General features: G+C 64.6%; 233 protein-coding genes, 7 pseudogenes and 2 riboswitches (1 of these 242 cut by a window edge). Of the genes and pseudogenes, 127 read left to right on the top strand and 113 right to left on the bottom strand.

Annotated features, from left to right (window positions below; genetic code table 11):
* Positions 1-355, top strand: the final stretch of a protein-coding gene (locus F3H96_RS13690) for a DUF4239 domain-containing protein (protein WP_149802260.1). It extends 401 nt beyond the left edge of the window; 355 of the gene's 756 nt are visible here — the last part of the coding sequence; its start codon lies beyond the left edge, outside the window; its stop codon occupies positions 353-355.
* Positions 356-357: 2 nt separating this feature from the next.
* Here the strand turns inward: F3H96_RS13690 and F3H96_RS31090 are convergent, their stop codons facing one another.
* The 8 genes from F3H96_RS31090 to F3H96_RS30520 all read right to left on the bottom strand — a co-directional run bounded on the left by F3H96_RS31090 (position 358) and on the right by F3H96_RS30520 (position 8112).
* Positions 358-762, bottom strand: coding sequence for a nucleotide disphospho-sugar-binding domain-containing protein (locus F3H96_RS31090; RefSeq protein WP_244620001.1), 405 nt, complete (start codon positions 760-762; stop codon positions 358-360).
* Positions 729-1604, bottom strand: a complete 876-nt coding sequence (locus tag F3H96_RS13685) for a glycosyltransferase (protein WP_244620000.1) — start codon at positions 1602-1604, stop codon at positions 729-731. Before F3H96_RS13685 ends, F3H96_RS31090 begins: the two co-directional genes overlap by 34 nt.
* A 351-nt stretch (positions 1605-1955) precedes the next feature.
* Positions 1956-3482, bottom strand: a complete 1527-nt coding sequence (locus F3H96_RS13680) for a DUF2778 domain-containing protein (protein ID WP_244619999.1) — start codon at positions 3480-3482, stop codon at positions 1956-1958.
* 578 nt (positions 3483-4060) lie between these two features.
* Positions 4061-4540 carry a DUF2231 domain-containing protein gene (locus F3H96_RS13675; RefSeq protein ID WP_244619998.1) on the bottom strand — a complete coding sequence of 160 codons (480 nt, stop codon included), beginning with the start codon at positions 4538-4540 and terminating at the stop codon, positions 4061-4063.
* Positions 4541-4732: 192 nt separating this feature from the next.
* Positions 4733-5998 carry an FAD-dependent oxidoreductase gene (locus tag F3H96_RS13670; RefSeq protein WP_149802258.1) on the bottom strand — a complete coding sequence of 422 codons (1266 nt, stop codon included), beginning with the start codon at positions 5996-5998 and terminating at the stop codon, positions 4733-4735.
* The gene (locus tag F3H96_RS13665; protein WP_149802257.1) at positions 5995-6717 is read right to left on the bottom strand and encodes a methyltransferase domain-containing protein; all 723 of its coding nucleotides are present in this window, start codon (positions 6715-6717) and stop codon (positions 5995-5997) included. The genes F3H96_RS13670 and F3H96_RS13665 overlap by 4 nt, the downstream gene beginning before the upstream one ends.
* Positions 6714-7781, bottom strand: a complete 1068-nt coding sequence (locus F3H96_RS13660; protein ID WP_149802256.1) for a type III polyketide synthase — start codon at positions 7779-7781, stop codon at positions 6714-6716. The genes F3H96_RS13665 and F3H96_RS13660 overlap by 4 nt, the downstream gene beginning before the upstream one ends.
* A gap of 172 nt (positions 7782-7953) precedes the next feature.
* Positions 7954-8112: a hypothetical protein gene (locus tag F3H96_RS30520; RefSeq protein ID WP_188131386.1), complete on the bottom strand. Its 159-nt coding sequence runs from the start codon at positions 8110-8112 to the stop codon at positions 7954-7956.
* 233 nt (positions 8113-8345) lie between these two features.
* On the opposite strand from F3H96_RS30520, the gene F3H96_RS13655 reads away from it, so the two are divergent.
* The 15 genes from F3H96_RS13655 to F3H96_RS13590 all read left to right on the top strand — a co-directional run bounded on the left by F3H96_RS13655 (position 8346) and on the right by F3H96_RS13590 (position 19124).
* Positions 8346-8735 carry a hypothetical protein gene (locus F3H96_RS13655; protein ID WP_149802255.1) on the top strand — a complete coding sequence of 130 codons (390 nt, stop codon included), beginning with the start codon at positions 8346-8348 and terminating at the stop codon, positions 8733-8735.
* Positions 8736-8872: 137 nt separating this feature from the next.
* Positions 8873-10309, top strand: a complete 1437-nt coding sequence (locus F3H96_RS13650; protein ID WP_149802254.1) for a multicopper oxidase family protein — start codon at positions 8873-8875, stop codon at positions 10307-10309.
* Between the two features lie 36 nt (positions 10310-10345).
* Positions 10346-10786, top strand: a complete 441-nt coding sequence (locus tag F3H96_RS13645; protein WP_149802253.1) for a DUF411 domain-containing protein — start codon at positions 10346-10348, stop codon at positions 10784-10786.
* 4 nt (positions 10787-10790) lie between these two features.
* Positions 10791-11318, top strand: a complete 528-nt coding sequence (locus F3H96_RS13640; RefSeq protein ID WP_244619997.1) for a TlpA disulfide reductase family protein — start codon at positions 10791-10793, stop codon at positions 11316-11318.
* A gap of 14 nt (positions 11319-11332) precedes the next feature.
* Positions 11333-11644, top strand: coding sequence for a hypothetical protein (locus F3H96_RS13635; protein ID WP_149802251.1), 312 nt, complete (start codon positions 11333-11335; stop codon positions 11642-11644).
* Positions 11645-11688: 44 nt separating this feature from the next.
* On the top strand, positions 11689-12396 hold the full coding sequence (locus F3H96_RS13630) for an SCO family protein (RefSeq protein ID WP_244619996.1): 708 nt from the start codon (positions 11689-11691) through the stop codon (positions 12394-12396).
* 52 nt (positions 12397-12448) lie between these two features.
* Positions 12449-13243, top strand: coding sequence for a DsbA family protein (locus F3H96_RS13625; RefSeq protein ID WP_149802249.1), 795 nt, complete (start codon positions 12449-12451; stop codon positions 13241-13243).
* Positions 13240-13797 carry a hypothetical protein gene (locus F3H96_RS13620; RefSeq protein WP_149802248.1) on the top strand — a complete coding sequence of 186 codons (558 nt, stop codon included), beginning with the start codon at positions 13240-13242 and terminating at the stop codon, positions 13795-13797. The genes F3H96_RS13625 and F3H96_RS13620 overlap by 4 nt, the downstream gene beginning before the upstream one ends.
* A 443-nt stretch (positions 13798-14240) precedes the next feature.
* On the top strand, positions 14241-15761 hold the full coding sequence (locus F3H96_RS13615) for a multicopper oxidase family protein (RefSeq protein WP_149802375.1): 1521 nt from the start codon (positions 14241-14243) through the stop codon (positions 15759-15761).
* The gene (locus tag F3H96_RS13610) at positions 15758-16321 is read left to right on the top strand and encodes a cytochrome c (RefSeq protein WP_149802247.1); all 564 of its coding nucleotides are present in this window, start codon (positions 15758-15760) and stop codon (positions 16319-16321) included. Before F3H96_RS13615 ends, F3H96_RS13610 begins: the two co-directional genes overlap by 4 nt.
* Positions 16322-16443: 122 nt before the next feature.
* A complete protein-coding gene (locus F3H96_RS13605) occupies positions 16444-16866 on the top strand; it encodes a hypothetical protein (RefSeq protein ID WP_149802246.1) in 423 nt (140 codons plus the stop codon).
* Positions 16867-17147: 281 nt separating this feature from the next.
* A complete protein-coding gene (locus F3H96_RS13600; protein ID WP_244619995.1) occupies positions 17148-17420 on the top strand; it encodes a hypothetical protein in 273 nt (90 codons plus the stop codon).
* A 59-nt stretch (positions 17421-17479) separates the two neighbouring features.
* A complete protein-coding gene (locus tag F3H96_RS30515) occupies positions 17480-17626 on the top strand; it encodes a hypothetical protein (protein WP_188131385.1) in 147 nt (48 codons plus the stop codon).
* A gap of 447 nt (positions 17627-18073) precedes the next feature.
* Entirely contained in the window at positions 18074-18316 is a 243-nt protein-coding gene (locus F3H96_RS13595; protein WP_149802245.1) for a hypothetical protein, read from the top strand.
* A gap of 103 nt (positions 18317-18419) precedes the next feature.
* Positions 18420-19124 (top strand): SOS response-associated peptidase, encoded by a 705-nt coding sequence (locus tag F3H96_RS13590; RefSeq protein WP_149802244.1) that lies wholly within the window; start codon positions 18420-18422, stop codon positions 19122-19124.
* Positions 19125-19163: 39 nt separating this feature from the next.
* Here F3H96_RS13590 and F3H96_RS13585 read toward each other — a convergent pair whose 3' ends face one another.
* Both F3H96_RS13585 and F3H96_RS13580 read right to left on the bottom strand, forming a co-directional pair.
* Positions 19164-19412, bottom strand: a complete 249-nt coding sequence (locus tag F3H96_RS13585; RefSeq protein ID WP_149802243.1) for a hypothetical protein — start codon at positions 19410-19412, stop codon at positions 19164-19166.
* Between the two features lie 15 nt (positions 19413-19427).
* Positions 19428-19688 (bottom strand): hypothetical protein, encoded by a 261-nt coding sequence (locus F3H96_RS13580; RefSeq protein WP_149802242.1) that lies wholly within the window; start codon positions 19686-19688, stop codon positions 19428-19430.
* Positions 19689-19825: 137 nt separating this feature from the next.
* On the opposite strand from F3H96_RS13580, the gene F3H96_RS13575 reads away from it, so the two are divergent.
* Entirely contained in the window at positions 19826-20005 is a 180-nt protein-coding gene (locus F3H96_RS13575) for a hypothetical protein (protein WP_149802241.1), read from the top strand.
* 134 nt (positions 20006-20139) lie between these two features.
* On the opposite strand, the gene F3H96_RS13570 is transcribed toward F3H96_RS13575, so the two are convergent.
* A complete protein-coding gene (locus F3H96_RS13570; protein WP_149802240.1) occupies positions 20140-20586 on the bottom strand; it encodes a helix-turn-helix domain-containing protein in 447 nt (148 codons plus the stop codon).
* 99 nt (positions 20587-20685) lie between these two features.
* Between F3H96_RS13570 and F3H96_RS13565 the strand changes: the two genes are divergently transcribed.
* Entirely contained in the window at positions 20686-21273 is a 588-nt protein-coding gene (locus F3H96_RS13565; RefSeq protein WP_149802239.1) for a dihydrofolate reductase family protein, read from the top strand.
* Between the two features lie 64 nt (positions 21274-21337).
* Here the strand turns inward: F3H96_RS13565 and F3H96_RS13560 are convergent, their stop codons facing one another.
* Both F3H96_RS13560 and F3H96_RS13555 read right to left on the bottom strand, forming a co-directional pair.
* On the bottom strand, positions 21338-21568 hold the full coding sequence (locus F3H96_RS13560) for a hypothetical protein (RefSeq protein WP_149802238.1): 231 nt from the start codon (positions 21566-21568) through the stop codon (positions 21338-21340).
* 338 nt (positions 21569-21906) lie between these two features.
* Positions 21907-23154, bottom strand: a complete 1248-nt coding sequence (locus tag F3H96_RS13555; RefSeq protein WP_149802237.1) for a cytochrome-c peroxidase — start codon at positions 23152-23154, stop codon at positions 21907-21909.
* Between the two features lie 207 nt (positions 23155-23361).
* On the opposite strand from F3H96_RS13555, the gene F3H96_RS13550 reads away from it, so the two are divergent.
* The 4 genes from F3H96_RS13550 (at position 23362) to F3H96_RS13530 (ending at position 27182) form a co-directional block, all read left to right on the top strand.
* The gene (locus F3H96_RS13550; protein WP_149802236.1) at positions 23362-24894 is read left to right on the top strand and encodes an acid phosphatase; all 1533 of its coding nucleotides are present in this window, start codon (positions 23362-23364) and stop codon (positions 24892-24894) included.
* A gap of 318 nt (positions 24895-25212) precedes the next feature.
* The gene (locus F3H96_RS13540; protein WP_149802235.1) at positions 25213-25635 is read left to right on the top strand and encodes an OsmC family protein; all 423 of its coding nucleotides are present in this window, start codon (positions 25213-25215) and stop codon (positions 25633-25635) included.
* A gap of 5 nt (positions 25636-25640) precedes the next feature.
* A complete protein-coding gene (locus F3H96_RS13535) occupies positions 25641-26165 on the top strand; it encodes a hypothetical protein (protein WP_149802234.1) in 525 nt (174 codons plus the stop codon).
* Between the two features lie 273 nt (positions 26166-26438).
* Positions 26439-27182: a 2OG-Fe(II) oxygenase gene (locus F3H96_RS13530; protein WP_149802233.1), complete on the top strand. Its 744-nt coding sequence runs from the start codon at positions 26439-26441 to the stop codon at positions 27180-27182.
* Between the two features lie 27 nt (positions 27183-27209).
* On the opposite strand, the gene F3H96_RS13525 is transcribed toward F3H96_RS13530, so the two are convergent.
* Positions 27210-27536, bottom strand: coding sequence for a GYD domain-containing protein (locus F3H96_RS13525; RefSeq protein ID WP_149802232.1), 327 nt, complete (start codon positions 27534-27536; stop codon positions 27210-27212).
* A 249-nt stretch (positions 27537-27785) separates the two neighbouring features.
* Between F3H96_RS13525 and F3H96_RS13520 the strand changes: the two genes are divergently transcribed.
* Complete coding sequence (locus tag F3H96_RS13520) at positions 27786-29408, top strand: ABC-F family ATP-binding cassette domain-containing protein (protein ID WP_149802231.1); 1623 nt, start codon at positions 27786-27788, stop codon at positions 29406-29408.
* Positions 29409-29647: 239 nt separating this feature from the next.
* Here the strand turns inward: F3H96_RS13520 and htpG are convergent, their stop codons facing one another.
* The 5 genes from htpG to groES form a co-directional block, all read right to left on the bottom strand.
* Entirely contained in the window at positions 29648-31540 is a 1893-nt protein-coding gene (gene htpG / locus F3H96_RS13515; protein ID WP_149802230.1) for a molecular chaperone HtpG, read from the bottom strand.
* A gap of 320 nt (positions 31541-31860) precedes the next feature.
* Positions 31861-32232 carry a hypothetical protein gene (locus F3H96_RS13510; RefSeq protein WP_149802229.1) on the bottom strand — a complete coding sequence of 124 codons (372 nt, stop codon included), beginning with the start codon at positions 32230-32232 and terminating at the stop codon, positions 31861-31863.
* Between the two features lie 114 nt (positions 32233-32346).
* Positions 32347-32568, bottom strand: coding sequence for a hypothetical protein (locus F3H96_RS13505; protein WP_149802228.1), 222 nt, complete (start codon positions 32566-32568; stop codon positions 32347-32349).
* Positions 32569-32631: 63 nt separating this feature from the next.
* The gene (gene groL, locus F3H96_RS13500; protein WP_149802227.1) at positions 32632-34260 is read right to left on the bottom strand and encodes a chaperonin GroEL; all 1629 of its coding nucleotides are present in this window, start codon (positions 34258-34260) and stop codon (positions 32632-32634) included.
* Between the two features lie 52 nt (positions 34261-34312).
* The gene (gene groES, locus F3H96_RS13495; protein WP_149802226.1) at positions 34313-34627 is read right to left on the bottom strand and encodes a co-chaperone GroES; all 315 of its coding nucleotides are present in this window, start codon (positions 34625-34627) and stop codon (positions 34313-34315) included.
* 610 nt (positions 34628-35237) lie between these two features.
* Here groES and F3H96_RS13490 point away from each other — a divergent pair.
* Positions 35238-36671: a hypothetical protein gene (locus F3H96_RS13490; protein ID WP_149802225.1), complete on the top strand. Its 1434-nt coding sequence runs from the start codon at positions 35238-35240 to the stop codon at positions 36669-36671.
* A 94-nt stretch (positions 36672-36765) separates the two neighbouring features.
* Here the strand turns inward: F3H96_RS13490 and F3H96_RS13485 are convergent, their stop codons facing one another.
* From F3H96_RS13485 to F3H96_RS13475, 3 genes are all read right to left on the bottom strand, one after another.
* Positions 36766-37659, bottom strand: coding sequence for a hypothetical protein (locus F3H96_RS13485; protein WP_149802224.1), 894 nt, complete (start codon positions 37657-37659; stop codon positions 36766-36768).
* 74 nt (positions 37660-37733) lie between these two features.
* Positions 37734-39410 (bottom strand): acyl-CoA synthetase, encoded by a 1677-nt coding sequence (locus F3H96_RS13480; RefSeq protein ID WP_149802223.1) that lies wholly within the window; start codon positions 39408-39410, stop codon positions 37734-37736.
* Positions 39411-39566: 156 nt separating this feature from the next.
* Positions 39567-40133: an ATP-binding protein gene (locus tag F3H96_RS13475; protein ID WP_149802222.1), complete on the bottom strand. Its 567-nt coding sequence runs from the start codon at positions 40131-40133 to the stop codon at positions 39567-39569.
* A gap of 1123 nt (positions 40134-41256) precedes the next feature.
* Between F3H96_RS13475 and F3H96_RS13470 the strand changes: the two genes are divergently transcribed.
* The gene (locus tag F3H96_RS13470; protein WP_149802221.1) at positions 41257-42180 is read left to right on the top strand and encodes a LysR substrate-binding domain-containing protein; all 924 of its coding nucleotides are present in this window, start codon (positions 41257-41259) and stop codon (positions 42178-42180) included.
* A 229-nt stretch (positions 42181-42409) separates the two neighbouring features.
* On the opposite strand, the gene F3H96_RS13465 is transcribed toward F3H96_RS13470, so the two are convergent.
* Positions 42410-43075: a hypothetical protein gene (locus tag F3H96_RS13465; RefSeq protein WP_244619994.1), complete on the bottom strand. Its 666-nt coding sequence runs from the start codon at positions 43073-43075 to the stop codon at positions 42410-42412.
* A 442-nt stretch (positions 43076-43517) separates the two neighbouring features.
* Between F3H96_RS13465 and F3H96_RS13460 the strand changes: the two genes are divergently transcribed.
* Both F3H96_RS13460 and F3H96_RS13455 read left to right on the top strand, forming a co-directional pair.
* Positions 43518-44621, top strand: coding sequence for a KamA family radical SAM protein (locus tag F3H96_RS13460; protein ID WP_149802220.1), 1104 nt, complete (start codon positions 43518-43520; stop codon positions 44619-44621).
* 84 nt (positions 44622-44705) lie between these two features.
* A complete protein-coding gene (locus tag F3H96_RS13455; RefSeq protein ID WP_149802219.1) occupies positions 44706-45521 on the top strand; it encodes a BA14K family protein in 816 nt (271 codons plus the stop codon).
* A gap of 235 nt (positions 45522-45756) precedes the next feature.
* Here the strand turns inward: F3H96_RS13455 and F3H96_RS13450 are convergent, their stop codons facing one another.
* A complete protein-coding gene (locus F3H96_RS13450; protein ID WP_149802373.1) occupies positions 45757-46890 on the bottom strand; it encodes an alpha-hydroxy acid oxidase in 1134 nt (377 codons plus the stop codon).
* Positions 46891-47081: 191 nt separating this feature from the next.
* Between F3H96_RS13450 and F3H96_RS13445 the strand changes: the two genes are divergently transcribed.
* Both F3H96_RS13445 and F3H96_RS13440 read left to right on the top strand, forming a co-directional pair.
* Complete coding sequence (locus F3H96_RS13445; protein WP_149802218.1) at positions 47082-47672, top strand: TetR/AcrR family transcriptional regulator; 591 nt, start codon at positions 47082-47084, stop codon at positions 47670-47672.
* Between the two features lie 214 nt (positions 47673-47886).
* Positions 47887-48312 (top strand): globin family protein, encoded by a 426-nt coding sequence (locus tag F3H96_RS13440; protein WP_149802217.1) that lies wholly within the window; start codon positions 47887-47889, stop codon positions 48310-48312.
* 169 nt (positions 48313-48481) lie between these two features.
* On the opposite strand, the gene F3H96_RS13435 is transcribed toward F3H96_RS13440, so the two are convergent.
* Positions 48482-49873: an FAD-binding oxidoreductase gene (locus F3H96_RS13435; protein WP_149802216.1), complete on the bottom strand. Its 1392-nt coding sequence runs from the start codon at positions 49871-49873 to the stop codon at positions 48482-48484.
* A 375-nt stretch (positions 49874-50248) separates the two neighbouring features.
* Here F3H96_RS13435 and minC point away from each other — a divergent pair, with 375 nt between their 5' ends.
* From minC to minE, 3 genes are all read left to right on the top strand, one after another.
* A complete protein-coding gene (minC, locus tag F3H96_RS13430; RefSeq protein WP_149802215.1) occupies positions 50249-51181 on the top strand; it encodes a septum site-determining protein MinC in 933 nt (310 codons plus the stop codon).
* Positions 51182-51345: 164 nt separating this feature from the next.
* The gene (minD, locus tag F3H96_RS13425) at positions 51346-52161 is read left to right on the top strand and encodes a septum site-determining protein MinD (protein ID WP_149802214.1); all 816 of its coding nucleotides are present in this window, start codon (positions 51346-51348) and stop codon (positions 52159-52161) included.
* Positions 52158-52430, top strand: a complete 273-nt coding sequence (minE, locus tag F3H96_RS13420) for a cell division topological specificity factor MinE (RefSeq protein WP_149802213.1) — start codon at positions 52158-52160, stop codon at positions 52428-52430. The genes minD and minE overlap by 4 nt, the downstream gene beginning before the upstream one ends.
* A 502-nt stretch (positions 52431-52932) precedes the next feature.
* Here the strand turns inward: minE and F3H96_RS13410 are convergent.
* A complete protein-coding gene (locus tag F3H96_RS13410) occupies positions 52933-53415 on the bottom strand; it encodes a helix-turn-helix domain-containing protein (protein ID WP_149802212.1) in 483 nt (160 codons plus the stop codon).
* A 90-nt stretch (positions 53416-53505) separates the two neighbouring features.
* On the opposite strand from F3H96_RS13410, the gene F3H96_RS13405 reads away from it, so the two are divergent.
* From F3H96_RS13405 to F3H96_RS13395, 3 genes are read left to right on the top strand one after another with little or no spacing between them, the layout of a single operon-like run.
* Positions 53506-54207 carry an SDR family oxidoreductase gene (locus tag F3H96_RS13405; protein WP_149802211.1) on the top strand — a complete coding sequence of 234 codons (702 nt, stop codon included), beginning with the start codon at positions 53506-53508 and terminating at the stop codon, positions 54205-54207.
* An 18-nt stretch (positions 54208-54225) separates the two neighbouring features.
* Complete coding sequence (locus F3H96_RS13400) at positions 54226-54642, top strand: SgcJ/EcaC family oxidoreductase (RefSeq protein ID WP_244619993.1); 417 nt, start codon at positions 54226-54228, stop codon at positions 54640-54642.
* Between the two features lie 32 nt (positions 54643-54674).
* Complete coding sequence (locus F3H96_RS13395) at positions 54675-54935, top strand: hypothetical protein (protein ID WP_149802210.1); 261 nt, start codon at positions 54675-54677, stop codon at positions 54933-54935.
* Between the two features lie 262 nt (positions 54936-55197).
* Here the strand turns inward: F3H96_RS13395 and F3H96_RS13390 are convergent, their stop codons facing one another.
* Genes F3H96_RS13390 through F3H96_RS13375 form a run of 4 tightly spaced genes read right to left on the bottom strand, consistent with a single transcriptional unit; the run spans position 55198 to position 60275 of the window.
* A complete protein-coding gene (locus F3H96_RS13390) occupies positions 55198-56970 on the bottom strand; it encodes an ABC transporter ATP-binding protein (protein ID WP_149802371.1) in 1773 nt (590 codons plus the stop codon).
* Between the two features lie 2 nt (positions 56971-56972).
* Complete coding sequence (locus F3H96_RS13385; protein WP_149802209.1) at positions 56973-57995, bottom strand: glycosyltransferase; 1023 nt, start codon at positions 57993-57995, stop codon at positions 56973-56975.
* A 31-nt stretch (positions 57996-58026) separates the two neighbouring features.
* Positions 58027-59136 carry a glycosyltransferase family 2 protein gene (locus F3H96_RS13380; protein WP_149802208.1) on the bottom strand — a complete coding sequence of 370 codons (1110 nt, stop codon included), beginning with the start codon at positions 59134-59136 and terminating at the stop codon, positions 58027-58029.
* Positions 59136-60275, bottom strand: a complete 1140-nt coding sequence (locus F3H96_RS13375; RefSeq protein WP_149802207.1) for an acyltransferase — start codon at positions 60273-60275, stop codon at positions 59136-59138. The genes F3H96_RS13380 and F3H96_RS13375 overlap by 1 nt, the downstream gene beginning before the upstream one ends.
* A gap of 645 nt (positions 60276-60920) precedes the next feature.
* On the opposite strand from F3H96_RS13375, the gene F3H96_RS13370 reads away from it, so the two are divergent.
* From F3H96_RS13370 to F3H96_RS30505, 3 genes are all read left to right on the top strand, one after another.
* Positions 60921-61805, top strand: a complete 885-nt coding sequence (locus tag F3H96_RS13370; protein ID WP_210248154.1) for a DMT family transporter — start codon at positions 60921-60923, stop codon at positions 61803-61805.
* Positions 61806-62097: 292 nt separating this feature from the next.
* The gene (locus F3H96_RS30510; protein ID WP_188131384.1) at positions 62098-62670 is read left to right on the top strand and encodes a hypothetical protein; all 573 of its coding nucleotides are present in this window, start codon (positions 62098-62100) and stop codon (positions 62668-62670) included.
* Positions 62671-63068: 398 nt separating this feature from the next.
* Positions 63069-63572, top strand: coding sequence for a hypothetical protein (locus F3H96_RS30505; protein WP_188131383.1), 504 nt, complete (start codon positions 63069-63071; stop codon positions 63570-63572).
* Between the two features lie 160 nt (positions 63573-63732).
* On the opposite strand, the gene F3H96_RS13350 is transcribed toward F3H96_RS30505, so the two are convergent.
* The gene (locus tag F3H96_RS13350) at positions 63733-64377 is read right to left on the bottom strand and encodes a response regulator transcription factor (RefSeq protein ID WP_149802204.1); all 645 of its coding nucleotides are present in this window, start codon (positions 64375-64377) and stop codon (positions 63733-63735) included.
* Positions 64374-65771 carry a sensor histidine kinase gene (locus F3H96_RS13345; protein ID WP_149802203.1) on the bottom strand — a complete coding sequence of 466 codons (1398 nt, stop codon included), beginning with the start codon at positions 65769-65771 and terminating at the stop codon, positions 64374-64376. Before F3H96_RS13345 ends, F3H96_RS13350 begins: the two co-directional genes overlap by 4 nt.
* Before the next feature lie 242 nt (positions 65772-66013).
* Between F3H96_RS13345 and F3H96_RS13340 the strand changes: the two genes are divergently transcribed.
* On the top strand, positions 66014-66511 hold the full coding sequence (locus F3H96_RS13340; RefSeq protein ID WP_149802202.1) for a hypothetical protein: 498 nt from the start codon (positions 66014-66016) through the stop codon (positions 66509-66511).
* A gap of 699 nt (positions 66512-67210) precedes the next feature.
* On the opposite strand, the gene F3H96_RS30500 is transcribed toward F3H96_RS13340, so the two are convergent.
* The 3 genes from F3H96_RS30500 to F3H96_RS13320 all read right to left on the bottom strand — a co-directional run bounded on the left by F3H96_RS30500 (position 67211) and on the right by F3H96_RS13320 (position 68150).
* Positions 67211-67369 (bottom strand): hypothetical protein, encoded by a 159-nt coding sequence (locus F3H96_RS30500; RefSeq protein WP_188131382.1) that lies wholly within the window; start codon positions 67367-67369, stop codon positions 67211-67213.
* Between the two features lie 159 nt (positions 67370-67528).
* Positions 67529-67909 (bottom strand): YkvA family protein, encoded by a 381-nt coding sequence (locus F3H96_RS13325; RefSeq protein WP_149802199.1) that lies wholly within the window; start codon positions 67907-67909, stop codon positions 67529-67531.
* A 58-nt stretch (positions 67910-67967) separates the two neighbouring features.
* The gene (locus tag F3H96_RS13320) at positions 67968-68150 is read right to left on the bottom strand and encodes a hypothetical protein (RefSeq protein ID WP_036258067.1); all 183 of its coding nucleotides are present in this window, start codon (positions 68148-68150) and stop codon (positions 67968-67970) included.
* 343 nt (positions 68151-68493) lie between these two features.
* Here F3H96_RS13320 and F3H96_RS13315 point away from each other — a divergent pair, with 343 nt between their 5' ends.
* Entirely contained in the window at positions 68494-68643 is a 150-nt protein-coding gene (locus F3H96_RS13315; protein WP_095770090.1) for a hypothetical protein, read from the top strand.
* Between the two features lie 16 nt (positions 68644-68659).
* On the opposite strand, the gene F3H96_RS13310 is transcribed toward F3H96_RS13315, so the two are convergent.
* Positions 68660-68995: a hypothetical protein gene (locus F3H96_RS13310; protein WP_149802198.1), complete on the bottom strand. Its 336-nt coding sequence runs from the start codon at positions 68993-68995 to the stop codon at positions 68660-68662.
* Between the two features lie 225 nt (positions 68996-69220).
* Here F3H96_RS13310 and F3H96_RS13305 point away from each other — a divergent pair, with 225 nt between their 5' ends.
* The 3 genes from F3H96_RS13305 (at position 69221) to F3H96_RS13295 (ending at position 70737) form a co-directional block, all read left to right on the top strand.
* The gene (locus tag F3H96_RS13305; protein ID WP_149802197.1) at positions 69221-69460 is read left to right on the top strand and encodes a CopG family ribbon-helix-helix protein; all 240 of its coding nucleotides are present in this window, start codon (positions 69221-69223) and stop codon (positions 69458-69460) included.
* Positions 69457-69750, top strand: coding sequence for a type II toxin-antitoxin system RelE/ParE family toxin (locus F3H96_RS13300; protein WP_149802196.1), 294 nt, complete (start codon positions 69457-69459; stop codon positions 69748-69750). Before F3H96_RS13305 ends, F3H96_RS13300 begins: the two co-directional genes overlap by 4 nt.
* A 162-nt stretch (positions 69751-69912) precedes the next feature.
* Complete coding sequence (locus F3H96_RS13295; protein WP_149802195.1) at positions 69913-70737, top strand: Ku protein; 825 nt, start codon at positions 69913-69915, stop codon at positions 70735-70737.
* Between the two features lie 87 nt (positions 70738-70824).
* On the opposite strand, the gene F3H96_RS13290 is transcribed toward F3H96_RS13295, so the two are convergent.
* The 3 genes from F3H96_RS13290 to F3H96_RS13280 all read right to left on the bottom strand — a co-directional run bounded on the left by F3H96_RS13290 (position 70825) and on the right by F3H96_RS13280 (position 72454).
* A complete protein-coding gene (locus tag F3H96_RS13290; protein WP_244619992.1) occupies positions 70825-71385 on the bottom strand; it encodes a hypothetical protein in 561 nt (186 codons plus the stop codon).
* Positions 71386-71457: 72 nt separating this feature from the next.
* Entirely contained in the window at positions 71458-72198 is a 741-nt protein-coding gene (locus F3H96_RS13285) for a CbtA family protein (RefSeq protein ID WP_149802193.1), read from the bottom strand.
* A gap of 46 nt (positions 72199-72244) precedes the next feature.
* Positions 72245-72454, bottom strand: coding sequence for a CbtB-domain containing protein (locus F3H96_RS13280; RefSeq protein ID WP_149802192.1), 210 nt, complete (start codon positions 72452-72454; stop codon positions 72245-72247).
* A riboswitch (adenosylcobalamin (AdoCbl) riboswitch) is annotated at positions 72455-72598 on the bottom strand.
* 84 nt (positions 72599-72682) lie between these two features.
* On the opposite strand from F3H96_RS13280, the gene F3H96_RS13275 reads away from it, so the two are divergent.
* Positions 72683-73276 carry a histidine phosphatase family protein gene (locus F3H96_RS13275; protein WP_149802191.1) on the top strand — a complete coding sequence of 198 codons (594 nt, stop codon included), beginning with the start codon at positions 72683-72685 and terminating at the stop codon, positions 73274-73276.
* Between the two features lie 107 nt (positions 73277-73383).
* A complete protein-coding gene (locus tag F3H96_RS13270) occupies positions 73384-73656 on the top strand; it encodes a PilZ domain-containing protein (protein WP_149802190.1) in 273 nt (90 codons plus the stop codon).
* Positions 73657-73659: 3 nt separating this feature from the next.
* On the opposite strand, the gene F3H96_RS13265 is transcribed toward F3H96_RS13270, so the two are convergent.
* Together F3H96_RS13265 and F3H96_RS13260 are read right to left on the bottom strand one after the other, a co-directional pair.
* Complete coding sequence (locus tag F3H96_RS13265; protein WP_188131381.1) at positions 73660-74133, bottom strand: methyltransferase; 474 nt, start codon at positions 74131-74133, stop codon at positions 73660-73662.
* 285 nt (positions 74134-74418) lie between these two features.
* On the bottom strand, positions 74419-74946 hold the full coding sequence (locus F3H96_RS13260; protein ID WP_188131380.1) for a DUF6428 family protein: 528 nt from the start codon (positions 74944-74946) through the stop codon (positions 74419-74421).
* 42 nt (positions 74947-74988) lie between these two features.
* Between F3H96_RS13260 and F3H96_RS13255 the strand changes: the two genes are divergently transcribed.
* From F3H96_RS13255 to F3H96_RS13235, 5 genes are all read left to right on the top strand, one after another.
* The gene (locus F3H96_RS13255) at positions 74989-75339 is read left to right on the top strand and encodes a helix-turn-helix transcriptional regulator (protein ID WP_149802188.1); all 351 of its coding nucleotides are present in this window, start codon (positions 74989-74991) and stop codon (positions 75337-75339) included.
* Positions 75340-75373: 34 nt separating this feature from the next.
* Entirely contained in the window at positions 75374-76066 is a 693-nt protein-coding gene (locus F3H96_RS13250) for an MIP/aquaporin family protein (protein ID WP_149802187.1), read from the top strand.
* Positions 76063-76470 (top strand): arsenate reductase (glutaredoxin), encoded by a 408-nt coding sequence (gene arsC / locus F3H96_RS13245; RefSeq protein WP_149802186.1) that lies wholly within the window; start codon positions 76063-76065, stop codon positions 76468-76470. Before F3H96_RS13250 ends, arsC begins: the two co-directional genes overlap by 4 nt.
* Before the next feature lie 198 nt (positions 76471-76668).
* A complete protein-coding gene (locus F3H96_RS13240; protein ID WP_244619991.1) occupies positions 76669-77880 on the top strand; it encodes an MFS transporter in 1212 nt (403 codons plus the stop codon).
* A gap of 206 nt (positions 77881-78086) precedes the next feature.
* A complete protein-coding gene (locus F3H96_RS13235) occupies positions 78087-78308 on the top strand; it encodes a hypothetical protein (RefSeq protein WP_149802185.1) in 222 nt (73 codons plus the stop codon).
* 406 nt (positions 78309-78714) lie between these two features.
* Here F3H96_RS13235 and F3H96_RS13230 read toward each other — a convergent pair whose 3' ends face one another.
* From F3H96_RS13230 to F3H96_RS13220, 3 genes are all read right to left on the bottom strand, one after another.
* Positions 78715-80301: a hypothetical protein gene (locus F3H96_RS13230; RefSeq protein ID WP_149802184.1), complete on the bottom strand. Its 1587-nt coding sequence runs from the start codon at positions 80299-80301 to the stop codon at positions 78715-78717.
* Positions 80302-80331: 30 nt separating this feature from the next.
* Positions 80332-82593 (bottom strand): polysaccharide biosynthesis C-terminal domain-containing protein, encoded by a 2262-nt coding sequence (locus F3H96_RS13225; RefSeq protein WP_149802183.1) that lies wholly within the window; start codon positions 82591-82593, stop codon positions 80332-80334.
* A 434-nt stretch (positions 82594-83027) separates the two neighbouring features.
* Positions 83028-83462 (bottom strand): helix-turn-helix domain-containing protein, encoded by a 435-nt coding sequence (locus F3H96_RS13220; RefSeq protein ID WP_149802182.1) that lies wholly within the window; start codon positions 83460-83462, stop codon positions 83028-83030.
* 70 nt (positions 83463-83532) lie between these two features.
* On the opposite strand from F3H96_RS13220, the gene F3H96_RS13215 reads away from it, so the two are divergent.
* The gene (locus F3H96_RS13215; RefSeq protein ID WP_149802181.1) at positions 83533-85731 is read left to right on the top strand and encodes a heavy metal translocating P-type ATPase; all 2199 of its coding nucleotides are present in this window, start codon (positions 83533-83535) and stop codon (positions 85729-85731) included.
* Positions 85732-85806: 75 nt separating this feature from the next.
* Complete coding sequence (locus F3H96_RS13210) at positions 85807-86397, top strand: NAD(P)H-dependent oxidoreductase (RefSeq protein ID WP_149802180.1); 591 nt, start codon at positions 85807-85809, stop codon at positions 86395-86397.
* A gap of 31 nt (positions 86398-86428) precedes the next feature.
* Here F3H96_RS13210 and F3H96_RS13205 read toward each other — a convergent pair whose 3' ends face one another.
* The 12 genes from F3H96_RS13205 to F3H96_RS13150 form a co-directional block, all read right to left on the bottom strand.
* Positions 86429-86842, bottom strand: a complete 414-nt coding sequence (locus F3H96_RS13205; protein ID WP_149802179.1) for an MAPEG family protein — start codon at positions 86840-86842, stop codon at positions 86429-86431.
* A 74-nt stretch (positions 86843-86916) separates the two neighbouring features.
* Entirely contained in the window at positions 86917-87402 is a 486-nt protein-coding gene (locus F3H96_RS13200; protein ID WP_149802178.1) for an SRPBCC family protein, read from the bottom strand.
* Positions 87399-87716, bottom strand: a complete 318-nt coding sequence (locus F3H96_RS13195) for a metalloregulator ArsR/SmtB family transcription factor (protein ID WP_149802177.1) — start codon at positions 87714-87716, stop codon at positions 87399-87401. The genes F3H96_RS13200 and F3H96_RS13195 overlap by 4 nt, the downstream gene beginning before the upstream one ends.
* 101 nt (positions 87717-87817) lie before the next feature.
* Positions 87818-88141 carry a DUF2934 domain-containing protein gene (locus F3H96_RS13190; protein WP_149802176.1) on the bottom strand — a complete coding sequence of 108 codons (324 nt, stop codon included), beginning with the start codon at positions 88139-88141 and terminating at the stop codon, positions 87818-87820.
* A 340-nt stretch (positions 88142-88481) separates the two neighbouring features.
* The gene (locus F3H96_RS13185) at positions 88482-88757 is read right to left on the bottom strand and encodes a GIY-YIG nuclease family protein (RefSeq protein ID WP_149802175.1); all 276 of its coding nucleotides are present in this window, start codon (positions 88755-88757) and stop codon (positions 88482-88484) included.
* Positions 88758-89107: 350 nt separating this feature from the next.
* On the bottom strand, positions 89108-90217 hold the full coding sequence (locus tag F3H96_RS13180; RefSeq protein ID WP_149802174.1) for a mandelate racemase/muconate lactonizing enzyme family protein: 1110 nt from the start codon (positions 90215-90217) through the stop codon (positions 89108-89110).
* Positions 90218-90272: 55 nt separating this feature from the next.
* A complete protein-coding gene (locus F3H96_RS13175) occupies positions 90273-92711 on the bottom strand; it encodes an FAD-dependent oxidoreductase (RefSeq protein WP_149802173.1) in 2439 nt (812 codons plus the stop codon).
* A 147-nt stretch (positions 92712-92858) separates the two neighbouring features.
* Entirely contained in the window at positions 92859-93845 is a 987-nt protein-coding gene (locus tag F3H96_RS13170) for a L,D-transpeptidase (protein ID WP_149802172.1), read from the bottom strand.
* Between the two features lie 451 nt (positions 93846-94296).
* Positions 94297-94581, bottom strand: coding sequence for a DUF982 domain-containing protein (locus tag F3H96_RS13165; RefSeq protein WP_149802171.1), 285 nt, complete (start codon positions 94579-94581; stop codon positions 94297-94299).
* A 26-nt stretch (positions 94582-94607) separates the two neighbouring features.
* Positions 94608-94913 carry a DUF982 domain-containing protein gene (locus tag F3H96_RS13160; protein ID WP_149802170.1) on the bottom strand — a complete coding sequence of 102 codons (306 nt, stop codon included), beginning with the start codon at positions 94911-94913 and terminating at the stop codon, positions 94608-94610.
* A gap of 291 nt (positions 94914-95204) precedes the next feature.
* Positions 95205-95426, bottom strand: coding sequence for a hypothetical protein (locus F3H96_RS13155; protein ID WP_149802169.1), 222 nt, complete (start codon positions 95424-95426; stop codon positions 95205-95207).
* A gap of 125 nt (positions 95427-95551) precedes the next feature.
* Positions 95552-96163, bottom strand: coding sequence for a TetR/AcrR family transcriptional regulator (locus F3H96_RS13150; RefSeq protein ID WP_149802168.1), 612 nt, complete (start codon positions 96161-96163; stop codon positions 95552-95554).
* Positions 96164-96261: 98 nt separating this feature from the next.
* Between F3H96_RS13150 and F3H96_RS13145 the strand changes: the two genes are divergently transcribed.
* Both F3H96_RS13145 and F3H96_RS13140 read left to right on the top strand, forming a co-directional pair.
* Positions 96262-97077, top strand: a complete 816-nt coding sequence (locus tag F3H96_RS13145) for an oxidoreductase (RefSeq protein ID WP_149802167.1) — start codon at positions 96262-96264, stop codon at positions 97075-97077.
* A 78-nt stretch (positions 97078-97155) separates the two neighbouring features.
* Entirely contained in the window at positions 97156-98157 is a 1002-nt protein-coding gene (locus F3H96_RS13140) for an NADP-dependent oxidoreductase (RefSeq protein WP_149802166.1), read from the top strand.
* A gap of 560 nt (positions 98158-98717) precedes the next feature.
* Here F3H96_RS13140 and F3H96_RS30495 read toward each other — a convergent pair.
* Positions 98718-99017, bottom strand: a pseudogene (locus F3H96_RS30495) (IS1 family transposase); the annotation flags it as partial.
* 308 nt (positions 99018-99325) lie between these two features.
* On the opposite strand from F3H96_RS30495, the gene F3H96_RS13130 reads away from it, so the two are divergent.
* The gene (locus F3H96_RS13130) at positions 99326-99664 is read left to right on the top strand and encodes a hypothetical protein (RefSeq protein ID WP_149802165.1); all 339 of its coding nucleotides are present in this window, start codon (positions 99326-99328) and stop codon (positions 99662-99664) included.
* A gap of 152 nt (positions 99665-99816) precedes the next feature.
* A complete protein-coding gene (locus F3H96_RS13125) occupies positions 99817-100689 on the top strand; it encodes a polysaccharide deacetylase family protein (protein ID WP_149802164.1) in 873 nt (290 codons plus the stop codon).
* A gap of 111 nt (positions 100690-100800) precedes the next feature.
* Here F3H96_RS13125 and F3H96_RS13120 read toward each other — a convergent pair whose 3' ends face one another.
* Positions 100801-101694, bottom strand: a complete 894-nt coding sequence (locus tag F3H96_RS13120) for a LysR family transcriptional regulator (protein ID WP_149802163.1) — start codon at positions 101692-101694, stop codon at positions 100801-100803.
* A gap of 169 nt (positions 101695-101863) precedes the next feature.
* On the opposite strand from F3H96_RS13120, the gene F3H96_RS13115 reads away from it, so the two are divergent.
* The 5 genes from F3H96_RS13115 (at position 101864) to F3H96_RS13095 (ending at position 105714) form a co-directional block, all read left to right on the top strand.
* Complete coding sequence (locus F3H96_RS13115; protein ID WP_149802162.1) at positions 101864-103066, top strand: MFS transporter; 1203 nt, start codon at positions 101864-101866, stop codon at positions 103064-103066.
* Positions 103063-103527 (top strand): cyclophilin-like fold protein, encoded by a 465-nt coding sequence (locus tag F3H96_RS13110; protein WP_149802161.1) that lies wholly within the window; start codon positions 103063-103065, stop codon positions 103525-103527. The genes F3H96_RS13115 and F3H96_RS13110 overlap by 4 nt, the downstream gene beginning before the upstream one ends.
* 12 nt (positions 103528-103539) lie before the next feature.
* Entirely contained in the window at positions 103540-103935 is a 396-nt protein-coding gene (locus F3H96_RS13105; RefSeq protein WP_149802160.1) for a cupin domain-containing protein, read from the top strand.
* A gap of 45 nt (positions 103936-103980) precedes the next feature.
* Positions 103981-104997, top strand: a complete 1017-nt coding sequence (locus F3H96_RS13100; RefSeq protein WP_149802159.1) for a zinc-dependent alcohol dehydrogenase family protein — start codon at positions 103981-103983, stop codon at positions 104995-104997.
* 168 nt (positions 104998-105165) lie between these two features.
* Positions 105166-105714 carry a cupin gene (locus F3H96_RS13095; protein WP_149802158.1) on the top strand — a complete coding sequence of 183 codons (549 nt, stop codon included), beginning with the start codon at positions 105166-105168 and terminating at the stop codon, positions 105712-105714.
* 26 nt (positions 105715-105740) lie between these two features.
* Here F3H96_RS13095 and F3H96_RS13090 read toward each other — a convergent pair whose 3' ends face one another.
* Positions 105741-106100 carry a hypothetical protein gene (locus F3H96_RS13090; protein ID WP_149802157.1) on the bottom strand — a complete coding sequence of 120 codons (360 nt, stop codon included), beginning with the start codon at positions 106098-106100 and terminating at the stop codon, positions 105741-105743.
* A 202-nt stretch (positions 106101-106302) separates the two neighbouring features.
* Here F3H96_RS13090 and F3H96_RS13085 point away from each other — a divergent pair, with 202 nt between their 5' ends.
* Positions 106303-106617, top strand: coding sequence for an EthD family reductase (locus tag F3H96_RS13085; RefSeq protein WP_149802156.1), 315 nt, complete (start codon positions 106303-106305; stop codon positions 106615-106617).
* A 66-nt stretch (positions 106618-106683) separates the two neighbouring features.
* Here the strand turns inward: F3H96_RS13085 and F3H96_RS13080 are convergent.
* Positions 106684-107186 (bottom strand): annotated as a pseudogene (locus F3H96_RS13080) (DNA-3-methyladenine glycosylase).
* A gap of 267 nt (positions 107187-107453) precedes the next feature.
* On the opposite strand from F3H96_RS13080, the gene F3H96_RS13075 reads away from it, so the two are divergent.
* On the top strand, positions 107454-109055 hold the full coding sequence (locus F3H96_RS13075) for an alpha/beta hydrolase (RefSeq protein WP_149802155.1): 1602 nt from the start codon (positions 107454-107456) through the stop codon (positions 109053-109055).
* Between the two features lie 423 nt (positions 109056-109478).
* Here the strand turns inward: F3H96_RS13075 and F3H96_RS13070 are convergent, their stop codons facing one another.
* From F3H96_RS13070 to F3H96_RS13060, 3 genes are all read right to left on the bottom strand, one after another.
* Positions 109479-110042, bottom strand: a complete 564-nt coding sequence (locus tag F3H96_RS13070; RefSeq protein WP_149802154.1) for a DNA-3-methyladenine glycosylase — start codon at positions 110040-110042, stop codon at positions 109479-109481.
* A gap of 48 nt (positions 110043-110090) precedes the next feature.
* A complete protein-coding gene (locus F3H96_RS13065) occupies positions 110091-111239 on the bottom strand; it encodes an amidohydrolase (protein ID WP_149802153.1) in 1149 nt (382 codons plus the stop codon).
* Between the two features lie 604 nt (positions 111240-111843).
* A complete protein-coding gene (locus F3H96_RS13060; RefSeq protein WP_149802152.1) occupies positions 111844-112788 on the bottom strand; it encodes a GNAT family N-acetyltransferase in 945 nt (314 codons plus the stop codon).
* A 1037-nt stretch (positions 112789-113825) separates the two neighbouring features.
* On the opposite strand from F3H96_RS13060, the gene F3H96_RS13055 reads away from it, so the two are divergent.
* The 7 genes from F3H96_RS13055 (at position 113826) to F3H96_RS13025 (ending at position 124062) form a co-directional block, all read left to right on the top strand.
* Entirely contained in the window at positions 113826-115748 is a 1923-nt protein-coding gene (locus tag F3H96_RS13055) for a GGDEF domain-containing phosphodiesterase (RefSeq protein ID WP_244619990.1), read from the top strand.
* Positions 115749-115860: 112 nt separating this feature from the next.
* Entirely contained in the window at positions 115861-117873 is a 2013-nt protein-coding gene (locus tag F3H96_RS13050; protein WP_149802150.1) for an ABC transporter ATP-binding protein/permease, read from the top strand.
* Positions 117874-118089: 216 nt separating this feature from the next.
* Positions 118090-118497, top strand: coding sequence for a DOPA 4,5-dioxygenase family protein (locus F3H96_RS13045; protein ID WP_149802149.1), 408 nt, complete (start codon positions 118090-118092; stop codon positions 118495-118497).
* A 466-nt stretch (positions 118498-118963) separates the two neighbouring features.
* Positions 118964-119629: a hypothetical protein gene (locus F3H96_RS13040; RefSeq protein WP_149802148.1), complete on the top strand. Its 666-nt coding sequence runs from the start codon at positions 118964-118966 to the stop codon at positions 119627-119629.
* A 94-nt stretch (positions 119630-119723) separates the two neighbouring features.
* Positions 119724-122294 carry an OmpA family protein gene (locus F3H96_RS13035; protein ID WP_244619989.1) on the top strand — a complete coding sequence of 857 codons (2571 nt, stop codon included), beginning with the start codon at positions 119724-119726 and terminating at the stop codon, positions 122292-122294.
* 199 nt (positions 122295-122493) lie between these two features.
* Positions 122494-122988 carry a Rab family GTPase gene (locus tag F3H96_RS13030; protein ID WP_149802146.1) on the top strand — a complete coding sequence of 165 codons (495 nt, stop codon included), beginning with the start codon at positions 122494-122496 and terminating at the stop codon, positions 122986-122988.
* 3 nt (positions 122989-122991) lie between these two features.
* On the top strand, positions 122992-124062 hold the full coding sequence (locus tag F3H96_RS13025) for an adenylate/guanylate cyclase domain-containing protein (protein WP_149802145.1): 1071 nt from the start codon (positions 122992-122994) through the stop codon (positions 124060-124062).
* Between the two features lie 134 nt (positions 124063-124196).
* Here F3H96_RS13025 and F3H96_RS13020 read toward each other — a convergent pair whose 3' ends face one another.
* Complete coding sequence (locus tag F3H96_RS13020) at positions 124197-125579, bottom strand: FAD-binding oxidoreductase (RefSeq protein ID WP_149802144.1); 1383 nt, start codon at positions 125577-125579, stop codon at positions 124197-124199.
* Between the two features lie 219 nt (positions 125580-125798).
* Here F3H96_RS13020 and F3H96_RS13015 point away from each other — a divergent pair, with 219 nt between their 5' ends.
* Positions 125799-126806, top strand: a complete 1008-nt coding sequence (locus tag F3H96_RS13015; RefSeq protein ID WP_149802143.1) for an AraC family transcriptional regulator — start codon at positions 125799-125801, stop codon at positions 126804-126806.
* 207 nt (positions 126807-127013) lie between these two features.
* Here F3H96_RS13015 and F3H96_RS13010 read toward each other — a convergent pair whose 3' ends face one another.
* Complete coding sequence (locus F3H96_RS13010; RefSeq protein ID WP_149802142.1) at positions 127014-128045, bottom strand: helix-turn-helix domain-containing protein; 1032 nt, start codon at positions 128043-128045, stop codon at positions 127014-127016.
* An 86-nt stretch (positions 128046-128131) separates the two neighbouring features.
* On the opposite strand from F3H96_RS13010, the gene F3H96_RS13005 reads away from it, so the two are divergent.
* Complete coding sequence (locus F3H96_RS13005) at positions 128132-129538, top strand: FAD-binding oxidoreductase (RefSeq protein ID WP_149802141.1); 1407 nt, start codon at positions 128132-128134, stop codon at positions 129536-129538.
* A 662-nt stretch (positions 129539-130200) separates the two neighbouring features.
* Here F3H96_RS13005 and F3H96_RS12995 read toward each other — a convergent pair.
* Positions 130201-130389, bottom strand: a complete 189-nt coding sequence (locus F3H96_RS12995) for a hypothetical protein (RefSeq protein WP_149802140.1) — start codon at positions 130387-130389, stop codon at positions 130201-130203.
* 185 nt (positions 130390-130574) lie between these two features.
* Here F3H96_RS12995 and F3H96_RS30490 point away from each other — a divergent pair, with 185 nt between their 5' ends.
* Complete coding sequence (locus F3H96_RS30490) at positions 130575-130790, top strand: hypothetical protein (protein WP_188131378.1); 216 nt, start codon at positions 130575-130577, stop codon at positions 130788-130790.
* Between the two features lie 966 nt (positions 130791-131756).
* On the top strand, positions 131757-131897 hold the full coding sequence (locus tag F3H96_RS30485) for a hypothetical protein (protein ID WP_188131377.1): 141 nt from the start codon (positions 131757-131759) through the stop codon (positions 131895-131897).
* 28 nt (positions 131898-131925) lie between these two features.
* Here F3H96_RS30485 and F3H96_RS31085 read toward each other — a convergent pair.
* Positions 131926-132030 (bottom strand): annotated as a pseudogene (locus tag F3H96_RS31085) (MoaD/ThiS family protein); the annotation flags it as partial.
* A 263-nt stretch (positions 132031-132293) separates the two neighbouring features.
* On the opposite strand from F3H96_RS31085, the gene F3H96_RS12975 reads away from it, so the two are divergent.
* Positions 132294-132803: a group 1 truncated hemoglobin gene (locus F3H96_RS12975; RefSeq protein ID WP_244619987.1), complete on the top strand. Its 510-nt coding sequence runs from the start codon at positions 132294-132296 to the stop codon at positions 132801-132803.
* A gap of 116 nt (positions 132804-132919) precedes the next feature.
* Here F3H96_RS12975 and F3H96_RS31080 read toward each other — a convergent pair.
* A pseudogene (locus tag F3H96_RS31080) lies at positions 132920-133018 on the bottom strand (MoaD/ThiS family protein); the annotation flags it as partial.
* Between the two features lie 10 nt (positions 133019-133028).
* Between F3H96_RS31080 and F3H96_RS12965 the strand changes: the two are divergent.
* Positions 133029-133193: a DOPA 4,5-dioxygenase family protein gene (locus F3H96_RS12965; RefSeq protein ID WP_244619986.1), complete on the top strand. Its 165-nt coding sequence runs from the start codon at positions 133029-133031 to the stop codon at positions 133191-133193.
* Positions 133194-133207: 14 nt separating this feature from the next.
* Entirely contained in the window at positions 133208-134098 is an 891-nt protein-coding gene (locus F3H96_RS12960) for a DUF4145 domain-containing protein (RefSeq protein WP_149802136.1), read from the top strand.
* 137 nt (positions 134099-134235) lie between these two features.
* On the opposite strand, the gene F3H96_RS12955 is transcribed toward F3H96_RS12960, so the two are convergent.
* The 5 genes from F3H96_RS12955 to F3H96_RS12935 all read right to left on the bottom strand — a co-directional run bounded on the left by F3H96_RS12955 (position 134236) and on the right by F3H96_RS12935 (position 141808).
* On the bottom strand, positions 134236-137532 hold the full coding sequence (locus tag F3H96_RS12955; RefSeq protein ID WP_149802135.1) for a metallophosphoesterase: 3297 nt from the start codon (positions 137530-137532) through the stop codon (positions 134236-134238).
* Between the two features lie 255 nt (positions 137533-137787).
* Positions 137788-138033 (bottom strand): MoaD/ThiS family protein, encoded by a 246-nt coding sequence (locus F3H96_RS12950; protein WP_149802134.1) that lies wholly within the window; start codon positions 138031-138033, stop codon positions 137788-137790.
* Between the two features lie 171 nt (positions 138034-138204).
* Positions 138205-140469, bottom strand: coding sequence for a xanthine dehydrogenase family protein molybdopterin-binding subunit (locus F3H96_RS12945; protein ID WP_149802133.1), 2265 nt, complete (start codon positions 140467-140469; stop codon positions 138205-138207).
* A 2-nt stretch (positions 140470-140471) separates the two neighbouring features.
* Positions 140472-140948, bottom strand: a complete 477-nt coding sequence (locus tag F3H96_RS12940; RefSeq protein ID WP_149802132.1) for a (2Fe-2S)-binding protein — start codon at positions 140946-140948, stop codon at positions 140472-140474.
* Positions 140948-141808 carry a xanthine dehydrogenase family protein subunit M gene (locus tag F3H96_RS12935; protein ID WP_149802131.1) on the bottom strand — a complete coding sequence of 287 codons (861 nt, stop codon included), beginning with the start codon at positions 141806-141808 and terminating at the stop codon, positions 140948-140950. Before F3H96_RS12935 ends, F3H96_RS12940 begins: the two co-directional genes overlap by 1 nt.
* Positions 141809-141987: 179 nt before the next feature.
* Between F3H96_RS12935 and F3H96_RS12930 the strand changes: the two genes are divergently transcribed.
* Positions 141988-142809 (top strand): tetratricopeptide repeat protein, encoded by an 822-nt coding sequence (locus tag F3H96_RS12930; RefSeq protein WP_149802130.1) that lies wholly within the window; start codon positions 141988-141990, stop codon positions 142807-142809.
* On the opposite strand, the gene F3H96_RS12925 is transcribed toward F3H96_RS12930, so the two are convergent.
* Positions 142795-143511 (bottom strand): hypothetical protein, encoded by a 717-nt coding sequence (locus tag F3H96_RS12925; RefSeq protein ID WP_149802129.1) that lies wholly within the window; start codon positions 143509-143511, stop codon positions 142795-142797. The two genes, F3H96_RS12930 and F3H96_RS12925, sit on opposite strands and share 15 nt — an antisense overlap.
* 415 nt (positions 143512-143926) lie before the next feature.
* Positions 143927-144214, bottom strand: a complete 288-nt coding sequence (locus tag F3H96_RS12920; RefSeq protein WP_149802128.1) for a GIY-YIG nuclease family protein — start codon at positions 144212-144214, stop codon at positions 143927-143929.
* A gap of 399 nt (positions 144215-144613) precedes the next feature.
* Here F3H96_RS12920 and F3H96_RS12915 point away from each other — a divergent pair, with 399 nt between their 5' ends.
* A complete protein-coding gene (locus F3H96_RS12915; protein ID WP_149802127.1) occupies positions 144614-145594 on the top strand; it encodes a GlxA family transcriptional regulator in 981 nt (326 codons plus the stop codon).
* A 39-nt stretch (positions 145595-145633) separates the two neighbouring features.
* On the opposite strand, the gene F3H96_RS12910 is transcribed toward F3H96_RS12915, so the two are convergent.
* A complete protein-coding gene (locus tag F3H96_RS12910; RefSeq protein ID WP_149802126.1) occupies positions 145634-146353 on the bottom strand; it encodes a class I SAM-dependent methyltransferase in 720 nt (239 codons plus the stop codon).
* A gap of 122 nt (positions 146354-146475) precedes the next feature.
* On the opposite strand from F3H96_RS12910, the gene F3H96_RS12905 reads away from it, so the two are divergent.
* The 4 genes from F3H96_RS12905 (at position 146476) to F3H96_RS12890 (ending at position 150768) form a co-directional block, all read left to right on the top strand.
* Entirely contained in the window at positions 146476-148017 is a 1542-nt protein-coding gene (locus F3H96_RS12905) for a winged helix-turn-helix domain-containing protein (RefSeq protein WP_149802125.1), read from the top strand.
* A gap of 132 nt (positions 148018-148149) precedes the next feature.
* Positions 148150-149466 (top strand): aspartate aminotransferase family protein, encoded by a 1317-nt coding sequence (locus F3H96_RS12900; protein ID WP_149802124.1) that lies wholly within the window; start codon positions 148150-148152, stop codon positions 149464-149466.
* 16 nt (positions 149467-149482) lie between these two features.
* Positions 149483-149746, top strand: a complete 264-nt coding sequence (locus F3H96_RS12895) for a hypothetical protein (protein WP_149802123.1) — start codon at positions 149483-149485, stop codon at positions 149744-149746.
* Positions 149747-149811: 65 nt separating this feature from the next.
* Positions 149812-150768 carry an EamA family transporter gene (locus tag F3H96_RS12890; RefSeq protein WP_149802122.1) on the top strand — a complete coding sequence of 319 codons (957 nt, stop codon included), beginning with the start codon at positions 149812-149814 and terminating at the stop codon, positions 150766-150768.
* 487 nt (positions 150769-151255) lie between these two features.
* Here the strand turns inward: F3H96_RS12890 and F3H96_RS12880 are convergent, their stop codons facing one another.
* Genes F3H96_RS12880 through F3H96_RS12870 form a run of 3 tightly spaced genes read right to left on the bottom strand, consistent with a single transcriptional unit; the run spans position 151256 to position 155755 of the window.
* Positions 151256-152572, bottom strand: coding sequence for an HlyD family type I secretion periplasmic adaptor subunit (locus tag F3H96_RS12880; RefSeq protein ID WP_149802121.1), 1317 nt, complete (start codon positions 152570-152572; stop codon positions 151256-151258).
* Positions 152573-152576: 4 nt separating this feature from the next.
* Positions 152577-154331 carry a type I secretion system permease/ATPase gene (locus F3H96_RS12875; protein ID WP_149802120.1) on the bottom strand — a complete coding sequence of 585 codons (1755 nt, stop codon included), beginning with the start codon at positions 154329-154331 and terminating at the stop codon, positions 152577-152579.
* A gap of 11 nt (positions 154332-154342) precedes the next feature.
* On the bottom strand, positions 154343-155755 hold the full coding sequence (locus F3H96_RS12870) for a family 16 glycosylhydrolase (protein ID WP_149802119.1): 1413 nt from the start codon (positions 155753-155755) through the stop codon (positions 154343-154345).
* Positions 155756-156149: 394 nt separating this feature from the next.
* Here F3H96_RS12870 and F3H96_RS12865 point away from each other — a divergent pair, with 394 nt between their 5' ends.
* Both F3H96_RS12865 and F3H96_RS12860 read left to right on the top strand, forming a co-directional pair.
* Positions 156150-156593 (top strand): SRPBCC family protein, encoded by a 444-nt coding sequence (locus F3H96_RS12865; RefSeq protein ID WP_149802118.1) that lies wholly within the window; start codon positions 156150-156152, stop codon positions 156591-156593.
* 205 nt (positions 156594-156798) lie between these two features.
* A complete protein-coding gene (locus tag F3H96_RS12860; protein ID WP_149802117.1) occupies positions 156799-157026 on the top strand; it encodes a hypothetical protein in 228 nt (75 codons plus the stop codon).
* A 23-nt stretch (positions 157027-157049) separates the two neighbouring features.
* Here F3H96_RS12860 and F3H96_RS12855 read toward each other — a convergent pair whose 3' ends face one another.
* The 3 genes from F3H96_RS12855 to F3H96_RS12845 all read right to left on the bottom strand — a co-directional run bounded on the left by F3H96_RS12855 (position 157050) and on the right by F3H96_RS12845 (position 160334).
* Complete coding sequence (locus tag F3H96_RS12855) at positions 157050-157751, bottom strand: SDR family oxidoreductase (protein WP_149802116.1); 702 nt, start codon at positions 157749-157751, stop codon at positions 157050-157052.
* Between the two features lie 307 nt (positions 157752-158058).
* A complete protein-coding gene (locus tag F3H96_RS12850; protein ID WP_149802115.1) occupies positions 158059-159285 on the bottom strand; it encodes a patatin-like phospholipase family protein in 1227 nt (408 codons plus the stop codon).
* A 149-nt stretch (positions 159286-159434) separates the two neighbouring features.
* A complete protein-coding gene (locus F3H96_RS12845; protein WP_149802114.1) occupies positions 159435-160334 on the bottom strand; it encodes an SMP-30/gluconolactonase/LRE family protein in 900 nt (299 codons plus the stop codon).
* A 95-nt stretch (positions 160335-160429) separates the two neighbouring features.
* Between F3H96_RS12845 and F3H96_RS12840 the strand changes: the two genes are divergently transcribed.
* From F3H96_RS12840 to F3H96_RS12805, 8 genes and pseudogenes are all read left to right on the top strand, one after another.
* Entirely contained in the window at positions 160430-161149 is a 720-nt protein-coding gene (locus tag F3H96_RS12840; RefSeq protein WP_149802113.1) for a FadR/GntR family transcriptional regulator, read from the top strand.
* Positions 161150-161164: 15 nt separating this feature from the next.
* Positions 161165-162367, top strand: coding sequence for a mandelate racemase/muconate lactonizing enzyme family protein (locus tag F3H96_RS12835; protein ID WP_149802112.1), 1203 nt, complete (start codon positions 161165-161167; stop codon positions 162365-162367).
* A 22-nt stretch (positions 162368-162389) separates the two neighbouring features.
* Positions 162390-163367, top strand: coding sequence for a sugar ABC transporter substrate-binding protein (locus F3H96_RS12830; protein WP_149802111.1), 978 nt, complete (start codon positions 162390-162392; stop codon positions 163365-163367).
* Between the two features lie 76 nt (positions 163368-163443).
* A complete protein-coding gene (locus tag F3H96_RS12825) occupies positions 163444-164421 on the top strand; it encodes an ABC transporter permease (protein ID WP_149802110.1) in 978 nt (325 codons plus the stop codon).
* Between the two features lie 3 nt (positions 164422-164424).
* Positions 164425-165156: an ATP-binding cassette domain-containing protein gene (locus tag F3H96_RS12820; protein WP_149802109.1), complete on the top strand. Its 732-nt coding sequence runs from the start codon at positions 164425-164427 to the stop codon at positions 165154-165156.
* Positions 165157-165167: 11 nt separating this feature from the next.
* A complete protein-coding gene (locus F3H96_RS12815) occupies positions 165168-165923 on the top strand; it encodes an SDR family oxidoreductase (protein WP_149802108.1) in 756 nt (251 codons plus the stop codon).
* Complete coding sequence (locus F3H96_RS12810; protein WP_244619985.1) at positions 165910-166800, top strand: aldose 1-epimerase; 891 nt, start codon at positions 165910-165912, stop codon at positions 166798-166800. Before F3H96_RS12815 ends, F3H96_RS12810 begins: the two co-directional genes overlap by 14 nt.
* Positions 166801-166917: 117 nt before the next feature.
* Positions 166918-167290 (top strand): annotated as a pseudogene (locus tag F3H96_RS12805) (endonuclease domain-containing protein).
* 126 nt (positions 167291-167416) lie between these two features.
* Here the strand turns inward: F3H96_RS12805 and dinB are convergent.
* Both dinB and F3H96_RS12795 read right to left on the bottom strand, forming a co-directional pair.
* A complete protein-coding gene (gene dinB / locus F3H96_RS12800; RefSeq protein ID WP_149802107.1) occupies positions 167417-168679 on the bottom strand; it encodes a DNA polymerase IV in 1263 nt (420 codons plus the stop codon).
* Between the two features lie 360 nt (positions 168680-169039).
* A complete protein-coding gene (locus F3H96_RS12795; RefSeq protein WP_244619984.1) occupies positions 169040-169420 on the bottom strand; it encodes a cupin domain-containing protein in 381 nt (126 codons plus the stop codon).
* A gap of 315 nt (positions 169421-169735) precedes the next feature.
* Here F3H96_RS12795 and F3H96_RS12790 point away from each other — a divergent pair, with 315 nt between their 5' ends.
* The gene (locus F3H96_RS12790; RefSeq protein WP_149802106.1) at positions 169736-170077 is read left to right on the top strand and encodes a hypothetical protein; all 342 of its coding nucleotides are present in this window, start codon (positions 169736-169738) and stop codon (positions 170075-170077) included.
* 29 nt (positions 170078-170106) lie between these two features.
* Entirely contained in the window at positions 170107-170343 is a 237-nt protein-coding gene (locus F3H96_RS12785) for a hypothetical protein (protein ID WP_149802105.1), read from the top strand.
* Positions 170344-170368: 25 nt separating this feature from the next.
* Here the strand turns inward: F3H96_RS12785 and F3H96_RS12780 are convergent, their stop codons facing one another.
* The gene (locus F3H96_RS12780; protein WP_149802104.1) at positions 170369-171586 is read right to left on the bottom strand and encodes a TadE/TadG family type IV pilus assembly protein; all 1218 of its coding nucleotides are present in this window, start codon (positions 171584-171586) and stop codon (positions 170369-170371) included.
* Positions 171587-171862: 276 nt separating this feature from the next.
* On the opposite strand from F3H96_RS12780, the gene F3H96_RS12775 reads away from it, so the two are divergent.
* The 5 genes and pseudogenes from F3H96_RS12775 to F3H96_RS12755 all read left to right on the top strand — a co-directional run bounded on the left by F3H96_RS12775 (position 171863) and on the right by F3H96_RS12755 (position 175759).
* Positions 171863-173113, top strand: coding sequence for a pilus assembly protein TadG-related protein (locus F3H96_RS12775; RefSeq protein WP_149802103.1), 1251 nt, complete (start codon positions 171863-171865; stop codon positions 173111-173113).
* A gap of 4 nt (positions 173114-173117) precedes the next feature.
* Positions 173118-173558: a TadE/TadG family type IV pilus assembly protein gene (locus tag F3H96_RS12770; protein ID WP_149802102.1), complete on the top strand. Its 441-nt coding sequence runs from the start codon at positions 173118-173120 to the stop codon at positions 173556-173558.
* Between the two features lie 61 nt (positions 173559-173619).
* Positions 173620-174015, top strand: a complete 396-nt coding sequence (locus tag F3H96_RS12765; RefSeq protein WP_149802101.1) for a TadE/TadG family type IV pilus assembly protein — start codon at positions 173620-173622, stop codon at positions 174013-174015.
* Between the two features lie 156 nt (positions 174016-174171).
* Positions 174172-174700: pseudogene (locus tag F3H96_RS12760) on the top strand (IS1 family transposase); the annotation flags it as partial.
* Between the two features lie 159 nt (positions 174701-174859).
* Positions 174860-175759 carry a DUF3800 domain-containing protein gene (locus tag F3H96_RS12755; protein ID WP_149802099.1) on the top strand — a complete coding sequence of 300 codons (900 nt, stop codon included), beginning with the start codon at positions 174860-174862 and terminating at the stop codon, positions 175757-175759.
* A 112-nt stretch (positions 175760-175871) separates the two neighbouring features.
* Here F3H96_RS12755 and F3H96_RS12750 read toward each other — a convergent pair whose 3' ends face one another.
* Complete coding sequence (locus F3H96_RS12750; protein WP_149802098.1) at positions 175872-176069, bottom strand: hypothetical protein; 198 nt, start codon at positions 176067-176069, stop codon at positions 175872-175874.
* A 249-nt stretch (positions 176070-176318) separates the two neighbouring features.
* Here F3H96_RS12750 and F3H96_RS12745 point away from each other — a divergent pair, with 249 nt between their 5' ends.
* Positions 176319-176621, top strand: a complete 303-nt coding sequence (locus F3H96_RS12745) for a hypothetical protein (protein WP_188131375.1) — start codon at positions 176319-176321, stop codon at positions 176619-176621.
* Between the two features lie 61 nt (positions 176622-176682).
* Here F3H96_RS12745 and F3H96_RS12740 read toward each other — a convergent pair whose 3' ends face one another.
* The gene (locus F3H96_RS12740) at positions 176683-176964 is read right to left on the bottom strand and encodes a hypothetical protein (RefSeq protein ID WP_188131374.1); all 282 of its coding nucleotides are present in this window, start codon (positions 176962-176964) and stop codon (positions 176683-176685) included.
* A gap of 357 nt (positions 176965-177321) precedes the next feature.
* On the opposite strand from F3H96_RS12740, the gene F3H96_RS30480 reads away from it, so the two are divergent.
* Entirely contained in the window at positions 177322-178092 is a 771-nt protein-coding gene (locus F3H96_RS30480; protein ID WP_188131373.1) for a hypothetical protein, read from the top strand.
* A 351-nt stretch (positions 178093-178443) separates the two neighbouring features.
* Here the strand turns inward: F3H96_RS30480 and F3H96_RS12725 are convergent, their stop codons facing one another.
* Together F3H96_RS12725 and F3H96_RS12720 are read right to left on the bottom strand one after the other, a co-directional pair.
* Positions 178444-178986 (bottom strand): J domain-containing protein, encoded by a 543-nt coding sequence (locus tag F3H96_RS12725; protein WP_149802095.1) that lies wholly within the window; start codon positions 178984-178986, stop codon positions 178444-178446.
* A 101-nt stretch (positions 178987-179087) separates the two neighbouring features.
* Entirely contained in the window at positions 179088-179519 is a 432-nt protein-coding gene (locus F3H96_RS12720; protein ID WP_149802094.1) for an SgcJ/EcaC family oxidoreductase, read from the bottom strand.
* A 163-nt stretch (positions 179520-179682) separates the two neighbouring features.
* Between F3H96_RS12720 and F3H96_RS12715 the strand changes: the two genes are divergently transcribed.
* Positions 179683-180090 carry a hypothetical protein gene (locus F3H96_RS12715; RefSeq protein WP_149802093.1) on the top strand — a complete coding sequence of 136 codons (408 nt, stop codon included), beginning with the start codon at positions 179683-179685 and terminating at the stop codon, positions 180088-180090.
* A 189-nt stretch (positions 180091-180279) separates the two neighbouring features.
* Here F3H96_RS12715 and F3H96_RS12710 read toward each other — a convergent pair whose 3' ends face one another.
* Together F3H96_RS12710 and F3H96_RS12705 are read right to left on the bottom strand one after the other, a co-directional pair.
* The gene (locus F3H96_RS12710) at positions 180280-180627 is read right to left on the bottom strand and encodes an exopolysaccharide production repressor protein (RefSeq protein WP_244619982.1); all 348 of its coding nucleotides are present in this window, start codon (positions 180625-180627) and stop codon (positions 180280-180282) included.
* A gap of 336 nt (positions 180628-180963) precedes the next feature.
* Positions 180964-181854 (bottom strand): DUF1236 domain-containing protein, encoded by an 891-nt coding sequence (locus F3H96_RS12705; RefSeq protein WP_149802092.1) that lies wholly within the window; start codon positions 181852-181854, stop codon positions 180964-180966.
* A 251-nt stretch (positions 181855-182105) separates the two neighbouring features.
* On the opposite strand from F3H96_RS12705, the gene F3H96_RS12700 reads away from it, so the two are divergent.
* Both F3H96_RS12700 and F3H96_RS12695 read left to right on the top strand, forming a co-directional pair.
* Entirely contained in the window at positions 182106-182405 is a 300-nt protein-coding gene (locus F3H96_RS12700) for a DUF1236 domain-containing protein (protein WP_149802091.1), read from the top strand.
* Positions 182406-182610: 205 nt separating this feature from the next.
* Complete coding sequence (locus F3H96_RS12695) at positions 182611-182832, top strand: hypothetical protein (protein ID WP_149802090.1); 222 nt, start codon at positions 182611-182613, stop codon at positions 182830-182832.
* 168 nt (positions 182833-183000) lie between these two features.
* On the opposite strand, the gene F3H96_RS12690 is transcribed toward F3H96_RS12695, so the two are convergent.
* On the bottom strand, positions 183001-183309 hold the full coding sequence (locus F3H96_RS12690; protein WP_244619981.1) for a DUF982 domain-containing protein: 309 nt from the start codon (positions 183307-183309) through the stop codon (positions 183001-183003).
* 276 nt (positions 183310-183585) lie between these two features.
* On the opposite strand from F3H96_RS12690, the gene F3H96_RS12685 reads away from it, so the two are divergent.
* The 3 genes from F3H96_RS12685 (at position 183586) to F3H96_RS12675 (ending at position 184573) form a co-directional block, all read left to right on the top strand.
* Positions 183586-183885, top strand: a complete 300-nt coding sequence (locus tag F3H96_RS12685; RefSeq protein WP_149802089.1) for a DUF1236 domain-containing protein — start codon at positions 183586-183588, stop codon at positions 183883-183885.
* Between the two features lie 144 nt (positions 183886-184029).
* Complete coding sequence (locus F3H96_RS12680; RefSeq protein ID WP_149802088.1) at positions 184030-184239, top strand: hypothetical protein; 210 nt, start codon at positions 184030-184032, stop codon at positions 184237-184239.
* Positions 184240-184333: 94 nt separating this feature from the next.
* Complete coding sequence (locus F3H96_RS12675; protein WP_149802087.1) at positions 184334-184573, top strand: DUF2934 domain-containing protein; 240 nt, start codon at positions 184334-184336, stop codon at positions 184571-184573.
* A 240-nt stretch (positions 184574-184813) separates the two neighbouring features.
* On the opposite strand, the gene F3H96_RS12670 is transcribed toward F3H96_RS12675, so the two are convergent.
* The 3 genes from F3H96_RS12670 to F3H96_RS12655 form a co-directional block, all read right to left on the bottom strand.
* Positions 184814-185023: a hypothetical protein gene (locus tag F3H96_RS12670; protein ID WP_149802086.1), complete on the bottom strand. Its 210-nt coding sequence runs from the start codon at positions 185021-185023 to the stop codon at positions 184814-184816.
* A gap of 310 nt (positions 185024-185333) precedes the next feature.
* On the bottom strand, positions 185334-185681 hold the full coding sequence (locus tag F3H96_RS12660) for a hypothetical protein (protein ID WP_149802084.1): 348 nt from the start codon (positions 185679-185681) through the stop codon (positions 185334-185336).
* Between the two features lie 105 nt (positions 185682-185786).
* A complete protein-coding gene (locus tag F3H96_RS12655; protein ID WP_149802083.1) occupies positions 185787-186872 on the bottom strand; it encodes a GSU2403 family nucleotidyltransferase fold protein in 1086 nt (361 codons plus the stop codon).
* Positions 186873-187074: 202 nt separating this feature from the next.
* Positions 187075-187187: riboswitch (TPP riboswitch) on the top strand.
* Between F3H96_RS12655 and F3H96_RS12650 the strand changes: the two genes are divergently transcribed.
* From F3H96_RS12650 to F3H96_RS12635, 4 genes are all read left to right on the top strand, one after another.
* Positions 187178-187786 carry a YkoF family thiamine/hydroxymethylpyrimidine-binding protein gene (locus tag F3H96_RS12650; RefSeq protein WP_149802082.1) on the top strand — a complete coding sequence of 203 codons (609 nt, stop codon included), beginning with the start codon at positions 187178-187180 and terminating at the stop codon, positions 187784-187786. (Overlaps the previous riboswitch by 10 nt.)
* Positions 187787-187918: 132 nt before the next feature.
* Entirely contained in the window at positions 187919-188761 is an 843-nt protein-coding gene (locus tag F3H96_RS12645) for an ABC transporter permease (protein WP_244620010.1), read from the top strand.
* Entirely contained in the window at positions 188758-189537 is a 780-nt protein-coding gene (locus tag F3H96_RS12640; protein ID WP_149802081.1) for an ABC transporter ATP-binding protein, read from the top strand. The genes F3H96_RS12645 and F3H96_RS12640 overlap by 4 nt, the downstream gene beginning before the upstream one ends.
* Positions 189534-190544 carry an ABC transporter substrate-binding protein gene (locus F3H96_RS12635; protein ID WP_149802080.1) on the top strand — a complete coding sequence of 337 codons (1011 nt, stop codon included), beginning with the start codon at positions 189534-189536 and terminating at the stop codon, positions 190542-190544. Before F3H96_RS12640 ends, F3H96_RS12635 begins: the two co-directional genes overlap by 4 nt.
* 84 nt (positions 190545-190628) lie before the next feature.
* Here the strand turns inward: F3H96_RS12635 and F3H96_RS12630 are convergent, their stop codons facing one another.
* The 3 genes from F3H96_RS12630 to F3H96_RS12620 all read right to left on the bottom strand — a co-directional run bounded on the left by F3H96_RS12630 (position 190629) and on the right by F3H96_RS12620 (position 193264).
* The gene (locus F3H96_RS12630) at positions 190629-191576 is read right to left on the bottom strand and encodes a tetratricopeptide repeat protein (RefSeq protein ID WP_149802079.1); all 948 of its coding nucleotides are present in this window, start codon (positions 191574-191576) and stop codon (positions 190629-190631) included.
* 18 nt (positions 191577-191594) lie between these two features.
* Positions 191595-192467 (bottom strand): DUF2167 domain-containing protein, encoded by an 873-nt coding sequence (locus F3H96_RS12625; protein ID WP_149802078.1) that lies wholly within the window; start codon positions 192465-192467, stop codon positions 191595-191597.
* Between the two features lie 164 nt (positions 192468-192631).
* On the bottom strand, positions 192632-193264 hold the full coding sequence (locus F3H96_RS12620; protein WP_149802077.1) for a S24 family peptidase: 633 nt from the start codon (positions 193262-193264) through the stop codon (positions 192632-192634).
* Between the two features lie 80 nt (positions 193265-193344).
* On the opposite strand from F3H96_RS12620, the gene F3H96_RS12615 reads away from it, so the two are divergent.
* From F3H96_RS12615 to F3H96_RS12590, 5 genes are all read left to right on the top strand, one after another.
* Positions 193345-193701 (top strand): hypothetical protein, encoded by a 357-nt coding sequence (locus F3H96_RS12615; RefSeq protein ID WP_244619980.1) that lies wholly within the window; start codon positions 193345-193347, stop codon positions 193699-193701.
* 429 nt (positions 193702-194130) lie between these two features.
* Positions 194131-194925 (top strand): GcrA cell cycle regulator, encoded by a 795-nt coding sequence (locus F3H96_RS12605; protein ID WP_149802075.1) that lies wholly within the window; start codon positions 194131-194133, stop codon positions 194923-194925.
* Between the two features lie 52 nt (positions 194926-194977).
* Positions 194978-195676 (top strand): hypothetical protein, encoded by a 699-nt coding sequence (locus tag F3H96_RS12600; RefSeq protein WP_149802074.1) that lies wholly within the window; start codon positions 194978-194980, stop codon positions 195674-195676.
* The gene (locus tag F3H96_RS12595; RefSeq protein ID WP_188131372.1) at positions 195633-195902 is read left to right on the top strand and encodes a hypothetical protein; all 270 of its coding nucleotides are present in this window, start codon (positions 195633-195635) and stop codon (positions 195900-195902) included. The genes F3H96_RS12600 and F3H96_RS12595 overlap by 44 nt, the downstream gene beginning before the upstream one ends.
* Before the next feature lie 247 nt (positions 195903-196149).
* Positions 196150-196746 (top strand): DUF6456 domain-containing protein, encoded by a 597-nt coding sequence (locus F3H96_RS12590; protein ID WP_149802072.1) that lies wholly within the window; start codon positions 196150-196152, stop codon positions 196744-196746.
* A gap of 284 nt (positions 196747-197030) precedes the next feature.
* Here F3H96_RS12590 and F3H96_RS12585 read toward each other — a convergent pair whose 3' ends face one another.
* From F3H96_RS12585 to F3H96_RS12570, 4 genes are all read right to left on the bottom strand, one after another.
* Complete coding sequence (locus F3H96_RS12585) at positions 197031-198299, bottom strand: DUF763 domain-containing protein (RefSeq protein ID WP_149802071.1); 1269 nt, start codon at positions 198297-198299, stop codon at positions 197031-197033.
* A 277-nt stretch (positions 198300-198576) separates the two neighbouring features.
* Entirely contained in the window at positions 198577-198888 is a 312-nt protein-coding gene (locus F3H96_RS12580; protein ID WP_149802070.1) for a hypothetical protein, read from the bottom strand.
* 153 nt (positions 198889-199041) lie between these two features.
* Entirely contained in the window at positions 199042-199374 is a 333-nt protein-coding gene (locus tag F3H96_RS12575; protein WP_149802069.1) for a hypothetical protein, read from the bottom strand.
* Between the two features lie 173 nt (positions 199375-199547).
* Complete coding sequence (locus tag F3H96_RS12570; protein ID WP_149802068.1) at positions 199548-199844, bottom strand: hypothetical protein; 297 nt, start codon at positions 199842-199844, stop codon at positions 199548-199550.
* A 197-nt stretch (positions 199845-200041) separates the two neighbouring features.
* Here F3H96_RS12570 and F3H96_RS12565 point away from each other — a divergent pair, with 197 nt between their 5' ends.
* Complete coding sequence (locus tag F3H96_RS12565; protein ID WP_149802067.1) at positions 200042-200395, top strand: cupin domain-containing protein; 354 nt, start codon at positions 200042-200044, stop codon at positions 200393-200395.
* A gap of 202 nt (positions 200396-200597) precedes the next feature.
* On the opposite strand, the gene F3H96_RS12560 is transcribed toward F3H96_RS12565, so the two are convergent.
* Complete coding sequence (locus F3H96_RS12560; protein ID WP_149802066.1) at positions 200598-202616, bottom strand: acyltransferase family protein; 2019 nt, start codon at positions 202614-202616, stop codon at positions 200598-200600.
* Between the two features lie 384 nt (positions 202617-203000).
* Between F3H96_RS12560 and F3H96_RS31615 the strand changes: the two are divergent.
* A pseudogene (locus F3H96_RS31615) lies at positions 203001-203121 on the top strand (GIY-YIG nuclease family protein); the annotation flags it as partial.
* A gap of 177 nt (positions 203122-203298) precedes the next feature.
* Here the strand turns inward: F3H96_RS31615 and F3H96_RS12545 are convergent.
* The 3 genes from F3H96_RS12545 to F3H96_RS30475 form a co-directional block, all read right to left on the bottom strand.
* Complete coding sequence (locus F3H96_RS12545; protein WP_149802064.1) at positions 203299-203520, bottom strand: alkylphosphonate utilization protein; 222 nt, start codon at positions 203518-203520, stop codon at positions 203299-203301.
* A 65-nt stretch (positions 203521-203585) separates the two neighbouring features.
* On the bottom strand, positions 203586-204071 hold the full coding sequence (locus tag F3H96_RS12540) for a RidA family protein (RefSeq protein WP_149802063.1): 486 nt from the start codon (positions 204069-204071) through the stop codon (positions 203586-203588).
* 283 nt (positions 204072-204354) lie between these two features.
* Positions 204355-204507: a hypothetical protein gene (locus F3H96_RS30475; RefSeq protein WP_188131371.1), complete on the bottom strand. Its 153-nt coding sequence runs from the start codon at positions 204505-204507 to the stop codon at positions 204355-204357.
* A 13-nt stretch (positions 204508-204520) separates the two neighbouring features.
* Between F3H96_RS30475 and F3H96_RS12535 the strand changes: the two genes are divergently transcribed.
* The 3 genes from F3H96_RS12535 (at position 204521) to F3H96_RS31510 (ending at position 205987) form a co-directional block, all read left to right on the top strand.
* Entirely contained in the window at positions 204521-205081 is a 561-nt protein-coding gene (locus F3H96_RS12535; protein ID WP_188131370.1) for a hypothetical protein, read from the top strand.
* A 110-nt stretch (positions 205082-205191) separates the two neighbouring features.
* Positions 205192-205284 (top strand): putative RiPP precursor, encoded by a 93-nt coding sequence (locus F3H96_RS12530; protein ID WP_149802062.1) that lies wholly within the window; start codon positions 205192-205194, stop codon positions 205282-205284.
* A 580-nt stretch (positions 205285-205864) separates the two neighbouring features.
* Positions 205865-205987 carry a hypothetical protein gene (locus tag F3H96_RS31510; protein ID WP_280177774.1) on the top strand — a complete coding sequence of 41 codons (123 nt, stop codon included), beginning with the start codon at positions 205865-205867 and terminating at the stop codon, positions 205985-205987.
* A gap of 524 nt (positions 205988-206511) precedes the next feature.
* On the opposite strand, the gene F3H96_RS12525 is transcribed toward F3H96_RS31510, so the two are convergent.
* Positions 206512-207408, bottom strand: coding sequence for a LysR family transcriptional regulator (locus tag F3H96_RS12525; RefSeq protein ID WP_149802360.1), 897 nt, complete (start codon positions 207406-207408; stop codon positions 206512-206514).
* Positions 207409-207541: 133 nt separating this feature from the next.
* Here F3H96_RS12525 and F3H96_RS12520 point away from each other — a divergent pair, with 133 nt between their 5' ends.
* From F3H96_RS12520 to F3H96_RS31075, 3 genes are all read left to right on the top strand, one after another.
* Positions 207542-208972, top strand: a complete 1431-nt coding sequence (locus F3H96_RS12520) for an MFS transporter (RefSeq protein ID WP_149802061.1) — start codon at positions 207542-207544, stop codon at positions 208970-208972.
* A gap of 282 nt (positions 208973-209254) precedes the next feature.
* Positions 209255-209554 (top strand): hypothetical protein, encoded by a 300-nt coding sequence (locus F3H96_RS12515; RefSeq protein WP_149802060.1) that lies wholly within the window; start codon positions 209255-209257, stop codon positions 209552-209554.
* 471 nt (positions 209555-210025) lie between these two features.
* Positions 210026-211591 carry an alpha/beta hydrolase gene (locus tag F3H96_RS31075; protein ID WP_244619979.1) on the top strand — a complete coding sequence of 522 codons (1566 nt, stop codon included), beginning with the start codon at positions 210026-210028 and terminating at the stop codon, positions 211589-211591.
* Positions 211592-211790: 199 nt separating this feature from the next.
* On the opposite strand, the gene F3H96_RS12505 is transcribed toward F3H96_RS31075, so the two are convergent.
* The 5 genes from F3H96_RS12505 to F3H96_RS12485 all read right to left on the bottom strand — a co-directional run bounded on the left by F3H96_RS12505 (position 211791) and on the right by F3H96_RS12485 (position 215932).
* On the bottom strand, positions 211791-212246 hold the full coding sequence (locus F3H96_RS12505; protein WP_149802059.1) for a MaoC family dehydratase: 456 nt from the start codon (positions 212244-212246) through the stop codon (positions 211791-211793).
* Positions 212243-213556, bottom strand: coding sequence for an NAD(P)/FAD-dependent oxidoreductase (locus tag F3H96_RS12500; protein ID WP_188131369.1), 1314 nt, complete (start codon positions 213554-213556; stop codon positions 212243-212245). Before F3H96_RS12500 ends, F3H96_RS12505 begins: the two co-directional genes overlap by 4 nt.
* A 5-nt stretch (positions 213557-213561) precedes the next feature.
* Entirely contained in the window at positions 213562-214788 is a 1227-nt protein-coding gene (locus tag F3H96_RS12495) for an NAD(P)/FAD-dependent oxidoreductase (protein WP_149802057.1), read from the bottom strand.
* A gap of 66 nt (positions 214789-214854) precedes the next feature.
* Positions 214855-215433, bottom strand: coding sequence for an OsmC family protein (locus tag F3H96_RS12490; protein ID WP_149802056.1), 579 nt, complete (start codon positions 215431-215433; stop codon positions 214855-214857).
* 253 nt (positions 215434-215686) lie between these two features.
* The gene (locus F3H96_RS12485; RefSeq protein ID WP_188131368.1) at positions 215687-215932 is read right to left on the bottom strand and encodes a DUF1127 domain-containing protein; all 246 of its coding nucleotides are present in this window, start codon (positions 215930-215932) and stop codon (positions 215687-215689) included.
* A gap of 286 nt (positions 215933-216218) precedes the next feature.
* On the opposite strand from F3H96_RS12485, the gene F3H96_RS12480 reads away from it, so the two are divergent.
* The gene (locus F3H96_RS12480; protein ID WP_149802054.1) at positions 216219-217610 is read left to right on the top strand and encodes a nodulation protein NfeD; all 1392 of its coding nucleotides are present in this window, start codon (positions 216219-216221) and stop codon (positions 217608-217610) included.
* Positions 217607-218365 (top strand): slipin family protein, encoded by a 759-nt coding sequence (locus F3H96_RS12475; protein WP_149802053.1) that lies wholly within the window; start codon positions 217607-217609, stop codon positions 218363-218365. Before F3H96_RS12480 ends, F3H96_RS12475 begins: the two co-directional genes overlap by 4 nt.
* Before the next feature lie 217 nt (positions 218366-218582).
* Here F3H96_RS12475 and F3H96_RS12470 read toward each other — a convergent pair.
* A partial coding sequence (locus F3H96_RS12470; RefSeq protein WP_149802052.1) for an autotransporter outer membrane beta-barrel domain-containing protein occupies positions 218583-220864 on the bottom strand: 2282 nt, incomplete at its 5' end.

Here is a 220864-nt window from a genome sequence, read left to right as displayed (position 1 = left end):
CGGCGACATCCTGGCGGGAATGTCGCCTACGAATGCCAGGCAAATCGCCACGCAGCAGGCCGCGACACAGCAACTGCAGAAGCTGGTCGAACAACGCTGGATATTGGCCGAGCAGTCCGAGGGCGCGATACCAGCGCCGCTGATCGCGCTGCTGGTCGCCTGGCTGACGCTGATCTTCGCCAGCTTTGGCTTTCGAGCGCCGCGCAATGGCACCGTCGTCTTTTCCTGCCTCATTTCCGCGACGCTGGTCGCGGTGGCGATCTATCTGATCGTCGACATGGACAGCCCGTTCTCGGGCCCGATCCAGGTATCGCCAGCGCCCCTGCAAAGGGCGCTGGCGGAACTGACGCAGTGAGCTCACTGGCTGGGCTGGCCAAGCACTTCGACCAACAGCTTCGCCGCCACCGCGGCGCCGTCGGCACGGATCCTGCCAGCCACTGCCGCTGCACGAGCGCGGGTTGCGGGAGCCAGCGCCACATCCAGCGCCGCCGACAACGACCCCACCGTCGGCACCGGTCCGTCATGCGCGGCGCCTATCCCCAGCTCGGCCGCCCGCCGGGCCCAATAAGGCTGGTCGCCGATCTGGGGCACGATCACCTGCGGCGTTCCCGCCCGCGCGGCGGCGACGGTGGTGCCGGCGCCGCCGTGATGCATGGCGGCGGCGACGCGGCCAAACAGCGCCTGCTGGTTGACCTCGCCGACTTGAAAACAGTCGTCGCCATCGTCGATCAGGCCGAGCTCGGCCCAGCCTTGCGCGACCACCGTGCGAAGGCCCTTGGCCCGGACCGCCTCGATGGCCGCGCGTCCGGCATCCTGGCGACCGCGACCGAGCCGAAGCCGACATAGACCGGCGGTGGACCGCCATCGAGGAACGCTTCCAGCCCGTCGGGGAGGGGCCGCTCGTCCGGCAGGATGAAGGCACCGGCCTGCACGGCGTCGATCAGGTCCGACGGCAGCCACGGCCCCAACGTCGGGTCGCAGGCGAGCAGGACGGTATCGCCGTAGACATAGTCGCGGACATTTTCCACCGGGGGCAGCCCGAGCGACGCGCGGTGGCCGTTGACGGCCTCGCCGAACAGCGCGTTCTTGGTTCGGATGTCCATCTCCCACAGCAGCCGGTTGTCGGTCACGCCGGGCGGCAGCGGATGGCTTGGATATTCGTGCGGCCGGTTGTGTGCCGACGGCAGCCAGACGGGGCAGAACGTGCCGAGCGTGTAGCGCATGCCGCGCTGCTCGGCGACCAGCCGCGCCGCGGCGCAGGAAGGAAAGAGGCCGAGCGCCACCACCGCGTCGCAGCCTTGCGCGGCCGTGAAAAGCGCATCGTATTGCCTGGCGACGATCTCGGCCGCCTGGCCGGAGATCAGGCTGGCCCGGCCCTCGGGCGACGCAGACCGTGACCGCTGCATCATCTCCTTCGCCCATTCGCGCACTGGCGCGAAGGCCGGCGCCAGCGGCACGCCGGCACGGGCGAGAAGGGCGGCAAATTCGTCGTCGCCCGGCGCGCTCACCCTGACCTCGGCGCCTTGCGCCTGCAACGCCGCGCCCAGCGCCGCCAACGGCTCGACGTCGCCACGCGAGCCGTAAGTCGATAACAAAAACCGCATTTCATGCTCCGTTCTCGTTTGTCGGAGCAGGGGTGATACGCCATGGCCGGGGTCTTGCCGCAAGCCCGGGCTGCGCCATATCTACATTCTGGGGTTTGGTATCTCTTCCTTGATAGCGGACGTCGCGCTGCCTTGGAGCCGGCTGATTTCAGGTCGGATCGACCTGGAATCTGAATCCGGGCTCTAAATCGTAGAGCATGATGTCGTTCCGAAAACCGCTTCACACTTTTCGACATGCTCTGGGCGGCGAAGGAATGCAGAGACGCCCGGCGCTGCGGCGCCGGGGGCCGTCGGATCGACAGAGGCATCGACAAACGGGGATGCCGGCGACAAACCCGCCGCCTGGTTGGCTCAGCCCTGGCGGCCCTCCTGGGCGACCTGGGTGAGGGGCCTCGTCAGCCGCGGGACGACGACCAGGCGTTTGATCTTGCCTTTTTTGTAGGCGGCAAGGAAGCGGCGATAGTCCTTGAAGACGACGCAGCCATTCGACTCGGCACGCCCGCCGCGCAGCATATAGGTGTGCGCGAGCAGGCCATTGCGGCCGTATTTGTTCCGGCCGCTGGTCGGCGTCAGGCGGATCGCCTCGACGCCGTGGAAGGCCGATTCACGCATCGACAGATTGTAGGTGTCGGGCGGCGTCGGGCCGGTATTCTTGCGGTTGACGAAGCGCGGCTGGTCGACCATCGAACCCAGTCCCGAATGCGCCTCCAGTTTCGAGCCGTCGGGCATGTAGACGGTCCTCGCCGAAATATCGTAGACGGCGACGCCATTGCCCATCGAGGGGCCGCTGAAAAGGTTGCGGAATGCGCTGCCGAGGCCGCCGCTTTCGGGCGTATCGGGCTTGGCATAGGCGAGCATCTCGGATGCCGGCGCCTTGCGCTTGGCGGGTTTGGAGTCCTCCGCCAGCGGCTTCGAGTTCGGGACGCCCGGCAGGCCCTGGTCGCCTCTCGGCGAGACCGCCGTCGGCGAGCTTTGCGCGGTGTCGGCAGCGGCCGGCTGCGGCTTGGCCCTGGCGGTCTGCGGCTTCGCGGCCTCGGGCTTTTGCGGCTTGGCGGCGTTTTCTTCGATCGGTTCGCTCGCGCGCTCGAGCGTCATGCGCGGGCGAAGCCCGGGCACCGCAATCGTGTCCGGCAGGTCGTCCTGCGGCGGCAGCGAGGCGACCTGGTATTCGCCGTCCTGGCCATTGTCCGAGTTGTCGGCGGTATTGGGCGCGTCGGCGTTTTGGAGCGCGACGGCGGTCGCAACGTCGGTCGTATCCTCCGGTGCGATGTTGGCAAGCGCCAAGGCCAGTTCGGAAGCGCCGGAGATTTCGGCCGGCTGCGAACCGAAGCGGGCCTCCGCCGGGGCGTCCGGCGTCACGCCGCCGAAGCGGTTCGCCGACGGCAGGCTGGCAAGCAGGAACGGCGCGTTCTGGGCGCGGGCAAAGGCATCGGCAAGCTTTTGCGGCGAAAGGGCTGCGCGCTTCACCACGCCGTCGAAGCGGTCGGCGGCTCCGGCGGCCGAAGCCACCACCACTTCACGCGCGACGCTGTCGGGCGCCGGCGGCTTGAGGCGCGCCGTCTTGCCGTCATGGATCCGGTCGTCGCTCTTCAGTCTTTCGGCCGCCAGGCGGTCTTGCCTGAAACTTGTCGCGAGGCTGAAGCAGCCGGCGTCGCAGCCGACGATGAGCGAGCCTGCCTTATAGCCGCCTTTGGCGGCAAGATGCGGCGCCCAGGCATTGGCGATCTGCCGGCGCTGGTCGCCGAGCGCGATGTTGCGCGGCGAAAGCAGGCCTTTCGGCATTCCGTTGGAAGCGGCGGTGAGCGAGGTGCTCACCGAATAGAGCCCCGCCAGGGTGGCGAGGGACCATAGCGCAAGGGCAGCGCCGACAGCAGGCACCACGACCCAACGATGACCGGATTTTTTCGAAGTTATCTCCCCATCAGGAGCGTCACCCCGGTTTTTCAAACGCAAAAACGCCATACGACCACTCTCAATCGGCATGCCGGTTTGCGGACCTGGCACCCGTCACGATCACAGTTCGCTGGTGCCCCCTGCACCTTTACGCGTCTGTTGCCGATTGATTCAAAAGATGGACAAAGATGGTTAACCAATCCCTCCACCAATCGCCGATTTGGCGACGGTCCATACGAAAAAAGAGCCCTTCATGGTCTGCGCCACGATAGAAATGCTCTTCCTCACCCGCTTTGCTGCCCGTTTTTCCAACCTCTGTCAAGAAAGCGTGAAGGCTGGAGCGGCAGCGTCTGCAGCCGGCTAGAGGCCGATTGGGGTCAAAATGCGACCGTGCGGCCGGCTCTGGAACAAGCCGGCCGAAGATGTAGTGGACCAGCGGCGGGGCCAGCGAGACATTTGCCGCAAGAGGAGGAATGTCGCCTGCGCCGGAGAGAGGAGGCGGCATGAAGCGTGAAAACCACGCGTTGGGGAACTTCAAATGCGCCCGGTTGCGCCGGCAGCGTTCAGCCCGTTTCGTCAGGTCTGTCAGCGACGCCGACGTGATGCCGATAGACCATTCCCCAGCCCTTCCAGCCGGTGAACAGCAGGATGAGGACAACGATCAGCGACAGGACCAGGCCGGCCGGCACCACCGCTGCCTCCGCCCGGGTATAGCGCAGGTACCAGTTGTAGAGCTCGATCAGGACGACGATCGCGTTGCCGCCGGCATGAAGCCAGACGTCCCGGAGATTGCGGATCTGGGCATCGCCCAGTATGTCGGTCAGGCCGGCAAGGGCGGCCAGGGCGGCCATGATCAGACCTGCCCCTAGGAGCCAGAGCGACGGGCCGACCCAGGCCGGATTGCCGGTTCGCCAGAAGACAAGGTCGCAAACGAAGGTCGCAACGAAGAAGGCGATCGGGAACGGTATCAGCATTGCATGAACCGGATGGCCGGCAATGCTTGCCGTGCTGTGCGGATTGTGGGTCGTCATCTGGTGGGTCATCGTAATGCCTCCAGGAGGCGTGGCGAGCGCCGCCCTCGGGCCACATCACAAACTCAACACGGGCTCGGCGGCAAAGCCGGACGCATAGCGAACTCCGACTGCCCCGAAATGTTCCATAACCCTGGCGTCCGCAGCGGCCGACATAGCCGGATATGCGATTTCTGGCCGTCGCCAGGGAAACCATCTCTTGTTTCAGCTCAGCGGGCTCGGGCGAGGGCGCGCATCGGCCAGACCGGGGACGGGCTTCGTCTTGCCGCTGATGCGCGCCCCCAAGGTCAGCGTCTGCGGAAAATAGCGCACGACCGCCTCCGTCAGTGCGGCGCCGCCGCGGCCGAGGGCCATGCGCGCAATGGCCTCGGCGGCAAGGACCCGCGTCGAGAACAATCCTCTCCAGGCTGCCTCGTAGCGCTTGCCGGCCGCCTCGCGTTCTGCCTGCCCGCTTGCCGCCGCGCCGAGTTCCAAAGCCAGCAGCCAGCCGGACTGAAGCGCCATCGATATGCCCTCGGCGATGATCGGGTGCGACTCGCCGGCGGCATTGCCGACGCGGAAGATGTCTTGCCGATAGCCGGCGCGGATGCCCGGCCGGATCGGACCGGCCGCAAGCCACGGCCCGTCGAGGCGGGCCTGCTCCAGGGCTTGCCGCGCGCCCCGGCATGTCGCCATGATGTGATGCTCGACGGCTTCCGCCGCCGAGACATGGCCGCCGCGTTCGCGCACGAGGCTGTCGCGCAGCCGGGTGAGCACATCGCGCCTTATGCAGCAGGAGATCGACATGCGGCCATGGTCGGCGACCACCATGCCGCCATAGCCGCCGGGAAACATCAGCAGCGGCATCAGGTCGGGCGCCAGCGACGATCCGGTGAAATGCGCCTTGAAACCGAGCAGGTCCGAGGCTCGGCTTTTCTTCTCGAGCTGGCTCGGCAGCGGCCCAGGCTCCCACGAGCCGTGCGCGGCGACGATCACCGGCGCCCGCAAGATCGTCGCCTCGTCGGGCGATTTGCCGCCAGTTGCCTCGATCCGCACTGCGTGGCGGTCGCCGTCGCGTTCGATGGCGACGGCGCGGCAAGGCTGGAAGATCTGTGTGCCGGCCGACCGCGCCGCATCGAGCAGCAATGTATCCAGTATGTCGCGGCCGAGCGCCCGGCCGAAGCCGTCCCTTGCCGCGGGCCCGGATCTCGCGCCCGGCATCGGCGCCTCGATGCTGGTGTCGCCGGAAAAGAAGCCTACCCGGCGGATCTCGGGCCCGGCTTCGGCGCGCCAGGCACCGCCGATGTCCAACCTGTCGAGCAGCGCGAGATTGCTTGCCGAGATGTATTCGCCGCACACCTTGCGGCGTGGAAACGCACTCTTCTCGACGATCGCGACGGCCCATCCGCGGCGGGCGAGCGCCAGCGCCGCAGACGTGCCCGCCGGACCGCCGCCGATGACGATCGCATCGTGGGTCGATGGCTGCCTCATGGCGCGTCTCCAGCCGGCAGCCCAGCTGCGCCGACGAAGGCGTGCGAGAAAGGACCGGCGCGCCGCTCCTCGAGCGGCCTGCCGCCGGCGGCGCTCCACAGGTCGGAAAGCTCGCTGCCGCGAAAGCCGGCCCGCACGCTGTGGGCGGCGTCATGCCTGGTGACGTCGTTGGCACCGATCGCCGGCAGGAGACGGGCCGCGGCGAGCGCCAGCTTCGCCCTCAGCGGTTCCGTCGCCAGGATGAGCGGCGCCTTTCGCCGCAAAAGCGAAAACAAGCGATGCAACCCGTCGTCGTCGAAATGGTGCAGGAACAGGTTGGCCGTGATCGCGTCGAAACGCTTGCCGTCGGCCTTGCCTGCCCAGTCGAAGACGTCGGCGGTGACGGTCTCGAGCGTCCATCCCAGACGGGCGAAATCCGCCGCGAGCTTTGGCGTGGCGAGACCGATGCGGTCGAGCATCGTCAGGTCCACCTCGCGCCAGTCCGGCGCCAGGCGCCGCGCCACCTTCAACATGAAGGTGCCGTCGCCGGCGCCGATCTCCAGAAGACGGCAAGGCTGCCGGGTCAGGTATTTTCTCATGAGCGAGGCCATGATCGGCGCCTGGAACATCAGCGCGTTGATGCGGGCGAGGTCGCGGCGCGAACGGATTGCCCGGGTGTCGTCGGCCGCGAGCCCGTCGAGGATTTCCGGAACGAGGCTGCGTCGGGCGAGCGCGCTCATGAGACGGTCCTGAACAGCATGGTCTCGGCCGTCAGCCCGGGTCCGAAAGACATGCCACAGCCCAGCAGGCCGCCCGGCTTCTCCAGCAGCTCCGCCATCACGAACATGACGGTCGGCGACGACATATTGCCGTATCGGCGCAGCACCTCGCGCGACGGCCCGAGTGCGGCGGGATCGAGGTCGAGCGCCCTCTCGACGGCATCGAGAATGCTGCGGCCGCCGGGATGCACGGCCCACAGATCGATCGCCTCCGGCGGCCGGCCGCCGAGAATGGCGGCATGGTTGCGGCGCAGCGCTTGCTGGATGGCCGCCGGCACCTGGCCGGAAAGAAACATGTCGAAGCCGTGGTCGCGAATATCCCAGGTCATCAATTCCCGACGCTCGTCCGCGACGATGCAGAAGAAACTGTCGAGCTCGATGCCGGGCGGCTCGGCGCTGATCAGGCTCGCCGCGCAACCGTCGCCCCAAAGGCAGAAGGACAAGAGCTTTTCCAATTCGGCGGTCTCCGTGATGTGCAGCGTGCATATCTCGATATTGACCAGCAGGACCTTGGCTTGCGGGTCGGAGCGGACGATGTGGCGAGCAAGCTTGAGGCCGTTGAGCGCCGCATAGCAGCCCATGAAGCCGATCATCGTGCGTTCGATGCCGTCCGGCAGGCCGCAGCGCTGGACCAGGTCGAGGTCGATGCCGGGCGCAGAGAAACCGGTGCAGGAGGTGACGATGAGATGAGTGATGCGCGATGCCTCGTCGCCGAGACGGAGCCCGTCGACGCCTTTTTGCGCCAGGACGGGCGCAGCTTCGGCGAACATCGCCATTCTCGCCGCCGTTCCGGGAAATGCGCCGCGCTTGAAGGTCCCGGCAAGGTCGGCCGACGGCCCTTCGGGATCGCGCGCCGGCGCGAAGCAGGAAAAGCGGTGCTCGATGCCGGCGAGGCCCGACATGCGTTCGAATATCCTCCTGCGGTCGGCGGTCAGCATCGAGGCCGCGTAGCGCAGGTAGAACTGATGGATTTCGTGTTCCGGAACCGCCGTCGCGATCCGGTTGATATAGGCGTTGGCGGGCATGTTCTGTCTCCCTGGGCTTCGGGCGCGATGCGCTGTTTGCCGGAGGGTTTCTTGCTCATGGGCGCCAATGCCAGGCGCCTGGCTTTGAGCGTTGCCTGTTCGATAAACGTTTCGGAAAACCCGTTTCTTCCAGGCCGGCGCAAACCTTCAGCCCTGCGGGACTTCGGGTCGGTCACTTGCCGTCCTGCGCTGCTCCGGGCACGATCAACACGCCCTGGTCGCGCTCCGAATATTTGAAGCCGATGAAGAACAAGGCGATGATGATGAGGCATACCGCCAGCACGGTGGCGAGTATCCTTCCCGGGTTTACGGCAGGCGGCTTGTCTTCCATGGCGGTTCGCCTCGCATATAAACCCGGCGACAGCGGCAACGGTTCCGAGCCGCCGATCACGTGACATCAATGACTGCCATCAGCCCGCCTCGGCCGTGCGCTTTTCATCGCCGGGCAGCCGAGCGATCGACATCGGCACGGCCGCCGCGGATGAGACCCGATACCGCGCCCAGGGAGAAATCACGGGCTTGCGACTTGCAAAAGCCGAACTTTGCCGTCAGCCTAGGCGGACAATGGCTCAGCTGTCGCCAAAACATCTCATGGTCATGCTGCTGGCGGTCCTCCTGACCGCCGGGTTCAGCCTGTCCGCCGCCCAGGCCAGTGTCATGTCGGCGAGGATGGCAGGCGAGAACGCCATGGCGATGCCTGCCGCCGGCGGCATGGGCAAGATGGCCGGCGGCGCCATGGATGAAGACTGCAAGGCGTGCCTCAAGGATTTGGGCAGCAAAGGCGGTCCGATGCATTGTCCGCCTGACTGCGTCGCACCCGTTCTCGCTGTGCTGCCGCAGGGCCCGGCCATAAGGATAGCGCCGCGGATGCAGCAGCCACCGCCGCCGCCTGCCTCTGTGCTGCGCGGGCGAAGTTTGCTGCCTGACCCATCACCTCCCGACCCACTGCTCTGATCTGACGCCGCATCGGCCGCATAGCGGTTGATCCGTGGCGTCCCGGTCGCCCGCTTCGCGCCGCTGCGTCGCGGGCTCGCACGGCAATCCGGCTGGTGCCGGAATGCCTGTCGTGATCGAGATCGCAAAGGGCATACATGAATTCCGCTTCCAATCGTTTTTTGTCGCGCCGCGGCTTTCTTGCCGCGACCGCTGGATTTGCCATGTCATTGCCGATGCGTCCGGGACGCGCATCGGCCGTGGACGAACGCTCCATCAAGGCCGCACCAAGCCAGGCGCGGGTGGCCGGTTCTGATCGCCCGCCTGCCTCGGCCTGGGCCTACAACGACACCGTCCCTGGCCCGGTGCTGCGCGTTCGGCAGGGGCAGCCGGTCCGCATCGCTGTCGAGAACGGGTTGGCCGAGGACACTACCGTCCACTGGCACGGCATCCGCTTGCCGAACGCCATGGACGGCGTGCCCGGGTTGACCCAGCCGCCGATCGCGCCGGAAGCAAGTTTCACCTATGAGTTCACGCCGCCGGATGCCGGCACCTTCTGGTACCATCCGCATGCCGACAGCCTGGTGCAACTCGGTCGAGGCCTTGCCGGCATGCTGATCGTCGAGGAGGCCGAGCCCGTCGCCTTCGACCGCGATCTCATCTGGCTGCTGCAGGACTGGCGGTTGGCCGCCGATGGCGAGATCGCCGGCGGCTTCGGCAGCGCGATGGACGCGGCGATGTCCGGCCGTGTCGGCAATCTCGTCACGATCAACGGCACTGTGCCGGCGGACCAAGCAGTCCGGGCCGGCGAGCGCGTCAGGCTGCGACTCGCCAATGCCGCGCTGGCCCGCATCATGGCGCTGCGCTTCGAGGGTCACCGGCCGATCGTCCTGGCGATCGACGGCCAGCCCTGCGAGCCGCACGAACCGGAGGACGGCCGCCTTGTGCTGGGACCGGCAATGCGCATCGACGTCGCGCTGGACATGCGCGGCGAACCGGGCGGCCGGTATCGTGTGACCGACGACTTCTATGACGGCCTTGCCTACACGCTGACCACGCTTGCCTACGACAACGCGCCGCCGCTGAGGACGCGTTCGTTGGACGCGCCGCCCGCACTGCCGCGCAATCCCTTGCCCGAGCCCAATCTCGATAACGCCATACGGCAGGAGATCGTCCTGCAAGGCGGCATGGTGGGCGGCGGCAAGCTTGCCGGCGTCGGCGGCATGATGGGCATGGCGATGCCCGGCATGAAGGGCGCCGCCGCCTGGGCAATCAACGGCACGTCGATGATCGGCGACGGGCACGCCGGCATGATGCCGCAGTTCATGCTGCGGCGGGGCGTTACCTGCCGCCTTACCCTGCGCAACGAAACCGCCTGGTGGCACCCCATGCATGTGCACGGGTTCAGCCTTTTGCTGCTCTCTCGCAACGGCGTGCCCGCGCCGCATCGGCAATGGCAGGACACGGTGCTGCTCGCGCCGAAGGACACAGTCGAATGCGCCTTCGTCGCCGACAATCCAGGGGACTGGATGCTGCACTGCCATGTCGCCGACCATCAGATGGCCGGTCTGATGACGGTGTTCCGCGTGACCTGATTTCGATCCAACCCACCAACGAAGGAGAACTGGAAAATGAAACTGACTTATGCGCTGACCGCCCTCGGCCTTGCTGTCGCAACACCGCTGCCGGCGCTCGCCGCGACTATCCAGGCGGTGATGTACAAGAACCCGCAATGCAGTTGCTGCGAGGCCTACGCGACTTATCTCGAACACAACGGCTTCAAGGTCGAGATCAAGCCGGTCAACAATCTGTCCCAGATCAGCAGTAACGCCGGCGTTCCGGCCGACCTCGAAGGCTGCCATACGATGATGGTCGATGGCTACGTCGTCGATGGCCTGGTGCCGGTCGATATCGTCAAGAAGCTTCTGACGGAGCGGCCAGCCATCGCCGGCATCACGCTGGCCGGCATGCCGGCGGGCGCACCCGGTATGGGCGGCGAGAAGTCCGAAACCTGGACGGTCTACGCCTTTACCAAGGACGGCAAGGGGCCGACCGTCTATGCGAGCGAGTAGCGCTGTGACCTGGGGCAAACTGGCTATGGCACTGGTGCTGCTGGCGGTCGCGTGGCCGGCGGCGGCCGCCGGGCCGACACCGGAGTTCGCCATTCCGGAAGCGCCCGCTGCCGTGCCTCAGATCAGCTTTACCGACGGTGCCGGCCGGCTGAAAACGCTCGCCGATTATCCCGGCAAGGTCGTGCTGCTCAACATCTGGGCGACATGGTGCGCCCCCTGCCGCAAGGAAATGCCGACGCTCGACCGCCTGCAGGCCGAGCTTGGGGGTCCTGATTTCGAGGTCGTCGCGGTCTCCATGGATCGCGGCGGCCCGGAATTGGTGAAGAAGTTCTTCGCCGAGATCGGCGTCACCCACCTTGCGCTGAATATCGACACCTCGGCCAGGGCGATGTTCACGCTTGGCGCCGTCGGCCTTCCGATGACGTTGTTGATCGACCGCAACGGCAAGGAGATCGGCCGGCTGATCGGGCCGGCCGAATGGGACGCTCCCGACATGGTCAACTTCATCCGCGGCCGCATCGCCGTCAAATGAGAAAGGCAATACCCATGAGATCGATAGAATTGGCCCGGGTCCCGCAATCCCCGCCGCGTCACGGCGTCCATCGCAGCGGGCGGCGCGGCCTGATCGCCGCCGGCGTGGCCATTGCCGTCGCCAGCCTTGCCTTCAACTGGAGTTTCCTGGTCGCCGCCGGCATCGCCCCGGTGCTGCTCGGCCTCCTGCCTTGCGCTGCCATGTGCGCGCTGGGCCTGTGCATGAACCGCATGACCGGTCGCTCGGGCTCGGCAGGTGAGCTTTCCCCAAGGGATTGCGCCGACGATCCGAAGGTGCTTTCCGCCGATCTGAAAGGCAGCGACTGATGCATGTCCAGGTGCGAAACGAGCCAGGAGCTCGGTGCATTTCTTTGGCCAGGGACCAATGGCGGGGCTTGCTCTGCAGCCTGTTCGCGCTGGTGGCGCTGGTCGTCGGCTTCGTGCATGGCGCGCGGGCGCATTCGCTCGACGACATCGACGCCATGCTGCAGAGCGACGAAAAATACTTCCAGCCGATCGACAAGCAGACGCCGGACTTCACGCTGCGCACCGCCGACGGGCGTACCATGCGACCGGCCGATCTCGTCGGCAAGGTCGTCGTGCTGCATTTCATCTACACCTCATGCCCGGACGTTTGCCCCCTGCATGCCGAGAAGATCGCCGAGATCCAGAAGATGGTGAATGCCACACCGATGAAGGAACGGGTCGTCTTCATCAGCATAACCACCGACCCAGGCAGAGACACGCCCGATGTGCTCAAGGCCTATGGGCCGGCGCACGGGCTCGATCCGGTCAACTGGCTGTTCCTGACCACGACCCCCGACCAGCCGCAGGACACCACCCGCAAGCTGGCGGAGGCCTTCGGGCATAAGTTCACCCTGGGCGATGACGGCTTCCAGATGCACGGCATCGTCACCCATGTGATCGACAACGAGGGACGCTGGCGGGCGAACTTCCATGGGCTGAACTTCGCGCCCATCAACCTCGTCACCTTCGTCAACGCGCTCACCAACAATGTCGAACATCCGCACGCAGAGCCGGACGAAGGCTGGTTCGCGAGATTGAAGAATTTTCTTTGACCCATACCGGCGGCGCGCAGACGCAGGGCCGCCTCAACTGAAGGAGAGGCAGATGATCGTGGGAGCAAAACAGGCAAGCAGATATCGTGGCGGCATTGTCCGCATGTTGCTTGTTGCCGGCGTGACAGGATGGTTCCTGCTCAACCCAGGCATCCAAGGTGCCGAGCGATCGGCGATGGCGGCCGGCGAACCGTCTCAGGACCAGCTCGACCAGCGGATACACGACTACATACTGGCGCATCCCGAGGTGCTCATGGAGGCTCTGCAACGGCTGGAGGAGCGCCAGCGCGAAGCGGACGTGGCCGCGGTCAGGGCCGTGCTGTCCCAACGCGCTGCCGACATATTCCGCGACGGCCAAAGCCCGGTCGGCGGCAATCCGCAAGGCGACGTCACCATGGTCGAGTTCTTCGACTACAATTGCCCCTATTGCCGGCAGGTGGCGCCGACCATCGAACAGGCCATGGCCGAGGATCCGAAGCTCAGGATCGTTTACAAGGAATTTCCCATCCTCGGTCCGGATTCCGTGTTCGCGGCCAAGGCGGCTCTCGCCGCGGCAAGGCAGGGCAAATACCTGGAATTCCACAAGGCGCTCTATGGATCGAGGACAAGGGTGACCGAAGCGGCGGTGCTCAAGATCGCTTCGGAGACCGGCATCGATGTGCCCCGCATGCAAAACGACATGCAGCGCCCGGAAATCCAGGCGCTGATCGAGCGCAACACGGAGCTGGCTCAGGCGCTGAGGATCACGGGCACGCCGGGCTTCGTCGTCGGCGACCAGATTTTTCCGGGCGCGACCGATCTTGCGACGATGAAGAAACTGATCGAACAGGCGAGGAACGCCAAATGAGCGCGAAACTGAATCGGCGAACGGCCGTTCTCGGCGTGATCGCCGCCGCTACCGTATCGGCATTGCCGGGGGTTGATATCCCGGTACAGGCCGGGGAGGACCCAGGCCTGGCAAACCGTTTCCAGGATCTGAGCCGCAACGGCAACGCCACCTGCTCGGCCAAATTCACGGAGTCGATCGCTGCCATGCCGCCGATGTCGCGGATAAAGGGTTCATGCTGCAGCCCGATGGAGATGAAACGCTACGTCGAGCAGGTCAACGGTCTCGTGAAGTACCGCGCCATCGCGATGATCCCGCCCGACCCCTACGACATTGCGGCCGCGACGGCGCAGCAGATGATGCCCTATTACGATCGGCAACTCAGCGCCGAGGAACGGCGGCGCTACGACTATGCGATGGCCAGTTCCAACGAGAGGGGACCGTGCTGCTGCCCATGCTGGCGTTGGAAAGTATATGGCGGGCTGGCGAAATACCTGATCCACGAGCACGGCTTTACCGGGGAGCAGGTCGTGGATGTCTGGAACCTGTCCGACGGTTGCGGTGGGAATGGGTAGTTCCGGCCGGCGGACCCGAGGACGCTTCGCCGGCAACATCCTTGCCGTCAATGCACGACGAGCTAGTTCACCTTTAAGACGCTAGGGACAGCGAAGCGCCTGCCGAGCTAAGGATGATTTGGCAATGATGGACGGTTCAAGCGGCATGTGGATGATGGGCGGCATGGCTCTCATCTGGGTGCTGGCGGTTGCCGCGCTCGTGCTCGGGATCGCCGCGCTCGTCAAATATCTGCGAACATAACGCCCGCGACCTCAACCTAAAAAAGAGCGGGAGGGAGCCATCGCTCTCCAGAAGGCAGCCCTATTGGAGGCGCTGCAAAGCCTGAGGGCGCGCCAGCGCGACTGAGGCGCTTGAGGTTCTCGCCGGTCTGCTCAATACCCCGCTTGACCTTCCAGCTGCTGGAACCCCTGGCGTGGAGAAATCACGATCGAGGAGAAAAATGATGCATCGACGCGGCTTCCTGGTGGCGGGCCTGGCAGCGGCTCTGTCGGGCCCGCGCGCACTGGCGCAGATGAAGATGGACGACATGTCGAACATGGACTCCATGCCAGGCATGGGCGGCCATGCAGGCCATGACATGGGCGCCATGTCGCAAGGCGCCGCCGCCCTGCCCGAAGGCGAGGCGCTGCGCGAATTGCCGCTGCTTGCCAACGAGGCCGGGCGGCCAGGCCTGTTCAAGGCCAAGCTGACGGCGGCGCCGGCCACGGCGCGCTTCCTCGCCGACCAGGACACGCCAATCCTTGCCTATAATGGGATCAGCCCGGGACCGCTGATCGAGGCTTATGAGGGCGATCGCGTCGAGATCGCTTTCGCCAACCGGATCGAGGGCGAGCCAAGCACCATCCACTGGCACGGCATGCCGGTGCCGCCCGACCAGGACGGCAATCCGATGGACCCGGTGGCGGCGGGCGCGGACCGCGTCTATGCCTTCGACCTGCCGGAAGGCAGCGCCGGCTCCTACTGGTATCATCCGCATCCGCACGGAAGGACGGCCGAGCAGGTCTATCGCGGCCTGGCCGGCGCGTTCGTCGTCAAGGCGAATGCCGATCCCGTGCCGGCCGCCTATGGCGACACGGTGCTTATGTTCACCGACCTTCGGCTCGCCGCCGACGGTTCGATGCCCGACAGCACCATGAACGACCTGATGAACGGTCGCGTCGGCGACCATGTGCTGGTCAACGGCCAGAAGAACCCCAAGCTGGCGGTGGCGATGGGCCAAAGGCGGCGCCTGCGGCTCTACAACGCCACCAATGCGCGCTTCCTCAGGCTTGCTTTCGCCAACGCCGCCATGACCGTGATCGGCAGCGACGGCGGCCTGCTGGAGAAGCCGGTGGCGGCCGACGAGATCCTGCTCAGCCCGGCCGAACGCGTCGAGCTGGTCGTGGCCTTCGACCGGCCGGGTAGGGCAACCCTCACCACGCTTGACTATGACCGCGGCTGGATGGGGCCGGGCCGGCCGGCGGACGCCGGGCTGACGCTGCTGACAGTCGATGTTTCGGCAACGGCGGGACAAGCGATGCCGCCGCTGCCCGAGCGGCTGCGGCCGATCGCGCCGCTTGGGCAGCCGGCTGTCAGCCGACGTCTCGTCTTCACCGAGACCATGGCGATGAACGCCACCGGCATGGAGATGGGCTTCCTGATCAACGGCAAGGCCTTCGATATGGAGCGTGTCGACATTGTCGCCCGAGCCGGCGAGACCGAGCTCTGGGAAATCGTCAACCTGGCAGACATGGACCACCCTTTCCATCTCCACGGCACGCAGTTCCAGGTGATCGGGCGCGAGCGCGGCGGCAAGGTGTCGAAGCCGCCCTATCTCGCCTGGAAGGATACGGTCAACGTGGCGCGCGGCGAGACGGTGCGGCTCATCACGCGCCAGGAGCGGCCGGGGCCGCGCATGTATCACTGCCACATCCTGGAGCACGAGCAGCTCGGCATGATGGGCATTGTCGACGTGCGGGCATGAGGGCCGGCATCGCGTGCGCGACGGCGATGCTGACGCTCGCCGGCTCGCTGGTCACGGCGGCCTCGCTGGCGGAGGGCCCGGGCAATGCAATCGTTGCGGCGCGCCAGGCCTCGATGAAGGAGATGGCGGCGGCCGCGAGGGCGATCGCCGAAATGTTCGACGGCAAGCGCGCCTATGAGCCCGCGGCCTTCAAAGCGGCGGCGAACGCGCTTGGCGCTCACACCGGTCCTGCCTTGATCGCCGAATTCCCCGAGGGCACGTTGGGCGCGCCGTCGGGTGCCAGGCTGGACATCGACCAGGCCCGGCCCGAATTCGAAGCGCTCGCCCGCCATATCGGCCGGCTCGCCGACGCGCTCGCCGCCAAGGCGAAGACGGCGCCAGCCGGAATCACCGCCGACATGCGGATGACCGGTCCGCCGATGGATGGCGGCAGCTTGCTCGGCAAGCGGCCGGGCGTGGCGCAAGCCGATCCCGCCAGCATGCCGGCCGAACACCTCCTGCACCTCATCCTGCAGGACTGTTCGAGCTGCCATGCGAAGTTCCGGCAAAGGCAGGAGTGAGGCGCGTCGCGCCATGATCCGCCTCGCCCTTGGCGCGGTCATTGTGGGTGTAATTAAATCAGAATGTGCTAATATTTCTGCGGTCATGTTGTACGACCATGCCCGATCTTAGGGAGGACGCGATGAACAAGATGAATCGCAGGTCCGCAATTGCCCTCGGCGTGACGGCCGCGACGATTGCGCCCCTGTTCGCGACAGCAACATTCGCCAAGGCCAAGAAGTACGGTCCGAAGGAAGGCAAGGAGATTGCGCCGGGCGTCAGGCTCGTGGAGGTCGGCACCGGCAATTCCGATATTCCCGCCTACAAGAGCATCTCGATCGTCGATGTCGTGTTTCAACCCGGAGCGCACGCGCCTCAGACCGTGATGACCAACGACATGGTATGCACGATTACGGCGGGTGCATTCACCATCAAGAAGGCAGACAAGGAGTTCAAGCTCAAGCAGGGCGACATGTACACCTGCTCCAAGGGCAAGACCGACGAATCGACGAACACGAGCAAGGAGGTCGGCGTGCACCGCATCGCCGTCCTGGTGCCCGCGTAAGCGAAGACCATGGCAGGGGCGGGGGACTCGTTGCTGCGCCTTGGCCGTCTTGCAAACGCGCCACGGCGGCCCGGTGCCGGCGTGGCGGTTGCGGCGCCGCTGCCGGAATCGCCACCGCCCTGGCTGTACGGCCTCGCCGCCGCGAGAATTCGCCGGCTGGACGCTTTCGCCACCAAAATTCTCTGGAAAACGCCGCTTCAATTCCAACGGCTCGCATCACAATGTGACGCGCTCGCCCCGCTATATGCTAGGCTGAATGCCGTCTAACAGGGTTCATCGTTATGGATGCCAGCGAATTGCAGGCCATAGGCGATACGCTGATGCGCCTGGTCACTCCCGGCATGACGCCGAAGGAACTGGTCAAGGCGGTGCGCAAGGAGCACCCCGATGCCAGGAGGAAGGACATCGCCCGCGCCGCCTTCCACGCCATCATCGCCAATGCGACCAGGATCCCGGCAAGTTGCGCAACCTCTGGGCCTTCGCGCTTGCCCAGCGCACCCAGCAATTGGAATAAATTGCCGCGAATTGTAGCGCTGGCTTTGTTGGAAACTTAATGAGCGACTTCTAATTTAGCGGATCAGCCGGCAGTTGGCCCCCAACCGGTAATGAGCCCATGACCAAAAACCTCGGCAATGCCAAACCCAGCGCTCCCGCCAAGGAGATAAATCCCTCGCTGTTCGGCAAGGCGACGCCGGCGCTGTTTCCCTTGGTGGTCGTCGCGCTCGGCTATGTCGTCGGCCGGCATTTCTTCGGCTTTTGAAGCGAACGGTTTTCCGGCGCGTTGTTGGCGGTCATCCAACGCAATTGATCCGCTCGACCAAGCCTGGTGCTGCTTTGGTCCTAGGGCCTAGGTCGTTCTTGTCCTTGGGTGGGTGCGAGCGCATCCTCCTGACAGCCGGCGGCCTCGCAAACTCCGGTCAGGCCCGGCCGCCGAAACCCAGTATCACCCCCCAAGGCTGCCGGGCCGCCAGCGCGCAGCAAATTCGTCCGCGCTCGCTTGCACCGCCACATCCACAGCCAGATCGAAGTCGAATGCCGCCGTACCGACGCGCGACGGCGCGCTTGCTTCGCTATAATCGTTTATGGATCGGAATTCAGCAATATATCGAATATCGGATGGTGCCTTTTGTACCAAAGGCCATTCAATCCGGCTTTTCGGCAACTCCCGAGCGTTCTAGATCTTATTGGACCGGAGACAGCCAATTCTTTGGCCGAAGAGCAGGAGCTGTATATGGTAACAAGCGAGCCAGACAGTGTCCGTGTAAAGGCGATCAACGATCAATGGATCGTGCGCGTCGTCGACGGTGGAAGGCTGACGCAGCAAGTCTTCGACATTCACGCGCAAGCCGAGACTTTCGCCGAGGAGGAGCGGCTGCGATTGGGCCTCCCGGGCGAGCCGCCTGCCGAGGAGCCGGCCGGGCCGCTCCGGCACGGCGGGCGGCCCCACTGACATTTCGAAGTTCCACAGCCGTCCTGCAGCACTGCCTGCGCTCTTGCGGTTTGCGCTTCGCCCGAAAATGCGGGAACAATCCGTGGCTTGGGGAGCGCCGCCGATGTGCAATCTCTACAATATCACCACGACCCAGGAGGCGATCCGTCAGTGGACGCGTGCATTGCGCGACATCTCCGGCAACCTGGAGCCGTCGGTTGACATCTATCCCAACCAGGCCGCACCGGTGGTGCGCAACGCCGCCGATGGCGGCCGCGAGCTCGCCAGGCTGCGCTGGGGCATGCCGACGCCGCCGGAGCGGATGCGCGGCAATGCCGATGCCGGCACCACCAACATCCGCAACCCGCAATATTCCCACTGGCTGCCTTATCTCGGCATCGAGAACCGCTGCGTGGTGCCGGTGACGAGTTTTGCCGAGCCTTCGCCGAAGCCCGGCGACAAGGACCCGCAAACCGGCGTTCAGAAGAACTTCTGGTTCGCGCTCGGCGAAAACCGGCCGCTGTTCTTCTTCGCCGGCCTGTGGACGCCCTGGCAAGGCGTGCGCAAGGTGAAGGAGGGTCCCGGCGACCATGAGCTTTACGGCTTCCTGACGACGAGGCCCAACGCACTGATCGCGCCGATCCACGAGAAAGCGATGCCGGTCATCCTGGCGACGCGGGAAGAAACCGAACTGTGGCTTACCGCGCCATGGCCGGAAGCGAAGAAACTGCAACGGCCGGCGCCGGACGATGCCCTGGTGATCGTGGAGAAGCCGGCGACGCAGATCAAGTTTCCGGCTGAACCGCCGGCGCAGGGGTCGTTGTTTTAGGACTGCCGTACAGGAAGGCACCGGCTCCGGGAACAACCGTCATCCTCTCGCCTTCTGCAGCACCCAGATATAGCCCTTGGGCGGATGGTCCTGGTCGATGAACTGGGTCTTCACGGCAGTGTCGTTGCGGCCGCAGCGCTTGCAGCGGAAGCGGATGGCCTCGAGCGGCTTGTTCCAGCCAACCACCTTGGCCACGTCGTTGGCCTTGAAGCGTCCGACATGGTAGCAGTGGCGGCATTCGACGACGAGCAGCATATTGGCCTTGGCCGCACGACCGACGCTGTCCATGGGCCCCGCCATCGGTCATGTCCGGTCGCGATAATCCTCGGGCAGCGGCAAGAGGCCGAGCCTGGCGGCGCGAAAATCGGGCTCCCGGCCTGCAACCACGCCCATCACTTCATGCAGCCGCTCGAGCAAACCATTGAGTCGCCAATACATTTCACCATTGGCCTTGAGGTTCAGCTGCGCCGCCAACACCGTCTGGCGCAGCTCCAGCGCATCTCGAATGATCGCCTCCGCATCCGACGGGAACAATCTGTCATAGCGGCTTTTCCGTCTGCCCACGCGGCTCTCCCTGGATATCGAGCAACCGCCCCACTTCCTGACAAAATAGGAACTCATTCCTTGGGAAGTCAATTCGTCCTTGACATTTTTGTTCCCTTTTTGTTCACTTGCTAATGAAAGCCGCCGGAGCAACCGTCATGGATCACATCGTAAGGCTGGATTATCGCCAGGAAGCCGCGCTTCAGGCGGTCGCCGAACGCTTCATCGCCCAGCACAAGGGCGACCCGGTGAAGGCGCTGAAACAGATGATCGTGCTCAACCGCCATCTGCAGGAACGCCTCGACGCACTCGGCGCGCCACGCAAGGCGGCGCGCTAGAGCATTTCACCGTTTCACGGAAACGGCGAAACGCTCTATCTCTTTTTTGACGCAATTCCTGACGGAAAACCGTGTCACACTTTTCCTGGAATTGCGCTAACCCACCGCGCGCTTGGACTTAAGCATCGGTCGCCTCATCGCGGGGAGAGCCGTGTTCCATCGCCGCTACCCAGATGCTCATCCCTGAGCGTCTCTTTCAGCCGTTCGAGCGCCGGTTCGCCACCGGCCGCCAGCTCATCCGCGATCCGGGCGAGCTTGTCATCGGCACGGCGATACTTGCTGCCCCAGGCGCCCAATGTCGCAAGCACCGGCAGAAGGTCTATCCCGGTCTCGGTCAGCCGGTAGATCGCCTTCAGCCCGTGCGTCGGGTCGTCGCTTCGGGTGAGGATGCCTTCGTCGACCAGCGTCTGCAGCCGCTCGGCCAGCGTGCGCGACGAGATGCCTTCGTCCGATTGCAGGAATTCGCGAAAATGCCTTTTCCGCGCGAAGACCATGTCGCGGATGATCAGCAGGGTCCAGCGGTCGCCGAGCAGTTCGAGCGAGAGATTGATCGGGCAGCCGGATCGTCCCTTGATGGACATTAGGATGGTTCCATTTTTAAATCACTTTACTATTGACACCATTATCGCCTTGCGTCAAATGGTTCCAAAAATAAATCGATCTGACGAGAGGAGACCGAAATGAAAAAGCTCATCCTGCAGATGCAGATGTCGGTCGACGGTTTCGTCGGCGCCGATGGGGACCACCGCTGGCAGCTCTGGGAATGGGGTGACGACAGCGCCTGGGACGAGCAATTGAAACAAGACTTCAACGCCATCTTCACCACCATCGACACCATCCTGTTGAGTCGCAAGATGGCGCAGGAGGGGTATCTGGCCCATTGGGGCAACGCGGCGAAGAAATATCCGAAGGACCCTTTCTATGCCTTCGCGCGGCGCATCGTCGAGGCGCAGAAGGTGGTGGCGAGCGACAAGCTCGAGGCTTCGCGCTGGGAGCGCACGCGCGTCGTCAGCGGCGACCTGCCGCGCGAGGTCGAGGCGCTGAAGCAAGACGCGGGTGGCAACATCGCCGTGTTCGGCGGCGCGGGCTTCGCCTCGGCGCTGATTGGCGCCGGCCTGGTCGACGAGTTCCAGCTCTTCATCAACCCGGCGGTGCTGGGTAGCGGGCGGCGCATCTTCGACCAGGGCGGCTTCGGCAGGCTAGAGCTCCTCGGCTCCAAGGCCTATGCCAGCGGCATGGTGGTGAGCCGCTACGCGCCGGCACGCTGATCGGCAGCCCCAGGGCGCAGCCTTGAATCGATCCGGCAGCGCAGCTTCCTAACTGCCTGTCTGGTCACGCCTTTCCGGCAAGCAACCGCCAGCTCCGACGTGCCGCGGTTGCGTGACCGGCCGGGCGTGTTGCCGGCCAGGCCGTGTGATCGTTGCCCATGGCGACGAACCAGCGCGCTTCGCGCGATGTCAGGCCGACAAGCACGCGGCCGGCATATTCGGCTGGCGCATCCTCGGCTGTGTCAAACACCGCCCAGCTGCTGCCGGGCGGCTCCTGCACTGCGACGAACCTCATGCGAGACCCCCGTCCCGTGAAGAGTCGCTAATATAGCAGACGCCGATTGGCGTTCCCATGACCTGGTTCACACTTGCGCACGACATTCTTGTCGAGGGTCCCATCGACGGCCCGTGCCGGCTCGAGCCGCGAACGGAACCGGTTCACGGAGATAACTGGGGCAATCAGTCGGGGCAGCCCGGGCGACGGTGCGGTAGAGCCGGGACACCGTCCAACCTGATGCATGTCGCCCAGAATTGTGCAGCGGTTCCGGACAACGGCATGCATCAAAACAAGATTTCAGCGGGCATTCGCCGGTCGCGTCGTTGGACCGGCTTTCCGTCGTGGTTGCCTGAACCTCACTGCCCCGCCTGGTCCGCGTCGGTCAGCGTGCCGAGGAAGGCGACGATGTCGTCGATCTCGGCGTCGGTCAGCGCCGGTTTGTCACCGGGTTTTCTGCCGTTGAAAGGCGGATCGGCGTTGAGGTTCGGCCAGTAAGCCTTTGGCAGGTCGTCGAATTTCTTGACCGTGCCGTCGGCGTTCTTCGGATACCAGCGGCCCGGGTCGCTGTCGCGGCTGGCGTAGAAGGCCACCGCCTCGCGCAGCGTGTGGAAATAGCCATTGTGGAAGAAGCTCTTGCGCAGCGCGACGTTGCGCAGCGTCGGTGTCTTGAACAGGCCGCAATATTCGGCGCGGCCCTTGAAGTCGGTGCGCAGCGGGCCGCACAGGCCAAGGTCGAAATAGCTCGGGTCCGCATTGGCCGGGATCGCCGGATTGCGCGGCACGGCGATCGCGATCAGGCCGAAATCGGTGAACTGCGGCGGCTCGCCGTCATTGGCGGGCTCGCTGAGATGACAGCTCGCGCAATTGCCTTTGGCCTCGTCCTCGAACAGCATGCGGCCGTGCAATTCCTGCGCCGTCAACCGCGCCTTACCGGCAAGGAAAGCGTCGTAACGGCTGGAGTAGGGATAGAAATCAGCGCTGCTCTGCTCGAACGTCCCGAGTGCTTCCACCGCGGCGTCGAAGGCGTCCCGCGGATAGTCGAGGACATTGGCCCCGAACGTCGCCATGAACGCGCCGGCATAGGGCGCCTTGCGCAAGGCGGCGACCACGGCGCCTTCGTCCTTGTTGCCCATCTCGAAGGCCGACAGCAGCGGGATCCTCGCCTGGTCCTTGCCGTGGTCAGCGCGGCCGTCCCAGGTCAGGCCGCCGGTCGGGCCGTTGTCGACGCTCTCGTCGCCCTCGTCCTCGGAGTCGTAAAAATGCTCGGTGAAGGCGGGCGCCGCCTGCAGATAGCGCAGCGACGGCACGGCGCGCAGGCCCGGCCGGTCGAGGTTCGGCCCGCCCGTCTCGACCGGCGTCGCCGAAGCCGGCCCGAAGGCATGGTTGGGGTCATGACAGGACGAGCAGGCCTGCTTGCCCGAGGCCGACAGCGACGGATCGAAGAACATCTGCCGTCCGAGCGCGGTCAGCGCCTGGGCGCGGGCAAAAGCCTCCGCCCGCGACATCGGGCCGGGGTGGCCGCCGCCCGCCGGCAAGCCGTCGGCTGGCCACAGGATGATGGTTGCGGCGAAGGCGGCGAACGTCGCGGATTTCCATCCCGTCATGGCGGTCCAGTCCGTTTGCCTTTTGCGTAGGGACGCTTTGCTACGGATTGATGACCGGCGGTTCAAGGTGTGGATCGCGTGCGCGGCAGCCCACGCTTGAGGTGGAACAGCCATTGTGCTCCACTTCCCCTGTCACAAAGGTGACAAGCACCAGCCCTAGCGTCGCCCGGTTCCTCCAGCCATTCCCCAGCCACGAGGCATCCCCAAATGACCAGGTCCTTTCTCTCGCTCTGCTTCGCCTCCACGGCGCTGGCATCGCTCACCGCCGCCGCCCAGGCGGCCCCTCCCGGTTACGACAAGATCGACACCGTCGTCGTCATCTACGCCGAGAACCGCAGCTTCGATAACCTCTATGGCGGCTTCCCCGGCGCCAACGGCCTGGCGAATGTGTCGCCCGGGCAGGCGCGCCAGCTCGACCGCGACGGCAAGCCGCTTTCCGAACTGCCGCCGGTCTGGGGCGGGCTGACCGGCAAGGGCGTCACGCCGGCGGTGACGGAAGCGCAGAGCGCGCATCTCGCCAACGCCGCCTTCGCCATCGACGATCCCAAGGGCTTCAACGAAGGCACCAACGTCGTCACGCACGACCTCTGGCACCGCTTCTATCAGGAGCAGATGCAGATCGACGGCGGCAAGAACGACAAGTTCGTCGCCTGGGCCGATTCCGGCTCGCTGGTGATGGGCCACTATGACGGCTCCGGCCTGCCGATGTGGAACATCGCCAGGAAATACGTGCTGGCGGACAATTTCTTTCAGGGCGCCTTCGGCGGCTCCTTCCTCAATCACTTCATGCTCGCCTGCGCCTGCGTGCCGGTCTATCCCAACGCCGACACCAGCCCGGTGAAAGGCCAGATCGCCGTCGTCGAGCCGGACGGCGTGACGCTGAAGGTGGCCGACAATTCGCCGGCCTCGGCGCTGGGCGGCGTGCCGAAATTCGTCAATGACGGCGCCATCACACCGGACTTCTACGCCGTCAACACCATGCAGCCGCCTTACCAGCCGAGCGCCAACAAGCCGGCCGAGGGCGGCGACAAGGCGCTCGCCGATCCGGCGCAGCCGACGACGCTGCCGCCGCAGCACGAGATCACCATCGGCGATCTGTTGTCGCTGAAGGGCATTTCCTGGGCGTGGTATTCGGGCGCCTGGCAGGCGGCCCTCGACGGCAAGAACGCCACGCCGGTGCCGAACTTCCAGTTCCACCACCAGCCCTTCAACTATTTCGCCGCCTACGCGCCGGGCATCGCCGCGCGCGCCGAACACCTGAAGGACGGCGGCCTCGGCGGCACGGAGTTCATCAAGGCGATCGACGACGGCAAGCTGCCCGCAGTCTCCTTCTACAAGCCGCAAGGCAACCTCAACGAACACGCCGGCTACGCCGACGTGACGTCGGGCGACCAGCATCTGGCCGACCTCGTCGCGCATCTGGAAAAGAGCCCGCAATGGCCGCATATGCTGGTCGTCGTCACCTATGACGAGAATGGCGGCATCTGGGACCACGTCGCGCCGCCCAAGGCCGACCGCTGGGGCCCGGGCAACCGCGTCCCGGCCTTCATCATCTCGCCCTATGCGAAAATGGGCATGGTCGACCACACGCAGTACGACACCACCTCGATCCTGCGCTTCATCACCAACCGCTACGACCTGCCGGTGCTGGCGGGCATCGTCGCCCGCGACAAGGCGCTGCGCAACAACGACCAGCCGCCGATGGGGGATTTGACGGCCGCGCTCGATCTGACGAGGTAGCGTTTTCGGAACGCGGTTCCTTGCAGCCCGCCAAAGGCGGGGGAGAGGTGGCCGCGAAGCGGACGGAAGAGGGGGGCCTCGTAGGGCGAAAAGACCAATTTGCCGGCGCCGCGCCGCCCCTCATCCGCCCTTCGGGCACCTTCTCCCCGTGAACGGGGAGAAGGCAAGTGCCGTCGCGCGCGACAGGCCCTTTCTCCCCGTCACTATACGGGGAGAAATGTCCGGCAGGACAATGAGGGGCAGCGCCGAACATTACCGGTTGTCCTCACGAATTCCGGTCCGCTATTGATGCTTGCCAGGTCGGACGAAGGACATCCCATGAGCGAGCTCAAAATCAGAACCCGCGCCACCGGCGCGCTCGCCGTTCTCCCACCGGGCGGCTTGCCGGCGGTGACGACGCCGACCGGCGGCGCGGTCGACGTGGTGACTTCGGTGAGCGCGCCCGGCTTCAGCCCGCTCGATTTGCTCCATGCCTCGTTGGCCGCCTGCATGGTGCTCAGCGCCCGCATCGCCGCCACCCGCCTCGGCGTTGCCGACCGGCTTGGCGAAGTGCGGGCGGATGTCGGCGGCGAGAAGGCGAAGGACGAGCCGTCGCGGGTCGAGACATTCACCGTCAGATTGGAGATCACCGGCGACCTCGATGCGGCGACGAAGCAGCGGATCCTGGCGGACGCCGAGGACATCTGCACCGTCTCCAACACGCTGCGCGGCGCGCCGGCACTTCACGCCACGCTCGGGTGAGGCCGATGGCGCATCTCTCCGCGATCGACTACGCGACGGCCTCGCCGGAAATCCGCGCCGAGCACGACAGGGAGCTCGCGCTGCGCGGCCGCATGACCAACATGAAGCGCATCCTGCTCCACTCGCCGGCCGCCCACCGCATCTACGCGGAATGGTTCACGTTGCGCGATCTGCTGCGGCCCACGCTCGACGACCGCGCCATCTGGCTGTTCTCGAAGGCGATCGCCGAGACGATGCGCGCCGAAGTCCCGGTGACCTTCTTCCGCCGCGCGCTGATCGAGTCCGGCCTCGACCCCGAAGCGATCGCGCCGACCGCCGACGAGGCGCTGCTGATCGCCTTCGGCAAGGCCGTCGCCGCCGACGCCAACGCCGTTACGGACAAGACCTGGGCCGCGCTCAAGGCGCGCTACGACGAGACGCTGCTGGTCAACCTCACCGCCTTCGCCGGCATCATGGTGGCGACCTGCGTGTTCACCAATGCGGTGAAGGTGGAGCTCGATCCGGAGCTGGAGGGATATCGGCGGCGATAAAGCTGCGATCTCCCCCCTTGTGGGGGAGATGGCCGGCAGGCCAGAGGGGGGCGCTGTCCCGCCGGCGTCTCCGCGAGACTGCGATCAGCACGGCCCGGCGTGAAAATGAAATTCGGAAACGTCGCGATCCTTCGCGCCCCCCTCTGCCCTGCCGGGCATCTCCCCCACAAGGGGGGAGATCAGCGCTTCGACGACCCTACTCACTTCCGCAGGAATCGGGTGGCCGTCACGCCTCCTTCGCCCCACTTTGATGGCAAGCAAGGGAGCCAACCCATGACCATCCATTCCCTGAACACCAAGCGCGTCAGCCGCTCCGCCGAATCCCGCGTCGCGGCACAAGACTGGCGCGCCCTCGTCTCCGATCTCAACGCCCATGGCTGCGCAGTCATGCCCGGCCTGCTGTCGGCGGAAGAATGCGCCGATCTCGCCGCGCTCTATCCACAGGAGGAGCATTTCCGCAGTCATGTGGTCATGGCGCGCCACGGCTTCGGCAAAGGCGAGTACCGCTATTTCCGCTATCCGCTCCCCGATCTGATCGACGGCTTGCGCTCAGCCCTCTATCCGCGGCTCGCCACTGTCGCCAATGACTGGAACGAGAAGATGAATGTGGCACAGCGCTATCCCGCTGACCACGCCGCTTTCCTGGAGCGCTGTCACGCCGAGGGCCAGACCAAGCCGACGCCGCTGCTTCTCCAATACGGTCCCGGCGACTTCAACTGCCTGCACCAGGACCTCTACGGCGCGCTCGCCTTTCCCCTGCAGGTGGCGATCCTGTTGTCAGAGCCCGGCGAGGATTTTACCGGCGGCGAGTTCGTGCTGACCGAACAGCGCCCGCGCATGCAAAGTCGCGCCGAGGTTGTCCCGCTGAGAAAAGGCGACGCAGTGATCTTCGCCGTGCACAACCGCCCTGTGCAGGGCACCAAGGGCTACTACCGCGTGAATCTGCGCCATGGCGTCAGCCGCTTGCGCTCGGGGCGGCGGCACACGGTCGGCATCATCTTCCACGACGCGAGGTGAGGCCGTTCGAGTGGCCTCTTTCGTCCGCTATGCTCCCGGCCGGCGATATCGGATCGACTTTGCCTTGCCGAGCGCCTCAAGCGTTTCCTCGACGCTGAGCAGCACTGTGGTCTCGCTGGAGGAGAGCGCGCCGCCCGCTCCGATTGCAAGCATGACGGATGCCATCGACACATTGTCCGGCGCCTCCCATAGGTTCCAGCCGTCGTGCTCGCCGAACGCATACCAGAACCCGTGCAGCTTTCCACCCACGGACTCGATGTATGAGCGGGCCGCCTTGCGTCGATCTTCGGGGTTTTCGATCATGCGCGCCCATGTCTCGGGCGTGTAGCTGAAGCGCGTAAGATACATGGCCATGGTTGACCTCCCTTTGCCAGAGCCCATCAACGATTAGCTCCAGCAGTAAGCGCTCGATTGGGCCGCGACGCGAGTCATTCCCACGGCGGCCTGTCTTCGCCTTTCGGAGGATTTCTGGGTGCTTGAGCGTCCGGAGGGCCGCCGATGAAGGAACGGATGCGGCGCTTCTGCCTCTTCCCTCGGCATGCGCCATCGCGTAAGGGCCGGCGCAATTTCCTCACACCCAAACAAGCATTCCGGATCCCTTTCATGATTCGTCTTGAAAATATCGGCAAGCAGAACGGCCGACAGATCGTCTTCATCGAAGCCTCGGCCGCCTTGCAGAAGGGCGAGAAGGTCGGGCTGGTCGGCCCGAACGGCGCCGGCAAGACCACGCTGTTCCGGATGATCACCGCAGAGGAGCAGCCCGACGAAGGCCAGGTCTCGGTCGATCGCGGCGTCACCATCGGCTATTTCAGCCAGGATGTCGGCGATATGGGCGGTATGAGCGCGGTGGCGGAAGTGATGGAGGGCGCCGGGCCGGTCAGCGCGGTGGCCGCCGAGATGCGCGAGCTCGAGCACGCCATGGGCGATCCGGAACGCGCCGACGAGATGGACGAAATCATCGAGCGCTACGGCGAGCTGCAGCATCGCTTCGAGGAGCTCGACGGCTATGCGCTCGACGGCCGCGCCCGCGAGGTGCTCGACGGCCTCGGCTTCTCGCAGGAGATGATGGACGGCGACGTTTCAAAGCTCTCCGGTGGCTGGAAGATGCGCGTCGCGCTCGCCCGCATCCTGTTGATGCGGCCCGACGTCATGCTGCTCGACGAGCCGTCGAACCATCTCGACCTCGAAAGCCTGATCTGGCTGGAAAAATTCCTCAAGGACTATGACGGCGCCCTGCTGATGACCTCGCACGACCGCGAGTTCATGAACCGCATCGTCAACAAGATCATCGAGATCGACGCGGGCGCGCTGACCTCCTATTCCGGCAATTACGAATTCTACCAGGAGCAGCGCGCGCTGGCCGACAAGCAATTGCAGGCGCAGTTCGAGCGCCAGCAGGCGATGCTGGCCAAGGAGATCGCCTTCATCGAGCGCTTCAAGGCGCGCGCCTCGCACGCCGCCCAGGTGCAGAGCCGGGTGAAGAAGCTCGACAAGATCGATCGCGTCGAGCCGCCGAAGCGCCGTCAGACGGTGGCTTTCGAATTCCAGCCGGCGCCGCGCTGCGGCGAGGACGTGGCGACGCTGAAGGGCATCCACAAGGCCTATGGCAGCCGCTCGATCTATTCGGGCCTCGACTTCCAGATTCGCCGCCGCGAACGCTGGTGCGTCATGGGCGTCAACGGCGCCGGCAAGTCGACGCTGCTCAAGCTGGTGGCCGGCGCCTCCGAGCCGGACACGGGCACGGTGGCCAGGGGACCCAGCGTCAAGATGGGCTATTTCGCCCAGCACGCCATGGAGCTGCTCGACGGCGAGCGCACTGTCTTCCAGACGCTGGAGGATAATTTCCCGCAGGCCGGCCAGGCACCGCTCCGGGCGCTTGCCGGTTGCTTCGGCTTTTCCGGCGACGAGATCGAGAAGAAGTGCCGCGTGTTGTCAGGCGGCGAGAAGGCGCGGCTGGTGATGGCGCTTATGCTGTTCGATCCGCCCAACCTTCTGGTGCTCGACGAGCCGACCAACCACCTCGACATCACCACCAAGCAGATGCTGATCGAGGCGCTGTCGCAATATGAAGGCACGATGCTCTTCGTCTCGCACGACCGCCATTTCCTGGCCGCGCTGTCCAACCGCGTGCTGGAGCTGACGCCCGACGGCGTCCACACCTATGGCGGCGGCTATACCGAATATGTCGCCCGCACCGGCCAGGAAGCGCCGGGGCTGAGGGGGTAGGGGAAGGCTCTATGCTGATCCGACGCCGCTCCGGTCGTCATCCTCGGGCTTGACCGGCTTGACATGAACACAGTTGCCATGCCGTGACCTCTGCCGCAGCGCGCCACGGCGCAGAATTCTGTAACCGCAGCAACGCCTTAATGGAACGGCATGGATCCTAGGGTCCGCGCGCGTCGCTTCGCTCCTTGCTTCGCCCTAGGATGACGGCGAGGCGAGATGCGCCTCCTTGCTGGACCCGCTCACCCCTTCGCCAACCCGCGATCGATCAGCCGCGCAAGGCGCGCCGAGAAGGCCTTGGCGTCCGCCGGCTTGTCGCCGTCCAGCACGCGCGCTTCGTCGTAGAGCAGATGCGCGGCGTCTTCCTTGAACGCCTTTTCGTCTTCGCCGAGTTTCGCCAGCGCCGCGACGCGCTCATGGCGCGGGTTGATCTCGAGGATCGGCTTGGCGGCCTTGTCGAGCCGGCCGGCGGCGTTGAGCAGGCGCTCGAACTGGCGGTCGGGGCCGTGCTCGGGCGCCACGAGGCAGACCGCGCTTTCGGTCAGCCGGTCGGAAGCCCTCACGTCCGAGACGTGCTCGCCAAGCGCGGTCTTCACGAAGGCCAGGAAGGACGCGATGTCCGATGACGTCTCGGTCTCCGGCTTCGCGGCATCGTCGGGCAGCGCAATGTCGGAAAGGTCGGCGCCGCCCTGCGTCACCGACTTGAACGGCTTGCCGTCGAATTCCGGCGCCATCGTCGTCCAGAAACTGTCGACCGGATCGGTGAGCAGCAGCACCTCGACGCCGCGCGCGCGAAAACCTTCGAGCTGCGGCGAGGCCTCGAGCCGGGCGCGGTCGTCGCCGGCCATGAAGAAGATCGCCTTCTGCCCTGCCTTCATTGCCGCGACGTAGTCGGCAAGGCTGCGCAGCGCCTCGCCCGAAGCCGTCGAGCGGAAGCGCGCGAGCTTCAACAGCTGTTCGCGCCGCTCGTAGTCCTCGTAGAGGCCCTCCTTGAGCACGACGCCGAAATTCTCCCAGATCTTGGCATAAGCCTCGGCGTCGTTTTCGGCTGTTTTGGCGAGGTCGCCAAGCACGCGGTTGGTCACGCCCTTGCGGATCGCGGCGAGCAGCGGACTTTCCTGGATCATCTCGCGCGAGACGTTGAGCGGCAGGTCGGCGGAATCGACCAGGCCGCGCACGAAGCGCAGGTAGCGCGGCAGCACATCTGCATCGTCGGTGATGAAGACGCGCCGCACATAAAGCTTCATGCGGCCCTTGCGGTCCTGGTCGAAAAGGTCGAACGGCCGCGATCCCGGCACGAAGGCAAGCACGCTGTATTCCTGCCGGCCCTCGGCGCGGAAGTGGATGGTCGAGGCCGGCTCGTCATACTGGCCGGCAACGCTGCGGTAGAAGTCGGTGTATTCCTCCGGCTTGATTTCGCTTTTTTGCCGAACCCAGAGCGCGGTGCCGTCGGCGACGTCGCGCGGCTCGGCGCCGGGTTTTTCGACGAGCGCGATCGGCACCGGCACATGGCCCGACTGCGACTTCGCCAATCCTTCAAGCCGGTAGGGCGTGGTGTAGGAGGAGGCGTCTTCCATCAGGTGCAGCACGACGCGGGTGCCGCGCTTGGGCGCCGCCTCGAGCGGCGCCGGCGCGATTTCATAGGTGCCCTTGCCGTCGGAGGACCAGCGGAAGGCCTCGTCGCTGCCGGCCAGGCGGCTGATGACGTCGACCCGGTCGGCGACCATGAAGGCCGAGTAGAAGCCGACGCCGAACTGGCCGATGAGCTGTGAGTCTTCCGCCGCCTTGCCGGCTTCGACGCGCTCCATGAAGGCGCGCGTGCCCGAGCGCGCGATCGTGCCCAGCGCCTCGGCCATCTCGTCGCGGCTCATGCCGATGCCGTTGTCCTCCACGACAAGCTGCTTGTTGTCCGGGTGGGCGGCAATGGTGATGCGCGGCTTCGGATCGCCGCCCAGCAGCTCGGGCCGGCTGACCGCTTCGAAACGCAGCTTCTCGCAGGCGTCGGCCGCGTTGGAGATCAGCTCGCGCAGGAAGACGTCGCGGTCCGAATAGACCGAGTGCACCATCAAGTGCAGCAGCCGCGAGACGTCCGCCTCGAATGTCCTGGTTTCAGTTTGCTTGGTGTCCGTCGTCATTCAGAATTCCCGCGTTAGTCTTTTCGTCCGCCACGCCGGCATGCGCCGGGTTTCGATTTTCAGGCATTGTTGAGCATGCTTGAGGCACCGCCGGCGCCGGCGAAACATGTGTCCGGCACCAGAATATCGGGGCGGCCGGCGAAGGCAACAAGGGTTGCCCGATGCGTTCCGCGTCGATCTCCCGGCTTGCAGGCGTCCGGAGCGATGGCATGCGCGCTGATGCTGTTCGCCGCCAACCATCCTGAGGCAGGACACGGGCCTTGCGTCACGGTTTTTGAGCCGAGCCGGCAACCTCATGGCGACAGGATGTGACGGGTTCCTCAAAGTGGCCGTGGTTCAGGGTCCGAAGCTCCTTTCGGATGCGCGCCCATCGCTCCGGAGCGATGGGCGTCGGCGAGCGCATGGCGGCGCGGGTAGGGGGATTGCAGGATGATCCCTTGCGGCTGCTGGCGGCCGATGTTTGCGCTGAAGGCCTGAACGACCACTGGCCCGGTCCGCCTGGTGTGCATCGCGGAATGCGGCTGGCTCAGGCGCGGCGGCGGCAGCGCCCTGCGCGCCTTGACCAGGGCCTCGATCCAGGCGGCGACAGCCAGCGGCACCGGCGCGCGTCCTTCGAGCCAACGCGTCACGTCGTTGCGGGGACAATCGAGTTCCTGCGCGACGTCGCCGGCTTCCCATCTCAAGATTTTCAAGCATTCCCGCAACCGTCCTGCAATCATGGCGATCCTCTCCCATTCGCAAGGCATCGGACCACCGTCCGACGCTGTCGAAACGACCCCGCCGGCGTGGGCGAGGTCGGATTTCGGTCAGCTCCGCGCGAATGGTTCGGCCGCCGACACGTGCTGCGCGGCAAGGAACATCAGCGTCGAGGCCGCGGTCCGCCGGTTCCATCCGGCGGACTCTGCCGCGTCGAGCAGGCTTGTCAGCAGCGGCGTCAGCGCGCTTCGGCATTCGGCTTCATAAGCGAGGAATTCACTTGTCGGATGTGTCGGCGCCGGTACCGATCCGTCGCCCTTCATCACGTCCATGATGACCTCCCATCGTCATAAAACGCTCGCTCCCGTTGCCGGGAGCCGGCTATCGGCAGCGTCTTAAAAGTCCATGCCGGCGCCGGCTGGCATGGCCGGGGCGGTTTCCTTCTTCGGCTTCTCGGCCACCATCGCCTCGGTGGTGACGAGCAGGCCGGCGACGGAGGCCGCGTCCTGCAGCGCCGTGCGCACGACCTTGGCGGGATCGATCACGCCCTGGCCGTAGAGATCGCCATATTCGCCGGTCTGGGCGTTCCAGCCATAGGCGAAGTCGGTCTTCTCGCGCAGCTTGCCGACGACGATCGAGCCTTCCGCCCCGCTGTTCTCGGCGATCTGGCGGGCCGGCGCCTCAATCGCGCGCCGCACGATGTCGACGCCGTATCTCTGGTCAGGGTTGTCGACGGCCACCGCATCGAGCGCCGTGGCGGCCCTGAGCAGAGCCACTCCGCCGCCCGGCAGGATGCCTTCCTCGACCGCGGCGCGCGTAGCATGCATGGCATCGTCGACGCGGTCCTTTCGCTCCCTGACCTCGACTTCGGTCGAGCCGCCGACGCGGATCACCGCGACGCCGCCGGCGAGCTTGGCCAGACGCTCCTGCAGCTTTTCGCGGTCGTAGTCCGAGGTGGTCTCCTCGATCTGCGCCTTGATCTGCGTGATGCGGCCCTGGATCTCCTCCTTCTTGCCGGCGCCATCGACGATGGTGGTGTTCTCTTTCTCGATCGAGACTTTTCTGGCACGGCCGAGCATCTCCAGCGTGACGTTCTCCAGCTTGATGCCCAGATCCTCGCTGATGGCGGTCCCGCCGGTCAGGATCGCGATGTCCTCCAGCATGGCCTTGCGGCGGTCGCCGAAGCCCGGCGCCTTGACGGCGGCGACCTTCAGGCCGCCGCGCAGCTTGTTGACGACCAGCGTGGCAAGCGCCTCGCCCTCGACATCCTCGGCGATGATCAGCAGCGGCTTGGCGGACTGCACCACGGCCTCCAGCACCGGCAGCAGAGCCTGCAGGTTGGAGAGCTTCTTCTCATGGATCAGCACATAGGGGTCTTCCAGCTCGACGCGCATCTTATCCTGGTTGGTAATGAAATACGGGCTGAGATAGCCGCGGTCGAACTGCATGCCTTCGACGACTTCCAGCTCGGTCTCGGCGGTCTTGGCTTCCTCGACGGTGATGACGCCTTCGTTGCCGACCTTCTGCATCGCTTCAGCCAGGAAGCGGCCGATCTCTGCATCGCCATTGGCCGAAATCGTACCGACCTGGGCGATCTCGTCATTTCTGGTCACCTTGCGGGCGTTGGTCTTCAACTCCTGAACGATAGCCTCGACGGCTTTGTCGATGCCGCGTTTCAGGTCCATGGGATTCATGCCCGAGGCGACGGCCTTGGCCCCTTCCTTGACGATCGCCTGGGCAAGCACGGTCGCGGTCGTGGTGCCGTCGCCTGCGATGTCGTTGGTCTTCGAAGCGACTTCGCGCACCATCTGCGCGCCCATGTTCTCGAACTTGTCCTCGAGCTCGATCTCCTTGGCGACGGTGACGCCGTCCTTGGTGATGCGCGGGGCGCCGAACGACTTGTCGATGACGACGTTGCGGCCCTTTGGACCGAGCGTGACCTTCACCGCGTCGGCGAGGATGTTGACGCCGCGCAGCATGCGTTCGCGGGCGTCGGAATGGAATCTCACTTCCTTGGCAGCCATTGGATCACTCCTTCAATAGGCAGCTTCATGACTGGATTCGATAAAGCGGCGGTCAGGCGGCTTGCTTGACCGTCGCGGTCTGCTCGATCACGCCCATCACGTCGCTTTCCTTCATGATCAGCAGGTCTTCGCCGTTGAGCTTGATTTCGGTGCCGGACCACTTGCCGAACAGGATGCGGTCGCCGACCTTGACGTCGAGCGGGACGAGCTTGCCGCTTTCGTCGCGCGCGCCCGCACCGACGGCGATGACTTCGCCTTCCTGTGGCTTCTCCTTGGCAGTGTCGGGGATGATGATGCCGCCGGCCGTCTTTTCCTCGGCCTCGATGCGGCGGACGAGTACGCGATCATGCAATGGACGGAACGTCATGTCGTTCTCCTTCAGGACAAGATTGCGAGAGGTCCGCTCCGGACCGGCAGGGCCGGAGCGGGGCCCGCGCGACCGTTTCGGCATCGCGCGCATGTCGAACTAATTTTGCCTCCTTCTACTTTCAAGGGGCGACGCAAAATATTTTAGCACTCTCCGCTGTAGAGTGCTAACAAACTGAAAACATGCGGTTAATTCGACCGGATTGAGAGGATGAGGGACGTGAAATTCCGCGCCGCGGCGGTTGCGGGGCCGCTGAAAAATTGGACCCGAAACAGGGAGTTTTTTGGAGACGGAGGACAGGAATGGACCGAGGTACTTTCGTCGATCATACCTTCCCTTGCTGCCGAAATATCGGCCCTTCGCTCCACCGGTTGCTGTCGCCGGCCAGCCATTTCCAGCACACGCGGGACATCCTGGAGGGCGGCTCCTCGACGTTCAGGAAAAGCTGGCGAGGACGCGTGAAAAGGCAGGAACCGGCTGACGCCGGAAACCCTGTCATGGCCTTCATTTTCCTCATTCCTTTGAAGGCTTCCCGTACGGAACGTTACGCGTTAAATTAGCAGTTCGTTAAGTAATTTGGCGGGTGTGTTTAAGCGTAAGAGGTGCCGGTATGAATTTGAAATCCCTGATCAAGCGGGCGGAGGACGTAGACAAGGAATTCCAGGAGCTTCAATCGGATCTGGCGGAGGCTTTCGAGGACTGTCTTGCGGCGGACGAACAGACCGCCCTTGCCGCGAGTGCCACCGACGAGGGGGAGGCGCGAAGCGCAGAGGACCCGCCCGGCGAGGCTCCGCCGGATGCGACGACATCGCGACTGACGCCGCATACCCAGACGCGACTGGCCGCCCTCGAGGCCGTCGCCGGGCTTTTCCGTGACGGGCAGGGCCATCTGCAGGAGATCGAGGCGAGACTTGCCGAGATCGCCACCGCGCATCGGATGACGCGCGAGGTCCTGAACGTCCTGCATCGCGACACACTGCGCGCCAACGAGCTGGAGCTCGCGAATGCCACGCTGTCCGCCGAGCACAAGAGCTTGTCGGAACAATTGCTCGACCTTACCAGGAAGCAACGCGAGCGCGACGGCGCGGCCGAGGCATGGCATCAGCGCGAGGCGAGCCTTGTCCAGGATCGGGAGTCGCTGCGCGAGGCGCTGGCGGCGGTGCGGCTGGAACTGGTCGAGATGAGCAACGAGAGCGTCAGACGCGATGCGGAGTTCGGCGAGATCGTCAAGACGTTGACCGCCAAGACCGTCGAAGCCGACCGGCGCGCCGCCGAAAACAAGCAGCTGCGCGAAAAGCAGGTCGGTCTTTCGATCGACCTCGAGCAGGCGCAGAAGCGCGAGGTCGAGGCCCGGCACAAGTTCGACGAGTTCGCGGCCATGCACGCCAATGAAACCGCGCGCATTGCCGACCTCATGACCCAGCTCGGCGGCCACGAGAAGGAGGAGGCGCGGCTGCAGAAGTCGCTGGATGCGACGCAGGCCAAGCTTGCCGAGGTCATGGAGGCAGCCCGCATCGCCGAAAGCGATGCCGAAGCCGAGCAGGCGCGGAGCCAGGCGGAGCTGCGCGGCCTGCGTTCGGAGATACAGGAGCTGCAATCGCGGCTGGAACGCGCCTCCAACGACAAGACCGAAGCCGTGGCCGAGATGACCAGGCTCAGGACGCAGTTGAGCGATGCCGTGACCGAACGGCAGGTCGCCGAGGAAAGGCTGACCGTTCTCAGGAACGAGAACGAAATGGACAGGAAGAACCTGTCTTCGGTCAGCGCCAACCTCTCGCAGCTTTCGCTGCAGCAGGCGTCCGAGCAGATCCAGCTCGATATCCAGAGGCAGGAATGCGAGGACTTGCGCGCCGAGATCGTGACCCTCAACGCGCGCATCAAGGAACTGCTGCCCTATGAGCGCCTGCACCGGGTGACGGATGCGAGGGCCCGCCAGGATGTCGCGCCCGCAGCCAACGGGCACGTCGCCAATGGGCATATCGTGGAGCCGGCGCGGCCCACGGCTCGGCGCCGGCGCAAATTAAGGGCGGCGGCTGCAAGCTGATACCCGCTTTGCCCGAAAGCGCGAAGCGGCACTGGCAAACGATCAAGCCAAGGCGCTGAATCCACTTCAGCGCAGGCGTTGAACCGCTCCGGCCCTACTTGCCGGCCATGGCGTCGGCAAGGTCCTGCGCCTGCTTGAGCAGCGCCGCGAAGGAAGGCTCGCCGGGCAGGCGTTGGGCCATGCAGGCGCGGTAGTCGGCGTCGCCCTTTTCCCAGGCGGCGTTGGCGGGATCGGATGCCTGCGGGCCGTTCTGATCCGACCCCTGATCCGCCTGCTGGGCTTTCTGCGCGGCGGCTTCGGCGGCGGCCCAGATCGAATCGCAGGCCGCGATCTTCGGCACCGCGGGCGAGGTGGGGGCCTCGGCGATCAGCACGCGATCGCCCTTGACCACCACGACGACGACGTGCTGGTCGTAGATCGGCCCGACATCCTGCGTCCAGCCGCCGAGCCGGGCGATCACCGCGTCGGCGCCGTCGGGCTTGTTCAGCGAAAAGTCGAGCGTGCCGGAAAACGCGGCGTCGCTGCCGATGGCCTGGGTGTAGAAATTATCGAGCTTCAGCGCCGCGCCGAGGTCGGCGGGCAATTTGAAATCCGCATCCGTCTCCACCGACTTGGACTTCAGCCAGCGCTCGGTCAACCCGCGCGTCGAGGCGACAATGCTCGGGCCGCCATCGCTCTGGGAGTATCTCAATCCGTCCAGCATGCCGAAGCCGATATCGGAGGCGTTGAGGCTTTGAAGGTTGATCGTGCCGGTGGTGGGAAAACCCTTGACCGAGAGCGGGCCGAGAATGGTGGCGAGCCGCTGCTGCAGGTCGGCCAGCGCCTTCTCGTTCTGGGCATCGATGGTTTCGATCGCCGTGTTGGCGCCTTCCTGCGCGGTGATGTCGGCAATCGCCTTGTCGCGCGCCGCGATATAGTCGTCCTCGGGCGCGGCCGCGAGTGCCGCGCTGCCCGCCAGCGCAAAGAGAAGCGTTAAGACCAACCGCATGCTGCAACCCCAATGTAGCGATCAAAAGCCCTTGGGAGCCATCGCCGGACTTGGCGGCTTTTGCGTGGCGGAAATCAGGGCGGGAGCAAATCTTTATCTGCCTGACGCTTCTCCACCTCGGCCTTGCGCAACAGGAACCGCTGGATCTTCCCGCTCGGCGTCTTCGGCAGTTCGCCGACGAACTCGACCTCGCGCGGATAGGAATGCGCCGACAGCCGCTTCTTCACATGCTGGGCGAGTTCCTCGGCGAGCGCCTCGCTGCCCTTGAAGGCCGGCGCCAGCACCACGAAGGCCTTGACGATCTCGGTGCGCTGCGGATCGGGCACGCCGACCACCGCGGCCTCGTTGACCGCCGGATGCTCGATGAGCGCGCTTTCGACATCGAACGGCCCGATGCGGTAGCCGGACGAGGTGATGACGTCGTCGGCCCGGCCGATGAAGGAGACGGAGCCATCCGGCTCATACTCCACCGTGTCGCCGGTGCGGTAATAGCCGCCCGCGATCGCCGGCGTCTCCGCCTGATGGTAGCCGTCGAACCAGCGCAGCGGCGAGTTGGCGATATCGACCGCCAGAACGCCGGGCTGGTTGGGGCCGAGCTCGTTGCCTTCATCGTCCAGCACCACCATGCGGTATCCCGGCATGGCTAAGCCGGCAGAGCCGGCGCGTACTTTATGGGCGAGCCCGTGATGGTTGTTGACCATCATGCCGTTCTCGGTCTGACCGTAATGGTCGTGGATCGGGGCCGCGAGGTTGGCGTCGAACCAGCGGATCACTTCCGGGTTGAGCGGCTCGCCGGCGCTGCTTACCACCCGCAGCCTGCCTTTGACGCGGGCCGCCGCTTCCGCGCCTTCAGCCATCAGCAGGCGATAGGCCGTCGGCGAGCCGGCAAGGCTGGTGACGCCAAGACGCTCGATGATGTCGTAGGTCGATTTGGCGTTGAAGGCGCCTTCGTAGAAGGTGGTGGCGATACCGAGCTGCAACGGCCCGGTGATGGCGTAGTAGAGCCCGTAGGCCCAGCCGGGATCGGCGATGTTCCAGAAGATGTCGTCGGGCCGCAAGCCGATCGCGTCGCGCATGTAGGCGCCGAAGGCAAGCAGCGCGCTGAGCGGCACCGGCACGCCTTTCGGGTGCCCTGTGGTGCCGGAGGTCGACATCATCATGAACAGGTCCGAGCCTTTGCGCATCACCGGCTCGCAGTCGGGAGAGGCGGCGGCGAGCGCCGCCCGGAAATCGATGTCGCTGGCGGGCAGCGTCTCGCCCGCGCCGAGGACGGTGGCGACGCGCGGGCGGTTTTCCACCTCGTCGAGCTTGCCGCGGTTTGCGGAGTTGGTGACCACTAGCTTCGCCTTGCTGTAGCCCAGCCGATGCTCGACCGCCTTCGGGCCGAAAGCGGTGAACAGCGGCTGGTAGACCGCGCCGACGCGCCATGCGCCCAGGATCAGCGCCACCAGCTCCGGGATGCGCGGCAGCATGCCGGCGACGACATCGCCGGGCCGCACGCCGAGATCCTTCAGCATCGTGCCGACCCGGCCCGACATGGCGGCGAGATCGTCGAACGAGTATTCGCGCAATTCGCCGGCGGCCGAGATCGCCCGCAGCGCCAGCCGGTTCTGGCCGGTATAGCGGCCGCAGCATTCGACATAGGCGTTGATGCCGGTGGCGGGATCGCCGTGAAGCCGAGCGATCTCGTCCTCGATGCGGAAGCGCTCGACGGCGTCCTCGTAGCGCGGCAGCGCAGGCGCTTTGGTCATGGCAATCCTCCCTCGGCCGGACGCCACCTCCCCATGGCGCTGGTTGATGGGAGATTGCCTGAAAACACGGCGCGGGTCGATGACGACCGCTTCGTGACCAAGGCCGCCCATCGGACGGCCAGGTTGCGAGGTCTGGATTGGAATCACAAACTGACGTTACACCTCGGACTGTTGGATTCCGGCTGCATGGACGACGACGTTGAAGTCCTCGGTGGGGCCAGGCGGGACGAAATAGCTGGTGAAGAGGTCGTAGACAGCTTCGCTCACCTCGAACGGGTGCTTGCCATTCGCATTTCGTTCCCGAAGCCGCTGCTTGCAGATCATGTCTGGAACATCAAGGAAATGAAGCTCATGGGCTACTCGAGCTTGATCGACCAACGAACGCATCCAGTTTCGATATTCGACGGTGTTTGCCGGGAAATCGAGAACAACAGAAAGGCCTGTGCGCAAGATATCAACAACATGCGGACCCATTGCCGCGCGAAGGCGCGCAGAAAGATCGGCGTAGTCGCCGATCGTATGCAATTCATCCAAAAACAGGTTCGACATCCAGTGATCTTCGCTGATTAGCAAGGTCGCCGGGCGCACCGCCAGGCGACGTGCAAGCGTCGATTTTCCCGCGGCAATCTTTCCGCAGAGGAGGTACAAGGTGGTCACGTGAGCCGGATCCGCGTTCGAAGGCTCAGAGGCGAGAAGTATCTGAGGTCCGCCAAGATAGCCCATTCATGGATTCCGAGCTCCTGGAGCATTACGACAGTGCTACGGAGATAGGAGGCGCAAGTTCCAGAACGACCGGCGGCACGTACCAGGCGTTGGGCTTTTTCCGCACTACGCCGTTTCCGGGGAGACGCGTGCGGTCGCGGCCTCTGGGCAGTCCATATGCGACAAGTGGAGCATTTCGCCCTGCCGCCGGCATGGGCAAACTGCCCACCCGACTTGAGGGCGGCATTCGTTAGGGGCTCGTTGCCGGTCACCTAGAGATCTGTCTGGTCGGCAGTGTCGATACTTTGGTCATGTTCCCACCAACCCGTCGGCCTAATCATTCGGGCCCGCAGTATAGCACCGATCGGCACAAAAATGATGTCGTCCGCGCCTCGTCGGCCGACACGCATTTTGCCTTCCTTCACCTCGCCGCGATCAGAATGCGTCTCCAATGCATGTCGCCCAGAAGTGCGCAGCCGTTCTGGGACAACGACATGCATCAAAAACAAAGACTTTAAAGCGTCGCGTGTTTCCGTTTCAAGCGCGACGCGCTTTAGGCTCGATTATTCCTCGATCGTAGAAGTCCGCTCTACCTGCACGTCGACGCGCGCAGACGTGTCCCTCTCCTTATCACCCGTCCGCAGGCCGACATACCGCGGCTTGTTGCTCAAGAAGATAGCGGCCGTGGTTTCAGGGGCAGATCTGCCGCCAGACAACCAAAGCTGTTCTTCTCGGAAACACCCGTGATAGACGTAACGTGGCAAAGTCGTGCACTGCTCCTCGGCTCTCGAAGAGCAAACAAGAACCATCGCCAATATCGATGTTCCGATCGCCAAGGTCTTCATCGTGGCCTCCTCACCACAGTGCATTCGACTTCCAACAGCTCATCGCATGTCGATAGTGCTGGCGCTTGAGTGTGAAGACGCCTCTCTCCTTCCGGCGCTTGCACGCTTTGGTCACAGCGGGGAAGCTGGTAGCGCATGCGCGCCTCGCGAGGCTGGAACGTCGCGACGCGAAGTACTTCTGCGAAGATGTCCACAAAGTCCGACATGGCTCATCCTCCTTTCTGGAGGTATTAAGCTGCGGCTGGCTTCGCGCCTCAAACGAGTTTACCGTCCAGCTCCGATAACGTGGGGTTATGCTTATGAAGCGTGGCCGGCTGCCGTTGACGGCATTGCGGAGCTTCGAGGCGGCAGGTCGCCTGCTGAGCTTCAGCCGCGCCGCCGAGGAACTGTTGGTGTCGCAGGCGGCGATCAGCCGTCAGGTCCGCGAACTGGAAGCCCTGATCGGCAAGCCCTTGTTCGAGAGGCTACCTCGGCGGGTCGAACTGACCGGAACCGGTCGCTTCCTTTTGGATCAACTAACCGCCAGTTTCGACGAGATCGACCTCAGGCTTTCGCTGATCCTCGCTGAGGCTGCCCGAGCCGTGCTTCGGATCAGCGTCGAGCCGACATTTGCAAACGGATGGCTGGTTCCGCGTCTCGCCCGCTTTCGTGAGCAGCATCCTGACGTCGACGTCTCGGTCGATACGGACATACGGCTGGTAGAGTTTCGCAGCCACGAGGCAGAGCTAGCGATCCGCTGGTCAGCAACCGCTCGATCGTGGCCGCGAACGGAGGCTCGGCATCTCTTCGACTGCCTGATAACACCCGTTCTCACACCGGGCTTACTCGCATCCGGCCCGCCGCTTCGCTCGCCGGCGGACCTGCGCCATTACATTTTGCTGCACGATTTCGACCGGAAGTACTGGGCAACGTGGTTCCAAGCGGCCGGCCTTCCAGACTTCCCGTCGCTGAAGGGCCCGATCTACCCTTCCGGTGCGCAGGCCATACAAGCCGCCAAGCTCGGCCACGGCGTCGCTCTCGCCGATATGGTGTTTGACAGCGAGGATCTTCGGCTTGGTACCCTCGTGCCCCCCTTCGCGATTGAAGTGTCCGACGGTGCTTATTGGCTCGTCGCGCGCAGTTTCCGAAGCCTGAGCCGCCCGGCCAGCGCCTTTGCGGAGTGGACTATGCAGGAACTGGCGGCCGGGACGAAAGCCTGGACGGGTGCGGCGACAAACGCGTGACCGGAGTTGTCGGCCGTCAGTCGATGGCATGGGCGGGGCTGGGCGTGAGACCCAGTCATCCGATCCCACACCCATGTGGCGCATCTCGCTGCCGCCGGAAGAGATTGCATGGAAAGACGGCTGCGGTCGATTGCGGTGAAAGTCGCGGGAGTGCGTCTTTCTGCTCGTTTAAGGCAGGCGCAACCCTTGAGCCTCCATGTGGCGCCGCGCGGCGAGGTTTGTTCTGGCATCACGACGCCTGGCCATGCTGGAGCAGCGTGAAGCAGTCGACGCTGCCCGACTTCGACTGCGCAAGCACCGGTTTTGCTCGGTCGATCCATTCCTGGTGCGACCTGGCGTCGGCCTCGATCGCCTCGACCGGCGCGAGTTTGACGAAGCCGCGTCCCTGGCTGAACAGCCAGCACGCGCGGCCGAGAAATTGCCGGCCGCGCAGTCGAAGGAGATCGGCATCATAGAAGATGTCGAGCACCTCCTGTTTGATCTTGCGCTCCTTTTCCGGACTGGCTACCGCGGTCTCCACGGGCTCGCCGCCAATCGCGTCCTGCAGGTCCTTGTAGTCGAGGACGAGCTGTGTGGTGGCGTATTTGATCTCGCTCTCGTCGCGCACGATGTTGAACCACAGCTTGGGGTCGAGCTCGTTGACGACGAACGTCGTTTCGAAATCGCGCGACAGGTTCAGGATATCGAAGTCGCGCAGATCGATATCGCGTTCGACCAGGAGGATTTTCGCGACCTGCTTGCCGAGCTCGGCTCCCTGCGCGCTCACCGCTGCGTTCTTCCCGCCAAGGTCCGGACTGACATAGGCGCCGCCTTCGTCCAGCACGTCGTCGAATTCGCCGAGCGATGCGACAACGGGCGCGCCGCGCGCGATGCGACCTGCAAGCTTGGCGAGCACCTGCTGCAGCTCGGTCTCGCGTTTGCGCTGGTCCTGATAGTTCTGCTGGAAGAAGAAGATGAACAGCGAGACGCCGATGCGATCAGGATCACGCCAAGCTGCGAAAAGATGTTGCGGTAATATTCCAGCAGCTTTTCGCGGTGGCGCACGTCGTCGCGCACGCTGTGGGCCACGCGCAGGTTGACGAACAGCGAGAGTATCAGCAGTCCCGCGCCAACCAGGATCAGCCCGCCGATCAGGAGGTAGCCATGGCCCGCGCTGAAATCCATTCGTGTCGCCCCAAACCCCGGATAGCGCAGATTAATAGCGTTTCGCCAAAACAACTATCCGAATGGCAGAGGGCTGGTTGCGAGGCGGCGCGTTTACCCGCCCGCGGCAACGGCGGCGGTTGACCCCGCCCGCCATCCGGCCGATACCCCCGCAAACCGCCCCGAGACCTCCAATGACCTCAGACGCCAATCTCGAGCAAGCCGCCGCGCCCGACGCCGCCTGGCAGGACGAAATCCGCGCCGGCCTTCGCCATGTCCGCGACCTCGCCGCGCTGCCGCTTTCGCCCGCCGAGCGCGCCGCCGCGCAGGAGGCCGCCGCCGCCCACAAGGTGCGCGTTCCAAAGCCTTATCTCGACCTGATCGACTGGAACGACCCCGACGATCCGATCCGCGCCCAAGTGATCCCGTCGCCGCAAGAGCTCGTCGCCGCCGAAGGCGAGCTCGACGACCCGATCGGCGACCACGCCTTCAGCCCGGTGCCGCGGCTGACGCACCGTCATGCCGACCGCGTGCTTCTGTTCCCGACCTATCAATGCGCGGTCTATTGCCGCTTCTGCTTCCGAAAGGAGTCGCTGACCTCGATCGGACGCGGCTACACGCGCGAGGCGCTGGAGCCGGCGCTGGCCTATATCGCCGACCACCCGGAAATCCGCGAGGTGATCCTGACCGGCGGCGATCCGCTGTCGCTGCCGGACAAGGCGCTGCAAGAAATCCGCGCCCGGCTGGAGGCGATCCCGCATCTGCGGCTGTTGCGCATCCACACGCGCGTGCCTGTGGCGCTGCCCTCGCGCGTCACGCCCGGTATGGTCGCGGCGTTGCAGGGCCGGCTGATGGTGAGCGTGGTGACCCATTTCAACCATCCGCGTGAGATCACGGACGCGGCCGAAGCGGCCTGCCGCGCGATGCGTCAGGCGGGTTTCGTGCTGCTCAACCAGAGTGTTCTCCTGAAGGGCGTCAACGACCATGTCGAGGTGCTGGAGGAGCTCTGCCGCGAGCTGATCTATCGTCTCGGCGTAAAACCCTATTACCTCCACCATGGCGATCTCGCGCGCGGCATGGCGCACCGCCGCACCACGATTGCCGAGGGTCAGGCGCTGGTCGCGGAGCTGCGCCGGCGCCTCTCCGGCATCTGCAACCCGACCTATGTCATCGACCTGCCCGACGGCGGCGGCAAGGTGCCGCTGGCGGCGAGCCACGTCGAGGGATGCGAGGACGGGACGTGGCGCATCCGCGGCCAGGACGGGAAGGTGAGGGACTATCGCGAGGTGGTGAGGTAGCCGCTTTTTTCGCCCCCTCGAACAGGCGCAAGGAACTCCAACCCGCGCCCCGCATTCTATGAGCGGGGGCTGAAGGAGCGCCGCGTGAAGGCTTTGTTGGGAATTGTCGGCGGCTTCGTGCTGACGCTCGCCGTGTTCGCCAGCGGGCTCGCCTTCGCCACCTGGCTGCTGGCCGCCAAGCCGGTGCGCCAGGCAACGCCGGCGATCGGCGTTTCCGAGCTGTGGACGAAGGATGCCCAGCCGGTCGATCCGCAACGGCAGAACCTGCAACGCATTCCCGCCCGGCAGGCAGCGTCCGCCGAGCCAGGCGAGCCGGCCAAGGCCGATAGCGGAGCGCAGACCGCGGCGCTGGCGCCGCCCGTCGAGCCATCGCCTCCGCAACCCGCCGCCACCCAGCCGGGCCAGCCCGCGGCCGAGCCCGACGCGGCCCAGCCTTCCCAGCCGGCCACGCCCGGTCAGCAGGCCCAGCAGCAACTGCCCGTCGCCCATCTCGACTGGTGCGCGAACCGCTATCGCAGCTACCGCCCGGAAGAAAACAGCTACCGGTCCTACAGCGGCGAGCTGCGTCCCTGCATCTCGCCCTATTTCGATCCCGGCGGTGCCGCCTCGACCGATGCGCGCCAAAACAGTCAGGCAGAGGATAAGGCCGGGATACCCGACCAAGACGAGGTGACCGACGACCAGGCCGAGATGGAAGGCTACGCCCCCACGCGGGACGGCTACGCCACCACCTATGGCGGCCCGCCGGAAGAGATCACGCCTGAGCAGGAACAAGCCTGGAGCGGCCGTCAGTTTTCCAGCGACCACATCGACGCCTGCTTCAGCCGATATCGCTCCTACGATCCGCGGGACAATACCTACCAGCCCTATGACGGCGGCCCGCGCCGGCAATGCGAGTAGAGGTGGCGCGTCTTCGGTGTTTGTCTAAAACGTCTGCGATTGGCGAATCCGCCGGCGACAGAGTTTCCCTCTCCCCGTCACTATTCGGGAGAGGATGTCGGCAGGCAGGTGAGGGGCAGCATTGTCCTCCGAGAGCTTGCACCTCGCTGCGCGCAGCCGCCAAGGTCTGCGCCGCCCCTCATCCGCCCTCCGGGCACCTTCTCCCCGTGAACGGGGAGAAGGGGATGCCGCCTCGCTAATTCAGCACTCTCCCGTCGATCTCCGAAACGCTCCTTGTCCCCGTCAGCGCCATGGTGACCGACAGCTCCTTGCGCAGGATCTCTATCGCCGTCGCCACGCCCGCCTCGCCGCCGGCGCCGAGCCCGTAGACATAGGCGCGCCCGACCAGGCAGGCCCGGGCGCCGAGGGCCAGCGCCCGCATCACGTCCTGACCCGAGTGCACACCGCCGTCGAACAGCACCTCGACCTCCGAGCCCACGGCCTCGGCGATCCTCGGCAGCATCGAGATGGTCGATGGCGCGCCGTCGAGTTGCCGGCCACCATGGTTGGAGACCACGATGGCGTCGGCACCCGCCTTGCCGGCGGCGCGCGCGTCGTCGACGTTGAGGATGCCCTTGATGATCAACTTGCCCGGCCAGAGGCTCCTGATCCACTCGACGTCGCTCCAGTTCAACGCCGCATCGAACTGATGCGCCACCCAATCCGCCACCGCCTTGACACTGTCCGCGCCCTTCACATGGCCTGCGAGGTTGCCGAAGGTCCAGCGCTTGGCCGTCAGCATGCGGGCCGTCCAGCCGGGCCGGCTGGCGATGTCGAGGATCGTGCGCGGCTTCAGCGCCGGCGGCACCGAAAGCCCGTTCCTGACGTCGGCGTGGCGCTGTCCCAGCACCTGAAGGTCGACGGTGAGCACCAGCGCGCTGCAGCGGGCGGCGGCGGCGCGCTCGACGAGCGAGCGCACGAAGCCCCGGTCCTTCATCACATAGAGTTGGAACCAGAACGGCTTGCCGACTGCCTCGGCGACATCCTCGATCGAGCAGATCGACATCGTGCTCATGGTGTAGGGAATGCCGGCCGCCTGCGCGGCGCGGCAGGCGAGGATCTCGCCATCGGCCCATTGCATGCCACCGAGGCCGATCGGCGCCAGTGCCACCGGCAGCGACACCGTCTCGCCGAGGATCGTCGTTGCCGTGTCGAGCTGCGAGACGTCGACCAGCACGCGCTGTTTGAGCGTGATGCGCTCCAGGTCGGCGCGGTTGGCGCGCAGCGTCTGCTCGGCATAGGAGCCGGCTTCGGCATAGTCGAAGAAGACGCGCGGCACACGGCGGCGGGCCGCCCGGCGCAGGTCCTCGATGCAAGTCATGCCTTTCAAGGACTGCGGCGCCGCCGAGGATATCGTGACCCGGTCGGGCATCGTCACCATCCCGGTCGGGATATCGAGCGCTGTGGGGACTACTCTTTCCATCGTCGTCCTCCCTTGGAATATTAGCAAATGCCGATATTGAAGGCCTCGCCCGTCCTGATGTAAATTCACTAGCGAGTATACTTTCAACGGCGGCGTCCATGCCCAGAGCGTCCGACGCGACGAAGCCCGTGATCCTGCAGGCGGCGTACAAGCTGTTTCGCCGCCGCGGCTTTTTCCGCGTCGGCATGGACGAGATCGCGGACGCGGCGGGCGTCACCAAGCGCACGCTCTATTACCACTTCGACAGCAAGGACGCGCTGCTGACGGCCGTGCTCGCCTCCCAGCACGAGCGCACCTTCGCCGACTTCCAGCACTATGGCATCGACCCGTCGGGCGACGCGGACGCGCTGATCGACAAGTTGTTCGAGGGGCTGGTCAAATGGTCGTCCAAGCCGCGCTGGGCGGGCTCCGGCTTTACCCGGCTGGCGATCGAGCTTGCCGACCTGTCGGGCCACCCCGCGCGCTCGATCGCGCGCCAGCACAAGGCGCTGATGGAGCAGCAGCTGGAAACGCTGCTTGAAAAGGCGAACGTGCCGGCGCCGAAGGCGCGGGCGCGCGAACTGTCGCTGCTGATCGAGGGCGCCATGGTGATGATCCTGATCCATGGCGACCGGAGCTACTGTGCCGCCGCGGCGGATGCGGCGAAGCGGTTGGTGGCGGTTCGCGATACTTCGTCGTCCAATCGGTGAGGAGCGGAAATCCAGACCGGAATATCGCCCGATTGCTTCGCACCCACCGCTGTCTCGCCGGCGCTTGATGGACTCCGCTGTCGTGGGCTCAGCTTCCGCAACCCTGATACAAACCTGAGACGCGACTGAAACACAGCCTCCCTGCAACCGGCATGCCCGCGAAACGCCCGAGGCCGATGGTCGAGCAAGGCCAAAATCCAGGAGCGACGCGGCGATGACACCCGACCAGATCAGGCTTGTGCAGGAGAGTTTTCGCGGAGTGGTCCCGATCCGGGAAGCCGCCGCGGCTTTGTTCTACGAGAAGCTGTTCGCGATCGACGGCAGCCTGAGGGCGCTGTTTCGCGAAACCGACATCAAAAAGCAGGGCGCCAAGCTGATGGCGGCCCTGGGCTTCGTCGTGCACGGGCTATCGCGCGCCGAAACTATTTTGCCCACCGTGCAGGATCTCGCCAGGCGCCATGTCGGCTATGGCGTCGAGGAGCAGCACTACGCGACCGTCGGCCAGGCGCTGATCGAGACGCTCGATACCGGTCTCGGCGAGGCTTTCACGCCGCCGGTGCGCGAGGCCTGGACGGCGGCCTACGGGCTGCTTGCCGGCGTGATGATCGCCGCTGCGCGCGAGGTGCAGCTGGCGGCTTGAGTTGGTTTTGGTCCCCGCGTTCGAGTGAGTGGGGGCTGAGCGCGGCGAGGCGGAGAGGGGGCTTTGTAACGCAGTTCCTCTTCTCCGCCTCCGCTTCGCCGAGCGGCGAATGGGAAGAAATCCAGCAGCGCTGCGATCCTTCACACCCCCCTCTCTGAGGGTTCCGCTTTCACTCCCGCGCCACAACCTTCCCCGGATTGAGGACATTGTCGGGATCGATCATCGCCTTGATCATCCTTGCTAAGTCCCGCTTCACCGGGTCGGCGTGGCGCTCATAGGCCTCGCGCTTCTCGAGCCCGACGCCATGCTCGGCCGAGAACGAGCCGCCGGCCTCGCGCAACCCGTCGTAGAGCACGTCCTCGATCGCCGCGTGCCGCTCATGCGGGACCGGCCCGTCGGTGTTGACCGAGATGTGCAGATTGCCGTCGGCGAGATGGCCGTAGACATAGGGCGCGTAGGAAGCGTCGAGCTTCTTCAGCCCCGCCTCGATGCGCGCCACATAGGCGTCCAGCCCGCCGCCCGGCACCGAGACGTCGAAGGAGGGCGCCATGGGGTGCGCGCGCTCGATCTGCTCGGTCTCCTCGCGCAGCCGCCACATCGCCGCCGCCTGCGCGTCGGAGCTTGCGACCAGCCCGTCGACGATGCCTGCCTGTTCCCAGATCGCCGCCAGCCCGTCCTCGAGCGCGCCGCGCGCCGCGTCCATCGAGTCGGCGCCCAGGCCCAGTACCAGCAGGCAGGGCGCATCGAGCGGCAGGGTGCCCGGCGCATAGCCAAGCCCGCGCTGCATCAGCGCGGCGAAGTTGCGCCACAGGATCTCGGCGGCGGTAAGCCGGGTGCTGGTCGAGCCCAGGAAATGCCGCACGATGCGCTGCGCGCTTTGCGCATCCGGCACGCCGACAAGCGCGGTGGCGCTCGCTCCGTTCACCGGGTCGAGCCGCACCGCCACGCGGGTGACGATGCCGAGCGTGCCCTCGGCGCCGATGAAGAGGTGCTTCAAATCATAGCCGGCGCTGGTCTTCGGCACGCGGGTGAGGTCGCGGAACACCCGCCCGTCCGGCAGCACCGCTTCCAGCCCGAGCACGCGGTGGCGCATCGTGCCGTTGCGAAACGCCATGATGCCGCCGGCATTGGTGGAAACCATGCCGCCGATGGTGGCGCTGCCGCGCGCGGCGAGGTCGATGCCCGGATCGAGCCCATGCTCAGCCGCCGCCTCCTGCAGCGCGCCAAGCGTCGCGCCCGCCTGGACGATCGCCACGCGCGCGAACGGATCGATCTCCTCGATGCGGTTCATGGCGCCGAGGTCGCAGATCACCTGCCCCTCGGACGTCGCCGCCCCGCCCGCCAACCCGGTGCGCCCGCCCTGGGCAACGAGGCCGACGCCATGCTCCGCGCAGAACCGAACCAGCGCCGCGACGCCCTCGGCATCGCGCGGCCGCACCAGAGCGGAGGCGCCGAAATTGCGCGCGTCGAAGCCGGGATCGCGGGTAGCGAGTTCGGCGGCGTCCCAGATGGTGGCGTGGGGGAGGGCGGCTCGGAGGGCGGGGAGGAGTGCGGCGGACATAGGCGGCTCCGGGAAGAGGGCGGGTTCTACCCTATAGATGCGCGAGCGCGCCGGAGTCACGCCGAATGCCGAGACGTCAGACTGCCATCGCCTAAACCGCCTGCAACGAGCCCTAACCCGCCCAGATCGAGTACCCAACCTACTGCCCGGTCGCCGGGTCCCGCGTGCCTTGGTTCGCGTATTAGGAACTTCACATGCCCGGCTCGTCCGGACCCAAGTCTCCGGCGTGCTGCGGGGCGCGGGGGCAGGCCGTGTGGCCGGCCTGCCACAAACCTTAGCCGCGCCATTTCCTTAACGGCCGCCACCCTCGAAATTAACCTTTTGTTAACCATTAGCCCGGCACCCTTTAACCATTGAGTAAGGATTCGCCTGGTCGTGACCTTCGCCGCCCCTTTGCAGAACAAATCCATCCGCTTCCGCGCCCGCTCCTTCGTCGCTTTCACGCTGACGCCGGAGGCCCCGATTGCCGACTGGCTGGAGGGGCTGGACCGCTGGATCGCCAATTCGCCGGGCTATTTCAACGGCCGGCCGGTGGTGCTGGATCTGAACACTTTGCAGCCGGGGCCGGAGGAGATCGCCGCACTGGTCGGCACGCTGGCGCGGCGCGGCATCCGCGTCTACGCCATCGAATTGGATGGCGCCGAGCTCGGGCCCGAACTGCCGCCGCTGCTGGCCGGCGCCAAGGAGGCGACCGCCGAAGGCTTGCTCGGCCGGGCCGCGCGCAAGGCGCGGGCGGAAGAACTCGAGATGGCGGTCGCCGAGGGGCGGGCCGAGGTGGCGCAAGAGGCGGCGCCTGCGGAGGTTCCCCACCTGGAAATGTCCGGCGATGAGCCGGTGGACCCCGAACTGGCGAGGCTCGAAGCGGTCAGGATCGAACCGGCCCAAAACGAATCGGCCCAAAACGAATCGGCTCAGAACGGATCGGCCCAAAACGAACCGGGAAGAACGGGCGCTCAGTCGGCCCGCCACGAGCCGTCCGCCGGCACTTTGATGATCAAGGCGCCGATCCGCTCCGGACAGTCGGTCTTCCACCCGCATGGCGATGTCATCGTGCTGGGCTCGGTCGCCTCCGGCTCGGAGATCGTCGCCGGCGGCTCGATCCATGTCTATGGCACGCTGCGCGGCCGCGCGATTGCCGGCTCGGAAGGCAATATTTCGGCGCGCATCTTCTGCCGCAAGAACGAGGCCGAGCTGCTCGCCGTCGACGGCTGGTACACCACGGCCGAGGAAATGGAGGGCGTGTCGCGCGGCAAGGCCGTGCAGGCCTTCCTCGACAATGATGCGCTGTGCGTGGTGCCGCTCGGCTGAGTTTTTGGCCGCAAGCTTCGGACCGGTTTCGCGTGCGAAGGTCATCAGTGCATGTCGCCCAAAGTGTGCAGCGGTTTTGGGAGAACGACATGCGGCAAGGACGAAAGAATGCCGCCGTGCCGTGCACGGCCAGAGAATAAAAACCGCCAATGGAGGCTGGATATATGGGTAAGGTAGTCGTGGTCACTTCGGGCAAGGGGGGCGTCGGCAAGACGACCTCGACGGCCGCGCTCGGCGCCGCCGTGGCCAAGACCGGCAAGAAGGTGGCGCTGGTCGATTTCGACGTCGGCCTGCGCAACCTCGACCTCATCATGGGCGCCGAGCGCCGCGTGGTGTTCGACCTCGTCAACGTCATCCAGGGCACGGCGAAGCTTTCGCAGGCACTGATCCGCGACAAGCGGCTGGAGACGCTCTATCTGTTGCCGGCCTCGCAGACGCGCGACAAGGACGCACTGACCGAGGAGGGAGTGGCCGAAGTCATCGCCCGGCTGCGCTCGGTCTTCGACTATGTCTTCTGCGACAGCCCGGCCGGCATCGAGCGCGGCGCCCAGCTTGCCATGCGCTTCGCCGACGAGGCGGTCATCGTCACCAACCCGGAAGTATCGTCGGTGCGCGACTCCGACCGCATCATCGGCCTGCTCGACGCCCGCACCATCAAGGCCGAGCAGGGCGAGTTGGTGCAAAAGCACGTGCTGGTGACGCGCTATGACGCGGCGCGCGCCGCGCGTGGCGAGATGCTGTCTATCGACGACGTGCTGGAGATCCTTTCCACGCCGCTGCTCGGCATCATCCCGGAAAGCCAGGATGTGCTGAGGGCTTCGAACCTCGGTGCGCCAGTCACGCTGTCGGAACCGCTCAATTCCGCCGCCAAGGCCTATCTCGAAGCGGCAAGACGCCTGGAAGGTGAGGACCTGCCGGTGGTCGTCCCCTTCGAACGCAAGGGCTTCCTCGACCGGCTGCTCGGAAGGAGGGCCGCATGAGCATACTCGACCTCTTCAAGCGGCGCACCAGCGCGCCGGTGGCGCGCGAGCGGCTGCAGCTGCTGCTCGCCTATGAGCGCCAGAGCCGCGGCCAGCCCGATCTCGTCTCCGTCCTGCGCGAGGAGATCATGGCGGTCATTGCCAGGCACGTGCAGATCGACCAGGACTACCTCCAGGTCTCGATGGAGCGCGGCGCCACCATGTCGACGCTGGAGATCGACATCCAGATCCCCAACAAGAGCGCGCAGCCGCTGGCCATGGCGGGGTGAGTAGCTGATCTCCCCCCTTGTGGGGGAGATGCCCGGCAGGGCAGAGGGGGGCGCGAAGGAGCGCCAACCTCTGTTTATGCCGGCCTCTAGAAGACTACCAGTACCGGGACGCGCCGAACATTGGCAAGGCTGGCGGGACAGCGCCCCCCTCTGTCCTGCCGGACATCTCCCTCCACAAGGGGGGAGATTGGCAGCTTTGGTGCCGCAACACTCCTGCAACACCGATAATCGGTGCAGGGGTCGGTGAGGAAGGTATGATGTCCACTCCTCTCCGGTGAAGACGCGACTGGTTCTCGAACAGGCGGGCGGCAGCATCGATGGTAAGCAGGAAACCCGCAAACAATAGACGGACCGCAACCTCAGGATCTATTCCCGGGCGGCCGTTGGCGTCGCAATAGAGATCCGCCACCTCGCCACGCAGACACAACAGATCAAGCACATGATCGACCGCGGAATGGCGATGAGGCGCTGTAGGCCACGTCGGTTCGCAAAGTATCTCCGTTCAGTCCAGGGTGAAGTTTGCTCGTATCTCGATGTCGCTCGACTGGGCTTCGGGAACGTCGTTGTCTGTGGTGACGCAGACCCGGACCGGTTGGCCGGTGCGGGCATCGACGAATGAGAATGGGGGAGAGCCGTTGTAGATATACTTATTCCCCCACAGCGAAAGCGACATGACCACCGGCAGGAGATCCTCGCCCGCGGGGGTGAGCCGGTATTCATCGCGAGCCCGGGCGCCGGGGTCACGGTAGGGGACCCTTGTGACGATCTGCGCCGATTCCAATTGTTTGAGCGCGCGAGACAGCGCCGGCGCTGAGGCCGGTATCCGATTGACGAAGTCTTCAAACCGGCTCGTGCCATAGAAGCATTCCCGCAGCACCAGGAATGTTGTCTTGGTGCTCAGCAGATCGAGCGTCTTCGCAATCGAACAGAATTCAGGACGCCACCGAGTGCGGTCGGCGAGCTGGTTCTCAACTTTCATCGACATCCGACTCTCCCCTAAATAACTATTGCGTTACCCAGATGTCTGGGGTAACTAGACTAACGGACAGGTTACCCAGAAAGGCTGGATGGCGCCATGGTCGCAGTAAGAAATGCTGTAGTGCTGGTCACCGGAGGCCAGCGCGGACTCGGCGCGGCGTTGGTCGAGGAGGTTCTGAGGCGCGGGGCCAAAAAGGTATACGTTACAGCACGCGAGCCGAAGCCGGATTCCCGCGGGTCGGTCGTCACCCAGGCGCTGGAAGTGCGTTCGTCCCAGGCAATCTCGGATTTGGCGCAAATCGCGACCGACGTGAACATCGTCATCAACAACGCCGGCGCCCTAGTGCCGGAGTCCCTGTTGACCGGTAACTTCGACGGTGTCGCCGAGATGTTCGACGTCAACGTCTATGGCCCGCTTCGCATCGCGAAGGCGTTCGCACCGATCCTGGCGGCCAACGGTGGCGGCGCAATCGTCAACATGCACTCGGTCCTATCCTGGCTCAGTGGTGGCGGCGCCTACGGCGCGTCGAAGGCCGCCATGTGGTCGTTGTCGAACTCCCTGCGCGACGAGCTGGCATCCCAGCACACGCAGGTGCTGGGCGTGCACGCCGCTTTTCTCGACACCGACATGACAGCCGGGTTGAAGGTACCCAAGACCTCGCCCGCGGTGGCGGCGGCCCGCATCGTCGACGCGCTGGAGGCCGGGGCCGCGGAGGTCCTCGTCGACGACGCGAGCGTGGCGGCCAAGGCCGCGTTATCCGGCCCGGTCGAAAATCTCAGCGTCCGCCTGCCGGTCTAAACTAACGGAGGCCAGGATATGGCGGTGAGTGGAACATCCGATGACGAGCTGGCTGCGGTCGAAGCGACGGCCATCTCCTACCTGACCGCGTTCAACCGCGCTGATGCAGCCGCCGTGGTGGCGAATTACGCCGATGACGGAGTGCTGATGGCTCCGGGCAGGCCAGCGGTCGTGGGCAAGGACGTGCTAGCCATGGTCTATCCCAAGGTGTTCGAGGCTGTCGGCTTCGACATGACCTACGAGATCAAGGAAGTCGTCCGGATGAGCGCTGAATGGGCCTTCGTCCGCAGCGCAACCGAGGGCACTGAGACGATCAAAGCAACCGGCGAAGTTCAGCCTGCACAGTATCAGGAGCTGTTCGTCCTGCGGAGATCGACGATCGGCGCGTGGCAGATCGCACGGTACTGTACGTGCAAGATCGTCCCGATGTCCTGAACGCCACCCCCGAACACACGACGGAAAGGACTATGAATATGGATTTCTTGATCACGGCGGACGCTTGGAAGAAAAAAGGGTTCGAAGCCTACCGCGCCGGGGAAGACCAAGTGGTCGCCGAGTTGCGCGCTGAAGGCGTTCTGTCGGCGGCCTATCGAAGGGCCGACGGCGGCGGCGTGTTTGGAGTTTTGCACTGTACCGATCTGGCTGAGGCGAAGGCGCAAGTGGCGCGGCTACCGTTCGTCGCCCACGGGTTCCTGGAGTTCGAGTTCGCCGAGATCGTGTCGCTGTAAGCCGGCGCAGTGCACGCGCCGTCCCGGGCCGCGAGGCCTTGGTTGACCATAAGTGAGGATGACGAATGACAATCGTGCTGGTGCACGGCGGTCCCGAAACTCGGCGGCATGGGACCTGTTGGTCGACGAACTCGTCGCACGAACCGGCGGACATCTGATCTCCATCTCCCGCTGAGGCCCCCAAACGGGGGGAGATGCCCGGCAGGGCGGAGGGGCGCGCTGTCCCGCCAGCGTCTCAGGGGGAGGCCCGGCGAATCCCCCTTCACTCCGGCTGATACAATTCATCCATGCTGCGCGCCGCCAGCGTCGCGAACGGCGCCTGCTTCTTCACCCGGCCGTGCTCCAGGATCACCAGATCGTCGCAGAACGAGATCGTCGAGTGGTGGTGGCTGATGACGATCGTCGTGCGGCGGCCGGCGCGCGATTTCAGCGTCTCCACGATCGCCGCTTCGGAGAGCCCGTCCACCGCGTTGGTGGCTTCGTCGAGGATCAATATGTCGGGGTCGCGCACCAGCGCGCGCGCCAGCGCGATGCGCTGCCGCTGCCCGGCCGAAAGGTTGACGCCGCGATAGCCGACGATGGTTTGGTAAGCTTGCGGCAGGCGCTCGATGAACTCATGCGCCTCGGCGAGCGTCGCCGCGCGGCGCGCTTCCTCGGGTGTCGCCGTGTCCTTGCCATAGGTGATGTTGTCGAGGATGGTGCCGTCCACCAGCTCCAACTCCTGGCTGGCCAGGGCGATATGGGCCCGCCACGCGACCGGGTCGATATCGCCGAGTGACGCGCCGTCGACCAGGATCCTGCCGCCGTCCGGCTCGACGAAGCGGCAGAGCAGATTGACGATCGTCGTCTTGCCGGCGCCGGAGCGGCCGATCAGCGCTGTCGAGCGGCCGCTCATGATGTCGAAGCTCGCGGCGTGCAGCACCGCCGCGCGCTGCTCCTCATTGGCATAGCTGAAGCTCACGCCGTCGAAGGCGATCCTGTCGCTCAAAGCGGCAAATGGCCGGCTGCCTTGCGGTGGCGCCGGCTTGCCCGTCGGGTCGAGCAGCCAGCTCACCTCTTCCAGCGAGCCGGAAAGCCCCTGCAACTGGCTCCAGGTCATCTGCAGCGCCCGCACATGCGGCTGCAGGCGGTAGAGTAGGATCAGGAAGGCGGCGACCAGCGGAAAGCTCAAACCCGCAAGCCAGGCGCCGATCACCACCGCCAGGAACAGCACCGCGTGCAGCACTTCGGTCAGCGGCGCCAGCGCGCCCTGGCGGTTGGCAAGCAGGAAGGCCGCCCGCCGCACGCCGTCGGAGGCCTTGTCGAACGCTGCCTTCTCGCGCGCCTCCTGGCCGAAGATGCGGATCAGCCGGCCGGCATGGACGAGATGCAGCATCTGCGAGGCCAACGCGCTGTTGCGCGCCGCCACGCTGCGGCTCGGGCCCCTGAGATGCGCCGACAGCGCCATATGGGCGGCTTGCACCAGCGCCAGGCCGAGCATCACCAGGAGCGTCATCTGCCAGGAGAACAGCAGCAGGAACACTAGCAGGATGACCGCAGCCGAGGCGCTGACGACAGCGGTGAGCATCCCCTGGATGGCGTCCGACGCCCGCCAGGATTCGTTGGAGATGATGTTGAGCAGCCGCCCTGGGCTTTCCTTCAGGAAGAAGGGATAGCCGACCGAAAGCAGCCGCTCCGCGAGCGCGCCGCGGATCGCCTGGCTGGCCTTGCCATAGATATGCGCGGTCAGCACCGAATTGGCGAAGGCAAGCAGGTTCTTGAGCAGGATAGAGCCCAGGATCGCGGCCGCAATCGCGATCAGCCGCTCGCGCTCGCCCAGTCCGGCGCCGACTTTCTGCAGCAGGGCGGAGAGGCCGGCCATGACCGTCGGCTCGCCGTGCCCCATGATGATGCCAAGCAGCGGGATGATCAGCCCGACGCCGAACCCTTCGAGCGCCGCACTTGCCAGGCCGAGCGCGACGACGACGGGCAGCAGGCCGAGCTGCCGGCGGCCGAGCGCCCGCCGCAAAAGCGACAGCGTTGGGGTTTTGCGCATGCTCATCGCGCGCCGGCCTCCGCCCTGGCTTCGGCGGCTTCCTGGCTCGGCCGTGCCTGCTGCTCCTGGCGTCCGGCGAGCACGAGCAGCATGAATTTCGCCGCGCCCGCGAGGTTCATGAGAACGATCGGCCAGTGCGACAGCCTGAGCTCCTGGTCGAAGCGCGGGCCGCCGGCCAACTCGCGCAGCGCCGCGCGGCCCGCCCAGTAGAAATGGCGCAGCAGCCAGGGCGCGCGTCGGGCATGCTTGAGACACAGCGCGCCGTTGCCGAAATGATAGTCGCGGTGCAGCCGGTCGACCGCCTTGCGGTCGCGCCTGCCATGGTGATGGAAGATCGTCATGTCGGGCACATATTCGACCGCCATGCCGGCGAGCATGGCCCGCACCAGATAGTCCGTGTCCTCGGCCGAGCGCAGCGCCCCCCCGGCGCCGAAGCGCTCGTCGAACGGGCCGATGCGGGCGGCGACGTCGCGGTGCATGGTCATGTTGCAGCCAAGCACGAAGCCGCCCGGATGGACGGCTGGCGTCAGCCGCTCGCGCCTGTCGCAGCGCTTGATGGTGAAGGGCAGGTCGCGCGGGTCGCCGATCTCGACGCGGCCGCCGCGGATCAGTCGTCTCTCGCCGCTGGCATAGTGCCGCTGCAGGTCGGCAAGGTAGTTGCGGTCGAGCCTGCAGTCATCGTCGACGAAGACCAGGATTCGCCCGCGCGCTTGCGCCACCCCCGCATTGCGCGCCGCCGCCAGCCCGGCTCGCGGCTCACGGATCGCGGCCAGCGCAATGTCGGAGGTCGCGGCGATCCGCGAAAGATATTCGGCCGTGCCGTCGCGCGAGCCGTTGTCGACCACCACGAGCTCTGCGGTGACGGCGGGATGCGCCCGGCAGGCGTCGCGGATCGATCCAATGCACGCCTCCAGCATCGCGAGCCGGTCCCACGTGCAGACGATGAAGGAAACCTGCGGCCGCCGCCTGGGCCAAGGCGGCGCCGGCGGGGCCGGGTGCAGCAGCGGATGGCGCCCGGCGTTCATGGCGCGGCTCCGGCGGTAGCGACACCTCGCCTCATGCGGCCCCCATCCGGTAGGGCGCGAGCGCGGACGCCGCCGGCGCCGATTGGAAGCGGTAGGCGACCCAATCCGCCCGTTTTCCCGCCCACATCGAGGCCTGGCTGAGCCATGGCGCCCAGGCGCCGGGGCTGAGCGCGTATTTCTCGCGGCGGCGGATGGCGTTCCATTTCGCCGTCAGCGTCAGCAATTCATGCGTCAGCGCCGGGCGTTCCTCGTCGTTGACGAGCTGGTAGAGGAAATAGAACAGGTTCAGCGCGCCAGCCTCGAAGCTCGGCCGTGTCGTGTCGGGCAGGGCGGCGATCCGCTCTTCCAGCGCGTGGATGAACCCTGCCGCCCGGCGCACGGTCTCGACGGAAACCACATCGCCGATGGCGCGCAGGTCCGAGGTGTCGTCCGCGAGGCGCTCGCGCTCGAGATTCTCGCCGACGATCCTGAGGTGCGTGCGCCGCATCTCGCTCGCGTGCCGGCTGGTCACGCTGCCGGGATGGATCCGGTAGACCAGCAGGCTCTCCTTCATCATCGCCGCCGGATAGCGGTCGGCGAGCCGCCGGAAGAGGTCGAAATCCTCGGCATGGCCGTAAGAGCCGTCGTAATGAAGGGCGGCGGCGCCGATGACCCGGCGGTTATAGACCACCGTCGGGTGCATGAAGATGGTGAAGAATTTCGCCAGCACCGGCAGGTCGAGGCGGAACACCGGATCGGGCCTGCCCCGCGCTATGCGGCCGTGCAGCAATGTGTCGACGAGTGATCCGCAGAAGCCGAGTTCCGGCCGCGCGGCAAACAGCGCCGCCTGGCGCGACAGCCGCCAGGGATAGGCGAAGTCGTCGGCGTCCATGCGCGCCACGAGTTCGCCCTGCGCGACCGCCAGACACTCGTTGAGGCTGGCGACGAGGCCGCGGTTCTCGCGCGAGATGAGGCGAACGCGGCCGTCGGCCTTGCGGCAGCGTTCGAGGATTTCCAGCGAGCGGTCGGTCGATCCGTCGTCGATGGCGATGACTTCGAGCCGGCGGTAGTCCTGCCGCAGGATCGAGCCGATCGCGGCAGCGACGAAGGGCTCGGCATTGTAGACCGGCAAAAGCACGGAGATGAGGGGCGCGCTCGCCATCATCGCCTCGCCTCCGTTCGCCGAAGCTCGAGCCCACCGGCCGTCGGGCTGATCCAGTTGGTCTCGCCCGGCGCGCGTGCGCGTCTAACGTAAGGAAAATAGCGCTTGAGGCTGTTCAAAGGCCTTTCGAACAGCACCCAGGACAGCGTGGCGGCGGCGATCGTGCCTGCGCCGGCGACCAGGAACCGGCCCGGCCCCTGTTCCGACACATCGAGCGGGATCCAGGGCTGCGCCTTGACGACATAGGCCAGGAGGATCGAATGGTAGAGGTAGACGCCGTAGCTGATGCGGCCGAGCAGAAGCAGCGGCCGCAACTCGGCCAGCCTGCCGAGCGTGCCGCCGAGGCCGGTCGAGCAGGCGGCGACGATCGCCACCATCGGCACCAGCGGCAGCACCTGCACCAGCACCCAGCGCGGCCACTCCCATAGCGAATTCGCCGGCCCAGGGTCGGACCGGACGACAAGCAGGAAGACCGCCGCCAGGGCCGGCCAGCCGAGCCGCATCCATCGCGGCACACCGGCGCCCCTGGCGTGGCGGACCGCCAGCAGGGCGCCGCCGCCAAGCGCGTCCATCGAGGCCGGCGGCAACAGGTCCCGGGCGAGCGCCGGGTCGGCCGCGACCGGCCAGTAGAAGCGGCAGGCGAGCGAGAAGGCGATGACGGCTATGGTGATCGCTTCGATGCGCCGGCGCGGCGCCAGAAGCACGATCAGCGGCCAGGCGAGATAGAACTGCTCCTCGATGCTGAGGCTCCAGAAATGGCAGAGCAACCAGGGCGTCCAGTCGTTGCGGTGTGCATACCAGAAGTTCGAGAGATAGAGCGCATGCCAGGCGAGCGACGATCTGGCCTGTTCCAGGTCGGTCAGCCAGACGAATGCCAGCACCGCGAAATAGGGCGGAAATATCCGCAGCGCGCGCCTGGCATAGAAGGACCGCAGCGCCGGTCCGGCCTCGAATGCGGCGGCGTCGCGCGCCTCCAGCAAAAGCCGTGTGATCAGGAAGCCGGAGAGCACGAAGAACAGCCGCACGCCGAGATGGCCGAGGAAGGAAGAGCCGCCGGACGCGAGAAAATGCGAATAAAGCACCAGCATCACGGCAACGGCCCGCAGCGAATCCAGCTGAATGTCGCGGGTGTTGGCCATCAGTGGCTTCCGCGGGCCGCATGTCTCCCATGATGCGAAGGAGGGATGACACGAGGCCATGCCGGCAAGCGTCGCTTGCCGGGCCCAAGGTGCCGACCGCCGGCGGCGGTCAGCGCACTGCCCACTGTCACGTGTATGACGGAATCCTCCACTGTTTTATCGCGAACGATTGTCGCCGCGATGTTGCGGCGCAACACACAATGCCTTCACGGCTGAAACAAAGTCGTGATCCCTGCGTCGAAGGTTATGAATTCCCTCAAATTTTTTTGGAGCGAAGCCTGTGGTCCTAAAATATATGGGACTTTAGTCCCGAGAGTCGGTGGATAATAATTGGTGAAGTGTGTTGAAGTAATATCCGCAACTTTCGCTAGAGTATTGGAAGCAATGTCAAAGTGCAGAGATTTGTACTCCAACGATACTGTGGGCCGTTGGTCGAAATCGCTTTGAGTTCAAGGTGTTGTGCGCTGCGGCAGTGATCTTGCCGCACTGCGGTGCATGCCTCCGGTGGAGAGCGGGGCGGCGTATGGGGCCGGCAACCATCCCTTGTCCCAGCCGACCGTCTCTCGCTGCCTCACGACAGGCGCCGCGCTTCGCGCTAAGCCCCACCGACCCCGTCGCGCCAGGACGGATATGGGAGAGGAATGCATGTCATCGCCGGCCGTCAGCTCAGCTCCCGGGGTGGGCGCCATGCCCGTGTTCGGCCTGCTTGGCGCCATGCTTTCCGTGCAGCTCGGCGCCGCTTTCGCCAAGAGCCTGTTCCCGGTGCTCGGCTCGGAAGGCACGACGATGCTGAGGCTCGCCATCGGCGCGCTGATGCTGGCGGCGGCGCTGCGGCCATGGCAGGTGCTGCCCTCGCGCCGGAACATGCCCTGGCTCGTCGCCTATGGCGTCACCGTCTGCGCCATGAACATGCTTTTCTATGCCGCGCTCCAGCGCATTCCGCTCGGCATCTGCGTGGCGCTCGAATTCACCGGGCCGCTGTTTGTCGCGACGCTTGGCTCCAGGCGCCTGCTCGACCTCGTCTGGGTGGCTTTGGCGATAGTCGGCATCGTGCTGCTTTCGCCATTTGCCGATGCCAGCCGCGGGCTCGATCCGGCGGGTGTGGCGCTGGCGCTGGCGGCCGGCGCCTGCTGGGGGCTCTACATCGTCTTCGCGCAGAAGGCCGGCGCCGAGCTTGGCGTGCGCACCTCCGCCTATGGCATGGCTATCGCCGCGGTGCTGGCGCTGCCTTTCGGCTTCGGCGCCGCGCAACCCTATCTCGGCGACCCGCACATCATGGCGGGCGCGGCCGTGGTCGGCCTGTTCTCCAGCGCGCTGCCCTTCTACCTGGAAATGCTGGTGCTGGCCCGCATGCCCGCCAAGGTCTATGGCATGCTTGTGTGCCTGGAGCCGGCGGGCGGCGCCTTGACCGGCTTTCTGTTCCTGCATGAGAAGCTCAGCCTGCTGCAATGCGCCGGCATCGCCGCGGTCATTGCCGCCGTCTTCGGCACGGCGGTCGCGGCACGGCGGCCGGTGCCGTCGCCCGCCTGAATCCGCCTGCCGGACCTGCCGCGCGCCGAGCCTGGAAGTGTGCAGCGGGTCTGCGCCGCGTCGTAAGGCTTGGCCGGCTTGGAAAAAATCGACCTCCGGCGGCAATGTCCGACCACATCCGGTGGTTGAAATCAGACTTAGGTCCTACGGAAAAGCGCAATAAGTCCGAGTGGACAAGACAAGGGTCGTGGGCCACTTCCTTATGCACAGCCGATTGGGGATGCTTATGCTGCGACATTGCCGGTGGGGTAGTGCGGCCGACGGGCCGAAGGGCTGGCGTGGGGAGATGGGGATGCGCGGAACGCGCATGGGCCGCAGGCTGGTCTTGCCGGCGCTGGTTGCGTCGGCGCTTGTCGTCGCGCCTTTCACTGTCTCTCTCGATGGTCCGGTCGTGACCAAGGCCTATGCCGGCAAAGGCGGCAATGGCGGCGGAAACGGCGGCGGCAACGGCGGAAACGGCGGCGGCGGCGGGAAGGGCAGCAGCGGGAGCGGCGGAAGCAGTAACAGCGGGAGCGGCAGCAGCGGCAGCGGCGGAAACAGTAACGGCGGTAACAGCGGCGACAGCGGAAACAGCAACGGTAACAACGGCAACGGCAATAGCGGCGACAACAGTGGGAACAGCAGGGGCAATAGCGCGACGCACAACAGCCCCAGCGCGGCAAGCGCCGCCGATGTCGAAAGTCACGTGAACGCCCTCACCGGCGATAAAGTCGAAGCCAGCCGCAACCGGATCCAGGTCACGCACCGCAATGGAATGAAGGAGAAGATCGAGAACGGCCGGTTCAGGATGGAAGACAAATACGGACGCACCATCGTCGACCGCCAGGCCACCGTTGCCGATCTCGATCGCCTGAAAAGTTTGTGAGTTTGTGAGAGTGAGGTTTTATCGGGATTAGATCTTAAGGGACCGAAGGTTAGCGCTGCAAAATTAGGTTGCCACCTTTTGCTTCGTCGCTTCGATCCTGATCGTCTTGCGGTAGAACTTTGCCACTCACCTTGCCCCCGCCGTCGTGCGGGGGTAATTTTTTGAGCCTCGGCCCCGTTTCTGCGCGCCGCGCTTTGGCCTTGGCGAGGCCTTGTCGACTGCGACGTTGGTCACCCATGGCGGCCGAAATGGTCCGACAGGCCGGGGCATGGGTCGGAGGCCGCTTCCGTCGCCCCGCCGGAATGTGAATCCTTGCCAGGTAAGACACCGGTTCCGCTTCGCCTGTGCCGCGAGCGGAACTTCGGCCGGCCGAGGTGGAACCGGAACAAAGAGAAGATATGCGATATCGTCGTTTCAGCAGGCTTGCCTGGTTGGTCTTGCGCGTCTCGAGCGCGCTGGCGCTGGCGCTTGCGCCTTGGCACGTTACCTTTGATGGCGCCCCAAGGATTGCCGCCGCCACAGCCGATGCCGGCGGCGGTCGCGGCGGCAGTGGTGGTGGTGGCGGCAACGGCGGCGGCAACGGCGGCGGTGGCAATTCCGGCTCGCAGGGCGGTTCGAATTCCGGTTCGGCCGGCGGCTCGAATTCCAGCAACGGCAGCAACGGCAACGGCAACGGTCAGGGCCAAGGCAACAATTCGGCCTCGGAAGCGACCGGCAGTCACGTCAACACGGCGACCGGCGACAAGGTCGAAGTGACCGGCAACAGCATCACGGTCGTCCATCCCAACGGCATGAAGGAAGAGATCGATAACGGCCGCTTCGAAATGACGGACGCGCAAGGCCGCACCATCATCGAGCGCCAGGCGACGCAGGAAGACCTGTCGCGCCTGCAGGGCCTGTGAGGGCCTGGAGGAGCTACCCCCTTTTTCCGGGCCTCGCATGTCACCCCCGCCCCGTGAGGCGGGGGTGATTTTGTTTGTAGGCGGGCAGTAGGCAGTAGGCAGTAGGCAGTAGGTGTCCTTTTTCCCACTGCCTACTGCCTATTCCCTATTCCCTATTCCCCTAGTGCCTTTCCCTTGCCTCATGCATCAGCAGCGCCGCTTCGGTCCGGTTGCGCACGTTGAGCTTGGCGAGCACCCTGGTCATGTGATGCTTGACCGTCTTTTCCTGCAGCGACAGCCGCGCGGCGACTTCCTTGTTGCTCAGCCCTTCCCCGACCAGCTTCAGGATCTCGGCCTCGCGTCCGGTGAGTTGGCTGAGCGGATCGGGCTTGCTGCCGGCGGGCTGCAGAAGGTCGGAAAGCAGCCTGGCCGAGAGGCTCGGCGAGACGTAGCTCTGGCCGTTGGCGACATCGCGCAGGATGTCGGCCAGCGCCTTGGAGCCGACGCCTTTCAGCACATAGCCGCGCGCGCCGGCCTTCAGCGCCTGGGCGACGTCGGCATTGGTCTCCGATACGGTGAGCATGACGACCTTCTGGTCGGGCGTCGCCAAAAGGATGCCGGCAAGCGCGTTGAGGCCGCCGCCCGGCATGCTGATGTCGAGCAGAAGGATATCGGGCGTGCTGGCGCGCGCCAGCCTTTCGGCGTCCTCGGCGCTGGCGCCTTCGCCGACAAGTTCGAAGCCGCCGATCTCGCCGAGGCTGCGCGCCACGCCCTCGCGAAACAGTGGATGGTCGTCGACTATGGCTATGCGGATGGGTGCGCTCACGTTTGCTCCTCGACAGACAGGGTGATCACCAGTCTCGTTCCTCCGGGGCCGGACAGCGTCTCGAACTGTCCGCCTATGCTTTCGATGCGCTCCCTCAGGCCCGCAAGCCCAAGGCCCTCGCTTCGGGCCGGGTCGAAGCCAGGGCCGGTGTCCAGCACCTCGACCACGAGCTTGCCGCCCTTCGTCGTGGCTCTGACCTGCTGGCCCTTGCCCTTGCCGTGACGGTAGGCATTGTTCAGGCCTTCCTGCACGAAGCGATAGATGCTGATCTTTTCCGATGTGCCGAGTTCCGGCAAGCGCTCGGGCAGGGTTAGCAACACCTTGGTGTCGGTGCGGCGCTCATGCTCGTTCACCGCGAGCCGCAAAATATCGGCGATGGCCTGCGCCTCGATCTGCGGCAGCACCAGCCCGTTGCAGATGCCGCGTATCTCGCGCATCGCTTCGCCAAGGGTCCTGTGTATGCCGGCGATCTCGGCTTCGCGCAGCGTGCTCGATGTGGCCGGATCGATCAGCACCGGACTGTCCATCCTGAGCGCGGCGAGCGCCACCAGTTGCGCCGGCCCGTCATGCAGGTCGGCGCCGATGCGCCTCAGATATCGCTCGTTGATGGCGGTGGCGCGGCGCGAGGCCCTCTGCACGCGCTGGCGCAGCGACGAGTTCTGTGCCAGCGTCTTCTGCAACTCGGAAACCTTTGCCTCGAGCGCCGCCTGCTGGGTGACGATGGTGCGGCTGCCGCGGAAGACGATGCCCGAGAGCAGCGCAAGCGCCGTCGCCGTGGCGGCTGCCACCACCAGCCAGCTCCACAACAGGGCGGAGTGCAGTGATTCCTCGAAGTCGCCGGACAATTCGTAGAATTCGGTGACGGCCACGACCTCGCCCGACCAGGGTTCGCGCACCGGGTTGTAGATCTCGAGCAGCGGAACGCCCATTGACCGTTCCTTCTCGTCTTCCTCGTCTTCGAGCCTGTTGTATTTGACCATCACATTGCCGGCGAAAGCGGCAATGAGGTTGGCGTTGGGCGTGATCCGCCTGCCGATGAGATCGGGGTCCTTCGAATAGAGAATCGTGCCGTCGCGCCGCCACAGCTTGAACGATACCAGCCTTTTGCCCAACGCGCCCTGGCCCAGCGTCTCGTCCAGCGCCCGCTTGACGGTGTCGTCGAGCTCCTGGCTCTTGCGCATGTCGGGCAGCAGCGGCGCGATCACGCTGTCGACATAGAGCGCGGTGGTGGCGGCGGAATTGTGCAGGACGCCGTCACGGATCTGCGATGTCACCCATAGGCCGACCACGAGCATCACCGCCAGAAGGCCGATGCCGCCCGCGATCACAAACTGCCAAGCCAGTGACAGTCCGCTCCAGATTCGTGCAAGTCGTTTCAAATACCTCCCGAACATCGGCACCGCTCACCCACCCGTCCGCGAGATTATAGGCGAGGCAATGCAATTGCGACACCGACCTTGGTCTGTGCCCATGGGGAAGGTTAATGCAGGCCGGTCTGAGCTCAGGCCGGCAGACGGGCACTTGTTCGCGACGAGCGAGATCCTCTCGGCCCGCCGAATGGCAAAGCCCGCGCCGCTCCTGTTGACGGGGAATGCGCGGGCCGGCTGCCACCTGAGACTGCGGATCATGTTCTGCGATGCCGACAGAACCACCAATCAAGCCCGAGGTCCAGACCAAAATACGTATGTCTTGCCGTATAGATAGCCAGATTTCAGCCGCCTCTCTCGGCACGGTTTTTTGTCGGTCGTTTGTGGATGCGGCAGATGGCTGCCGACCCGTGGGGTGGTCGACCGGCAAGACCGTTCACATGGGCAGGCCGCTCAGTCCCCGGATCAAGCCGCGAAAATCGTCGCAATTGCCCCCAAAAGAAGTCGGCGCCGGCGTCTTGATGGGCCGAACGAGCGCCGCCTATACGATGGTGTCACCTTGCGGTTCTTGGCAAAGCGTTATGGACGCCGGCACAAAAAAGCATGGAAAAAACCACCTCTTGTCGATTTTTGAGCTCGAGGCACTGCGCGAAGCGTTCAGGCTGTCGGTTCGCGAGAACGACGTCGCGGAAGCGGACTGGGCGCGGCATGCCGAGCTTTTCGTCGAAAGGATGCGGCAACAAGGCAGCCGCTTAACGCGGGCCTGAGCATTCGGGCCGTTGGGGCTGCTCGGACCTTTGCGCCGATGCTTAGGACCTCAGCGATAATTGCGGGCGCAACGGGAAACGGACAGTCTATTTCCGCGCCGGCTCCCCCCAAGGAAACCCAATGGCCGGCGTCTTAGCCCGGCTTGCCTGTCAAAGAGCCGTACTCTTTGTCGCCAAGGCAAGCCGGGCTACTCAATCCGCCGATCCCGGCACTATCGCCCCTACGCTCGATATCGCCATCCGTCATGGCAATAAGCAATGCGCGGCGCGATGCCTGCGGCCATGGCCAGTAACTCAGAGGTCGGGGAGGGCGTCCGTCCACCGACGGAACGAAAGGCGGGGTAAGCGCGTTTCCGCCGCGATGCCGAGGGTCCCTTATCGTCACCAGGCCGAAAGGCCTCTCCAGGCCTCCGTTGCCGAGGCGGAACGCCTGGCGCGCGCGCAAAAAAATGCCAGGCTGAAGAGCCTTCGCACCCATGCCTCATGGCTGGTGCTCGACCCGGATGCGCCTTTCCAGGAGGAGATCGACTGTTCGGCCCTGCTCGGCGACCTGTCGGTCCGAAAGGTCCCTCACGAGAGCTAATGCATGTCGCCCAGAAGTGTGCAGCGGTTCTGGGAGAACGACATGCATCAAAACAAAGACTTAAACGCGTCGCCTGAATCCGTTTCAGCGCGACGCGCTTTAATGCATGTCGCCCATTACGCAAATTGCAATCTGGCCGCGGCGTCCTCTCGCGATATCTCGATCAGCCGCGCAATCGCCAATGGTGTCATCAGCGCAAGGAACGCCGTGACATCGAGGAAGATCGACCATGCCAGATCAAACGCGCTATGGTCGTAGCAGACTGCAAAATCCATCACGCCTCACCCTTTGCCCCATGCGCATGTCGTTTCACGCGCTCGACAAGGATGATCCTGATTTGAAACGAATACAAGAGGTCGCTAATTCGAGTGGTGAGCCGGTTTGATTGCAGCTGCCAGCTCAAACGGGATCGTCCTATCGGACCGGAACGGAACTTAGGCCGACTTCGGCCAGAACAGCCAAAGCAGCGCCAGCGCCGCCAGCACCCAGAGCGCGATCACGAAGGCCAGGCCGGCCTTGCTGACCGGCTTCTCGTGCCGCGTGGCCTCCTCGCGGAATTCCTGCATCAGATCGGACGGGACCAGCTTGACCGCGAGCATGATGCCGACCGGCACGATCAGAAGGTCATCCAGATAGCCGACGATCGGGATGAAGTCCGGGACGAGATCGATGGGGCTGAGCGCATAGGCGGCGACGGCGCCCGCGGTGGCTTTTGCGTACCAGGGCACGCGCGGATCGCGGGCGGCAATCCACAGCGCCACCACATCGCGCTTGATCCCGCGCGCCCACTGCCTTGCCGAGTCGAGTGCCGACATGCGTTACTATACGGCCGCGCGGACCGTCAGGCCAACAGACGGGCGATGGCTCGACCGCTCAGGCGCAGTCCTTCAGCTCGACGACCTCGACACCCAGCCGAAAGGCCTGGCCGTCGGCATAGGAACGCGCATACTGCTCGGCCTCGAAGGGGAAGATGAGTGTCGTGCCATAGGCGGTGACGCGCACCGTCCACTTCTGGCCCCTGACGAGTTCAACACCGTGAAGCTTCGCCGTCACCATCTCACCCTCCTCAGATCCGGCACACAAGCGACATCCGCATAACGCCGCAAAAATCATTTGAGTACAAATAATTCGACTCAATCGTGTCGTTACGATGTCGATTCCGACATTGGGTCGCTTGCGTCCGTGAAATGGTTCACTGACAGCAGCACTTTTCGGCCGCCGGGCGCGAGCAAGGGGACGCTCGCCCGGAACCGTGACGGTTGCGGCGGGTTAGAGTCCTAAAGCGCGCCGCGCTGAAACGGAAATCAGGCGACACGCTTTGCGTTTTTGTCTGATGCATGTCGATGTCCCAGAACCGCTGCACACTTCCGAGCGACATGCACTGGCACAGGAGGTTGCCATGATCCGCAAACTGAAATCCGGCGAATACAGGCTCTATTCGCGCAAGGTCGATCCCAGGACTGGCAAGCGCCGCAATCTCGGCACCTTCAAGTCGCGCGAGGCGGCCGAAAAGCACGAACGCGAAGTCCAGTATTTCAAGCGTCACTAAAGCGCGTCGCCTGATTTCACCCAGGCGGTCGCGGCGGGGTGCGCGGGCGAGGGTGGGCGGGCACGTTCGAGCCGATATGGTCGAGGTCGCAACGTCTCGTCACCATCTCCACCGACTTGGTGTCGACGGTCACGCGCCCCAGCACCTGCACGGTGGTGCGTCCGAGATCCTCGTCGACATGGACGACGTCGCCCTCGAGCCTGAGCTTGTCGCCCACCTTGGCGTAGGGCTCGACCATCGAATAGCCATGGCCATCGCCGTCGAGCTTCAGCGTCACGCGGTCCTTGCTACGCTCGATCACCGTGGCGATGACGGCCACCCTGTCGCCTATCTCCACTGCCGGCCGTTTCATTGCGGCCTCCTTTCCGCTCCGTGCGGGTACCTCGCCGACGGAGCCGGCTGATGAAAACAAACGGGAAAACAAGCATTTGGTTGCCCCTGGATCGAGTGCCGGAAGGGCGATTGAGGATTTGATCACAAGCGGAAGCGCCGACGCCGTATGATCGACAACGCTTTTTTTGAACCTTGACGGATAGAATTGGTTCTTCCAAAATCATTGTGAACCAAAGGAGTTCGCATGGCCGCCTTTACGGTCCGTGTGTCTGACGACACGGCAAAAAAGCTGGAAGAAATCGCGCTGAAGATGGATCGATCCCGATCCTACACGGCGGCCGAGGCGATCGAGGAATATGTTGCCCGCCAGGAATGGCAATTGGCCGAAATCGAAGCCGGACTTGCCGAGGCAGACGCCGGTGACTTCGCCGGCCCTGACGAACTCGCCAGCGTTGTCGCCAAATACGTCAAACCCAATTCATGAGCCGCCGCATTGTCCGCTGGACCCGCAGGGCGACCTTGCGGTTGGACCAAATAGGCGACCACATCCTGAAGGACAGTCCGGGCGCTGCCGGCCGGGTCATCGCGCGAATCGTTTCGGCAGTGGACAAACTCTGCGAGCAGCCGGGGATGGGGCGTTCCGGCCGCATCAAAGGAACGCGGGAACTGGTGTTCGCCGATATTCCCTGCATTGTCGCTTACCGCGTCACGACCTCGGCGGTTGAGGTCGTGACTGTCATGCACGGCGCCCAACGCTGGCCCGACAAATTGTAGGCGTGCGCGGCTCCGAGGCCCTTACGCGGCCGCGACAGCGCGACCGCATCGGTGTGCTCGCCCTGCCCAGACTTCCTTTTCCGCGGATGAACCGGAAGTCCCGCCTCACGGAACCAACGCGCGTCGCTGAAAGTTCCTGTCGATCAAGAGCGAGGACGGCACATGGTTGCGCCACGCGCGGTTTGGAAGGGCTTTCTCAAGGTCGGATCGGTGTCCTGCGGCGTCAAGCTGGTCGGCGCGACCAGCGAGGCCGGCAAGGTGCATTTCAAGATCCTGAACCGCAAGGACGGCCTGCCGGTGAAAAGCGCCTATGTCGACGAGGAAACCGGCGACATCGTCGAGAGCGAGGACCAGACCAAGGGTTACGAGCTGGATAAGGGCGAGTACGTCGAGATCGAGCCGGACGAGATCAAGAAGCTCAGGCCGACCTCGGCGCATACGCTGGAGGTCGACGGGTTCGTCGCCCTGGACGACATCGACACCCGTTACCTGGAAAAGCCCTATTACCTCGTCCCCGCCGACGGCGCGGCGCTGGAGGCCTTCAGCGTGCTGCGCGAGGCGATGAAGAAGAAGCGCGTCGCCGCGCGCTCCTGCGTGGTGCTTTACCAGCGCGGCCGCGAGGTCGTCATCCAGCCTTTCGGCAAGGGCATGCTGCTCACCGAGCTGCGCACCCGCAACGAGATGGTATCGGAAAAAAGCGTCTTCGAGGACTTGAAGTCGCCCAAATACGACAAGGACCTGCTCGAGATTGCGGAGCTCTTGATCGACAAGAAGGTGACGAAGTTCGATCCCTCGAAATTCGAGGACACCTATGAAGATGCGCTGATTGCCATGATCGATGCCAAGCGCAAGGGCAAGAAGCCGCCCAAGGCGGCACCCAGGCCGAAGGAGAATGTCGTCGACCTCGCCTCGGTGCTGAGGAAGAGCCTCGCCAAGGAAGGCATCGAGGCGCCCTCGAAGGCGATGCCTGCCCGCAAGTCGGCCTGATCAAGCTATCGGTCGAGCCGAGCGAGGGCCGAGCCCGGCATTGCCCGCTTGCCGGCGCGTAAGAATCCGTTTCCAGCGCGACGCGCTTCAGGCCGCGCGGGTACGCGGCGCGCCGAAGATCGACCATGCGGCGGCGACGAGCGCCGCCATCGTGACCAGGAACACGGCTAGGCTCGGCAGATGGGCGAAAATGTCCCGCCATCTGGGCTCGACGACCGCGCCGGTGCTGAAACGCTCGCCGCTGAACTGGCACAGGATCCAGGAGGCGCCGCTGCGCACCATGTCGGCATCAATGTCGGAGATCAGCGCCTTGGCGTCATGTTCGGCCGACGGCATCGTCGCCATATGGGTGAGCAGCGCCTTGGCGGTGGCGAGATAAGCGTGGCTGCATTCGTTGAAGGGACTCGCTTCGTCGCGCAGGCTTCCCGGCATCAGGCCCCAAAGGCAGTAGGTGAATTGCAGATTGCCATGGTTGTAGAGCCGCCGGAAGGTCGGGTCGGTCACGGTCTGGCGCCGGGCAAGGTCCAGGATGTCGCTGCGATAGCGCGCGATCACCGCCATCTGGCCGTGGGTGAGGCTGGGGATCTGGATGCCAGGGGGAGGCGGGGCCGAAGACCCGCTATGCGCCTGCGCCGATGTGGCCAGCATCACGAACAATGCAGCCGCCAAAAAGAAGTTGGGCGCCAGGGTGCAAAACCGTGGCGGCCAACGCATGGGATTTCAGGCGTAGCGGCGTGCCGGGCCGCGCTGGTCGCGCACTCCGACAACGCGCTCGACGACCGCGCCGAAGCCGAGCCCGACGACGGTCCAGAGCACGAGCTGGATGCCGAGCGAAGCGACGCGGAACTGCCACAGCACGGTTGCCGAGAAGCTTTCCGGCACCTCGTTGATGTCGGGAAGTGCTGCCTTCACCAGCGCGAAGACGACGAGGAAGGCGAGCGCCGCTGCGATCGAGGCGTTCCAGGCGCCGAGCCGGTTCCACAGCCGCTGCGCCAGGCCGACCGCCGCCACCATCGCCGCGATCGAGATCACGATCATGATGAAGAACAGCTCGGTGCGGTAGGCGATGGTTTCGGGATTGCCGACCGCCGGCGGGTTCGCCGGATATTTGAGCCCAGGCACCACGATCACGGCAAGGAAGCCGAGCAGCGCCAGCAGCGCCGAGGTGCCGCGCGGGCCGAGCGAGCCCAGGCGGCCATAGGCATAGGCAAAGACCAGCGAGAACAGCCCGCCAAGGGCGGCGCCATAGACCAGCACGCCGGTCGCTAGGCCAATGCCCGCCTGTATGGCACGGCTGACCATCTCGGGCTCCGGCGCCTCGCCGGCGGCCTGGGCCTGCTGTTCCTCGAAGGCGATCGCCTTGTCGACCTGCGGCTCGCCATAGACGCGTGCGAAGGCGAATGCCAGAATCCCCGCAACCAGCCCGACAAGCATGCCGCGCAGCAAAAGTTTTCCGACCATGTCAGTAACTCTTTGTCGAAAGCGAGTTCAGCGATGCTGAACCGCTTTAGTGGCAGGGGAAGCCGAGCAGGTGGCGGCCGTCATGCACGAATTCGTGCACATAGGTGCCGCGGATCAGCGAGGTGGCGCCTTCTTCCGCACCGATGAAATAGATCGCCAGCATCAAAAGCAGCCCGCCGAAGATGGCCCAAGGCAGAAGCTCGCGGACCGGAATGGCAACCGGACCGTAGCTGGGTGCGAAAGTGGTGTCGGACATTTTGACCTCCCGTGGGATACTGCGTCCCGTTGATCGAACAATGCTGCGGGATAAGGCCTGACTTTCGGCTGGTGCCGATCACAGTGGCGCGACCGTGCCGGACTCGCACCGGCTTCCAATCCCGTATCGCGTTAAGACACTTGTCAGCACTTCGTTCGCCTGTCAACGAATTGTAATGGCCGGCACGGCTTCGTGAGGCTGAATTTTCACTGGTCCACGGAGTTTTTCATGCTTGCCCGCCTGACGATGATCTCGAGCGGGGCGACGCAGGCTACCCGCAAGGGCCGCTTTCCGAAGGACGAGGCGCTGGAGCCGCAAGCCCTCGCACGCGCCGCCGCGCTGTCCGCTACGCTGCGTCGTGCCGACCGCGTCTGGACAAGTCCGGCGCCCGCGGCGCGGCAGACGGCCGGGGCGCTTGGCCTTGACGCGACGGTCGAGCCGCTGCTTGCCGACCAGGATTTCGCGCGCTGGGCCGGCAAAAGCTTCGAGGAGGTTCAGGTCGAGGACCCGGAAGGCATGGCGGCCTGGTTTTCCGATGTGGACGCGGCGCCGCACGGCGGCGAACCGCTTGCCGCCGTCGCCCGGCGCGTCGCCGCGCTGATGCAGCGCCTGGCCGCCGGGAACGGCCACACGATCGCCATCACCCACCCGGTCCTCATCCGCGCCGCGATCGTTCATGTCCTCGGCGCGCCGCTTTCCTCGGTCTGGAGGATCGACATCGAGCCGCTCAGCCTGACCGATTTTCGCAGCGACGGCCGCCGCTGGGTGCTGCGGGCGAGCGGGGTCGGTGCTTTGCGCGGCGCGACGCCTGCCGCCGATTGATTCGCCGTTTCAGCAGTTGCTAACGGAACGGAAACGCCTCGCTGCTACGGTGCAATGGCGGGCGAGGAAGCGAGGCCCGCCGAAGAAACGTCCGGATGTGTAAGGCCATGGCCAGCTTTCCCGAAATAGAGCGTCGACTTCACGCGCGCGAATTCGTGCTCAAGGAAGCCACGATCGTCACCGGCAGCAGCAGGATCGCCTGCTCGGTCAGGAACCAGCATCAGCATGGCGCGGAATTGCGCGTCGCCGCGGATGCCGCCATTCCGGAGCGCTTCCTGCTCGAGGTTCCCGCCGACGACACCGACTATCGCGCCCTGGTGCGCTGGCGGCGCAATGACCGCATCGGCGTGGCGCTCTACAGCAACGAGATGAAGGATTGACGCTCAAAGATAGCGGCGCACGCTTGCCTTGTAGGATCGGTAGGGCTCGCCGAACTTGCGCTCCAGATAGGCTTCCTCGCGCATCACCACGCCGTAATGCAGGATGGGGAAGGTCGCGATGAGGGCGACGACGGCCCACCAGCTGTCGAACATGAGCCCGATTCCGAGGAGCAGTCCAATCAGGCCGAGATAGAGCGGGTTTCGGGTGAAGCCGAACGGGCCGCCGGTGATGATCGTCGTGGTCGGCAGCGTCGGATTCACGTTGGTGCCGCCGCGCAACATGGTCGAGCGCCCCCAGGCGATGATGGCGACGGCGAGCGCCGCAAGCGCGACGCCCAGCACGAGGGTGAACGGCCTGCCGCCGATCGCCAGCGGCCAGACATAGCGCAGCGCCAGCATCACGATCAGCGCCACCACAAAGAGCAGCGGCGGGAAGACCTTGACGCCGGGATTGTCCGCCTTTTCATCCGTGGCCATCGTCGCCGGTCCTAAAGATGCGCCGCCACTATGCATCCGCGCCGGCGCTACGGCAACCGCGGCGATCACCAACTGTTAAGGCAGCCGCGCTATGCAACTGGCTGCCTATCGGAACGCAACCGCAGCGCGTGCGTTCGATGTTGCCGAACCACAGGGGAATTTCGCGAATGAACAGGACAGCGGTCTGGGTGGTGTCAATCGCCATCGTTCTCGTGGGTCTCTACCTGTTGCAGGCAAATGGCGTGATCCGGTTCTGAAGCAACGGCGGCAACCCCATTCGCCGGATCAACAGCAGCGGCTCGCTCCGCAGCACGGGCCGCTTGCGCCAGCCTGTTCCTTCAACCAGCGGTCGCGCGGTTTGCAGCTTGCCGGGCGCGGCGACAGCTCGACCTCGACGGCATCGCCAACGACGCTTGGCCTGGCTGCCCGGTGCAATTCCATCGGGCGCACACCGTCGCTGACCTCGAAGGTCAGCTTCGCCGATTGATCGAGCGCGACGTGATCCGAGACCTTGCGGATGATCGCGGCGAACTTGCCGGCCGGCATGTGCACCGGGCCGCCTTCGTCCACGTCCCACAGCTGCACGAAGATTTCCGACCATGATTCCGGGTTCGCTTCGCAATCCAGCGCCGAGAACTGCCCGGCCTTGACCTCGGTGACATGGTAGCCTGGCTTCACCGGCCGTCCATCGTAGCGGAACACCAGCGGCTTGTCCTTGTAATCGGCCAGCGCGTCGAGCAGGTCGCCGATGGTGAGGTCGCCGGGGTCCATCGGCGGGACGGGTTCGATTTTCCGATTGTCAGAAGAGAGCATGTCGGCTATTCCTCATTTCAATATTTCAAGGATTATTGAAACGTGGATGAACGTCAAGCCCTGATCGCCTTTGGCGCGCTGTCGCAGGAGACGCGGCTGCGCCTGCTGCGCCTGCTGGTCGTTGCCGGACCGGACGGCATCGCCGCCGGATCGCTGGCCGAACAAGTCGATGTCTCGCCGTCGAATGTCAGCTTCCATCTCAAGGAACTGGAGCGCGCCGGCCTCATAACCGCGAGGCGTGATGCCCGCTCGATCGTGTACAGCGCCGCCTACGACGCCCTGTCGGGGCTGATCCGGTTCCTCATGGAGGATTGTTGCTCGGGTCGGCCGGAAATCTGCGCACCGGCGCTTGCGGCGCCGTGCTGCTGGCCGGGCGAGGGGACCCGGCAATGATCGTCGAGCCCGTTGCCCAACCCGAGGCCAAGCGATGAGCACCTTCGATTTGCCGCGCCGGGTCGCGGCTGAAGCCCTGGGCACCGGCCTGCTGGTCGCGACGGTGGTCGGCTCCGGCATCATGGCAGAGAGCCTGACGCATGACACGGCGCTGGCGCTGCTTGGCAACACGCTGGCGACCGGCGCCATGCTGGTGGTGTTGATCACCAGCCTCGGGCCGATCTCCGGCGCGCATTTCAATCCAGCCGTTTCGTTGGTGTTCTGCTTGAACCGGACGCTGCCGGCCCGCGATCTTCCGGCCTATCTGGCCGCGCAGGTCGTCGGCGGCATTGCCGGCACGATCGCGGCCCATCTCATGTTCGCCCTGCCGGCTCTCGAAGTGGCGACCAAGCTCCGGGCCGGACCGGCGCAATGGTTCTCCGAAGGCATCGCCACGTTTGGACTGGTCGCCGTCATTCTTGCCGGCCTGCGCTTCGAGCTGAAGGCCGTGCCGTGGCTGGTCGGCCTCTACATCACGGCCGCCTACTGGTTCACCGCATCCACGTCCTTCGCCAATCCGGCCGTCGCGCTGGCGCGTTCGCTGACCGACACTTTTTCCGGCATCAGGCCACTCGATCTCCCCGGTTTCATCATAGCCGAACTGCTCGGCGCCTTGATCGCGCTTGCGTTGATGGGCTGGCTGCTGCGGCCGGCGATCATCCAGCAACCTTTGAAAGCAGAGCCATGACGGTCACGATCTATCACAACCCCGATTGCGGCACCTCGCGCAACACGCTCGCCATCATCCGCGCCAGCGGCGAGGACCCCGTCGTGATCGAATACCTGAAGACGCCGCCGAGCCGCGAAAAGCTGCTCGAACTGATCGGCGCGATGGGCATCGCCCCGCGCGCGCTGCTGCGGGAGAAGGGAACGCCCTACGCCGAGCTCGGCCTCGCCGCCCCGAAATGGAACGACGACGAGCTGATCGATTTCATGCTTGACCACCCGATCCTGATCAACCGCCCGATCGTCGAGACGGCGAAGGGCACGAGGCTCTGCCGGCCCTCGGAAGCGGTCCTGCCGCTGCTTGACAATCCGGTGCGCGAGTTCGTCAAGGAAGACGGCGAGAAGGTCGCCTACCCGCCTGCTTGAAGCGCCAGGTGCTTCATGAGAGAAATCGAGACTCTTGGCTTGCCGAACGGGTCGATAAAATGATCCGGCACGACGCCTACTTCCCGCCAGTTCATGCGTCGATAAAGCCGCTCGCTTTGCGCGAGAGTTGCGCGGTCGCTTCTGTTTCGTCAACCACCGCGATACGCATGTGCTTCCCCGTTTGAGGCCGAACCGATAATGAGCTTTGGGCAATCCGTGAAGGCCGAACCGCCTGCGCCGGCCATGCGCAATCGCCATGTCCTCGTCACGGCCCTCGGCATCACGCAGATTCTCGCCTGGGGATCGTCCTACTACCTGCCCGCGGTGCTTGCCGCGCCGATCACCAGGGACACCGGCTGGTCGCTTGCATCGGTGGTTGCCGGGCTGTCCTGCGGCCTGCTGCTTGCCGGTCTGGTGTCGCCGGTCACCGGCCGGCTGATCCAGCTTCACGGTGGCCGCCCGGTGCTTGCGGCGAGCTCGCTGTTGCTGGCGGCCGCGCATTCGCTGCTGGCAGCGGCAAGCGCCTACCCACTCTACCTGCTGGCCTGGCTGCTCATGGGGCTGGGCATGTCGAGCGGTCTCTACGACGCCGGCTTCGCCACGCTCGGCCGCCTCTATGGCCAGGGCGCGCGCGGCGCCATCATCAATTTGACGCTGTTCGGCGGCTTCGCCAGCACCGTCTGCTGGCCGCTCAGCGCCTTCCTTGTCGAGCATGGCGGGTGGCGCATCGCCTGCCTTTCCTATGCGGCCATCCATCTTCTGATCTGCCTGCCGCTCCACCTTTGGGTGATCCCGACGCCTCCGGCCGTCGCGCCGATGTCGGCAAGAGCCGAGCCGAAGGAGGCCTCGGCCACGGACCGGGTGCGAACGCGCTTCATGCTCCTTGCCGCCATCCAGACCTTGGCCGCGATGATCGCGTCCATGCTCTCCGTCCATCTGCTTACGCTGCTGCAATTGCGCGGCATTGGCCTCGCGGCCGCCGTCGGCCTTGGCGCCTTGGTCGGCCCGTCGCAGGTTGGTGCGAGGATGGCCGAGCTGCTGATCGGCCGCAACCGGCATCATCCGATCTGGACGATGCTGACATCCGTGTCGTTGCTGGCGGCCGGAGTCTGGCTGCTCCTGGCAAGCCAGACCTTCGTCGCTTTCGCCTTGATCCTCTATGGCGCAGGCAACGGCATCCATACGATCGCGCGCGGCGCGCTGCCGCTGGTGCTGTTCGACCCGCGGCAGTACGCGGCGCTCATGGGCAAGCTCGCGACGCCCAGCCTCATCGTCCAGGCGGCAGCCCCTTCCATCGGAGCGGTCCTTCTTGGCATGGGCGGCGGGAATCTCGTCCTGATCGCGCTCGCGGTTGCCGCGGCCGTCAATGTGGGCCTTTGCGCCTGTCTCATCGTGTCCGTGCGCCGATGACCGAGCCGCCCGCTCGTGGAACACGTGGCCGCCGAGCGCGAGTTCCAGGTGGCGGCAGCAGCGGCTGCCTCGGAACGCGGCCGAACTTTACATTTTTGTAAATTGCCCTCGGCCGTGAATTCGCGATACGGCTGGCCGCGGCTCGGCTCGCCTGTCGGGCACTCTCGGGTGAAAAGGCCGGGCCGACCTCAATTTGGGAGAACGCTATGTATCGCAAGGTTCTGGTTGCAGCTTCGGTTGTTGCGCTTGTCAGCGCGCCGGCATTCGCGGCCACGCAATATTGGGTGGAAAAGGATTCCACGACGAAGAAATGCTCGGTCGTTTCCACGAAACCGGACGGTAAGAAAATGATCGACGCAGGGACGAAGGCCTATGCGTCTCAGGCCAATGCCGAAAAGGCGCTGAAGATGCTGAAAGACTGCAAGTAAGCTAGCTGTCGGAACCTATTAATCTGGTCGAAATGATCTGGGAGCATCTGCTCCGCATGCGCATGGCGGCAAAAAAGCCGCCGACTTTTCGGAAAGGATCAGGCGATCTTTGTGGCACTGTCACGGCGGGACGAAGGTCAGCGTTTCTGCGACGTTGTCCTTCACCCGAGAGCGCAGATATCCAGTTGGCGCTCCGATGGCACGAGGTGACGCGACGCCAAGAGCGAGATGACGTCAGGCGGAACTGGTCGCTTTGCTCAGGCGCATGCTGTCCTGCCCTGCTTGATCAGGCGCGGTCACGACCCGGTTTAGACTGGCGGATACCCTCCCACTGAAGGTTGATTGCAGCGCTTGCGATGCCGTCTTGACCATGGCGAGACGGTCACGACGGAGGTGCTTGATCTGCTCAAAGCATCCGCCAGACCGCGGCCTTGGCCGCGCGGATGACATCAACCAGTGGTTGGCCGGCATCCACGCTCACCACAGTGGCACCTCGAAAGGTCAATTGCTGCAGGGCTGGCACCCGCCTCCGGATGACCGAGGGATCCATGCCCGGCTCGCGCGTCATGATGACTTCGGGGGTCGTCTGCAATTTTATCACGAGATCCGGCGGCTGACGCCGGGCAAGCGCATAGGCGTTGGCCTCAAACCGTCGCAGTCGGGCCGGGACATTTGCCAATCGGGGCAGCAGAGGTGCGTCGTTGAAATCGACGATCTGGTCCTGGGGGAATCTGTCGGCGATGACGACCATTCCTCGATCCGCTCCACGACGCGCGGCCACCAGCTTCATCAGCTTTTCGACGGCAACAACAGTTGCCCAGATGGCAAGAAGAATGCTGTAGAACGCTCCCGGGGTATGATCCGAGACCGTGCCGTGCGAGCTGCCAGCGGGCTTGGTTCCAAGCGCCCAAGTGGCCACCGGTACCAGCAGCTTGAACGGCAGCAGCAGCAGCGATGGCCTGCCGCCACCAGTGCCGAAGTAGATTGGCATCACGTCGACCTCCGACCCAAGCCACTGGCGGATCGCTGCGACCAACGTTGTCTTGCCGCTCCCGTCGATGCCAACCACGGCCACCACCATACCACCGCCGGGGGCACGGCGGCTCCAAGGTCGGGGTATATGGAGGAACCGCTTGTTCAAGTTTCCGACGGTCCAGTGGATGGCTCGGCCGATGCCGCGCAGGACTACCTCGATGGCGTTGTAGGTTCGATACACCGCCAAGTCCTTGCGAATATGTCTGCGAAGGCGACGTTGGGTCGCGAGGGGCTGCGGGTCGAACAGTGCATTGGCAATCGCTTCCGCCAGATCATGTTTCACTAGCTTTGCTGCCAGGTCACGAAGACGGCGGGGATCAACGCGCGACGCCAGATCCAACCGGTCGAGTTCGAATTTCTTCTGCGTTGCCCGCCAGTTGCGAAGCGCGAGGGGATCTCGGCGCCGCAATTCGAGACTTGCTCGCACCAACAGCAGAAGTGCTTCGCTTGCCGGATCCAGTACCCGGATGGGCAGTCTTGGATGTGGGATTGCCGAGGCCAGAATGAGCTGTTCCCAGGGCAATTGATAATTTCTCAGGAGAGGCTCGCCGACGACAAGACGGTAGTGAAGATGGAGGTGGATGATGCGACCACTCGGTTCGTCATAGCCAAGAAAGCTCTGCACCGCAGGATGGCCACAACAATTTACGGACTCGAAGCGCTTGAGGCCGCAGGCAAGCAACGCTTGAGCGGCCAGATGTTGATCGGACCTCGCAACAAGCAGATCAAGGTCCGATTCACCCAACAAAACAGCCGGAAAGCGCCGGCTGCTCTTCCAATAGCAACATTCGACATTGCTTTGTCGCAAGGCGCTCAACGCCATGAGCAGAGTGTCTAGAACCCGGGATTCCCGAACCGGTGTGGTAATGACGTCTCTGGTGCAGCTGCCCCCGGTGGCCGCTTGAGAATCGGGCTCAAGCCGTGAAAACCAGCTGCCCTGATAGCCGGTAAATATCATTGCGCCGAGCTCCACGGGCGGGACATGCCGTTATCCCCGCCAAACTCTGAGTTGTCCCGACCTGATAGCCTCGGCGGCAAAGATCAGACCGGGCAAGATATTCAATCGTTTGCGGATATAGATTGCCATCGCCGAGTTCCAGACGACCAAAGCGAGCACGACGCCCACCGCCGCTCCGATCATGCCTCCCAGCGCCATGCCGACCGCACAGGCCACGATGTTGGCCACGGCGCCGGCAACCATCATCGTTGCCGCGGCCCATTCGTGTCCGGTCATCGTCAGAAGGTTCAGCTGAGGTCCACAGAGCGCAGTGCAGACATAACCCGTGATGAGGATCCGCGCGATCAGTGCTCCAGCCACAAAATCCTCACCGAACCAGTGCAAGAGGGGTTCGGTGACCAGCAGCAATGGAACAGCCATCGCAACCGCCCCGCTGAAGCTTAGAACCGCAGCCCGCGAAAACAGCCGCTGCAACGCCTCGTGATCCTTGCGCGCATGAAGATCCGCCGCTGTTGGCGAAAAAATCGTGCTGACAGCAGCGCTGGAAAGGCCCACCAGCAACGCCACGTTCAGTCCAAGGGCAAAAATACCAGCCTCGCGGACCTGGCCGGTCCAGCCCAGAAGCACAACCCCCGTGCGGCTTATGAAAACGTCGAGCCCGGTGATAAGCATGGTCGGGGGGACTGCGGACAACCATTGGCGTCCGGTGTATGTCGCCTGCGTGTCGCGCAAGCCGGCCGGCGACAGTTTCGTTGCGGTGACGAGCACGAGCCCCACTGTTACGGCCGAGCTTGCAACGACTGCCATCATCGCGAACGATGCATCCAGGGTCCACCAGCCCGAAAACGCCGCGCCTCCCAGCAGAATCAACAGAAGTCCATCGCGCGCAATACGTTCGGGCAAAAGAGCCGACACTACACCTCCAAAGGCACGAACCAGGGTTGCGCCAAGGGCGTAGGCCGTGATCAACGGCACGGCCACCATGCCGAGGAGCATTGTCGCTTGAAACTCCTGATAGAGGTGTTTCGAAGGGAGAAAGACGACGAGCCCCGCTCCGGCCAGCCCCGCCAGTGTCGCCGCCAGCAGCGACCGCCACAGCGCGAAGGTGATTAACCCGCGCGCCAGATCCAAGCGCCCAGCGGCCTTGTATGCTGGCACGAAGCGAAGAAGCGATACATTGAAGCCGAGCATCGAGAGGGAGGCGAGAACCGAACTCCATGCCAGAGCGTAGGAGTAGATCCCGTAGCTTGTGGCGCCGACCAGGCGCGCGATCCCGAGTTGTGCCATGCTGGTGAGCCCGGCACCGCCGATATAGACCAGGAGGGCGAAGACGCTTGCATGAATGAGGCGTCGGCCAACGTCGTAACGCTGAGCAGGCATCGCAATGGAGGCGGTGCCGGCGGTGCTCCCGATTGCGGCGGCGAGCGGCGCGATGTCGGCGACCCGGTCGGCTGCTTGCTGCTGGAGTGGATTCCCATCGGAGCGGTCATTCATACTTTCGTACTTTCTTGGCCCGCGCATGGTCGGCAATGCGTTTCGTCTTCGCCCAACGGGAGCCTCGATTTGGGATAGGCGCGCCAGTATTTCCTCTTCCACCCGACAAAGGCCACTGAAGGTTGATCGCTGGTCGATGGTTTGAACCAACACGATGTTTTGGTGCGCTCTCGAGAGGACATCGCCAATATTGTCGAATACCCGAAAGAAGTTCATGTTGTCTGCGACGTCCACTTCAAAGAGTCGCTCCGCTGCCGGTTCGCACATCATCCTTGCACGCAGTCGCGTTTCCACGACATCGCGCGGCACGACCATCCGAACCACGAAATCGGCCTGGGGCACGAAATGAAGCGCCTGTGCGATCAGCGTGTCATCTGCGGCGCCGTTGAACATCGCCAGAGACCCAATCGCCTGAACGAAGCCCTGGTCAAATATTGCTATGTCCGTCGATTTCCGTGCCTGCTTCCAACAGCGCGATAACCGCGTGATATATTGCCATATCCTGACACGCCAAATAATACTTTCGGGAGGCATAAGACGCGTTAATTTATTGCTTATTCCAAACTCGTATTTTTCTCTAAAAGAGAACAGCAATATAAATATTGTACGATACATTGCGGACGATATTCTTATAATTATTGATAATACACCGAAATTATCCCAACCATCGCCTTTATTACGCGGCTGGTAACAGAGAATGACTCTGGCCGTGTATCCTCTGTCACGCAAGCGGCCGGCAAGCGCATGCGCGAAGGTTGTTTTGCCGGATCCCGGTGGTCCGAAAAGTTCAATGATCATCCCAACTCAATGGTAGTACTGTGGGCCTCGAAAGGTCCTCGTCCGTTTGAATGAAGCAGAGCGCGTTCCGACAAATGGGGCGAACACCCCGCCCGAGGTGGCCGCGGTTGGCAAAACAGAACAGCAACTTAAGGTAGCAGGTCGCGCCTCCAAGCTCCGCAGAACTTTGGCCCCGAATTATCTCGACCGCCTCGCTAAGGCTTGGCGCGGCCTCGCGGAGCTCGACATCCACCTGCAGAGCAACAGTCGCCTTGCTCACCGAGATTTGGTGAAAGTCCCCAGCTAGCTGTCTTAAAAGGCTTTCGCCCGCTCCGGCATGCTGGAGCGGGCATTTTCTTATTCGCCGGATGTTTTCAGGGACGCATCGACGTAACCGGCAAGGCAGCGCCTGTTTGTCAACCACCAGCGATTTCCGATTCGCGTCGATGGACAGCCTAAGCCTCGGCAAGCCGTCCATGCGCATGGCTCGTGTCGGCGAGCGTCTCGATGACACGGCAGTTTTCGATCCTGCCGCTGGCGCATTTCTTCACCATGCGCAGCAGCTCGTCGCGCAACGCCTTCAGGCTGGCGATACGCCTCTCGACCTCGATGAGGCGAGCCTTGGCAATGGCGTCGGCGGCGGCGCAGGGTTGCGCCGGATCGTCCTGCAGCGACAACAGCGTGCGGATGGCGTCGACCTCGAAACCAAGCTCCCGCGCATGCCGGATGAAGGCGAGGCGGTCGAGGTCGCCGCGGTCGTAGAGCCGCCTGTTGCCGTTCGTGCGGGAGGCTGCCGGCAGCAGGCCGATCTGCTCGTAGTAACGGATCGTCGGCACCTTGACGCCGCTCCGCCGCGCGGCCTCGCCGATCGCGAAATCATTTTCCCGCATTTTTTGGCCTTGCTCCTCTAGCCGCTAGAGGATGTAGCACGGACTCCGAGTTAGGCAAGGAGCCGATGCAATGGACATCAGGGAAACGCGCTATCGCGTCACGGGCATGGACTGCGCCGCCTGCGCGGCCAAGGTCGAGACGGCGGTGAGCCGCCTTGCGGGAGTCGAGCGCGTCTCCGTCTCGGCGACGGCCGGCTCGATGCGGATCGGCCATGCGGCCGATGCGACCTTGCTGCCGGCGATGAAGACGCAGCTCGGCAAGCTCGGCTACGGCGTCTTTCCCGCGGACGGCGAGAAGCTCGGCACGAAAGGTCGCGGGCGCGCTCATGATCGCGACCATGATCATGACCGTGGGCAGGCCGATATCCACGCGCATGCCGCCGGCGACGGGCAGGGCGCCTGGTGGGGGAAGCGCAAGGGCATGCTCACTATCGGCTGCGGCGTGGCGCTTGGGCTGGCCTATGGCATCGGACGCCTTTATCCGCCGATCGAATGGTGGGCGTTTCTTGCAGCGCTTTCCGTCGGCCTGCTGCCGGTCGCCAACCGCGCGCTTGCGGCGGCCCTTGCCGGCACGCCGTTCTCGATCGAGACGCTGATGACGGTCGCCGCCGTCGGCGCGGTGATCATCGGCGCGGCCGAGGAAGCGGCCGCCGTCGTCTTCCTTTTCCTCGTCGGCGAGCTGCTCGAAGGCGTTGCCGCCGGCCGCGCCCGGGCCGGCATCCAGAACCTGGCGAGCCTCGTTCCCAAGACCGCCTATGTCGAGCGCGGCGGCGCGGTCGAGGAGGTGCCGGCGGAAAGCCTTTCCCTCGGAGCGGTCATCCTCGTCCGCCCCGGCGACAGGATCGCCGCCGACGGTGAGATCGTCGAGGGCGACGGCGCCATCGACGAGGCGCCCGTCACCGGCGAAAGCGTTCCCGTGCGCAAGAAGGCCGGCGACGGCGTGTTCGCCGGCACCATCAACACCGACGCCGTGCTGCGCGTGAAGGTCACCGCGGCCGCGGCCGACAACACCATCGCGCGCGTCGTCAAGCTGGTCGAGGAGGCGCAGGAGAGCAAGGCCCCGACCGAGCGCTTCATCGATCGTTTCTCCAAAGTCTACACGCCCGGCCTGCTGGCGCTCGGCGCGCTGGTGGCGGTCCTGCCGCCGCTGGTCGCGGGCGCAGGCTGGAGCGAGTGGATCTACAAGGGGCTCGCCATCCTGCTCATCGGCTGCCCTTGCGCCTTGGTCATCTCAACCCCGGCAGCGATCGCGGCCGCTTTGTCGGCCGGCGCACGGCGCGGCCTGCTGATCAAGGGTGGCGCCGTCCTCGAGGCACTAAGCTCGATCGACGCCATGGCGCTCGACAAGACCGGTACGCTGACCGAGGGAAAACCGAAGGTCACCGACATCGTCGCGATCGGGCGCGGCGAGGCCAATGTGTTGTCGATGGCAGCGGCGCTGGAGACCGGCTCCAGCCACCCGCTGGCCTTGGCGATCCTCGACCGCGCCAAGGCCGATAGGGTGCCGGTACCGCCGGCGTCGGTAGCTTTCGCCCTCGGCGGCAGGGGTGTCGCCGGCAAGATCGGCGGCAAGGAGGTTTTTCTCGGATCGTCGGCGGCTGCTGCGGAACGCATCGCACTTTCCGCCGACCAGCTTCAGCGCATCGCCGCCTTCAACGACGAAGGCAAGTCCGTCGCGGTGCTGATCGCGGCCGGCGAGCCGGCCGCCATCATCGCCATGCGCGACGAGCCGCGCGCCGACGCGCAATCCGGACTCGCGGCGTTGAGGGACGCTGGCGTCGAGCCGGTGATGTTGACCGGCGACAACAAGCGCACGGCGGCGGCGATCGCAAAGGGTCTGGGGCTTCCCGTGCATGCCGAAATGTTGCCGCAGGACAAGCAGCGCATCGTTCGCGATTTGCAGTCCTCCGGCAGGAAGGTTGCGAAAGTCGGCGACGGCATCAACGACGCGCCGGCGCTTGCCGCCGCCGATGTCGGCATCGCCATGGGCGGCGGCGCCGATGTCGCGCTGGAGACGGCAGATGCTGCGGTCCTGCACGGCCGCGTCGGCGATCTTGCCGCCTTGATCGAGCTGTCGCGGCGCGCGCTGAGCAACATCCATCAGAACATCGCTGTCGCGCTCGGGCTGAAGGCGGTCTTCCTCGTCACGACGATCGCCGGCGTCACCGGTCTGTGGCCGGCGATCCTTGCCGATACCGGTGCGACGGTTCTGGTCACCGCCAACGCCATGCGCATGCTGGCCTGGCGGCCGCACGCTGTCCGCGACTGACGTCGGCGCGCCCATCGCGCTGTTCCCTGTTGGTTGCGCGATAGATAATATGTCTTGGATCACAAGGCTCAACTCATGAAGATCAATGTCGTCTGCGCGCATCCACTTGCCGACAGCTACCTGGCCTCGCTTCACCATCGCGTCGTCCGGACCCTCAAGGCCAGGGGCGACGAGGTCGTGGATTTCGACCTCCATGAAATGAATTTCGATCCCGTGATGCGGGCCGAGGAGAGGCGCGGCCACTTCGATCCGTCTCAGGTGCCCGAGGACCTGCGGGTCTACATCGATGCGCTCAGATGGGCCGAGGCCTGCGTGTTCTGCTTCCCGACATGGTGGTCGGGCATGCCCGCCATTTTGAAGGGTTATTTCGACCGCGTCTGGCGGCCCGGCATTGCCTATGAGGTGCCGGCGGATGGCGGTGCCATCAAGCCGATTCTTCTGAACATCAATCGCATGGGCGTGGTAACCACCTGCGGGTCGCCTTGGTGGTACACGGAAATCTACATGCAGAATCCGGGAAAGAAGGTGCTGCTGCGCGGCCTGAAGACGATGTGCGGCCGCAATGCGAAGCATCTCTATCTGACGAGATATTCCGTCGAGGGCATTTCCAACGAAAAGAGGGAGATGTTCGCGCGTGAAGTGGAACGCCGGTTCGAGACGTTCTGACCCAAGCCTTTCCAAAGCCCGGGCCGCGGCGTCAAACGGCGACGACCCAGCCCGTCACGACGATGAGGACAAGCATGACCAGTGCCCCCGAGACATAGAGGATCGTCCGGACGCTGCCGCCCTTGGCGGCGTTTCCGCCACGCAGGTAGATCGCCATGTGCACGAGGCGTATCGCCAGGTGAGCCCACACCAGCACGGCCAGCGTCGCCGGTCCGACGCCGGCCAGCATTGCCAGCACCACCGGCACGACGAAGGGGGCCAGCGCCTCGACCGAGTTCATGTGGACGCGGTCGATCCGGTAAAGCGGGTCGTCGTCGTCCGCCGGGATGACCGGGCCCGAAAGCTTGCCGGCAAATCCCTTGGACGAGCCGGAATAGACCGCCAGCGCCACCGACTGAAGACAGAGCGCCAGCACGCCGAGGATGCTCAACCAATAGGCTTGCATTTTCTCCGCTCCCTGAAAATCGCTGCGGGCCGGATTGACGTCATGGGCGATGCCGCTCGATGCGGAGACGGCTGTCACGCCGCCTGGGCGAAAAGCGCCTGGAACCGCTGCAGGTAGAGCGGCCAGCCCTGATCGCCGTCGACCGAGCCGCGCACGCCTTCCCAGCCCTGGCCATGCCGTTCGATATGGCGGTGCTCGATTTCGACCCGGGTCCGGTTTTCCGCCTCGGCGGTGAAGCGGACTTCCCATTCGCTTGTCCTGGCGAGGTCGGTTTCGATCTGCCAGCGCGGGCTGATGTCCCAGCTCAGAAGCAGCCGGTTCGGCGGCTCGTAGACCAGCACGCGGGCCCAGCGGCACTCGCTGCCATCGACACCGCGGTCGTAGACGTGACCGCCGACGCGCCGCTCGAAGATCGTTTCGGCGATCGGGACGGCGAGCAGATTGTGGTCGCGCGGCTTGATGCTGTCGAAGTCCTCGGTGAACACCTTGAAGGCGCGCGCGATCGGCGCCTCGACAACGACCGAATGCCTTACGGGAGCGGGTGTCGGTTGCTTGATCATGTCTCGTCCTTTGTCGGTTGCTCGACGGCCAGCTTGTAGGCCGCCAGCGTCTTCAACCAGAACCGGTCGATTTCCGCGCGCAGGCCCGCCAGGCCGTCCGGATCGATCCGGTAGATGCGTTCCTTGCCGGAGCGCGTGTCGGCCACGAGCCCGGCTTCCCTGAGGACCTTCAAATGCTGAGAGACCGCCGGCCTGGTTACAGGCAACGCACGGGCCAGGCCGCTGACCGAACAGGGTCGCTCGACCAGCAGTTCGAATATCGTGCGCCGCGTCGGATCTCCGAGCGCTGTCCAGTATTTCGCGTTAGTCGCCACTAACGCGAAGCTAGAGCGATGCGCCTATCCTGTCAACCCGGAAGGGGAGTGTGGCGGCCGGCAACCGATCGAAATCCGGCCGGCTGGCCTTCGCCGGCGGATCAGCGCCGCCGCTTCGCCTGAAGGCTCCGCGCCGCTTGCTCGATCGCCGCCCGGTCATTGCCCAGCCGGTCGAGCAGCTCCTGCGCCTCCTCGCCCGAAATGCCGGTGCGCACGGCAAGCGCCTCCACCGTCAGCACGTCCGCGCTGTCGATCTCGCGCGTTTCGGGCAGTGCGTCGTCGGCCGTCAGCGGCAGCGCCGCTTCGCGGTCGATCTCCATCTCGGCCTGGTGCCAGTGCCGCTCGTGATTGCCGAGGATACCGCCCTCGCGTTGAAAGATCTCATAGGCGCGTTGCCTGATCTTCTCGGTCCGATCGTCGTCCATAGCCGTTTCCTCCTTGCGTGTCAGACAACGCAGGACGGGGCGGAACGATCCGCCTTATCGCGAAGGTGATCGTCTGGCGCGCAGCCGGTCGAAACGCCCAGCGGGGGTAATCGCATAGGTGGTTCCCCCACTCCGTCGCCGCTTCGCGGCGCCACCTCTCCTCCCTCCGGAGGGACCCTAGTGGGGGAGATGCCCGGCAGGGAAGAGGAGGGTGCTGTCCCGCCTGCCTCTCCTTCGTCATTCTAGGGCGGAGCAAGGAGCGAAGCGACGCGCGCAGACCCTAGAATCCATGCCGTGACGCCCGAGCGCCGCAGCGGTGCAGAAACGTTCACCAGCCAATTCAGCGAAACAGCTCGAACCATTCAGGATTGGTCTTCTCGATCAATTCAATCTTCCATTGCCGTGGCCAGCGCTTCAATGACGTCTCACGCTGGATGGCATCGGCGATGTCGAAATATTCCTCGTACCAGACCAGACGCTGCACACCGTAGCGGCTGGTGAAGGAGGAACCTTGGCCGGTCTTGTGCTCGGGCACGCGACGAGCAAGGTCATTGGTGACACCGATATAGATCGTGCCGCCTTTCTGGCTTGCGGTCATGTAAACGTATCCGGTCATCAGGCGATCTTAATTGGCGCAGTCATCGATGGCTATTTTGGACCGCTGCATCTTACGGCCGATGTCACGGCATGGATTCTAGGGTCTGCGCGCGTCGCTTCGCTCCTTGCTCCGCCCTAGAATGACGAAGGATAGGTCGCTGCCTCACGCGCGAGAACCCTCTTTGTCGCCTTCGGCGACATCTCCAAGGTGTTGGCGCCGGCATATGCGATTACCTACTCCGGAGGCCCGTGAGGGGGGAGAGGTGGCTCGGCAAAGCCGAGACGGAGTGGGGGACGGCGCTGATGATTGTCGCCCACGCCCGCGGCCATTCCGATCCGAAATCGTAAGTTTGTCTCGGCCGCTTCCGCTCACGGCCCGTATATGGCCACCGGCTTGCCGAACATGCCGGGCTCGGGCTTCACGCCCAGCCCCGGTCGTTGCGGTACGACGATGTGACCCTGCTTGATGACGACCGGGTGCTTCGCATCGAAATGCCCCTTGATGTATTCCTGCGCGATCCACGCCCCTTCCATGCGGCGCGGCTCGACGGTGGCGGCCAGGTGCACGCAGGCCGCCGCGATGATGTCGCCGCCCCAGGCGTCGTCGCAGCTATGCGGCAGCGAGCGGATGGCGCAAAGGTCGCGCACCGTGGTCATCCTGGTGAGGCCGCCGAGGCGCGTGACCTTGAAGCCGAAGCCGTCGGCAATGCCCATCGAGATTGCCCGCAGCACCGCGTTCTGGTCCTCGGTGCTCTCGTCGAGATAGACGGGATGCGTGACGCGGCCCTTCAGCGTCGCGATCTCGTCCATCGTGTTGCAGGGTTGCTCGAAGACGAAGGGGATCGCCTGGCACAGCCGGTCGAGATGGATCGCGGCGGCGACCGTCAGGCCCCGGTTGCCGTCGACCGCTAGCCGTGCCTTGTAGCCGACCGCTTCCCAGACCTTGTGAACGACGGCCACGTCTTCTTCCAGGTTGCGCCCGCCGATCTTGACCTGCAGGCGCGGATAGCCGGCCCTAACCTTGTCGGCGGCGATCCGCGCCGCCTCGTCCGGCGCGCCGACGATCAGCGAATAATAGGCCGGGACGCGGTCGGTCAGCGCGCCGCCCAACAGCGTCGAGACCGGCACGCCGAGTTTCTGGCCGAGCAGGTCGAGGAAGGCCATGTCCAACGCGGCCTTGGCGTAGCCATGCCCGTTCAGCCGCTCGTCCATGTGTTTGGCGAGCAGGCGGATCGAGGCAATCTCCAGGCCGATGAGTCCCGGAGCGATTTCGGCGATCGCGGCGCGGGCGCCCAGCGCGTGGTGCGGCTGGTAGACCGGGCCGATCGGACAGGTCTCGCCCCAGCCGGCAAAACCGTCATCGGTGGCGATCTCGACCAGCGTCGAGTCCAGCGCCTCCACATCGGCGCTGGCCATGCGGTAGGCGCCGCCCTTGACCGGCAGCCGCGCCGAATAGACGTTGATCCGATCGATGCGCATGCACGGCTCCCCCTCAAAGAACGCAACCTCTGCAGGTCTCAAGCGAACCCGTCTGTTACATCCGCGCCCGGGCTGAAGTGGGATCGTAAGGCGAATCCGCGACGACCTCGGCGGTCTTCCATTCCCCGAGGATCGCAACGTCGAGCCTGGTGCCCGGCCTGGAAAGACGCTCCGGCAGCAGCGCCAGCGCCACGTCATGCCCGAGCGTGTAGCCATAGCCGCCGGAGGTGATGCGCCCGACCAGGGCGCCATCGCTATAGAGCCCCTCATTGGCGAGCGTGCTGGCGCCGTCGGTGTCGATCCTGAGCGTCACCGAGCGGCGCTGGTCGTCGCGCTGCCTGTATTTCAGCACCGCGTCGCGCCCGACGAAGTCGCCCTTGTCGAGGCGGATGAAGCGCTCCAGCCCGCTCTCCAACGCATTGAGCTCGGGGTTCATGTCGCGATACATGGCGCGGTAGGATTTCTCGAGCCGCAGCGATTCCAGCGCATGCAGCCCGACCAGCCGCATGCCCTGCTTCTCGCCTTGCTTCAGGATCGCGTCGAGCAATTGCCGCTGGTAGGGCAGGGGATGGTAGAGCTCCCAGCCGAGCTCGCCTTCATAGTTGACGCGCAGCAGCCTGACGTCGCTGGCGAGAGCCACGCCGCCGGTCTTCACGCTGAACCAGGGAAAACTTTCGTTGGAGAGGTCGATCTCGGTCAGCGGCTGCAGCACGTCTCGCGCCTTCGGCCCGACAATGGTGAAGCAGCCGCGATCATTGGTGACGTTGTTCAAGGCCACACTGCCGTCGGCGGGAAGCAGCCTCGAGAGGTCGTCGAAATTCCAGCGCTCGGCGCGCGGCGTCGAGATCAGGTAGAAGCAGTCCTCCCGAAGCCGCGCAACCATGTACTCCGCCTGCACGCCGCCGCTGGCGGTCAGGTGATGCGCCAGCGTCACCTTGCCGGTCGCGGGCAGTCGGTTGGCGACGATCCCGTCCAGCCAGGCGGCCGCGTTGGGCCCCGACACCTCGAACTTGGTCATCGGTGTCATCTCGACCAGGCCGACGGCGTTGCGCACCGCCAGCACCTCCTCGCCGACGAACACGCCCTTTTCGGTCCAGCGCCAGCTATATTGGTCCTTGGCCTCGACACCCTTCGGCGCGAACCAGTTGGGCATTTCCCAGCCGTTGAGCACGCCCCAGACCGCGCCCAGCTCCGTCAGCCTGTGATAGGAAGGCGCGGTCTTCTGCGGCCGCGCGGCGGGCATGTCCTGTCCGGGATATTTCTGCTCGGCATGTGTGCCCCAGGCCTCGCGCACCTTCTCGCGCGTCCATTCCTTGTTGGCGTAGTCGCCGAAGCGGCGCGGATCGAGGTCGGAGGTGTCGAGGCTGTTGCCGCCCTCGACGATCCGCTCCGACAAATAATAGCCGATCGTGCCGCCCCACAGGATGCCGCCGGGAACGCCTTCGGCCAGCCACACATTGGGCAGGCCCCAGGCCGGTCCGATCAGCGGCAGCTCGTCCGCCGTCATCTGGAAGGGGCCGCGCACATTGGCCTTGATGCCGACGCGCCCCAGCGCCGGGACCAGTTGCAGCGCCTGCTCCCAGTTCCACGACACCGCCTCGAAGTCCTCTTCCAAAAGATCGGCGCCGAACCAGGAAGGAACGCCGTCCTCGGCGAACAGCTTCAGGTGTTCGGTGCGCTCGTAAGGCCCGAACATCAGCCCGTCGCCTTCCTCGCGCAGATACCCCTCGAAACCCTCGTCGCGCAGGATCGGCATTTCGGGACGTCCGGCACGCTTGCGCTCCACCACCTCCGGCACCGCTTCGGTGATCCAGTACTGGTGCAGGATCGGGATCGCCGGGATGTCGAGGCCGAGCAGGGCGCCGGTCTGGCGCGCGTAATTGCCGGTGGCCGAGATCACGTGCTCGCAAATGATGTCGCCCTGGTTGGTTTGAACCAGCCATTCGCCGCCCGGTGTGCGCTTGAATCCGGTGACCTCGGTGTTGAGATGGATTTTGGCGCCCATATCCCGCGCGCCCTTGGCCATCGCGTGCGTCACGTCGGCGGGCGCGATATGGCCGTCATCGGGATGATAGAGCGCGCCGAGCATCCGCTGATTGTCGAGCAGCGGCCAGAGCTTTCGCGCCTCCGCCGGCGTCAGCAACTGCGCCCGCATGCCCTGCACCTCGGCCACGCTCATATAGCTCTTGTATTCGTCGAGCCTGTCGCGGGAATTCGCGATCCGCAGCTGGCCGCATTTGTGCCATCCGACCGGCTGCCCGGTCTCGGCCTCCAGACCTTCATAGATCTCGATGGTCTTGTTGATCATCCGCCCGACATTGATGTTGCGGGCGTAGGACGGGATCAGCCCGGCCGCATGCCAGGTCGAGCCGGCGGTAAGCTGCGTGCGCTCCAGCAGCGCCACGTCGGTCCAGCCGCGCTTGGCCAGCCCGTAAAGGATACCGGCCCCAACACAGCCGCCGCCAACGATCACCACCCGCGCATGTGTCTGCATCAAACCACCGACTGCGACTGTTCAGAGCAAGGATTGCCGCCGAAGCTACAGGCGGTGAAAGGCTCTGTAACGTTCTGAAAAACTAGGGATGATGATAAATTTGGCTTATGCAGCGGGTCCGCGATCCTGCCGGCGGTGCCGCACGCTTCAGTCCTCGGCGGTTCCGTCCTTGAAGTCGATTTTCGTGCCTGGCTTTACCATGGCGGCGAGGTCTTCGGCGTCCCAGTTGGTCAGTCGGATGCAGCCATGCGAGAAGGTCGTGCCGATCTTGCCGGGGTCGGGTGTGCCGTGGATGCCGTAGCTCTCGATGGACAGGTCGATCCAGACCGATCCGACCGGATTGTTCGGGCCCGCGGCGATGGTGAAGGGCCGCTTGGTCTTCACCCCCTTGAAAGCGAATTTCGGATTGTAGTGATAGGTCGGATTGTGCACGACGCGCTTGACCTCGGCCGCGCCGCTCGGCGCCGGCTTTTCCTCGCTGCCGATCGAGGCGGGATAGACCGCGAGCGGCTTGCCTGACGCATCGAGCGCGCGCACGAGCCGGGCGCCTTTGTCGACCTCGACGCTGGCGACGGCCGCGGGCGGATCGCCGCGGCCGACATCGGGCACCACCAGCGTGGTGCCGGCCTTCCTGAACCCGGTATCGGGATTGAGCAAAATGAGCAATTGTTCGCCGACGTGGAAGCGCTCCGCCAGCTTCTCCCGGGCGCTGCGGTATCCGAGCCGTTTGAGATCTGCCATCCGCTCCATGCGGGTGGGGATCCGCCTGGTGAAGAGCCCGCGCACATCCTTGGCCGTGACGTCGTAGGTTGTAAGCACCGGGCCGGCGAAACTTGTCGCGAGCTTGTCCCAGGTCTGCCGCGTCAGCTTGCCGTCGGACGGCAGCCCGTTCGCCGCCTGGAAGGCCGCGACGGCCTTGGCGAAATTATCGGAAAGGCGGCCGTCGATCAGGCCGGGGGAGAAGCGGGCGCGGTCGAGAAGAATCTGCGCCTTGAGCAGCATCGGATCGACGCCCTTCGGCTCGCCCTCGCTGAATTGCGCCTGATTGACCGTGTCGAGGTCGAGCTTGGCGGCTAGCGTTCCGCCGCATGCGAGCGCCAACGCCAACGCAACGACGAGAAGGAGCCTGGCCATCGAAGTCACTCCAGGACGGGAACCTGCCTCTATGACGCGGCACGGCCGATGTGGTTCCTGTCGCAGGCAGCAGCGCGAAGATCATCGTAATTCTGCGCTTTCTCCTCTAGATGTTTGAATTTTAAGCTGGAAGCCAGTTCCCAAGCGCGCGGAAAGCTGGCATTATCGCATAAGGGCCTATGCATTTGTGATTTCCATGGCCCCTCGTTCTGGTAACCGGCGGCTCCCCAACGCCCCCCACCGCCCATGCCGTCGGTTGCCTCTATTTGGAAATCAAAAGCCCCGCTGAGCCAGTCGGAAGGCAGCTGATGCACGTCGCCCAAAACTGTGCAGCGGCTTTGGGCGAACGACATGCATCAACACAAAGACTGGAAAGCGCGGCGCCTGGATCCATCTCGGCGCGACGCGCCTTGGCCCGCCACGAGGCGGCGCGGCCGCCGCCTCTCGTCGTTCAGGCATGCTTTGGCCGAGCTTTTCCTGTCGGAGGAGGAATTGGTCCATCCTCGATGAGGATGTCCTTGCGGCGGGCAAAGGCAACGAAAACACCCTTCGCCGTCTCGGCGTCGATATCCCCGGCCAACGCGGCCTTGCAAGCCCGGATCGCCGCCTTCTGCTCAGGGCTGTTGCCACACCAGTCGACAGCGAACTGGTAGGCGTCCGCGACGGTGTTCAATTGGCGCGGGAATCCCATTCCGACCCAGATGCGCACGGGTGTTTCGAACGGTTTGGCAAGCATGGCGACTGCCTCGTTCCAGCACGAGCCTACGCGATCAGCCCGCCGCCTCGATTGCCTTTGCCGGCGTTCATCCAGGGCAGGCCGGCGCTCACTTCCTCGTGGATTTTGACCGACTTCGCGAAACCGCAAAACGCCTCTCTGGCGGCGGTCAGCGGATAGCCGCCGTCGAACGCGCGCTGGCAGGCACGCAGCGCGGTTTCATAAATGTCGCCGCGCCTGTTCCTGGGCCATTCGTAGAGAAATTCCAGGGCGTCTTCGAGGCACGCGATTTCCTGTACGAGACTATTCCCGCACTTCACGAAAACCGGGCTGTCAAACATCCGATCGTTCATAAGATCCTCCAAGTCGAACGAACAATTTTTGAGTTGGGACAGGCGGGACCGTCAACGGTCCGCGCCTGGCTGCGATATGGGTTTATGAGACCGGGCCGTCAAGGTCCTGGCGGCTGCGGGAGCGTCCCGCTTCGATAGGGGGACATCGTGCCTGTCGTGTCGGCGCGGGGTGGCTGCCGGCTGATATTCTGGACGCGGCTTCGCGCCAGCTGGATATCGCCCACGAGCACGATCCGATGTCCTGACGCGGTCAGTCGAGAACAAGCCTCTCCAAGCCGCCAGCGGCGGCCATCATTGGCTGAGCCTCTGGATACGTCCCTTGTCCAGTCGGAACACGCCGTCGGTGCCGCCTTGCATCTCGAAATCGGACTGAAGCTCGTCCCATGTGCCGAGATATTTGCCGCACTCTGCGCAGTGGATCGGCGTTGCGGGTTGAGCATCGGCCGGAATCTGCAAGCGGATCGTGCCGCAAAACGGGCATTCCAATTTATGGTCCAGATACTCGCCAGCCATGGTTGCGGAGCATCGCGCAATCGGCACAACTTCGCAAGTTGCAGATTTGGGCAAGCGCACGCTTCAGTCCGGCGCCATCTGCGAGAACGGCCAGTCGCGAAAGGCTTTCACCCCGCACCAAACGGTCAGTGCTCGCTCGACTTCTCGACAACCTTGCCTTCGCCATCCGCGTGCGGTTGGATCATTGCCCGCGCCGCGTTTGCTCCCGCCGCGAGAATGCGATCCGACAATTCCGTTTCCTCCACCGCGCGGGCCAGTTGCAGGGCGCCGATGAGGGTCGCCAAAATGCCGAACGCGACATCCTCCGGGTCGCGCGTCTGTGACGGAAGAGCCGCCGACACCTGGCGAACTAAGGCGATCAGGTGCTCGCTATAGAGACGACGCGTTTCATGCGGCTCGCGCGCGATTTCCGGCAAGAGCGCGGCCGAAGCGCAACCTTTCTCTGGATTGTCGCGGTGCGCGGCCGACAGATAAGTGTCTATCGCCATCGGCAGGCCGCCGGCGTCCAGGGCCTCCGCAATCTGACCCGACTGTCCCACCAGCGCAGTCGCCACGCATTCCCGCACAAGCGCCGCCTTGGATTGAAAGTGCGGATAGAACGCTCCGTTCGTCAGCCCGGCGTCGCTCATGATGCTTGCCAGCCCGGACGCGGCGATGCCGTCACCGCGAAAACGGTCGGTGGCGACCTCGATGATCCGGCTGCGCGATGCGTCCTTGCGGCCCTTTTCGTAGCGCATGGGCTTTCCTTTCGTGCTGCTATTGCATTACGACCATAATATGATAGTATGATCATAATCTGAACGACGAAAAAAAGCTAGGCGAATTGGAGCATCAAGTGAACGCACATTCTGGAAAGACTGCTATCGTGACCGGTGCCTCCTCCGGCATCGGCCGCGCCACCGCCGAGGCGCTGGCGCGCGCCGGCTTCACTGTCTTCGGGACCAGCCGGCGAGCGAACGACAGCGGTCCAGGCCGGGTGACCATGCTGAAATGCGATGTGACCGACAGCCAATCCGTCGACCTGCTCGTTTCCACCGTGCTTGCGCGAACCGGACGGATCGACCTTCTGGTCAACAATGCCGGCATTGGATTGCAGGCCGGCGCGGAGGAATCGTCGATCGAGCAGGTTCAAGCCCTGTTCGACGTCAACCTGTTCGGGGTCGTGCGGATGACGAACGCGGTGATGCCGGCGATGCGGCGACAGGGTGGCGGGCGCATCATCAACATCGGTTCGATCCTTGGGGTAGTCCCGGCGCCGTATTCCGCCCATTATTCAGCCGTCAAGCACGCCGTCGAAGGGTATTCTGAATCGCTCGATCACGAAGTCCGCGCCTTCAACGTCCGTGTCTCGGTCATTGAGCCGGCGTTCGTTCGCACGGTCTTCGACCAGAACGGGATGGAACCGGATTCGACGATCGAGCAATACGACCAGGCCAGGGCCGGCGTCGACGCGCTGTTGCGCGACGTGATGCCCAAGGCCGATCCGCCGGAAGTCGTGGCCGAGGTCGTCGTCAGGGCCGCCGGGGCCAAGCGGCCGGGCCGGCGTTACACCGCGGGCAAGGCCGCGAGGCAGGTGAGCTTCCTGCGCCGCTTCGCGCCCGCCGCGGTGTTCGACAAGGTGTTGCGCAAGCAGTTCCGCCTGCCGGCCTGACACTCCACGCGCACAATGCCTGTCCGAAGGCCCGGCCGGTTTTGCCAGGCAGCAGGAACCAATTCAGGAAGCCGCCTGATGAAAGCCTTTGTCGTCGACAAGTACGGAAAGAAGAACGCCCTGCGGCTCGTCGAGGTGCCGACGCCCGATATCAAGGACGATGATGTCCTGGTCGAAATTCACGCGGCCGGCGTCAACCTCCTGGATGCCAAGATCCGGGATGGGGAGTTCAAATCCTTCCTGCGCTATCGCCCGCCCTTCGTCCTGGGGCACGATGTTGCCGGGATCGTCATCCGGGTCGGATCGAAAGTCCGCAGGTTCAAGCCCGGCGACGAGGTCTATGCACGGCCGCGCGACGGCCAAATCGGAACATTCGCCGAGTTTATTGCCATGAACGAGGCCGATGTCGCCTTGAAGCCAAAAAACCTCAGCATGGAGGAAGCCGCCTCCATACCGCTCGTCGGCCTGACCGCGTGGCAGGTGCTGGTGGAAAAGGCCAGGCTGCGGCGAGGCCAGAAAGTCTTCATCCAGGCAGGGTCGGGCGGCGTGGGTACATTCGCCATCCAGCTGGCCAGGCATCTCGGCGCGACAGTCGCAACGACGGCGAGCGCGGCCAGCACGGATATGGTCGAAAGTCTTGGCGCCGATATCGCGGTCGACTACCGGAAGGAAGACTTCGAGAAGGTGCTCTCGAACTACGATGTCGTCGTGAACAGCCAGGACGCCGCGACACTGGAGAAATCGCTGCGTGTGCTGAAACCGGGTGGGCAGCTCATTTCCATTTCCGGTCCGCCGGATCCCGCATTTGCCAAGAAGCTGGGGCTGAACATCGTGCTCAGGCTGGCCATGCACGCCTTGAGCCGTGGCATCCGGAAGAGGGCCCGCCATGCCGGCGTCAATTACTCGTTCCTTTTCATGTGGGCCGACGGCGATCAGCTGGGCAAAATCACGCCGCTGCTGGAATCCGGAACAATACACCCCGTGATCGATCGGATCTTCCCGTTCGAGCAAACCAACGAGGCGTTGGCCTTCGTGCAGGCGGGGCGCGCGAAAGGCAAGGTCGTCGTCAAGGTGAAGTAGCCGTCGCGCGTGGCGGCGGGCATGGACGCTATCCTCCGAATTGTCGATGGCGCCACGCTCCTTGCCGCTCAGCCCGGCGCGATCTCCGCAAACAGCCAGTCGCGGGTAGTGTCTCAGTTTGAAATTTGACCGGCGCTCGCCGGTATTCCGCGGCCATACCGTGGCGGAAGCGAACGCCATCTTTTGCGAGATTTTTTGAAATTCCAGCCAAAACCCGCTCCGCAGCCGGAGCGGGCTCGTAGCGGAATCGAAGCACAATCGACACCTTGTCCAACGAGGTTCGTGGATACCTCTGTCGAAACTGTTCGCTGCTCGCAATCTGCAGATAGGAGTTCGCTCTCGTTGATATGATCTCTAAGTGTGCAGCTGTCGCTTCTGCATCTGGCCAGGGTAACGTATCAGTGATGACGAACCGAAGTTGATTGTTTCCTAGATGAACTTCCAAATCTTTAGAGAAGTCATCCTTGATGGCGAAACTCTCGTTACCCATTATCCCTTTAGGCGCTTTTTGTAAGGGCCACGCTTGCCCGCTGCGGCTCAACGGCGTCCATCTTCTCGCAAAGGTCTTCCATTGACCAGAGCGTCTTGGACACGCCAGTGGCCATTGCTGGCGTCATTTTCAACGTCTTGTGCATTTTGATGAAGTTGTACCAGACGGTGTAGATCGCGACCATGTGGACATGGTTTTCGAACTTCTTTGAGAACGCATTGGTAAGGCGGGTGAAGCGGCGGTTTGCCATGCGCATGGTGAGATTGGCGCGCTCGATATGCGAGGTGCTGACATGCACCGGATCGGGATTGCCCTCGATCCGCGTCTTGGTTGCGCCAGTGCAGACAGCGGGGCTATAGCGGCGCTCTGAGACACTACCCAGTCGCGAAACGCCTTGACCTTGCGCTGGCGGATCGCTTCGGGCGGGTAGACGAGGTAAAAGCTGGAGACGGCCTTCAGCGCGTGGTCGAAGGGCCGCACCAGCCTGCCGCTGGCGACGGCGGGCAGAAGCTTGTTTGACCGGGGAAGGGCCGGAGCCTCTGTCCGAGGATCCGGCTTTCGCCTCCTTGGGTGCCGGGCGTCGATTATCGGCCCTGCGCAGGCCAATGGCGTTTCTGGTAGAACGCTAATATACATGACGTTCAAATGATCAGCGCCTCCGCATCATCGAGGAATGCCATGCGAAGGGTCATCCTCACAGCCATGTGCTTTGCCGCCATGACGGGCGCCAATGCCCATGACTGGTACGAAAACAAGGTTGACCCGGTAACGAACTTCAAATGTTGCGGCGGCAGGGATTGCCGCCCGATACCGCAGTCCTCAGTGCAATCCAGGGCCGATGGCGGCTACCTCTATTTGCCCGATGGCTTCAACATCCCGCGAGATCGCGTGCAGGAATCGCCGGACGACCAATACCATATCTGCGAGAACAACTACGTCATAACCCACCAGCCCTATCTGCGCTGCTTCTTCGCACCGCGGCTCAAGGTCTCCCTGGTTCTGCCCACGCCAAGGTAGAGAGAACGGTCTAGAACGTCCAGGTAAAAGCCGCCGCGGACCTATTAGCCGGTTTCGCAGTGGAAAGAGACGCTGGCTGGTGTCTAACGGCAACCTTGCGGAAGCCTGGCAGCCGACGTTTCGTGAAGAGTGCGACACTCGGGAGCACTGCCATGCGCGTTGCAATGACGATTGATGACCTTCCTCTCTGGCCGCAAAGTTATCCGCCCGAGGGCTATACCGCCGCCTTAATCATGCAGCGGATCTCCGATGCCCTGGCGAAGAACGGCATTTCTGGTGTCTACGGCTTCGGAAATTCCTGGGCTCTCACCAGGCATCCGGAACTCGCCGGAGCAATGGATGCCTGGACCAGCGCAGGCCACTACATCGGCAACCATACGCATAGCCACCCAGAGCTGCCGGACATTGACGCGCGGACCTATTGCCGCGAGATCGACGACGCCGATGCCTACCTCGCGCAATGGCTCGACCGCGCACCAACCCGGTTCTTCCGCTACCCTGTGTGCCATTGGGGCGAGACGGCCGAAAAGCGCGACACAGTTGCGCGTCATCTTGCCGCCAAGGGCTACAAAGTCGCCGATGTGACTACTTGGCTTTTTGAGTGGACGTGGAACCGCGCTTGGCTCAACGCGCGCGACCGCAACGACCGCGCGAACATGATGTGGCTAGAGCGCGAATTCGTCGAAGCCTCATTAGCGCAGCTTAGCTACGACCAGTCCTCGCTGGTGACATGGTTTGGCCGCGAAGTGCCGGCCATCGCGCTCGGCCACACGCTGCCGTTCTTTGCCGAGGTCGCTGACGCCCTTCTCGCACGTTTCGTCGCAGCCGGCGTGACCTTCATTCCACTCGAGGAGGCGGTCGCCAATCCCGCGTATGACGAGGTCGGCTCGGTCGTGTCCTCGAAGTTTCTGGTTTTCCACCAGAAGCTCGCCGATGCGGCCGGAAAGCCAATACCGGTGGTCTCACCTGACATCAAGGGCCTTCACCGTCGCGTTATGGAGATGGCGGGAAACAGACGAGACTGACACGGCCGCGTCCGCTCACAGGCTGTCATCGTTCGGTGTCAGGCGTCAGCGGTGTTACGACAGGCAATCGATGCCAAAGGCACGCGACTGTCAACCGACGCCGTCGCCGGCTCACCCCCGGTATCGCAGCGCGTCGACCACCACCGCCATCGCCGGCGACAGCTGCCGGCGGCTCGGATAGTAGAGGTGGTAGCCGGGGAAGGGCAGGCTCCAGTCGTCGAGCACCAGCCTCAGCCGTCCCTCCGCGATATGCTGGCTGACGAGGTCTTCCGGGACGTAGGCGATGCCGTAGCCGCTGAGCGCGGCGTCGACCATCGGGATGGTCGTGTTGAAGGTCAGTTGCCCGTCCACCCGCACACGAAGCTCGCGGCCCTTTTTCTCGAACTCCCAGGCATAGAGCCCGCCGAAGGTCGTCTGGCGCAGGCAGATGCAGTCATGTCCGACCAGGTCCTGCGGGACTCTCGGAACGGGGCGGCGCGCAAAATAGTCCGGCGACGCGACGGCCGCCAGCCGCCAGTCGGGGCCGATCCGCACCGCGATCATGTCCTTGTCGACGCTTTCGCCCAGACGCACGCCGGCGTCGAAGCGCTCTTCGACGATGTTGCGCATGCCGTTGTCGCTGTAGAGCTCGACGCGCAGGTCGGGATAGTCGCCGAGCACCGGCTGCAGCTTCGGCCAGACCGTCATTTGCAGCGCATGGTCGGACAGCGTGATGCGCACCGTGCCGGCTGGTCTTTCGCGAAACGCCACGAGGCTCGACAGATCGGCCTCGATGCCTTCGAAACGCGGAAGCAGCGATTGGTAGAGCCGTTCGCCGGCCTCCGTCGGCGCCACGCTTCGCGTCGTGCGCGTGAGGAGCCGCACGCCGAGCCGTGCCTCCAGCTGCTTGATGGTGTGGCTGAGCGTCGATTGCGACGTGCCGAGTTCAGCCGCCGCCTTGGTGAAGCTGCGTTCCCTGGCCACCGTCAGGAACCAAAGCAAATCCTTCAGGTCCTCGCGCTGCATGGCATCGCTCCGGTTCGGCCGCCACTGGAACTGCGGTCTAGGGCCTTCGGCCAATTCATATCATAAATGGATAAGTCCATGCGGATTGCAACGGCTAATCGGGATAGTGCCAGCGGTTTATATAGCCGCCAGCGAAATCAATGGAGGGCTCGACGGCGGGCCGCTGCACATGGACACGACTTACGACGGTCAATTGGCGAAAGCCCAACTGCTGAAAGAGCAGAGCGCATGGGGCGCGGTGACATGCCTGTCGCTGCTCACCTTCGTGCTGGTGGCATCGGAATTCATGCCGGTCAGCCTGCTCACGCCCATCGCCAATGAACTCGCCATCTCCGAGGGACAGGCCGGCCAGGCGATTTCCGTCTCGGGCTTCTTCGCGGTTCTCACCAGCCTGTTCGGCAACGCGCTGCTGTCGCGGCTGGACCGGCGGACGGTCGTGCTGCTCTACACGGCCGTCCTCGTGGTCTCCGGCCTGGCGGTCACCTTGGCGCCGAATTATCTGGTCTTCATGCTCGGCCGGGTCCTGATCGGCGTCTCGATCGGCGGCTTCTGGTCGTTGTCGACGGCCATCCTGGCTCGCATCGTCCCGGGCGCCGACCTGCCGAGGGCGATCGCCATGCTGCAAGGCGGTACGGCCTTCGCCTCGGTGATCGCGGCGCCGCTCGGCAGCTTTCTCGGCGGCCTGGTCGGCTGGCGCGGCGCTTTCTTCATCGTCGTTCCCGTCGGCCTCGCCGCGATCGTCTGGCAGCTCGCCGTGCTGCCCAAAATGCCCGCCGGAGAGCAGGCCTCGGCCGGCAAAATGTTCGGCCTGCTCGGCAACCGCGTCCTTGCCATCGGCATGGCGGCCACCACGCTCGCCTTCATGGGCCAGTTCGCGCTCTCCACCTATCTGCGCCCCTTCCTCGAAGGCGTCACCGGCTTGGATGTGAACGCGCTCTCGATGGTCCTGCTCGGCCTCGGGCTTGCCGGCCTGGTCGGCACGTCGCTCGTCGGCTTCGTTCTTCGCGCGCATCTCGGTGCGGTGCTGATCGGCCTGCCGGCGGCGCTGGCGATCATTGCGCTGTCGTTGATCGCGCTCGGTCCGTTCGCCTTCGCCACCGCGGCCTTGCTGGTCTTCTGGGGCCTGTTCACCACGCCGATCCCGGTGGCATGGAACACCTGGATGACAAAGGTGATCCCGAACGATCTGGAGGCGGGCGGCGGGCTGCAAGTCGCGCTGATCCAGTTCGCCATCACCTTCGGCGCGTTCGCTGGCGGGCTGCTGTTCGACAGCGCCGGCTGGTGGAGCCCGTTCGCGCTCGGCGCGCTGCTGCTTCTCGGCTCGGCGCTGTTTGCCGTCGCGGCGACGGCGCGCGGGGGACATTATCGATGAAGCAACAACCGATCAGCCGACGAGCCGTGCTCTGCGCCGCGCTTGCAACAGCGGTTCCGCCAGGAGCGGCCAACAGCCAGGAGGGCAGGGACCCCGCCAGCCAGGAGCCTATCGACATGAGGATCAGCATGACGTTCGAAGGCCGCACGATGACGGCCACGCTCTATGACAATCCTTCGGCGCGGGATTTCCTTTCCATGCTGCCGCTCCATCTCACGATCAAGGACTATGGCAACAACGAAAAGATCGCTTACCTGCCGCGCAAGTTGACCGAGAAGGGCAGCGGTCCGTTCGGCGACGAGCAGCCCTACGACCTCTGCTACTTTATGCCCTGGGGCAATCTGGCGATGTTCTACGGCGATTATCGCCATCCCGGGCTGATCAGGCTCGGTCGCTTCGACGGCGGCCAGCAGGCCCTGCACATGCGCGGCGAGTTCCCGCTTCGCATCGAACGCATTTGACAGGAGATCACCATGGACATTCTTCGCGCAGGCACGAGGCCTTCCGCAAAGGGCCCCGCCGACTGGTTCACCGGCACGGTGCGCATCGATCCGCTCTTCAACCCCTTCGACGCCGCGCGGGTGCAGGGCGCGCAGGTGACCTTCGAGCCCGGCGCCCGCACCGCATGGCACACGCATCCGCTCGGGCAAACGCTGATCGTCGTCTCCGGCCTCGGCCGCGTGCAGCGCGCGGGCGGTCCGGTCGAGGAGATCCGGCCCGGCGACGTCGTCTGGTTCGCGCCCGGCGAGAAGCATTGGCATGGCGCGTCGCCCAACACCGCGATGGTCCACATAGCCGTTCAGGAGACCAAGGACGGCAAGGTCGTGGACTGGCTGGAACATGTCGGCGACGCCGACTACGGCGCCTGACCTTTCCCCCTGACCTCCATCCCGATCGAACGAAAGGAATGCAAAATGCTCGGAACCGTTCTCCACAAGCCGGGTGACATCCGCTGCGAGGAAGTCGCCGATCCCAAAATCCTGCGTCCGACCGACGCCATCATCAAGCTTTCGGCCAGCTGCATCTGCGGCTCGGACCTGTGGCCCTATCGCGGGCTGCAGCAGGTGAACGCCCCGCAGCATATGGGCCACGAATATTGCGGCATCGTCGTCGAGGTCGGCGCCGAGGTGCGCGATGTGCGCCCCGGACAGTTCGTCGTCGGCTCGTTCTGCCTCTCCGACAACACCTGCCCGCATTGCCGCTTCGGCTTCCAGTCCTCCTGCGTGCAGCGCGAGTTCATGTCGGGTGCCCAGGCCCCTTACGCCCGGGTGCCGCTGGCGGATGGCACACTGGTCGCCACTGCCGAGGTTCCGCCTGCCGAGCTCGTGCCAGACCTCCTGGCCGTCTCGGACGTGCTGGGGACCGGTTGGTACGCGGCCGACGCGGCCGAGGTCCGCGAGGGATCGACGGTCGTGGTCGTCGGCGACGGCGCGGTCGGCCTGATGGGCGTCCTCGCTGCGAAGGAAATGGGCGCCGAGCGCATCATCGCCATGAGCCGCCACGCAAGCCGCCAGCAACTCGCCCGCGAGTTCGGCGCGACCGACATCGTGGCCGAACGCGGTGAAGAAGGCGTGGCGCGCATCAAGGAACTGACTGGCGGCGTCGGCGCGGACTCGGTGCTGGAATGCGTCGGCACGGCCGAATCCTTCGACCAGGCGCTGGCCTGCTCGCGCCCCGGCGGCACCATCGGCTATGTCGGCGTGCCGCATGGCGTCAGCTTCGACGGCCAGCGCCTGTTCTTCGGCCAGAAGCGCATGCTGGGAGGCCCGGCGCCGGTGCGCCGCTTCCTGCCCGATCTGATGGAGCGCGTGCTCGCGGTCAGGATCAAGCCCGGCAAGGTCTTCGATCTCAAGCTGCCCTTGGCGCGGGTCGCCGAAGGCTACCGCGCCATGGACGAGCGCCGCGCGATCAAGGTCATGCTCGAGGTGTAGGCATCCGCAAGCGAGAGCCGGCGGCGAAACCGCCAATCTCCACCGCAAGGGGGATCCGACGTCATGTTCGCCTTCGCCAATCGCGGCAAGGCGCGACAGGCCCGGGAACCAAAGCGCGCCGCCGCTGGTTGACAACAGTCAGCAATCGAGCGCCGGAAAGGCCACGCCATGCCGGGAGAGGCCAAGCTTAGGGAACTTGTCGAACAGCGCGAACCGCTCACCTTCCGCTTCGAGGATGACGGCCTTGTGCCCAACCATCCGCGCTGGCCGATGATCATCTACCCTGGAGCCGTGACGCTGCCGGACGACGTCAATCCTGCCGCGGTCTTCGAGGATCTCTTCAGCACGAATGGCTGGGGCGACGGTTGGCGCGACGGCATCTACGATTACGTCCACTACCATTCGCGCATCCACGAAGTGCTGGGCATCGCGCGCGGCACGGCCGAAGTGCGCTTCGGCGGCGACAAGGGCAAAGTGCTCACCGTCAGGGCCGGCGACATCGCGATCCTGCCCGCCGGCACCGGCCACCAGCGTCTGTCCTCGTCATCCGATCTTCTGGTCGTCGGCGCCTATCCGCCCTTCGGCACTTATGATCTGTGCACGCGTGCCGAGCAGCACGACGAGGCACTGCGTACCATTCCCAAGGTCGTCCGGCCGGAGAAGGACCCGGTCTATGGCAGCGAGGGTCCGCTGCTGAAAGCGTGGCAGGAAAGTTGATCGGCAACGAGGCGCGGCCAACCAGCCTACGGGTAACGCGTCTGCTTCGGGGCGTAGGTTGCCGGATCGAAATCCAGTTCCCTCGGCAGCGGCTGGCTCGAGCACTGCAGATGCATCTGGCGGGCGAGAAGCAGTCGCTGTTGCCGCTCGTGCTCCTTGACCGCCGCCACCATTCCCATGCTGTAAGGTCCAAGCAACACGCCGAAGCCCCAGCCGGGATGCTGCTTCTCGCGCTGCGCATAGTCCGCAGCCGCGGCGCGGGCCTGCTGGCATTCCGGCGAGGCAAATTTCGGGTCCTGCTGCGACAGCGACGCGCCGTAGTCGGCGGGAGCGGACACGCATCCAGCCATTGCCGCGCTCAGCGCGGCGACCACCGCAATTCTCATCCTTGAAAGTCCCCGCTGATTTTGTGGCGGAGAGAACACAGAACGCTTTCCGCGGCAAGCGCGACGACCTCCGACAGGGCGGGCGCAGGAACAGGACAGCCGCGCGTCGCCGCCGTCTCTCCCCATTTTTTGCAACGCCTCGTTCCGTTTCCGCCCGCTGTTTCGTCCTTGGTTCGTCGACCATGGAAAAGGAGAGCCGAAAATGGCTGGAATGATCGTCATCTACAAGCAGCCGGCTGATGTGAAAGCGTTCGACAAGCACTATTTCGAGACGCACATCCCTCTGGCCAAAAAGATTCCCGGTCTCAGGAAATATGAAATCAGTCATGGACCGATCACGACGGTGGCCGGGCCATCCGATGTTTACCTGATCGGGACGCTGCATTTTGACGATCTCGACGCCATGAAGAAGGGGATGGCGAGTCCGGAGGGGCAAGCCGCAGGGGCCGATCGCCGCCTTTACGCGCCTGACGAGTCGGGCGTTCAGATGTTCCTTTTCGAAACCAGGGAAGTTTGAGGAGCGCCAGCGCAAGTTCGCCGTCTCGAATTGTCCTGGCCGAACGCGGCGTGGAAGCAATTTAGCCTAGAACCGGCGGCTGAGATAAGGCGACCCGGCGAGTCCGAACCGCCATTCGAAATCCATCGCCTTGGTGAGGCCGATCCGGCGTCCGCTGACGATTGCCGCCGGATCGGTTTCCGAGCGGGCAAATGCGAAAGGCGGCGCGGTCAGCGGCAGCCGGCTGTGCGAGCCGTCGATGGCGAGCGCCTGGCAGAGCTTGCCGGGGCCGGAGCAAAGCAACCTGTCGTCATCGCCGCCACGCCGCTCGCGCATCCGCGCGATGCCGAACTGCGGCTGGATCGCGCGGATCAGCACGGCGCTGCCCGGCAGGCAGTCGGCGCGTTGCGCGGCGTGCGGCCGCGATAGGCATGCGAGGCTGGATCGTCCGGCCGGTAGGCCTCGGTCTCGACGATGATGCCGCCGACCTCGTTCAGCGTAAGCCTCGCGCCGATCAGCGCGCGTGCAACGACGACCGCGTCGCGGGCGAGGAGAATCGCGCCGCGTATCGGGGCCGCCGCTACGCGGATCGCGGGGAGGCCGTCACGGCATAGATCAATCGAAACCGCTAGATCCCCATTTGTTCAACTTGCGTCGACCTTAATATTAGAATATGCTAATGATGCATGATTTCGGAGTACCAAGTGGGGATACGAACAAGAATTCAAAAATGACAGGGTAAATACTGGCTCGCCATTACAAAATAGCCAATGCGACGGCTTTTGCGTGGCGGGTTGCTTGGGTACTTTGGGCAAGTGCAGCGATTGCTTAGGCATCACTTCACATGAGGGGGATAGATGCTTGTACTTTTATGGCGAATACTCAACAAAGCGGATCATCGGATTCTCTCTCTAGCGATCTCGTCTGTTGTGCTTCTCATTTGCGCGCAGTGCGGGGAGCTTCATGCGGGAGAGTTCAAGAAAGCAAACTGCTGGTTCGAAGTTCCACGGGATCGCACAATGACCTGCGGGACCCTCAATGTGCCTGAAAACCGCAAGAAAAACACCGGCAATCAGGTTGTTCTGTCGGTAGTCGTCTTCGAACCGGACCTTGAACGGCACGAACCTATTGTGTTTCTCACGGGAGGGCCGGGCCAGTCCGCTGACATTGCCAGTAGGAAGGACATTGATGATTGGTGGGAATTTATTGGCGTCCAAAGTTGGATGATTGGGCGCCGAGTGATCGTTGTTGATCAGCGGGGAATTGGTAGATCTGCTCCGACCCTGGACTGTTCTCCGTATTTTGAGCCTGATCACTGGAACGCCATTCTGTCAAATGTACAAGGCGACAACAACTTCGATAACTTACGGAAGAAAGAGGTTATCGCATGCAAGACCGCACTGACCGCAAAGGGGATTGATCTCGAAGCCTATACCACTGAGCAAAACGCAGAGGATATTAATGACATTCGGAATGCTCTCGGGATAGAAAAGTGGATTCTCTATGGTGTATCTTACGGAACAAGACTTGCGTTAGCAGTGATGAATCAGCACCCAGAAGGTATCTCCGCGAGCATATTGGACTCGGTTGTGCCATTGGATATCAATTATCTGAGTGACGACGGTCCAAATCTGGAGCGGTCGCTTCATTTGCTGGAGCGGGATTGCCAGAAAGCAAATAGCTGCATGACGGGCATATCCGATGCGGTTAAGGTCATTGTCAGGCAATTGGATCGGCAACCCATATTGTTGCGTAACGCCAATAAAGAGGCCCGATACACATACGTTTCTGGAGGCGAGTTCCTGGATATAATATTCGGTATGCTTTACGATCGCGAAGACATCGTAATGTTGCCGTATCTTATCGAAAGAACGTATAAGCAAGATTTTAGTCAGCTCGCAGATATAGTTTTCCAGCCGGATGAATTGGACATTTCCCAAGGGATGGACTTCTCCGTAACGTGTTCCGACAATAATCCACCGGATCTGAGCGGCAAGCAGGAGCAATACTGGGCAAAATGGGTCGCATCTGATGACTACTCATGGGCATGTCCACTTTGGATCCTCGAGAAGGGCCCCGCACACCAGAAACAGCCAAGACGCACCGACATACCCACTCTTCTGTTGTCGGGAGAATATGATCCGGCAACGCCAACCGGCTGGGCAAACCACGCGGCCGAAATGCTTCCTTTCGGGCAAGTCGTGGTTTTTCGCGGAATCGGACATGACGTAATAGATTCTGACCCTTGCGGGTCGAAGGTAGCTGCCGATTTCCTTGCAAACCCCAGACGCAAGCTGACGACTGAATGCGTCGACGAGATGGAGGCGCCCGAGTTCGAGAGTCCAGCAGCGAAAATGTGGTCGGAGGCCACGGCACACCGTGCCCGATCGGCGATGACCTCCAAGCAAATCAGATTGCCGTACCGGTCGGGGCACCACGTTTCTACGTCGTCTGAATAGAGGGTGAGGAGGGAGCGAACAATGTTTATGTCACGCCGCACATTGCTTTCCATACTGGGTGCAAGTGTCGTAAGCGCCGCCTTTGGTGGCGTGGTATCGGCCAAAGGCGGCGGCGGCAGGGGCGGCGGCGGTAGGGGATCGGGCCGAGATGGCGCGATGGACACTGGACCCGGAATAGTGCCCAGTGCGGTCAGCGGGACCAACCCCATGCAGGTAAGAACGTTCAGAATTTTCGAAGGCAAGCGATGTCGCGGTGACTATGCGCGGCTTTGCCCAATGAAACCGATGGGCAAATGCGATCTTGAAAGCAAGATCGACCAATTGTCATCTCGCTGCAGAGTTCTCGTCGAGAAGCATCGGTGAAGGCAGCAACGGCCGGGACTAGTCAGGCGCCGTGCTTGGCATGCCGGGCCGCCGCCCCGCTCAGAACTTGCAACTGAGGTAGAGCGACCCGGCGAGTCCGAACCGCCATTCGAAATCCATCGCCTTGGTGAGGCCGATCCGGCGTCCGCTGACGATCGCCGCCGGATCGGTTTCGGAGCGAGCAAATGCGAAAGGCGGCGCGGTCAGCGGCAGCCGGTTGTGCGAGCCGTCGATGGCGAGCGCCTGGCAGAGCTTGCCGGGGCCGGAGCAAAGCAACCTGTCATCATCGCCGCCACGCCGCTCGCGCATCCGCGCGATGCCGAATTGCGGCTGGATCGCGCGAATCAGCACGGCGCTGCCCGGCAGGCAGACCATGTTCAGGCACCAGTGCAGGCCGTAGGAGCGATAGACATAAGCGGTGCCGGGAACCCCGAACATCGGCGCGTTGCGCGGCGTGCGGCCGCGATAGGCATGCGAGGCCGGATCGTCCGGCCGGTAGGCCTCGGTCTCGACGATGATGCCGCCGACCTCGTTCAGCGTAAGCCTCGCGCCGATCAGCGCGCGCGCAACGACGACCGCGTCGCGGGCGAAGAAATCCGGGAGCGAAGCAGTATCAAATAGCATGGCGGTAGGCGCTGTTCGAGCACGCGCCGTGATGATCTTCAACCCACGTCACCCCAGCAGGTTACGCGCCGTGCGCATGAAGATCCGCGAGCCGATCGGGATCAGGTCGTCGGGAAAGTCGTAGTCCGGATTGTGAAGGGAAGGGTGCTTTTCGCCGGCACCGAGGAAGAACATCGCCGATTTGGCGTTGTGGCCGAAGATGCCAAAATCTTCCGAGGCGCGGATCGGCAGGGTCTCTTCGCTGCGCGAAACGCCTTCCTGGTCGAGCGCGCGGTTGAGATGCTCGACCGCGTCCGGCGCATTGACGCTGGCGAGGAAGATCTCATGATAGGCGAAGCGCGCCGATAGACCGTGCCTGGCGGCGATCCCTGTCGCGAGCGCTTCCGCCGCCGCGACCAGTTCGGCCATGCGCTCGTCGCGGCGGGTGCGCAGCGTCGCCCACACTTCCGCAGAGCCGGGCGCAATGCCGAACACCGCTTCGCCCATCGCGCAATGGGTGACGGTCACCATGCCGAAATCGTCGTCGGCGAAGGTGCCGCGCCCGAGCGCGGGCAGCGCCGGCATCAGCTCGCTCACCGCGATCATCGGCGAAGTGCCTGTTTCGGGCATCGAGGAATGCGCGGTCTTGCCGTCGAGCGCGATGCGCATGCCGCGCGAGGCGCAGTTGACGGTGCCGGCTTTCAGCCGCACCTCGCCGAACGGCACCCCCGGCAGGTTGTGCAGCGAAAACGCGAAGTCCGGCGCGATCTCCGAAAAGCGCGGATCGGCGACGACGCCGGCCGCGCCATTGCCGGTTTCCTCCGCCGGCTGGAACATCAGGACGACGCGGCCGCGCGCCGGCCGTTCTCGCCCGAACTGGCGGCCGAGCGCCGCCAGGATCGCGGTGTGCCCGTCATGGCCGCACATATGCGACTTGCCCGGCGCCCGCGAGGCATGCTCGACGCCCGAAAGCTCCTCGATCGGCAGCGCGTCGAGCTCCGAGCGGAACAGCACCGTCGGCCCGGCTTCGCCGCTGTCATAGACCGCCGCCACGCCGTGCCCGCCCAGGCCCGTCAGCACCTTGTCCGGTCCGGTGTCGGCGAGAAAGTTCACCACCTCCCTGGCCGTCTTCTCCTCCTCGTTGGAAATCTCCGGCTGCCGGTGCAGCCTGCGCCGCCATTCGGTGAGCTCGATGAGGTCTCGGTTGGTGAGGGTCATGGGTTGGGGCTCCGATTGGCTTGCCGGTCACACAAACACGATAGGGTTTTTCTCGCGCCGTGCCATGCCGATCAATTCCTGTAGGCCATCGGCGAATTCGCCGCTGTCTGTATCCGCTCGCTCGCCTTCATTCTCCGATTGGATAGCGAGCATAATGGTCGTGGATGAACAGCAGGGCTTTCTTCCACGGATCGCTCAGCTTGAAGTCCCGTCCGCTTCGATGGCCCAAGCGGTACTGACGGTCCATGTCCAAGAACACATTGTGGATCTTCGGAGGCAGCGGCTCGACTGAAGTGATATTGCCTTCGAGCCAGCCGTCGCCGGAAAATGGCGACGCCCGTTTTTCGATCGAACCTACAGGACTGTTGTGTCGTTACCCTGCGCGTGAAAATCGTTGTCTCGTCGACGCTTAGAACGAGGCATACCAGAACCGCTCCACCCGGGCAAACGCCGTGAACTATGTCACCTGGGCCTAGATTGCCGAGGAGTTCTTCTCGGCTCAAATTCTCAAAGACCGGATTGTGATCGCAAGTGGTTTTGGAATTCATTTCGGGCGGCTCCTCATGAGAACCATTTTAGGGCATTGGCAGCGAGATCGTGAGTCTCATCGAACTGTGGCCACCTTCATCTGCGGCAGGTCGCGGCTGATCGGGCGGAAGCCGACGCCGTAATATAGGTTACGGGCGGCCGGATGCGCCGGTGCGCCGCGGCAGGCGACCAGCATGCGTTTGGCGCCGGCCGCCTTGGCCAACCGCATGCCATGCAGCTGCAAGGCTGTACCTAGGCAGCGCAGGCGGAAATCGCGGTGCGTGCCGACCGGCTCGAATTCGGCGGTTTGCGTTAATTCGTCCAGCCAGATGATTGCGGTCGCGGCCAGCGTGCCGTCGGGCGCGGCAATCAGCACATGCAGGTCGGCCCGATATGGCCATATCAGCCGTACGCGCTTGAACGCCGCCTCGTTGAAGCGCGACGACTGCCATGCGTCGCGGTGCGCCTTGACCGCGTCGGCCGCCGAGACGTCGCTGGCGGTCACAAACCTGAACCCCTTGGGCAGCACCGGCTCCGGCACATCCCTCAATTCCCGTATGTTGAACTGCACCCATGAGCCGTCATCCCCTCCGGCTTCCGCATCGAAGGCGTAGCCATGCGCGGCGACGATGGCCTGCGCCTGGAGATCGGCGGATTGCACCGTCAGCAGCCGGTCGGCGTTCCCGGCCACATCGTCATACCAGTCGAGGATTTCGGAAAACAGCTCCGGCCGGTTCGGATGCGTCTGCCAGGTCAGGTTGGCCACCTCGACCTCGAGGATAGTGCCGTCGCCGCGCGGCGCCTGGTGCGGCACGCACGCCCAGCCCCAGGCGGCAAGTCGTTCACCGGCGAACCACAGCCGATGCCTCCAGAACGGACCAAGCACGTCGAAGTCCTTGGCCCAGACCCAGGCCAGCTCGCCGACGGTCGCGTCGCCGTTGAGCAGTTCCGGCCTGAGCGCCGTCACCTCCTGGGCGAGGCCTTGCATCAGCCTCAGTATGGCCGGGCCAGGGGCTTCCATGATTAATCATCCACTCCAACAGTCGGCCGCGCTTTAACTTCCCATGACGAAATGAAATAGCGTATCTCTATTTGACCGCACAGTTGAGCAACGCTTTGGAAGGGTTGATGGGTGATTAAGCGCACTGATGAGGCCTACAGTGCACATATGTGGGCGTATCGCGACCACCTTAGAAGTATAAGCCGTCCCCTGGCGGAAGAGTATATACGCCAGCAAAGCCAGCACGTGTCCAGGGCGATTGAAGAGCTGGCCAACGCCGTTCCAGTTGTTCTGGCCATGGCGCAGCTTCACGACGCGATTCGACACTCGCCCGCGAAAAATTTATGGCCGATCATCCGCGAAACAAAAGGCGTGCTTCTCGTTCGGTCGACCGACGCTGGCCTGGAATGTCCTTGGCCATGGGGCCGCACGAAGAGCGGCAATTTGCGTTACCAAATGCCCGGGCATCTCCTGTTTTCACCGTGGCCGCCAAACTTCCATCGCGGGTTGAGGAGTCGTATGGTCTGGCTTCAGCGAGTTGCGGATCACATAGAGGCTCCGGACGGCTGGAACGATTTCTTGGTCACGCAGCTCCCTCATTGGATTTGGGACGCGATGCTGGGAGCGAAGCGGCTCATTCCCGTGATCCAAGCGTATCAAGGTTTGGCCATGCCCGACACCGCCGCCGCTTTGGACAGGTGGTCCGACGGATCACGTCTCGGCTCGAACGTCACTCTACGGATTTCGCATGGGGTGCTTGTCTACGACGACGGCTCGGATCGTTGCGAAATTGGGATTCCCGAAGCGTTTACAAGGCCTCTCTTCGTCCCGACGACCCCTCACCGGCTGCAACTGCACTTGGTCCGGGCGGCAGGGCGAGCCTATTGTCCATAATCTGTGAACCGTCTTTCGTGAGGTTGCCCCTCGCGCTTGGTTGCGCCGTAAAGCGCTGAAATCCTTAACATGATTTTCACCCCGCTCGCCTAACCAATATGATCATGACGAGGCATGACGAGCGGCTGCTTGCAGGTCCCTCCGCAGAGGGGCGGAGCGAAACCGTGGAAGCGGGCATCCTGCACGATCAGCTTGCTGATCTGTGCAAAGGCGTCTTCATCTCGATGCCGATCGGCACAGTGCTGTCGGCCCTGATCCTGGCGGTGCAGCTTTTGTCGGGCGGCGGCCTTGCCGCGGTGTTGTGGTTTGCCGCGATCGCCCTGATCAATGGCGCGCGCGTGGCGCTTGCCATCGCCCGACCGGACGCGGCCGACGACAGGCCGCAGGCGATCGGCGCCCGGCTTTCCCGCTTTGGCCTGCTGGCGCTGGCCTCGGGCATCGCCTGGTCGTTTCTGGCGCTGCTCAGCGAGGCATACACCACGCCGCAGGCGCCGCTCTATCTCATCGTGCTCGCCGGCACCTCGGCCGGCTCGGTCACCTACGGCACCTCCTATGCGCCGGCCTCGGTCAACTTCGTCACGCTGCCGCTGCTCACCGCCGCCGGCTGCGTGCTGGTGCATGGCGGTGTCGAAAACTACGTGCTCGCCTTCACCATCCTGCTTTTTCTGGGCGGGATGATCAGAAGCGCGCTGCTGGGACAATCCCGCTTCCGCGAGACGAGCCGCCTCAAATACGAGGCGCGCGAGTTCGCCGCCGAGATGGAGCGCAACTCCAGGCGCGATCCGCTGACGAATCTGCTCAACCGCTATGGCCTGGAGCAGGCGATCGCCAGGCTCGGGCTTTCCGAGGGCCCGTTCGTGGCCATGCTGATCGATCTCGACGGCTTCAAATCCGTCAACGACACCTATGGCCACAACATCGGCGACGGCCTTTTGGTCAAGGTTGCGCGGCGGATAGAGGATCACGCGCCGGACGGCGCGACGATCGCGCGCATCGGCGGCGACGAGTTCGTGCTGCTTTTTTCCGCCGGCCGGTCCCGGCAGCGGGCCGGCGAACTCGCATCCGCCATCATCGCTGCCATCGCCAATCCGGATCCGGATTTGAATTCGGTGCGCGTCGGCGCGTCGATCGGCATTTATAAATCGGAAAAGCCGCGCTTGACGGAGATGCTGCTCAAGGCGGATTTCGCGCTCTACGCGGCCAAGCGCGGCGGCAGGAACGAATATTGCCTGTTCGACGGCGAACTCGACAACGCGCTTGAACGCAAGAACTGCATCGAGCGCGACCTGCGCGGCGCCATCGAGGCGGGCCGGCTCTGCTCGTGGTTCCAGCCGCTGGTGCGGCTGGATGACAACGCGGTCGTCGGCTTCGAGGCGCTGCTGCGCTGGCACCATGACGTCCATGGCGCCATCTCGCCGCCCGAGATCGTCACCGCCGCGCGCGAAACCGGCCTGCTTTCCCTGCTGACGGAGACGGTGTTTCTCAATTGCTGCACCATGATCGGGGAACTGGTGCGACATGGACGCCAGGATGTCCGCGTCGCGATGAACCTTTCGCCGCGCGAGCTCGAGGCCGGCAATGTCGACGACATGATCCTGGACGGCCTGAAGGCGAGGAACGTGCCCGCCGCGATGCTCGAGATCGAGATCACCGAAGAGGCGCCGGTCGACCGCGACCGGGTCGACGAAAAGGTCGGGCGCCTGGCGGATGCGGGCATATCGATCGTCCTGGACGATTTCGGCACCGGCTTTTCGACCCTGGCTTCGCTGAAGGACAGCCGCATCCGCAAGATCAAGATCGACAAGGACTTCGTGCGCGACCTGGCGAAATCCGTGGACGACCAGGCCCTCGTCGAGATGGTCATCGGCCTCGGCCGGACGCTGGGCATCGAGGTGATGGCCGAGGGCGTCGAGACCGACGCCGATCGCATGATCCTGCGCTCGCTGGGCTGTCTGATCGCGCAGGGATATCTTTTCTCGGCAGCACTTCCGATGCGCGACGCGCTCGCCTTCGACGCGGCCGGGAGTTCGGTCGCCGAGGCCTTCTTCGAGCCGCCGCGCGGTTCCCAGAGCGGCAACGCCGCCTGATCGCTCCTTCCCGGAGCGGGGCCACCCGGCTGGGAGGATCAGCCCCGAAGTGGCCGGCAGCCGCGCCGGCGGCACCCATGAAACTTTTTGATTGGCAGGCCGTTGTCGCGCGATGCCCCCGGCCGAGCCCAAACCGAAACCGAATTCGCGCCACGATGAGCCGCGCCAGGTGAAACCGCGCGACCAGCCGGCAGGCGACAAGCCTGGAGAAGAAAGAACGCCGCCCGCCGAAGCCGCCTCCGAAGTCGTCGGCGAGGCCGCGCCGCCGCCGGAAGCCGTGCAACCGGATCTGCAGCTTACGCCGCAGGAGGCCGAGCGGGCGCGCAAGAAATATCTGCTGCGGCGTTTCTGGATCAGCGGGCGCGGCTATTGGGGCCTGCGCGGCGACAGGCTCGCCTGGCCGCTGACGATCGGGCTGCTCGTGCTGATCTGCGTCAATGTCGGCTTCCAGTACGGCATCAACCGCTGGAACCGCGCGATCTTCGACGCCATCGAGCAGCGCGACGCCCACACCGTCTATGTCTTGAGCGCCATCTTCCTGCCGCTGGTCGCCGGCAGCATCAGCCTGGTGGTCGCCCAGGTTTACCTGCGCATGACCATGCAGCGCCGCTGGCGCTCCTGGCTGGCCACCGCCGTCATCGCGCGCTGGCTGGCCAGCGGCCGCTATTACCAGCTCAACCTCGTCAAGGGCGACCACGCCAACCCGGAGGCCCGCCTGACCGAGGATCTGCGCATCGCCACGGAATCGCCCGTCGATTTCGTCGCCGGCGTCCTCAACGCCTTCCTGTCGGCCTCGACCTTCATCGTGGTGCTGTGGACCATCGGCGGCGCGCTGAGTTTTACCCTCGGCGGCTCCACCGTCACCGTGCCCGGCTTCCTCGTCGTCACCGCGGTCATCTATGCGGCCATCACCTCGACCTCGATGTTCGCTATCGGCCGCCGCTTCGTCCAGCTTTCCGAGGACAAGAACCAGGCCGAGGCCGAGTTCCGCTACGTGCTGACGCGCGTGCGCGAAAACGGCGAGAGCATCGCGCTGCTCGGCGGCGAGGAGGAGGAGAACGCCGGCATCGACCGCACTTTCGCCGGCGTGCTCGGCCGCTGGGCGCGGCTCACCGGCCAGCACATGCGCACGGCACTTGTCTCGCAAGGCTCCAGCCTGTTCGCGCCGGTCGTGCCGGTGCTCTTGTGCGCGCCGAAATTCCTCGACGGCTCGATGTCGCTGGGCCAGGTGATGCAGGCGGCTTCCGCCTTCGCCATCGTGCAGGGCGCCTTCGGCTGGCTGGTCGACAATTATCCGCGCCTTGCCGACTGGAACGCGTCTGCCCACCGCATCGCCTCGCTGATGATGTCGCTCGACGGGCTGGAGCGCGCCGAGATGAACGACAGGCTGGGCCGCATCCAGCGCGGCAAGACCGAAGACGGCGCCATGCTGAGCCTCGACAATCTCTCCGTGACGCTTGACGACGGCACCTCCGTGGTGAAGGAAACCGAGGTCGCGATCGAGCCCGCCGAGCGTGTGCTGGTGTCGGGCGAATCCGGCTCGGGCAAGTCGACGCTGGTGCGCGCCATCGCCGGCCTCTGGCCCTGGGGCAGCGGCAGGGTCGATTTCCACCCAGGCAAGCGGCTGTTCATGCTGCCGCAGCGTCCCTACATCCCGTCCGGCACGCTGCGCCGCGCCACCGCCTATCCCGCCGCCGCCGACAACTGGGAGACGAAGGCGATCGACGCCGCCCTCGACAAGGTCGGCCTCGGCTACCTGAAGGACCGGCTGGAGGAAGAGGCGCCCTGGGACCAGACGCTGTCAGGCGGCGAGAAGCAGCGCCTCGCCTTCGCCCGCCTGCTGCTGCACGCGCCCGACATCGTCGTGCTCGACGAGGCCACCTCGGCGCTGGACGAGAAGAGCCAGGACAAGATGATGCAGACGGTGATCCGGGAACTGCCGAAGGTCACCATCATCAGCGTCGCCCACCGCGCCGAGCTGGAAGCGTTCCACACCCGCAAGATCACGCTGGAGCGGCGCGAGGGCGGGGCACGGCTGGTCAGCGACGTCGCGCTGATCCCGCGCAAGCGCAGCCTGCTCAAGCGCGCCCTGTGGGGCAGTGGCCGGCGACGGGTCGAGCGGTGAGCGCGGCCGTTCCGGCGACCGGGCAGGACGATCGCGCATAGCGCAATGGCGGGCCAGCGCTGCCCGATGCGATTGCCTTCGCCCGCAGGGCACGAGCCAGGCAGCGGCATCCCTGTGATCTGCACCGTCGCGGACACCGCGCCGATGCAGACAAAGCCTTCGTCCATCGGCTACATTCCAAGACAGCCACCGGATAGGAACATCGGGAGCATCGCGATGAACGACGTCAGGACGCTTTCGGAGATCGCCAGCTATCACGCCCATGTCTACTATGCCGGGCCCGGTGAGCGGCAGCGCGCCGAATGGCTGCGCCAGCGCATCGCGGAGCGCTTCCGCGTGCGCCTGGGCAATTGGCGCGACGAGCCGGTCGGCCCGCATGAGCAGGCGATGTACCAGGTCTCCTTCGCGACCGAAATTTTCGCCACGCTGGTGCCGTGGCTGATGCTCAACCACGGGGGCTTGAGCATCCTCATCCACCCCAACACCACCAACCCCAAGCGCGACCATCTGGTCGACCCGATCTGGATCGGCCGGCAGCTGGCGGTGAAGGGGGAGGTGCTCGGCGACGAGGATGAGGCGGAGGCGGCGCTGGAGGTGAATACCGAGCCGACGCTGGGGGCGTAGGGGCGATCGGCAAGGCGCGGCTCGGCCCGGGAATATCGCGTTTGCCCGCAGCCGTGCCCAAGCGCGCATGAGTGGGCCGCTCCGCGCCGCATGTCGGCCGTCGAAACACAGACCTGTCCGATCCCGTTAAGCAGGCGTTCGCACCTCAAAGCGCGGCGGGTTGAAGCGCAGTCAGGCGACGCGCTTGGATATTTGTTTTGATGCGTGTCGAAGTCCAGAACCGCCGCGCGCTCCTGAGCGACATGCACCAGGCCGCGCCGCCTTGCCACCGCCGCCATTCGATTTCTGGCCCTGCGGTTGAACGCAGGCATGCCGTGCGCGCGCAGATTGATTCGACGGCCGGGCGCTGACACTCGATTTGGCTTCAGTCAAGCAGATAGCGGCTTGCGGGTTGCATCATTTGCTGACATTCTCACATGTTTATGAATGTGCACTTTGGCAAGTGCTCAAACAGAGGGGCATAGGGATGGCAAAAGAAACTTCGAATACCGCGTCTTCCGAAAGGAAAGCGGAGGCAAACCTGACTGGCAATACAGAAGGAAACGGTCTGAACTTTATGGCGGTCCAGGGTCGTGAGGGCGGAGCCCCCAGCGACGCCGTGGGTGTCGACAAGATACGCGACCTGCTGTTCGGCAACCAGATGCAGGACTACGATCGCCGCTTTTCCAAGCTTGAAGAACGGGTCTTGCAGCGCTTCAAGGATGTCGAATCCGAGGCCAAGCGCAATCTTGAAACGTACGAGTCGAACGCCAAGAAGCAGGTTGACTCGCTCGCGACGCAATTGCGCAACGAAAAAGATGCGCGAGCCGAGGGCGACAAGGAGATCGACCGGAATCTTCGCGAGCAAAATCAGGCGCTTGAAAAGCAGGTGCGCGCGCTGTCGGATCAATTGAGCGAGCTCGAGCGCGAAGTTGCCGACCGGATCAATCGAAACGATCATTTGCTGCGTGAGGAAATCAAGCAAAGGATCGAAAGCGTTCAGATGCTGATAGAGAAGGTGTTTTCCGATCTCAGCAACGTCAAGACCGACCGAAATCTTTTGGCCGGCTTGTTTGTCGAGGTCGCAAAATGTCTCAATCAGGATCCCGTCGGCAGCAAGAGCAACTCGGAGCGTGGCTGGAAAGTGAGTTGATCGGAACTTGACGTCAACCGTCGACCCAGTCAGCCTTCCAAAAAAAGCAGCTTCGACCGATACAGGAATTGATCGCGAGGCTCTTGCTAAGCTTTTGGTCGAGATAGCCCGGAACGTCGATCCGGACTATCGCGCGCGCTTCGAGGCGGTTCCAACCGCCGACCCTCGCATGGAAACGCTGCGCCAGCTGCTGGTCGGCCGCGAGATCTCGGAGCTTTCACGCGTTACCGAGCTGCTGGACGAACCGGCGCAGCTTGCGACGGCGGTGGGCGGCGTTCTTCCCAGTGCGGCCGCCCAAGCGCCGCATGCGCAGCTCGGCGAGGCCCTGGCGCCGGCCGTCGAGCGGGCCGTGCAGCGCTCGATCCAGAAGAGCCCGCGCACGCTGACGGATATATTGTACCCGGTGTTTCTGCCGGCAATTCGCAAGTCGATCGGCGAAAAGATCGACCAGACCTTTCAGTCGCTGAATGAAACTCTACGACATATATTCACCTGGCATGGTCTCAAGTGGAGAGTGGAAGCTTGGAGAACCGGTGCCAGCTTCTCGGAAGTCGTTCTGAAGCATTCTCTCGTCTATCGCGTAGAGCATGTCTTTCTCATCAATCGCAATTCCGGACTCTTGATAGCGCATGTAACGGCCGACAACGCAACGAGCGAAGATCCCCAGCTTATTTCTTCGATGCTCAGCGCAATTCAAGATTTCGTGAAGGATTCATTCAACGAGAAAGAACAGAGCGGCCTGGACACGATCCGCTTTGGCGAACTCCGTCTCTGGTCGGAAGTCGGACCGCTTGCCACCCTGGTTGCGGTGATCCGGGGAAATCCGCCGGAGGAACTGCATGAGATATTTCGCGACGTATTGCTTCGCATCCACGACGAAAGCTCGGAGGTTTTAGAGCAGTTTGACGGCGACACCTCGCAGCTGTTCGGCATCGAGGCGCGGCTGCAGACCTGCGTCGAGCTGAAGCAGGAGGATACGAACCAGGGATTTCCATGGCTGGTGCTGGCGCTGGTCCTGCTGCTTTTGGTTCCGGTGGGCGCCTGGTTCTTTTTTTCCTGGCAATCCGGGCAGCGCTGGCAAACCTATGTGTCGCGACTGGAGGCCCAGCCGGGCATCATCGTTGCCGAGCAAAAGATACGCGGTGGCCAATTCTATGTTGCCGGCCTGCGCGACCCGCTGGCCGTCGACCCGCAGGCGCTGTTGTCGGGAACCGAGGTCGATCCCGCCCGCGTCCATGCGCAGTGGCAATCCTATGAGAGCCTCGAGCCTCAATTCGTGTTGAAGCGGCTGACGGCGTCGCTGGCGCCGCCGGATACGGTGCGGCTTTCGGTCGTCAAGGATCGCATCGTCGCCGAGGGCGAGGCCACCGACACCTGGATCGAAAAGGCGCGCGCCGCCGCCCGGCAGCTTTCGGCCGGCGGGCCGGTGTTCGACGTCTCCGGCGTCCGCGACGTCAGCCCCGAAGCCCGCGCGGCCGAGCGCTGGCAGGCCTATGTGTCGCGACTGGAGACGCAGCCTGGCATCATCGTTGCCGAGCAAAAGATACGCGACGGCCAGTTCTATGTCGCCGGCCTGCGCGACCCGCTGGCCGCCGATCCGCAGTCGCTGTTGTCGGGAACCGAGGTCGATCCCGCCCGCGTCCATGCGCAATGGCAATCCTATCAGAGCCTCGAGCCTCGCTTCGTGTTGAAGCGGCTGGCGGCGTCGCTGGCGCCGCCGGATACGGTGCGGCTCTCGGTCGTCGACGATCGCATCGTTGCCGAGGGCGAGGCCACCGACACCTGGATCGACAACGCGCGGGCCGCCGCTCGCCAGCTTTCGGCGGGCGGGCCGGTGTTCGATGTCTCCGGCGTCCGCGACGTCAGCCCCGAGGCACGCGAGGCCGAGCGCTGGCAGGCCTATGTGTCGCGACTGGGAAGACAGCCGGGCATCGTCGTTGCCGAGCAAAGGATACGCGACGGGCAATTCTATATTGCCGGCCTGCGCGACCCGCTTGGCGTCGACCCGCAGTCGCTTTTGTTGGGTACGCGGCTCGATCCTGCCCGCGTCCATGCGCAGTGGCAATTCTACCAGAGCCTTGAGCCGGAGTTCGTGCTGAAGCGGCTGACCGCCTCGCTGGCGCCGCCCGATACGGTGCGGCTTACGATCGTCAAGGATCGCATCGTGGCCGAAGGCGAGGCCACCGCCACGTGGATCAACCGGGCGCGGGCCGCCGCCCAGCAGCTTGCCGCGGACGGCGTGGCCATGGATGTCTCGCAGCTGCAGGAGCTCAACCTTGCCGAGCTCAATCAGTTGAAAGCGGCCATCCAGGGAACCGACATCTTCTTCTATTCCGGCAAGGCCTTGCCGGGACCCGAGCAGACGCCGGTTCTCGACAGGTTGGCGGAACAACTCAAGGAATTCGCCCAGGGCGCCCGCAAGTCGGGCGTGACGGCCCGGTTCATGCTGACCGGCCATTCCGACGCCACGGGCCGCGAGACGGCCAACGTGTCGATCAGCGCCGCCCGCGCCGAGGCGGTTCGCGCGCTTCTCAACAAGCGCGGCGTGGCTCCCGAACTGCTGCTGGTTCGGGGTGCCGGCACCTTCGAGCCGGTGGTGCCTGAAAATAGTCGAACTGGTAGCTCCACCAATCGTCGGGTTTCGGTTACGGTGAACCTGGAATAGGGCATGATGCCGAAAAGTGTGAGGCGGGTTTCGCACGACATCATGCTTTGTTTCTGTGATTTGGAGCCGGATTCGGAATTCATCCGGTTCTAGAGCAATTCCAGGAAAAGTGTGACACGGTTTTCCGCCAGGAATTGCGTCAAAACAAAGAGATGGAGCGTTTCGCCGTTTCCGGTGAAATGCTCTAGCGGGGCTCGGGATGTTGCAAAAAAAGATCTGCATGCTGGGCGGCTTCTCGGTCGGCAAGACGAGCCTGGTGCGCAGGTTCGTGCAAAGCATCTTCTCGGAAACCTATTTGACCACGGTGGGCGTGAAGATCGACAAGAAGAGCGTCGTGCTCCCGGACAAGACAGTGGATCTGATCTTGTGGGATCTGGCCGGCGAGGACGATATCGGCTCGTTCCGCGTCAGCTATGTGCGGGGGGCGACCGGGCTCGTGCTCGTCGTCGATGGAACCCGCGCCGCCACGCTTGCCGCGGCGCTGACGCTGCGCGAGCGGGTCGAGGCCGAATTCGGCGCCATGCCGTTCGTGCTGCTGTTCAACAAGTCCGACCTGGTCGACAAGTGGGTAATACCGGATAGCGAGATCGACGACCTGAGGCAACGTGGATGGCAGGTCTATCTGACGAGCGCGCTCACGGGTGAGCATGTCGATGACGCGTTTCTTCAGCTTGCCACGATGGTCACCAAATAGACCATGCATAGATTGCCGAAAGAAGTCAGGGGCTGGATTTACGATTTCTTCTACAGCGGCCACTCTATCGCATACCTGAAAATCGATGCCGAGCTTCGCGTAGCCGCGAAGGGCGGCAACCTCGACCATTATGGACTGTCGTCGCTTCGCATCGGCAAGCCCATCGCCGAGCAGCTAGAGGTCATGGAAGGTTTGCTGCCTTGCCCCGAGCTGCCCTTTCATATGGGCATGCTCGAGCTGCCCGGCGGGCGTGTCGCGGACCTGCATTTCTTTGCCGACGATGCCAGTGTGTGGCTGCTCTTCCTCGACGCCACCGCCGAACGCGACAACAAGCAGCGGCTGCAGCAGAAGGCCTATGAGATGACGCTGCTGCAGGAGCGGGAGCGTCAACTCAACGAGCAATTGCAAGCGACGAACGAGGCGTTGAGGCAAAGCCAGGAGGCATTGTCGCGTGAATACCAGCGCGCCGAAGCCCTGCTCCTCAACATCCTGCCGGCGTCGATCGCCGAGCGGCTGAAGGCGCACGAGAAAATCGCCGACAACCACGCGGAGGTTAGCGTGCTTTTCGCCGACATCGTCGGCTTCACGGAAGGCGCGCGCAGCGTCGGACCGGTGACGACGCTCGCCATTTTGAATTACTTCTTCAAGGCGGCGGACCGGCTCGCGGAGAAATACGGCTGCGAGAAGATCAAGACGATCGGCGATTGCGTCATGGTGGTCGCCGGCCTGCCCACCGCGCGAGCCGATCATGCGCAGGCCTTGGCGCGCTATGCGCTGGAACTGCGCAAGGCGGGCAGCCGCGAACGCTTCGCCGGCGAACCGCTGAGGCTCAGGATTGGCATTCACTCAGGCCCGATCGTCGCCGGCGTCATCGGCAAGAGGCGGTTCGCCTATGACCTGTGGGGCGAGACCGTCAACCTCGCCGCGCGCATTCAAACCTCCGCCGAGCCCGACGAAATCCGCATTTCGGATGCGACCTACCAACTGCTTGGACCGGGTTTCGTCTGCGACCCGCTCGCCGAAACCGAATTGCGCGGCACAGGCCGCGTGCGCATGTGGCGGCTGCCAGCCTGAGGCGCGATTAGCCGGTCGGCCCGCACCAGCAGGTCATGTACCAGGTCTCCTTCGCCACCGAAACTAAGATACTTCTAATTTAAGGCGGGTCACTTAGGAATGTGACGCCGGTCCGCCCGACAAGCGGCCGCCCGTCAGGCAGCCGGCCGAATGTTTTGGTTCACCCGGAAGAGATTGTTCGGGTCGTATGTCTTCTTCAGCCTAGCCAGGCGCTCGTAGTTGTCGCCATAGGCAGCCTTGAGCCTTGCATCGCCCTCGTCATCCATCATGAAGTTCAGGTAGGCGCCACCCAGATCGAATGGATGCACCGCCTCCCAATAGGCCTTGGTCCAGCGCGTCACCGGCCCCGCTTTCTGTGGGTCCGGATCGATCCCTGCGATAACCATCGACCAAGTCGCATCACGGCAATTCCAGGCCGTCTCGTCTTTGCCGATGCGATGGACGGCGCCATCGATCGGATAGAGATGCATGAGCGATAGCTCGCTCGGCGTCTTCGCCGCCTGCTTGAGATGAGCGTCAATCGCCGCGTCAGACAGTGTCTTGACGAAATCGCCCCGCCAATACCACTGCATCCCCTTCGGGTAGAGCCCGTCGAACATGCTCTGCACGGCGGGATAGGGCATCGTTCCCATCCAGTTGAACCAAGGCGCAGGGAGCGCATCGATGAGCGGGGCTAGCGCCTCTCTACCCTTTTCCTCCGGACCGCTATAGCAACACATCAGGAGACACATCCGCTTTCCCCAAAACTCTTCCGGAAACGGCGCGCTCGAGAGGATCGTCTTGAGCCCGAGGAAGATCCCGAGTTCCTCGGGCGCGTCCGGCAGGAACTCGCGATAACGCTGCATGATGGTGCGGGCGTGTTGTTGATCAAATGCGATCGGCCCCGCAAAGACCATGTTGACCCGGTGAAGCTGGAACACAAAACTGGTGACGACGCCGAAATTGCCGCCACCGCCACGCAGCGCCCAGAACAGGTTGGGGTCCCGTTCCTTGCTGGTGGTGACGAAGCTTCCGTCGGCAAGCACGACATCGGCCTCGATCAGATTGTCGATGGTCAGACCGTATTTGCGCGTCAGATAGCCGTGGCCGCCACTCAGCGTCAGTCCGGCGATCCCAGTGGTCGAGATGATGCCCGCCGGGACAGCCAACCCAAAGGCATGGGTGGCGTGGTCGACGTCGCCCTGAGTGCAGCCCGCGCCTACCCGCGCCGTACAGGCGTCCGGATCGACGCGCACGCCGTTCATCGCCGACAGGTCGATCACCAGACCGTCGTCGCAGCTCCCTAAACCCGGTCCGTTATGGCCGCCGCCACGTACCGCAACCAGCAACTTGTTGTCGCGACCGAAATTCACCGCTGTGATCACGTCGGCGACGTCGACGCAGCGGGCGATGACAAGCGGTCGCTTGTCGATCATGCCGTTGTAGAGCTTGCGGGCCTCGTCATAGTTCGCGTCGCCGGTGCGGATGACTTCGCCCCGCAGGCTTTCTGCGAATTTGGTGATGTCTTCGTCGTTCATGGCATTCCTCCCTACCGAACCTGTCGGCCGGTCGAGGGACGCTAGCCCATCCGGTGCTCGCGAAAATGTCACATCGTCCAATTCTGTTGCCCGATCGTTCAGAGTAGGATCGCGCATATGCGCGCTTGCTCATATGGCCATATTGCTGGATAGTTCGGGATGTCCGGCCGAAAAATTCGTCATTCAGGGAGTAATCGATCGTTTCCGGAGGTGTAGTGCATGGATGTCCTTTCCGATGTGCTCCGAGCCGTTCGCCTGACGGGTGCGATCTATTTCGATATCGACGCCAGTTCTCCCTGGGTCGGCGAGTCGCCGGGTACCGCCCAGATTGCCGCCGCCATCATGCCGGAGGCCGAGCACGTCATTTCCTTTCATGCCGTAATGTCTGGATCGTGCTGGGCCGCGCTGGGAGACGATTCTATGCCTCCGGTACGGGTTAACGCCGGCGATATCGTCGTCTTCCCCGGAGGTGCCCCGAATGTCATGAGTTCCTCGCCGGGGAGGCGGGGCAAAGCCAACATGGCAATGTACTACCGGCCGGTAGACGAGAACCTGCCGTTCGCGGTGATTCATGGCGGTGGTGGAGACGAGCGGACCCGGTTTATTTGCGGGTACCTTGGCTGCGATGCGCGTCCCTTCAATCCCCTGCTCGCCGCGTTGCCGGCCATACTGTGCGCCCGCAAACCTGCCGAGGGCAGCAGCTGGGTTACTGACCTGTTTCGCCAGGCGCTGGCTGAGGGTGGCAGCGGGCGCGCCGGTGGCGAAACGGTTCTCGCCAAGTTGAGCGAATTGATGTTTGTCGAGGTCATCCGCGGCTATCTTGAGACCCTGCCAGAGGACTCGCGTGGATGGCTGTCCGGGCTTCGCGATCCGCACGTCGGCGAGGCGCTCCGACTCATTCACGCACGCCCTACGGAGGAATGGACATTGGACCGTCTCGCCCGCGACGTAGGGCTCTCGCGCACTGCTTTTGCGGGCCGCTTTAGCCACTACGTCGAGGTCTCGCCCATGCAGTATCTTGCTCGCTGGCGTCTGCAGCTGGCGGGACGCCTGCTCGAACGGCCCGATGTCAGCATCGCCCAGGCGGGAGCTGAGGTCGGCTACGAGTCGGAGGCCGCGTTCAATCGCGCCTTCAAAAAGTTTGTTGGCATTCCACCTGGTACCTGGCGCAAGGGGCGTTCGGCTTTGCTGAAAGCCCAAGGGTTGCCCTCTGTCGTCGTTCAGTAGGCAAAAATGGCACGCGTTCACGCCTCAGGCTGCGTGCCGAGCCGACGTCGACGCAGAGCTCGAATGCCAGCTTCTGGCGGCAACCGCGACCTTTAGTCTAGCGTGATCACGGGCAATGTCCGCTCTCGTGCAGAGGTGAAGTTGACCTCAACGGCCGATATCGGGGCGCAGAGCGGCATATCGGCATCGCGCAGCGACGGTTGAGATTCAATCGCGGCTCAGCGCTCGCCGGAGAGCACCGAAACGAATGCGATATTGCGCCGGCGTCAGCCCGACCTTGCGACGGAAGAGACGCCCGAAAAAACTCGCATCCTCGTAGCCGACTTCATTCGCCACCGCTTCGACCGGGAGATCGCCCGTCTCTAGCATCTGCTTGGCCTGCTCGAGCCTGAGCGCGTGGATGTAGTCGATCGCCTTCATGTCCGTAGCCCTGGCGAAGCGGCGCACGAAGGAGCGCTCGGACAGGCCTGACAACTTTGTCATGGCGGCGACGGGCGAGGGGGTCCGGTAGTTGAGCTCCGCCCATCTCTGGCACCGGTTGATCACCGCGTCGCTGGTCTGGCGAAAGCGCATGAGCGCGGCGAAGGGCTGCTGGCCCATGTCGTGCCACTGCAGCATGTAGACCTTGGCGACCTCCATCGCCTCCTTGAGGCCGACAAAGCGCGCGATGAGATAGAGGGCGAGATCCTGCCAACTCGAGCCGCCACCGGCCATGACAACCCGTTGCGCCTCGCCGCTCAGCACAAGCGACTGGTCCGGCTTCACCTTCACGCCGGGATAGTTGTTCGTGAGCGTCTCGACATATCCCCAGTGAATGGTCGCCTCGCGATTGTCGAGCAGCCCGGCCTCGCCGAGCAGCACCGCGCCCGAGCATGCGCTGGCCAGCATGGCGCCGTCGTCATGCGCACGTTTTAGCCAGGCGGCTTCGGCGTCATACTGCCCGGCGACGCTTCCGCCCGGATTGACGAAGAAATCGGGGATGCAGACGATGTCGGGGCGGGGGCAATCGGAAAGCGCGTGGTCCGGGCGCACCCAGACGCCGTTTGCAGCGCGAAACGCGCTGCCGTCCCCGGCAACCACATAGGGCCGCATGCGCGGCGTTCCCGCGGCTCCGCTGGTTATGAACAGGAAATCCCTGCCGGGCGAGGAAAACAGGTCGAACATGCCGTAGATCGTGGAGGCAGTAGCCTCGGGAGCGGCAAGTATCGCCACATTCAATGGGCCGCCCTGTTCAACCATGGCAGAAATGACCGCCTTCCAGCATTTTCGACTTTAGTGGCTGTGCCCGCGCCGCGCTAGCGTGCGTGAAACGAGGAGACACCCACATGGCCACCGCCGCCACCCTTGCACGATCGAGCATCGAAAGCTTCCGTTCAACGATGCGCGGCGAAGTGCTGGAGCCGTCGGCGCGGACCTACGATGCGACGCGGGTCGTCTGGAACGGCATGATCGACCGCCGTCCCGCCCTCATCGCGCGCTGCCGGAGCGCTGCCGATGTCGTGGCATCGGTGAATTTCGCGCGCGAAGAGCGGCTGGCGCTCGCGATCCGCTCGGGCGGCCACAATGTTGCGGGCTACGCCGTCTGCGACAGCGGCCTGATGATCGACATGTCGCTGATGAATGGCGTGCGGGTCGCGCCCGGCCTCGATCGTGCCTTCGTCGAGGGCGGCGCTATTTGGGCCGATGTCGATGCGGCCACCACCCCGCTTGGCCGCGCCACGCCGGGCGGCCTGATCTCGGCGACTGGCGTTGCCGGCCTGACGCTCTCAGGAGGCATCGGCTGGCTGCGCGGGAGCCACGGCCTCAGCGTCGACAATCTGCTGGCCGCCGATCTGGTGACCGCCGATGGACGCCTCGTCCATGCCGATGCGACGCAGGACCCGGATCTCTTCTGGGCGCTGCGCGGCGGCGGCGGCAATTTCGGCGTGGTGACGAGCTTCGAGTTCAAGCTGCACCCGATCGAACCGGAGCTGATGTTCTGCGGTCCTGTCTATCCCGAAGAGAGCGCCAACGAGATCATCCCGCTCTGGCGCGACTTCATGCAGACAGCACCCGACCGCTTGAGCGGCCTGGCCGAGTTCTCTACCCTGCCCGACGATCCCTCGATTCCCGAGCATGCAAGGGGCCGGCGCGTCCTGGCGCTCGCGCACGTCTATGACGGACCTGCCGACGAGGGCGAGCGCGTCGTTGCTCCGCTGCGCAGCTTTGGCGAACCGCTCGTCGATTTCAGCGGTCGCATGCCGTACCGCACCATCCAGTCGCTCTATGACGGCCTGTTCCCGAAAGGCCGCGACCGCTGCTACTGGAAATCCACCTACCTCTCGCGCCTCGACGACGACGTCATCGGGGAGATTACCGCGCGGATGGCGAAGCGCCCCTCCGAAATGACCTTCGCCTCGATCTGGAAGTTCGGCGGTTTCGTCCAGCGCGTTGCAGCCGATGCGACCGCCTTCGGCGACCGCTCCATGCCCTTCATGCTCAGCCTCGACGCCATCTGGCCAGGCGCTGATGAGGACGATGCGAACATCGGCTGGGTTCGCAGCTTCTGGCAGGACATGCAGCGCTACTCGACCGGCCGCCTCTATCTGAACTTCCCCGGCCATGGCGAAGGAACGGATCTCGTGCGCGACGCTTTCGGAGCCGAGGCCTACGCCCGGCTTGCAGGGATCAAGCACAGATACGATCCGGACAATCTGTTCCGCCTGAACCAGAACATTCTGCCGATGCACTGACGCACAATCCAAATCGGGCGTACGATGGCGACTCTCGTCTCGTTGGCTTTGATCGAGCTGAGTCGCGAGCGAGCGCAGCGTGGTCGCCGTGATGTCCGCTTTCAATCAGTGGCAAATCTTTCCGCAACGGCTGAGATGAGGCGCAAAGAGGGGCGTTCGGCTTTGCTGAAAGCCCAAAGGTTGCCCTCTGTCGTCGTTCAGTAGGCAAAAATGGCACGCGTTCACGCCTCAGGCTGCGTGCCGAGCCGACGTCGACGCAGAGCTCGAATGCCAGCTTCTGGCGCAACCGCAATCTTTAGCCTAGCGTGATCATGGGTAATGTCAGCTATCAGGAGACGGCAAAGCTGATCTCAACGACCAACATAGGGCGCAAGGCTGGCACTCTATGCGCCCCCCACTCACCCCCCAGCCAGCCGCGGCAGCAGAAAAATCTCCGCCCCCTCCGGCAGCTCCTTGCTCCACGTATCCCGATAAATCACCCCGTCGATCGCCACCGCGATGCCGCGATCGATCCACGGCTCTATCCCGGGATCCGCCAGCTTGCCGAACAGTTCCCTGATGTCCTTGGCCTCGATCTCGTGCTGGGCTCTTGCCGCCGGCGACGGCGCTGAGCGAGCCCCAGAGGGTGACTTCGACCGGCTAAGGCCGAGCTTGGCGACGCCTCAACCCTCCTCCGGCACGACAAAGGAAAGCGCGATCAGGTCGTCGACGTCGATGCCGCCATGGCCATTGTCCAGGACGTCCGCGACCTTCTGAAAGGCCAGCATGTCATCCACGCTGAGGTTGGCTTCCCTCAGCCTGTCTTGCAAACCCGCCACCTTGGTTTCCAGGATCCTGGAAGTCTCGATCATGCTTGCCTCCGTTACTGTCCAACGCCGCGTTCCAGACGCCCGGCATCAGGCACGTGAACACCGCCGGGCAAAGGCTGATTGCTATGCCCACGGCCACCGCAACACCCATCCGCTCCGCTTTCGCGGCGATCTTTGCAAGACCGTCATCGGCTGGGACGAGATTGAGAATGGAAGGATCGCGGTGATTGAGCGCGCTGTTGTCGTTCGCGGCCATCTCGAACCGCTCCCGGAAAGGAAGCCGCGCCTCGGGAAAGGGCTCGCAGGAACTCATCCGCATGGGTCACGCCCCCGAGCGCCGCCTTCCCGTGGCGTTCGAAAAGCGCCAGCTTGGCCGAGTAGCCAAGCCTGAGCTTTGTCTTGCAGGCGTCGCATCGGAAGGTGCTCACCGCCTTGAACCATGAGCCATTTCTGATGATCGGCCGGCGGCAATTGGGACATTCATAGCGAAGACTGACGTCCCGCAACTCATCGGAAATCGACACTGTTCGCCTCTGTCTGCAACCCTTGTTCTTCATCGGACGCCCGCCACCTGCGCGCAGGTGACGGGCAATCCAGCCAACTGACGATGAAGGGACTGATTGCTCGTCAGCGCAGCCCTAATGAGATCACGGGGCATATGTTTCACGCGATGGACCAATGCGCTGAGGAATGCGACCTCAGTCGCATCGGGGGCCGTATCAGCGGGCCCTCATGCTGCCGGAGCAGCGAAGGATAGGACGCCGTGTTGCTGGGACCAGGCGCCGGCCTCAGGAACATTAATGCGCCCCAAGGGTTTTCTCGGAAAGTATGGTGCAAGCGGGTGGAACCATGGCCGAGTTGGCGTTTGCTTTCGTGTTTTATTCGGGGCTGACCAGCCACGACATGCTGGGGGCTGTCGTGTCTTTGATGGCGGGGCTTCTGCTCTACAACGTTATGCGCGAAGACCGGCCAAACCGATAACCAGCCCCAAACCGATAGCTGGCCCGAACCAATAACCAGGCGACGAGTAAGCGGCCCGGCTCGAAAGCGGGGGTGCCCAGGAGTCGGGCCTGATCGGCGGGGGGCACGGACTAGATACAGCGCGCCGGCTGATATTGTTATATCAGCTCAGGCTAAATCATCGCCATCCGAACGAATGACGCTTGGACCAGCCTCGGGCGGACTTTGGCGCTCGCTAATTATTGGTCCTCCGTAGGAGGACCTGCCATGCACAGCATCATCTACATTGCCGGACTCATCGTTGTCATTCTCGCCGTCTTGAGCTTTTTCGGGCTTAGACGATAAGGGCCATCCCAAGCCGGCCGGCACCGGTCGCCAGATATATGTCGATTTCCTAAATTCGATAGTGCTGATGTTATGGCGCCTGTCGAGGAAACCCACAGCTGGAGTTGGCTGCGAATATCTTCGCCGGTGTCTGGGGCGCCTGCGTGCTGGCAGCGGTTTGGTATCTGTCGACGCGTTCGTCGCCGCCGGTTGCCGAAAGCAAAGAGCAGCGGGAGCTGCGTGAGTGGCTCGACAGCCAATGCTAGGTGTGGTGCCGGCCAGCCGCCGGTTCACTCACCCCCCAGCCAGCCGCGGCAGCAGGAAAATCTCCGCCCCCGGTGGCAGCTCCTTGCTCCACGTATCCCTATAAATCACCCCGTCGATCGCCACCGCGATCCCGCACGGCGGCCTGAGCATCCTCATCCATCCCAACACCACCAACCCCAAGCGCGACTACACGGTCGACCCGCCCACCGACATATCTTGGCGCTGAAAGAATATTTCGGGCGGGGTCTCGTTAGTCCCTCATGCGATGCCATTTAAGGCAAAGTGAATATGTCCCGAAAACATGCATCGAAGCCGCCAGAGCGGCTTGCTCTGGCCCAACGGAGGAACCAGGCATGAAAACGGCTGTTTCGACGTCACTTACAAGACGAAGCATCGTGGCGGCGCTGGCGGCGGCGACCGCGTCGACTGCCATATTGCCCGCCGGCGATGCGCTCGCCCAGACCAAGCAGATCACGCCCGGGAAAAGCCTGTATGATCGGCTGGGGGGCGTGTTCGCCATCGCGGCGGTGGTGGATCACTTCAGCGACGCCGTCGTGAAGAACCCCATCGTCGGCCAGAAGTCCAAGAACCCGCAACTTCGCAAATGGCACACCAAGAACCTCGAACGCCTTCCGGGCCTCAAATTCATGCGCACGCTGTGGGTGTGCGATGTTTCCGGCGGCCCCTTCAAGTTCGTGGCCACGAAGCCGGGCACGACGCCTCTCGGCCTCGAGGAGGCCCACCGGGACCTGAAGATTTCTCCCGCGGAATTCGATGAGGTCGCGGCGGAGCTCGGGCGGACGCTCGACCACTTCAAGGTTCCGAAGGCCGAAAAGACCGAGGTCCTTGAAGCCTTCGCCGCGCATAAGGACGAAGTCACCGCCGGCTACGCCAAAAAGGGCTGAAGCTCAGCGCAGGGATGGAGCGGGGAGATGCCGAGACCGACCGGGCGCCCGGCCGGTGCTGATCCCGGCGAGTCCGCACGGGGCTCGCTGCGATCAAGGCCGCAATCTCGCCTCACCCCCGCCAGCCGCGGCAGCAGAAAAATCTCAGCCCCCTCTGGCAGTTCCTTGCTCCACGTATCCCGATAGATCGTCCCGTCGATCGCCACCGCGATCCCGCACGGCGGCTTGAGCATCCTCATCCACCCCAACACCACCAACCCCAAACGCGACCACCTGATCGACCCGATCTGGATCGGCCGCGCGCTCGGCGTGCATGGCGAGGTGCTGGGCGAGGAAGACGAGGCGGAAAGGGCGCTGGAGGTGAATACCGAGCCGAGGCTGGGGGTGTGAGGGGGACGTGTGAATTGTTGCTGTCGAGCTTAAGCCTGAAACAATTGTCTGCTTGGGGGCCGGAAGGCGAACGGCGGCTTCAGAGCGGCCAACCGTGGAAGCGGACTTCGGCTGCGCCGATCTTCCTGCTCACCGTTGGAAAAGTTAGTTGGTGTTTGTTATTGAGTTCTATGGCCAAATCACCGAAAGCAACGAAAAAAGCGCATTGCCCCACCTGCGATGGTGAGCGCACCTGCGAAGTCCACGGAACGATCTATAAGCCTTGGGATTGGGAGGATCGGCAATATGGCCATTCGGTCAACGGCGGCGTGGACCACTCCCTGCTTGAATGCCGAGGGTGCGAGACGGTGTTCTACGAAACCTCCAACTGGAACAGTGAAGATATAGATCACTACTACGATGCGATGGGTCAGGAGCAGTACGAGCATCCGAGGGAGATCACGACCTATCCGAAGCCAGAGGCCAAGACGAAGCCGGTATGGTTCGACACCATGCAGAAGGCTGACCCCCAGCTGCACAATATCCTAAGCCAGATGTACGTGGCGCACGATAACCAGGCCTATATCCTCACAGCGATCGGACTCAGAACGGCATTGGACCGAGCGACCGAAGTTCTCGGCATCGATCCAGCCAAGACATTTGATGAAAAGCTGAACGAACTCCGCAACGGAGGCTGGATCGGGCAAACTGAGCGGGACATCCTCGGCGTCGTCACTGATGCGGGCAATGCTGCTGCGCATCGCGGATGGGAGCCCGACAGCCGAGAAGTCTCCGAACTACTCAAATCGTTGGAAGTTTTTCTCCATCGCGCCTTCATCGTCGGCCAGAAGGCATTGAGCATTAAGAGCAGCATTCCCGCGAAGCAAAAGCGGCTGACCATGGCTGCGAAGAAGACTACGCCTTGACCGGCAAGGGGCTGATAGTGGATTGGCTGCTCTGATGTGCATAACGGCGCATTGCAGCCTTAGGGTCGCGGTCGGCGATCCGCTATGCTAAGGGCTGCAGCGGCGACCCTAGCTAAGATGCCTGGGCGAACCGTCAGTCAGCCTTCAATCGCAAGTGGAACGCTGGCAGTGGAATGTAAGCGAGCCTTGAAATAGCTTCCGTCACGATTCTCCGGAATTGCACTATCATCCTCCTTGGCTATCGACGCCAGCGAGGAGATGTACTGCTCCTCCTTTTCTCCCACGCCCCTAATCCTCCAGATGAATGAGCTGTTCCGGAACAATGCGAAGAGGTTGTTCATCTCGCGGCGTCTGGCAAAGCTCTTCCAAAGTGCCCGGTGACACCTGTCGAAAAGCGAGGGTATCCGCTGGATGAACAAGTACTGGTAGGCCGCTATGAGCCGGGAATGGTCCGCATCCGAAAGCGCTTCGCCGTCCTCGAGGACTTGCTCGGCCAAACTGACCGCGGCCCTCGCCAGGTTGTATATGTCGTCGGAATCCTTGTTGGGGCTCAGCACCTCATTCAGATACCTGTCCGCAAACGCCTTGTCGTCGCTCTCGCGTGCCAGCTGAAGTGCCAGATTGTTCGCAACGATATGCGATTTTTTCTTGCGCGCCTCTAGCTGTAGCCTCACGAGCTTGGCCGTGCGTTCCGGACTTGCGGGCTCGCTCTGGATGATGATCGATCTCGCCTGCAGCTTGTAAGAGTTGTCCTTAGTGGCCTTGAAAAGTTTCTCGGCGTATTCCTTAGCCTTCGGATCTCCGCCGTAGGCCAATGCCAGCGAAAGCCAGAGGGATTCACGATCTGATCTATCAAACTGTGAGGGGTCCAGCTCTTCCAATATATGAATCGCTCTGGAGCGCTCTCCAGTCAGCCGGAGCGCTTGACCATAGTTGAGCCGGACGCGAGCGACCATATCGTCGGCGACACCCGCCGGCGCCGTGTGCAAGAACGACGAGGAGAATTCGGAAGCACCGTAGTAGTGTGATCCTAAGTTGAGAGCGTCGGCAAAGGCTGCGCTCAGGTGCATCAGCGCGATCACCTCCTCGATATCGCCCGCCCGCAAGGCCGTTTTCAGAAGGCGCAGGAGGATAGCCGAGGCGTTCGCGATTTCATGGTGCGAACACTTCGGACTGGAGTACTTGCGGTCAGGTGGCCAACTGGTGGATCCAGCTCGCCAATTTGCACCAAAATACAATTCCGCCGCGCGCCTGTTGTGCTGATTGAGAAGCTCTTCCGACATCTGCCCGCGCACGACGTCGCGCACCGTGCGGGGAACAGTCAATATCCTGCGGATTTCAGCCTGACTCTGCTGCTCCAGTCCCGGAAGAGACGAAGTGACTATAAGAGCGCGATGGCGAAGCTCGGTTGCATTGGTGGGATAGAATCCGTGGACCCCGTTGAAACGCTTAATGTGCTCGAATTGAGCTCCATGAGGAAATGTCGCCAGCGCTTGCAACATCTGCAGAGCGCGCTGCAGCATTGGGTGAGTGGCGGCGCCCAGCTCCTCGATCGCTCGCCGCAGACCCTGGGAACCGCTTGAAGGTTCGTTCTCGCCAGTCTCCTGATGACTCGCGACCAGCTCGGACAAAGTTACGACCTGTAGTGCCTTTAGCGCTTGGTCGACTTGATCAGGAACGCCGCCGGTGATGACCAGCAATTTGGCAACCGCATCCTGAGCCGCCAGCTCGATGCCGCCTTCTGGACTGTTGGCGATGTAGGCTTTGAGATCGGGCTCGTCTAAGGCTCCGATCTTGACCTTGCCGAATTGGCTATTCGCCGGATCAGAACTGGTGCGCAACAGGATTACTATGCCGGGGCAATAGTCGAGGATGGCTTGGGAAAGTGCTTCGAGCTCTCCCTCCCTGGGCATCGTGCCCTGCACTCGTTCTCCCAGGACTACATCGTCCAGGAGCAGGACGGCCGCGTCGCCAGTCGCAAGCTCATCCGATACCTGCTGGATCTTGAAGCCTAGCCTAGCCTCGATTTCCTGGGCAAGATCGCTGCCGGCGGACATTTCGCTTAAGTCGAACCGGAACACAGGCAAGTCCGACATCTCATGCATTTGCAGGACGGAAGACACAAACTCGTCCGAACCCAACCCCCAATCGGCAATGATCCACAATCCACGCTTTGCCAGCGCGTTGGCAGCAATGTCCTGCTCCTCCTTCCTGACGAAGGCGTGAGGCCCGGGTGGCAGAAGGTGATGCCTGAACCTTGAAAGGAGGTTCGTCTTTTCTGTCGACGCCGTCGCGACGAATGCTTCCTCTCTTTCTGCTTGCGCGACAAGCGAGACGGAATTCACCACCCCAGCGGCTGCGGACTTGATCACCTGCTTGTCAGGCAGTTGCGTCACCGTGCTCTCATTATCGGGCAAGATGAACTCGAAATTGGGAGTGACCCGACCCTGACCTGATCTCGTGACTTGGTACGTCCGGGGCCAGATCCTAAGCTGCCGACCCTTCTCGTTTATGACAAGCGCACCGGCACTATAGCCATGAATGCGTTGGGTCCTGCCATCGCCGAAATGCTCCAGGCCAAAAAGGGACGGCGACTGAAATATGGCCACCGGGGACGAGCCCATCTGCGATAGGCTGCTTGAGAGAGGCTCGTGCATGTGGCCGAATAAATGGAGATCGAAACGGCCAGGCGGAGCGATCTCCTTCTTCCATGTGTCCAAGCTGCTTGGCGACAACCACTCTACCGGTTGATGGGTGACCAAAAGATTGAAGTCGTTTGCGCGGCACCAGCCTTCTGCATCCGGCAGTATCCCGGACAGCTGCTGATGGTCCACGTGCAGATCACCGGACTTGTTCTCCTTGCTCAATTGAAGCCATGTGGAGTTTAGACCGACCAGGCCGAGTTGCCTCTCGTCCTTGGCAAACCTGACGACCTGATCGCCAGGCAGGAAGCCCTGGGCCGCATCAACGACGGGTATTCCGACCCCGCGAAGCGCTTCGTACCAGGCCTGATAGTTAGCAAACGCGCTCCTAATGGTTTCTCGATAGGGACCAGTCGGGTTGTTCAAGAAATCATCGCGGACATTGTGCTTCTTCGACCAGTCCTGCAGCAACATCGCAGACATATCGCTGGCACCTGGACGAACGAGGTCATGGTTCCCTGGAACCGCCATGAACTTCGGCGAGCAATCCAAGTCCGCCAACTTTCCGTAGAGTTCCACAAGCGCAGCCGTTGCGCCCTTGAATTCCTCGGCGTCACCCTTCTGCACTATGTCACCGGAGAAGATCAGGAGATCCCACGGTCCCGACTGACGATGCAACAGAGGAAGGTCGTCGTAGAAATGATGCTTGAGATTGGCCCAGAGCGGTGCTTGGCCCTTCATACCGAAATGAAGATCTGACAAATGGAGCCAGCGGAAACTTACGTCAGGCATCAATCAGCTATTCAGGTTTTCTCGTTATCCGACTCATCGGCTTAGATAACAGTCTGTCATTAAGCTTCACGCTACGAAAGTGTCACGGCAAACAAGTGAGAGATTTGGCTGACGTTCATCCTATGGGGCGATAGGAGGAACTAAGTAACCATCCCCTCGGCGGATCGACAGCTTTTGGACGATCGTCAGACTAGCCTGTATGACCAGAACGAGGCGCAAAGCTGCTTACCTGTTACGTCGCGCCGTAACCTCTGCTCACCCCCCAGCCAATCGCGGCAGCAGAAAAATCTCCGCCCCCGCCGGCAGCTCCTTGCTCCACGTATCGCGATAAATCACCCCGTCGATCGCCACCGCGATGCCGCGGTCGATCCAGGGCTCAATCCCGGGATACTGTTCCGCCAGCTTGCGGAACAGTTCCCTGATGTCCTTGGCCTCGATCTCGTGCTTAGTCTTGCCGCCGGCGACGGCGCTGAGCGAGCCCCAAAGGGTGACGGCGACCATTTGAGCCTAAGGTGTGTCGATGTTCAGGTGAGGCCGGCCTGCAAACGGCGGCTTCCTGCGCTTCCGGTGCTCACGTACTTTGAATACGCTCCGCTCCGGTTCTCGGAAGCCATCATTCTCGGCTCGGCCTGACCTGAATCTCAACACACCTTACCCTAGCTTGGATACCTCTCAGCCTTCCCGCTCCGCGTCCAGCGCGGCAAGAATCCGCGGCGGCGACATCGGGATGTGGCTCATGCGCACGCCGACCGCGTTCGACACCGCGTTGGCGATCGCCGCCAGCGGCGGCACGATCGAGGTTTCGCCCACGCCGCGCACGCCATAGGGGTGGTTGGGGTTGGGGATTTCCAGGATCTGCGTGTCGATCATCGGCAGGTCGGAGCATACCGGGATGCGGTAGTCGAGGAAGCCTGCGTTCTGCAGCCGCCCGTCCTTGCCGTAGATATACTCCTCGTTGAGCGCCCAGCCGATGCCTTGCGCGGCACCGCCCTGGTACTGGCCCTCGACATAGGTCGGGTGCACCGCCTTGCCGGCGTCCTGCACCACCGTGTAGCGGATCACCCTGGTCGAGCCGGTCTCGGGGTCGACCTCGACGTCGCAAATATGGGTGGCGAAGGAGACGCCGGCGCCGTCGGCGACGAGCTCGCTGTGGCCGGCGATCGGCCCGCCCGTCGTGCCCGATTTGGCGGCGATGTCCTTCAACGACAGCGGCGACAGGTTGCCGTATTTCTCGCCCTTGGCGACGGCATGGCCCTTTTCCCAGGTGACGTCCTCGACCGGGATATCCCACATCTGCGCGGCGCGATCCTTCAGCACCTTGATCGCATTGCGGGCGGCCGAGATGGTCGCCATCGAGGAGGAGAAGGTGCCGCGGCTGCCGTCGGTCATGTCGTTGTAGCCGAGGGAAGACGTGTCGGCGACGATCGCCTTGACCTGGGCATAGTCGATGCCGAGCTCTTCCGCCGCCACCAGCGACAGCGACGCGCGGGAACCACCCACGTCGACGGTTCCGACGGCGAGCGACACCGAGCCGTCCATGCCGATGTTCAAGTCGGTGCAGGTCTGGCCGCCGAAGTTGAACCAGAAGCCGCAGGCCATGCCGCGCCCCTGGTATGCCTTCAGCGGCGCCTTCATGTGCGGATGGTTCTTCACCGCCTCGAGCGTCGGGCCGATGCCGATCGGCCCGTAGACCGGGCCGTAGGAGGCGCGCGTGCCTTCCTGCGCGGCGTTCTTGATGCGGAAGTCGACCGGGTCCATGCCGATCTCCTTGGCGAGCTCGTCGACGGCGCTTTCCACCGCGAACGCCGCCATTGGCGCCGACGGCGCGCGATAGGCCGCGGTCTTGGGCCGGTTGACCAGCACTTCGTAGCCGACGGTCTTGACGTTTTCGAGCTTGTAGCAGGCGAACGCCGTCATGGCGCCGATCTCGGCCCAGGAGCCGGCATAGGGGCCGCAGCTATAGCGCAGCGTCGCTTCCGCGGCGGTGATGGTGCCGTCCTTCTTGGCGCCTATTCTGACGTCGATCGAGGTGGCGCTGGTCGGGCCCGAGGCGCGGAACACCTCGTCGCGGGTCATCACCAGCTTCACCGGGCGGCCGGCCTTTCTGGACAAGGCGAGCGCCACCGGCTCGGCCCAGACATGGGTCTTGCCGCCGAAGCCGCCGCCGATCTCGGAGGAGGTGACGCGCAGCTTCGAGGCTTCCAGCCCGAGCAGCTGGGCGCAGTGCTGGCGATAGACGAAATGGCCTTGCGTGCAGACCCACAGCTCCGCTGTGCCGTCGGCATTGACGCTCGCCACGCAGGCGTGCGGCTCGATATAGCCCTGGTGCGTCTGCTCGGTCTTGAACGAGCGCTCGACGATGAAGTCGGCCTGGGCAAACCCCTTGTGGACGTCGCCATGGCCGAACTGCGTGCGCTTGGTGACGTTGGAGGGTTTCGCCGGCTTTTCCTCGAGGCCCTCGGTGAAGATCTGGTCGTTGATCAGCGGCGCGTGGTGCTGCGCCGCCTCGTCGACGTCGGTGACGTGCGGCAGCACCTCGTAGTCGACCTCGATCAGCTTCAGCGCCTGGCGGGCGGTGCGGGCGTCGATCGCCGCGACCGCGGCCACCGCGTGGCCGTCATAGAGCGCCTTTGTGCGCGCCATCGAATTGTCGAGGATGTCGTACATCGCGGCATCGCCGTCGGTCAGGTCGGGCAGGTCTTTGGCCGTGATCACCGCCTTCACGCCGGCGAGCTTTTCCGCCTTCGAGGTGTCGATCTTCTTGATCACCGCATGCGCGTGCGGGCTGCGCAGGATGCGGCCGACCAGCTGTCCGGCCATGTTGAAGTCGGCGCCGTAGCGGGCGCGGCCGGTCACCTTGTCGACGCCGTCGGGGCGGATCGGGCGCGTGCCGACGGAAGAGAAATTGCGTCCGGAATAGCGCGGATCGAAATTCATGATCAGGCTCCCTTCATCACTTGCGCCGCGTCCTGGACGGCGCGCACGATCTTGTCATAGCCGGTGCAGCGGCACAGGTTCCCGGCCAGCCCGAAGCGGATTTCCTCCTCGGTGGGCGAGGGGTTCTTCTCCAAAAGGTCTTTGGCCGCGATCAGGAAGCCGGGCGTGCAGATGCCGCATTGCAGGGCCGCATGTTCCAGGAACTTCTGCTGCAGCGGATGCAGCTGGTCGCCATGCGCCATGCCCTCAATGGTCTCGACCTTGCGGCCTTCGGCTTCCGCGCCCAGCACCAGGCAGGAACACACCAGCCGGTTGTCGAGGATGACGCTGCAGGCGCCGCAGTCGCCGGTGCCGCAGCCTTCCTTGGCGCCGGTGAGACCCAGCCGGTCGCGCAGCACGTCCAGCAGCGTCTCGTCGGGCTGGCACAGATACTCGACGGCATCGCCGTTGATCGTCGTTGATACAGCTACACCGGCCATTATTTGCCTCCTGCACGCTTGTAGGCGGTAGCGGCGGCGCGTCTCGCCAGCACGCCCGCCACTTTCCGCCTGAATTCGATGGTGCCGCGCTTGTCGTCGATCGGGCGGCAGGCGCCGGCGCAGATCTTCGCCAGCCGTTCCAGCGTCGCCTCGTCGAGCTTCGAGCCAATCAGCACTTGTCCCGCTTCCTCGACCAGAAGCACCGTCGGCGCGGCGGCGCCCAGCGCCACGCGGGCGGCCGTGATCGCGCCATGATCGTCCAGCGTCAGGTTCACCCCGGCGCTCACCACCGCGATGTCCATCTCGGTGCGCGGAATGAAGCGCAGATAGGCGTCGCCGGCATTTGGCGGCCGCTTGTCGAGCAGGATCGCCTCGACGATCTCGCCCTTGGCAAGCGAAGTCCTGCCGGGTCCCGTCGGCACGCTCTCGACGGCAACGGTGCGCTTGCCCGAAGGCCCGGCGACGACCGCTTTCGCGCCGGCCGCGACCAGCGCCGGCACGCTGTCGGCAGCGGGCGAGGCGTTGCACAGATTGCCGGTGATGGTGCAGCGGCCCTGCACCTGCTTGGAGCCGATCAGGTTGGCAGCCTCGACGACGCCCGGCCACGCCTGCCTGAGCGCCTTGTTCTCGCCCAGCACCGCGCAGGGCACCGCGGCGCCGATGCGGAAGCCGTCGGCCGTTTGCGTGATGTCGCCCAGGCCGCCGATCGCCTTGATGTCGACGATCAGCTCCGGCTCGATGAAGCCGCCCTTCATCCTCACCAGCAGGTCGCTGCCCCCGGCCAGGATCGCGGCCGGGCCTACCGCCTTGGCGAGCTCGCCAACGGCATCTTCGATTGAAAGCGGACGTATGTAACGCATCGTCTCCCCTTGGCTAATCCGGAATCTCGGCGACCGTTATAAAGACTCTCCTCATAATGGCCATCCGCTTCGTGCATTGCACCAGCCAAGTCAGGCGCCTTGCCCTAATTCTCAGTCTGAATTTTCCCGGCCCGGGTGCTAGAACCACCCATTCGGAACCCAGAGGGAGCTTCAATTCAGTGACCGGCGCGAGTCAAGGCGATAGCGACGATCTGGTCCGCCGCGCGGTGGCCGCGTTCAATTCCGGCGATCACGCTCGGGCGATGGACCTTTGCGAGCTTGGCCTCGAGCGGCACCCCGGCTATGCGGCGCTATGCCACCTCATGGCGGCCATATCCTTCGCCAGGGCAGACCTGCCGGCAGCCCGCGCGCGCATCGAGGCGAGCCTGGCGGCTCGTCCGGACAACGTGCCGGCCCTGATCCTGGCGGGCAGGATTGCCCGGGCCCAAGGCCGGTTCGAAGCGGCGCTGCAATTCCTGGACGGCGCCGCGAGGCGGTCGTCCAAGGCGGAAATTCTGGTCGAGCGGGCGCGCACGTTCGATCAGGCGGGCGATGCCTCTGCGGCGGGCGCGTCCTGGATGCTCGTCCTGCAAAGGGATCCGCAGTCCGGGGAGTCAATGGCGCGCCTCGGGCGCCTGGCGTGGCAACGCGGCGCGCCTGTCGAGGCCGAAGCTTTCCTCGAGCGCGCCGTCGCCCGCGGCGGGCATCCGGCTCAATGGTTCGACCTCGGGCTGGTGCGTCAGGACATGCGCAAGTTCGACGCCGCCGCCGAGGCCTATCGACGGGTGCTTGAGATGAGCCCGGACGCCCCGGAAGCCGCGGTCAATCTCGGCGTCGTCCTGCAGGAAGCCGGCGATCTGGAGGGGGCGATGGCGGCCTATTCGACAGCCTACCGTCTCAGCCCGTCCACCTTCGGCGTCATCGCCATGGCGCTCACGTCGGCGCCAAGCGGCCGGTTATGGCTCGACGAGGAAGCGCTGCGTCGCTCACTCGCCGGTTGAGCGCCCGCGCCTGGCGCGAAACTTCTTGCGGTAGACACCCGGCGTCGACAGGACGTCCGCGACCGTCTGCGCATAGGCGGCCTGGCGCCTTTCGTCGAGCACTTCGAATTGCAGTTGCTGCGCGGCGCGCGGAACCGCAAAGCATTGCGCGACCGGCGTTCCTTTCCCGAGCACGCCGCAGAATTCCGGCTCCGTCCAGGTCGCCGGGAAATTGATGCCGCCATCGCTGAACCGGTCGGAGTCCACCAGGCCCGTGACCAGCCTGAAGGGAAGATCGTCGCGATTGACCGGATGCGTCGCAAACAGCGACCAGCCATCCTCGACCTCGATGGTCCAGAAGCTGTTGAATTTGAGGGCGGCCTGGCCGGGTTTGGCAAACGGGCTGCCGGCGAGCTGCCCCGGCGTGTGGAAGCTCAGCGGCGCGCGGGGATGGTTCCCGGTCTTGGGGTCCGGGATCTTCCAGTCCCAAGAAAAGGTCCCCTTGTCGACGGCGACGTCGCACGGCAAGAGGATCATGAAGCCATAGGTCATCGCGTCGACCACCGGCGGGCACTGCTTGAGCGTGCGGATGTCGCGGCCGTGGATCGCCGAATAGGCGGTGGCGGGCATGGCGCGCAGCCAATCCGGCAGGGCGCTGCGCGCCAGGACGGGGCGCGGCAGATGCTCGACCAGCATCGGATCACATCGGAAAATGACACGCATCGTCGCCTCCGGCCTTGCGATACCATGCATGCCGGCCACACTCCAAGCAAGAGAACCCCAACCGCGATGATCGCTGCCCGTGCCGCGCGGATAGGGCAAATCGCGCAGGGGGTTCCCCGACTCCATCTCGGCCTCGCCGAGCCACCTCTCCCCCCGCCGGACCCCCGCCGGGGGAAAGGCCAATCGCTCAGGTCGCGGCTTCGACGGTCAGCTTTTCTTCTCGCCCTCAACGGCTAGCGTTTTCCTCTCCCTCCGCCGGGGTCCCTTGCAGGGGAGATGCCTGGCAAGGCAGAGGGGGGCGCTGCTCCGCTAACCTGTCCTTCGTCATTCTAGGGCGGAGCAAGGAGCGAAGCGACGCGCGCAGACCCTAGAATCCATGCCGTTACGCCCGAGCGCCGCAGCGGTTCAGAAACGTTCACCAGCCAATTCCGCGAAACAGCTCGAACCATTCGGGATTGGTCTTCTCGATGAGTTCAATCTTCCATTGGCGTGGCCAGCGCTTCAATGACGTTTCACGCTGGATAGCATCGGTGATGTCGAAATACTCCTCGTACCAGACCAGACGCTGCACACCGTAGCGGCTGGTGAAGGAGGAACCTTGGTCGGCCTTATGCTCGGGCATGCGACGAGCAAGGTCATTGGTGACACCGATATAGATCGTGCCGCCTTTCTGGCTCGCGGTCATGTAAACGTATCCGGTCATCAGGCGATCTTAATTGGCGCAGTCATCGGCTATTTTGGACCGCTGCAACTTACGGCCGATGTCACGGCATGGATTCTAGGGTCTGCGCGCGTCGCTTCGCTCCTTGCTCCGCCCTAGAATGACGAAGCATAGGTCGCAGCTCCACGCGCGAGAACCCTCTTTGTCGCCTTCGGCCACATCTCCAGGGTGCTGGCGCCGCCATATGCGATAGCCCTGCCCCCGGCGGGGGGAGAGGTGGATCGGCGCGCAGCGCCGAGACGGAGTGGGGGACCCACCTACGTGATAAGGCGGTGGCCGCGCGTCGCCTATTGCTCTCGTGACGCCGCGAGCGAAGCAGCGCCGGCGGTTGCAAATCGCCAAGAATGGATTTTGAGACGAGGCAGGGCGGTTCCGAGAAGCATGGCCAAGAAGTTCGCATTCCTCCTGGTGCGCGATTTCACGCTCTCGCCGCTGTCGCTGTTCATCGACACGCTGCGGCTGGCCGGCGACGAGGGCGACCGCAGCCGCAGGATCGAGTTCGACTGGGAGGTCGTCGGCGAGCGCGGCCTGCCGATCCGCGCCAGCTGCGGCGTCGAACTGCTGCCAACCAGGGCGATGGGCAATCCGGAGGACTTCGACAATGTCGTCGTGGTCGGCGGCCTGCTCGACACCAACCGTGCCTTGAGCTCGGAAAAGGAGGCGTTCCTGCTGCGCGCCGCCGAGAAGGGCGTGCCGCTGACCGCGCTCTGCACCGGCAGCTTCGTGCTGGCGCGCTACGGCCTGCTCGACGGCTACAGCGCCGCCGTCAGCTGGTTCCACATCAAGGATTTTCGCGCCGAGTTCCCCGAGGTGAACGCCCATGCCGACAGCCTCTATTGCGTCGATCGCGGCCGCGCCACCTGCGCCGGCGGCACGGGCGCGGCCGACCTCGCCGGCTATTTCGTCTCGCAATTCATCGGCCAGAAGGCGGCGGAGAAGGCGGCGAAGATCCTCGTGCTCGACCGCATCCGCTCCAGCCGCGACGTGCAGCCGGTCGGCGACCTGTTCCCCGCGGCCGCCAGCCGGGCGGTCAAGCGAGCGCTGCTTTTGATGGAAAGCAACCCGCAGGAGACGCTGTCGGTCGCCGAGATCGCAGCCAAGCTGAACTGCTCGCGCCGCCAGCTCGAGCGCCTGTTCGGCGCCGAGCTCGGCATCGGCCCGATGGCCGCCTACCTGGCGCTCAGGGTCCACTACGCCAAGTCGCTGCTCGAGGGCAGCGACCTGGCAATCGGCGAAATCGCCTATCGCTGCGGCTTTCCCAATGCCGGCCATTTCAGCCGCGTCTTCCGCCAGCAGACGGGCATCACGCCGACCAATCTGAGGCATCCGGAGCGCACGCCCGGGACGGCCGCGAAAGCATGATTGCCTGCGGCGCCTGGCCGCCGGGGATCCCGGATGGCGCTAGGCCGAGAAGCTGAACAGGCGGAACAGGTCCGAGCTTGAGCGGTAGTGCTCCCGCATGTGGTCGAATCCGGCTCGATGGCCAATCTCCCGCCAGGCAGACACCGTTTCGGGATGGTCCATGCTGTGCACATGGGTGGTGAGCAGCAGCCATTCGAGACCGCTGAACGCCGAAAAGTCTTTCCGCTGGCGGTCCCAGCGTTTCATCCAGCCCGCCCGGCTCTCCAATGTCCTGCAGGTGTTCTCGTAAATCAGGAGCGTGCCCGCCGGACCGACCAGGCGACGCAGATGGCGCATGGTTTCGAGCTTCCGCTCGAACGGCAGATGGTGGAGCGACAGGCCAATCCAGGCGAGATCGACCGGCTCCTCGCACACCGTCAGCCACTCGGCGAAGTCTCCGTGCCGTAGTTCGCTCGCGCCTGGCAGGTCGGCGATGTTGGCGGCGGCCGCGTCCAGCGCCGGTAGTGACAGGTCGATGCCGATGTACCGGCCGAGCGGCAGGCCTGCCAGGGCGGCAGCACTGAAGGAGGCGTCGCCGCAGGCGATATCCAGGAACGTGAAGCCAGGCCGCTGATGCCGCAGCAGCTGGCGCAATGCCGCGTACGCTTCTCGGTGATTGAGACAATTGTTGTCCACAACCTTGCGGTAGATCCCCCACATGTCCTGGAACAGACGGGCGGAGGAATTCGCGGCGACTTCGATTTTGGTGACGGCTGTCATCGGATCGCTCCTCGCGGTTCAGGTGCGATCAGTCTGAAATCCAGACCGCTAAAAGTAGCGAAGGGCGCCTCTAAAACTTCCGAAATCTTCCAAAATGTTGCTCATTGCATTAGCGTTCGGTGATGGAGGCGCAACGCTACACGTTCGGTCCCTTCCTGCTCGACGCGGGAGCGGGCGTGCTTTACCGGCGTGGCGTGCCTATCCCGATCGGCTACCGGGCGATGCTGCTTCTGGAACGCCTGTTGCGCTCGGCCGGAACCGTGGTCGGCAAGGAGGAGCTCATCGATGCCGCCTGGAAGGGATTGGCGGTCGAGGAGGGTAACCTTTCGGTGCAGGTCGCCGGCTTGCGCAAGGTCCTGGGCGAGGGACCTGGCTGCTGCCACTCCATCCTCTCGGTGGCGCGCGTCGGCTACCGGCTGGTCGGCGATGTACGGCCGCAGGCAAGCGAGCCGCAAAACGGCGCGGTCGAGCCCGTGGAGGGGCCATCGATCGCGGTGACCCGCTTTCGCACGATCGGCGATGATCCCGACAAATCCTATTTCGCCGACGGGCTGTCGGAAGACATCATCACCGGCCTGTCGCGGCTGCGCGGCCTGCATGTGCGCGACCGCAGCGCTTCCTTCGCCTATGACCCGCAGCATATCGAGCTCGACCGCCTGCGCCGCGAATTGAAGGTGCGCTACGTGCTCCAGGGCAGCGTGCGCCAGTCCGGCCGCGCCTTGCGCATCACGGCGAGCTTGAGCGATGCCAGCGCCGGCACGCAAGTCTGGGCCGAACGCTTCGACATCGAGGCCGGCGACTTCCTGGCGCTGCAGGACCAGATCGCGCACAAGGTCATGGCCTCGATCGAGCCCCAGCTTTACGAAGCCGAGCGGCTCCGCGTCCACAGCCGTCCAGCCGAAAGCCTCGATGCCTGGGGTTTCGTCATGAAGGCGATGCCGCATGTCTGGACCTGGGGATCGCAGAAAGACCTCGACATCGCCGAAAGCCTGCTGGTCAGGGCGCTCGACATCGATCCCGACTATGCGCGCGCCAACAGCCTGCTTGCCTGGACCACCAGCGCACGCGCAGCGTGCGGCCTGACGCCGAGACCCCGCGAATTGCTGGCCGCCGCGCTGGCGCGGGCGCAAGCCGCCATCGTACGCGACCAGGACGATCCCTGGGGGCATCTGTCGGCCGGCTACGTCCATATGGTGTCGCGCAACTTCCGCCCGGCCGTCGACGAATTGCTGGAGGCGATCGAGCGCAATCCGGGCTTCTCTCTGGCACACTGCATCCTCGGCTCGACCTATGGCTATGGCGACATGGCCGAGGACGGGCTCCATCATCTGGGCATCGCCGCGCGGCTCAGCCCGCACGATTTCATCCAGGCGGCGATCTTCTCCACCATGGGTATCTGCCACTTCACCGCCGGCCGGTTCGACGTGGCAGCCGATCTGGAGCGCAAGGCGATACAGCTGCGCCCGGCCTTCGGCACCGCCTGGCGCACCTATGCCGCGACCGCGGCCCTCGCCGGCGACACCGCCGCTGCCGCCACGGCGCTGGAGGAGGCCCGGCGACTGCAGCCGAACCTTTCGGTCGCCTGGGTCGAGGAGTATCATCCGATCGTCAAGCCCGAGAAGCGCGCGCTTTACATCAGCGGCCTCCGCGCGGCGGGTCTCTAATAGCGCGAGTTGCGGGCAGGGCGACCGTGGTCGCCTTGCATGCCTTGCCCTGGCCGATTGCACCTGTGCGCAAACGGATCGTAGCATCGTGACGAGCGGCCGTGTCGCCGCGGTCCAACGCCTGCGAGAGCCATGCCGCATTACCCCGACGCCATGCCTGGATCGAAGACCCTGTTCGAGCGCGCCAGGAAGGTGATGCCGGGCGGCAACACGCGCACCACGGTCTTCGTCGATCCGTTTCCGATCTATGCCGCGCGCGGCGAGGGATGCAGGGTCTGGGATGTGGACGGCAACGTCTATTATGACTGCATCAACAATTTCACCTCGATGATCCACGGCCACGCGCATCCCGATGTCACGGCGGCCGTGGTCGAGCAGCTGCCGTTGGGCACGGCCTTCGGCGCCCCGACGCCGAGCGAGATCGAGCTCGCCGAGCTTCTGGTCGAGAGGCTGCCCTCGGTCGACCGGATCCGCTTCACAAACTCCGGCACGGAGGGCGTGATGATGGCGATCAAGGCCGCCCGCGCCTTCACCGGGCGGCCGAAAATCGTCAAGATCGAAGGCGCCTATCACGGATCCTACGATTTCGCCGAAGTGAGCCTGGACTCCTCGCCCGCCGACTGGGGCGATCTGCCGAAGTCTACGCCCTATGCGAAGGGCACGCCGCGCGGAGTGCTGGACGACGTGATCGCCGTGCCTTTCAACGACACCGAGGTACTGCGCGCGGTCTTCGCCGCCGACGGCGACAACATCGCGGGCGTGCTGATCGACCCGATGCCCAACCGCGCCGGATTGATCCCGGCGCGCCAGGATTACCTTCACGCCATGGTCGAGATCGCCCATGCGGCGGGCGCGCTGGTGATCTTCGACGAGGTCATCTCGTTTCGCCTCGGCTGGTCGGGCGCGCAGGGGCTGTGGGGCATCGCACCCGACCTGACGGCGCTGGGCAAGATCATCGGCGGCGGCTTCCCGGTGGGCGCGGTCGGCGGGCGCGCCGATGTCATGGCGGTGTTCGATCCGACCGCGGGCAAGCCCGCTCTTCCGCATGGCGGCACGTTCACCGCCAACCCGGTCACGATGCGCGCTGGCCTTGCTTCGATGCGGGCGCTGACCACGGAAAGCTTTGCCCGTCTCGATCGCCTCGGCACGTTCATGCGCGAGAGCGTCGCCGCCTCATTCCAGAAGCATGGCCTTGCCGGCCAATGCGTCGGTCTGGGCTCGCTGTTCAGGGTTCATTTCACGTCCCGTCCGGTCATGGATTACAGATCCGTCTATCCGGGCCAGGCCGAGCGCAGAAAATTCGATGCCTTCCACAAGGGCTTGCTCGGCCGCGGTGTCCTATCCGCCAACTACGGCCTGTTCGCGCTGTCGACGCCGATGACCGAAGAAGATGCCCGCGCCATTCTTCAGGCGATCGACGAGACGTTTGGCGAGATCGCGCAGTCCTGAAAGCAGGCGGCCATAGATGACTGTTTCTCCTCATGTCGTGGTGATCGGCGCCGGCACGGTGGGCATGTGCACGGCGTTCAGCCTGATCGAGCAGGGCGCGGCGGACTGGGTTCCGCACGGCGCGCCGGTTTCGGTTCCATGTTCGCAAAGCCTGGCGCCGTCGGCTGGGCGCAACACCGCGCCCCGGAGCCGGCCACTGACCGACGTGTTGCTTGAGCAGGGCCAGGATGACAGCGTCGGCGTCATAGCGAGCCGGTGTCGCGAAGAGCTGGATATCTGACGCCCAAGGATTTTGGTATGTTGCGGCCACTTCCGCGTCTGACGTTCCTTGAACGGGGGGATGACATGCAGGCGATACCGATAGTCCATCAGCCGGGCGCGCCGGCCGTCGCGGCGATGTCGTCGCTTGCCGGCTATCCTGCCGCCGTGCTGTGCTGGCTGCTTTCGGCCGGCGTCTATATCGCGGCGAAGTGGGTGGCGCCGGAAATGCCGCCCTGGGGCCTGTGCTTCTGGCGCTTGGCGCTCGCCTGCGCCATCCTTTTGCCGATCGTGCACCGCCATCACGGCGCGATGCTGGCGCTGCTGCGCTCGCGGCCACTGGAGGTCGTCGCCGTCGGCACGATCGGCCTCACGCTCTGCCAGGGCATGATCTACCATGGCTTGAACGACACCGACGCGACCACGGCCGGCATCATCATGGCGATGTCGCCGATCATGACCATGGTGCTGGCTCGCTTCGTGCTGGGCGAGCCGCTCGGTCTCTGGAAGTCGCTCGGCGCGGTTGCCGCGCTCGCCGGCATGCTGGTCATCGTCGCGCATGGCAATATCGAGGCGCTGGTGCAGTTGCGCTTCAATGTCGGCGAATTGTGGATCGTCGGCAGCGCATTCTGCTGGGCGCTCTACACGGTGCTGCTGCGCCGCTCCAAATTCGGCCTCGAGCTTTTGCCGTTGGTCGTGCTTTTGCTCGGCGCCGGCGCGCTTGTGGCGCTGCCGTTCCACCTGTGGGAGATCTTCAACGACGAACGCTCGGCCATGAATGCCCACGGCTTGCTGGCGCTCGCCTATCTGGCCGGCCCCGGCGGCGCGCTGATGTACTATCTCTACAACCAAAGCGTCGAGACGCTTGGCGCCAGCCGGGCAAGCATGCTGCTCTATCTGCAGACGCTGTTCGTCGCCGTGCTCGCCTATCTGCTGCTCGGCGAGAGCCTGCATGACTACGATCTGCTCGGCGCGGCCTTCATCATCGCCGGAGTCGTGCTGGCCACGGTGGTCAAGTCGAGGGCGGCTGCGGCAAAGGCGTGATGCCGAACACATCGATCGAGATAAGGCTGACGCCGGTCAGGCCGAAGCACGCGGCCGGCTGGCGAGCCGCAAGCGTCCGTGCCTGCGGGACGGTTGTCGCGGCCTTCAAAGCTCGTCGCCCAAATTGGCCGGGAAATAGCCGAGCACCCCGCACAGCAGCGCCGTCATGGCGCCGACCCGCGGCGTCTTCAGCAGGAAGCCGTGATAGTAGCTGTCGGTGAGGAATTCGTGCCAGTTCGCGGTGGTCAGCGCGCTGGTTTCGACGCCTGCGATCGACGCCGCGATGTCTACAGGCGGTGGCCCAAATTCGATTCAGCCAGAGGCGGGATCGCGGTCGAGCGGCGAAGGCCCGCGAATAGGCGAGAGCCCGCGGCTGCGCGCAGTCCGCCGAGGACTCAGCCGATGCCGCGCTGCCCGGGATAAGCGTCGAAATCGAAGCCGCCGCGGCAAGCTGGATGCAGTCGCCGCGAAGGCGCGATGATCTGTCCTATCTTTCCCTGAACGCCCGCGCGAACGAATCCAGCATCGGCCGGATGAGATACTCGAAGAACGTCCGGTCGCCAGTGCTGATGAAGGCGTCGACCGGAGTGCCGGGATAGAGCTGCTCGGCCTTCACGCCGGGGGGCAGGGCGTCGGCGATCTTCAGCTTGGCGCGGAAATAGGCTTCGTGGGTGGCCTCGTCGGTCAGCCGGTCGGCCGAGATCTCGCTCACCGTGGCCGGGACCTCCGGCGTCAGGCGCGCGTTGAGCGCCGACAGCCTGAGCTTTGCCGGCTGGCCGACATGCACCGCGTCGATGTCCTTCGGCCGCAGCCTGGCCTCCACCGTCAGGCCCGATGACGTGGGCAGGATCTCCATGATCTTTTCGCCCGGGGCGACGACGCTGCCCTTCGAATTGTAGTTCGCGGACACGACGATGCCCGCCGCCGGGGCGGTGATCGTCGTGCGCTTCAGCACCGCTTGCGCCGCGCGCATCTGCTCCTCGATGTCGGCAAGGTTGGCGCGCACGTCGTCGAGCTTGGTCAGCGCTTCCTCGACGCGCTGCGTGGTCGCGCGTTCGGTCTGCGCCTGCGCTTCCGCGATCTGCGTGTTGGCCGAGGCGAGGTCCGCCTCGAGCGCGCCGGCCTGGCCGACGAGGTCGGCCTCCGAGCGCAGAAGCTGCGAATATTCGCTGCGGTTGGTCAGGCCCTTGTCGAGAAGGTCGGTCTTGATGCCGAGCTCCTTCTTCACCACCTCGGCCTGCTGCTCGATGGCCGTCTTCTGCGCGTTCAGCCCTTTCACCGACTCGCGATGCATGGCGACGCGCTGCGCCAGGATCGACTGCTCCGACCGATACCGTGCGAGCCTGGCGTCGAATTCCTTCTGCTGTTCGCGCATCAGGTTTTCGAAATCCTGCTGGAACGGCGCGGGCGCGGGCTCGGCGATCGGCGCCAGCCTGTCCAGTCCGTCGCGCTCGGCCTCCAGCCGCGCAGCACTTGCCTTGAGCGCGATCCACTGCCGGGTCAGCCGGTTGAGGTCGGCCTCCGGCGCGGTCCGGTCGAGCAGGATCAGCGCCTGGCCTTCGCGCACGCGGTCGCCTTCATGCACCAGCAACGCGCTGACGATGCCGCCCTCGCGATGCTGGATGAGGATGTTGCCGCCGGTCGCCGCTATCGTGCCTTGCGTGATCACCGCGCCGGCCAGCGGCGCGCTTGCCGCCCAATAGCCGAAGCCGCCGACGAGCAGTGCGATCGCCGCGTAGCCGGCATGGGCCGTGCGCCGGAAGTCGGTGCGCGGTGGGCTGTCGAAGGTGAGGCTCTGCGTCATCGTCTTACGAGCCTTGCCGGATGGTCTGCGAGGCGCGGATGGTCGGCGCGAACGAGCCGGTCACAACAGTGTTGCGCTGCGCGCCTTTGCCCGGTTGCCGCAACACCTCGGCGCTCGGGCCGAACGCCTCGATGACGCCGCCGCGCAGAACCATCACGCGGTCGCAGGCGGCTGCGATCGAAGGGCGATGCGTGATCACGATCGTAGTCACGCCCGCGCCGCGCGCGGCCGCAAGCACCGCTTCGAGCGCTGCTTCGCCGGTGCCGTCGAGATGCGTGCTCGGCTCGTCCAGCACCAGGATGCGCGGATTGCCGTAGAAGGCGCGCGCCAGCCCGATCCGCTGCCGCTCGCCGCCCGACAGCGTGCCGGTGATCGTCGTCTGGTAGCCGTCGCGCAGCGAAAGCACCAGCTCATGCGCCTCGGCGCGCCGTGCCGCCTCGACGATCGCCGCGTCCTCGGCATCGGCGTCGAAGCGGGCGATGTTGTCGGCGATCGAGCCGGGAAAGAGCTCCACTTCCTGCGCCAGATAGCCGATATGGCGGCCGAGCTGGTTTTCGTCCCAGGTCTTGAGCTCGGCGCCGTCGATCCTGACCGAGCCGCCGCTCGGCTGCGCGGCTCCGACGAGCAGCCGCGCCAGCGTCGATTTGCCGGCCCCGCTCGGGCCGACGATCGCCACCGCTTCGCCGGCGCCGATCGCAAAGCTCAGCCGCTTCAGGATGGGCTCGGCGCCGAAGGTGGCGTTCGGCGCGATGAAGAACAGATCCTGCGCGGCGATCGCGCCGGACGGGTCGGGCAAGGTGAGCTTGCTCGCCTTGGCCGGCTGCGTCGCGAGCGCGCTCGCCAGCCGCGCCCAGGCGCGGCTCGCCTCGCCGATCTGCCGCCATGAACCGATCAGCTGGTCGAGCGGCTGCAGCGCGCGCGACGACACCAGCGAGGAGGCGAAGATCATGCCGGCCGTCATCTGGCCCTTGAGCACCAGCCATGCGCCGCTGCCGAGGATCGCCAGCTGCAGCATCATGCGCAGCGCCCTGGAAGCGCCGCTGAAGATGGCGTTGGCGCCGGCCGAGCGGTCATGCAGGACAAGCGCCTCCGTCACATGCCGTCCCCACGCGCGCGCGGCGTTTTCCACCATGCCCATGGCGCGCAGCGTCTCGGCGTTGCGGGCAAAGGCCTGTTCGGCCTGGCTGGCCAGGGCCGAACGCTCCGCCGCGAGCGCATCGTTCCTGCCGATGGCGAGCTGGTTGGCCACGACCAGGAGAACGAGCAGCGCCGCGCCGCCGAGCGTCACCCAGAACAGCGCCGGGTGGATGAGATACAGCAGGGCGAGGAAGACCGGCGCGAAGGGCAGGTCGAACAGCACCGCCACGCCGCGCGAGCGGATGAAGGCGCAGACCGAGGCGAGGTCGTTCAGCGGCGACATCGCCGTCCTGGCGCCAAGCGAGGCGGCGAAAGTCGCGGCGCCGAGTTTGCCGTCGACGCTCGCGGCGACGCGCTGCGTGTAGATGGCGCGGATGGCGTCGAGGAAACCGAGGAAGCCAAGCGCCGCAACCGCGATGACCGACAGATAGACGAGCGTCTCGACGCTGGAGGAGGGCAGCACCCGGTCATAGACCTGCAGCAGGTAGAGCGGAATGACCAGCAGTAGCAGGTTGAGGAGCAGCGAGAACAGGCCGACATCGGCGATGGCGCGCACAAACACTGTGCGCAGCGAAACGGGCCGCAATCCGGCCTCCGGGGTCGGAGCGCTCTCGCGTGACATCGCCCGGCCGCCTAGGCTGTATGCTCGCCCGTGACGTTCTGCAGGTCGTTCAGCGTATAGGCGTGGATATAGTCGATCTTCATTTGGGCGGGGGTGGCGAGATGGTCGGGCGGCGCGCCGGCCTGGCCGCCGACGGCGAGATCGACCAGCATATACATGGGCTTGTTCATGTCGGACGGCGTCGCCGCTTCCGCGACCTGCACGCCATCATAGGTCCAGACCAGCTTGTCCGGCGTCCACAAGAGGCCATAGGTGTGGAAGCCGTCCGTGTCCGAGACATTCACCGTGGATCCGACCGTCGTGTGCTGGCCCGTCTGGTTGGTGTGCGCGGTCATCAGCAGCGCGTACGGGTTCTGTCCATACTTTTCCACCACGTCCAGCTCCGGCGGCCACGAGCCGTCTTCCGGCAGCAGCCAGAAGGCCGGCCAGGCGCCGGCGTTCTCGGGCATGTCCGCCCGCATCTCGAAATAGCCATAGGTCTGCGAGAACGAGTCGTGGGTGGTGAGCAGGCCGGAGGTGTATTCGTAATTGTTGATCAGCGGCTTGATGTCGGCCGACGCCTGCGCCGCGGTGATCGTCAGCACGCCGTTGTCGACGCTGAACGGGTGGACCGAGCTCGTGGGCGCGTAATTGGCGTCGATATACCATTGCAGCTCGCCATTCTGGCTCAGCGTGCTGCCGTTGGCCGCACCCCACCAGAAGTTGGTGTCCCAGGTGCCGCTGTGGCCGTCCGAGAGGCTGAGCGCGTTGAAATCGTCGCTGAACGACAGCGTCATGCCGGACTTGTCGATCGGCAGCTGGAATTGTCCAGGCTGGAACTTGTCGATCGTGGTGTTGTTGAACACCAGCACCTCGCTCGAGCTCAGGTTGAGCGTGACGTTCGCGCCCGTCTGCGCCATGTGCGCCTTGACGTCGTCGAAGGTCGCGAAGTCGTAGCCGTTGAGGCGTATCTTGTCGTCGGCGCCGAAATCGGTGATCAGGTCGCTGCCGTTGCCCTTGGCGATGATGAAGGTATCGGCGCCGCCGCCGCCGATCAAAACGTCATCGCCCTTGCCGCCGTCGAAGGTCTGGCTGCCGGAGCCGCCCTTGATGATGTTGTCGAGCGAATTGCCGAAGGCGTAGTGGTTGTTGCCGGTGACGACGAGGTTCTCGAAATTGTCCGGCAGCTTGTAGCTCATCCAGGTTTCGATCGTGTCGACGCCCTGTCCGGGCAGCTCGACCGCCCGGTTGGTCGCGGCGTAGAGGTAATAATAGTCGTCGCCGGTGCCGCCATACATGGTGACGTTGGCGCTGGCGTCGCCCCAGATCGAATCGTTGCCGTCAGTGCCATGCAGTTCCGGCCCGGCCCCGCTCGCGGAAAACCAGTGGTGGGATGCGCCCGTATAGGGAAGAGGAACGCCCTTGGCGTTGGTGACGGTGGTCATCGGACACTCCTTCCTTGGTGACGCCTGGCTTCAGGCCAACCCGCAAATCAACCTATCGTTCCAAGGATTCGCGCCACAGTACAGATAAAAAATTACCGTTCATCGAATAATGATTAGAAATAGAATAATAAGTGCCTTCTAATACAATCTAGGCGCGATAATTACACCTAGAATTACTCAATTTTACTCAATGTTTCGAAGCTCATGCTGAAATATTGGGCAGGATGCTGCGAGTGGCTGCAATTGATCAGCGCGGGCGCATAGCGCTCATGTCCAGGCTTCCGTTGCAAAGCGACACGGTGTCGGGCAAAAAATTTGACGGCATCTGTCGGATCGGACCAGGCCGGCCCGTCCTTGGGGGCATCGAGAAATCAACCAGAGAGGATATCGAGATATGCCGAGCACCATCCATCTGCACCGCGTCCTGGCGACCAAGCCGGAGAAGGTCTACCGCGCGTTCGTCGAGGCGGACGCGCTGGCGAAGTGGCTGCCGCCGAACGGCTTCACCTGCACGGTCCACCAGTTCGAGGGGAAGGTCGGCGGCACTTACAAGATGTCCTTCCGCAACTTCACCACCGGCGACAGCCACGCTTTCGGCGGCGAATATGTCGAGCTCGTTCCGGGCGAGCGGCTGCGCTACACCGACCGCTTCGACGATCCCAACCTGCCGGGCCTGATCGAGGTCACCGTGACCTTGAAGAAGGTGTCGGTCGGCACCGAGATCAACATCACCCAGGCCGGCATCCCGGACGCCATCCCCGCCGAGGCCTGCTATCTCGGCTGGCAGGAATCGCTGCGCAACCTGGCCAAGCTCGTCGAGCCGGAAATCAACCAGTAAGTTCGCGAGACGCACGGCGGCCGGCTTGCCGGCCGCCGCCTTAGCCAAGGCAAGCAAGGGCCGGCTTGCCGGCCGCCGCCTTAGCCAAGGCAAGCAAGGGCCGGCTTGCCGGCCGCCGCCTTAGCCGAGGCAATCAAAGGCCGGCTTGCCGGCCGCCTGACCCAAGGTAAGTAAAATTTCACCAAGCGCGGTTAGAATTTGCCGCATGGATCGCAAAACCAACTACGTCATTGTCCTGATGGCCGCGCTCGCCGCCCTGGCGACGTACAACATTGCCTACGGCCTGAGGATGGGTGAAATCCGCGGCAGGTTGCACTGGGTCGCCCTGGCCGACGATCCGACGCGCTTCTGGAACGTCGTCGTCGGCAACGTGCTGAATATCGCGGCGTCGATCGCCCTGATGTGGCTGCTCGGTTCGCGCAGCCGCGGCTGACTTGAGCCGACGCCCTCTTTACCTCACACCGCCCGTGTGATGCCGCCGTCGACGCGGATGTTCTGCCCCGTGATGTAGGCCGCCCCGTCCGAGGCCAGGAAGGATATCGTCGCGGCGATTTCTTGCGAGGTGCCGTAGCGTTTCATCGGCACGCTGTCGCGGCGCTCTTCAGTTGCCGGCAGGCTGTCGGTCCAGCCGGGCAGCACATTGTTCATGCGGATGTTGTCGGCCGCATAGGTGTCGGCGAAGATCTTGGTGAAGGCGGCAAGCCCGGCGCGCGCCACGGCCGAGGTCGGGAACATCGGGCTCGGCTCGAACACCCAGGCGGTCGAGATGTTGATGATGACGCCCGACTTCTGCTTCCGCATCACCGGCGTCACCAGCCGGGTCGGGCGCACGGCGTTGAGGAAATAGGTATCGATGCCCTTGTGCCAGTCCTCGTCGCTGATCTCGATGATCTCGGCGCGCGGCCCGTGGCCGGCACTGTTGACCAGCACGTCGATGCGGCCCCAGCGTTCCAGCGCGCCATCGGTGAGGCGCTTCAGGTCGTCGTTCGACTGGTTGGAGCCGGTGACGCCGAAGCCGCCGAGCTCCTTGCCCAGCGCCTCGCCCTTGCCGGAGGAGGAGAGCACGCCGACCTTGAACCCGTCCGCCGCCAGGCGCCTGGCCGCCGCCGCCCCCATGCCGCTGCCGCCCGCCGTCACCAGAGCTACTTTTTCCACCATGTTGTGATCCATTCGTTGCTGAAAGCGCCCTGTTAGCATGGACCGGGCGGGGCACGAACCGGATTGAATTGCACCAAGGCGACTGGCGAAGGCGGCGGAGCGCCTAATCTCCCCCCTTGTGGGGGAGATGCCCGGCAGGGCAGAGGGGGGCGCTGTCCCGCCGGCGTATCAGTCGGTGTCCACGCCGCCGTGCCTTTTGATTTGACAAGGGACCCAAGCTCGGACAGCGCCTCATTCCTTCGCGCCCCCCTCTGTCCTGCCGGACATCTCCCCCACAAGGGGGGAGATCGGCAGTTCGAATGCCGGCTCAAACTCTCAAAACACCCATCACCATCTTCGACACTTTCGCGCAGCGGCCGGGTTTCACGTCTCCCGCCTTCAGCGGCACGCCCTTGCCGGCAGCCACCGCCGGCTCGAACCAGGCGCGCAGCCCCTGGTCGGCGGTGCAGTAGCCCCAGTTCACCAGGTCGACCGTCTCTGCGCCGCCCAGGAAATGCAGCGAGGTGCCGATATCCGCCGGCGCTGTGGCGGCGGTCTGCACGAAACTCGGCTCGGTCGCGTCAGGCTTGCTGGCGATCGACCAGAAGACGCCGCGCGTCGCCGCGTAGTCGGGCCGGGTCGCGTCATAGGGCAGGCCGCGATCGTCGGCGTCCTTGGCCGCCTGGAAACGCGCCACCAGATCCCGGCGCCGCAGGGAGCGCACCTGGTTGTCGGTGGTGTCGAGCACGCGTTTGAGCTGCGAGAACCAGTTCCAGTAGCCCGCTTTCGAAGCCCGCCATGGCGCGCCGGCGTCGCTGACCAGCAGCCAGCGGCAGCGCTTCAGCGCCGGCTCGATGCCGTGATTGTCGTAGACGCCGCCATCGGTGAGCACGGCGCGGCGCGGCGGCACGGGCGGACCGACCGAGGGGTCGAGCTTGTCGTTCTTCCAGGCGAAGGGCGTGAGGTCGAGCCGGAGCGGCGACAGGAAGGGCGGGAAGGCCGAGGAGGCGGCAACGGCGGTCGCGACCGGCAGGTCGGCCTGGTAGGCGACACCGATGCGGTAGTCGGCGATGTAGCGCCGCGACAGGCGAAACAGCGAGCCGGTGCCGAGATTGCTGGAGCAGAACACGAACCAGGGTTTTTGCGGCAGGCTTTTCAGCATCGGCCTCGAGCCGGCGAACAGGTGCCGCTCGTAGCAGGCGGCGACTTCGCGCGTCGCGCTCGAAAACGGGTTGAACAGGCCCTTGAAGATCGACGGCGCGTCGAGGAAGACCTGCGAGAATTCCAATATCCTGTCGAGATAGATGTCGAAATTGGTGGCGATGCCATTGACGAAGGTGAAGCGCGGCCACAGCACCGCGAGCAGCCCGGCCGCGATCGAGCCGCCCGAGACCGAGCTCACCATGTCGAGCTTTGCGAGCAATCCCGCCTCGTTGAGACGGCACAGTGCGCCGGCGTGGAACAGCATGGCGCGGTAGCCGCCGCCCGACAGGCAGAGGCCGAGATCGTAGCGCTCGGGGTCGCCGTCGGTGCTCGCGAGCGCTGTATCATCCATGATGCCCCCCGTTCCACCGCATTGCGTGCATGCGAGCCAGGGTCCCAACGACCGGCCGCGGCTGGTGCGCTCAGATCAACGCAGCGCGGCCGTTCTTGCAAGCGGCGGAATCGCGGACCTTCGCGCTGCCCTGTTCGGGATTGGCGGCGCTACCCGAACCGGTTGCTCGGCACGCCCCGTACGCCTGGCCGCAGCGCGAACACGCCGCCCTCGTGCGGGGCCGCGTCCAGGTGCTCGGCGCTCATGGTGAAGCGCGCCGAGGTGACGAACAGCGTATCGAGCTCGGCGCCGCCGAAGGCGCAGCTCGTCGGCCAGCTGCAGGAGAGTTCCGCGACGCGCTCCGGCTTGCCGTCGGGCGCGATGCGCAACACGCAGCTCCCGCCCACCACCCGGCAGTTCCAGACGTGATCCTCGGCATCGAGGCAAGAGCCGTCCGGCAGGCCGCGCGGAAAATCGGCGAGGAACATACGCCGCTCGCCAAGCCGCGATGCGCTCCTGTCCAGGTCATAGCTGTAGAGCGCATTCTTCATCGTGTCGGCTGTGACAAAGCGGCCGCCCGGCATCCACGCCATGGTGTTGGTGATGCCGAACCGGTCGTCGCTGAGCGCCGTCACCGCGCCGTTCGCATCGACTCGATAGAGCCGCCCTTCATCGCCGGTGATGGCCACCGGCGCGTCGTCCGGTCCGATATTGTTGGCCATCGTGCCGACCCAGAACGAGCCGTCCGGCGCCACTACGCCCTCGTTGAGCCGCGTGTCCGGCCGGTCGGGCTCGATCGTCGCGATCGTCCGGAACGGTCCGCCGAAATCCCACCGCGCAATGTCCTTTCGCAGCCCGACGATCGCGCCGCCATCCTCGCGCAGGCCGATCGAGGTGACGAGATCCGGCGTCGGCCAGGTTTCATGGGCGCCGCTGACCGGGTCGAGCCGGTGGATCCGGCGGCCGATGATGTCGACCCAAACCAGCCTGGAGCGGCGCTCGTCCCAGACCAGGCTTTCGCCGACCACGTCGCGTGCATCGAGGATCAGGGTGGCTTCCGTTTCGTGCATGGCAGACCTCTCGGGAAATCGGCTTGACATATATCTTTCGGGTAAATTATGAGCAATATGATACAAACCTGTCATACAGGTTTTCCGGGGGTGACATGCAGGATTCGAGAGACACAGGCGATGAGCCAAGCCCGGGCCTGGTCAGCACGGCGATCCAGGCGATCACCCAGCACATCCGCGCCGAAGGCTTGGCACCTGGCGATCTGCTGCCCAGCGAAGCCGCCATGACGCGCCAGCTCAATGTCTCCCGCACCGTCGTGCGCGAGGCCTTCCGCTCGCTGTCGGCGATGCGCCTTATCGACATGAGCGCCGGCCGCCGCGCCACCGTCGCCAAGCTCGACACGGGCGCGATGTCGATGGTCATCGAGCATGGCATCACCACCCAGCAGATCAGCGTCCAGCAGGTCTATGACGTCAGGCGCACCATCGAGATGCGCACCGTGGCGCTGGCGGCGCTCCGCCGCACCGACGCGGAGGCCGCCGCCATCGCGAGTTTCGCCCGACTGATGCGCGAGAATTTCAAACACCCTGAAATCGTCATGGAGCACGACATTGCCTTCCACGAGGCGATTGCGGGCGCCTCGCATAACCCGGTCTTCTCGCTGATCGTCACAGCCTTCAGCGGCGTCACGCGCCGCACCTGGGTGATCGGCTGGCGGACCCGCTCGACCGACGAGGATCAGCTCAAGATGATCAAGGGCCACGAGGATATCGCCGAGGCGATCCTCAAGGGCGATCCGAGGCTTGCGGCCGAGCACATGGCGCAGCATTTCGACAAGAGCGTCAAGGCCCTCCTCGACGCAGGCATAGCCTGACATGGAGATCGCCTGATGAAGATCCGTGCCATCGAAACCATCCGCATCGAGGAGCGGCCCAACCTGCTCTGGGTCGAGGTCCATACCGATGAGGGCATCACCGGGCTCGGCGAGACCTTCTTTCTGTCGCGCACCGTCGAGGAATATCTGCACGAATATGTCGCGCCGCGCGTTATCGGCCGCGATCCGCTGCAGATCGACCTGCTCGCGGCCGATCTGGTCGGCTATCTCGGCTTCCGCTCCAGCGGCGCCGAAGTGCGCGGCAATTCCGCATTCGACATCGCGCTGTGGGATATTTTCGGCAAGGCTACCGGCCAGCCTGTCGCCCAGCTGCTCGGCGGCTTCAGCCGCCGTTCCATCCGCACCTACAACACCTGCGCCGGCACCGAATACATCAAGGACGCCAAGGGCCAGACGACGGCCAATTACGGCATCGGCGCGAAGCGGGAATATGACGACCTCAACGCTTTCCTCACCCGCGCCGGCGAACTGGCGGAGGAACTGCTGGAGGACGGCATCACCGCCATGAAGATCTGGCCGTTCGACCACGCGGCGGAAAAGACGCGCGGCAACGACATTTCGGCGGCCGACCTGAAGGCGGCGCTCGAACCTTTTGAAAAGATTCGCAAAGCCATCGGCGACCGGATCGACGTCATGGTCGAGTTCCACTCGATGTGGCAGCTCCTGCCGGCCATGAAGATAGCGCAGGCGCTGAAGCCCTTCGCCACCTACTGGCACGAGGACCCGATCCGCATGGACAGCCTCGGCGATCTCAAACGCTACGCCGCGGCGAGCCCGGCGCCGATCTCGGCCTCGGAGACGCTTGGCAGCCGCTGGGCCTTTCGCGACCTTTTGGAGACCGGAGCGGCCGGCATCGTGATGCTCGACATCTCCTGGTGCGGTGGGCTGTCGGAGGCGCGCAAGATCGCCGCGATGGCCGAGGCCTGGCGGCTGCCGGTCGCCCCGCATGACTGCACCGGTCCTGTCGTGCTTGCCGCCTCGACCCATCTGTCGCTCAACGCCCCCAACGCCCTCGTCCAGGAAAGCGTGCGCGCCTTCTACCGCACCTGGTACCGCGACCTGGTGACGGCGCTGCCCGAGGTGAAGGACGGCATGATCACCGTGCCGCCTGGGCCGGGGCTTGGGCTCGCGCTCAACCCCGATCTTGGCAAGGCCTACACCGTCCACCGCCGCGTCAGCGACAAGGCGGACATCTAGAAGATCCATAGGGAGGAATGACATGAGAAAACTGACTGCAATGCTTCTGCTCGGCGCGGCCCTGGTCGGCGGACAGTCCGCTGCCCGTGCCGACGGCCTCAACATCGTCTTTACCCATCATTCGTCGGCCTCGAACACGTTTTGGCAAGCGGTGAAGAAAGGCTTCGACGATGCCTGCGCCAAGGTCGAGGCCACCTGCAACATGGTCTTCACCCAGACCGAGGGCTCGGTCGAGCAGCAGGTCGCCAACATGCGCGCCGCTCTTGCCGCCAAGCCTGACGCACTGCTGACCTCGATCGTCGACGACCATGCCTTCGACGATGTGATCAAGGAGGCGCGCGACGCCGGCGTGCTTGTCATCGCCGTCAATGTCGACGACACCGAAGGCGCCAAGGGCAATGCGCGCCAGGCCTTCGTCGGACAGGGCTTCAAGCCCGCGGGCTATTCCCTTGCCAAGGCCATTTCCGAAAGCTTCCCGAAGGACGGCCCGATCAAGGTGCTGGTCGGCATTTCCGCGCCCGGCCAGAACTGGTCGGAAAGCCGCGGCGCCGGCATCATGCAGTTCCTCGAGGAATACAAGGCCGCCCATGCCGACCGTGACGTGTCGTGGGAGCGCATCGACAGCGGGACAGATCTCGCCATCACCTCCGACCGCGTCGGCGCCTATCTGAACGCGCATCCCGACACGACCGCCTATTTCGACACCGGCTTCTGGTGTGCCGGCGTGGCGCGCGTGCTGGCCGATCGCGGCGTGGCCCCCGGCAAGGTCTTGCTTGGCGGTTTCGACCTCGTGCCCGAGGTGCTGCAGCAGATGCAGAAGGGTTACGTCCAGGCGCTCGTCGATCAGCAGCCCTACATGCAGGGCTTCATGCCGGTGATGGAAGCCTATCTCAACAAGAAGATCGGCCTTGCCCCATCGGATATCGACACCGGCCAGGGCATCGTACGGCCGAAGGAGGCCGACAGCATCATGGCGCTGTCCGCGCAGGGAATGCGCTGAACCTCGGCTGGAGCGCTTGCATCGGCGGCGCCCGGCGCCGCCGATGCGCCCTGAAATCAAGTACCGGAGCCTTTCGTTGAAGCGCCTGTTCAAGACCTATCTCGAAAAGCCTGAACTGGCCGGATTGATCCTGCTGGTGCTGCTCGTCATCCTGTTCCAGGTCCGCTCGCATGGCGTGTTCCTGAACGCCGACAATCTGCGCGGCATCCTCGGCATCCTGCCGGAGGCGGGCCTCGTCGCCATCGGCGTCACCATCCTGATGATCAGCGGTGAGTTCGACCTCTCGGTCGGCTCGGTTTTCGCGCTGATGCCGATGACGATGGCGGTCCTGATGGTGCACGGCGCGCCGTTTCCGCTGGCGCTGCTTGCCGGCCTGCTGGTCTCGGCCGCCATCGGCTTCATCAACGGCTACGTCACCATCCGCTTTGCAATACCGAGCTTCATCACCACGCTCGGCATGCTGTTCATGGCGCGCTCGCTCACCGTCGTCGTCTCGGGCGGTTTTCCGCCGCTGCTGCCCGCCGACCTGCCCAACTGGCTGTTCATCTCCTTCGTCGGGCCGGGCAACATGTTCCGCATGTCGTTCCTGTGGTTCGCGGCGGTCGCGGTGCTCACCTCGCTGATGCTGTCGCGCACCAATTTCGGCAACTGGATCAAGGCGACCGGCGGCTTCATGCCGGCCGCCGCCGCCATGGGCATCCCGACCGCAAGGGTCAAGATCGTCTGCTTCATGCTGTGTTCGGTGCTCTCCGGCTTCGCCGGCATGCTGCAGGTGCTACGGCTGGGGTCGCCGCTGCCTTCGATCGGCGAGGGGATGGAATTGCAGGCGGTGGCGTCGGCCGTCATCGGCGGCGCGTCGCTGCTGGGCGGCATCGGCACCGTGATGGGCGGCATCATCGGCACGACGCTGATCCGCGTCATCGACAACGGCCTGGTGCTCAGCCATGTCGATGCCAACTGGTTCAAGTTCGCCATCGGCTTCCTCACCATCTTCGCCGTCGTCGCCAACGCCTGGATGCGCAAGCGCGCCAAGGCCATCAAGATGGAGGGCTGAGCGATGACCGAAGCCATCATCTCGGTGCGCGATCTCCACAAATGGTATTCCGGCGTCCACGCGCTGAAGGGGGTCACGCTCGACTTCCGGCGCGGCGAGGCGCTTGGTCTTGTCGGCGACAACGGCGCCGGCAAGTCGACGCTGATCAACATCCTGTCCGGCGTCCACCGCGCCGACCAGGGCGAGATCAAGGTCGAGGGCAGGCCGGTCAGCATCGAGACGCCACGCGATGCGATGGATCTCGGCATCGAGACGATCTACCAGTACAACTCCATGGTTCCCACCATGTCGATCGCCAGGAACCTGTTCATCGGCCGCGAGCCGACCCGCTTCTCGATCCTTGGGGTCGGCATCCTCGACCAGAAGAAGATGGCTGAGGAGAGCATCCGCGCTATCGCCAATGTCGACCTGCATCTGCGCTCGCCGGATGCGCTGGTGGGCGAGCTTTCCGGCGGCCAGCGCCAGGGCGTTGCGATTGCGCGCGCCATGCATTTCAAGTCAAAGGTGATGATCCTCGACGAGCCGACCAATCACCTCTCGGTGAAGGAGACGAACAAGGTGATCGGCTTCGTGCGCGGCCTGAAGGAGCAGGGCGTCACCGGCGTCTTCATCAGCCACAATATGCACCACGTCTTCGAATGCTGCGACCGCATTGTGGCGATGGCGCGCGGCGAAATTGTGCTGGACAAGCGCATCGGGGACACCTCGATCGACGAAGTCCACGGCGTGTTGTGAAGGGTTAGGCAATGAAAACGCTCGCTGGTCGTAAGGTGCTTTTGACGGGCGGGCTCGGCTCGCTCGGCCGGGCGCAGGCGGTGACGCTGGCGCGGGCCGGGGCGCGTGTCCTGGTGCTCGACCGTCCCGAAATCGCCGACGGGCCGAAGATCGTTTCGGCCCTGGCCGCCGAGGCCGGCGGCGACATCGCCTTCGTCGGCTGCGATCTCAACCGTCTTGGCGAGGCGGAATCGGCTGTCGCGGCGCTTGCGGAAAATGAAGGCGGGATCGACATTCTGATCAACAACGCCGCGCTGATCATCAACCGGCCGTTCGAGGAGTTTTCCCTGACCGAGTATGAGGATCAGATCCGCGTCAATTCTTCCGCCGCCTTCGCGCTGGTCCGCGCCTGCGCGCCAGGCATGAAGGCCAAGGCCTATGGCAAGATCGTCAATTTCTGCTCGATCACCCTCAACGGCCGCTGGGACGGCTATGTGCCCTATGTCGCCTCGAAGGGCGCCATGCTCGGCCTCACCAAGTCGCTGGCGCGCGAGCTTGGGCCGCATGGCATCCGCGTCAACGCCGTATCGCCGGGCGCGGTGGTCTCGGAAGCGGAGGCGCGCGTCTTCGGCGATCGGCTGAAAGAGTACAATGACTGGATCCTGGAGAACCAGAGCCTCAAGAAGCGCATCGAGCCTGAGAATGTCGCCGATCTCGTGCTGTTCCTGGTCTCGCCCGCTTCCGACATGATCAGCGGCCAGAACATCGCCATCGATGGCGGCTGGTGAGATCATGGCCGGCATGGTGGAGCTGAACGACGGCTACTCGAGCCTTGTTCTGGTACCGGAGAAGGCCGCCGCGATCGCCCGCTACGACGCGCTGGTAATCGGCGGTGCGCCGGTTCCGCTGCTGAAGCCGGGGGACGGCACCGGCACGTCCGGCTGCCAGCTCCTGGTGCCATGGTCGAACCGTATTTCCGGCGGCGGCTTCACCTTCGAAGGCCGCTTTCATGCCATCGCGCCGAACATGCCGGGCGAGGCCTTCCCGATCCATGGCGACGGTTTCCAGAAAGCATGGCGGCTTGCCAGCCGTACCGACACCGAGGCGGAGCTGGTGCTGGAGGAGGGCGCTATCGGGCCTTACCGCTACAGGGGCTCTGTCACTTATGCGCTGCAGAACGGCACGCTGGAGGCGCGCCTCATAGTCGAGAACCGCGCCGGCATGCGCCTGCCTTACGGTCTCGGGTTTCATCCCTGGTTCCGGCGCGGCGACTCGACACTTCTGGAGGCGAAGGCCAAGCGTGTCTGGCTCGAGGACGAGCGCCACCTGCCAGTCGGCGTGGTGCCGGTGCGCGAGCGCCCGGCCTGGGATTTCGACCGCCCCATCCCGCTGCCGCTGGAATGGGTGAACAACGCCTTCGACGGCTGGGATCGTCGCGCCACTATCGTCCAGCCGGAGCAGGGCATCGCGGTCACGCTCGCCGCCTCGCCGGAGCTCGACGTCTACATCCTCTATTCGCCGTCGCCGGATGCCGGATTCTTCTGCTTCGAGCCGGTCTCGCACACCGTCGATGCGCATCACGGCGAGGGGCTGACCACGCTGGAAGACGGCGAAACGATGAGCGCGACGATGCGGCTGGAGTGGGAGGTGGTGGAGACCGATTGAGGGCACCAGCGGCGGGACTGCTGATCTCCCCCCTTGTGGGGGAGATGTCCGGCAGGACAGAGGGGGGCGCCGTAGAGTAGAAACGTCGGCGATACAACCTCGGACCTAGTTGCGACCATGCCGCATTCTCTCCTGCCGCCTCGACATCGCGCCAACGCAAAGTCGATGCGCAAGGCCATGACCGACGCCGAGTTGAAACTCTGGAACGAGCTTCGCGCGCATCGGCTGATGGGGCTGGGCTTTCGAAGGCAATTTCCGATCGCAAGTTACATCGTCGACTTCGCCTTGTCCGGAGAAGAAGCTGATCGTGGAAGTCGACGGCTCGCAGCACAGCGACGCAGGTTTTGCCGAGGCCGATGAGATCAGAAGCAAACGCCTGGAGCAGGATGGCTGGACCGTCTTGCGGTTCTGGAACGATGATGTCATCCGCGACATCGACAATGTCTGTCAGCATATTGTTATTGCGGCAGGATTGGCTGGACCAATCTGAGATGCTGGCGGGACAGCGCCCCCCTCTGTCCTGCCGGACATCTCCCCCACGAGGGGGGAGATTGGCCGTCGCGTCGGCTTTCGCCAATCTCCAACGCTGCAAGAGGATGCCGAGGCGCTAAGCCCCTCACAGCTCCTTCTCCGCCAATTCCCGGAACCCGTCCGGCACCGAGCGCGGGCCTTCCAGCGCCACGGCGCCGTAGCCGACCGCCTCCTTGCCGAAACGCTGGCGGATCTTGTCGACGGCGCGGTCGGCGCTGAAGCGGGCCAGCCCCTTGCGGCTGCCGGGCTTGAGCTTCTCGTCCGCCAGGCCGAGCGGCAGTTCGAGCTGCAGCTCGGCATGTTCCTCCAGATGCGAGACGGAGATGGCGAGCAGCGAGATGTCCCGCTCGCCGGGATGGGCGGCCAGCACGCCGCGCACCAGCTCCTCGGCGATTTCGGCGAGCATCGCCGTCGCCTGGATCGGCTGCTCCAGCGTCACCGAGCGGGTGACGGCGCGCATGTCGGCGAAGCGCACGCGCACCGTCACCGTGCGGCCCGGCCGGTCCTTGGCGCGCAGCCGGCTGGCGACGCGGTCGGCCAGATGCAAAAGCGTCGGCACGAAGACGCGCGGCAGCGCCGGCTTCCGGCCCAGCGCCGACTGCGCGCCGGCCGAATGGGCGCGGCGATGCGTCTCCAGCCGGCGCGGGTCGCGGTTCCAGGCAAGCGCGGCAAGCTTCTGGCCGGCGGCATGACCGATCAGCCGCTGCAGCGCGCCGCCATGGGTGCGCGCCAGCTGCCCGATGGTCTCGACGCCGATCTCGGCCAGCCTGGCCCTGGTCGCCGGGCCGACGCCCCACATCAGCGTGACGGGCAGGTCGTGCAGGAATGAAAGCTCGGTGCCTGGTTCGACCACCACCAGCCCGTCGGGCTTGGCCACCTGCGAGGCGATCTTGGCGAGATGCTTTGTCCGCGCCACGCCGATCGAGATCGGCAACCCGAGCTCGCTCTTCACCCGCTCGCGGATTGTCCGCGCGATCTGGTCCGGCGGTCCGAACAAATGCGTGCAGCCGGCGACGTCGGCGAAGGCCTCGTCGATCGAGATGCGCTCGACCACCGGCGTGAAATCGTCGAGCACCTTGATCGCGGCGTCGCCGAGGCGCTGGTATTCGGAAAAATGGCCACCGACGAAGATGAGCTGCGGGCAGAGCTCGCGCGCCTTGCGGCCGGGCATGCCGCCGCGCACGCCGAAGATCTTGGCCTCGTAGGACGCGGCCAGCACCACGCCGCCGCCGACGACGATCGGCTTGCCACGCAGCGACGGGTCGAGCAATTGCTCGACCGAGGCATAGAAGGCGTCGAGATCGGCATGCAGGATGGTGGCGGCCGCAGCGGCGTTCGTGGCGAGCATCGCCGTCTCCATCCGGTCCGCGTTGCGCCGCAGCATTAGCGGCGTCTTTCGGAAGGGGTTTTTATCAGAACATAAAGAGAACAAAAGCGGTTTCTTGTCAAGCCGGCGGAGCCAGGCGCCAGAACAGTTACAACCGAGTAAAACCTGGGCGTTTACGACGCGGTTGCAAGGGGCGCGAACCCATAACCTTCGTCGTTTCGGTCAGGCCCGAGGATGACGGCGCGTTGGGGCAACTGGATAGACCAGGTACCGATACGCCGGCGCGATAGTGCCCACCGTCCGCCGTTCGCAGCCGCCAATCGCGCATTCCCGTAGAAGGATACGCGCCCAATCGCGGTGCCCGGCCGCCAACCGCTTGCGCTAGGCCGGCTTGGCGTATTGCTCGGCGCTCAGCACCTCGATGCATTGGAACGGCTGGTTGCCTTCCACCCAGGCGTCATGGCCGGGCGGGATGGTGTAGGACGTGCCGGCCTCGAAGGTCTTTTGCGTGCCGTCCGTCATGCGCACCGTGATCGACCCCGACACGACATAGCCCACATGCGCGACCTGGCAACTGTCGGTCTTGACCACCGGCTTCACACAGTCGGACCAGCGCCAGCCCGGCTGCATGTTCATCCGCGCCAGCGAATAACCCGGCAGCCGCACGATCTCGACGCGCGTCTTGGCGGGCGCGCGGACCTCGTCGGGATCGTTGTGCGATTTTGATGCGAGTTTTGTCACGTTCATTGCGACTTCGGTCAAGGTATCCCTCCCATCTGTGCAGCGGAGCCTGACGTTGCGATCGTCGGCGACCGCAAGCCGGGATTCATACGCCTTATTATGAGGTGTTGCTAATGCAATCGGGATGCCAGCGAACCGGGTGGAACGCTCGGCAGGCATCGTGCCGAAGGCCGACGTCGCGGGCCTCGGGCGACGGTCCGAACCCCGGTTCGGACTGAAGTCTCATCGCGCGAACGCAGAGGCCCCAGGCGTCGAATTCCGGGAAACATCCGGGGCGCCAATTCATTGCCTAGCAAGCCGCCGGACAAAGTCCCTTCATCGGCGGTCGAGGACGGAGTGCCGGCCATTCCTGCGATGTGGCGGGCACTCCTGCCCCTTGAATGGTTCCTGGAGTTGGCCGCCATGCGCCCCGGCGAGATGATCGCGAACCTGTTTGCCGCGCTGCTCCTGGCCGGCCTGGTCGGCGGCGTCGTCCTCGTCTTCGGCAAGCCGCTCTGGCCCGGGCGGCCGGCCCAGATGGTGATCCTGCCGCCGATCGACACGATCGCGACCGGAACGGTGCGCAAGGCCTGCCTCGATCCTTGCCTGCCGGCCCGCTTCGACCTCAAGCTCGCGCCGGCCAGGCCGGCGGGCGAGGCGAAGCGCGGGAACCGGTCCGCGCCTCACGCCGTTGAATGAGCGAAGGGATGGCGCTGGCGGAGGCCGCCATGGATAATTTCGAACTCATCGATCTTCTGTGCGTCATCGACGCCTGCGTGAGCGACCGTTCGGCCGGGCGCCTCGTGCCGATGTCGAAGGCCGTCGAGGAACTGCGTGTGCTGACCGGCGATTTCGTCTCCTCGGATGAGGATGCGACCAACGCCTTGGCGCAGGTTGCGCTCGAGCGCGGTTGCGCGGTGCTCCTGGACGAGCAGCCGGGCGCCGATATCGTCGGCGAACTGTGATCCTCCCTCGAGGGAGGATTGGCGCTCACCTCGCCAGGGTGATCATCCGTCCTGCGTACATTTCGCGGTTTCCGAGTTCGGCCGTGCAGTCCGACTTCACCGCGGAATTCCCCGTCATGGCGACGGTGTCGCCGACCAGCCGCAGGCAGCTTCCCTGGGCGCTCATGTCCGAATTTCCGGCATAGGTGATGGCGGCGTCCGGGGCGTAGATGAAGCCGCTCACCAGCGAGCCGGAACCACCGTTCAGCGTCAGCGCCTGTGTGTTGCCGTGCGCCTGGAAGATGGTGATGCCGGCATAAGGACCGCTGGTCGGGGGCGAGAGGTTAACCGTCTCGTTGGCGTTGATGTAGAGCTGTGAGTTCTCCATCAGGAAGATCGTCACGCCCTGGCCGCTCAGGCTGCCATTGCCGCCGGGCTTTATGGTGACGTTGCGCAGGATGTAGGTGCCCGGATTGAGGGTGATCTTTCCCGACAAGGTCGTGTCGCAATAGGTGCCCGGCGACAGCGTCACCGTCCTGCCGTTGGGCACCGGCAGGCAAAGCGTGTAGGCCGGAGGAACGACGTCGGCCAGCGGATCGAACGAGGCATACTGGTTCTCGTGCGGCGCGCCGCAGGAAAGGGCGGCGCTGGGCGGCGTCAGGCCTTGCGTGCCGCCGACCGTCGACACGCAGCCGGCGCTGAGCACCGCCGAGCCGCCCCGGTTGACGGAGTCGGCGGCGTCCGAGTTGGCCGCGATCACGCAGCCGGTCATCGCCACGTTTGTGGAGCCCTGCAGGTTGACCGCTGCGCCGGCGTGCTGGTCGAGCGCGAGAACGCAGGCCTGCGCGCCGGGTTTGATCTTGACCGAGGCCGAGCGCGTCGCCTGCCAGGCCGGCATGCCGCTGACGAAGGAGGGCCTGCTGATGCTCGACGACAGCGAAATGAAGTAGCCCCTCGGATCGCCGCTTGCGCCGGCCTGCAAGGCAGCGAGGCTGCCCGAATATTCCTGCGCGTCGGCGACGCTCATATTGGCCGCGAAGAAGGTCTGGCCGAGTTGCCGCACATCGTTCGCCGTCATGCCCGGCTGGTATTTCGTACCGATCGCGAGGCCGGCCGCGTCCAGCGAATTCTGCAGCTGCGCGGCGTCGTTGCTGGTGCCTATCAGGTTGATGGAACCTGCCAGGGCAATCATTATGGGCACCATGGCGACCGCCGTCGCGATCGCGAAGTTGCCGCGCCTCGAAGCCCAGAACTGTTTGATCATGGAGCCTGCCCTCGCCGTCCAAGCGAGCAGTGATAGGCGCGTCGTCTCTACGAGCGATTTCCAAAAAAGATAAAATGCAAAAGGTCTAAAATTGTTGCTTTTTCTGGCGTTTAGACGAAAGTCTGATCAAGTGTGCGACCTAAGTCGTATTGCGGGCGTCGCAAGGCGGTTAATGTGCCCTCTGGGGTCTGACCGGTGTAAGTCGAGCGAAAAAATTAGCCATTCGTTTATCTGAGGATGTTGAAGCTTAGCCGGGATATCTTGGGCGCGCTTGGCATGGTTTCACTCGGCCGAATCTTCAGACATATCGTTTCTCGCCTGCGATGCGGCGAGGGCGGCAATGTCGCCACCATCTTCGCGCTTACCCTGCCGATTGTCGTCGGCGGCGCCGGGCTCGGCGTCGAGACCTCCTATTGGTACTATTCGAGCTTGAAGCTGCAGGCGATGGCGGACGCCGCCGCCTATGCCGGCGCGCTGGAAAAGGTCGCTGGATCCGACACGGCCGCAATCACCACGGCCGCCTCGCAGTCCGCCGCCTCGAACGGGCTGGGCGCCGGCACCATCGTCGTCAACACCCCGCCCGTGTCGGGGCCGAACACGGCCAAGAAAGCGGTCGAGGTCATCCTCAACCAGAACCTCGACCGGATGTTCACCTCCATCTTCACGCAGACGAAGGTGCCGGAACAGGCGAGGGCGGTGGCGCTGATCACCGATGCCTCGAAGGCCTGTGTGCTGGCGCTCAACACTTCGGCTTCGCAGGCGGCGCTGTTTTCCGGCAGCACCAGCGTCAAATTCAACGGCTGCTCGGTCATGTCGGATTCGATGGCCAACGATGCCATCAAGGTGCAGGGTTCGGCCGGCCTCCAGGCCGACTGCCTGATCACCGTCGGCGGCATGGTGCTGAACAATCCGGTAACCACGGTCTGCAAGTCGCCGATGACCCAGGCGCTGCCGGCTGCCGACCCGTTTGCCAGCTTGCCGGCACCCACGGCCACCAACCCGTGCAAGAATGTCAACGGCGGTAAAACCACGCAAACACTCCAGGCCGGCACATACTGCAGCGGCATGAACCTCAACGGCAATGTCGCGCTTTCTTCCGGCACTTATGTCGTGCAAGGCAATTTGAAGATCAACGCCGGCGCGGTCATCACCTGCGCCGCACCCTGCACCAACGGCGTCACTATCTTCATGTCGGGCAGCTCGACGGTCAGCATCAACGGCAACGCCACCGTAACGCTGAGCGCGCCAACCTCGGGCACCTATTCCGGCGTGCTGTTCTACGGCGACAGGACCGGCACCGCGGCGCAGAGCACCTTCAACGGCACCGCGGACTCGCTTTTGACCGGCGCCATCTATTTTCCCAGGCAGCAGGTCAACTATCTCGGCAATTTCTCGGGCCTGGACGGCTGCACGCAGGTCGTTGCCGACACCATCCAGTGGTCGGGCAATTCGACCATCAATCAGGACTGCTCGAAACACGGGGGCGGGGATATCCCGGCCGCACCGTCGGTCGCGATCGTCGAGTAGCAGCATGGAGCCGCTGGCGACACGCTTCCGCAAGAACCGCTCCGGCGCCGCCGCGGTGGAATTCTCGCTCGTGCTGCCGGTGCTGTGCGTCGCTCTCTTCGGTATCGCCGACGGCTGGTCCTACGTCACCAGCTCGCTGGCGATGCGGGCCGGCGTGAAAACGGCGGCGAACCTGCTGTTGGCCGGCTCCTCCGACGACAGCGCCATCCAGGCAGCAGCGCTCGCAAGCTGGAACAACAAGCCCGCCGACGCGGCGGTCACCGTGAACCGCACCTATAAATGCGGAACGACCGTGGTTGACGCGGCGACCCCGTGCACGGGGTCGGACCTACGCTCGATCTATGTCCAGATCCAGGCGTCCGGAACCTGGGTTCCCCCCTTTACCTTCGGCCCCTTCCCAAACAACACCGCGATCGGCCATCAGCAGGTGGTTCGTGTCCGCTAAAGCAATCCCAGAAAAAGTGCCCCGCCGCTTTCCGTCCGGAATTGCGCCTCGATACAAGCAAATGGCGACGGCGTTCGCCGGCAATGCCTCGGGCGGGGCCGCGATTGAATTCGCGCTGGTCGCGCCGCTTCTCATCATGCTGCTGTTCGGCATCTTCGCCTTCGGCTGGTCGATGAACAACGCCTCCAGCGTGCGCTACGCGCTCGAAGCCTCCGCGCGCTCGCTGCAGCTCAACAACACGTTGACCCAGTCCGACATCCAGGCGATCGCGACGCAGAAGCTGCAGGCGCTTGGCCTGCAGAATGTAAGCGTCACCATCGTCACCGATCCGGCGAGCGGCGGCTTCCGCATGGCGCATGTCAACGCGAGCTACGCCTTCGTCATCAACTTCCCCTATTTTGACGATTTCCCGATCAGCTACACGACCTCGGTGACCGTGCCGCTGGTCGGCGGGTAGAAAAGCGCGGAACCGATCGTGAAAAGCCCGTCGCTGCGAGGAACAGCGAAAGCTCCTGCGATTTCGAAGCGGCTACACCCTCGAAGATCGGCCGCCGGCACCTGCAATCGGTTGGAGGGAGCGCGGACAATCATACCGACCAATGGGTAGTGTCTCAGCGAATATGCGCTGGCCTTCATGGATGACGTGAAGGACCGTCTTGCCAACCGCGTCCAGCTTACGACGGACGGCCACCGCGCCTACCTCAATGCAGTCGAGGAAGCCTTTGGAGCGGATATCGATTACGCGATGCTCATCAAGCAGTATGGCGAGCCGGAGGGCAAGAAGACCTCGCCAGAGCGCCGCTACCAAGACGCGGATCGAAGGCAATCCCGATCCGGTGTATGTCAGCACGTCGCATATCGAGCGCGCCAATCTCACCATGCGCATGGCAAACCGCCGCTTCACGCGCCTTACCAATGCGTTCTCGAAGAAGTTCGACAACCATGTCCACATGGTCGCCATCTACACGGTCTGGTACAACTTCATTAAAATGCACAAGACGCTGAAAATGACGCCGGCAATGGCCGCTGGCGTGTCGGATACCCTCTGGTCAATGGACGACCTTTGCGCGAATATGAACGCTGTTGCACCTAAACCGGGAAAGCGCGGCCCCTATAAAAAGCGAATTGAAATAAATACTTAGACGCCAAAGGACATATTTTTTTGGAGGTACCCATTGTCCACTAGCGGCAAATGCTATACATTTATGGCCGCGTCTGAGATGGGTCGCCAAGCGTCCCGCCTTAGGGCAAAGGCCCTAATAGCTCAGTCGCTTCATTCATTTTGGCTGACCTGACCGACAATGTACATATGTTACATTGACGAGTCAGGTACGGCTGACGTTCCCGGTACAAGCTCACACTTCGTGCTCGCTGGCCTGAGTATTCCAATTGAACATTGGCGGGATGCTGATCGCGAAATTTCCCAAGTGCTCGCCAAATACGGCTTAGAGAACGACGAGCTGCATACGGCTTGGATGACGCGAAAGTACCTTGAACAAAGCAAGATAACCGGCTTTGCTGGAATGGATTGGGCTGCCAGGCGCGCAGCTTGTCAGAAAGAACGGACCCGACATCTTCTCGCTCTGCAAAAGGCGCAAAAGGCAAAGGCGTACCGGCAGGCCAAAAAGAACTACCGGCACAGCGAAGCCTACATCCATCTTACGCTTGACGAGCGCCTAGCAGCCCTTTCTGCAGTCGCTGACGCCGTGGCGTCTTGGGGCAGCGCAAGGCTATTCGCGGAATGCATCGACAAAACACATTTTGACCCCGTTCGCACAGGTAGAGCAGTAGACGAGCAAGCTCTTGAACAGGTCGTGTCCCGCTATCAGCAATTCCTTTCCAGCACAGAGAAGAATGGCACAGGAACGGGGAAGCCTTTGGGGCTTCTGGTGCACGACAACAATGAAAGCGTTGCGAAAAAGCACACAGAATTGATGAGGCACTTCCACAGCAAGGGCACACTCTGGACGACAATCGACAACATTATTGAAACGCCCCTGTTCGTCGACAGTAGCCTCACCAGAATGGTGCAGATCGCCGATCTATGTTCGTATGCACTTCGGCGTTTTGTTGAAAATGGAGAGACCGACCTTTTCAAAAAGGTCTTCACCAGGGCAGACTCGGTCAAAGGGAAAACGGTCAGTATCCGCCATTTCGCTGGCTACACCTGCCAGTGCGCAATCTGCGTTTCTCATCGCTAAATTTCAAACTGAGACACTACCGACCAATGGCCCGGCTTGCAGGCGGTATTAGTCAGGACTAATGTTATTTTGGGGTGAAAGCGGAGGACGTTCAATGCCGGGTAAACCAACCTCATTCCCAATGCCTGCCGACGTGTTCGATGCCTTGCCGGACCAGGCAAAGGGCCACCTGCCGCCAGCCACGTTCGATGCTGCTGCCGCCGCGGCGGCGGCACCGGATCATCCAGCTGCCGGCGATCATTTCGCGCCCCATGCGGATGTCACTTTGCCGGCCGACGCGACCAGTGCGATCGACCAGCACGACGCCCATATTCCCAGCTTCATAACCGACTGGCTGCTATAACGCCGGGACTTTGGCGGTTGTTTCCATCGCATGAGCGCCCTTCGCCTTCGCGCCGGGCGCAATCATTGAGCCTGCCAGGAACAGGTGCCGGGCTGGCGATATGCATCGGCCCTGGTGGCCGGCCGGCATTGCCTTAGCAATCTCTAAAAAGCCGCAAGCTTGGCGCCAGCCAGGAATGCTAGGAACCTTGCTGTCATCCATACCAGGAGCGCAGCCATGACCTCTCCCGTTGGAAGCCAGCACAGCGCGGCGGCCGTGCAACATGCGAGCAAACCTTCACCATCGACGGAAACCTTCCCGGGCAAGAGCGCCGATAGCGTCGGCCACCTCGCAAAGGCCTCTGTCCTGGAGACCGACGCCAGCGAGCCGAACGCGCAAGGGAAAGCCGCGTCACGGATTGCCCGGATGGATCTGACGATGCTTTCCCCGATCGGTTCGGGCGAAGATCAGGAGCCGGACACGGCAACGGACGCGCCGACGCAGGCTGATGGCACGGAAGCTTCAGACCCTGCTGTTTGACCGGTGAAGGAACTCGGTCCGGTTCCGTCCGAATAACGGACCTACGTATGGAACTCAGGGGCTAGCAGCCTTCCGTTGTCGTTTTCATCTGGCCGGGCGCGTTCGATTTGGCGCTCGTGTCTTGCTGGCCGGGGGCTGTTTGCCTTGCGCTGCCCGTCTGCTGTCCAGGCGCGCAATCCGTCGCCGAATTCAAGTTGGTCGAGTTCGTCAAGGTCGAGTCCGTGCCCTGGTTGCTGGGCATCGTCGTCGTGGTCGATGAAGAGCTCGACGAGGTGTCCGACTGCGCCGCCGCTAGGCCGCCGGACAGGGCAAAAAAGGCGACAACAAGAAGAATCCGTTTCATCACGATTGCTCCTTCTGCATGTCCCTTCGTTTGTTCAATCCCAGCGGTGCAAGAGTGTTCCGGCGGCGCAAAGCAGTTCGCGATCCGGGAGGTTTCAGGGCGCAAGCGCCTCTTTCGGACCATGGTCTGGCGAGACGAGGGCCCTCATTGTTCCAAACGGCCCAAGGCCGGTCGGTCCTTTGTATTTCCGTTAAATTTCAATGCGTTAACACCATATTCCGAGAATCCCGTCAGGCTGCCGCCACCCCGCTCTCGTTTAGCAACCGCATTTGCCTAAAGTTTATCCGACGTCATTAGGAAATTCTCATAAGAGGCTGCCTAGCGGTTGGGCCATCGATTCATCTGCGGAGAAGGACAATGACATTGCGAAAGACACTTCTGGCCTCACTCGCCATTCTGGCGCTCGCGGCGGCTCCCGCGCTTGCCGGCGCCGGCGGCAATGGCGGCGGCCATGGCGGCGGCAACGGCAATGGCGGCGGCCATGGCAACGGCAATGGCGGCGGCGGCAATGCCGGGGGCAACGGCAACAGCGGCGCTTCGCATGGCAAGTCGGGTTCTGCTCCGGGCCACGCCAAGAGCACCGACGACAGCGCGTCGGACGACGCCTCGACCGACGACACGACCACCGCCGCGACGCCGAAGGACAAGAACATCCACGCCAAGCTCGGCCGGTTGAACTCGCTGCAGCGCAACATCAACGCTTACATGAATTCCAAGAGCCCGAAGTTCGCCGCCATCCAGGCCTATGTGACGCAGGCCGCGGCAGCCAAGAACGCGCAGGCAGCGGTCGACGCGGCAAACGCCAAGCTGGCCGCCGATCAGGCCGCCTTGGCCGACCTCACTGCGCAGCTGGCGCTGCTGGATCCGGCCACGCAGCAAGCGGAAATTACGGATCTCCAAAATCAGATCGCAGATCTGAACACGGCCATTACCGTTGACGATCCCAAAGCGATCGCGGATGCCCAGACTGCGGCTGCCAACAACGTCGCCCCCACCGATGCGTCATTGGACGCCGCCCTTGCCGACATGGCCAACAAGCCGGTCGACGCCGACGTCACCGCCTGGGCCAAGGATACGCTGGCCGGCAAGATCGACGCCGAAGCCGCGGCCACGGCGACGACCCCATAGGCCGGTCGAACCGACCAGAGGGTGAACGAAAACGCCGCCGGCCCTGCCGGCGGCGTTTTCATGTGAGATTGGTTTTGGCGCCGCGGACCGGGCCAATTTTCGACGGTGCGTCAGACCTCAGTCGCCTTGTCTTCGGTGACGCTCAGCGCCTATGTCACCTGTGCGCTCCCCGTTCTTGCCCCCAATGGCGCATGGTTCAGGCTCCGCTGTACCCGGTGGAGCCGAGCCCAGTTACCGGGAGTTCAGGAGACGACAGTCGATTCCTCAGGGATGTAGCTGTTCCTTCATCGAGCCCGCCGCTGGTTCAAGCGCCAGCAGGCGGGCTTTTGATGGCCGGCGAAGCGGGCTGCTTCATTCAGCATGATCGAGCAGCCGGGTGGCGTTGGGACGATCCCGGCCGTGCTTGACGCCGGCGTGATCGATGCCTTCCACCGTGATGGCGAATGTTCCGTTCTCGGTCCTGCCGATGAAGCCCTTCGACTTCAGGTACCAGAGATGAAACTCCAGGTGCTCGCGAGGGCAGCCCGACAGGCGCTCGAGCTCGTCGTCGCCGATGCCCGGATTGTTGACGTCGCGTCTGCGTCTCACATAAAGCAGCGACAGCAGATTGGCCTGGATGACGGAATCCCTTTCCATGCCGCCACCGTCGCGCGCTTCCGCCGTGAGTTCGTGGCGAAGGCCCAGATTCTGGCGATAAACGATGTCGTACTGGGCCCGCTTTACCGGATCCCGCAGCGTATTGTGGGCTTCGACGATCTCGCTGAAGCGCGCTTCATTGCCGGTTTCCTGATTGTCAGGATGGAAACGCATGGCAAAGTAGCGGAAAATCCGCTCGATTGTCTCAGAATTGGCGTTCGGGCTTATTTCCAGAAGTTCGTAGTAGTCAATGAACATGTAATCGTGCTTCCGAAATCACGGAAACCATTCCCCCGATCGGAGCATTGCCCAAATGCAGCGCGCATGCAAGGCGCCAGCCCCAGGTCCTCTCGGCATGCCTAACGCTTGCCCTTGCCGGCGGGAGCAATCATTCCCGTAACGATGTCTGTGTTCTGGGCGACCCTGATGCGCCAGCCCGACGGCCCATTGTGAACAATGAGAAGCAGGATGCCCTCCCGCGTGCCGGCTTGCGAACCGTCCGGTGCGAGGGCGCCTTGGAGGGTCCACGTAAAGTGCACGGAGGCGACGTCGGTCCCCAGTTCGACAACCGAAGAGACCCTTCCATCCAATCGGCTGTTGCGAAAGATCGTGTCATGGGTTGCGCGATGCGCTTGCTCGATCTCCTCCCGGTTCTTCCACCACATGCCGACGACATTGACGAAATTGGCGTCCGGTGAGAACAGGGCCGCCAGCCCGCTCGCGTCATGACGGTTCCACGCCTCGGCGAATGCGGCGGCGGCATCTTCCGGCTTTGCAAGCGTCACGTTCATTGCGCTCTCCGTGCTTTCCGGCCAACATACAGGAGTTCGACGGCGCAGGCGACATAACCGCTGCGCACTTTTGGGCGACATGCATTGGCTGCGCCATGGCTAATGTGACCCGCTGGATGTAGACTTTGAGTCGGGTTTACAAAGGCATTGGGAGCAAAAGCATATGCCACGGGTATCGGAACTCTTCTTCAAGACCGCCATCATCTTTTTCCTGCTGGGCATCGCCATCGGCGTCAAGATGGGGATTTCGGGCGATCACGGCGCCTTCCCGGCGCACGCGCATTTCAATCTTCTGGGCTGGGTCACCAGCGCCATCTTCGGCGGCTATTACGCGCTCAATCCGGCCAAGGCCGAGAAGCGTCTCGCCATGATCCACTATGGCCTCTACACGCTCGGCCTCGTCGTCATGCTACCGCCGCTCTACCTGAAATACGCCTATGGAATGGACGCCGTCGAGCCGATCCTGGGCATTGGTTCGCTGATCGTCGCGGCCGGCGTGCTGGTTTTTGCCTACATGGTGTTCTCGCCCGCGCAGGCGGTGCGCTCGGCAACGCCTGCCACAGCGCGCTAGGATAACCCGCTCATTGCTCATAAAGCCGGGCGGCGTTTGCGCCGCTCGGCTTGCACATGTCAGGCGCGAGCCGCGTCTGTCTTTCTTCTCGGGATTAGAGCAATTCCAGGAAAAGTGTGACACGGTTTTCCGTCAGGAATTGCGTCAAACGAAGCGCGTTTCGCCGTTTCCGTAAAACGGTGAAGTGCTTTAGGGTAGTCTTGGAAAGAAGCGCGAGATCAGCGCTTGGATGATGCCGTCCCGTTCGAACGGACCCGGCATTTTGGCGGGCGATGCGGCGCCCTCGCTTGGCTTGGCCTCGTCGGCCTCGCGTCCTTCGCGCTGCACGAGCCACACCACCGCCGCGAAGTAGCCCACCTGCAGGATGAGGGCGGCAAGAAACGTCCAGCCCAGTGCAGCCCAGATCGACCCGGTGGACTGGAATGTCCAGCCGAGGATCGCCAGAAGCGTTGCAACCATTCCCACAAGAAACTGCGGAAAATACATTTGCCCAACCGAGCGCCGCGACCATGTCCGGTCGTCGACGATCTCGCCCATATCTCTACCCGTCACGACCCTTGCACCTTTTCCCGTGGGACCGCAAGCTGTAGGCGGCCCCGTCGCCCTTTCGTCCGATCCGAAAGGGACTACGGACGCAGGACTTCCGTTGTCACAACTGGGAATTCCGCGACTTCGTTCCCAAAAATGCGTGCATTCAAGGCACGACCAGAGCGCGTCGCGCTGAAAACGGATTCAGGCGGCGGGCTCAAAATCCTGGTGTTGTTGCATGTCGCTGCCCCGAGACAGCTGCACACTTGCGGGCATGCCGCCATGCCCTCGCAAGAAAAAAGGCCCGCCGACGCGACGAGCCTTTGTTCATTCATGCTGCCCGGATCAGGTCTCCAGGATCACCACGATCGTGTAAGTGTTCGGATCGACGATGACGATCCGTCCGTCCGCCAGCACGAAGTACTCATAGTCTTCGTAAGCCGGGACGATCTTGACGATGCGGGCCGGCAGGCGATGCAGACGGATCTTGTGCCGCGGGATCTCGACGCCGACCGAGATGTCGAAGGTGACATCGCGAACCGGCTGGACGTGGGTCTCGTGGATGATCTGGGTGATCTGCGTCTTCTGCTCGACCGTCACATTGTTGATCGACGCCGTCTTGTCCTGGTCAGTCTGGACGTTGGTGTTGCCCTGAGCCTTCTGCTCGGTGGCCGTGCCGGTCTTGCCTTGGGCATTCTGCTGGGTCTGCATCTTGGTGGTACCCTGGGCGTTCTGCTCGGTGCTGGTACCGGTCTTGCTCTGGGCATTCTGCTCGGTGGTGGTGCCGGTCTTGCCCTGGGCCTGCTCATTGGTCTGCATCTTGGCCTTGCCCTGGGCCTGTTCGTTCATCTTCGAGCCCTTCGGGCAGTTGGCCATGCCGGTCTTGCACTTGGCCGTACCCTGAGCCTGCTCCTCTGTCTTGGTGCCAGCCTGACCCTGAGCCTGCTCTTCGGTCTTCATCTTGGTGTTGCCCTGGGCCTGTTGCTCGGTGCTGGTGCCGGCCTGACCCTGGGCTTGCTCATTGGTCTGCATCTTGGCCTTGCCCTGGGCATTCTGCCCGGTCTGCGCCTTCATCTTGCCCTGGGCCTGTTCGCCCGCTTTGCCGCCCTTCTGGCAGTCGGCCTGGCCGGCGACGCAATTGTCGCCGCCGCTGGGCTGCGCGGACTCGGTTTGCGCCATCGCGGCGCCGCAACCGACACCCAGCGCAATCATGCTTGTGATGAGCAGATGTTTCATTTTGATTCTCCTCGGAACAGTCTGTCCCTTCGTTTTGGGTAACCCCGCCCGAAACGCATTGTTCCGAAATTGCCGCGCCGGAGCGCAGCGCCGTTTTGCGGGGCACGGACGAGCCGCGAATTCTTTGCGGCGACAGCCAATTTTTGCGGGAACAAGCCTTGGCGGGTGGCGTTAGGGGCAAATGCCGACCGGCTGTGGAAATCGCAGGCGCAGCGTAGGAGGCGATTTCGTCCACAGAGGAGAGATGATCGATGAAAATGCACCTTACCAATGTCGCCGCGGGCCTGCTGCTTCTCGCCGGTGTCGGCGCCACCGCCGCGCAGGATGTCGTGATCGAGCCCGAGCAGGAAACCATCATCAAGGAATATGTCCACAAGCAGCCGCTGGCCTCGATCGAGATCCCGGGCGTCAAGCTCAGCGTCGGCAGCGTGCTTCCCGACACCGTCGAGCTGCACGAGGTTCCGAACGTCAAATACCGCTATGTCGTCGTCGACAACCAGACGGTCGTGGTCGATCCGGGCACGCGCAAGATCGTCAAGGTCATCCAGTAGGATGCATTCGGGGATGGCCAGCCGCCGGTCCGGCGGCTGGCCGTTAACCAGTATTAATTCGTTACCAAATGCTAACGGAACCTTCGCTTGGGCATCGCGTTGGCGCATCTGTGTTCGCATCTGCCTCAACCAGAACACAAGCGTGCGCAGGATGCGGATTCGGGCGGCGGCAAAATAGGCACGGGTGGGGAGGAGACTGACCAACATGTCGAGACGAGAAATAGGAACATCCCCTTCGCTTGGGATGCGCGTCGCCGATCTGAAAGCCAGGATGCGGGACGCCCGGATCACCGAACATGAGATGAAGACCTTCCAGAAGGTCGCGGCCATCATGGGGGGCGGCGAGGGCTCCCTACGTATTGACGCGGACGACCTGATCGCCGCGTCCTTCGTCACCGAGGCGCTGGGCGAATCGACGCCGAACTGACAGCCCACCAGCCGAAGATAACCGACCGATCCAGTCGACCGCCGGCCGTCAAGGCGGCGGTCCGCGGCGGCGCGGCGCAACCCGTTTTCAGGGAGGCGCGCCAGATCCATGGCAGGCCGCCGCGCATGGCGCGACCAGGTGGCCGCAGGGCTCGATGAAGGCGAGGGTTTATCGCGGCACGTGTCGCTGTTGCTGAGCCCGGCCTTCGCGAACCCGGTTGCGCCGGATCTTTGCTTCGCGCAGCACCGCGACCGGGTCGGCGCCGGTCCATTCGATCCCGGCCTTCCTCGCGAACAGCACGAACGCCTGCCGCGCCTGGTCGAGATCGATGTCTCCGGCCCGCGCCGCCTCGCAGGCGCGCACCGCCAGGCAGTAGCTTTCGCCCCTTGAGGCCAGCGGCCATTCCTTGAGAAAGTTCTGCATCGCGGTGAGCGACGCGATCTCGCGCTTGAAGCCGGCGCCCACGGCGATGGCCACCGGGGCTGGAAGCTGGATGTCGCTTCTGATGGAACCTTCTCGCATGGCCACGGCACTCTCTCTCGGCTCCAAAGCTTTGGGGATTTCAAAGCCTTGGGGATTTCAAAGCCTTTCAATGCGGAGCCGATGCGAAGGTTCCGCCAGATCAATTAGTCGTCGCTGACGGAACAACACCTTGCCGGCAGCGTTTGCCCCAGGAGCTCCCATGTTCGACCTGTCTGTGTTTCCGCCCCCGCGGAGACTGGCGGAGCTCGCCAACGCAACAGGAGAGAAACGATGAAAACCACCCTCATTCCAGCTGTCGCCGGTCTGGCTCTGATGGCCGGCGTCGGCGTCGCGGCCGCGGACGAGGTGATCATCACCCCCGAGCAGCACACCGTGGTCAAGGAATATGTCCACAGGCATCCGGTCGCCTCGGTCAATGTGCTCGGCCTCGAGCTCGGCATCGGTTCGACTGTGCCGGACACGGTTGAGCTGCAGACTGTGCCCGACGTGCAGTACCGCTATGCGGTCGTCAACGACCACACGGTGCTGATCGACCCCAGCACGCGCAGGGTCGTCGAGGTAATCCAGTAACGCCTGGTTCCTTGGAGAGCCCGATGGGAGCCCGATCCTTCCCCGACCCATCGGCGAAGGATCGGGCTCTTCTCGCATTTGTGCATAGTGTCTAAAATGAGCAGCGGTTTGGGAGGCAACGAATTTCGGGAAGGAGCCGTTGCCATGCATCACCCACACGTCGAATCACCTGACATCGCCAAGAACGTCGACAAGCTTCTGGCCGAGCATTGCACCGGCCTGTTGTCGATGAAGGACGCGATAGCGATCCTGCGCAAGCGCACGGGAACCGAGCGCTCCGACGCCGATCTGGCCGGATTGATTACGAAGAAGGCAGCTTTTCTTGGCGTCGCCATCGTCGCCGACGAGCACTGAAGAAATCGCAGCCGAAGTTCGGCATCGGCAAGACGCCGCATGAAAATTCGGCTAAAGTTCGTGCCGGGGAACGTCCCAACCTTAGGAGGCGACAGTGACGGACGACAGGCACGAACGCATTCGCCAGCGCGCGCACGAGATCTGGGAGCAGGCCGGCCGCCCCGAAGGCGCCCATATGGAGCATTGGGAGCAGGCGACGGCCGAGATCGATGCCGAGAGCAAGCCGAAGAAGGCTGCCAAGAAGGCAGCCGCCGCCAAGGTCGACAAGCCGAAGGCCGCCAAGGCCGAGAAGCCCGTCAAGGCAAAGGCTCCCGCCAAGAAGGCCAAGGCCTGACGTCCAGCCAACAGCGCCCGTTTCCATTTCCCAACCAGGTCGCGCCCGGCCGCTCTTGCCGCGCCCGACCTTGTCTCGGGCGGGCATTCGGCCTGCGGCTAAGCCAGCGCCCACCGGCGCCGTGCGCCGGGCGAAGGTTTCGCCCGCGCACGCCAGCTGACCGGCACGCTGGGCATCGCCCTTGCCGGCGGTCAGCCCGGCGGCAGTGGGGCAATGCGGTTTGGTTGGTAAGGGAAGACGCTAGCGCCCCGTTTGCTTTCTGGCGTAGAGGGCGACCGCGCAGCGGAGGGCAAGCGCGGCGGTGTCGCAGGCGGCCCGCGACGGCGACGGCCCCTTGGCGAAAAGCACCGCGTCCGCGACGGGGACCGTCAGTCCGTGCTTTCTTGCGAACGAGGTGACTTCATAGGGCTGATCGTCGGGTTGTATGCCGATGTCGATTTGCTGTTGCATCAAACGTGTTCCTCCCTGCTACGCGGCTTACTCTCCTTTGCCTGAGAGGAATTAACTACCGGCCGCTCGCCCGCGTCCACCAATTGGCAATTGTGTAAAACGATGCATTTTCCAAGGAGTGGCGCAAGGGTTGCAAAGGCCTGCCAGGGCCGGTGCCGGTCCCTAGAGCTTTTCACCGTTCCACGGAAACGGCGGAAAGCTCTATCTCTTTGTTTTGACACAATTCCTGACGGAAAACCGTGTCGCACTTTTCCTGGAATTGCCCTGAAGCGCGTCGCCTGAATCCGTATCGACGCGACGCGTAGGCGGATCACTCCCAGGCATCGCTCGACCTGGCAAACCGCACGCCGGCGGCAAGCATGGCGCTTTCGCATTCGCTGATCAGCCTGAGATTGCGCAGGTATCGCGCCACCGTCTCCGGCAGCCAGGCGGCGCAGGCCTCGACATAGGCGCGGCCATGCACCAGCGTGCCGGTCGAAAGCCGCTCCTCCTTCGCGGCGATCACCTTCAGATATTGCCGGATGAAGCGGATGTCGTCGGCGATGTCCTGGCTGGCCATGCGCCAGGCCGAAGCGAGACGTTCGCGCTCGGCGAGCGGCAAGGGCGACTGCAAGGGGCGGGAGAGGTCGGCGAAAGCGGCATGGTTCGCGGTGTTCAAGCAAATCCCCTCAAAGTAAGGGAAATATCGTACTTTATGTACGAAGAACAAGCAAGCGAGAATCGTACAATTTGAACGATGAACGCTCTCCCATTGAGGGGCGATTCATGGCCGCGTCGTAAAACCTTCGAGATTAATGCCATTTGCATCGAGAGCTTTGCCCAAGACGAGCTTGAGCATTTCCCGCCTGTCCGGCTGAAGCAGTTGCAAGCCCGTGCGTAGCGCCTCGCGCCAGGCGTCGCCTCGCTCCCACGCTTCCGCGAAGGCGTGGGCAAGGTCATCCTGCCTCCGCGTTGCATCCAACGCCTCGACCAGCAGGCTCGCCTGGTGGAGGTCTTTATCCCGCTTGGCAGCAGCGCTTCGCTCGCGGCGCGCCGCTACGATCAGTTTGTGGACGGCGAAGCGCTCGGGCGAGGGGACCAGCACCGGCACGCCGGAGCGATGCAAGAGCACCGTCCGCACCGGATCGCGGATCAGGAAATCGAGGAAGCGCAGCGGCTGCGCTGAAGCGCCGCCGAGCGAAGGCATCGGGCTCGCATGGTCGGCGTGATCGTCGCTGCCGCGGTTGGGGGTGAGGAACTCGATCCGGTAGCGCGCGGCGTTCTCGTATTGTGTCGCGCGGCCGGCATCCGTCCGGTGCGGGATTTCGCGGAACGTCGCGTCGACCGCCTTCAACACCTCGATGACCGGCGGCAGGCTGTCCCCCACTTCGGCCGAAACGGAATGGAACTGCGCGAAGTCGGCATCGCCGGTCTGCAGCGCGGCGCCTGGAAGGCGCACACCCAGATATCCGGCATAGGTCTGGAACGCGACCGTGCCGACGAGCACGGCGCGCAGGCGGAAGAGCCCGGCCTTTTCCAGCGCCTCGACGACATCGCCGGTGAAAGGTTCGGGCGCGGTGAGGTGAGCATCGCGGACAAGCGTGGAGACCAGCTTACGGCGGCTCCTGAGATCGTCCTTGATCTCCCGGAAAGCCGCGACCCGCTTGGCGATCTCAGGATCCTCGGCCGGGCCGACATAGCGCCTCGTTTTCTCGGGGCGGGTTTCCTCGAAATACCAGTAGTCGCGGCCCTTGACCGGCACGCGCACGAAATTGCCCGCCGTCGAGAAGTCCGTCTCGAAGGAGGCGTCCAGGCTGCGCTGCACCAGCTCGGCATAGAGGGTGCGATAGGCGAGATCGATGGTCTTCATGGCCTGCTTTCCCATCGTGGTTGAATTATAAGAATTATACAATTCTCTTATAACTGAAGCATGCCGGGCTGGATTGCAAGGCGGTTATAAGAAAATGGTGAAGATCTTATAACGTGGACAATCTCCCCAAGGGGAGATGCCCTTGGCCCAATCGACGCCGTCAAAAAAAGCTTTCCCAAGCGCCCGAACAGTGCTTTAACGCGCCCATCCACAGGGGTGCTCCGTACGGTCGGGGCTGAGATGGGGGCAGCAAGCCTCCGGACCCTAAAGCTGATCTGGATAATACCAGCGGAGCGAGGCGGGCCATGTTTTCCGGCGCACAGATTTCCCTCTATCCCATGGCCGACGATTTCGTCGGCGTCATCCTTGGCGCGCTTGGCGCGCTCGATCCCTGGCGCGACAGGCTGAGGATCGAGACCGACGACATTTCGACACTGCTGGTCGGGCCGCCCGAAGTGCTGTTTCCGGCCATGCGCGACCTGTTCGTGGCAGCCGCCGGAAGCGGCAAGCACTGCGTGCTGTCGGCCGCCGTCTCGCGCGGCTGCCCCGGCGAGCCGGACGATCCGATCTGCCGCTCGCACGAGATCGGCGGCCCGGCGATTCCGCTGGAGGAGCGTAAGCTGGCGGCGCTGCGCGCCGTGCAGGCAACGCCTTCGACCAACCAGCCCACGGCGGCGCAGTTCTCGCTCTATGTCATGGGCACCGGCGACCACATGGACGAGATCTATGGCTGCATCGATTTCCTGAAGCAGTCCGGCGTCTATGAGCGCTCCAAGCATTTCTGCACCAAGCTGCGCGGCGACGCCGGCGCGGTGTTTGCCACGCTCGCCGAAGCCTTCTGCCGCTTCGGCCCGAGTGCGGGCCACGTGACCCTCGACATCACCGTTTCGGCAAACAGCCCGAGCGCGGTTTGAGCGCGTAGCGCTGCCGAGGTAAATGTCGTGGCTGTTTCGTTCGATCCAATGCGTGGGGGAATTATCCCTGCATCCGACCGCCTCTCGGAAGAGGGAGTGGGGCCATCGGCGATTGGCGAAAGCCGGGGCGACATCCAATCTCCCCCACAAGGGGGGAGATCAGCCGTCACTTCGGCTCTCGCCAAGGCTGTCCCCGCCGTCCTCGCTTTCGCGCTGCTCCTCACCGCTTGGGAGCTCTACGCCCGCCTCGGCGGCATCGCGCCGACCATGCTGCCCGCGCCCTCCCGCGTGCTGCAGCAAGCCTGGGAGAACCGCGCGGCGCTCGCTGAAAACGCGCTGCCCACCATCCGCGCCACGCTGGCCGGCTTCGCCTGTTCGCTCCTTGCCGCCTTCATCCTCTCGGCGCTGGTCGATTTCCTGGCCCCGTTACGCCGCGCGCTGTTGCCGCTGCTGATCGCCAGCCAGACCCTGCCGCTGGTGGCGATCGCGCCGCTGGTGGTGCTGTGGTTCGGCTTTGGGCTTCTGCCGAAAATCCTGCTGGTGGCGCTGGTCACGTTCTTCCCGATGATGGTGGCGCTGGTCGAGGGCTATGCCGCGACCGAGAAGGAGATCGCCCAGATGCTTGCCGCGATGGGGGCGGGGCGCTGGCGCATCTTCCGGCTGGCGCGGCTGCCGTCGGCGCTGCCCTATTTCTTCGCCGGCTTGAGGATCTCCATCACCTATGCCGTGGTCGGCGCGATCTTCGCCGAATATGCGGGCGCGGCCAAAGGGCTGGGCATCTACATGCTCAGCGCCAAGAACAATTTCCGCCCCGACCTGGTGCTCGCCGCCGTCGCCGTCAGCTCGGTTCTGACACTGGCGCTGTTCGGACTTGCCGTGCTCGTCCAACAGATCGCCATGCCCTGGGAAAATGCAAGGAGCGGGAAGGCGGGCCGCGAAGCCAGGTCCGACCCATCCGCGCAGGATCGGCCATGACCCGGCTCGAGCTCCGCGACGTCCGCAAAAGCTTCGGCGCGCTCGAGGTGCTGGCCGGCGTGTCGCTTGATGTCGGCGCCGGCGAGTTCGTCTCGATCCTCGGCCCTTCCGGCGCCGGCAAGTCGACGCTGTTCCAGCTGCTCACCGGCGCGTTGAAGGGCGAGGGCTCGATGCGCTTCGACGGCGCGCCGCTCGACGATCACGGCGCCCGTTTCGCCTTCATGCCGCAGCGCGACGCGCTGATGCCGTGGCGGCGCGTCATCGACAATGCGACGCTCGGGCTCGAGGTGCAGGGGCTCTCGCGCCGCGCCGCGCGCCAGCGTGTCGCGCCCTTGTTCGCCGGGTTCGGCCTTGCCGGCTTCGAGCGCGCCTGGCCGGCCGAGCTTTCGGGCGGCATGCGCCAGCGCGCCGCCTTGCTGCGCACTGTGGTGCAGCAGCGCGACATGCTTTTGCTCGACGAGCCGTTCGGCGCGCTCGACGCGCTGACGCGGGCCGCCATGCAGCGCTGGCTGGAGACGATGTGGCAAGGCAACCGCTGGACGGCGCTGCTGATCACCCATGACGTGCGCGAGGCGGTGCTCCTGTCCGACCGCATCTACGTGCTCTCGGCGCGGCCCGCCCGCGTGGTGAGCGAGGTGGCGGTGCCGCTGCCGCGCCCGCGCACCGAAAGTGCGGCGCTCGCCCGCGAGGCGGCCGCGATCGAGGCCGGCATCCTCGACACGCTGCTTGGCCAGCCGATCCCGATTTCCCGATCATCCGATGGAGAGTTGAAATGACCGACTTCACCCGCCGCCAGGCGCTGTTTCTGGCTCTGGCCGCCGGCCTGCCGCTGCCCACCATCGCCAGGGCCGCCACGCCGCAAAAAATCACCGTCGCGCTGGACTGGACCGTCAACACCAACCACATCGGACTGTTCGTCGCCCGCGACAAGGGCTTTTACCGCGATGCCGGTCTCGACGTCGAAATCCTGCCCTATGGCGACACCGGCTCGGGCACGCTGGTCGCCAACCGCGTCGCCGATTTCGGCATTTCCGGTTCACTCGGCCTGTTCACCCAAAAGAGCGCCGGCGCCGACCTGAAAGCCGTCTACGCCGTCGTCCAGTCCGAGACCGGCCGCGTCGTCTTCAACGCCGACCGCGCCGCGATCAAAAGCCCGAAAAATCTCGACAGCCTGACCTATGGCGGCTTCGGCAGCGCCTGGGAGAACGCGCTGCTCCGGACCATCATCCGCCATGACGGCGGCAAGGGCGATTTTTCGACCGTGACGCTCGGCACCTCGGCCTATGAGGCGCTGGCCAATGGCGCCGTCGATTTCACGCTGGAAGTTTCGACCTGGGAAGGCGTCGAGGCCGAGCTGAAGGGCTTGAAGCAGCGCAGCTTCCGCTACGCCGATTACGGGGTGCCGGACGAGCACACCACGCTGATCGTTTCCAGCAACGCCTTCCTCGCCGCAGACCCGAAGCGGGCGGCAGCCTTCGTCCAGGCAACGCGGCGCGGCTACGCGCTCGCCGTCGATCGCGCCGAGGAAGCCGGCGAGCTGCTGATCGCCGCCAACAAGGACACGCTGACCAATCCGGCGCTGGTGCACGCCTCGCTGAAGGCGCTGAACGATGGGCACTTTTTGAAGAACGCGAAAGGCGCCATCGGCACGATGGACAAGGCGAAGATGGAGGCGATGGGCGGCTATCTGTTTGCGTCGGGGATATTGCTCGACGGCAACGGCAAGGCGCTGAAGGAGAAGCCGGATGTCGGAGCGTATTTCACGAATGAGTTTTTGGGGTAGGCCGTCAACACGGCCAATCTCGCCCCGTGAGGGGAGATTGGCCGCGCGGCTGCCGGCACCAATCGCCGCCGCACGAGGTGGCGTCTACTTCTCCCCAAGGCCAAGCGCCGCCTTCCGGTCCGCCTCGGCGCGTTCGCGGTTCCCCTTCGCCTTCCAGGAGGCGCTTCGGGCACTGTAGAAATCGGCGGATTTCCGGTTGAGCGCGATGGCGTGGTCGTAGTCGACGATGGCTTGGTCGTGGTCGCCTTTGTGCGCCCAGGCGAGACCCAGCCCGTAGTACGCGTCGGCCAGTTTGGGATCGAGATCCACGGCCCGGTCGTAGTCGGCGATGGCGCGGTCGTCGTCGCCCTTATGCGACCAGGCGACGCCTCGGCTGTAGTAGGCGTAGGGATCGGCGCCAGCCGGATCGACGCCAATCGCCTGGGTAAAATCGGCGATGGCGCGATCGTAATCGCCGCTTTGCCCCCAGGCCGTGCCCCGGGCTAAATAGGCTCTGGCCTGTTTCGGGTCGATATCGATCGCCTGGGTGAAGTCGGCGATGGCGCGCTCGTAATTGCCCTTGGATGCCCAGGCCGCGCCCCTGTTCTGGTAAGCGTCGGCGCCATTGAAACCGAAGCTGATCGCCTGGCCGAAATCGGTGATGGCCCGGTTGTCGTCACCCTTGCCCGACCAGAAGATGCCCCGATTGTAGTAGGCAACGGCATATTTCGGATCGATATTGATCGCGTCGTCGCTGTCGGCGATGGCGCGGTCATAATCACCCTTTGCGGCCCACGCATAGGCGCGCTTGAAATAGGCTATTGCGCGCTTGTCGGCGCGCCCGGCCTTGTCCTCCACGATATGTGTGCAGGCTTCGAGCCGCCGATCGGGGTCGGTCCCATTGCCAATACAGGCTGCATAGGTCAGATTTGCGGCGATCCCCATGGCGCCCCGGAAGTCGAGGACGACGAGGCCGGCCAGCAGAAGCAACAGCGGCAGGCGCCATTTTCGCACCAGTCCTATCAACCGGCTGTCATCCGCTCGCTCGGCCATGCGCCGGTTATCCAGCGATCAGCTATCGGCCTTGTTGCGTTTGAACAGCTTTCTCAGCCAGACCAGCGGCAGAAGCAGCAGGAAGGCGCCCTTTTTCAGCACCACCAGCGCCAGCGCGATGAGGCCGACGCCCGCGGCCTTGCCGTATTTGACGCCGAGCATTGCCGCCAGCACGCCCATCGCGCCGTAGCCCGCTACCTTGTCGCCGCTGGAGAATTCAAAATAGGAGCTTCCGGCCTTCGGCTTGTAGGCGGCGGCCGACGCCTCGACGATCTTCTGCACGGATTCGGCCGCGATGTTGCCGTTCACCGGCACGATCTTCATCGGCACATAGCCCTGCCGGTCGAAGATCGAGACCGAGATGTTGATCGTCCTGTCGCCGCCCCAGTTGAGGATGTTGGCGTAGTAGAGGATGTTCTTGCCCTTATCGATCTGCGGATAGACGAGCCAGCCGTCGAAGCGGATGTCCTGTCCGACGCGCTGCGATTGCGCCTTCACCGATTCCTTGAAGCTCTCCTCGATGGAGCTGATCTCCTCGTTACGATCGCCGGAATCCCAGTCCGCCAGGCTGACATAGCCGTCCGAAACGGGCTGTTCGACCGTGAGGTTATCGATCTCCGGCGTGAAGCCGAAGATCAGCTGGTCGATCGTGCCGCACTGGTCTCGGTCCCAGCCGAACTCCTTCACCACCAGGTTGCAGCGATCCTCCGGCTTCAGGTAGATGGCGCCGCCGCCAGCCGGAGTGATTGTGCCTCTGGCGGCGCTCAGAGGCTGGGTAAAATTTTGCGGGTGATAGTCCATGTCCTCGCCATGCACTATGGCCGGCTCCGCCAGGAAGCAGGCATGCGCCACCAGGATGAAAATCAGATTTTCCCTGACCGATTTGTTCACGACCCCCTCCCAGCAACGGGACCCCAGCCTCACGCATCCGTGATCTAACGGGATTTCGAAGACAAGCACAAGTCGCAAAAGTTCTTTTTTTGTTCTTTGTGTAGACTGTGACTGCTCTACACTGCTGGTAGGGCGGCGAGCCGCTCGCTGCCGCGGCGCTACCCTCACATATCGATCATCGACCGCTTCACCCGCCCGATGATCGTGATCGCGCCTTCCAGCTCCGGCGGGGGAATGTCCAGGTAGGACGCCGGCTGGAAGGGCGGGTTGTCGTTCGGGCGCCAGCGCTTGTAGGTGGCCCGTCCCGTCTCGTCGGAAATCACGTAGCAGCCATTGGTCACCAGCCGCTTGTCGCGCAGGTTGACGAAGATGATCGAATCCGGCGGCGAGATCTTGTTCATCGACGGCCCGTCGACGCGCAGCGCGATCCACTCGCCTTCCTCGAGGTCGGCGGTGGGAATGGTCGGATAGTCGGAGAGGTTGACGACGCTGTCCTGGCTGCCGAGTTCGCCGGCGCTGATCCAGGACACGATCGGCACGTCTATGGTGACGGGCGAGGGCGCAAGGTGGACGGGCGCCGCTTCCGCGCCGTCGCCGTTGAACAGGAGCCAGCCGGGATCGACGCCGAACAGCCGGCCGTATTTCTCCGCCGCCTTGCGCGACAGCGGCCGGTTGCCGTTCTCGTGGCTGATCAGCGTGTTCTTGTTGATGTCGCGCAGCGCGCGCGCCGCATCGCTGGGCGAAGCATAGCCGGCCTGGGCTCGCGCCTGCTGCAATCTGTGCCGAGAATCCATCATCGTACAAAATGCCTGAAAATTATCGTCCAAAGTGTACGATTTCGCTTGCGTGCTTTTCGTACATAACGTACGCTTAGCGCATGAATGAGCATCCTGCAAGCATTTCCGCATTGCCCGTGATTCCGGCGCCGCCCGCCGGCGCCTTCGGGCCGCCGACGAACATCTCGGGGCCGCCCACGAGTATCTCGGGGCTGCCCACGAGTGTCTCGGGGCTTATCGACCGTTGGCAGAGCATTGGCGCTTTCGCCGCCGATGTCGGCTGCGGCTACGAGGCGGCGCGCCAGATGCGCCGGCGCGGCCGCATCGCGCCGCAGCACTGGCCGCATGTGGTCGCAGCGAGCCGCCGGCTGGGCGTTGCCGGCATCAGCTACGAATGGCTGGCCGGCCGCGCCGCTGCCCTGCAAGGGGCCGTCGCCATGCAAGGGGAGGCGGCATGAACGCGTTGCCCCCGTCTTTCCAATTCGACCCGTCTTTCCAATTCGAATCGTCCGGACTGTCCTCCTCCCCGGTCCGGCGCATTCCGGGGCGCTTGCCCCGGATCCGGCTGGACCGCCCGCACCCCGGTTCACCGGAACGGCCGGAGCCGTTCCTCCCCCGGCTCCGGCCGCCAATTCGGGCGGCACAAGCTGCATCCGCACCGAGGACGGCACCGTCATCCTGTTCGACCGGACGACGGGCCGGGCCGTGTCTGGCCTGACGCGCGCCGCGGCTGAAGCCAGGCTTCGCGAACTGGAAGGGGCCGCGCGCCCCGCCTGATCCCGACCCTTTTCCGAACCCGACCGACGGCCTCGCGGCCGAACCCTGGCGCTTGGCCTTCAGCCGAGCCCTTCGCAAGCCCATGCCCAAGCAATCAACGGAATGAGAAGATGGCAGCCTATACCGAGAAGGAAATCGACGAGATCGCCGCCTTGCTGAAGCAGGGGCTTTCGGCCTCGCGCATCGCCGGCCGCTTCAGCGCGCTGCGCGGCAGCCCCGTCTCGCGCAACGCCATCATCGGCATCGTCCACCGCAACGCCGGCTTGAGCGCCATCGGCTTCGCCAACCCCAAAGGCGGCCGCGCCGGCGGCAGGCCGAGGAAGCACGCCCGACCCGATCGTCCTGGCCGGCGGGGCAGGGTGGCGGCCGGAGGTTTGACCGAACCCGCCGCGCTTTCCAGACAGGCCGAGCTGATGGGGAACGCCGGCGCTGGAACTGCCAATCTCCCCCCTTGTGGGGGAGATGCCCGGGAGGGCAGAGGGGGGCGCTGTCCCGCCGGCGTCTCCGCTAATGAGTTCTCCGCGCAAACGGATGTCGTCGAGGCCCGTGCTGCCCCCAACCCCAAAAGACCCAAGTCCCGCAAGCCCGCGCGCACGCTGCCCCCAGCCTGGCTCGCCCTAGGCGAGCGCCAGAAATCCGAAGCGCAGCTCTACAAGCTTCCGGCGCCGCCGCCCCCGGTCAACCCTGGCCGCCAGCCGCATGTCGCGGCGATGCGCTTCCTCGATTGCTTGTTCGGCCGCTGCCGCGCCCCGCTCGACCTCGCGCTGCGCGATCCGGAGGATGATCCGCCCGGCGCGCGCCCCAGCCCCGACATGCTGTGCTGCGGGTTGCGCACCACCGGCGCACGCTCCTACTGCGCGCATCACCATGCCCGGTTTCATGGCCATCGCGGGAGGGGGATGTGAGGAGCGGGGGGAGATTGGCTAACCGCCACGGCCCCGCCGCTCCGGTCTTCCCATGAGCGGCACGATCTGGTCGAAATTCTTCTGGTCGGACTGGGAGTCCGATCCGAACCTGCGCCTTTGTTCGCTGGCTGCCCAGGGCCTGTGGATGCGCATGCTGTGCATTGCCGCATCACACGAGCCGATCGGCTATGTCGCGATCGCCGGCAAGGGACTGGAGGCGGCCGCGCTTGCCCGTCTTGCCGGTTGCGCGGAAGCCGAGCTTGGCGCGCTGCTCGGCGAGCTTGAACAAAACCGCGTCTTCTCGCGCGACCGCCACGGCCGCATCTATTCCCGGCGCATGGTAGCCGACGCCCGCAAGGCTCGGCTCGCGCGCCGCAACGGCCTCAAGGGTGGCAATCCAAGCCTTTCCAAGGAAAGGACTTTTTCGCCCTCGGATAAGCGGCGGGCGCGGGCAGGGGATAAGCGGCAGGATAGGCCCCAGAGTCCAGAAGCCATGAATCCAGAAGCCACGATTCCAACGGGAGAAAGCGCCCCGGCGTTTTCTCCCCGAACGAAGGCTGCCGCCTTCGCTTCGCGCAACAAGAAAGCATTTTCCGGACACTCATCAACACCGCAACGGCATCGCCGAAAAACCCATGTCGATGCCGCCAACGCAATCATCGAGGAGATCAATGACCGCAGCCGAATTGCAGCAGGCGGCGAAAGCCTTGGCCGCGATGTTCAGTTGCTTCCCGCAATCCGCGCTGGCTGACGCCGAGATGCAGCTGCGCGGCTATCTGGCGGCGGTGCAGGAAGCCGAGCTCGCCGACGTCCAGGCCGCCATCCAGCGCTTCATCCGCGGCGAGGCCAAGGTCGACAACGCCCAGTTCTGCCCGTCCAGCGCCCAGCTTTCGATCGAAGTGCGCGAGCGGCGGCTGATGCGGGAATTGATGGCGAAGCGGGGAGCGCAGTCACCTGTGAAGCTGGTGAAGGGATAGGCGCCAGCCAATTTCGATACGCCGGCGGGACAGCGCCCCCCCTCTGTCCTGCCGGACATCTCCCCCACGAGGGGGGAGATTGGCAGCTTCCCAGCCGCGCCTTTCCTGCAGCGTCGGCGATTGGCGAAACCCGCGAAGAGATTGATCTCCCCCCAAAGTGGGGGAGATGCCCGGCAGGGCAGAGGGGGGCGCGAAGGAACGCCGGCCTCTCCAGTTTGTCACCCCACCCCCACAAGGAACCCCACCCATGCCCCGCAAAGCCGCCAAAAAACCCCAGCCGCCGAAACTCCCCAAGGGCGAGGCCGAGCAGGTGCGCATCCGCCGCGAGGTCGGCCATGACTTCGCGCTGAAGCCCGACGCCTTCGGCCGCCAGCGCCTCACCGCCGGCACGGCCGAGGCGCGCCGCGTCTACGAGGTGTCCAACGGCGGCTACACCTCCACCGGCGGCGTCGTGCGCCTGCGCAATGTCGATCCTCTGGTCGGCATCACCTCCCTCAGCCGCCAGCAGCGCGAGGCCGGCCAGCGCTTTCGCGACGATTTCGAGCGCGCCGAGCGCCAGGGCCTGCAGCCGCAATCCTGGAGCGAGCGCGTCGACGGCGGCCGCGTCGGCGGCGGCATCCCCGACCGCGTGCTGTCAGCCGGCCGGGCGCATACCCACGCCGCCGCCGCCCTTGCCCATTGGGAGGTGGCGGAAGTGGTGCGCAAGACCTGCCTCGAAGGCCAGTCGGTGAAGGCTATCGCCGAACGCACCGGCGAGGGAAGGGATGTGGTGGTCAAGCTGCTGAAGGTCGGGCTGGATCTGCTGGCGGTGCATTACGGGATGATGGGAAGGCGGGCGGGGTGAGGCTCAGAAAGTTCTGGTTGATCGTGGGACCGCGCGGTTGCTTCGAAATTCCAGATTGCCCCCGTCGGCGCCGCCCCTCATCCGCCTGCCGGCACCTTCTCCCCGTGAACGGGGAGAAGAGGCTGCCCGCAACACCGGCGCCTGTTGTGCGACCTTTGGTGATTGGCGAAAGCCGCGGCCACAGCCCCTTTCTCCCCGTCACTATACGGGGAGAAATGCCCGGCAGGGCAATGAGGGGCGGCGCCGACCGATAGTCTTTGTCAGCGCGCCTCTAACGCGGCGCCTCAAGCGCCCTTCTTCAGCGGCTTCGGCTCTTCACTTTCGGGCCCCTTCTCCCAACCGAACACACTCCGTCCCCCCAACAAATGCGACTGGTCCATCTCGCCCGCGACAATCTCCTTCAAACTCGGCCCCGTCACATAGCGCTCCATCCGGCGTGATTCCCCATCCAGCCGCTTCAGCGCCTGCAGTTCCTCGTCGCGGCCGAGTCTCGCCTTGCTCACCGCCGATTTCAGCACCGAAATCGTCTCGTCATAGACCTTCAGCGGCACGGGGAAGGGGTGGCGGTCCTTGCCGCCGTGAGCGAGCGAGAAGCGCGCCGGGTCGGAGAAGCGGTAGGGCGCGCCGTGCACCACTTCCGAGACCATGGCCAGAGCCCGCACCGTGCGCGAGCCGACGCCGGGGACCAGCAGCAATTCAGGAAAATCCTTCGGCCCGCTTTCGATCGCCGAGGCGATGTTGCCGTGCAGGCGCCGCATGACGATGTCGCTCTCGCGCACGTCGTGATGCGCCGGCATGACGAGGTTGGGCAGCAGCGGCTGCGCGGCGGGTTCGGGCACAGGCCGCGGCTCCAGCACCGCAAGCTCGGCCAGGATCTTTTCCGGGCTCATCGTCTTCAAAAGCTCGACCTGGCTTCCGCGCGCTTTCTCCGCGCGATGGTCGGTGAGGTTGACGATCTCGCCCTGGCGCTCGCCCTCGATCGCCGCATGCGGCTGGTCGACGAAGCTCGTCAGCCCCTCGGACAGCCAGTGGTAGCGGCGCGCCTGGCGGGCGTCGCCGTTCATGCCCTGCTGCACCACCACCCAGCGCCCGTCATCGGTGACGATGAAACCGTGCAGATAGAGGTCGTAGCCGTCCTGAACGGCGGCGCTGTCCACCTTGGCGACGAGGCGGCTGGCAGTGGCAAGGGCCTCGCCGTCCATGCCGACGCGCTCGCCGATGGCCAGCAATTCGCCCGGCGTCTTGCGCGAGTGCGCGCCGCGTCCGCCACAGACATGGATGCCGAGCTCGCCCGCCATCGGGTTCAGCCCGCGCTTCAGCGCGCCGATGACGGAAGTGGTGATGCCGGAGGAATGCCAGTCCATGCCCATCACGGCGCCGAAGGACTGGAACCAGAAGGGATGCGCGAGACGCCGCAACAGCTCGTCGCGGCCGTAATGGTGGATGATCGCCTCGCACAGCACAGCGCCGAGCCTGGTCATGCGCTCGCCCAGCCATTTCGGAACCCGCCCGCCATGCAGCGGCAGGTCGGCGCTGCCGCTTCGCTGCGTCACCTGGTTTTCTCCTGAATGCCGGCGACTTAGATGGCATTTCGGCAGGGATTTGCAAGGCGAGGAAGCGGCGATCTCCCCTTGTGGGGGAGATGCCCGGGAGGGCAGAGGGGGGGCGCGACGGGACGCGGCTTATCGGTGTAGGCCGGGTACAAGGCGGCGACTTGCTAGGCAGCTGGAATGCCGACCGCTGAAATGCTGGCGGGACAGCGCCCCCCTCTGTCCTGCCGGACATCTCCCCCACAAGGGGGGAGATCAGCTAGTCGCCGGCCGCTGCTACCTAGTACCGGTAATAGTACCTATGGTGGTGTCTGTAATGGTGCCTATGGTGATGCCGATAGTGGTACATGTAGTATCGGTGGTACCTGTGGTATCGGTAGTGCCGGTAGTGCGGATAGCGCACGATATAGCCGGGGTAATAGTCGTCGTAATAGCGGTAGCCGCCATAATACGGGCCATAGTACGGGTGGTAGAACGGATAGGGCTCATAGGGGCCGACGCCGAAGCCGAAGAACACCCGCGCATCCGCCGGCGCGATCGTGGCCGCCGCCGTCGCGATGGCGACCGCCGAGGCAAGTACAAGCTTTTTCATGGCAACCTCCTCCTGAAGGTTCGCCATGACAACGCTTGAGGGGCCGAAAAGCTGCCGCAACGTCCCTCGCTTGCGCGAAAAATCAGCGGGATTGAAGGCGCGCGGGTTCCTTGTCGACCGTCATTCCATGCATGGCGGCCCGCCCCCGGCTCATTAGCCGCAGACGCGTGCTTCGCGCCAGACCCAGTGGTGATTGCGCCAATGCCTCACCATTTCGGTCCGGCATTGGCGTTGATACGCGTGCGGGTAGCGCATCACGTAGCCGCCGCCATGGCCGTCATAGGCGCCGGGGCCAGAATCGTAATAGGGGCCGCCCCAATATGGGCCGTAGAACGGATACGGACCATAGCTGTCGTAAAAGTCGCCGAAGGGGCCGAAGCCGAAATAGCCGCTGCCGGCACTGGCGAATGTTCGCGCATCCGCCGGCGTTGCCAGGGCCGCCGCCGAGGCGATGGCGATCACCGAAGCAAGTAGAAGCTTTCTCATGACAACCTCCTCCTGAAGGTTCACCGAGACAACGTCCGAGTCCCCCGAAAGGCCGCGCCGGGCGCATCGGGACAAGCAGGATTTAAAGGCTTTGCGAGGATCGGCTCGCGGTCGATCGCGCGGGACGGTTGCGGCCATCCCGCGCGATCATTCGGGACCGCTCGAATCACTCGTTAGTCGCAGACACGCACTTCTTCCACCACGCGGTGGTGGTGGCGCCAGTGTCTCACCAGCTCGATACGGCAATTGTCGCGATAATACCGGTGATGATAACGCACTACGTAACGCGGACGGTAGTAGTCGTCATCATAGACATGCCGGTAATAACGGTGCGGGTAATAGCCGTCGTAATAATCGTCATCATAACCGTTGCCGATGCCGATACCGAACTGGACGCTGCCGGCGCTGGCCGGCGCGATCGCGAACGCCGAGGCGATGGCGATCATCGAAGCAAGCAAGAGCTTTTTCATCGCTGCCTCCTTGAGGTTTCGATACGCCCCTTCGAGGTGATAACGGTTTCGTGAGGGCTGATGTTCCCTTGAAAATGCCGGCCGACATCTACCCTCATCGGAGGAGAGGCGTCGCGCGGTGTCGCAGCCTCGCCCGCGAGACTTCGCCCGATCCGCTATCTCCCCTGCCATCCAACCAGCAATCCAAGGAGTCCCCGATGACCAAGCCCACCATCGTCAAATTCGGCGCCGTCGAGAATGCCGATGGCGGCGACCTGCAGGGTTGGATCGCGGTCGAGGGCTCGCCCATCATGCAGACCGCCGTCCAGCACACCAGCGAGGACGGCAAGGTGATGTCCGGCACCTGGCGCGCGTCGCCCGGCACCTATCACGCCACCTATACCGACTATGAATTCGTCCACATGATCGCCGGCCGCATCATCATCACGCCCGATGGCGGCGCGCCGGTCGAGGTCGGTCCCGGCGACGCCTTCGTGGTCGAGGCGGATTTCAAGGGCACGTGGAAGATCCTCGAGCCGGTGACCAAGCATTTTGTCGTCGTAGTGGGGTGAGGGCGCGGCGGTGAAGCTGCCAATCTCCCCCCTCGTGGGGGAGATGGCCGGCAGGCCAGAGGGGGGCACTGTCCTGCCAACGTATCAATGCTTGGGCACTCTCCCATTTCATGGGCGAGAGCTTTATCGGGGGCGCAGCGTTCCTTCGCGCCCCCCTCTGCCCTGCCGGGCATCTCCCCCACAAGGGGGGAGATCAGCAGCTCTACCTTCCCACCTTGGAGATCACCCTCTTCTCCACCTCGGGCTCCAATGACTCCGCGAAGGGCGTCGCCATATGGTGCTGGTCGCGGAAGGCGAGCTTGCCGTCGATGAAGACGTGGCAGACGGTGGCGCCGCAGAAGCGGTCGGTGAGGTCGACGTAAGCAGCGTTGGGGATGCTGTCGACGATCTCGCGTTCCACCGCCGCCATCCTGTCGTTGGCGGCGTAGGCGCGCGTCTGGTCGCAGCGCGAGGGCGTTTCGTGGCGCCAAAGCGCCCGCGCCACGCAGGTGTCGATATCCCTGTCGTTGAACGGCACGTCGCGGATGAAGGCGACCTTGAGGCCGGCCTTGCTGAGGCTGGTGAGGGTGGAGCGCAGGCCGGCCCGCCAGTCGGCATCCTGGCGATCGGTGTCGCCGCCGCGGCCCGCCATCTTGCGCCCGCTGGTCAGCGCCAGTTCCGAGATGACCACCAGCGCCGGCCTTGCCTCGATGATCTCGGCGATCGCCTGCTCGCGCCAGCGGTCGCATTCAGAGTAGGGGCGCTTCAGCTCGGACGACCAGACGCTGATACGCGAGGCGCGGCAGGAGTTCTTCAGCCACGTCACCACCCGGTAGCCGTTTTTCCTGCCCGCCTCGATCAGCGGCGTCGACCAATGGTCGGCGTGGGAGTCGCCGAACAAGGCGATGCTGCGCTGGCCATCGCCGAACACGCAGGGTTTCGGCGTTACCGTCTCGTAGTCCTGCACGCAGCCTGCCCTGGCGCGGGCCGTGGAGGGTTCGGCCGCGCTCGCGGCGATGATGCGCTGCTGCGGATCGAGATCGCGCACGGCAAGCCTGGCATTGCCGTAGGCGGCTGCGACGCCGGTGCCGGTCAGGAGGAGGGCCGGCACCAGCGCCCGCGCCGCATTGGCCATCAGCCAGCCGTTGCGACGGATCGGGTTCTCGATGAGGTGGTAGCTGAGGCTGGACAGCGCCAGCGTCAGCGCAAGGCACAGCAATCGCCCGGCCGGCGTCAGCTCCGGCGCCAGCATGCCGGCATAGACGATCACCGGCCAGTGCCAGAGATAGATCGAATAAGACAGCTTGCCGACCCACTGCAAAGGTGGCAGCGCCAGGGCGGCGTTCACGCAATTCCCGGAAACGCGCATGGCGGTTTTCCGATCGGAATTGCGCAAACAAGGAGTGCCGTCCCTGGCGCCGGCCGCTCCCGCCTTGAGCAGAAGGACGGTGCCGGCCACCGGCACGAGCGCCAGAAAGCCGGGGAAGGGAGCGTCCTCGCTGAAGGTGAGATAAGCGACCCCGATCATCGCCAGGCCGGCCAGGCCCAACGCCCGCCCCAGCTGCGGACGCTCCTGCAGCAGCCGTGCCGGCGCCATCGATGCGAGGCCGCCGGCGGCAAATTCCCATGCGCGCAGCGGCGAAAAGTAGAACGCCCAGGGCTGCGAAACGCTCGTCAGCCAGGCGCAGAGGATGAAGGAGATGAGGCCGGTAATGCCGATCGCAAGCACGATGGCGCGCTTGCCGGGCTTCAGCCAGGCGGTCAGTATCAGCAGTGCCGGCCAGGCGAGGTAGAATTGCTCCTCGACCGACAGCGACCAGTAGTGGATGAACGGGTTGCTCGCCGCGTCATTGGCGAAATAGTCGAACGACCAGCGGATCAGCCACAGGTTGATCATATAGGCCGAGGCGAACATCGCGCCCTTGGAATAGAGCGCCTGCTCCTCCGGCGACAGGATGACCATGCCGAAGGCGAGCGTGGCGAGGATGACGAGCAGCGCCGCCGGCAGCAGGCGCCGCGCGCGCCGGGCATAGAAGCGCAGCAGGTCGACCCGGCCGGTGTCGGATATCTCGGCAACGAGATGGCGGGTGATCAAATAGCCGGAGATGACGAAGAAGATGTCGACCCCGGCGAAGCCGCCAGGCAACGCGGTCAGGCCGAAATGGAACGCGACGACACCCGCCACGGCCAGCGCTCGCAACCCTTCGATGTCGGGCCGGAATTCCTGCGCTGATGCTGACACGAATACGAACCTCGCTGTTCGTTCGTATCCCGCCTTGCGGCAAGCCTCCGCCCTCCGTGCCGATATCGCAATGCAACAAATCTAACGCAGTGCAACATAAGGGGAGGCGGCTGAGGAGCGGTGCCAAACAATGCTTCCGCGCGCTATGCCGGTGCTGCTTCCCATCAACCCCGGTACCGGCCGGCGCGGCGCCAGCGCAATCACCACGGCGCGGCTGCCACATTGGATTGGAGCGAACCTGTCGCGTTCGTCATTCTAGGGCGGAGCAAGGAGCGAAGCGACGCGGCGCAGACCCTAGAATCCATGCCGTTACGCCGGCCGTAAGATGCAGCGGTCCAGAATAGCGGCCGGTTTCGCCCTCCATGATTGCATGACCTACATGACCACGAACTGTATTTCGCCAATGCCATCCAGCGCGAGAAGTCATTGAAGCGCTGGTCCGCGCCACTGGAAGGTCGAGCCCATCGAGAAGACCAATCCGGAATGGTTCGAGCTCTTTCGTGGAATGGCTGGTGATCCTTCCGCACCGTCGAAGCGCTCATGCGTCACGGCATGGATTCTAGGGTCTGCGCGCGTCGCTTCGCTCCTTGCTCCGCCCTAGAATGACGAAGTCCGCGCGCTATGCCGGTGCTGCTTCCCAGGAAAGGCCGCACCCAGCCGCCGCAACGGAAGCGCCCCGCGATCACGCCTTCTTCAAAAACTCCGTCTTCAGCACCAGGCCCTTCACCTGCTTGGTGTTGCATTCGATCTCGCCGGGATTGCCGTTGAGGCGGATGTTCTTCACCAGCGTGCCGCGCTTGATCGTCTCGGACGTGCCCTTGACCTTGAGGTCCTTGATCAGGGTCACGGAGTCGCCATCCTTCAGCGGCGTGCCGTTACTGTCTTTCACGACGGCGTCTGTCATGGCGGGTCTTTCATCGGTTGGATGGTACCCGCCTATCGCGCCGACGAGCGGTCCGGTCAAGCCGATCACCTCGCAATCGTCACCTCGGCCTCGATCTCGACCGGGAGATCGAACGGCAGGGCGGCAACCCCGATTGCCGTGCGGGCATGGCGGCCGACCTCCGGCCCGAAGATCTCCAGGATGAGGTCGGAAAAGCCGTTCATCACCGCCGGGGTCTGGGTAAAGCCCGGCGCCGAATTGACCATGCCGTGCACGCGGCACCAGCCGGTGATCCGGTCGAGGCTTCCCAATTCCCGCTGGAGGCTGCCCAGCATCGACAGTCCGACTTTCCGTGCCGAGGCGCGCGCCTGCTCGGCCGATACGCTCTCGCCGACGGCGCCGAACGGACCGGCGAGCGAACCGTCCGGCTCCTGTGGCCCGTGGCCCGAGATATAGGCGCGCTCGCCGCGCACGTTCACCCAGGGAAAGGGCAGCACCATGCCCGGCGGCAGTTTCAAAGGCGGCGGCAACACGATGCCGAGCGCGGCAAGCTTTTCGTCGGCACCCGGCATGGCACGGCCCCCTCGCGCGGCGCCATTGCGGCGCCGGGCCGAGCTTCCCGGTTCGCCGGCCATTCGTCAAGAACCGCGTGCGCCGAAGCAGCCGGATCCGAAAAACCGACAAAAAACGTAGCCCGCGCGGACCGCGGCTTTGCGATCCACGCGGGCGGCGCCGGCCCCGCCGCCGACGCCAGCCCCCCAGCCCTCAGGCCGGCCGGGTGGCTGTTTGGTTCGGCCATTTGCCCGGCCGTTTCCTCACCGACAGGATGCCGCGAACGCGGTCACCTTGAGCCGGCTAGAACTGAATCCACAACGCCGGCGGATAGGCCTGGCCTGGATCGCCTTGCTGTGCTGTGGTTTTTTTGGTGCCGGCGGGCGCGATGCCGCCGGTGGCGTTCTGATCGAGCGGCGGCCGGGTTTTGCCGGCGCAGTTTTTCGTCTGGGTCATCAGGTGTTTCGTCTTGGCCTATTCGCGCGCCTGGTCGCCCTATTATCGCGGCCAGTTGATCAAGGGCCGGCTGTCGATCCAGCCGGGGCCGGGCCTGCATGGGCTGACGGCAACCTATAGCGAGACCTTGCCGACCGGGCCGTTGCAGCTCGGCGGCCCGGTGATGCCGGCAAAGCGGGCCCTCTATCTGCACCTCAAGGATGTCGGCGGCGACGGGCAGTTCTTTCTTTGCCTGTTTCCGCAAACGCAGCCGGTCAGCGCGCTCGGCGGCTATATGTGCGGCTCCGCCGTCATCGGCCCAGAGGCGCAGCCCTCGCTGACCCGGATCCTGCTGGTGCGGCTGCGCGACGCGGCATCCGATACCGGAACGTGGGGCGGTTACCTGCCTGCCGGCGCTTCGATCGCCGCCGACCTGGCGAGCCTCGGCATCGCGCTGGAGCGTCCGGAAGCGGTCGACCGCCAGCTCGGCGAATTCCTCGACGCCTATGGCGACGATCGCGCCATCCAGATCCCGCCGGGCGAGTTTCGCGCCATCCTCGACGTGTTCGACCGCCATTGGCTGCACGCGGGCTAAGCCGCGCCGGCCGAGTGCCGCGCGGCCGAATTGCCTCCTTGCTTGACGCGGCGGAGGCCGGGCATATGTTGCTTACCCATCTTTCGTCGTCGACCTGGCAGAGACAGCCGATGAAGAAACCGTATTGCAAACCGACGCTGGCCAGACGTGGCAGGCTTTCGGCGGTGACCGCCGCCGTGCCGTCCTCGGGCTTCTCGTTCTGAAGTCCCAAAAGTCGAGATCCAACCCAGGCACCGGCGCTTGGTTTCTAAGCAGGCAGGTTGAGGCTGGAAGCGGGACCGGCCAGGAGCGGGCGGTGCACCGCGCAGGTGCCCGCCCGTCCGGCGCCGCCGCCAAGCTGCTGAAACCCCGTCCGTCCCCAACAGCAACGGTCATGGCGTGACCAGTGGTCGCGAGGTGCCATTGGCGCGGTTTGCTGTCAACGCCGCCGGCGGGCGTCCGGAAAGCGCCTTTTGAGCCGTCTTTTCCTGCCTGGCGCGCCTTTTGCAACCATGCCGACGCCACGGCAAAGGGGCTTGAAATGGCGGAATTCCGGGCTTTTCCGGCGGCCCCTTGGCTGCTCCGGCCGTATCTGCCTATCCGCTTGAAGAGGCTGATTTTTCGACGGCCGGCGCATCGCCTTGACCCCGACTTTTTTTGGGTGCAATTCGGCAAGCGCAACATCGGCGCCGGGCGACGGCCGATCTTCGGCTCGAGACGAAATCCGACGCTTCTGTGAGACGCTTCATGATGTTCTCATGAAAGCATGGTAGGATGCTCCTGCATCGAACGGGGGAAGTTGCGATGGCCAATCGGTTGTTCGAAGTGCTTGCCAGACGGCGGTCATGGCTGGAGCGAATCCCATTGGGGCTTGTCCTCTTCCTGGCGACCCTGGTCGCCGCGCTGATGGGCGGCGCCAGCACCTGAAGCGCGCCGCCTTATTTCCGCTGTCCGATCGCCTTGAATTCGTAGGTGGGCCTGAGCTTCGTCGGCCTCGACTCTGACCCCGGCCGCTCCGTCAATGAATATGCAGAAAGTTCCCGCCCCAACACAGTGAACGGAAAAACCTCCCGGCTACTCCCGGCTGGCGGGTGCGCTGTAGCCGCGCAGGCCCGTTCCGTTGCAGGCCTGGCAGGTGACCCTTTGGCCCGGGCAATTGTCGCGCGATGCGCCCGGCGCACAGCATGTCCCGTTGGACGCCATCTGCTTCTCGCACTCGAACACCTTGCCGGCGCCCAGGCAGCGGGGGCAGGCGAACCTCCTGAATTCGTTCAAGCGAGCCTCCGGCTGTTTCACAGGCGCCCGGCAACGCGCCGACCATGCCGCGGGTTCCATCGGAGACGCGATTTGGCCCGCGCGACATTATACGTTAGTTAATGCTAATATTACAGGGCGCTGGTTTCGCGCCGTCGCGGCGGGCAGGGCGTTCGATCTCTTCCCTCGCGGGAAGATCATGCACTCCGCCCGCACACCTCCCTCACCAATCCCCGCAGCCAGCGATGCGCCGGATCGGCGTCGAGCCGCGGGTGCCACAACAGCGAGATCGTCAGCGTGGCGAGCTTCACCGGCAAGGCGAAGGTGAACAGGCCTTCGCGCAGCGTGCCGGTGTAGCGCTCCGGCACGGCGGCGATGAGGTCGGAGCCGCGGGCCAGCGCCAGCGCCTCGGCGAAGCCGCCGACCACGGTCGCGACCTTGCGCGTCAGCCCGGCGAGCTCCAGCGCGTCGTCCACCGGGCCGCGGTCGAGGCCGCGGCGCGAGATCAATATGTGGCGGCCGGCGGCGAAGCGGGCGGCGGTGATCCGGCCTTCGCTCAACGGATGGCCGGCCCGCGCGACGCCGACGAAGCGGTCGCGAAACAGCGCCTGCGCGCGCACCTCCGGCCCGGTCGAGCCGCCTACCACGCCGGTCTCCAGGTCGACTGCGCCCTCGCGCATCGGGCCGCTGTCCTTGTCGGGCTTGGGCACGAAACGCAATTGCACGCCCGGCGCCTCCTCGGCCACGCGGGCGAGCAGCGCCGGGCCGAAATTCTCGACGAAGCCGTCGCTGTTGCGCAGGGTGAAGCTGCGCGCGAGCCGCGTCAGGTCGAGCCGCTCGGCCGGCCGCAGCACCGCTTCCGCTTCCTTCACCAGCCGCCCGACCTCAGCGCCGAGCTCGACCGCGCGCGGCGTCGGCACCAGGCCGCGGCCGGCGCGTACCAGCAGCGGATCGCCGGTCGCCTGGCGTAACCTTGCCAGCGCCCGGCTCATCGCCGAGGGGCTGAGCCTAAGGCGCCGCGCGGCCCTGGCGACGCTGCCTTCGGCAAGCAGCACGTCCAGCGTGACGAGCAGGTTGAGATCGGGTCGCGACATGGCACGACCAATAGCACGGATTGGCGCGAACGACATGGCGTTTCATGCACTATTCAAGTGCAAATGCTGCGCGTTCCGCCATGTCGCCCGCACGCCTATCTTCGCCGGCAGATTCCACCGACGGAGAAGACCCATGGCCGACATTGCCGAAACCCGCGCCGCGCCCGCAAGCTCTTCGACGGCCGGCGCCATAGCCGGCCTGTCGCTCGCCATGCTCGCCTCCTCACTCGGCACCAGCATCGCCAATGTCGCGCTGCCGACCTTGAGCGTGGCTTTCGCCGCAGCCTTCCCGGCGGTGCAATGGGTAGTGCTTGCCTATCTGCTTGCCATCACCGCGCTGATCGTCAGCGTCGGGCGTCTCGGCGATCTCCTCGGCCGCCGGCCGCTGCTCGTCGCCGGCCTGGCGCTGTTCAGCGCCGCCTCGCTGGCCGCCTCGCTGGCGCCGTCGCTGCCGCTGCTGATCGCCGCGCGCGCCATGCAGGGCCTGGGCGCGGCGGTGATGATGGCGTTGGCGATAGCCCTTGTCGGCGAGACGGTGCCGAAGGAGCGCACCGGCAGCGCCATGGGCCTGCTCGGCACCATGTCGGCGATCGGCACCGCGCTCGGGCCTTCGCTCGGCGGCGTGCTGATCGCCGCTCTCGGCTGGCGCTCGATCTTCCTCGTCACCGCCGCGCTCGGCGCTGCGGCGGTGGCCGCCGCCTGGCGCTTCCTGCCGGGCGACAAAGCGGCGGGCATCGTCCGCAACCCGGGCGCCGCCCGTGGAAAGGTCCGCTTCGACCTGCCGGGCACGCTGCTGCTCGCCGCCACGCTTGCCGCCTACGCGCTGGCCATGACCATCGGGCGCGGCCATTTCGGCGGCCTGAACCTGGCGCTGCTCGGCGCCGCCATGCTTGGCGCGGCGCTCTTCGTCATCACCGAGGCAAGGGTGGCGTCGCCTCTGGTCAAGCTCGCGCTGTTGCGCGACGCGGTGCTGGCGCCGAGCCTCGCCATCAACGCGCTGGTCTCGACGGTGATGATGGCCACGCTGGTCGTCGGCCCCTTCTTCCTGTCGCGCGCGCTGGGCCTGAGCGAAGCGGCGACCGGGGCCGTGCTGTCGATCGGCCCCGTGGTTTCGGCGTTCTGCGGCATTCTTGCCGGGCGCGTCGTCGACCGCCTCGGCGCGGCGGCGATGGTCACCGCCGGCCTGGCGCTGATGGTCGCCGGCTGTCTCGCGCTGGCCGCGTTGCCGGGCGTCTTCGGCGTCGCCGGCTACGCGGCGGCGATCGTGCTGCTGACGCCGGGCTACCAGCTCTTCCAGGCGGCCAACAACACCGTCGTCATGGCCGATGTCGACGGCAACGAGCGCGGCGTGGTGTCGGGCATGCTGAGCCTGTCGCGCAATCTCGGCCTCGTCACCGGCACGGCGGCGATGGGCGCGGTATTCGCCTTCGCCGTGGGATCGAGCGATGTCGCCGGCGCGGCGCCCGAGGCCGTGGCGCATGGCATGCGCTTCACCTTTGCGGTGGCCGCCGGGCTGGTTGTGGTCGCGGTGGTGATTGCGGCGGCTGGACGAAGGAGCGCGTGATCCTCCCTTGCGATCTCAGGCTTCCGCGATCGCGTAATTTCGCCGCCGCCGGCGAAGCCTATCTTTGCCAGGCGGCGGTGCCCATTCCGCCTTAGGCCGGAGCCTCGGCTACCCCAACGACCCCCCACCGCGGCTCCGGCCTCTCTTTTCGCGCCGTGCAAGGCGCCCCGCCTGGCGCGATCCCATCCTGTCGCCGCGCCGGGGCGCCGACCAGGGCGGAACCAAAGCGGCAGGCAGCGGTTAATCCGGCGAAGGGATGATGCAGGAATTAGGAATAGATCAATGAAATCAGTGCTTCTTGCTGCCCTGGCGCTCTCTATCGCCGCACCCGCCGTCGCGTCCGCGGCCGAGGCCGACGTCATCATCAGGACGCATCACAGGCATTATTATCACCACCGCCACGCCGTCATCATCAATGACGAGGGCCACCGCCTTCATCACCGCCGCCACGGCACGGTCGCCTTCTACGACAACGGCCGGCGCGCCTATCGCCATCACCGTCCCGACACCCTGATCGTCACCGGTTCGATCCACCGGCACCATCATCGTCCGGTCGTCATCGAGGGCGGCTCCGACTACTGACAACAGCGATCGCCGATGAAGCTCCGGTCCGGCTCATGCGTCACGGCGCGCGGGCCGGACCGCCCGGTTCCCGTTCCCGTGGCCAAATTCCTTATGCCGCGCTCTGCCCCACGAACCGCCGCCGAGGCGGCGGTGCGCTTGATCCACGCCGCCGGCATTTTTGCGCAAACGAGTGCGGCCCGCGCCGCCCGTTCACCAACTTGAAACAAGATCACGCTCAAGCGCCATCGAACCGAAACACAATCGCCGCAGAACCATCGGGACTGCGCGGAGGCGCCATAAGGGGTGACGCCGCCAGTGTAATCCATCGCACAGATCGCGTCGCCGTCCTGCCGTATCCGGCACCCGACGCTCCGATCTGGCGGCGAGGAGGCTTCCGCAAATTGGCCGACTTGATGTTGCGGTGCGGCCTTCTCCCGCCGCGTCGATGAGGAGCAAGGGGTATATGGCAGCTGAAGGGCGCCCGGCCGCATGACCGACAGTCCGCAAACCGGGCTGCTGCAGCTTCGCGTGCTCGGCGATTTCCAGGTGGCGCGCGGTGGCGCGCCGCTCGAGCTGCCGCCGTCGCGCAAGACCAGGGCCCTGCTCGCCTATCTCGCCGTCACCGGCAGGCAGCATCGCCGCGAGCGGCTGTGCGAGATGTTCTGGGACGTCCCCGACGATCCGCGCGGCGCCTTGCGCTGGAGCCTCTCCAAGATACGCCAGGTGCTGGGCGACGACGAATGCGCCCTGGTCGCCGACCGCAATGCCGTCGCGCTCAAGATTGACACGGACCATGCGCGGCTGCTGCCCTTGGCAAGGGCCGATCTTTCCACGCGCCCGACCGAGGAGCTCGAAGCCGCCGTCGCCTCGATCCGCGGCGCCTTCCTTGCCGGTCTGTCGCTCGAGCGCTGCTCCGAATACGAGGCCTGGCGCCAGGCGATCGCCTGCGAGGTCGAGATCGCCGAACTTGGCATCCTGCGCGAACTGGTGGAGCGTCTTTCCGGCGAGCCGCGGCGGGCGCTGCCGCTCGCGCAGCGCCTGCACCGGCTGATTCCGGAGGACAGCGGACTGGCGAGCGAGATCGAGGCGCTCGAAGAGAAGGTGAGGGCGGCGGCCGCCCAGCCGACCGGACGCTCCGCGCAAACCGGCGCCGATGTCGCGGCCCGCTCGTCCGCGCCGGCGAGGAGCCCGATGGCCGCGCAGGATCCCGGCCGCGGCGTGCATTTCTGCAGTGCTCTCGACGGCACGAGGCTGGCCTATGCCCGCACCGGCGGCGGCCCGCCAATCCTTCGCGCGGCGCATTGGATGTCGCATCTCACCTTTGACTGGGACAGCCCGATCTGGCGGCACTGGATGGCGGAGCTGTCGCGCGAAAACCAGCTCGTGCGCTACGACGAACGCTGCAACGGGCTCTCGCAGCGGCACGTCGTCGACGTGTCGTTCGACACGATGGTCTCGGACCTCGAATGCGTGGTCGAGGCGGCCGGGCTCGATCGCTTCACGCTGCTCGGCCTCTCGCAGAGCTGCGCGGCGTCGATCGCCTATGCCATACGCCATCCCGAGAAGGTCTCGGGCATGATCCTCTATGGCGGCTACGTCAAAGGCTGGCGGGCGCGCGGCGACGCGGGCGAGATCGCGACGCGCGAGGCGATCGCGACGCTGATGCGCGAGGCCTGGGGCAAGCCGAACCCGATGTTTCGGCAGGCTTTCTGTTCCATGTTCATCCCCGGCGCCACGCACGAGCATTTCGCCTGGATGGACGATTTGATGCTGCGCACCGTTTCGCCCGACGACGCCTGGCGCCTGCAAAGCGCTTTCTCCGTCATCGACGTCAGCGATCTGCTGGCACAGGTGCGGGTGCCGACGCTGGTGCTGCACGCGCGGGAAGACAATGTTGCCCCGGTCGAATCCGGGCGCACCATGGCGGCCGGCATCCCCGGCGCGCGCTTCTTCGAGCTCGAAAGCCGCAACCATATCCTGCTCGAGGGCGAGCCCGCCTTCGACGACTTCATCGCCCATGTCCGCGCTTTCGTCGCCGAAACGGCGGGGTCGTAGACACATTTGGAGCGGTCCAGCGCTTCTATGAAAACGACCGCTGCAGACACTTCCGCGATCGCGTAATTTCGGCGCTGCGTCGAAAGCGTATGTTTGACCGGCGGCGGTACCTGTTCCGCCTTCGGCCGGTGCTTCAGCTACCCCAACGCCCCCCGCCCACTGCGGCACCGGCCGTGCCTCTCCGACCAGGCCCGAGCGTTCAGCCCTTGGCCAGCGGCACCGTGAACACCGTTGCGGTGCCGGTGAGACAAAGCTCGCCGGCTTCGTTGCGCACCGATGTCTCTAGCTTGGTGATCGGCTTGTCGGCGCGCACCTGCGTGACTTCGGCGCGGGCGGTGATCAGCTCGCCGACGCCGACCGCCTTGACGAATTTCCATGAGACTTCGAGGAATACCGAGCCAGGCCCGGGAAGATCCTCGGCGACAACGGCGTTGAGCATCCCGGAGGTGACGCCGCCCTGGACGATCAGCCTGCCGAACACCGAAGCCTCTGCGAGCGCCTTGTCGTAATGCAGCGGATTGCGGTCGCCGGTCATTTCGGTGAAAGCCACGATGTCCTCGGCCTTGGTGCGCCGCGAACGCTCGGCGAAAGCTCCGACCGGCGGGCGTCCTTTGGCGACACCGATCCATCCGTCTTTCATCACATGCGCGGTCATGGTCTTGCTCCCGTTCGGTTGCGATGGAGGTTCGAGGCGCCGCGCCTCGAGCTGCCGGCTGGCGGTTGCCGCTCGTCCTGGTTGGCCGGCACCCGATAGGCCGTCGGCCGGCCTGCAGCTGAGGCGCGGCTTGGTATCTGCCGATCGGCCAGCGACTGGACTTCCGCCTTCATCACCGCGCTGAGGCGGCGATGTATCTCGCCTACGTCGCCAAGCGTCCAGTCGAAGCTGGCGACGGCGTCGGTCGTGTCGAGGATCTGGTTGGCGACGAGGTCGCGCTCCTGCTGCCAGGCCGCGAAGGCGCCTTCCGATCCGTCCAGGATGGCGCGCGCGAGGCCTTCGGCATCGCGCAGCGCATCGGAAATGCCATGCGCGGTGATCGGGTCGCGGAAGAAGCCGGCATCGCCGACCAGTGCCCAGCCCGGGCCATAGGCCTGGCGGACGTAGCCAGGCACGCCGCGGAACATATGCAGGCGGACATCCTTCGGCGCCCGGCTCGCCTGTTCGGCAAGCGTCGGCGACAGCGCCTCCAGCACCTCCAAGCGGGCGGGCGCATGGCCGAGGCGGAAGCGCTGGTCGAACAGTCTTGTCGGCATCGAGGCGACGATGCAGGCCTGTCCGTCATTGGTCGGGATCAGCGAGCCGGCGATGCCGTCGCGGAAATACCAGTGGTAGCCGGCGCCGGGCTCGACGGGCGCGTAGCCATAGACATGCGCGGCCGAGACGCTGCCGCTTCGCAGCACCTCGGCATTGCAGCATTTCGCCACCAGCGAGCCGATGCCGTCGGCGCCGATGGCGATGTCGGCGCTCACCCGCAAGGCGGCGCGGCCGGCGCTGCGGATCTCGACGCCGCGCGCGCGCCCCTGCGTGTCGGCGAAGAGGTCGCCGACCGCCGCGTCGTGCAGGAACTCGGCGCCGGCCTTGAGCGCGGCATCGACGAGAACGCGATCGAGCACGGTGCGCCGCGGTGCGATCAGGCCAGGCAGGTTCGGCCCGCCGTCGAGCGGGATGGTGATCGCATCATCGCCATAGTGGAAGGTCGTCGTCTCGATCAAAGGCGTGCCGGCCTCGAGCAGCGGCTTAAGCAGCCCCCAGCGCGACAGCTGCACCACGGCTGGCCGCATCAGCGCATGCGTCGACAGCGTGTCCGAGCCATAGGGCCTGCGATCGATGGCCAGCACTTTCAGCCCGGCGCGGGCGAGCAGCAGGGCCGTCGAGGCGCCGGCGCAGCGCGCGCCGACGATGACGGCGTCGTAATGGGCGCGCCTGGGCGTGGGCGGAAGGGGGATCGTGGTCGATGGCATCGTCATTGTCATCAAGCTGCCTTGCGGCCATTGCGGTCGAGATGGCAGGCGATCTCGGCAGCGATCGCCTCGGCGTCGGAGCCGACGCCGCCGATGAAGTGTGAATCGCGCTTGCGCAGGAAGCGGAAGCCGAGCGCGTAGAGGCCGGGGACGCCGGTGACGCCGTCGCGGTGCGCCAGCTCGCCATCCGCGCTCAGCGCCGACGGCTCGAGCCACCCGAACGACCTTGCGTAGCCGGTCGCCCAGATCACCGTGCCGATCGATCCGTCGTTCAGCGATAAGCGGCGTTGATAGGACGAAGGCACCGCGACCGGGTCGCGGCGGATCGGCCGCGCGGCGCCGGCGAAGCGGTCGATCTCGGCGAGCAGGCGGGCCTGTTTGGCCTCCGCCGCCGCCACGCTGGCCGCAAGGTCGCCGGCAAAGGCGATCTCGCCATTGGCGATGCCGCGCACACGTCCGGTCAGCTCGACGCCCAGCGGCTGCAGCGTTGCCAGGTCGACATCGGCGCTGTCCGGTCGGCCGGCAAGTTGCAGCGAGGGCTGCCGCCTGGCGCTTTCGGCATCGGCGAGGTCGTCGGCACGCTCGGCGAGGTGGCCCGTCTCGCGCAGCCACCAGAAGATGTCCTTGGCGCGCCAGCGCCTGGGCAGCCGCGTGTGCTTGCCGACCGACAGCACCACGTGGCGGCCGGCGCGCGCCAGCTCGTCGGCGATCTGCACGCCGGACGCCGAGGCGCCGACCACGAGCACGCCGCCGGGCGGCAGCTCGCCGGGGCTGCGATACTGCGAGGCATGGATGCCGCGCGCCTCTTTCGCGCCGTCGAGCGCGAACGGGATCAGCGGCCTGTCGCAATGGCCGGTCGCCACCACGACGGCCCTGGCCGACCAGGCGCCGGTGCTTGTGTCGAGTACGAAGCCTTCGCCTGCCCGCCTGCAGGAGACGACCTCGACGCCGCATTCGACCGGCATCCGCCAGCGGCCCGCGTAGGTTTCGAGATCATGGAGGAACACGTCCCTGGTCCTGAAACCGTCGGGGTCCGGGCCGTCATAAGGCGCGCCCGGCAGCGCGTTCAGCCAGTTGGGCGTCAACAACCTGAGCGAGCGCCAGGCGTGCGTGCGCCAGCGCTCGCCGATCAGGCCGCGCTCCAGCACGACATGGTCGATGCCGGCACGGCCGAGGCAATGGCTGAGCGCAAGGCCGGCCTGGCCCGCGCCGACGATGACGACGTCTGCCCGTTTCATTGATCTGTTCCGTTGCGTTCGCGGGACGGTCCGGACGTTCGCCCGGACCGCCTTTTCAGCCCTGCGTCACTGGACGGTCTTGATCCCGACCGTCACCGGCACGCCCTTGGTCAGCACGTCGAAGACGGCCGAGCGGGCGCGCGCCTGCTCGATCAGTTGCTGGAGCTTCTCGGCCGGCGCATCGCCTTCGACCTCGAACGACACCTGGATGTTCTGGAAGCCGTTGCGCACCTCGTCCGAGATGCCGAGGATGCCACGCAGATCGATGTCGCCGTCGACAGAGCACTTGACCCGGGTGAGCTTGATGCCGCGCGCCGCGGCGATGTTGGCGACGCCCGACATCAGGCAACTCGCCAGCGCATGCAGCAGCCATTCGACCGGGGTCGGCGCGTTGTCGGCGCCGCACAGGATCGCCGGATGGTCGCTGTCGGCGTAATAGGGCTTCTCGTGCTTCTGCTCCTGGCCGGCGCCGAAGAAGCCATGCATCACGGTCTTGCTGTGCGTGCCTTCGATCCATTCGTTGTGGGCGCGGAACTGGAATTTCGCCAGCTCCGGCTGGCCGGCCACGAAGTTGATCGTCGCGATCAGGTTCGGCGTGTCGACGCCGTTGAGCGGAACGCGTGCAGGTTTGGTGTTGGGTTGCATTTGTCTTCTCCCAAAAGCTTGGTTTGCGGCTTGGTTGCCGTGACGGTTCTGTTTTGACGCCGAGGCGTTTGAGCGAGAGTGGATGCGAGCGTGGAATTTCGATGCGGACGCCGTGGAATTTGCATCGTGCGTTTCATTTGGCCGCGTTCGATTCCAACGCGGACAGCTTTCGCGCCGCAAACGCGAAAGCCCCGGCGGGCCGGGGCCTTCGCCAGCCTTCCGGCAGGCCGCCGATGCAAGTCGGCCATCCGCTTCAACCGTCCACGCCGTCGGCGTCGGCAAGCGCCTCGCGCGTGGAGGTGTAGGATGTGTAATGGTCGATCTGCGAGCGGCTGATGCCGATGTCCTTCAGCAGATGATCGGGCATGGCGCGCAGCGCGGCGCGGTCGCTGCGCAGCCGCATGGCGCAAGTGGCCAGCCGCAGCGCGCGGCCGGCGGACCCTAACAGATCGAAGCCCGCCCGGCCGTTCTTGTCGGTTGCGTGATCAAAAGTCGTCATTGCCGTCTCCATTGGTCGCGGACGCCTGCATGGGCGTCGTCAATGGGGACAATGACGCGCGGGCGAGGGAGGCAGCGTTGGAGCCGGCGTCGAAATTGCCGTGGAATCGTCGGGGAGGGTGGCGATTGGGGCGCAAGCGCCGGAGCGCTCAATCTCCCCCACAAGGGGGGAGATTGATGCCGGGACGGCTTTCGCCAATCGCCGACGATGTAGGTGGAGCAGCTTCCACCGCCATCATTGGACTTCGCCGGGCACAACCCCATATTGAATCGAAGGAGCTTTGAGCGTGAGACTCGCGCGGGTGGCCCTTCTGGCAGCGGCCTTCGTGGCCGCCGCGGTTCTTTTCCCCTTCTCCTCGGCCGGAATGGCGGCGGAGAGGGTAGCCCTCAGCATCTCGATCGACGGCGCCATCGGTCCGGCGAGCTCGCGCCAGCTCAAGGAGGCGCTCAAGGCCGCGGCTGAGCGCAATGCCGAAGTGCTCATCCTGCAGCTCGACACGCCCGGCGGCCTGGTCACCTCGATGCGCGAGATGATCGCCGATATCCTGGCCTCTCGCGTTCCCGTCATCGGCTATGTCGCGCCGGCCGGCGGCCATGCGGCAAGCGCCGGAACCTATATCCTCTACGCCACCCATGTCGCGGCGATGGCGCCCGGCACCAATCTGGGCGCTGCGACGCCGGTCGAGATCGGCGGGCTGCCCTCGCTTCCCGGCGGGGAGAAGGACAAGGACGGGAAGGACGGCGGCGGGCAACCGTCCGGCGATCCGATGATGGCCAAGGTGACCAATGACGCCGTGGCGCTCATCCGCTCGCTCGCCGAGCTGCGCGGGCGCAACGGCGACTGGGGCGAGAAGGCGGTGCGCCAGGCGGCGAGCCTGTCAGCGAGCGCCGCGCTGCAGGAGCATGTCATCGACTTCATCGCCCGCGACACCGCCGAGCTGTTGCAGCTTGCCGATGGCCGCACCGTCGACGTGGCCGGCAAGAAAGAGGTGCTGGCGACCAAGGGCCTGCCGGTCGAGACGTTGGATCCCGGCTGGTTCATCCGGCTTCTCGCCGTCATCACCGATCCGAACGTCGCCGTCCTCCTGATGCTGGTCGGCTTCTACGGCATCGTCTTCGAGGTCACGAGCCCCGGCGCGGTGGCTCCGGGCGTCATCGGCGGCATCTGCCTCGTGCTCGCCCTCTATGCGCTCGATTTGCTGCCGATCAACTATACCGGGCTCGCTCTGATGCTGCTCGGCGTCACCTTCCTCATCGTCGAGGCCTTCAATCCGACGGTCGTGCTGGGGCTCGGCGGCGTGGCCGCCTTCCTGCTCGGCGCAGCCATGCTGCTCAAGGTCGAGGGGCCGGGCTTCGCCATATCCTGGGCGATCATCGGCCCCGCCGCGGCGCTGACGCTAGGGCTCGCGCTGCTTGCCGGCAGCTACCTCTGGGCAGCGCGGCGCAATCCGCCGCGCGTCGGCGGCGATGCCATGCGCGGCCTGCCCGTGGAGATCCTCGACTGGCAAGGCGGCGAGGGCCATGTGCTGGCGCTCGGCGAACGCTGGCGGGCGAAGGCCGATGAACCGATCGCGCCGGGAGATCGCGCCGAGGTGACCGCCGTCAGCGACCTCGTGCTGACGGTGCGGCGGCGCGGTGCCGGAAACGACGGGGCAGGAAACGACGGAGCAAAGCAATGACAGTCGCCTATGTCGCCTATCTGATCCTTGCGCTTGTGGTGATCATGTTCCTGTCGGCGGCCATCCGCATCCTGAGGGAATATGAGCGCGGCGTGGTCTTCACGCTGGGCCGCTTCACCGGGGTCAAGGGGCCGGGCCTGATCATCCTCGTGCCCTTCATCCAGCAGATGGTGCGGGTGGACCTGCGCGTGGTGGTGCAGGACGTGCCGCCGCAGGACGTCATCTCGCGCGACAACGTCTCGGTGAAGGTCAACGCCGTGCTCTATTTTCGCATCGTCGATGCCGAGCGCGCGATCATCCAGGTCGAGGATTTCATGACCGCCACCAACCAGCTGGCGCAGACCACGCTGCGCTCGGTGCTCGGCAAGCACGAGCTCGACGAGATGCTGGCCGAGCGCGACCGGCTCAACAGCGACATCCAGGAGATCCTCGACCAGCGCACCGACGCCTGGGGCATCAAGGTATCCAATGTCGAGATCAAGCATGTCGACTTGAACGAAAGCATGGTCCGCGCCATCGCCAAGCAGGCCGAGGCCGAGCGGCTGCGCCGCGCCAAGGTGATCAATGCCGACGGCGAGCAGCAGGCCGCCGCAAAGCTCGTCGAGGCCGGCAGGATGCTGGCCGAGGAGCCGCAGGCCATGCAGCTGCGCTATTTCGAGGCCCTGCACGACATCGCCGGCGAGCGCTCGTCGACCGTGGTGTTCCCGCTGCCGGTGGATCTGCTGCGGCAGTTCTTGAAGGACCGGGAGAAGTAGATCGGCTGACGGGGCAGGCCGATCTCCCCAGAGGAGGGAGATCGGATATCACTTCGGCTCTTCGCCGATCGCAGGTGTGCAAAACGGATCGGTGGTCTTCCCAAGCCTCGTCGTTAAAGCGCGTCGCGCTGAAACGGATTCCGGCGACGCGCTTTAAGTCTTTGATTTGATGCATGTCGTCATCCCAGAACCGCGGCACACTTCTGGGCGACATGCATCAGAACTTGACGCTGAGGTTTGCCTTGGCTCCGTTGTCGGCGGCGTGGGCGCCGAACTGGCCGGCATAGGACAGGCCAAGTGTGGCATTGGCCGACATGTTGAGGTCGAAGCCGGCTTCGATCACCGCGCTGTCCCTGGCGACTGGAACGCCGGCAATGGTGAAGGCGTCGCCGCCGGCAAAGGCGAAGGCCGATGTCGGCGTCACATCGCCAAACGCATGGCGCCAGCCGAGCGTGCCGCGCGCGGTCGCGCTTATGCCGCCAAGCGCGACGTCGGTCGAAGCGCGCAGCCCCAGCGTGGTGAACGTGGCATTGGTGGAAGAACCGGCGCTGGTCAGCGCCGCGACACCACCCTGTTCGGTGAAGCCGTCGCTATGCACGCTGACATAGGCGAGATTGGCGAAAGGCTCGAACTTGAAGCGCGCGGCATCCGCCTTGTAAGCGAGTTCGCCGAACACCTGCGCCGTGCCGGCGTCATAGTCGGCCGACAGCGCATCCGTGAAGCCGTTGAAGGCAACGGAGCGATGTGTCGAGAGGCTGCTCCAGCTATAGGCCGCACCGGTGCGGAACGCGATCGCCCCCCAGTTGGTGCCGCCATAGAGGCCAAGATGGTAATTGTCGCTCTTGCCGGAGGAATTACGGTCGTCGGCGTTGAAGGAGGAATGGCTGTAGCCGCCGAGCAGGCCGACGCGCCAGCCGCCAACGAGCGTGTCGGCGCCGGCCAACAGGCCGCCGGTCGAGCGATCGAAGGCGGCGGCGTTGCCATCGGAATCCGTATTGCCCCAGGAGCCGAAGGCCTGGCCCCAGACCGCGAAGCGATCGGTGTCGGCGGCGACCATTTCGGGCCCGCCTTCGCCATACGCCATGACCGGCAATGCTGCAGCACCGGCATCGCCGAAGGCGGCGGCGATGCGGTTGCTGGCGGCGTCGCGGACGAAGCTGGAGTCCTCGACCAACATGCCCTTGGCCGAGGCATGGATCTCACCCGAGAGCTGGTCGAAGGCGGCCTGGGCCTCGGCGTCGGTGGCCAGGCCGGCGACGGCATTGAACAGTGATCCGGATGCCGGAATGCTGTCGAGCCCTTGGCCGGTGGCGATCTGGTTGGGCGTCAGCCCGGCATCGGCGAAGTTTTGCGTCTTCAACACATCGAGATAGGCGTTGTTGGTGTCATAGGTATCGATCACCGACAGGAACGCGGTGTTGGTGATCCCCGTCACGTCGGCGAAGTGGCCGGCCAGTCCGAGATCGGCGGTCAGCACCGTATAGTGGGAACCGAACTGCAGGCTGCCCTGTATATTGACCGCCAGCGTCGAGCCGGTGATGTCGGCGGTGCCGGAGGCATGAAGCAGATCCGACTGAGCCCCGCCGATGTCGATGGCGTAGGTCGAGCCGGCCGCCAGCGTCACATTGCCCGAAACCAGGGTGCGGTCGCCGGCGCCGCCATCCTGCATGGTCAAAAGTCCGGAATTCGACAGGGATTCGAGGCCGCTGAAGGTCGTGGTCTCGAGCAATGCGCCATTGCTGGCGGTGACGAGAGTTGCGGTGGCCGCGTTCATCAGGCTGTCGGTGCCGCCGCCGAACAGGCTGGTGCCGCCGGTTGTCCAGGTGGCATTGTTGGTCACCAGGTCGGCGTAGTCGCCAAGCTCGACCAGGCCAGTCAGCGTGCCGCCATTGATGAGCGTGGTGGCGCCGCCGGACGTCCTGATGGCCAGCGCCGCGGCCGTTTGCGCGCTGTTTCGCGTCGTGCCGGAAAGGGTGATGTCGATCGCATTGCCGGCGTTCGATTTTGCGTCGATCGCGGCGATGGCGCCTTCGACCGTGCCATTGGCGGTGATTGTGGTCGCGCCCGTGCCGACGTTGTTCGCAAAGATACCGGTCGTGCCCGAGACATTACCCGCGGTCACGTTGATCGCGCCCGCAGCACCTGCCTTGGTCTGCTGGGCGATGATGGCGGTGTTGCCGGTGGAGGTGACATCGCCGGCGTTGACCGTGACGTCACCGCCGGTGGTCAGCGCGAAGATGCCGTTGCCGGTGGTGACATTGACCGGACCAACCGTGGTCACGGTCGTCGAGCCCGAGCCGAAGTTCTCGGCATCGATGCCGAAGCGGGCGTCGAGCGAGCCGTTGGCGGTCACGTCGATGTTGCCGGTCGCCGCGGCGTTGAGGATGGCGGCCACCATGCCGGCATTGCCGGCCTGGATGCTGCCGTTGGCGACCTCGGTGAGGTTGCCCGTCAGCGACTGGCTCTGGACATCGATCGCGTCCTTGCCCACCGTCAGCG

This window comes from Mesorhizobium sp. NFR06 (assembly GCF_900115245.1).
Taxonomy (GTDB): domain Bacteria; phylum Pseudomonadota; class Alphaproteobacteria; order Rhizobiales; family Rhizobiaceae; genus Mesorhizobium.
Note: the sequence above shows the minus strand (reverse complement) of the source record. Positions and strands in the feature narration are given on the sequence as shown.

Coding starts and splice junctions, on each gene's coding strand:
- F3H96_RS30500 (WP_188131382.1), bottom strand. CDS start 67,369: ATGGATTTTGCAGTCTGCTACGACCATAGCGCGTTTGATCTGGCATGG.
- F3H96_RS13015 (WP_149802143.1), top strand. CDS start 125,799: ATGGATGTCCTTTCCGATGTGCTCCGAGCCGTTCGCCTGACGGGTGCG.
- F3H96_RS13560 (WP_149802238.1), bottom strand. CDS start 21,568: ATGAGGTTCGTCGCAGTGCAGGAGCCGCCCGGCAGCAGCTGGGCGGTG.
- F3H96_RS13215 (WP_149802181.1), top strand. CDS start 83,533: ATGGACATCAGGGAAACGCGCTATCGCGTCACGGGCATGGACTGCGCC.
- F3H96_RS12695 (WP_149802090.1), top strand. CDS start 182,611: ATGTCGAGACGAGAAATAGGAACATCCCCTTCGCTTGGGATGCGCGTC.
- F3H96_RS13670 (WP_149802258.1), bottom strand. CDS start 5,998: ATGAGGCAGCCATCGACCCACGATGCGATCGTCATCGGCGGCGGTCCG.
- F3H96_RS12955 (WP_149802135.1), bottom strand. CDS start 137,532: ATGCCTGACGTAAGTTTCCGCTGGCTCCATTTGTCAGATCTTCATTTC.
- F3H96_RS13130 (WP_149802165.1), top strand. CDS start 99,326: ATGCGAAGGGTCATCCTCACAGCCATGTGCTTTGCCGCCATGACGGGC.
- F3H96_RS12765 (WP_149802101.1), top strand. CDS start 173,620: ATGGCGACGGCGTTCGCCGGCAATGCCTCGGGCGGGGCCGCGATTGAA.
- F3H96_RS13635 (WP_149802251.1), top strand. CDS start 11,333: ATGAGATCGATAGAATTGGCCCGGGTCCCGCAATCCCCGCCGCGTCAC.
- F3H96_RS12580 (WP_149802070.1), bottom strand. CDS start 198,888: ATGAAAAAGCTTGTACTTGCCTCGGCGGTCGCCATCGCGACGGCGGCG.
- F3H96_RS12575 (WP_149802069.1), bottom strand. CDS start 199,374: ATGAGAAAGCTTCTACTTGCTTCGGTGATCGCCATCGCCTCGGCGGCG.
- F3H96_RS12920 (WP_149802128.1), bottom strand. CDS start 144,214: ATGACCGGATACGTTTACATGACCGCGAGCCAGAAAGGCGGCACGATC.
- F3H96_RS13340 (WP_149802202.1), top strand. CDS start 66,014: ATGCCGACAGAACCACCAATCAAGCCCGAGGTCCAGACCAAAATACGT.
- F3H96_RS12635 (WP_149802080.1), top strand. CDS start 189,534: ATGACCGACTTCACCCGCCGCCAGGCGCTGTTTCTGGCTCTGGCCGCC.
- F3H96_RS12500 (WP_188131369.1), bottom strand. CDS start 213,556: ATGACGATGCCATCGACCACGATCCCCCTTCCGCCCACGCCCAGGCGC.
- F3H96_RS13095 (WP_149802158.1), top strand. CDS start 105,166: ATGCCGGGAGAGGCCAAGCTTAGGGAACTTGTCGAACAGCGCGAACCG.
- F3H96_RS13400 (WP_244619993.1), top strand. CDS start 54,226: ATGGCGGTGAGTGGAACATCCGATGACGAGCTGGCTGCGGTCGAAGCG.
- dinB (WP_149802107.1), bottom strand. CDS start 168,679: ATGCTCGCCACGAACGCCGCTGCGGCCGCCACCATCCTGCATGCCGAT.
- F3H96_RS30510 (WP_188131384.1), top strand. CDS start 62,098: ATGCGCGGAACGCGCATGGGCCGCAGGCTGGTCTTGCCGGCGCTGGTT.
- F3H96_RS12670 (WP_149802086.1), bottom strand. CDS start 185,023: ATGCAACAGCAAATCGACATCGGCATACAACCCGACGATCAGCCCTAT.
- F3H96_RS12505 (WP_149802059.1), bottom strand. CDS start 212,246: ATGACCGCGCATGTGATGAAAGACGGATGGATCGGTGTCGCCAAAGGA.
- F3H96_RS12490 (WP_149802056.1), bottom strand. CDS start 215,433: ATGCAACCCAACACCAAACCTGCACGCGTTCCGCTCAACGGCGTCGAC.
- F3H96_RS12715 (WP_149802093.1), top strand. CDS start 179,683: ATGCCACGGGTATCGGAACTCTTCTTCAAGACCGCCATCATCTTTTTC.
- F3H96_RS30515 (WP_188131385.1), top strand. CDS start 17,480: ATGACCAAAAACCTCGGCAATGCCAAACCCAGCGCTCCCGCCAAGGAG.
- F3H96_RS12830 (WP_149802111.1), top strand. CDS start 162,390: ATGAGAAAACTGACTGCAATGCTTCTGCTCGGCGCGGCCCTGGTCGGC.
- F3H96_RS13395 (WP_149802210.1), top strand. CDS start 54,675: ATGAATATGGATTTCTTGATCACGGCGGACGCTTGGAAGAAAAAAGGG.
- F3H96_RS13280 (WP_149802192.1), bottom strand. CDS start 72,454: ATGTCCGACACCACTTTCGCACCCAGCTACGGTCCGGTTGCCATTCCG.
- F3H96_RS13105 (WP_149802160.1), top strand. CDS start 103,540: ATGGACATTCTTCGCGCAGGCACGAGGCCTTCCGCAAAGGGCCCCGCC.
- F3H96_RS12950 (WP_149802134.1), bottom strand. CDS start 138,033: ATGGTCGCCGTCACCCTTTGGGGCTCGCTCAGCGCCGTCGCCGGCGGC.
- F3H96_RS13600 (WP_244619995.1), top strand. CDS start 17,148: ATGGATGCCAGCGAATTGCAGGCCATAGGCGATACGCTGATGCGCCTG.
- F3H96_RS30505 (WP_188131383.1), top strand. CDS start 63,069: ATGCGATATCGTCGTTTCAGCAGGCTTGCCTGGTTGGTCTTGCGCGTC.
- F3H96_RS13375 (WP_149802207.1), bottom strand. CDS start 60,275: ATGGCCAACACCCGCGACATTCAGCTGGATTCGCTGCGGGCCGTTGCC.
- F3H96_RS13650 (WP_149802254.1), top strand. CDS start 8,873: ATGAATTCCGCTTCCAATCGTTTTTTGTCGCGCCGCGGCTTTCTTGCC.
- F3H96_RS13020 (WP_149802144.1), bottom strand. CDS start 125,579: ATGAACGACGAAGACATCACCAAATTCGCAGAAAGCCTGCGGGGCGAA.
- F3H96_RS13520 (WP_149802231.1), top strand. CDS start 27,786: ATGATTCGTCTTGAAAATATCGGCAAGCAGAACGGCCGACAGATCGTC.
- F3H96_RS13075 (WP_149802155.1), top strand. CDS start 107,454: ATGCTTGTACTTTTATGGCGAATACTCAACAAAGCGGATCATCGGATT.
- F3H96_RS13140 (WP_149802166.1), top strand. CDS start 97,156: ATGAAAGCCTTTGTCGTCGACAAGTACGGAAAGAAGAACGCCCTGCGG.
- F3H96_RS31510 (WP_280177774.1), top strand. CDS start 205,865: ATGGCCAATCGGTTGTTCGAAGTGCTTGCCAGACGGCGGTCATGGCTG.
- groL (WP_149802227.1), bottom strand. CDS start 34,260: ATGGCTGCCAAGGAAGTGAGATTCCATTCCGACGCCCGCGAACGCATG.
- F3H96_RS13575 (WP_149802241.1), top strand. CDS start 19,826: ATGGATCACATCGTAAGGCTGGATTATCGCCAGGAAGCCGCGCTTCAG.
- F3H96_RS30480 (WP_188131373.1), top strand. CDS start 177,322: ATGACATTGCGAAAGACACTTCTGGCCTCACTCGCCATTCTGGCGCTC.
- F3H96_RS12600 (WP_149802074.1), top strand. CDS start 194,978: ATGAGCGGCACGATCTGGTCGAAATTCTTCTGGTCGGACTGGGAGTCC.
- F3H96_RS13540 (WP_149802235.1), top strand. CDS start 25,213: ATGAGCGAGCTCAAAATCAGAACCCGCGCCACCGGCGCGCTCGCCGTT.
- groES (WP_149802226.1), bottom strand. CDS start 34,627: ATGACGTTCCGTCCATTGCATGATCGCGTACTCGTCCGCCGCATCGAG.
- F3H96_RS13230 (WP_149802184.1), bottom strand. CDS start 80,301: ATGATATTTACCGGCTATCAGGGCAGCTGGTTTTCACGGCTTGAGCCC.
- F3H96_RS13040 (WP_149802148.1), top strand. CDS start 118,964: ATGGCAAAAGAAACTTCGAATACCGCGTCTTCCGAAAGGAAAGCGGAG.
- F3H96_RS12865 (WP_149802118.1), top strand. CDS start 156,150: ATGCCGAGCACCATCCATCTGCACCGCGTCCTGGCGACCAAGCCGGAG.
- F3H96_RS12565 (WP_149802067.1), top strand. CDS start 200,042: ATGACCAAGCCCACCATCGTCAAATTCGGCGCCGTCGAGAATGCCGAT.
- F3H96_RS12835 (WP_149802112.1), top strand. CDS start 161,165: ATGAAGATCCGTGCCATCGAAACCATCCGCATCGAGGAGCGGCCCAAC.
- F3H96_RS13170 (WP_149802172.1), bottom strand. CDS start 93,845: ATGGCCAGGCTCCTTCTCGTCGTTGCGTTGGCGTTGGCGCTCGCATGC.
- F3H96_RS12710 (WP_244619982.1), bottom strand. CDS start 180,627: ATGGGCGAGATCGTCGACGACCGGACATGGTCGCGGCGCTCGGTTGGG.
- F3H96_RS13620 (WP_149802248.1), top strand. CDS start 13,240: ATGAGCGCGAAACTGAATCGGCGAACGGCCGTTCTCGGCGTGATCGCC.
- F3H96_RS12630 (WP_149802079.1), bottom strand. CDS start 191,576: ATGGCCGAGCGAGCGGATGACAGCCGGTTGATAGGACTGGTGCGAAAA.
- F3H96_RS12895 (WP_149802123.1), top strand. CDS start 149,483: ATGACTGTTTCTCCTCATGTCGTGGTGATCGGCGCCGGCACGGTGGGC.
- htpG (WP_149802230.1), bottom strand. CDS start 31,540: ATGACGACGGACACCAAGCAAACTGAAACCAGGACATTCGAGGCGGAC.
- F3H96_RS13010 (WP_149802142.1), bottom strand. CDS start 128,045: ATGGTTGAACAGGGCGGCCCATTGAATGTGGCGATACTTGCCGCTCCC.
- F3H96_RS13490 (WP_149802225.1), top strand. CDS start 35,238: ATGAATTTGAAATCCCTGATCAAGCGGGCGGAGGACGTAGACAAGGAA.
- F3H96_RS13380 (WP_149802208.1), bottom strand. CDS start 59,136: ATGGCGAGCGCGCCCCTCATCTCCGTGCTTTTGCCGGTCTACAATGCC.
- F3H96_RS12525 (WP_149802360.1), bottom strand. CDS start 207,408: ATGTCGCGACCCGATCTCAACCTGCTCGTCACGCTGGACGTGCTGCTT.
- F3H96_RS12755 (WP_149802099.1), top strand. CDS start 174,860: ATGTACATATGTTACATTGACGAGTCAGGTACGGCTGACGTTCCCGGT.
- F3H96_RS13295 (WP_149802195.1), top strand. CDS start 69,913: ATGGTTGCGCCACGCGCGGTTTGGAAGGGCTTTCTCAAGGTCGGATCG.
- F3H96_RS12685 (WP_149802089.1), top strand. CDS start 183,586: ATGAAAACCACCCTCATTCCAGCTGTCGCCGGTCTGGCTCTGATGGCC.
- F3H96_RS12515 (WP_149802060.1), top strand. CDS start 209,255: ATGAAATCAGTGCTTCTTGCTGCCCTGGCGCTCTCTATCGCCGCACCC.
- F3H96_RS12705 (WP_149802092.1), bottom strand. CDS start 181,854: ATGAAACATCTGCTCATCACAAGCATGATTGCGCTGGGTGTCGGTTGC.
- F3H96_RS13160 (WP_149802170.1), bottom strand. CDS start 94,913: ATGAACGATCGGATGTTTGACAGCCCGGTTTTCGTGAAGTGCGGGAAT.
- F3H96_RS12890 (WP_149802122.1), top strand. CDS start 149,812: ATGCAGGCGATACCGATAGTCCATCAGCCGGGCGCGCCGGCCGTCGCG.
- F3H96_RS12810 (WP_244619985.1), top strand. CDS start 165,910: ATGGCGGCTGGTGAGATCATGGCCGGCATGGTGGAGCTGAACGACGGC.
- F3H96_RS12785 (WP_149802105.1), top strand. CDS start 170,107: ATGGATAATTTCGAACTCATCGATCTTCTGTGCGTCATCGACGCCTGC.
- F3H96_RS13585 (WP_149802243.1), bottom strand. CDS start 19,412: ATGGACAGCGTCGGTCGTGCGGCCAAGGCCAATATGCTGCTCGTCGTC.
- F3H96_RS31075 (WP_244619979.1), top strand. CDS start 210,026: ATGACCGACAGTCCGCAAACCGGGCTGCTGCAGCTTCGCGTGCTCGGC.
- F3H96_RS12740 (WP_188131374.1), bottom strand. CDS start 176,964: ATGAAACGGATTCTTCTTGTTGTCGCCTTTTTTGCCCTGTCCGGCGGC.
- F3H96_RS12615 (WP_244619980.1), top strand. CDS start 193,345: ATGAATGAGCATCCTGCAAGCATTTCCGCATTGCCCGTGATTCCGGCG.
- F3H96_RS12855 (WP_149802116.1), bottom strand. CDS start 157,751: ATGGTGGAAAAAGTAGCTCTGGTGACGGCGGGCGGCAGCGGCATGGGG.
- arsC (WP_149802186.1), top strand. CDS start 76,063: ATGACGGTCACGATCTATCACAACCCCGATTGCGGCACCTCGCGCAAC.
- F3H96_RS13220 (WP_149802182.1), bottom strand. CDS start 83,462: ATGCGGGAAAATGATTTCGCGATCGGCGAGGCCGCGCGGCGGAGCGGC.
- F3H96_RS13180 (WP_149802174.1), bottom strand. CDS start 90,217: ATGCGCATCGATCGGATCAACGTCTATTCGGCGCGGCTGCCGGTCAAG.
- F3H96_RS13165 (WP_149802171.1), bottom strand. CDS start 94,581: ATGCTTGCCAAACCGTTCGAAACACCCGTGCGCATCTGGGTCGGAATG.
- F3H96_RS13660 (WP_149802256.1), bottom strand. CDS start 7,781: ATGCCCGCCAACGCCTATATCAACCGGATCGCGACGGCGGTTCCGGAA.
- F3H96_RS12745 (WP_188131375.1), top strand. CDS start 176,319: ATGACCTCTCCCGTTGGAAGCCAGCACAGCGCGGCGGCCGTGCAACAT.
- F3H96_RS13085 (WP_149802156.1), top strand. CDS start 106,303: ATGGCTGGAATGATCGTCATCTACAAGCAGCCGGCTGATGTGAAAGCG.
- F3H96_RS12680 (WP_149802088.1), top strand. CDS start 184,030: ATGCATCACCCACACGTCGAATCACCTGACATCGCCAAGAACGTCGAC.
- F3H96_RS13065 (WP_149802153.1), bottom strand. CDS start 111,239: ATGACCCTCACCAACCGAGACCTCATCGAGCTCACCGAATGGCGGCGC.
- F3H96_RS12620 (WP_149802077.1), bottom strand. CDS start 193,264: ATGATGGATTCTCGGCACAGATTGCAGCAGGCGCGAGCCCAGGCCGGC.
- F3H96_RS13665 (WP_149802257.1), bottom strand. CDS start 6,717: ATGAGCGCGCTCGCCCGACGCAGCCTCGTTCCGGAAATCCTCGACGGG.
- F3H96_RS13405 (WP_149802211.1), top strand. CDS start 53,506: ATGGTCGCAGTAAGAAATGCTGTAGTGCTGGTCACCGGAGGCCAGCGC.
- F3H96_RS13320 (WP_036258067.1), bottom strand. CDS start 68,150: ATGGTGACGGCGAAGCTTCACGGTGTTGAACTCGTCAGGGGCCAGAAG.
- F3H96_RS12870 (WP_149802119.1), bottom strand. CDS start 155,755: ATGACCACCGTCACCAACGCCAAGGGCGTTCCTCTTCCCTATACGGGC.
- F3H96_RS13070 (WP_149802154.1), bottom strand. CDS start 110,042: ATGCTATTTGATACTGCTTCGCTCCCGGATTTCTTCGCCCGCGACGCG.
- F3H96_RS12860 (WP_149802117.1), top strand. CDS start 156,799: ATGGATCGCAAAACCAACTACGTCATTGTCCTGATGGCCGCGCTCGCC.
- F3H96_RS13090 (WP_149802157.1), bottom strand. CDS start 106,100: ATGAGAATTGCGGTGGTCGCCGCGCTGAGCGCGGCAATGGCTGGATGC.
- F3H96_RS13045 (WP_149802149.1), top strand. CDS start 118,090: ATGAACGACGTCAGGACGCTTTCGGAGATCGCCAGCTATCACGCCCAT.
- F3H96_RS12780 (WP_149802104.1), bottom strand. CDS start 171,586: ATGATCAAACAGTTCTGGGCTTCGAGGCGCGGCAACTTCGCGATCGCG.
- F3H96_RS13300 (WP_149802196.1), top strand. CDS start 69,457: ATGAGCCGCCGCATTGTCCGCTGGACCCGCAGGGCGACCTTGCGGTTG.
- F3H96_RS13050 (WP_149802150.1), top strand. CDS start 115,861: ATGCCCCCGGCCGAGCCCAAACCGAAACCGAATTCGCGCCACGATGAG.
- F3H96_RS12655 (WP_149802083.1), bottom strand. CDS start 186,872: ATGAAGACCATCGATCTCGCCTATCGCACCCTCTATGCCGAGCTGGTG.
- F3H96_RS12875 (WP_149802120.1), bottom strand. CDS start 154,331: ATGTCACGCGAGAGCGCTCCGACCCCGGAGGCCGGATTGCGGCCCGTT.
- F3H96_RS13120 (WP_149802163.1), bottom strand. CDS start 101,694: ATGCAGCGCGAGGACCTGAAGGATTTGCTTTGGTTCCTGACGGTGGCC.
- F3H96_RS12520 (WP_149802061.1), top strand. CDS start 207,542: ATGGCCGACATTGCCGAAACCCGCGCCGCGCCCGCAAGCTCTTCGACG.
- F3H96_RS13530 (WP_149802233.1), top strand. CDS start 26,439: ATGACCATCCATTCCCTGAACACCAAGCGCGTCAGCCGCTCCGCCGAA.
- F3H96_RS13250 (WP_149802187.1), top strand. CDS start 75,374: ATGAGCACCTTCGATTTGCCGCGCCGGGTCGCGGCTGAAGCCCTGGGC.
- F3H96_RS12900 (WP_149802124.1), top strand. CDS start 148,150: ATGCCGCATTACCCCGACGCCATGCCTGGATCGAAGACCCTGTTCGAG.
- F3H96_RS13475 (WP_149802222.1), bottom strand. CDS start 40,133: ATGGGCTATCTTGGCGGACCTCAGATACTTCTCGCCTCTGAGCCTTCG.
- F3H96_RS13060 (WP_149802152.1), bottom strand. CDS start 112,788: ATGGAAGCCCCTGGCCCGGCCATACTGAGGCTGATGCAAGGCCTCGCC.
- F3H96_RS13445 (WP_149802218.1), top strand. CDS start 47,082: ATGCCCAGAGCGTCCGACGCGACGAAGCCCGTGATCCTGCAGGCGGCG.
- F3H96_RS30520 (WP_188131386.1), bottom strand. CDS start 8,112: ATGGAAGACAAGCCGCCTGCCGTAAACCCGGGAAGGATACTCGCCACC.
- F3H96_RS13615 (WP_149802375.1), top strand. CDS start 14,241: ATGCATCGACGCGGCTTCCTGGTGGCGGGCCTGGCAGCGGCTCTGTCG.
- F3H96_RS13155 (WP_149802169.1), bottom strand. CDS start 95,426: ATGGCTGGCGAGTATCTGGACCATAAATTGGAATGCCCGTTTTGCGGC.
- F3H96_RS13610 (WP_149802247.1), top strand. CDS start 15,758: ATGAGGGCCGGCATCGCGTGCGCGACGGCGATGCTGACGCTCGCCGGC.
- F3H96_RS12940 (WP_149802132.1), bottom strand. CDS start 140,948: ATGGCCGGTGTAGCTGTATCAACGACGATCAACGGCGATGCCGTCGAG.
- F3H96_RS12945 (WP_149802133.1), bottom strand. CDS start 140,469: ATGAATTTCGATCCGCGCTATTCCGGACGCAATTTCTCTTCCGTCGGC.
- F3H96_RS13110 (WP_149802161.1), top strand. CDS start 103,063: ATGAAGCAACAACCGATCAGCCGACGAGCCGTGCTCTGCGCCGCGCTT.
- F3H96_RS13185 (WP_149802175.1), bottom strand. CDS start 88,757: ATGACCGGATACGTTTACATGACCGCAAGCCAGAAAGGCGGCACGATC.
- F3H96_RS12770 (WP_149802102.1), top strand. CDS start 173,118: ATGGAGCCGCTGGCGACACGCTTCCGCAAGAACCGCTCCGGCGCCGCC.
- F3H96_RS13385 (WP_149802209.1), bottom strand. CDS start 57,995: ATGAACGCCGGGCGCCATCCGCTGCTGCACCCGGCCCCGCCGGCGCCG.
- F3H96_RS13260 (WP_188131380.1), bottom strand. CDS start 74,946: ATGCTCTCTTCTGACAATCGGAAAATCGAACCCGTCCCGCCGATGGAC.
- F3H96_RS13505 (WP_149802228.1), bottom strand. CDS start 32,568: ATGGACGTGATGAAGGGCGACGGATCGGTACCGGCGCCGACACATCCG.
- F3H96_RS12880 (WP_149802121.1), bottom strand. CDS start 152,572: ATGACGCAGAGCCTCACCTTCGACAGCCCACCGCGCACCGACTTCCGG.
- F3H96_RS13005 (WP_149802141.1), top strand. CDS start 128,132: ATGGCCACCGCCGCCACCCTTGCACGATCGAGCATCGAAAGCTTCCGT.
- F3H96_RS13645 (WP_149802253.1), top strand. CDS start 10,346: ATGAAACTGACTTATGCGCTGACCGCCCTCGGCCTTGCTGTCGCAACA.
- F3H96_RS13115 (WP_149802162.1), top strand. CDS start 101,864: ATGGACACGACTTACGACGGTCAATTGGCGAAAGCCCAACTGCTGAAA.
- minE (WP_149802213.1), top strand. CDS start 52,158: ATGAGCATACTCGACCTCTTCAAGCGGCGCACCAGCGCGCCGGTGGCG.
- F3H96_RS12820 (WP_149802109.1), top strand. CDS start 164,425: ATGACCGAAGCCATCATCTCGGTGCGCGATCTCCACAAATGGTATTCC.
- F3H96_RS13470 (WP_149802221.1), top strand. CDS start 41,257: ATGAAGCGTGGCCGGCTGCCGTTGACGGCATTGCGGAGCTTCGAGGCG.
- F3H96_RS12775 (WP_149802103.1), top strand. CDS start 171,863: ATGGTTTCACTCGGCCGAATCTTCAGACATATCGTTTCTCGCCTGCGA.
- F3H96_RS13190 (WP_149802176.1), bottom strand. CDS start 88,141: ATGGACGACGATCGGACCGAGAAGATCAGGCAACGCGCCTATGAGATC.
- F3H96_RS13225 (WP_149802183.1), bottom strand. CDS start 82,593: ATGATCATTGAACTTTTCGGACCACCGGGATCCGGCAAAACAACCTTC.
- F3H96_RS13460 (WP_149802220.1), top strand. CDS start 43,518: ATGACCTCAGACGCCAATCTCGAGCAAGCCGCCGCGCCCGACGCCGCC.
- F3H96_RS12935 (WP_149802131.1), bottom strand. CDS start 141,808: ATGCGTTACATACGTCCGCTTTCAATCGAAGATGCCGTTGGCGAGCTC.
- F3H96_RS12995 (WP_149802140.1), bottom strand. CDS start 130,389: ATGATCGAGACTTCCAGGATCCTGGAAACCAAGGTGGCGGGTTTGCAA.
- F3H96_RS13565 (WP_149802239.1), top strand. CDS start 20,686: ATGAAAAAGCTCATCCTGCAGATGCAGATGTCGGTCGACGGTTTCGTC.
- F3H96_RS13125 (WP_149802164.1), top strand. CDS start 99,817: ATGCGCGTTGCAATGACGATTGATGACCTTCCTCTCTGGCCGCAAAGT.
- F3H96_RS12640 (WP_149802081.1), top strand. CDS start 188,758: ATGACCCGGCTCGAGCTCCGCGACGTCCGCAAAAGCTTCGGCGCGCTC.
- F3H96_RS13030 (WP_149802146.1), top strand. CDS start 122,494: ATGTTGCAAAAAAAGATCTGCATGCTGGGCGGCTTCTCGGTCGGCAAG.
- F3H96_RS12925 (WP_149802129.1), bottom strand. CDS start 143,511: ATGCGTGTCATTTTCCGATGTGATCCGATGCTGGTCGAGCATCTGCCG.
- F3H96_RS13205 (WP_149802179.1), bottom strand. CDS start 86,842: ATGCAAGCCTATTGGTTGAGCATCCTCGGCGTGCTGGCGCTCTGTCTT.
- F3H96_RS13345 (WP_149802203.1), bottom strand. CDS start 65,771: ATGTTCGGGAGGTATTTGAAACGACTTGCACGAATCTGGAGCGGACTG.
- F3H96_RS13305 (WP_149802197.1), top strand. CDS start 69,221: ATGGCCGCCTTTACGGTCCGTGTGTCTGACGACACGGCAAAAAAGCTG.
- F3H96_RS12485 (WP_188131368.1), bottom strand. CDS start 215,932: ATGACGACTTTTGATCACGCAACCGACAAGAACGGCCGGGCGGGCTTC.
- F3H96_RS12850 (WP_149802115.1), bottom strand. CDS start 159,285: ATGGATGATACAGCGCTCGCGAGCACCGACGGCGACCCCGAGCGCTAC.
- F3H96_RS13150 (WP_149802168.1), bottom strand. CDS start 96,163: ATGCGCTACGAAAAGGGCCGCAAGGACGCATCGCGCAGCCGGATCATC.
- F3H96_RS13285 (WP_149802193.1), bottom strand. CDS start 72,198: ATGGTCGGAAAACTTTTGCTGCGCGGCATGCTTGTCGGGCTGGTTGCG.
- F3H96_RS12495 (WP_149802057.1), bottom strand. CDS start 214,788: ATGAAACGGGCAGACGTCGTCATCGTCGGCGCGGGCCAGGCCGGCCTT.
- F3H96_RS13440 (WP_149802217.1), top strand. CDS start 47,887: ATGACACCCGACCAGATCAGGCTTGTGCAGGAGAGTTTTCGCGGAGTG.
- F3H96_RS13410 (WP_149802212.1), bottom strand. CDS start 53,415: ATGTCGATGAAAGTTGAGAACCAGCTCGCCGACCGCACTCGGTGGCGT.
- F3H96_RS13655 (WP_149802255.1), top strand. CDS start 8,346: ATGGCTCAGCTGTCGCCAAAACATCTCATGGTCATGCTGCTGGCGGTC.
- F3H96_RS13290 (WP_244619992.1), bottom strand. CDS start 71,385: ATGCTGGCCACATCGGCGCAGGCGCATAGCGGGTCTTCGGCCCCGCCT.
- F3H96_RS13605 (WP_149802246.1), top strand. CDS start 16,444: ATGAACAAGATGAATCGCAGGTCCGCAATTGCCCTCGGCGTGACGGCC.
- F3H96_RS13535 (WP_149802234.1), top strand. CDS start 25,641: ATGGCGCATCTCTCCGCGATCGACTACGCGACGGCCTCGCCGGAAATC.
- F3H96_RS12545 (WP_149802064.1), bottom strand. CDS start 203,520: ATGACAGACGCCGTCGTGAAAGACAGTAACGGCACGCCGCTGAAGGAT.
- F3H96_RS13175 (WP_149802173.1), bottom strand. CDS start 92,711: ATGCAGACACATGCGCGGGTGGTGATCGTTGGCGGCGGCTGTGTTGGG.
- F3H96_RS13590 (WP_149802244.1), top strand. CDS start 18,420: ATGTGCAATCTCTACAATATCACCACGACCCAGGAGGCGATCCGTCAG.
- F3H96_RS12570 (WP_149802068.1), bottom strand. CDS start 199,844: ATGAAAAAGCTCTTGCTTGCTTCGATGATCGCCATCGCCTCGGCGTTC.
- F3H96_RS13025 (WP_149802145.1), top strand. CDS start 122,992: ATGCATAGATTGCCGAAAGAAGTCAGGGGCTGGATTTACGATTTCTTC.
- F3H96_RS12700 (WP_149802091.1), top strand. CDS start 182,106: ATGAAAATGCACCTTACCAATGTCGCCGCGGGCCTGCTGCTTCTCGCC.
- F3H96_RS12815 (WP_149802108.1), top strand. CDS start 165,168: ATGAAAACGCTCGCTGGTCGTAAGGTGCTTTTGACGGGCGGGCTCGGC.
- F3H96_RS13525 (WP_149802232.1), bottom strand. CDS start 27,536: ATGGCCATGTATCTTACGCGCTTCAGCTACACGCCCGAGACATGGGCG.
- F3H96_RS12905 (WP_149802125.1), top strand. CDS start 146,476: ATGGAGGCGCAACGCTACACGTTCGGTCCCTTCCTGCTCGACGCGGGA.
- F3H96_RS13370 (WP_210248154.1), top strand. CDS start 60,921: ATGTCATCGCCGGCCGTCAGCTCAGCTCCCGGGGTGGGCGCCATGCCC.
- F3H96_RS13390 (WP_149802371.1), bottom strand. CDS start 56,970: ATGCGCAAAACCCCAACGCTGTCGCTTTTGCGGCGGGCGCTCGGCCGC.
- F3H96_RS13235 (WP_149802185.1), top strand. CDS start 78,087: ATGTATCGCAAGGTTCTGGTTGCAGCTTCGGTTGTTGCGCTTGTCAGC.
- F3H96_RS12605 (WP_149802075.1), top strand. CDS start 194,131: ATGGCAGCCTATACCGAGAAGGAAATCGACGAGATCGCCGCCTTGCTG.
- F3H96_RS13685 (WP_244620000.1), bottom strand. CDS start 1,604: ATGCGGTTTTTGTTATCGACTTACGGCTCGCGTGGCGACGTCGAGCCG.
- F3H96_RS13555 (WP_149802237.1), bottom strand. CDS start 23,154: ATGACGGGATGGAAATCCGCGACGTTCGCCGCCTTCGCCGCAACCATC.
- F3H96_RS13100 (WP_149802159.1), top strand. CDS start 103,981: ATGCTCGGAACCGTTCTCCACAAGCCGGGTGACATCCGCTGCGAGGAA.
- F3H96_RS13265 (WP_188131381.1), bottom strand. CDS start 74,133: ATGGCCACGGATGAAAAGGCGGACAATCCCGGCGTCAAGGTCTTCCCG.
- F3H96_RS13270 (WP_149802190.1), top strand. CDS start 73,384: ATGGCCAGCTTTCCCGAAATAGAGCGTCGACTTCACGCGCGCGAATTC.
- F3H96_RS12750 (WP_149802098.1), bottom strand. CDS start 176,069: ATGGGCGTCGTGCTGGTCGATCGCACTGGTCGCGTCGGCCGGCAAAGT.
- F3H96_RS12540 (WP_149802063.1), bottom strand. CDS start 204,071: ATGCCGGGTGCCGACGAAAAGCTTGCCGCGCTCGGCATCGTGTTGCCG.
- F3H96_RS13310 (WP_149802198.1), bottom strand. CDS start 68,995: ATGAAACGGCCGGCAGTGGAGATAGGCGACAGGGTGGCCGTCATCGCC.
- F3H96_RS13210 (WP_149802180.1), top strand. CDS start 85,807: ATGAAGATCAATGTCGTCTGCGCGCATCCACTTGCCGACAGCTACCTG.
- F3H96_RS30475 (WP_188131371.1), bottom strand. CDS start 204,507: ATGACCCAGACGAAAAACTGCGCCGGCAAAACCCGGCCGCCGCTCGAT.
- F3H96_RS13570 (WP_149802240.1), bottom strand. CDS start 20,586: ATGTCCATCAAGGGACGATCCGGCTGCCCGATCAATCTCTCGCTCGAA.
- F3H96_RS13315 (WP_095770090.1), top strand. CDS start 68,494: ATGATCCGCAAACTGAAATCCGGCGAATACAGGCTCTATTCGCGCAAG.
- F3H96_RS13480 (WP_149802223.1), bottom strand. CDS start 39,410: ATGACCAAAGCGCCTGCGCTGCCGCGCTACGAGGACGCCGTCGAGCGC.
- F3H96_RS12475 (WP_149802053.1), top strand. CDS start 217,607: ATGACAGTCGCCTATGTCGCCTATCTGATCCTTGCGCTTGTGGTGATC.
- F3H96_RS12590 (WP_149802072.1), top strand. CDS start 196,150: ATGCCCCGCAAAGCCGCCAAAAAACCCCAGCCGCCGAAACTCCCCAAG.
- F3H96_RS12720 (WP_149802094.1), bottom strand. CDS start 179,519: ATGAACGTGACGCTTGCAAAGCCGGAAGATGCCGCCGCCGCATTCGCC.
- minD (WP_149802214.1), top strand. CDS start 51,346: ATGGGTAAGGTAGTCGTGGTCACTTCGGGCAAGGGGGGCGTCGGCAAG.
- F3H96_RS12840 (WP_149802113.1), top strand. CDS start 160,430: ATGCAGGATTCGAGAGACACAGGCGATGAGCCAAGCCCGGGCCTGGTC.
- F3H96_RS13550 (WP_149802236.1), top strand. CDS start 23,362: ATGACCAGGTCCTTTCTCTCGCTCTGCTTCGCCTCCACGGCGCTGGCA.
- F3H96_RS13485 (WP_149802224.1), bottom strand. CDS start 37,659: ATGCGGTTGGTCTTAACGCTTCTCTTTGCGCTGGCGGGCAGCGCGGCA.
- F3H96_RS13200 (WP_149802178.1), bottom strand. CDS start 87,402: ATGATCAAGCAACCGACACCCGCTCCCGTAAGGCATTCGGTCGTTGTC.
- F3H96_RS13275 (WP_149802191.1), top strand. CDS start 72,683: ATGCTTGCCCGCCTGACGATGATCTCGAGCGGGGCGACGCAGGCTACC.
- F3H96_RS12650 (WP_149802082.1), top strand. CDS start 187,178: ATGTTTTCCGGCGCACAGATTTCCCTCTATCCCATGGCCGACGATTTC.
- F3H96_RS13325 (WP_149802199.1), bottom strand. CDS start 67,909: ATGTCGGCACTCGACTCGGCAAGGCAGTGGGCGCGCGGGATCAAGCGC.
- F3H96_RS13240 (WP_244619991.1), top strand. CDS start 76,669: ATGAGCTTTGGGCAATCCGTGAAGGCCGAACCGCCTGCGCCGGCCATG.
- F3H96_RS13625 (WP_149802249.1), top strand. CDS start 12,449: ATGATCGTGGGAGCAAAACAGGCAAGCAGATATCGTGGCGGCATTGTC.
- F3H96_RS12530 (WP_149802062.1), top strand. CDS start 205,192: ATGAAGAAACCGTATTGCAAACCGACGCTGGCCAGACGTGGCAGGCTT.
- F3H96_RS12845 (WP_149802114.1), bottom strand. CDS start 160,334: ATGCACGAAACGGAAGCCACCCTGATCCTCGATGCACGCGACGTGGTC.
- F3H96_RS12915 (WP_149802127.1), top strand. CDS start 144,614: ATGGCCAAGAAGTTCGCATTCCTCCTGGTGCGCGATTTCACGCTCTCG.
- F3H96_RS12725 (WP_149802095.1), bottom strand. CDS start 178,986: ATGTTCATTGACTACTACGAACTTCTGGAAATAAGCCCGAACGCCAAT.
- F3H96_RS13675 (WP_244619998.1), bottom strand. CDS start 4,540: ATGACCCACCAGATGACGACCCACAATCCGCACAGCACGGCAAGCATT.
- F3H96_RS13435 (WP_149802216.1), bottom strand. CDS start 49,873: ATGTCCGCCGCACTCCTCCCCGCCCTCCGAGCCGCCCTCCCCCACGCC.
- F3H96_RS12910 (WP_149802126.1), bottom strand. CDS start 146,353: ATGACAGCCGTCACCAAAATCGAAGTCGCCGCGAATTCCTCCGCCCGT.